This window comes from Actinomadura macrotermitis, assembly GCF_009604375.1.
GTDB lineage: Bacteria > Actinomycetota > Actinomycetes > Streptosporangiales > Streptosporangiaceae > Spirillospora > Spirillospora macrotermitis.
The window spans coordinates 2022700-2250299 of record NZ_WEGH01000001.1; the positions used below are offsets into that span (position 1 = coordinate 2022700).

Annotated in this window: 208 protein-coding genes, 2 tRNA genes and 1 riboswitch (2 of these 211 only partly in view); of the genes, 85 read left to right on the plus strand and 125 right to left on the minus strand. The window is 72.6% G+C overall.

From position 1 onward, the window contains the following. On the plus strand, nucleotides 1-1353 hold the 3' portion of the coding sequence (locus tag ACRB68_RS09290; protein ID WP_153532486.1) for a fumarate reductase/succinate dehydrogenase flavoprotein subunit. The gene continues 585 nt to the left of window position 1, outside the view; 1353 of the gene's 1938 nt are visible here — the last part of the coding sequence; the start codon falls outside the window, past its left edge; its stop codon occupies nucleotides 1351-1353. Further along, nucleotides 1353-2105: a succinate dehydrogenase/fumarate reductase iron-sulfur subunit gene (locus ACRB68_RS09295; RefSeq protein ID WP_153531699.1), complete on the plus strand. Its 753-nt coding sequence runs from the start codon at nucleotides 1353-1355 to the stop codon at nucleotides 2103-2105. The genes ACRB68_RS09290 and ACRB68_RS09295 overlap by 1 nt, the downstream gene beginning before the upstream one ends. Before the next feature lie 161 nt (nucleotides 2106-2266). On the opposite strand, the gene ACRB68_RS09300 is transcribed toward ACRB68_RS09295, so the two are convergent. The 6 genes from ACRB68_RS09300 to ACRB68_RS09325 all read right to left on the minus strand — a co-directional run bounded on the left by ACRB68_RS09300 (nucleotide 2267) and on the right by ACRB68_RS09325 (nucleotide 8682). After that, on the minus strand, nucleotides 2267-3274 hold the full coding sequence (locus tag ACRB68_RS09300) for a LysR family transcriptional regulator (RefSeq protein ID WP_328593960.1): 1008 nt from the start codon (nucleotides 3272-3274) through the stop codon (nucleotides 2267-2269). Between the two features lie 43 nt (nucleotides 3275-3317). After that, the gene (locus ACRB68_RS09305) at nucleotides 3318-4001 is read right to left on the minus strand and encodes a Crp/Fnr family transcriptional regulator (protein WP_153531700.1); all 684 of its coding nucleotides are present in this window, start codon (nucleotides 3999-4001) and stop codon (nucleotides 3318-3320) included. Nucleotides 4002-4227: 226 nt separating this feature from the next. Then, the gene (locus ACRB68_RS09310) at nucleotides 4228-4998 is read right to left on the minus strand and encodes a succinate dehydrogenase/fumarate reductase iron-sulfur subunit (protein ID WP_153531701.1); all 771 of its coding nucleotides are present in this window, start codon (nucleotides 4996-4998) and stop codon (nucleotides 4228-4230) included. Continuing rightward, nucleotides 4995-6959, minus strand: coding sequence for a fumarate reductase/succinate dehydrogenase flavoprotein subunit (locus tag ACRB68_RS09315; protein WP_153531702.1), 1965 nt, complete (start codon nucleotides 6957-6959; stop codon nucleotides 4995-4997). Before ACRB68_RS09315 ends, ACRB68_RS09310 begins: the two co-directional genes overlap by 4 nt. 16 nt (nucleotides 6960-6975) lie before the next feature. Next, the gene (locus ACRB68_RS09320) at nucleotides 6976-7806 is read right to left on the minus strand and encodes a hypothetical protein (protein ID WP_153531703.1); all 831 of its coding nucleotides are present in this window, start codon (nucleotides 7804-7806) and stop codon (nucleotides 6976-6978) included. 330 nt (nucleotides 7807-8136) lie between these two features. Beyond that, nucleotides 8137-8682: a helix-turn-helix domain-containing protein gene (locus ACRB68_RS09325; RefSeq protein WP_207709617.1), complete on the minus strand. Its 546-nt coding sequence runs from the start codon at nucleotides 8680-8682 to the stop codon at nucleotides 8137-8139. Nucleotides 8683-8837: 155 nt separating this feature from the next. On the opposite strand from ACRB68_RS09325, the gene ACRB68_RS09330 reads away from it, so the two are divergent. The 4 genes from ACRB68_RS09330 to ACRB68_RS09345 all read left to right on the plus strand — a co-directional run bounded on the left by ACRB68_RS09330 (nucleotide 8838) and on the right by ACRB68_RS09345 (nucleotide 12970). Continuing rightward, nucleotides 8838-9383 carry a hypothetical protein gene (locus ACRB68_RS09330; RefSeq protein ID WP_153531705.1) on the plus strand — a complete coding sequence of 182 codons (546 nt, stop codon included), beginning with the start codon at nucleotides 8838-8840 and terminating at the stop codon, nucleotides 9381-9383. Beyond that, entirely contained in the window at nucleotides 9380-9973 is a 594-nt protein-coding gene (locus ACRB68_RS09335) for an OmpA family protein (protein ID WP_153531706.1), read from the plus strand. The genes ACRB68_RS09330 and ACRB68_RS09335 overlap by 4 nt, the downstream gene beginning before the upstream one ends. Before the next feature lie 119 nt (nucleotides 9974-10092). Continuing rightward, on the plus strand, nucleotides 10093-11229 hold the full coding sequence (locus ACRB68_RS09340) for an OmpA family protein (protein WP_194293222.1): 1137 nt from the start codon (nucleotides 10093-10095) through the stop codon (nucleotides 11227-11229). 172 nt (nucleotides 11230-11401) lie between these two features. Then, nucleotides 11402-12970 carry an OmpA family protein gene (locus tag ACRB68_RS09345; RefSeq protein WP_194293223.1) on the plus strand — a complete coding sequence of 523 codons (1569 nt, stop codon included), beginning with the start codon at nucleotides 11402-11404 and terminating at the stop codon, nucleotides 12968-12970. A gap of 259 nt (nucleotides 12971-13229) precedes the next feature. Here the strand turns inward: ACRB68_RS09345 and ACRB68_RS09350 are convergent, their stop codons facing one another. Beyond that, nucleotides 13230-14087: a serine/threonine-protein kinase gene (locus tag ACRB68_RS09350; protein WP_194293224.1), complete on the minus strand. Its 858-nt coding sequence runs from the start codon at nucleotides 14085-14087 to the stop codon at nucleotides 13230-13232. Nucleotides 14088-14301: 214 nt separating this feature from the next. Between ACRB68_RS09350 and ACRB68_RS09355 the strand changes: the two genes are divergently transcribed. Next, complete coding sequence (locus ACRB68_RS09355; RefSeq protein WP_153531710.1) at nucleotides 14302-14862, plus strand: hypothetical protein; 561 nt, start codon at nucleotides 14302-14304, stop codon at nucleotides 14860-14862. A gap of 86 nt (nucleotides 14863-14948) precedes the next feature. On the opposite strand, the gene ACRB68_RS09360 is transcribed toward ACRB68_RS09355, so the two are convergent. Then, nucleotides 14949-15323 (minus strand): hypothetical protein, encoded by a 375-nt coding sequence (locus ACRB68_RS09360; protein WP_153531711.1) that lies wholly within the window; start codon nucleotides 15321-15323, stop codon nucleotides 14949-14951. A 220-nt stretch (nucleotides 15324-15543) separates the two neighbouring features. Between ACRB68_RS09360 and ACRB68_RS09365 the strand changes: the two genes are divergently transcribed. Further along, complete coding sequence (locus ACRB68_RS09365) at nucleotides 15544-15930, plus strand: hypothetical protein (RefSeq protein ID WP_153531712.1); 387 nt, start codon at nucleotides 15544-15546, stop codon at nucleotides 15928-15930. On the opposite strand, the gene ACRB68_RS09370 is transcribed toward ACRB68_RS09365, so the two are convergent. From ACRB68_RS09370 to ACRB68_RS09400, 7 genes are all read right to left on the minus strand, one after another. Beyond that, nucleotides 15921-16322, minus strand: a complete 402-nt coding sequence (locus ACRB68_RS09370) for a hypothetical protein (RefSeq protein ID WP_153531713.1) — start codon at nucleotides 16320-16322, stop codon at nucleotides 15921-15923. The genes ACRB68_RS09365 and ACRB68_RS09370 overlap by 10 nt on opposite strands. Nucleotides 16323-16338: 16 nt before the next feature. Then, nucleotides 16339-16740, minus strand: a complete 402-nt coding sequence (locus ACRB68_RS09375; protein ID WP_153531714.1) for a DUF3592 domain-containing protein — start codon at nucleotides 16738-16740, stop codon at nucleotides 16339-16341. Between the two features lie 18 nt (nucleotides 16741-16758). Next, nucleotides 16759-18219: a hypothetical protein gene (locus tag ACRB68_RS09380; RefSeq protein ID WP_153531715.1), complete on the minus strand. Its 1461-nt coding sequence runs from the start codon at nucleotides 18217-18219 to the stop codon at nucleotides 16759-16761. 138 nt (nucleotides 18220-18357) lie between these two features. Next, on the minus strand, nucleotides 18358-18753 hold the full coding sequence (locus ACRB68_RS09385) for a hypothetical protein (RefSeq protein WP_153531716.1): 396 nt from the start codon (nucleotides 18751-18753) through the stop codon (nucleotides 18358-18360). A 107-nt stretch (nucleotides 18754-18860) separates the two neighbouring features. Beyond that, entirely contained in the window at nucleotides 18861-19340 is a 480-nt protein-coding gene (locus tag ACRB68_RS09390) for a DUF3592 domain-containing protein (RefSeq protein WP_153531717.1), read from the minus strand. Nucleotides 19341-19344: 4 nt separating this feature from the next. Next, nucleotides 19345-19893 carry a hypothetical protein gene (locus ACRB68_RS09395; protein WP_153531718.1) on the minus strand — a complete coding sequence of 183 codons (549 nt, stop codon included), beginning with the start codon at nucleotides 19891-19893 and terminating at the stop codon, nucleotides 19345-19347. After that, nucleotides 19890-21449, minus strand: a complete 1560-nt coding sequence (locus tag ACRB68_RS09400) for a hypothetical protein (protein WP_153531719.1) — start codon at nucleotides 21447-21449, stop codon at nucleotides 19890-19892. The genes ACRB68_RS09395 and ACRB68_RS09400 overlap by 4 nt, the downstream gene beginning before the upstream one ends. Before the next feature lie 290 nt (nucleotides 21450-21739). Between ACRB68_RS09400 and ACRB68_RS42415 the strand changes: the two genes are divergently transcribed. Next, nucleotides 21740-22963: an NlpC/P60 family protein gene (locus ACRB68_RS42415; RefSeq protein ID WP_328593961.1), complete on the plus strand. Its 1224-nt coding sequence runs from the start codon at nucleotides 21740-21742 to the stop codon at nucleotides 22961-22963. Nucleotides 22964-22996: 33 nt separating this feature from the next. Here ACRB68_RS42415 and ACRB68_RS09410 read toward each other — a convergent pair whose 3' ends face one another. From ACRB68_RS09410 to ACRB68_RS09420, 3 genes are all read right to left on the minus strand, one after another. Further along, nucleotides 22997-23596: a hypothetical protein gene (locus ACRB68_RS09410; RefSeq protein WP_153531720.1), complete on the minus strand. Its 600-nt coding sequence runs from the start codon at nucleotides 23594-23596 to the stop codon at nucleotides 22997-22999. Between the two features lie 108 nt (nucleotides 23597-23704). Then, a complete protein-coding gene (locus ACRB68_RS09415) occupies nucleotides 23705-24937 on the minus strand; it encodes a glycosyltransferase family 87 protein (protein WP_194293225.1) in 1233 nt (410 codons plus the stop codon). A 14-nt stretch (nucleotides 24938-24951) separates the two neighbouring features. After that, on the minus strand, nucleotides 24952-26301 hold the full coding sequence (locus ACRB68_RS09420) for a hypothetical protein (protein WP_153531722.1): 1350 nt from the start codon (nucleotides 26299-26301) through the stop codon (nucleotides 24952-24954). A gap of 338 nt (nucleotides 26302-26639) precedes the next feature. Between ACRB68_RS09420 and ACRB68_RS09425 the strand changes: the two genes are divergently transcribed. Further along, nucleotides 26640-28121 (plus strand): hypothetical protein, encoded by a 1482-nt coding sequence (locus tag ACRB68_RS09425; RefSeq protein ID WP_153531723.1) that lies wholly within the window; start codon nucleotides 26640-26642, stop codon nucleotides 28119-28121. A 50-nt stretch (nucleotides 28122-28171) separates the two neighbouring features. Here ACRB68_RS09425 and ACRB68_RS41100 read toward each other — a convergent pair whose 3' ends face one another. The 12 genes from ACRB68_RS41100 to ACRB68_RS09485 form a co-directional block, all read right to left on the minus strand. Next, complete coding sequence (locus ACRB68_RS41100; RefSeq protein ID WP_328593962.1) at nucleotides 28172-29563, minus strand: OmpA family protein; 1392 nt, start codon at nucleotides 29561-29563, stop codon at nucleotides 28172-28174. A 267-nt stretch (nucleotides 29564-29830) separates the two neighbouring features. Next, a complete protein-coding gene (locus ACRB68_RS09435; protein WP_153531724.1) occupies nucleotides 29831-30013 on the minus strand; it encodes a hypothetical protein in 183 nt (60 codons plus the stop codon). A 159-nt stretch (nucleotides 30014-30172) separates the two neighbouring features. Beyond that, nucleotides 30173-30832: a response regulator gene (locus ACRB68_RS09440; RefSeq protein ID WP_153531725.1), complete on the minus strand. Its 660-nt coding sequence runs from the start codon at nucleotides 30830-30832 to the stop codon at nucleotides 30173-30175. Between the two features lie 17 nt (nucleotides 30833-30849). Next, nucleotides 30850-32040 carry a sensor histidine kinase gene (locus tag ACRB68_RS42420; RefSeq protein ID WP_153531726.1) on the minus strand — a complete coding sequence of 397 codons (1191 nt, stop codon included), beginning with the start codon at nucleotides 32038-32040 and terminating at the stop codon, nucleotides 30850-30852. Further along, a complete protein-coding gene (locus ACRB68_RS09450; protein ID WP_153531727.1) occupies nucleotides 32027-32911 on the minus strand; it encodes a type II secretion system F family protein in 885 nt (294 codons plus the stop codon). Before ACRB68_RS09450 ends, ACRB68_RS42420 begins: the two co-directional genes overlap by 14 nt. After that, nucleotides 32911-33837, minus strand: a complete 927-nt coding sequence (locus ACRB68_RS09455; protein WP_328593963.1) for a type II secretion system F family protein — start codon at nucleotides 33835-33837, stop codon at nucleotides 32911-32913. Before ACRB68_RS09455 ends, ACRB68_RS09450 begins: the two co-directional genes overlap by 1 nt. Next, on the minus strand, nucleotides 33834-35153 hold the full coding sequence (locus tag ACRB68_RS09460; RefSeq protein ID WP_153531728.1) for a CpaF family protein: 1320 nt from the start codon (nucleotides 35151-35153) through the stop codon (nucleotides 33834-33836). Before ACRB68_RS09460 ends, ACRB68_RS09455 begins: the two co-directional genes overlap by 4 nt. Before the next feature lie 3 nt (nucleotides 35154-35156). Then, a complete protein-coding gene (locus tag ACRB68_RS09465) occupies nucleotides 35157-35504 on the minus strand; it encodes a TadE/TadG family type IV pilus assembly protein (protein WP_153531729.1) in 348 nt (115 codons plus the stop codon). Continuing rightward, complete coding sequence (locus ACRB68_RS09470) at nucleotides 35501-35923, minus strand: TadE/TadG family type IV pilus assembly protein (RefSeq protein ID WP_153531730.1); 423 nt, start codon at nucleotides 35921-35923, stop codon at nucleotides 35501-35503. Before ACRB68_RS09470 ends, ACRB68_RS09465 begins: the two co-directional genes overlap by 4 nt. Next, on the minus strand, nucleotides 35920-37125 hold the full coding sequence (locus ACRB68_RS09475) for an AAA family ATPase (RefSeq protein WP_153531731.1): 1206 nt from the start codon (nucleotides 37123-37125) through the stop codon (nucleotides 35920-35922). The genes ACRB68_RS09470 and ACRB68_RS09475 overlap by 4 nt, the downstream gene beginning before the upstream one ends. Then, nucleotides 37122-37862, minus strand: coding sequence for a Flp pilus assembly protein CpaB (gene cpaB / locus ACRB68_RS09480; RefSeq protein WP_153531732.1), 741 nt, complete (start codon nucleotides 37860-37862; stop codon nucleotides 37122-37124). The genes ACRB68_RS09475 and cpaB overlap by 4 nt, the downstream gene beginning before the upstream one ends. Nucleotides 37863-37901: 39 nt before the next feature. Further along, nucleotides 37902-39299, minus strand: a complete 1398-nt coding sequence (locus ACRB68_RS09485; RefSeq protein WP_153531733.1) for a hypothetical protein — start codon at nucleotides 39297-39299, stop codon at nucleotides 37902-37904. Nucleotides 39300-40701: 1402 nt separating this feature from the next. Here ACRB68_RS09485 and ACRB68_RS42425 point away from each other — a divergent pair. The 3 genes from ACRB68_RS42425 to ACRB68_RS09500 all read left to right on the plus strand — a co-directional run bounded on the left by ACRB68_RS42425 (nucleotide 40702) and on the right by ACRB68_RS09500 (nucleotide 43554). Then, the gene (locus ACRB68_RS42425; RefSeq protein ID WP_153531734.1) at nucleotides 40702-42075 is read left to right on the plus strand and encodes a polymorphic toxin-type HINT domain-containing protein; all 1374 of its coding nucleotides are present in this window, start codon (nucleotides 40702-40704) and stop codon (nucleotides 42073-42075) included. Between the two features lie 13 nt (nucleotides 42076-42088). After that, nucleotides 42089-42565 (plus strand): hypothetical protein, encoded by a 477-nt coding sequence (locus ACRB68_RS09495; protein WP_153531735.1) that lies wholly within the window; start codon nucleotides 42089-42091, stop codon nucleotides 42563-42565. Nucleotides 42566-42678: 113 nt separating this feature from the next. After that, on the plus strand, nucleotides 42679-43554 hold the full coding sequence (locus tag ACRB68_RS09500) for a hypothetical protein (RefSeq protein ID WP_153531736.1): 876 nt from the start codon (nucleotides 42679-42681) through the stop codon (nucleotides 43552-43554). A 30-nt stretch (nucleotides 43555-43584) separates the two neighbouring features. Here ACRB68_RS09500 and ACRB68_RS09505 read toward each other — a convergent pair whose 3' ends face one another. Further along, nucleotides 43585-44349 carry a hypothetical protein gene (locus ACRB68_RS09505; RefSeq protein WP_153531737.1) on the minus strand — a complete coding sequence of 255 codons (765 nt, stop codon included), beginning with the start codon at nucleotides 44347-44349 and terminating at the stop codon, nucleotides 43585-43587. An 89-nt stretch (nucleotides 44350-44438) separates the two neighbouring features. On the opposite strand from ACRB68_RS09505, the gene ACRB68_RS09510 reads away from it, so the two are divergent. From ACRB68_RS09510 to ACRB68_RS09530, 5 genes are all read left to right on the plus strand, one after another. Further along, a complete protein-coding gene (locus ACRB68_RS09510; RefSeq protein ID WP_153531738.1) occupies nucleotides 44439-44909 on the plus strand; it encodes a DUF4282 domain-containing protein in 471 nt (156 codons plus the stop codon). A gap of 46 nt (nucleotides 44910-44955) precedes the next feature. Next, a complete protein-coding gene (locus ACRB68_RS09515) occupies nucleotides 44956-47322 on the plus strand; it encodes a protein kinase domain-containing protein (protein WP_328593964.1) in 2367 nt (788 codons plus the stop codon). Further along, nucleotides 47319-48428 (plus strand): response regulator receiver protein, encoded by a 1110-nt coding sequence (locus ACRB68_RS09520; protein WP_153531739.1) that lies wholly within the window; start codon nucleotides 47319-47321, stop codon nucleotides 48426-48428. The genes ACRB68_RS09515 and ACRB68_RS09520 overlap by 4 nt, the downstream gene beginning before the upstream one ends. 115 nt (nucleotides 48429-48543) lie before the next feature. Next, the gene (locus tag ACRB68_RS09525; RefSeq protein ID WP_153531740.1) at nucleotides 48544-50463 is read left to right on the plus strand and encodes an AAA family ATPase; all 1920 of its coding nucleotides are present in this window, start codon (nucleotides 48544-48546) and stop codon (nucleotides 50461-50463) included. Then, nucleotides 50460-51164: a 4Fe-4S single cluster domain-containing protein gene (locus ACRB68_RS09530; RefSeq protein ID WP_328593965.1), complete on the plus strand. Its 705-nt coding sequence runs from the start codon at nucleotides 50460-50462 to the stop codon at nucleotides 51162-51164. The genes ACRB68_RS09525 and ACRB68_RS09530 overlap by 4 nt, the downstream gene beginning before the upstream one ends. Here the strand turns inward: ACRB68_RS09530 and ACRB68_RS09535 are convergent. After that, nucleotides 51071-51952 (minus strand): hypothetical protein, encoded by an 882-nt coding sequence (locus ACRB68_RS09535; RefSeq protein WP_194293227.1) that lies wholly within the window; start codon nucleotides 51950-51952, stop codon nucleotides 51071-51073. The two genes, ACRB68_RS09530 and ACRB68_RS09535, sit on opposite strands and share 94 nt — an antisense overlap. Before the next feature lie 3 nt (nucleotides 51953-51955). On the opposite strand from ACRB68_RS09535, the gene ACRB68_RS09540 reads away from it, so the two are divergent. The 3 genes from ACRB68_RS09540 (at nucleotide 51956) to ACRB68_RS09550 (ending at nucleotide 54285) form a co-directional block, all read left to right on the plus strand. Continuing rightward, complete coding sequence (locus ACRB68_RS09540) at nucleotides 51956-52381, plus strand: FHA domain-containing protein (RefSeq protein WP_194293228.1); 426 nt, start codon at nucleotides 51956-51958, stop codon at nucleotides 52379-52381. 256 nt (nucleotides 52382-52637) lie between these two features. Further along, entirely contained in the window at nucleotides 52638-53561 is a 924-nt protein-coding gene (locus tag ACRB68_RS09545; protein ID WP_153531743.1) for a hypothetical protein, read from the plus strand. 19 nt (nucleotides 53562-53580) lie between these two features. Further along, nucleotides 53581-54285: a hypothetical protein gene (locus ACRB68_RS09550; RefSeq protein ID WP_153531744.1), complete on the plus strand. Its 705-nt coding sequence runs from the start codon at nucleotides 53581-53583 to the stop codon at nucleotides 54283-54285. Between the two features lie 128 nt (nucleotides 54286-54413). Here ACRB68_RS09550 and typA read toward each other — a convergent pair whose 3' ends face one another. Next, nucleotides 54414-56267 (minus strand): translational GTPase TypA, encoded by a 1854-nt coding sequence (typA, locus tag ACRB68_RS09555; RefSeq protein ID WP_153531745.1) that lies wholly within the window; start codon nucleotides 56265-56267, stop codon nucleotides 54414-54416. Nucleotides 56268-56456: 189 nt separating this feature from the next. After that, nucleotides 56457-56591, plus strand: a riboswitch (cyclic di-AMP (ydaO/yuaA leader). Here typA and ACRB68_RS09560 point away from each other — a divergent pair. Together ACRB68_RS09560 and ACRB68_RS09565 are read left to right on the plus strand one after the other, a co-directional pair. Beyond that, nucleotides 56589-57617, plus strand: a complete 1029-nt coding sequence (locus tag ACRB68_RS09560; protein WP_328593966.1) for a C40 family peptidase — start codon at nucleotides 56589-56591, stop codon at nucleotides 57615-57617. It overlaps the preceding riboswitch by 3 nt. Before the next feature lie 189 nt (nucleotides 57618-57806). Further along, on the plus strand, nucleotides 57807-58211 hold the full coding sequence (locus ACRB68_RS09565) for a hypothetical protein (RefSeq protein WP_153531746.1): 405 nt from the start codon (nucleotides 57807-57809) through the stop codon (nucleotides 58209-58211). Between the two features lie 338 nt (nucleotides 58212-58549). Here the strand turns inward: ACRB68_RS09565 and ACRB68_RS09570 are convergent, their stop codons facing one another. The 3 genes from ACRB68_RS09570 to ACRB68_RS09580 form a co-directional block, all read right to left on the minus strand. Continuing rightward, on the minus strand, nucleotides 58550-58960 hold the full coding sequence (locus ACRB68_RS09570) for a (deoxy)nucleoside triphosphate pyrophosphohydrolase (protein ID WP_153531747.1): 411 nt from the start codon (nucleotides 58958-58960) through the stop codon (nucleotides 58550-58552). Next, nucleotides 58957-59667 carry a Mut7-C RNAse domain-containing protein gene (locus ACRB68_RS09575; RefSeq protein ID WP_207709662.1) on the minus strand — a complete coding sequence of 237 codons (711 nt, stop codon included), beginning with the start codon at nucleotides 59665-59667 and terminating at the stop codon, nucleotides 58957-58959. The genes ACRB68_RS09570 and ACRB68_RS09575 overlap by 4 nt, the downstream gene beginning before the upstream one ends. 82 nt (nucleotides 59668-59749) lie before the next feature. Further along, on the minus strand, nucleotides 59750-61033 hold the full coding sequence (locus tag ACRB68_RS09580; RefSeq protein ID WP_153531748.1) for an amidohydrolase family protein: 1284 nt from the start codon (nucleotides 61031-61033) through the stop codon (nucleotides 59750-59752). A 60-nt stretch (nucleotides 61034-61093) separates the two neighbouring features. On the opposite strand from ACRB68_RS09580, the gene ACRB68_RS09585 reads away from it, so the two are divergent. Next, nucleotides 61094-61603, plus strand: a complete 510-nt coding sequence (locus ACRB68_RS09585) for a MarR family winged helix-turn-helix transcriptional regulator (protein ID WP_194293229.1) — start codon at nucleotides 61094-61096, stop codon at nucleotides 61601-61603. A gap of 6 nt (nucleotides 61604-61609) precedes the next feature. Here the strand turns inward: ACRB68_RS09585 and ACRB68_RS09590 are convergent, their stop codons facing one another. The 9 genes from ACRB68_RS09590 to ACRB68_RS09630 form a co-directional block, all read right to left on the minus strand. After that, nucleotides 61610-62662, minus strand: a complete 1053-nt coding sequence (locus ACRB68_RS09590; protein WP_153531750.1) for a C40 family peptidase — start codon at nucleotides 62660-62662, stop codon at nucleotides 61610-61612. After that, a complete protein-coding gene (locus tag ACRB68_RS09595) occupies nucleotides 62659-63249 on the minus strand; it encodes a hypothetical protein (RefSeq protein ID WP_153531751.1) in 591 nt (196 codons plus the stop codon). Before ACRB68_RS09595 ends, ACRB68_RS09590 begins: the two co-directional genes overlap by 4 nt. Before the next feature lie 41 nt (nucleotides 63250-63290). Beyond that, nucleotides 63291-65768: a type IV secretion system protein gene (locus tag ACRB68_RS09600; RefSeq protein ID WP_153531752.1), complete on the minus strand. Its 2478-nt coding sequence runs from the start codon at nucleotides 65766-65768 to the stop codon at nucleotides 63291-63293. Beyond that, nucleotides 65765-68266, minus strand: coding sequence for an ATP-binding protein (locus ACRB68_RS09605; RefSeq protein ID WP_153531753.1), 2502 nt, complete (start codon nucleotides 68264-68266; stop codon nucleotides 65765-65767). The genes ACRB68_RS09600 and ACRB68_RS09605 overlap by 4 nt, the downstream gene beginning before the upstream one ends. Nucleotides 68267-68359: 93 nt before the next feature. Continuing rightward, complete coding sequence (locus tag ACRB68_RS09610; protein ID WP_153531754.1) at nucleotides 68360-72334, minus strand: TcpE family conjugal transfer membrane protein; 3975 nt, start codon at nucleotides 72332-72334, stop codon at nucleotides 68360-68362. A gap of 79 nt (nucleotides 72335-72413) precedes the next feature. Continuing rightward, on the minus strand, nucleotides 72414-72698 hold the full coding sequence (locus ACRB68_RS09615; RefSeq protein ID WP_153531755.1) for a hypothetical protein: 285 nt from the start codon (nucleotides 72696-72698) through the stop codon (nucleotides 72414-72416). 73 nt (nucleotides 72699-72771) lie between these two features. After that, nucleotides 72772-73767, minus strand: coding sequence for a conjugal transfer protein (locus tag ACRB68_RS09620; RefSeq protein WP_328593967.1), 996 nt, complete (start codon nucleotides 73765-73767; stop codon nucleotides 72772-72774). A gap of 425 nt (nucleotides 73768-74192) precedes the next feature. Beyond that, the gene (gene ychF / locus ACRB68_RS09625; RefSeq protein ID WP_328593968.1) at nucleotides 74193-75284 is read right to left on the minus strand and encodes a redox-regulated ATPase YchF; all 1092 of its coding nucleotides are present in this window, start codon (nucleotides 75282-75284) and stop codon (nucleotides 74193-74195) included. A 58-nt stretch (nucleotides 75285-75342) separates the two neighbouring features. After that, on the minus strand, nucleotides 75343-76350 hold the full coding sequence (locus ACRB68_RS09630; RefSeq protein ID WP_153531757.1) for an alpha/beta hydrolase: 1008 nt from the start codon (nucleotides 76348-76350) through the stop codon (nucleotides 75343-75345). A 137-nt stretch (nucleotides 76351-76487) separates the two neighbouring features. Here ACRB68_RS09630 and ACRB68_RS09635 point away from each other — a divergent pair, with 137 nt between their 5' ends. Together ACRB68_RS09635 and ACRB68_RS09640 are read left to right on the plus strand one after the other, a co-directional pair. Then, nucleotides 76488-77831 carry a DNA recombination protein RmuC gene (locus ACRB68_RS09635; RefSeq protein ID WP_153531758.1) on the plus strand — a complete coding sequence of 448 codons (1344 nt, stop codon included), beginning with the start codon at nucleotides 76488-76490 and terminating at the stop codon, nucleotides 77829-77831. Then, nucleotides 77828-78412, plus strand: a complete 585-nt coding sequence (locus ACRB68_RS09640) for a DUF6542 domain-containing protein (RefSeq protein WP_194293230.1) — start codon at nucleotides 77828-77830, stop codon at nucleotides 78410-78412. The genes ACRB68_RS09635 and ACRB68_RS09640 overlap by 4 nt, the downstream gene beginning before the upstream one ends. A 10-nt stretch (nucleotides 78413-78422) precedes the next feature. Here the strand turns inward: ACRB68_RS09640 and ACRB68_RS09645 are convergent, their stop codons facing one another. Then, nucleotides 78423-79388, minus strand: a complete 966-nt coding sequence (locus ACRB68_RS09645) for a 4-hydroxy-3-methylbut-2-enyl diphosphate reductase (RefSeq protein ID WP_153531759.1) — start codon at nucleotides 79386-79388, stop codon at nucleotides 78423-78425. A gap of 250 nt (nucleotides 79389-79638) precedes the next feature. Here ACRB68_RS09645 and ACRB68_RS09650 point away from each other — a divergent pair, with 250 nt between their 5' ends. After that, nucleotides 79639-80337 (plus strand): hypothetical protein, encoded by a 699-nt coding sequence (locus ACRB68_RS09650; RefSeq protein WP_153531760.1) that lies wholly within the window; start codon nucleotides 79639-79641, stop codon nucleotides 80335-80337. 60 nt (nucleotides 80338-80397) lie between these two features. On the opposite strand, the gene ACRB68_RS09655 is transcribed toward ACRB68_RS09650, so the two are convergent. Together ACRB68_RS09655 and ACRB68_RS09660 are read right to left on the minus strand one after the other, a co-directional pair. Next, nucleotides 80398-81612, minus strand: a complete 1215-nt coding sequence (locus ACRB68_RS09655) for an MFS transporter (RefSeq protein WP_153531761.1) — start codon at nucleotides 81610-81612, stop codon at nucleotides 80398-80400. 16 nt (nucleotides 81613-81628) lie between these two features. Continuing rightward, nucleotides 81629-82054 carry a MarR family winged helix-turn-helix transcriptional regulator gene (locus ACRB68_RS09660; protein WP_153531762.1) on the minus strand — a complete coding sequence of 142 codons (426 nt, stop codon included), beginning with the start codon at nucleotides 82052-82054 and terminating at the stop codon, nucleotides 81629-81631. Nucleotides 82055-82195: 141 nt separating this feature from the next. On the opposite strand from ACRB68_RS09660, the gene ACRB68_RS42430 reads away from it, so the two are divergent. From ACRB68_RS42430 to ACRB68_RS09685, 5 genes are all read left to right on the plus strand, one after another. Further along, nucleotides 82196-83857, plus strand: a complete 1662-nt coding sequence (locus ACRB68_RS42430) for a Hint domain-containing protein (RefSeq protein ID WP_194293231.1) — start codon at nucleotides 82196-82198, stop codon at nucleotides 83855-83857. Between the two features lie 14 nt (nucleotides 83858-83871). Then, nucleotides 83872-84258: a hypothetical protein gene (locus ACRB68_RS09670; protein WP_153531764.1), complete on the plus strand. Its 387-nt coding sequence runs from the start codon at nucleotides 83872-83874 to the stop codon at nucleotides 84256-84258. A 392-nt stretch (nucleotides 84259-84650) separates the two neighbouring features. After that, nucleotides 84651-86750 (plus strand): hypothetical protein, encoded by a 2100-nt coding sequence (locus tag ACRB68_RS09675; RefSeq protein ID WP_207709619.1) that lies wholly within the window; start codon nucleotides 84651-84653, stop codon nucleotides 86748-86750. A 9-nt stretch (nucleotides 86751-86759) separates the two neighbouring features. After that, a complete protein-coding gene (gene xseA, locus ACRB68_RS09680; RefSeq protein WP_153531765.1) occupies nucleotides 86760-87974 on the plus strand; it encodes an exodeoxyribonuclease VII large subunit in 1215 nt (404 codons plus the stop codon). A 10-nt stretch (nucleotides 87975-87984) separates the two neighbouring features. Then, on the plus strand, nucleotides 87985-88206 hold the full coding sequence (locus tag ACRB68_RS09685; RefSeq protein ID WP_328593969.1) for an exodeoxyribonuclease VII small subunit: 222 nt from the start codon (nucleotides 87985-87987) through the stop codon (nucleotides 88204-88206). Here ACRB68_RS09685 and ACRB68_RS09690 read toward each other — a convergent pair. Together ACRB68_RS09690 and ACRB68_RS09695 are read right to left on the minus strand one after the other, a co-directional pair. Further along, the gene (locus tag ACRB68_RS09690; protein WP_328593970.1) at nucleotides 88203-88844 is read right to left on the minus strand and encodes a DUF4245 domain-containing protein; all 642 of its coding nucleotides are present in this window, start codon (nucleotides 88842-88844) and stop codon (nucleotides 88203-88205) included. The two genes, ACRB68_RS09685 and ACRB68_RS09690, sit on opposite strands and share 4 nt — an antisense overlap. 20 nt (nucleotides 88845-88864) lie before the next feature. Next, complete coding sequence (locus ACRB68_RS09695; protein ID WP_153531767.1) at nucleotides 88865-89500, minus strand: TetR/AcrR family transcriptional regulator; 636 nt, start codon at nucleotides 89498-89500, stop codon at nucleotides 88865-88867. 182 nt (nucleotides 89501-89682) lie between these two features. Between ACRB68_RS09695 and glpX the strand changes: the two genes are divergently transcribed. Further along, nucleotides 89683-90717, plus strand: coding sequence for a class II fructose-bisphosphatase (gene glpX, locus ACRB68_RS09700; RefSeq protein WP_153531768.1), 1035 nt, complete (start codon nucleotides 89683-89685; stop codon nucleotides 90715-90717). A gap of 190 nt (nucleotides 90718-90907) precedes the next feature. On the opposite strand, the gene ACRB68_RS09705 is transcribed toward glpX, so the two are convergent. Beyond that, complete coding sequence (locus ACRB68_RS09705; RefSeq protein WP_328593971.1) at nucleotides 90908-91522, minus strand: DUF1707 SHOCT-like domain-containing protein; 615 nt, start codon at nucleotides 91520-91522, stop codon at nucleotides 90908-90910. A gap of 193 nt (nucleotides 91523-91715) precedes the next feature. On the opposite strand from ACRB68_RS09705, the gene ACRB68_RS09710 reads away from it, so the two are divergent. After that, nucleotides 91716-92963 (plus strand): MFS transporter, encoded by a 1248-nt coding sequence (locus ACRB68_RS09710; protein ID WP_153531769.1) that lies wholly within the window; start codon nucleotides 91716-91718, stop codon nucleotides 92961-92963. Between the two features lie 54 nt (nucleotides 92964-93017). On the opposite strand, the gene ACRB68_RS09715 is transcribed toward ACRB68_RS09710, so the two are convergent. Beyond that, nucleotides 93018-93251 (minus strand): hypothetical protein, encoded by a 234-nt coding sequence (locus ACRB68_RS09715; protein WP_153531770.1) that lies wholly within the window; start codon nucleotides 93249-93251, stop codon nucleotides 93018-93020. Between the two features lie 32 nt (nucleotides 93252-93283). Next, nucleotides 93284-94687, minus strand: a complete 1404-nt coding sequence (gene pdxR, locus ACRB68_RS09720; protein WP_153531771.1) for a MocR-like pyridoxine biosynthesis transcription factor PdxR — start codon at nucleotides 94685-94687, stop codon at nucleotides 93284-93286. A 67-nt stretch (nucleotides 94688-94754) separates the two neighbouring features. Here pdxR and ACRB68_RS09725 point away from each other — a divergent pair, with 67 nt between their 5' ends. Both ACRB68_RS09725 and ACRB68_RS09730 read left to right on the plus strand, forming a co-directional pair. Continuing rightward, entirely contained in the window at nucleotides 94755-95687 is a 933-nt protein-coding gene (locus ACRB68_RS09725; RefSeq protein WP_207709620.1) for a DMT family transporter, read from the plus strand. A gap of 34 nt (nucleotides 95688-95721) precedes the next feature. Next, complete coding sequence (locus ACRB68_RS09730) at nucleotides 95722-97362, plus strand: fumarate hydratase (RefSeq protein ID WP_153531772.1); 1641 nt, start codon at nucleotides 95722-95724, stop codon at nucleotides 97360-97362. Here ACRB68_RS09730 and ACRB68_RS09735 read toward each other — a convergent pair. Continuing rightward, complete coding sequence (locus ACRB68_RS09735; protein ID WP_153531773.1) at nucleotides 97359-98708, minus strand: serine/threonine-protein kinase; 1350 nt, start codon at nucleotides 98706-98708, stop codon at nucleotides 97359-97361. The genes ACRB68_RS09730 and ACRB68_RS09735 overlap by 4 nt on opposite strands. A gap of 203 nt (nucleotides 98709-98911) precedes the next feature. Between ACRB68_RS09735 and ACRB68_RS09740 the strand changes: the two genes are divergently transcribed. Together ACRB68_RS09740 and ACRB68_RS09745 are read left to right on the plus strand one after the other, a co-directional pair. Continuing rightward, entirely contained in the window at nucleotides 98912-100168 is a 1257-nt protein-coding gene (locus ACRB68_RS09740) for a serine/threonine-protein kinase (RefSeq protein ID WP_153531774.1), read from the plus strand. 109 nt (nucleotides 100169-100277) lie between these two features. Further along, nucleotides 100278-101672 carry a class II fumarate hydratase gene (locus ACRB68_RS09745; protein WP_153531775.1) on the plus strand — a complete coding sequence of 465 codons (1395 nt, stop codon included), beginning with the start codon at nucleotides 100278-100280 and terminating at the stop codon, nucleotides 101670-101672. Nucleotides 101673-101689: 17 nt separating this feature from the next. Here ACRB68_RS09745 and ACRB68_RS41120 read toward each other — a convergent pair whose 3' ends face one another. The 7 genes from ACRB68_RS41120 to ACRB68_RS09780 all read right to left on the minus strand — a co-directional run bounded on the left by ACRB68_RS41120 (nucleotide 101690) and on the right by ACRB68_RS09780 (nucleotide 108131). After that, nucleotides 101690-102181: an aggregation-promoting factor C-terminal-like domain-containing protein gene (locus tag ACRB68_RS41120; protein ID WP_328593972.1), complete on the minus strand. Its 492-nt coding sequence runs from the start codon at nucleotides 102179-102181 to the stop codon at nucleotides 101690-101692. A gap of 211 nt (nucleotides 102182-102392) precedes the next feature. Next, on the minus strand, nucleotides 102393-102845 hold the full coding sequence (locus tag ACRB68_RS41125; RefSeq protein ID WP_235958802.1) for an aggregation-promoting factor C-terminal-like domain-containing protein: 453 nt from the start codon (nucleotides 102843-102845) through the stop codon (nucleotides 102393-102395). Between the two features lie 358 nt (nucleotides 102846-103203). Beyond that, nucleotides 103204-104070 (minus strand): aggregation-promoting factor C-terminal-like domain-containing protein, encoded by an 867-nt coding sequence (locus ACRB68_RS09760; RefSeq protein ID WP_235958804.1) that lies wholly within the window; start codon nucleotides 104068-104070, stop codon nucleotides 103204-103206. 449 nt (nucleotides 104071-104519) lie between these two features. Further along, a complete protein-coding gene (locus ACRB68_RS09765) occupies nucleotides 104520-105872 on the minus strand; it encodes a PhoH family protein (RefSeq protein WP_328593973.1) in 1353 nt (450 codons plus the stop codon). A 78-nt stretch (nucleotides 105873-105950) separates the two neighbouring features. After that, nucleotides 105951-106853, minus strand: a complete 903-nt coding sequence (locus tag ACRB68_RS09770) for an isoprenyl transferase (RefSeq protein ID WP_268890280.1) — start codon at nucleotides 106851-106853, stop codon at nucleotides 105951-105953. 63 nt (nucleotides 106854-106916) lie between these two features. Beyond that, a complete protein-coding gene (locus tag ACRB68_RS09775) occupies nucleotides 106917-107471 on the minus strand; it encodes a hypothetical protein (protein ID WP_328593974.1) in 555 nt (184 codons plus the stop codon). A 138-nt stretch (nucleotides 107472-107609) separates the two neighbouring features. Continuing rightward, complete coding sequence (locus ACRB68_RS09780) at nucleotides 107610-108131, minus strand: hypothetical protein (RefSeq protein WP_153531776.1); 522 nt, start codon at nucleotides 108129-108131, stop codon at nucleotides 107610-107612. Nucleotides 108132-108246: 115 nt separating this feature from the next. Between ACRB68_RS09780 and ACRB68_RS09785 the strand changes: the two genes are divergently transcribed. Beyond that, nucleotides 108247-109842 (plus strand): DHA2 family efflux MFS transporter permease subunit, encoded by a 1596-nt coding sequence (locus ACRB68_RS09785; protein ID WP_153531777.1) that lies wholly within the window; start codon nucleotides 108247-108249, stop codon nucleotides 109840-109842. After that, a complete protein-coding gene (locus ACRB68_RS09790) occupies nucleotides 109823-110443 on the plus strand; it encodes an acyl-CoA-like ligand-binding transcription factor (protein WP_194293233.1) in 621 nt (206 codons plus the stop codon). The genes ACRB68_RS09785 and ACRB68_RS09790 overlap by 20 nt, the downstream gene beginning before the upstream one ends. Here the strand turns inward: ACRB68_RS09790 and ACRB68_RS42435 are convergent. From ACRB68_RS42435 to ACRB68_RS09815, 5 genes are all read right to left on the minus strand, one after another. Then, nucleotides 110440-111615 carry a C40 family peptidase gene (locus ACRB68_RS42435; protein ID WP_328593975.1) on the minus strand — a complete coding sequence of 392 codons (1176 nt, stop codon included), beginning with the start codon at nucleotides 111613-111615 and terminating at the stop codon, nucleotides 110440-110442. The genes ACRB68_RS09790 and ACRB68_RS42435 overlap by 4 nt on opposite strands. Before the next feature lie 201 nt (nucleotides 111616-111816). Beyond that, nucleotides 111817-113790: a thioredoxin domain-containing protein gene (locus ACRB68_RS09800; RefSeq protein ID WP_153531780.1), complete on the minus strand. Its 1974-nt coding sequence runs from the start codon at nucleotides 113788-113790 to the stop codon at nucleotides 111817-111819. Then, nucleotides 113787-115160, minus strand: coding sequence for a dihydrolipoyl dehydrogenase family protein (locus ACRB68_RS09805; RefSeq protein ID WP_328593976.1), 1374 nt, complete (start codon nucleotides 115158-115160; stop codon nucleotides 113787-113789). The genes ACRB68_RS09800 and ACRB68_RS09805 overlap by 4 nt, the downstream gene beginning before the upstream one ends. A 7-nt stretch (nucleotides 115161-115167) precedes the next feature. Continuing rightward, nucleotides 115168-116022 (minus strand): glycoside hydrolase family 16 protein, encoded by an 855-nt coding sequence (locus tag ACRB68_RS09810; protein WP_153531782.1) that lies wholly within the window; start codon nucleotides 116020-116022, stop codon nucleotides 115168-115170. An 85-nt stretch (nucleotides 116023-116107) separates the two neighbouring features. Further along, complete coding sequence (locus ACRB68_RS09815; protein ID WP_153531783.1) at nucleotides 116108-117043, minus strand: ribonuclease Z; 936 nt, start codon at nucleotides 117041-117043, stop codon at nucleotides 116108-116110. Nucleotides 117044-117118: 75 nt separating this feature from the next. On the opposite strand from ACRB68_RS09815, the gene ACRB68_RS09820 reads away from it, so the two are divergent. Continuing rightward, entirely contained in the window at nucleotides 117119-117595 is a 477-nt protein-coding gene (locus ACRB68_RS09820; RefSeq protein ID WP_153531784.1) for a pyridoxamine 5'-phosphate oxidase family protein, read from the plus strand. 75 nt (nucleotides 117596-117670) lie between these two features. Here the strand turns inward: ACRB68_RS09820 and ACRB68_RS09825 are convergent, their stop codons facing one another. From ACRB68_RS09825 to mca, 3 genes are read right to left on the minus strand one after another with little or no spacing between them, the layout of a single operon-like run. Further along, entirely contained in the window at nucleotides 117671-118852 is a 1182-nt protein-coding gene (locus tag ACRB68_RS09825; protein WP_328593977.1) for a low temperature requirement protein A, read from the minus strand. Between the two features lie 51 nt (nucleotides 118853-118903). Beyond that, nucleotides 118904-119155: a hypothetical protein gene (locus tag ACRB68_RS09830; protein ID WP_153531785.1), complete on the minus strand. Its 252-nt coding sequence runs from the start codon at nucleotides 119153-119155 to the stop codon at nucleotides 118904-118906. Then, on the minus strand, nucleotides 119155-120009 hold the full coding sequence (gene mca, locus ACRB68_RS09835) for a mycothiol conjugate amidase Mca (protein ID WP_194293275.1): 855 nt from the start codon (nucleotides 120007-120009) through the stop codon (nucleotides 119155-119157). Before mca ends, ACRB68_RS09830 begins: the two co-directional genes overlap by 1 nt. 180 nt (nucleotides 120010-120189) lie before the next feature. Between mca and ACRB68_RS09840 the strand changes: the two genes are divergently transcribed. Further along, entirely contained in the window at nucleotides 120190-120582 is a 393-nt protein-coding gene (locus ACRB68_RS09840) for a DUF4307 domain-containing protein (RefSeq protein WP_153531786.1), read from the plus strand. Between the two features lie 197 nt (nucleotides 120583-120779). Then, nucleotides 120780-121280: a transcription elongation factor GreA gene (gene greA, locus ACRB68_RS09845; RefSeq protein ID WP_328593978.1), complete on the plus strand. Its 501-nt coding sequence runs from the start codon at nucleotides 120780-120782 to the stop codon at nucleotides 121278-121280. Nucleotides 121281-121501: 221 nt separating this feature from the next. Here the strand turns inward: greA and ACRB68_RS09850 are convergent, their stop codons facing one another. Further along, nucleotides 121502-121975 carry an Lrp/AsnC family transcriptional regulator gene (locus tag ACRB68_RS09850; RefSeq protein ID WP_153531787.1) on the minus strand — a complete coding sequence of 158 codons (474 nt, stop codon included), beginning with the start codon at nucleotides 121973-121975 and terminating at the stop codon, nucleotides 121502-121504. Between the two features lie 123 nt (nucleotides 121976-122098). Here ACRB68_RS09850 and hppD point away from each other — a divergent pair, with 123 nt between their 5' ends. The 7 genes from hppD to ACRB68_RS09885 all read left to right on the plus strand — a co-directional run bounded on the left by hppD (nucleotide 122099) and on the right by ACRB68_RS09885 (nucleotide 130988). Further along, nucleotides 122099-123193: a 4-hydroxyphenylpyruvate dioxygenase gene (hppD, locus tag ACRB68_RS09855; protein WP_153531788.1), complete on the plus strand. Its 1095-nt coding sequence runs from the start codon at nucleotides 122099-122101 to the stop codon at nucleotides 123191-123193. A 76-nt stretch (nucleotides 123194-123269) separates the two neighbouring features. Beyond that, on the plus strand, nucleotides 123270-123779 hold the full coding sequence (locus tag ACRB68_RS09860) for a DUF4190 domain-containing protein (protein ID WP_153531789.1): 510 nt from the start codon (nucleotides 123270-123272) through the stop codon (nucleotides 123777-123779). A 77-nt stretch (nucleotides 123780-123856) separates the two neighbouring features. Then, nucleotides 123857-124465, plus strand: a complete 609-nt coding sequence (locus ACRB68_RS09865; RefSeq protein WP_153531790.1) for an RDD family protein — start codon at nucleotides 123857-123859, stop codon at nucleotides 124463-124465. Between the two features lie 81 nt (nucleotides 124466-124546). Next, the gene (locus ACRB68_RS09870) at nucleotides 124547-126205 is read left to right on the plus strand and encodes a M1 family metallopeptidase (RefSeq protein WP_153531791.1); all 1659 of its coding nucleotides are present in this window, start codon (nucleotides 124547-124549) and stop codon (nucleotides 126203-126205) included. Nucleotides 126206-126363: 158 nt separating this feature from the next. Then, nucleotides 126364-128013, plus strand: a complete 1650-nt coding sequence (locus ACRB68_RS09875) for a M1 family metallopeptidase (protein WP_328593979.1) — start codon at nucleotides 126364-126366, stop codon at nucleotides 128011-128013. Beyond that, nucleotides 128010-129473: a M1 family metallopeptidase gene (locus tag ACRB68_RS09880; RefSeq protein WP_328593980.1), complete on the plus strand. Its 1464-nt coding sequence runs from the start codon at nucleotides 128010-128012 to the stop codon at nucleotides 129471-129473. Before ACRB68_RS09875 ends, ACRB68_RS09880 begins: the two co-directional genes overlap by 4 nt. 93 nt (nucleotides 129474-129566) lie before the next feature. Beyond that, nucleotides 129567-130988: a M1 family metallopeptidase gene (locus ACRB68_RS09885; protein ID WP_153531792.1), complete on the plus strand. Its 1422-nt coding sequence runs from the start codon at nucleotides 129567-129569 to the stop codon at nucleotides 130986-130988. A gap of 52 nt (nucleotides 130989-131040) precedes the next feature. Here the strand turns inward: ACRB68_RS09885 and ilvA are convergent, their stop codons facing one another. From ilvA to ACRB68_RS09900, 3 genes are read right to left on the minus strand one after another with little or no spacing between them, the layout of a single operon-like run. Then, a complete protein-coding gene (ilvA, locus tag ACRB68_RS09890; protein WP_153531793.1) occupies nucleotides 131041-132264 on the minus strand; it encodes a threonine ammonia-lyase in 1224 nt (407 codons plus the stop codon). Between the two features lie 35 nt (nucleotides 132265-132299). Beyond that, nucleotides 132300-133250: an ROK family protein gene (locus ACRB68_RS09895; RefSeq protein ID WP_328593981.1), complete on the minus strand. Its 951-nt coding sequence runs from the start codon at nucleotides 133248-133250 to the stop codon at nucleotides 132300-132302. Continuing rightward, nucleotides 133247-134410, minus strand: coding sequence for an FIST signal transduction protein (locus tag ACRB68_RS09900; RefSeq protein ID WP_153531794.1), 1164 nt, complete (start codon nucleotides 134408-134410; stop codon nucleotides 133247-133249). The genes ACRB68_RS09895 and ACRB68_RS09900 overlap by 4 nt, the downstream gene beginning before the upstream one ends. 155 nt (nucleotides 134411-134565) lie before the next feature. Here ACRB68_RS09900 and ACRB68_RS09905 point away from each other — a divergent pair, with 155 nt between their 5' ends. The 3 genes from ACRB68_RS09905 to ACRB68_RS09915 are packed head-to-tail and all read left to right on the plus strand — an operon-like array spanning nucleotide 134566 to nucleotide 138489. Then, a complete protein-coding gene (locus ACRB68_RS09905) occupies nucleotides 134566-135987 on the plus strand; it encodes a sigma 54-interacting transcriptional regulator (protein WP_328593982.1) in 1422 nt (473 codons plus the stop codon). 19 nt (nucleotides 135988-136006) lie between these two features. Continuing rightward, nucleotides 136007-137977, plus strand: a complete 1971-nt coding sequence (locus ACRB68_RS09910; protein WP_153531796.1) for a vWA domain-containing protein — start codon at nucleotides 136007-136009, stop codon at nucleotides 137975-137977. A 38-nt stretch (nucleotides 137978-138015) separates the two neighbouring features. Beyond that, a complete protein-coding gene (locus tag ACRB68_RS09915) occupies nucleotides 138016-138489 on the plus strand; it encodes a hypothetical protein (RefSeq protein WP_153531797.1) in 474 nt (157 codons plus the stop codon). 4 nt (nucleotides 138490-138493) lie between these two features. Here the strand turns inward: ACRB68_RS09915 and ACRB68_RS09920 are convergent, their stop codons facing one another. Both ACRB68_RS09920 and ACRB68_RS09925 read right to left on the minus strand, forming a co-directional pair. Next, entirely contained in the window at nucleotides 138494-139576 is a 1083-nt protein-coding gene (locus ACRB68_RS09920; RefSeq protein WP_328593983.1) for an alpha/beta hydrolase, read from the minus strand. Between the two features lie 110 nt (nucleotides 139577-139686). After that, nucleotides 139687-140835: a cystathionine gamma-synthase gene (locus ACRB68_RS09925; RefSeq protein ID WP_153531798.1), complete on the minus strand. Its 1149-nt coding sequence runs from the start codon at nucleotides 140833-140835 to the stop codon at nucleotides 139687-139689. A 176-nt stretch (nucleotides 140836-141011) separates the two neighbouring features. Between ACRB68_RS09925 and ACRB68_RS09930 the strand changes: the two genes are divergently transcribed. The 3 genes from ACRB68_RS09930 (at nucleotide 141012) to ACRB68_RS09940 (ending at nucleotide 145148) form a co-directional block, all read left to right on the plus strand. Continuing rightward, entirely contained in the window at nucleotides 141012-143168 is a 2157-nt protein-coding gene (locus ACRB68_RS09930) for an MMPL family transporter (protein ID WP_153531799.1), read from the plus strand. A gap of 227 nt (nucleotides 143169-143395) precedes the next feature. Further along, complete coding sequence (locus ACRB68_RS09935) at nucleotides 143396-144499, plus strand: hypothetical protein (protein ID WP_153531800.1); 1104 nt, start codon at nucleotides 143396-143398, stop codon at nucleotides 144497-144499. Between the two features lie 169 nt (nucleotides 144500-144668). After that, nucleotides 144669-145148: a hypothetical protein gene (locus ACRB68_RS09940; RefSeq protein WP_153531801.1), complete on the plus strand. Its 480-nt coding sequence runs from the start codon at nucleotides 144669-144671 to the stop codon at nucleotides 145146-145148. A gap of 5 nt (nucleotides 145149-145153) precedes the next feature. Here the strand turns inward: ACRB68_RS09940 and ACRB68_RS09945 are convergent, their stop codons facing one another. From ACRB68_RS09945 to ACRB68_RS09955, 3 genes are all read right to left on the minus strand, one after another. Beyond that, nucleotides 145154-145681: a hypothetical protein gene (locus ACRB68_RS09945; protein WP_153531802.1), complete on the minus strand. Its 528-nt coding sequence runs from the start codon at nucleotides 145679-145681 to the stop codon at nucleotides 145154-145156. Between the two features lie 171 nt (nucleotides 145682-145852). Continuing rightward, a complete protein-coding gene (locus ACRB68_RS09950) occupies nucleotides 145853-146341 on the minus strand; it encodes a hypothetical protein (RefSeq protein ID WP_153531803.1) in 489 nt (162 codons plus the stop codon). A 290-nt stretch (nucleotides 146342-146631) separates the two neighbouring features. Then, complete coding sequence (locus tag ACRB68_RS09955) at nucleotides 146632-148023, minus strand: cystathionine beta-synthase (RefSeq protein WP_328593984.1); 1392 nt, start codon at nucleotides 148021-148023, stop codon at nucleotides 146632-146634. 179 nt (nucleotides 148024-148202) lie between these two features. Here ACRB68_RS09955 and ACRB68_RS09960 point away from each other — a divergent pair, with 179 nt between their 5' ends. The 3 genes from ACRB68_RS09960 (at nucleotide 148203) to ACRB68_RS09970 (ending at nucleotide 151037) form a co-directional block, all read left to right on the plus strand. Then, nucleotides 148203-149213: an SGNH/GDSL hydrolase family protein gene (locus ACRB68_RS09960; protein WP_153531805.1), complete on the plus strand. Its 1011-nt coding sequence runs from the start codon at nucleotides 148203-148205 to the stop codon at nucleotides 149211-149213. Between the two features lie 181 nt (nucleotides 149214-149394). Next, nucleotides 149395-150615: an acetyl-CoA C-acetyltransferase gene (locus ACRB68_RS09965; RefSeq protein WP_153531806.1), complete on the plus strand. Its 1221-nt coding sequence runs from the start codon at nucleotides 149395-149397 to the stop codon at nucleotides 150613-150615. 194 nt (nucleotides 150616-150809) lie between these two features. After that, nucleotides 150810-151037 (plus strand): DUF4287 domain-containing protein, encoded by a 228-nt coding sequence (locus ACRB68_RS09970; protein ID WP_153531807.1) that lies wholly within the window; start codon nucleotides 150810-150812, stop codon nucleotides 151035-151037. A 166-nt stretch (nucleotides 151038-151203) separates the two neighbouring features. Here the strand turns inward: ACRB68_RS09970 and ACRB68_RS09975 are convergent, their stop codons facing one another. From ACRB68_RS09975 to ACRB68_RS09995, 5 genes are all read right to left on the minus strand, one after another. After that, nucleotides 151204-151989 carry a Bax inhibitor-1/YccA family protein gene (locus ACRB68_RS09975; RefSeq protein ID WP_328593985.1) on the minus strand — a complete coding sequence of 262 codons (786 nt, stop codon included), beginning with the start codon at nucleotides 151987-151989 and terminating at the stop codon, nucleotides 151204-151206. Nucleotides 151990-152149: 160 nt separating this feature from the next. Next, a tRNA-Leu gene (locus tag ACRB68_RS09980) sits at nucleotides 152150-152224 on the minus strand. 85 nt (nucleotides 152225-152309) lie between these two features. After that, nucleotides 152310-153545: a class I SAM-dependent methyltransferase gene (locus ACRB68_RS09985; protein WP_153531809.1), complete on the minus strand. Its 1236-nt coding sequence runs from the start codon at nucleotides 153543-153545 to the stop codon at nucleotides 152310-152312. 23 nt (nucleotides 153546-153568) lie between these two features. After that, nucleotides 153569-154852 carry an NAD(P)/FAD-dependent oxidoreductase gene (locus ACRB68_RS09990; RefSeq protein WP_235958807.1) on the minus strand — a complete coding sequence of 428 codons (1284 nt, stop codon included), beginning with the start codon at nucleotides 154850-154852 and terminating at the stop codon, nucleotides 153569-153571. A gap of 324 nt (nucleotides 154853-155176) precedes the next feature. Beyond that, nucleotides 155177-156016 carry a uracil-DNA glycosylase gene (locus ACRB68_RS09995; RefSeq protein ID WP_153531811.1) on the minus strand — a complete coding sequence of 280 codons (840 nt, stop codon included), beginning with the start codon at nucleotides 156014-156016 and terminating at the stop codon, nucleotides 155177-155179. Between the two features lie 171 nt (nucleotides 156017-156187). On the opposite strand from ACRB68_RS09995, the gene ACRB68_RS40095 reads away from it, so the two are divergent. Then, nucleotides 156188-156964, plus strand: coding sequence for a DUF2510 domain-containing protein (locus ACRB68_RS40095; protein WP_207709621.1), 777 nt, complete (start codon nucleotides 156188-156190; stop codon nucleotides 156962-156964). A gap of 17 nt (nucleotides 156965-156981) precedes the next feature. Here ACRB68_RS40095 and ACRB68_RS10005 read toward each other — a convergent pair whose 3' ends face one another. The 4 genes from ACRB68_RS10005 to eno are packed head-to-tail and all read right to left on the minus strand — an operon-like array spanning nucleotide 156982 to nucleotide 160231. Beyond that, on the minus strand, nucleotides 156982-157914 hold the full coding sequence (locus tag ACRB68_RS10005; protein ID WP_328593986.1) for a Ppx/GppA phosphatase family protein: 933 nt from the start codon (nucleotides 157912-157914) through the stop codon (nucleotides 156982-156984). Beyond that, nucleotides 157911-158471, minus strand: a complete 561-nt coding sequence (locus ACRB68_RS10010; RefSeq protein WP_153531812.1) for a DUF501 domain-containing protein — start codon at nucleotides 158469-158471, stop codon at nucleotides 157911-157913. Before ACRB68_RS10010 ends, ACRB68_RS10005 begins: the two co-directional genes overlap by 4 nt. 28 nt (nucleotides 158472-158499) lie before the next feature. After that, nucleotides 158500-158940: an FtsB family cell division protein gene (locus ACRB68_RS10015; RefSeq protein WP_235958809.1), complete on the minus strand. Its 441-nt coding sequence runs from the start codon at nucleotides 158938-158940 to the stop codon at nucleotides 158500-158502. A gap of 7 nt (nucleotides 158941-158947) precedes the next feature. Next, nucleotides 158948-160231 carry a phosphopyruvate hydratase gene (eno, locus tag ACRB68_RS10020; protein ID WP_328594084.1) on the minus strand — a complete coding sequence of 428 codons (1284 nt, stop codon included), beginning with the start codon at nucleotides 160229-160231 and terminating at the stop codon, nucleotides 158948-158950. Between the two features lie 204 nt (nucleotides 160232-160435). Between eno and ACRB68_RS10025 the strand changes: the two genes are divergently transcribed. The 4 genes from ACRB68_RS10025 (at nucleotide 160436) to ACRB68_RS41980 (ending at nucleotide 164717) form a co-directional block, all read left to right on the plus strand. Beyond that, nucleotides 160436-161482: an ABC transporter substrate-binding protein gene (locus ACRB68_RS10025; protein ID WP_153531814.1), complete on the plus strand. Its 1047-nt coding sequence runs from the start codon at nucleotides 160436-160438 to the stop codon at nucleotides 161480-161482. Further along, nucleotides 161479-162282: an ABC transporter ATP-binding protein gene (locus ACRB68_RS10030; RefSeq protein WP_328593987.1), complete on the plus strand. Its 804-nt coding sequence runs from the start codon at nucleotides 161479-161481 to the stop codon at nucleotides 162280-162282. Before ACRB68_RS10025 ends, ACRB68_RS10030 begins: the two co-directional genes overlap by 4 nt. After that, nucleotides 162272-163189 carry an ABC transporter permease gene (locus tag ACRB68_RS10035; RefSeq protein WP_153531815.1) on the plus strand — a complete coding sequence of 306 codons (918 nt, stop codon included), beginning with the start codon at nucleotides 162272-162274 and terminating at the stop codon, nucleotides 163187-163189. Before ACRB68_RS10030 ends, ACRB68_RS10035 begins: the two co-directional genes overlap by 11 nt. 139 nt (nucleotides 163190-163328) lie before the next feature. After that, complete coding sequence (locus ACRB68_RS41980; protein ID WP_328593988.1) at nucleotides 163329-164717, plus strand: sensor histidine kinase; 1389 nt, start codon at nucleotides 163329-163331, stop codon at nucleotides 164715-164717. 2 nt (nucleotides 164718-164719) lie between these two features. On the opposite strand, the gene ACRB68_RS10045 is transcribed toward ACRB68_RS41980, so the two are convergent. Together ACRB68_RS10045 and ACRB68_RS10050 are read right to left on the minus strand one after the other, a co-directional pair. Beyond that, a complete protein-coding gene (locus ACRB68_RS10045; RefSeq protein WP_153531816.1) occupies nucleotides 164720-165685 on the minus strand; it encodes a YihY/virulence factor BrkB family protein in 966 nt (321 codons plus the stop codon). Nucleotides 165686-165713: 28 nt separating this feature from the next. Continuing rightward, the gene (locus tag ACRB68_RS10050) at nucleotides 165714-166124 is read right to left on the minus strand and encodes a nuclear transport factor 2 family protein (RefSeq protein ID WP_194293234.1); all 411 of its coding nucleotides are present in this window, start codon (nucleotides 166122-166124) and stop codon (nucleotides 165714-165716) included. A 70-nt stretch (nucleotides 166125-166194) separates the two neighbouring features. Here ACRB68_RS10050 and ACRB68_RS10055 point away from each other — a divergent pair, with 70 nt between their 5' ends. Together ACRB68_RS10055 and ACRB68_RS10060 are read left to right on the plus strand one after the other, a co-directional pair. After that, complete coding sequence (locus ACRB68_RS10055; protein WP_153531818.1) at nucleotides 166195-167106, plus strand: LysR family transcriptional regulator; 912 nt, start codon at nucleotides 166195-166197, stop codon at nucleotides 167104-167106. A 63-nt stretch (nucleotides 167107-167169) separates the two neighbouring features. Continuing rightward, nucleotides 167170-167928 carry a maleylpyruvate isomerase family mycothiol-dependent enzyme gene (locus tag ACRB68_RS10060; RefSeq protein WP_153531819.1) on the plus strand — a complete coding sequence of 253 codons (759 nt, stop codon included), beginning with the start codon at nucleotides 167170-167172 and terminating at the stop codon, nucleotides 167926-167928. Between the two features lie 6 nt (nucleotides 167929-167934). On the opposite strand, the gene ACRB68_RS10065 is transcribed toward ACRB68_RS10060, so the two are convergent. Together ACRB68_RS10065 and ACRB68_RS10070 are read right to left on the minus strand one after the other, a co-directional pair. After that, nucleotides 167935-168291 (minus strand): tetratricopeptide repeat protein, encoded by a 357-nt coding sequence (locus ACRB68_RS10065; protein ID WP_153531820.1) that lies wholly within the window; start codon nucleotides 168289-168291, stop codon nucleotides 167935-167937. Nucleotides 168292-168343: 52 nt separating this feature from the next. Continuing rightward, nucleotides 168344-169555 (minus strand): hypothetical protein, encoded by a 1212-nt coding sequence (locus tag ACRB68_RS10070; RefSeq protein ID WP_153531821.1) that lies wholly within the window; start codon nucleotides 169553-169555, stop codon nucleotides 168344-168346. A 178-nt stretch (nucleotides 169556-169733) separates the two neighbouring features. On the opposite strand from ACRB68_RS10070, the gene ACRB68_RS10075 reads away from it, so the two are divergent. Genes ACRB68_RS10075 through ACRB68_RS10085 form a run of 3 tightly spaced genes read left to right on the plus strand, consistent with a single transcriptional unit; the run spans nucleotide 169734 to nucleotide 170971 of the window. Next, complete coding sequence (locus tag ACRB68_RS10075) at nucleotides 169734-170303, plus strand: hemerythrin domain-containing protein (protein WP_153531822.1); 570 nt, start codon at nucleotides 169734-169736, stop codon at nucleotides 170301-170303. 54 nt (nucleotides 170304-170357) lie between these two features. Continuing rightward, nucleotides 170358-170732, plus strand: coding sequence for a DUF1622 domain-containing protein (locus ACRB68_RS10080; protein ID WP_153531823.1), 375 nt, complete (start codon nucleotides 170358-170360; stop codon nucleotides 170730-170732). Continuing rightward, entirely contained in the window at nucleotides 170729-170971 is a 243-nt protein-coding gene (locus ACRB68_RS10085) for a hypothetical protein (RefSeq protein WP_153531824.1), read from the plus strand. The genes ACRB68_RS10080 and ACRB68_RS10085 overlap by 4 nt, the downstream gene beginning before the upstream one ends. 38 nt (nucleotides 170972-171009) lie before the next feature. Here ACRB68_RS10085 and ACRB68_RS10090 read toward each other — a convergent pair whose 3' ends face one another. Together ACRB68_RS10090 and ACRB68_RS10095 are read right to left on the minus strand one after the other, a co-directional pair. Then, a complete protein-coding gene (locus ACRB68_RS10090; protein ID WP_153531825.1) occupies nucleotides 171010-171207 on the minus strand; it encodes a hypothetical protein in 198 nt (65 codons plus the stop codon). Between the two features lie 42 nt (nucleotides 171208-171249). Next, nucleotides 171250-172182, minus strand: a complete 933-nt coding sequence (locus ACRB68_RS10095) for an NADP-dependent oxidoreductase (protein WP_153531826.1) — start codon at nucleotides 172180-172182, stop codon at nucleotides 171250-171252. Between the two features lie 138 nt (nucleotides 172183-172320). Between ACRB68_RS10095 and ACRB68_RS10100 the strand changes: the two genes are divergently transcribed. After that, nucleotides 172321-172599, plus strand: a complete 279-nt coding sequence (locus tag ACRB68_RS10100) for a hypothetical protein (protein ID WP_153531827.1) — start codon at nucleotides 172321-172323, stop codon at nucleotides 172597-172599. Between the two features lie 31 nt (nucleotides 172600-172630). Here ACRB68_RS10100 and ACRB68_RS10105 read toward each other — a convergent pair whose 3' ends face one another. From ACRB68_RS10105 to mfd, 4 genes are read right to left on the minus strand one after another with little or no spacing between them, the layout of a single operon-like run. After that, on the minus strand, nucleotides 172631-174895 hold the full coding sequence (locus ACRB68_RS10105) for a transglycosylase domain-containing protein (protein ID WP_328593989.1): 2265 nt from the start codon (nucleotides 174893-174895) through the stop codon (nucleotides 172631-172633). 58 nt (nucleotides 174896-174953) lie between these two features. Next, nucleotides 174954-175919 (minus strand): MazG family protein, encoded by a 966-nt coding sequence (locus ACRB68_RS10110; protein ID WP_153531828.1) that lies wholly within the window; start codon nucleotides 175917-175919, stop codon nucleotides 174954-174956. A gap of 2 nt (nucleotides 175920-175921) precedes the next feature. Further along, entirely contained in the window at nucleotides 175922-176584 is a 663-nt protein-coding gene (locus ACRB68_RS10115) for a SurA N-terminal domain-containing protein (RefSeq protein ID WP_153531829.1), read from the minus strand. 42 nt (nucleotides 176585-176626) lie between these two features. Further along, nucleotides 176627-180124 (minus strand): transcription-repair coupling factor, encoded by a 3498-nt coding sequence (gene mfd, locus ACRB68_RS10120; RefSeq protein ID WP_153531830.1) that lies wholly within the window; start codon nucleotides 180122-180124, stop codon nucleotides 176627-176629. 206 nt (nucleotides 180125-180330) lie between these two features. Between mfd and ACRB68_RS10125 the strand changes: the two genes are divergently transcribed. Then, nucleotides 180331-180918: a TetR/AcrR family transcriptional regulator gene (locus tag ACRB68_RS10125; protein ID WP_153531831.1), complete on the plus strand. Its 588-nt coding sequence runs from the start codon at nucleotides 180331-180333 to the stop codon at nucleotides 180916-180918. Continuing rightward, nucleotides 180915-182474 (plus strand): MFS transporter, encoded by a 1560-nt coding sequence (locus ACRB68_RS10130; RefSeq protein ID WP_153531832.1) that lies wholly within the window; start codon nucleotides 180915-180917, stop codon nucleotides 182472-182474. Before ACRB68_RS10125 ends, ACRB68_RS10130 begins: the two co-directional genes overlap by 4 nt. Nucleotides 182475-182540: 66 nt before the next feature. Here ACRB68_RS10130 and ACRB68_RS10135 read toward each other — a convergent pair whose 3' ends face one another. Further along, on the minus strand, nucleotides 182541-182915 hold the full coding sequence (locus tag ACRB68_RS10135; RefSeq protein ID WP_153531833.1) for a hypothetical protein: 375 nt from the start codon (nucleotides 182913-182915) through the stop codon (nucleotides 182541-182543). Nucleotides 182916-183094: 179 nt separating this feature from the next. On the opposite strand from ACRB68_RS10135, the gene ACRB68_RS10140 reads away from it, so the two are divergent. Beyond that, nucleotides 183095-185152: an AAA family ATPase gene (locus tag ACRB68_RS10140; protein ID WP_153531834.1), complete on the plus strand. Its 2058-nt coding sequence runs from the start codon at nucleotides 183095-183097 to the stop codon at nucleotides 185150-185152. Here ACRB68_RS10140 and ACRB68_RS10145 read toward each other — a convergent pair whose 3' ends face one another. Genes ACRB68_RS10145 through ACRB68_RS10155 form a run of 3 tightly spaced genes read right to left on the minus strand, consistent with a single transcriptional unit; the run spans nucleotide 185153 to nucleotide 186767 of the window. Beyond that, nucleotides 185153-185575 (minus strand): adenylyltransferase/cytidyltransferase family protein, encoded by a 423-nt coding sequence (locus tag ACRB68_RS10145; protein ID WP_328593990.1) that lies wholly within the window; start codon nucleotides 185573-185575, stop codon nucleotides 185153-185155. It abuts the gene before it with no gap. Then, nucleotides 185572-186351 (minus strand): CDP-alcohol phosphatidyltransferase family protein, encoded by a 780-nt coding sequence (locus ACRB68_RS10150; protein ID WP_153531835.1) that lies wholly within the window; start codon nucleotides 186349-186351, stop codon nucleotides 185572-185574. The genes ACRB68_RS10145 and ACRB68_RS10150 overlap by 4 nt, the downstream gene beginning before the upstream one ends. Next, a complete protein-coding gene (locus tag ACRB68_RS10155; protein ID WP_153531836.1) occupies nucleotides 186348-186767 on the minus strand; it encodes an adenylyltransferase/cytidyltransferase family protein in 420 nt (139 codons plus the stop codon). Before ACRB68_RS10155 ends, ACRB68_RS10150 begins: the two co-directional genes overlap by 4 nt. A gap of 185 nt (nucleotides 186768-186952) precedes the next feature. On the opposite strand from ACRB68_RS10155, the gene ACRB68_RS10160 reads away from it, so the two are divergent. The 3 genes from ACRB68_RS10160 to ACRB68_RS10170 all read left to right on the plus strand — a co-directional run bounded on the left by ACRB68_RS10160 (nucleotide 186953) and on the right by ACRB68_RS10170 (nucleotide 190309). Continuing rightward, nucleotides 186953-187696 (plus strand): class I SAM-dependent methyltransferase, encoded by a 744-nt coding sequence (locus tag ACRB68_RS10160; RefSeq protein ID WP_328593991.1) that lies wholly within the window; start codon nucleotides 186953-186955, stop codon nucleotides 187694-187696. A gap of 148 nt (nucleotides 187697-187844) precedes the next feature. Next, on the plus strand, nucleotides 187845-189314 hold the full coding sequence (gene cysC, locus ACRB68_RS10165) for an adenylyl-sulfate kinase (protein ID WP_407924282.1): 1470 nt from the start codon (nucleotides 187845-187847) through the stop codon (nucleotides 189312-189314). A gap of 80 nt (nucleotides 189315-189394) precedes the next feature. Continuing rightward, the gene (locus ACRB68_RS10170; protein ID WP_235958811.1) at nucleotides 189395-190309 is read left to right on the plus strand and encodes a sulfite exporter TauE/SafE family protein; all 915 of its coding nucleotides are present in this window, start codon (nucleotides 189395-189397) and stop codon (nucleotides 190307-190309) included. Here the strand turns inward: ACRB68_RS10170 and ACRB68_RS10175 are convergent. From ACRB68_RS10175 to ACRB68_RS10185, 3 genes are read right to left on the minus strand one after another with little or no spacing between them, the layout of a single operon-like run. Next, complete coding sequence (locus ACRB68_RS10175; protein WP_153531838.1) at nucleotides 190306-191583, minus strand: hypothetical protein; 1278 nt, start codon at nucleotides 191581-191583, stop codon at nucleotides 190306-190308. The genes ACRB68_RS10170 and ACRB68_RS10175 overlap by 4 nt on opposite strands. Then, the gene (locus tag ACRB68_RS10180; RefSeq protein ID WP_153531839.1) at nucleotides 191580-192818 is read right to left on the minus strand and encodes a GumC domain-containing protein; all 1239 of its coding nucleotides are present in this window, start codon (nucleotides 192816-192818) and stop codon (nucleotides 191580-191582) included. The genes ACRB68_RS10175 and ACRB68_RS10180 overlap by 4 nt, the downstream gene beginning before the upstream one ends. Beyond that, on the minus strand, nucleotides 192815-193951 hold the full coding sequence (locus tag ACRB68_RS10185) for a glycosyltransferase family 4 protein (protein WP_328593992.1): 1137 nt from the start codon (nucleotides 193949-193951) through the stop codon (nucleotides 192815-192817). The genes ACRB68_RS10180 and ACRB68_RS10185 overlap by 4 nt, the downstream gene beginning before the upstream one ends. A 233-nt stretch (nucleotides 193952-194184) precedes the next feature. Here ACRB68_RS10185 and ACRB68_RS10190 point away from each other — a divergent pair, with 233 nt between their 5' ends. Further along, entirely contained in the window at nucleotides 194185-195294 is a 1110-nt protein-coding gene (locus ACRB68_RS10190; protein ID WP_207709622.1) for a DUF1972 domain-containing protein, read from the plus strand. Between the two features lie 58 nt (nucleotides 195295-195352). Here the strand turns inward: ACRB68_RS10190 and ACRB68_RS10195 are convergent, their stop codons facing one another. Both ACRB68_RS10195 and ACRB68_RS10200 read right to left on the minus strand, forming a co-directional pair. Further along, complete coding sequence (locus ACRB68_RS10195; RefSeq protein ID WP_153531841.1) at nucleotides 195353-197041, minus strand: PQQ-binding-like beta-propeller repeat protein; 1689 nt, start codon at nucleotides 197039-197041, stop codon at nucleotides 195353-195355. A gap of 231 nt (nucleotides 197042-197272) precedes the next feature. Continuing rightward, a complete protein-coding gene (locus tag ACRB68_RS10200) occupies nucleotides 197273-200503 on the minus strand; it encodes a LamG-like jellyroll fold domain-containing protein (RefSeq protein ID WP_153531842.1) in 3231 nt (1076 codons plus the stop codon). A 200-nt stretch (nucleotides 200504-200703) separates the two neighbouring features. Between ACRB68_RS10200 and ACRB68_RS10205 the strand changes: the two genes are divergently transcribed. The 3 genes from ACRB68_RS10205 (at nucleotide 200704) to ACRB68_RS10215 (ending at nucleotide 204375) form a co-directional block, all read left to right on the plus strand. Next, nucleotides 200704-201243, plus strand: coding sequence for a hypothetical protein (locus ACRB68_RS10205; protein ID WP_153531843.1), 540 nt, complete (start codon nucleotides 200704-200706; stop codon nucleotides 201241-201243). A 61-nt stretch (nucleotides 201244-201304) separates the two neighbouring features. Next, nucleotides 201305-203020 carry a right-handed parallel beta-helix repeat-containing protein gene (locus ACRB68_RS10210; protein ID WP_153531844.1) on the plus strand — a complete coding sequence of 572 codons (1716 nt, stop codon included), beginning with the start codon at nucleotides 201305-201307 and terminating at the stop codon, nucleotides 203018-203020. 29 nt (nucleotides 203021-203049) lie between these two features. After that, nucleotides 203050-204375: an O-antigen ligase family protein gene (locus ACRB68_RS10215; RefSeq protein WP_153531845.1), complete on the plus strand. Its 1326-nt coding sequence runs from the start codon at nucleotides 203050-203052 to the stop codon at nucleotides 204373-204375. Here the strand turns inward: ACRB68_RS10215 and ACRB68_RS10220 are convergent. Continuing rightward, the gene (locus ACRB68_RS10220; protein ID WP_153531846.1) at nucleotides 204322-205296 is read right to left on the minus strand and encodes a hypothetical protein; all 975 of its coding nucleotides are present in this window, start codon (nucleotides 205294-205296) and stop codon (nucleotides 204322-204324) included. The two genes, ACRB68_RS10215 and ACRB68_RS10220, sit on opposite strands and share 54 nt — an antisense overlap. Before the next feature lie 95 nt (nucleotides 205297-205391). On the opposite strand from ACRB68_RS10220, the gene ACRB68_RS10225 reads away from it, so the two are divergent. Then, nucleotides 205392-205985, plus strand: a complete 594-nt coding sequence (locus ACRB68_RS10225) for a dTDP-4-dehydrorhamnose 3,5-epimerase family protein (RefSeq protein ID WP_328593993.1) — start codon at nucleotides 205392-205394, stop codon at nucleotides 205983-205985. On the opposite strand, the gene rfbD is transcribed toward ACRB68_RS10225, so the two are convergent. From rfbD to ACRB68_RS10295, 14 genes are all read right to left on the minus strand, one after another. Next, nucleotides 205975-206793, minus strand: coding sequence for a dTDP-4-dehydrorhamnose reductase (gene rfbD / locus ACRB68_RS10230; protein WP_153531848.1), 819 nt, complete (start codon nucleotides 206791-206793; stop codon nucleotides 205975-205977). The two genes, ACRB68_RS10225 and rfbD, sit on opposite strands and share 11 nt — an antisense overlap. A 199-nt stretch (nucleotides 206794-206992) precedes the next feature. Further along, nucleotides 206993-207976: a dTDP-glucose 4,6-dehydratase gene (gene rfbB / locus ACRB68_RS10235; protein ID WP_153531849.1), complete on the minus strand. Its 984-nt coding sequence runs from the start codon at nucleotides 207974-207976 to the stop codon at nucleotides 206993-206995. Further along, the gene (locus ACRB68_RS10240) at nucleotides 207973-209040 is read right to left on the minus strand and encodes a glucose-1-phosphate thymidylyltransferase (RefSeq protein WP_328593994.1); all 1068 of its coding nucleotides are present in this window, start codon (nucleotides 209038-209040) and stop codon (nucleotides 207973-207975) included. The genes rfbB and ACRB68_RS10240 overlap by 4 nt, the downstream gene beginning before the upstream one ends. A gap of 166 nt (nucleotides 209041-209206) precedes the next feature. Further along, nucleotides 209207-210469, minus strand: coding sequence for a sulfate adenylyltransferase subunit 1 (locus tag ACRB68_RS10245; protein ID WP_153532521.1), 1263 nt, complete (start codon nucleotides 210467-210469; stop codon nucleotides 209207-209209). A gap of 14 nt (nucleotides 210470-210483) precedes the next feature. After that, nucleotides 210484-211398, minus strand: coding sequence for a sulfate adenylyltransferase subunit CysD (cysD, locus tag ACRB68_RS10250; RefSeq protein WP_153531851.1), 915 nt, complete (start codon nucleotides 211396-211398; stop codon nucleotides 210484-210486). Nucleotides 211399-211517: 119 nt separating this feature from the next. After that, nucleotides 211518-212396, minus strand: coding sequence for an inositol monophosphatase family protein (locus ACRB68_RS10255; RefSeq protein WP_153531852.1), 879 nt, complete (start codon nucleotides 212394-212396; stop codon nucleotides 211518-211520). Nucleotides 212397-212490: 94 nt separating this feature from the next. Beyond that, nucleotides 212491-213966 (minus strand): sugar transferase, encoded by a 1476-nt coding sequence (locus tag ACRB68_RS10260; protein ID WP_153531853.1) that lies wholly within the window; start codon nucleotides 213964-213966, stop codon nucleotides 212491-212493. A 211-nt stretch (nucleotides 213967-214177) separates the two neighbouring features. Next, nucleotides 214178-214753, minus strand: a complete 576-nt coding sequence (gene pth, locus ACRB68_RS10265) for an aminoacyl-tRNA hydrolase (protein ID WP_328593995.1) — start codon at nucleotides 214751-214753, stop codon at nucleotides 214178-214180. A 97-nt stretch (nucleotides 214754-214850) separates the two neighbouring features. After that, entirely contained in the window at nucleotides 214851-215489 is a 639-nt protein-coding gene (locus ACRB68_RS10270) for a 50S ribosomal protein L25/general stress protein Ctc (RefSeq protein WP_328593996.1), read from the minus strand. Between the two features lie 300 nt (nucleotides 215490-215789). Next, the gene (locus ACRB68_RS10275) at nucleotides 215790-216770 is read right to left on the minus strand and encodes a ribose-phosphate diphosphokinase (RefSeq protein ID WP_328593997.1); all 981 of its coding nucleotides are present in this window, start codon (nucleotides 216768-216770) and stop codon (nucleotides 215790-215792) included. Between the two features lie 76 nt (nucleotides 216771-216846). Further along, nucleotides 216847-218286: a bifunctional UDP-N-acetylglucosamine diphosphorylase/glucosamine-1-phosphate N-acetyltransferase GlmU gene (gene glmU / locus ACRB68_RS10280; protein ID WP_328593998.1), complete on the minus strand. Its 1440-nt coding sequence runs from the start codon at nucleotides 218284-218286 to the stop codon at nucleotides 216847-216849. A gap of 241 nt (nucleotides 218287-218527) precedes the next feature. Further along, nucleotides 218528-218600, minus strand: a tRNA-Gln gene (locus ACRB68_RS10285). 78 nt (nucleotides 218601-218678) lie between these two features. Next, nucleotides 218679-220349 (minus strand): hypothetical protein, encoded by a 1671-nt coding sequence (locus ACRB68_RS10290; protein ID WP_153531857.1) that lies wholly within the window; start codon nucleotides 220347-220349, stop codon nucleotides 218679-218681. 58 nt (nucleotides 220350-220407) lie between these two features. Beyond that, nucleotides 220408-221304 carry an ADP-ribosylglycohydrolase family protein gene (locus ACRB68_RS10295; RefSeq protein WP_153531858.1) on the minus strand — a complete coding sequence of 299 codons (897 nt, stop codon included), beginning with the start codon at nucleotides 221302-221304 and terminating at the stop codon, nucleotides 220408-220410. A 164-nt stretch (nucleotides 221305-221468) separates the two neighbouring features. Between ACRB68_RS10295 and ACRB68_RS10300 the strand changes: the two genes are divergently transcribed. From ACRB68_RS10300 to ACRB68_RS10310, 3 genes are read left to right on the plus strand one after another with little or no spacing between them, the layout of a single operon-like run. Next, nucleotides 221469-222422, plus strand: a complete 954-nt coding sequence (locus tag ACRB68_RS10300; RefSeq protein ID WP_153531859.1) for an acyl-CoA desaturase — start codon at nucleotides 221469-221471, stop codon at nucleotides 222420-222422. Between the two features lie 17 nt (nucleotides 222423-222439). After that, complete coding sequence (locus ACRB68_RS10305; protein WP_328593999.1) at nucleotides 222440-223246, plus strand: TetR/AcrR family transcriptional regulator; 807 nt, start codon at nucleotides 222440-222442, stop codon at nucleotides 223244-223246. 52 nt (nucleotides 223247-223298) lie between these two features. Beyond that, entirely contained in the window at nucleotides 223299-223850 is a 552-nt protein-coding gene (locus ACRB68_RS10310; protein WP_153531860.1) for a hypothetical protein, read from the plus strand. A 4-nt stretch (nucleotides 223851-223854) separates the two neighbouring features. Here the strand turns inward: ACRB68_RS10310 and ACRB68_RS10315 are convergent, their stop codons facing one another. Together ACRB68_RS10315 and ACRB68_RS10320 are read right to left on the minus strand one after the other, a co-directional pair. Then, nucleotides 223855-224214: a VOC family protein gene (locus tag ACRB68_RS10315; RefSeq protein WP_153531861.1), complete on the minus strand. Its 360-nt coding sequence runs from the start codon at nucleotides 224212-224214 to the stop codon at nucleotides 223855-223857. Between the two features lie 164 nt (nucleotides 224215-224378). Beyond that, nucleotides 224379-225164, minus strand: coding sequence for a trans-aconitate 2-methyltransferase (locus ACRB68_RS10320; protein WP_153531862.1), 786 nt, complete (start codon nucleotides 225162-225164; stop codon nucleotides 224379-224381). A gap of 75 nt (nucleotides 225165-225239) precedes the next feature. Between ACRB68_RS10320 and ACRB68_RS10325 the strand changes: the two genes are divergently transcribed. Continuing rightward, nucleotides 225240-225734 (plus strand): MarR family winged helix-turn-helix transcriptional regulator, encoded by a 495-nt coding sequence (locus tag ACRB68_RS10325; RefSeq protein ID WP_153531863.1) that lies wholly within the window; start codon nucleotides 225240-225242, stop codon nucleotides 225732-225734. On the opposite strand, the gene ACRB68_RS10330 is transcribed toward ACRB68_RS10325, so the two are convergent. Both ACRB68_RS10330 and ACRB68_RS10335 read right to left on the minus strand, forming a co-directional pair. After that, nucleotides 225731-227503 (minus strand): ABC-F family ATP-binding cassette domain-containing protein, encoded by a 1773-nt coding sequence (locus ACRB68_RS10330; protein WP_328594000.1) that lies wholly within the window; start codon nucleotides 227501-227503, stop codon nucleotides 225731-225733. The two genes, ACRB68_RS10325 and ACRB68_RS10330, sit on opposite strands and share 4 nt — an antisense overlap. 13 nt (nucleotides 227504-227516) lie before the next feature. After that, nucleotides 227517-227600, minus strand: the final stretch of a protein-coding gene (locus ACRB68_RS10335) for a 4-(cytidine 5'-diphospho)-2-C-methyl-D-erythritol kinase (RefSeq protein WP_328594086.1). It continues 837 nt past the right edge of the window; the window shows 84 of its 921 coding nt (coding positions 838-921); the start codon falls outside the window, past its right edge; its stop codon occupies nucleotides 227517-227519.

The following is a 227600-nucleotide window of genomic DNA, read 5'->3' on the forward strand; positions in this document are numbered from 1 at the left end:
CACCCCCGGCACGAGATGCTCGACCTGATCATGGAGGACGGCCGCGCCCGCGGCGTCGTCGTCCGCAACCTGATCACCGGCGAGATCTCGCACCACACCGGCGACGCCGTCGTGCTCGCCAGCGGCGGCTACGGGAACGTGTACTTCCTGTCGACCAACGCCATGGGCTCCAACGTCACCGCCTCCTGGCGGGCGCACAAGCACGGCGCCTACTTCGCCAACCCCTGCTACACCCAGATCCACCCGACCTGCATCCCGGTCAGCGGCGACCACCAGTCCAAGCTGACCCTGATGTCGGAGTCGCTGCGCAACGACGGCCGCGTCTGGGTGCCGAAGAAGGCCGGCGACGAGCGCAAGCCGTCGTCGATCCCCGAGGACGAGCGCGACTACTACCTCGAGCGCATCTACCCCTCCTTCGGCAACCTGGTGCCGCGCGACATCGCCTCGCGCGCCGCCAAGAACGTCTGCGACGAGGGCCGCGGCGTCGGCCCCGGCGGCCTCGGCGTCTACCTGGACTTCGCCGACGCGATCGAGCGGCTCGGCCGCAAGTCCGTCGAGGCCAAGTACGGCAACCTGTTCGAGATGTACGAGCGCATCACGGGCGAGAACCCCTACGACACCCCGATGCGCATCTACCCCGCCGTGCACTACACGATGGGCGGCCTGTGGGTCGACTACGACCTGCAGTCCAACATCCCCGGCCTGTTCGTCATCGGCGAGGCCAACTTCTCCGACCACGGCGCCAACCGCCTCGGCGCGTCCGCGCTGATGCAGGGCCTGGCCGACGGGTACTTCGTGCTGCCGAACACCGTCGGCGACTACATCGCCCGCACCGAGCTGCCGCCGGTCGCCGAGACCGCGGTCGCCGAGGCCGAGACCCGGGTCAAGGACCAGGTCGAGAAGTTCCTGTCCATCGACGGCGACCGCACCGTCGACTCCTTCCACCGCGAGCTCGGCCACATCATGTGGGAGTACTGCGGCATGGAACGTACCGAGGAGGGCCTGCGCAAGGCGCTGGAGCTCATCCCGGCGCTGCGCGAGGAGTTCTGGACCCGGCTGAAGGTCACCGGCAAGGGCGACGAGCTGAACCAGCAGCTGGAGAAGGCCGGCCGCGTCGCCGACTTCCTCGAACTCGGCGAGCTCATGGTGATCGACGCGCTGCACCGCGCCGAGTCCTGCGGCGGCCACTTCCGCGCCGAGAGCCAGGACGAGGACGGCGAGGCCAAGCGCGACGACGCCAACTTCGCCTACGTCGCCGCCTGGGAGTGGGCGGGCGAGGGCGAGCAGCCCGTCCTGCACAAGGAAGCCCTCGAGTTCGAATACGTCAAGCCCACCCAGAGGTCGTACAAGTAATGAAGCTGACCCTGCGCATCTGGCGCCAGACGAACGCCGCCGACAAGGGCAAGATGGTCGAGTACCCCATCGACGACATCTCGCCCGACGCCTCGTTCCTGGAGATGCTGGACGTCCTCAACGAGAAGCTGATCGCCGAGGGCGAAGAGCCCGTGGCGTTCGACCACGACTGCCGCGAGGGCATCTGCGGCATGTGCTCCCTGGTCATCAACGGGACCCCGCACGGCCCCGAGCGCAACACCACCACCTGCCAGCTGCACATGCGCAAGTTCAAGGACGGCGAGGTCATCGACGTCGAGCCGTGGCGCGCCAAGGCGTTCCCGGTCGTCAAGGACCTGGTCGTGGACCGCGGCGCGTTCGACCGGATCATCCAGTCCGGCGGCTACATCTCGGCGCCGACCGGCACCGCCCCCGAGGCCCACTCGGTCCCGGTGCCGAAGCCCGACGCCGACCGCGCCTTCGAGGCGGCCGAGTGCATCGGCTGCGGCGCCTGCGTCGCGGCCTGCCCGAACGGCTCGGCGGCGCTGTTCCTCGGCGCCAAGGTCACCGCCCTCGGCCTGATGCCGCAGGGCCAGCCCGAGCGCTGGGACCGCGTCGTCGGCATGCTGGAGACCCACGACGAGGAGGGCTTCGGCGGCTGCACCAACACCGGCGAGTGCACCGTGGCCTGCCCGAAGGGCATCCCGCTGGACGTCATCGGCCGCCTGAACCACGACTACATCAAGGCGACCGCCGGCGGTCGCCGAAAGTGAGCATGCCTGCACCGGCTGCTCGCTAGGCTGACCTGGTCGCTCGGCATCTCCGCTGGTACCCGACCAGCGGACTCCATTGCGGCCCGCCAGCGGTTGCCTCCAGGTAGTCCTGCTTGAGCGATCGAGAGCGCCCCGGCCCCTGGCCCGGGGCGCTTTCGCGTTCAGGACCCGGTGACCAGGGTCTCCACGCCCGCCGGGAGGCTGCCGGCGAGGGCCGCCTCCACCAGGAAGGTCTCCAGGGTGTCCTGGAAGGCGCGGGCCGCGTGGGTGAGGTCCACGTCCTTGCGGTGCGCGAGGGCGATCGTGCGCTGCAGGCCGGGGCCGGGCTGCCCGCGCCGCGCCGCGGCGTCCTCCTCGGCCTCGCTCAGCACCAGCGGGGTGCCGCGCAGCCCCGGCCGCCCGGCCAGCACCATGCTCGGCACGACCGCGATGCCGAGGCCCGCCTCGACGAACCGCAGCACCGCGTCCATCTCGCCGCCCTCGACGGCGAAGCGCGGCTCGAACCCGGCGGCCCGGCAGGCGCCGATGGTGGCCTCGCGCAGGTCGTAGCCGGAGCGGAACATCACCATCGGCCGGTTGCGCAGGTCGGAGATCCGCAGGTGGGCGCGGCGCGGCATGTGCGCGGGCGCGCGGTCGCCGCGCGCGCCGGGCTCCACCGGCGAGGCGACGACCAGGTGCTCGCGCAGGATCGGGGTGGTGTCCAGCGGCGGGTCGCCGTGCAGCGGCAGGATGACCAGTGCCAGGTCCAGCGAGCCGCGGGTCAGCTCGCGGACCAGGTCGCGCGAGCCGCCCTCCTCGACCAGGATGCGGATGCCGGGGAAGGCGTCGTGGAAGCGGCGCAGCACGTCGCCGAGCAGCCCGGCGCACAGGGACGGCGTCGCGCCGAGCCGGACCCGGCCGCGGCGCAGCCCGGCCAGCTCCTGCACCTCCAGCCGGGCGGTCTCGACGTCGGCGAGGATCCGTTTGGCCGTCGGCAGCAGCGCCTCCCCGGCGGGTGTCAGCGTGATGTTGCCGCGGGCGCGGCTGAACAGCGACGCGCCGAGCTCGGCCTCCAGCGCCCGGATCTGCTTGGACAGCGACGGCTGGGCGATCCGCAGGAGTTCCGCCGCCTGGGTGAAGTGCCGGACCTCGGCGACGGCGACGAAGTACGCGAGCTGCTGTAACTGCACCCTGCACACAGTACGGCCCCGGTCCGGCGGGGCCGGCGCGCGGTCAGCGGGCGTGCTCGCGCAGCGCCTGCAGGTCGTGCACGATGACCCTGCGGCGGCCGGTCTCGACCAGGCCGTCCGCGCGCAGCGTGCGCAGCGCCTTGCTGACGGCCTCCCGGGACGCGCCGACCCAGCCGGCCAGTTCCTCCTGCGACAGGTTCAAGGTGATCCGCACGCTCTTGCCCCCGCCGCCGCTGTAGGGGACGCCGAAGCGCTCGGCGAGCTCGACCAGCCGTTCGGCGACCCGGCCGGTGGCGTCGAACATGCCGAACTCGGCGCGTTTGCGGTCGGCGTCGCGCCACCGCTCGCACAGCGTCTTCATGATCAGGATGGACGCGGCGCCGTGCGTGCGCAGGAAGCCCATGAAGTCCTCGGCGGTGAGCGCGAGCGCGCGGGCCGGTTCCAGTGTGGTGACGGTCGCCGACCGGGGCCGCCGGTCGATCGCGGCGACCTCGCCGAGCAGCGAGCCGGGGCCGCGCACCGCCAGCAGCGCCTCGCCGCCGTGCTCGCGGTTGGAGAAGGCCTTGACGCGGCCGGTGAGCAGCACCGCCACCCAGGAGGACCGCTCGCCCTCCTGGAAGAGCACCTCGCCGCGGGCGAACTCGCGGATCCGGCCGCGGTCTTCCAGGTCGGCCCGGTCCTGCGGGGACAGCTCGGCGAGGAACGAGCCCGGTTCCAGCACGCTCATGTCTCCAAGCTAAAGGGACATGTCCGTCTGGGTAACTCTTACTTCAATCACGAACGCATCACGCGTTCTGTGCACTCGTCCCTATTCAACGCCGTCCCGCCGCGCCACCGTGGACCACGACGTGCCCCGGCCGGACGGCCGGCGGCACCGGCGGCGTTCGTGGGGAACGGCGGCGCGGCGGGCGGCGGTGCGGGGGCACGCCGCCCGCCGGCGTGCCCCCGGGGCGTCAGGCGGGCGGGGTGTCGTGCGCCTTCTTGACGATGCCGAGCTTGGTGCCGAGCCACACCACCGGGTCGTAGCGGCGGTCGACGACCTCCTCCTTCAGCGGGATCAGCGCATTGTCGGTGATCTTGATGTGCTCGGGGCAGACCTCGGTGCAGCACTTGGTGATGTTGCAGAAGCCGAGGCCCTGCACGTCGCGCGACATCTCGCGGCGGTCGGCGACGTCGGCCGGGTGCATCTGCAGCTCGGCGGTGCGCATCAGGAACCGGGGCCCGGCGAAGCCCGGCTTGTTCTCCTCATGGTCGCGGACGACGTGGCAGACGTTGTTGCACAGGAAGCACTCGATGCACTTGCGGAACTCCTGCGAGCGCTCCACGTCGACCTGCTGCATCCGGAACTCGCCCGGCCCGACGTCGCCGGGGTCGAACGAGGGGACCTGCCGCGCCTTCTCGTAGTTGAACGACACGTCGGTGACCAGGTCGCGGATCACCGGGAAGGTGCGGACCGGGGTGACGGTGATCGTCTCGTCCTCGGTGAAGGTCGACATCCGGGTCATGCACATCAGCCGCGGCATGCCGTTGACCTCGGCCGAGCACGACCCGCACTTGCCCGCCTTGCAGTTCCAGCGGACCGCCAGGTCGGGCGCCTGCGTCGCCTGCAGCCGGTGGATGATGTCCAGGACGACCTCGCCCTCGTTCACCTCCACGGTGTAGTCGACCAGCTCGCCGTCGCCGTCGTCGCCCCGCCAGACCTTGAACTTCGCCTCGTAGCTCATCGGTCGCCCTCCTCGCCGGTCCGGCCGTCCTCGACCGCGGTGGCCCCGGCGATGCTCCCGGGCAGTTCCTCGGCGGTGAGGTACTTCTTCAGCTCGTCGGTCTCGAACAGCTCGATCAGGTCGGCCCGCATCGGCTCCATCGGCTGGCGGCGGACCTCCACGCGCGGGTCGGCGGCGTCGCCGGTCAGCCGGCACACCAGGTTGACCTTGCGCCACTCCGACGACATCTGGGGGTAGTCGTCGCGGGTGTGGCCGCCGCGGCTCTCCTGCCGCTCCAGCGCGGACCTGGCGATGGCCTCCGACACCAGCATCATGTTGCGCAGGTCCAGCGCCAGGTGCCAGCCGGGGTGGTAGCCGCGGCCGTCGTCGCCGACCGCGACGGGCGCCACGCCGACGGCCGCGACCCGTTCGCGCAGCTTGTCCAGCGACTGCAGCGCCTGCTGCAGCTCGCCCTCCTTGCGGATGATGCCGACCAGGTCGTTCATCGTCGTCTGCAGCTCGGCGTGCACCGCGTAGGGGCTCTCGCCGTCCTGGCGTCCGAACGGCGCGAGCGCCTCGGTGACGGCGTGGTCCACCTCGTCCGCGGGCACCGCGGGCCGGTCCGCCAGCGCGTCGACGTACTCGGCGGCGCCGAGCCCGGCGCGCCGGCCGAAGACCAGCAGGTCGGTCAGCGAGTTGCCGCCGAGCCGGTTGGAGCCGTGCATGCCGCCCGAGCACTCGCCGGCCGCGAACAGGCCCGGCACGAGCGCCGCGCCGGTGTCGGGGTCGACCTCGACGCCGCCCATCACGTAGTGGCAGGTCGGGCCGACCTCCATCGCCTCGCGCGTGATGTCGACGTCGGCCAGCTCCATGAACTGGTGGTGCATCGCGGGCAGCCGGCGCCGGATCTCCTCCGCGCCGCCGGGCATGCGCCCCACCACCGTCAGGAAGACGCCGCCGTGCGGCGACCCGCGGCCGGCCTTGACCTCGGAGTTGATGGCGCGCGCGACCTCGTCGCGGGGCAGCAGCTCGGGCGGGCGGCGGTTGTTGTCGGGGTCGTCGTACCAGCGGTCGGCCTCCTCGGCCGAGGTGGCGTACTTGTCCTTGAACACCTCGGGGATGTAGTCGAACATGAACCGCTTGCCCTCGGAGTTCTGCAGGATGCCCCGGTCGCCGCGCACCGACTCGGTGACCAGGATGCCCTTCACCGACGGCGGCCAGACCATGCCCGTCGGGTGGAACTGCACGAACTCCATGTTGAGCAGGGTCGCGCCCGCCAGCAGCGCCAGCGCGTGGCCGTCGCCGGTGTACTCCCAGGAGTTGGAGGTGACCTTGAAGGCCTTGCCGATACCGCCGGTCGCCAGCACCACCGCGGGCGCCTCGATCACCACGAACTTCCCGGTCTCGCGGACGTAGGCGAACACGCCCGCGATGCGGTCGCCGTCCAGCAGCAGCCGGGTGACGGTCGTCTCGGCCCACACCTTCAGCCGGGCCTCGTAGTCGCCGAACTCGCGGTGGTCCTCCTGCTGCAGCGCGACGAGCTTCTGCTGGGTGGTGCGGATCAGCTCCAGGCCGGTCCGGTCGCCGACGTGCGCCAGCCGCGGGTACTCGTGCCCGCCGAAGTTGCGCTGGCTGATCTTGCCGTCCTTGGTGCGGTCGAACAGCGCGCCCCAGTGCTCCAGCTCCCAGACCCGGTCGGGGGCCTCCTGGGCGTGCAGTTCGGCCATCCGCCAGTTGTTGAGGAACTTGCCGCCGCGCATGGTGTCGCGGAAGTGCACCTTCCAGTTGTCGTTGGGGTTGACGTTCCCCATCGAGGCGGCGGCGCCGCCCTCGGCCATGACGGTGTGCGCCTTGCCGAGCAGCGACTTGGAGATGACCGCCGTCCTCTTGCCCTGCAGGCGCGCCTCGATCGCGGCGCGCAGCCCGGCGCCGCCCGCGCCGATCACCACGACGTCGTACGAGTGCCGCTCGATCTCGGTCATGATCTCCGGGCCCCCTTTAGTTGAAGAATCGCAGGTCGGAAATGGTGCCGCTCGCGACCAGCGCCACGTACAGGTCGGCCACCACCAGCGAGCCGAGGGTGATCAGCGCGAAGGTGCCGTGCCGCTTGTTCAGCTTGGAGACCTGTCCCCACATCCAGTACCGGACCGGGTGCTTGGAGAAGTGCTTCAGCCGGCCGCCGACGATGTGCCGGCAGGAGTGGCACGACAGCGTGTAGGCCCACAGCAGGACCACGTTGGCGACCAGGATCAGCGTGCCGAGGCCGATGCCGAAGCCGCCGTCCTCGCCGTGGAAGGCGCGGACCGCGTCCCAGGTGTTGACCAGGGAGATCAGGAACGCGGCCATCCAGAAGTAGCGGTGCAGGTTCTGCCCGATCAGCGGGAAGCGGCGCTCGCCGGTGTACTTGGCGTGCGGCTCGACGACGGCGCAGGCGGGCGGCGACGCCCAGAACGAGCGGTAGTACGCCTTGCGGTAGTAGTAGCAGGTCAGGCGGAACAGCAGCAGGAACGGCAGGGAGATCACCGCGAACGGGATGAAGCCCCTGGTGCCCGCGGGCAGGAACGTGCCGAACTCCGCCGCGTCCCCGGTGTGCCCGTCGACCGTGACGCCGTTGCAGATCTCGTTGAAGCACGGCGAGTAGAACGGCGTCAGGTAGTGGTACTGGGGGACGTAGAACGCCGAGCCCCAGAACGCGCGAATGGTGGCGTACACCACCCACGCCGTGAAGATCACGAAGGTGGTGATCGGGTAGAGGCGCCAGTTGTCCTTGCGGAGCGTACGTTCCTTGATACGGGCGCGCGTTCTGGCCGGCGCCTCCACAGTGCTCATCGATCGCTCTCCTGAGCTCGGGTCTTCGGGGTCCCCGTTCACGGATGAGCGCACGCTTACGGCCGTCGCGCCCGGCCGGTGGAGCCGCCGCAGGCTGCGGTGACGCCACGAGTGCGCTTCCAGCGAAGCGACCTTACGCCACCCGCGCGGCGATGTGACATACATAACAGCCGGTCGCCGATGTGACTCTGACCACAGACAGTGAGTCGGCACATCCCGGGCGCCATCGCGGTCTTCCCATAACCATTGATTATGGCCAGCGGCTATCGAGACGAGCCCAGACGGGCATGGCGGGCCGGGCCGGCGGCATGCGGTAGGGCGATCGGCGGTTCAGTGGCCGAGCGTGCGCGCGAAGTGCGCCTCGGCGTCGCTCGCGCGCCCCGTCCCGTAGACGCGCAGCACCTCGGCCAGCCCGGGGTACCCCTGCTCGATCAGCGCCGCCGCCTGCTCGATCTCGCCGGCCGAGGCGACCTCCCGCAGCAGCGCCTGAACGGCCCGCGCGGCCAGCTGCCGTTCGACGGGCGAGCGCTCGGGCGAGGTCATCCGCATGCCCGACGTGGTCGCGGCCGCCTCGGCGCGGATCTCGCCGAGGCGCTCCTGCAGCTCGGCGTGCGACAGCCTGTCGAAATCGGGCGCCTCGGCGAGCTCCTCCAGCGCCAGCAGCCGGTTCAGCACCGCCGGGTTGCTGATCTTGGCGCGCTGGCCGGACATCAGCTGGGACAGCATCGGCGGGGACAGGCCCAGCACGCCGGCCAGGCCCGACTGCGAGAGCCGGTAGCGCTCCAGCAGCCGGCGGACCCGGTCGCCCAGCGGCTCCCCGTACCACTCGGTCTGCAGAGCCCGGTTCCGGGCGACGGTGTCCTCGGCGCCACTCACCCCTATCCCCCCTTGACCATTCGCAGTTGCAAACATTAGATTTTCACCTGCACACCCGCGAGGGGCCTCCCTTGACATCGTGCCACGACATCGCGGGTTTGCATATGTGACGGCCCGAACCGATCCGCGCCGGTCCCCGGCAGAGAGGAAGAGCGATGCGTCCGCTGCAGCGCACGACGATCCTGACGGCCACCGCCCTGCTGGTGGGCGGCCTCACCGGCTGCTCGATACTCGGTGACGACGCGTCGGCGCCCGGCGGGGGCGGCGGCGGGGCCAAGGCCAGTGTGGACGGGGCCGGCAAGACCATCGTGAAGGGCACCTTCCCCAGCCCGATCGCGGCGGGGGCGACGGTCGACATCGCCATCATGGGCCTGAAGGTGCGGGCCAAGCTGGCGACGCTCACCGTCCAGCTCACCCCGCACGTCCCGCCCGGCGGCGAACAGAACCCGAACCCCTACGGGCTGAACGGCGGGAACGGCCTCGGCACCTCGCTGCTCGACCCGGTCAACCTCAAGCGCTACGTCGTGGTGAAGGACTCCGGCAGCACGGAACTGCAGTCCAACGACATCTTCACCCACATAGCGAACAACCAGCCGGCATCCCTCACCTACACCTTCGCCGCCCCACCGGAGAACGTGAAGGTCCTCGACGTCCAGTACGGCGCCTGGCCGACCTTCCGCAACGTCCCGGTGGAGCGATGAGCCGGCCGCACCGGGCGGCGATCGCCGCGGCCGCCTTCGCGCTCGCGCTCGGGGTGCCGGGCCTCGCCGCCGCCGATCCCGACGTCCCCGACCCCAACCTCGCCCAGGCCGTCCACGACATCAACGCGACCGGCGCGGTGACCGACCTCAACACGGCGGCCTCCATCACCGACCTCGACCTGCAGCACGCCGTCGTGCCGCTGGAGACCGAGGAGAAGAACGGCGAGCAGGTCACGCTGCACCTGTCGGCGGACGTGCTGTTCGACTTCGACAAGGCGACCCTCACTGACGCGGCCCGCCGCCGCATCGCCGAACTCGCCCCCAAGCTCCGCAGCGCGACGGGCGCCGTCCAGATCTCGGGCCACTCCGACAGCGTCGGCGCCCCGGCCTACAACCTGCAGCTGTCACGCCGGCGGGCCGAGGCGGTGAAGGCCGAACTCCAGCGCGCCCTGACCGGCACGAACCTCACCTTCACCGCGGAGGGTTACGGCGAGACCCGCCCGGTGGCCCCGAACAAGAACGGCGACAAGGACGACCCCGACGGCCGCGCCAAGAACCGCCGGGTCGACATCACCTACCAGCAAGGCTGACCCCGACCACACCCCCACTGCTCGCCTGCCAAGTCCTCCCTGCCGCGGGGCGGCCCAGGCCGAGCGGCTGTTCCCGTCCGCGCGGCACCGACCTGGAGGCACCGCCCATGCAGCACGCAGTGAAAGCACTCACCGCCGCCCTGGCGCTGGCTTTGCTCGTCTCGGCCTGCGGCGGCGACCCGGAACGGCCTCGCACCAGCGCCGGCGGCGGGCATTCGGCCGCGGCGACCGGTGGCACGCCGACGCCCGGCGGCCCGGAGCCGACGTCGTGCCCGAACGGCGGGCAGCTCATCAAGGCCGTGGAGATCCCGGCCGTGCACGCCGACCCGGTGCACATCCCCGAGGCGAAGGTCGGCGGGCAGACCGTCCCCGCCGTCACCGTCCCCGGCGTGGACATCCCCGCCCAGCGGGTGCCGGCCCAGTGCGTCGACATCAGGCCGGCGCCCGGCGGCTGCCTCAGCGCGGTGACCATCCCGGCCACCTCCATCCCCGAGGTGCGCGTCCCGGGCGCCAAGATCCCGGGGGTGAACGTGGCCGGGGTGAAGGCCGAGCCGGTCCGGACGCCCGAGGTGGTCTCGGCCGCGGTGCACCAGGAGCAGGTGCACGTGGACGAGGTGTGCCAGAGCAAGCCGAAGCAGGAGGGCGAATATGTGAGCTCGGCGTACCGGTCGTCGGCGTACCGGTCGTCCCTGTACCGGTCGTCGGCCTACCGTTCCTCGCTCTACCGCGCCTCCGCCTGCAACGACAAGCACGAGTGCATCCCTGAGGTGAGGATCCCGAGCATCAACGTTCCTCCGGTGAAGATCCCGCCGGTGAGCGTCCCGTCCGCCGCACTGAAGTCCTACACCGCCGGCAAGAGCCAAGTACTGAAGGGCGACGGCCGGATCGCCTACAACATCGAGGCCGACGTGCTCTTCGACTTCGGCAAGGCCGACATCAAACCCGCCGCCGTGGCGGAACTGGCCAAGGTCGCCGCCTCCATCGAGCGCGAGGTCCCGGCCACCGCGACCGTCCAGGTCGACGGCCACACCGACGCCAAGGGCGACCCGGCCACCAACCAGGCGCTCTCCGAGCAGCGCGCCCGGGCGATCGTCGAATGGCTGGCCACCAGGGGCGGGATATCCCGCGACCGTCTCAAGGCCACCGGCTATGGCGAGACCAAGCCCGTCGCCGCCAACACCAAGCCGGGCGGCTCCGACGACCCCGGCGGCCGCGCCAAGAACCGCCGAGTCGTCATCTCAGCCAAGCAGCACTGAACCGCCCCAAGGACGGTTCGCCACACCCAACACGGCAGCACACAAGACCACCGCCCGGCCAAACGAACGAAGCGAAGCCGCCCCACCAGGCCAATACCCGGCCGGCCAGCGGCAGCGCGGCCGGGCGTTCAGCGCCGGTCCGATGCCGCACGCACCCAGAGGAGAGCATGCGATGCGCAACAAGCGTTCCGTGGTGACAGTGGTCGCCATCGCCCTCGTGCTCGCCGGTTGTGATTCCGGTGGCCGCGCGAGCGGGAAACCGCCGGCGGGCAAGCCCTCCGCGCAGCCGAGCGTGGGCGGCGGCGCCGAGCCCGTGGCGGGGCAGGGCATCGTCCGCGACAGCATCTACCAGATCAACTACATGGGCGAGCCGTACCCCTTCCGGATGGAGATGAAGCAGGTCGAGCGCTTCAAGGAGTACTCGGTGCTGCGCTTCGCCATCACCAACATCGGGCCCAAGCCGCAGGACACCAGCATGCTGTTCGGGAACTGGTACCTCGACCGGTCCTTCGGCCGCATCGCCCTGGTGGACACCGTGGGACGCAAGTACTACTTCGCGCTGCGCGCGCAAGACGACGACGGGTTCGGCAGCCAGAACAACTTCACTTCGCTGGAGCCCGGCGTCCCGTACGAGGGGCACGTCTATTACCCCGTCCTGCCCGGCAACGTCGAGCGCGTCATGGTCCGCACCCCGGGTGCGCCGGGCTCCTTCCCCGGTGTGCCGGTCGTCCAGGGCACCACCCGGCCGCCGACCTCGCTCCCCAACCCGTCGCCGTCGCCCAGCCCCACCGGCACGCTGGCCGCCGACGCGCCGACCGGGGAGATCAAGACCTGGGTCGCGGACCTGACCGACATCCGCGAGAACGACACGCAGACCACCACCTCCGGCGGTGGCGAGGAGAAGATCGGGCTGCGCACCGACGTCCTGTTCGACTTCGACAAGGCCACGCTGACCGGCAAGGCCAAGGCCGTCCTGGACCAGGTCGCGAACGAGACCCGGGAGAAGGCCGACCCCGCCAAGCCGCCCATCACCATCACCGGCCACACCGACTCCAAGGGCGACGACGCCTACAACATGCGCCTCTCCCAGCAGCGCGCCGAGGCCGTCCGCAAGGAACTCCAGGCCCGGCTCGGCGGCGCCTACCGGTACGTGACCGCGGGGAAGGGCGAGACCGAGCCGGCCGTCAAGGAGGGCGGTGCCGACGACGAGCAGGCCCGCCAGAAGAACCGCCGCGTCGACATCTCCTACAAGATCAAGCAGCAGCTGCCGGGCACCACCACGACCACCACCGCGGCGCCGGGCGCCGTCGCGCCGCCCGCCCGCTTCCGCACCGACGGGAAGCCCGTGGCCGAACGCACCGGCGTCTTCCGCGGCCAGCAGTACCGGATCCGCGTCGCCCCCTTCTACCGTGACGGCGCCTACCTGGCGGTCCCGTTCGAGATCTCGCTGCTCGACGACAAGGAACGCAACACCGGGCTGAACAGCCCTTTCGGCGTGTTCGACAAGGGCGGCCGGTTCGGTGCCTTCAGCGTCGTCGATCCCGCCACCAAGATCATCTATCGGGCCGTCCGCATCGGCTCGGCCGACAGCATCAACTACCTCGAAGGAGACATCGGCACGAACACGCCGAAGCTGACCTTCCGCAGCTACATCTATGTGGCCGCGCCGCCGGCGAACACCACCAGCGTCACCTTCGACGCGGGCGCGTTCGGCCAGATCCCCGGCGTCCCGATCCAGTGACCCGCACGCAGGCCTCGGATCGTCCGGCACCTGGTCTCGATGGGTACAGCGCACACAAAGATCCACGCCACAGCGAAGCCCCGTCGAGCGGCTCATGGACGCCAAGGACAGCCGGGCTTGGAACGACGCCGCACACGGGCCTCGGAACGACCGGCGCCGTGCGGCACCTGGGCCCGGCGGACGCACAGCGGTCCACGCCGCAGCGAAGAAACCCACCGCTCCGCCGCGGGCAGAGCGGAACCGTCCTTGGGCGCCGAGGTCAGGCGGACGTGGGAGGAGGGCCCAGGTGATCGAAGATCTGCAGCGGTTCCCCGTCCACCGTGCGGACGGGGAAGTCCAGCCGGAGCCCGCACGCGGACAGGGCGCGGCGGGCCGTGGCCGCGCCCGCCGGGCGGTCCTGCGGGCGCTGCGCGCACAGGTGCGCGACGACCCGCCACAGGCTGGGCGGCACGTCCAGCGGCGGCGGCCCCACCCACTGGCGCGGCTCGGGGTCGCCCTTCCCGGTGAGCATCCGCCAGCACACCATGCCGGCCGCGTAGAGGTCCTGGGCCGGCCCCGGCGGCGCCCAGTCCAGCACCTCCGGCGCCAGATAGCCGGGGGTGCCGACGGCGAAGCCGGTCGTGGTCAGCCGTTCCCCGTCCCCGCTCAGCGCGATGCCGAAATCGCCGAGGCGCGCGTGCGGCGCGCCGACCGGGCTCGGCTCCAGCAGCACGTTCGCCGGTTTCACGTCCCGGTGCACCACGCCGAGCGTATGAATGTGGCTCAGCGCCGCGAGCATCTGGTCCAGGACCTCCGCGGCATACGCGGGCGGCAGCCGGCCATAGTCCCCGAGGAGGGTCTCCAGTGAACCACCCCGGACCAGGTCCATCGCGAGGAGCACGTCGTCGTCCTCGGTGGTGCACCATGCGTAGGGCGTCAGGATGTGCGGGTGCGCGAGCCGCAGCGCCCGTTCCCGCACCACGCGGAGCATCGAGGTGCCGGCTGACTGCCGGACGAGCTTCGCCGCGCAGTACCGGCCCTCCCGCTGGTCCCAGGCACGCCACACCCGGCTCGTCCCGCCGATCCCGATCCGGTCGAGCATCACGAACCGGCCGCCGATCACCCACCCCGCCTTCACCCGACGAATCGTACGGAACATCCGCATGGAGGATGCCCCGTCCGTTCCAGAAGGGGGACGGAGAAATGCGCCCGCTCCCTGGCCTTCATCCGCCCGACCCGCCCCGGGAGCTGCCATGACAGCCGCACCAGGCCCCTATCCCCCTGACGGATCCGCCCGCCCGGCACCTCAGCGGCCGCCGCGCCCGGTGACGGTCCGGATCGCCTTCACGCTGATGCTGGCCGGCGCGGCCCTGCAGGTGCTCGGCGTCATCGTCGCGTTCCTCAACGTGGACGCGACGCGCGACGCCATCAAAGAACAGATCGCCAAGGCCGGGAGCCGCCCGTCCGAGACGCTCATCGACGGCTTCGCCTACGGCGTGGCCGGTCTGGCCGCCGTCTTCGGCCTGGTCGCCGCCGGTCTGTGGATCTGGATGGCCTTCATGAACAGAGCGGGCCGGAACTGGGCGCGGATCACCGCGAGCGTCTTGTTCGCCCTGTTCTGCTCGGGCACGGCATCGGGTGGCCCCGTCTTCATGAACGGCACGGTCAACGGTTTCAGCTTCCACATCACCGCCGGCGGAACACCCGGCCTGCTGGTCGACCTCACCATCTGCCTGATCGGCCTGGGCACCGTCATCCTGCTGTGGCTGAAGCCGTCCAGCGCCTTCTTCAACCCCGCACGCTCTCCGCAGGCTCCCTTCCGGCCGCCCTATGGTCCGCCGCCTTACGGCAGCCCGCCGAACGCGCCGGGGCCATCGTCCTTCCCGCGACCACCGACCGGTCCCTCGCACTGATGTCCACCAGCACCTCGCCGGGCCGTCTCACTCAAGGGCCGATGCGGCAGGCACGGCGGGGCGACGCACGCGCCACCGGCGGGCGGTCAGGCGCCGGCCGTGCGGAAGTAGCGCCGCGCCGACGAGCGGCAGACCATGACCAGGATGACGATCGGGAAGATCAGGCCGATCAGCCCCATGGCGTCACCGGCGCCGATGCGGCCGAACTGCCAGAACAGGTAGAAGACCTCCAGGGCGAGGATCGCGAACCACAGCGGGCGGCTGGGCCGCCGGGCCGCCGCCAGGCCGCCGGCTGCGCTCGCGGCGGCGGGCAGCAGGGCCGCGATCGCGATGCCGGCCCCGTAGCCGCCGCCCAGTTCGAGCCCGGCGTCCAGCGCGGCCATCGCGGTGAGCCCCGCAGCGACGAAGAGCAGCACCCTGGCGGTCCGTACCGACCGCGGCATCACCGACCGCGCATGCATCGTCGCTCCCCGAGCGTTTCCCGAGCCCATCGGTGGGGACCCTAGGGCGCCCGCCCCGGAACGTTCCAGGGTCCCTGGGCCCAGGGACCGGCCGAGGCCGGCGGGCCAGGGGCCTTGGCCCGCCGGATGGCGTGAGCAATAACGTCCGCTGCCCGGGACATGAGGCAGGGGCCCGCGACACCGGCCGGTCATGGGCATGGCGGTCCACGGCGAAGGGCCGGTGTCCTACGTAGCCGTCGTGCTGCTCATCGCGGTAATGGTCGCCGTCGTCCTCTCGGCGGCGTTCCCACCCAGCGCCCCACCACCCCGCCGGCCGGCGTCTCGGCACGCCGACGCCTGGGACGGCGTGTCCTTCGCCGGCTGCCTGGCCCGCTTCCGCAGCCACGATCGGCGGAAAGCCGAAGGCCGAGATCGGGCCGGACGCAGGTCCGTGTGGGAACGGTTCGGCGAGGAGTCGGACACCGGCCCCCGCTACCGGCTCGCGCCGGCGCCGGAGTTCGCCGCCGTGCGCCACCCGGACCTGGCGCTGGAGCCGTTCCTGGCCGTCACCGCCGGCCTGCCCTACGCGCTTGGCGACGTGCTGCGGGCCCGGTCCGCTCAGCGGTAGCCGCCGGACTCCCGCGCCGAGCGGCGGCGGTAGTACAGCGCCACCGCGCCGAGGCCGAGGGCCGTCCCGGCCGCCGAACCCGCGGTGCCGAGCCCGGTGACCAGGCCGTCATCGCCGTCGGCGAGGCCGAAGACGGCGGTGAGCAGCACCCCGAGCGCCGGGACGGCGAGGACGGCGAGGAGCAGCCGGCGTCCCCTGGCCGAGGTGCACAGCGCGGCGGCGACCGTCATGACCACGAACACGACGAGGGCGGGCAGCGCGACCCATCTCAGCGCCGCGTCGGCCGTGACCGGTTCCTGGATCGTTCCCAGCTTGACGACGAGGACCGCGTTGACGACGGCGCCCAGCAGGTAGGCCAGGATCGCGGCCCCCCACGGCTTCAGCAGGTCCATGCTCGTGCTCCCTTCGTCACCCGGCGCGCCAGGTCATGAGGATCATGGTCACGCCCAGCGCGATCAGCACCGGGCCGGCCAGGAACAGCAGCGCCAGGTGCACGCCGGCCCGCTCGGCGGTGCTCTCCGGCCGGGCCGGGTCGTAGACGACGGTCACCTCGCGGCCCGGCCGCGGGCCGGGAAAGCTGGTCAGCGCGCTCGTCCGCTCGACGACCCGGCCGGTCTCGGTGCTGAACCGGAACCGGACGGCCCGGCTGCGCACACCGGGGTGCGCGACGCTCCCCACCTCCTCGCGGGCCACGAACACCCCCCGGGCGCGGCGCGACCGCCGCTGCAGCCGCACCCGGTCGGCGATCTCCTTCACCCCGCCGAGGGCGAAGGCCCCGCCGAACAGCAGGCCGAGGATCGTCACGATCATGCCGCCGCCCGGGCCCGGTCAGAGCTTGCAGTTCGGGAGGGGCTTGTAGATCCGGGTCCCGTCGGGCCGGGCCGAGCCCAGGTACTCGCCATTGGTCACCTTCCGCGAGGACTCGGAGTACAGGCCGTTCAGACCGAGCCGCACGCCGAGCTTCACGCTCGCGCCGTAGAGGTTGTCCTGCTGGTCATAGTCGTAGTCGGTCTTGGACGAGCGCGCCTTCTCGTACAGCAGCCGCTGCAGCGGCGTGGCGTCCGGGCCCGGGTCCTTGGTCGGCGCCATGTCGTCCCAGGTGAGGGCGAGAGCCCCCATCGAACCCGGGACGGCGCCGAGCGGGTGGAACAGGAAGTCGGCGACGGCGGCGCGGTCGGCGTCGTTGGTGATGGGCAGCTCGGTGGTGATCATCGTGGCGCGGCCGTTGACGATGCGGGTCTGGGTGAGGGTGAGCCCGGTGATCTTCTTGTTCTTGTCCATGGTGATCGCCACCGAGCCCGTCGAGCTGGCCCGGCCCTGCGGACCGGCCACCAGAAGGTTGGCGCCGTAGTTCACCTCGCCCTTCAGCATGAGGGTCACCGTGGTCTCGCCCGTCTTCTTGTTGTACTCGCCGATGGCCTTCTCGTTGCCGTCGATGCCGACCCACGCGTAGGAGTTGGGGAGGACGAAGTCGCTGCCCCGGCTGTCGGGCAGCTTGGCCTGCAGCTTGTCCTTGGCGGACGGCGGCTTGTTCGAGGGCGGGCTGGTGTGCCGGTCGGGCTTGCGGTGCTTGCCGGTCGGGTCCTTCGGGCCGATGGAGGCCGAGCCGTACAGGCCCGCCATGACGTCGCCCTCGATCTCGAAGCGCATGGTGTCGGACTTGGGGATGTCGGGGCCGGCGACGGCGTCGTAGATGCCGCCGCCGATCGTGCCGAGCAGCCCGCCGTTCTCCTTCACCGCGTCGATCGTGTACTGCTCGCGGATCTTCTTCTCGAAGTCGTCGGCCTGCTTGTCGGCGTCCGGGCCGGTGAACAGCCAGCCGTCGCCGGCGCCGATCCGGACCTTGGCCTCGGCGAGGGCGTCGGCGCCGAGGTTGAACAGGTTGCCGCCGTTGACCCCGATCCCGATCCCGGTCCCGACGCCGCCGGTGACGCCCTTCACCGCCAGGACCTTGACGGTCTTCTTGCCGTCGGGCCCGATCGAGTTGATGCGGACGAAGGTGTAGTCCCGGCCCGCCCGGAAGAACAGGACTTCGACGCTGCCGCCGTAGCTGTCGCTGGCGATGGCGGTCAGGCAGCCCGGGCGCAGCGCCCGGTCCTCCGCCGTCTCGCACTTGGCGGCGTCCCCCGCGTTGAACACCAGGCAGACCGCGTCACCGACATGGCCGCTGATCTGTCCACCGACCCCGGTGGTGATCAGGGCTGCCACCACCACGGCCACCAGCAGCAGCGCGGTGATGTAGCCGATCGACCCTTCGCCCCGGTCACTCCGCCATCTCTTGATGTTCACCAACTCCTTACTCGGTGAACATCAAAACTCCGCGAGCAGGACCTTTACCTGAGCCCAGGGGCCCAACCTCGGTCCCAAAGATCAAAAAAAGACTCCACCGCCGTCCGGCGGTGGAGTAGTGGGCGCGGGCGGCGCGGGTCAGCGGCGGCGTGCGGCCATGCCGAAGCCGAGCCCGGCTCCGGCCGCGGCGGCGCCCAGCACCAGCAGCAGCACCAGCGGGCGGCCCTGGGCCGCGATGCCCGTCTGGGTGAGCAGGCCCACCAGCAGCGGCCCCGCGCAGGCGATCGCGGCGGCGCGCCCGGTGGGGGCGCCGGCGTCCAGCAGGCGGCGGCCGGCGAGCCAGGCGCCGGCGAAGGCGAGCAGGAGGTTCAGCAGCGCGGCGGCCGGCATCGCGGCCGAGGTGAATCCCGCCGAGCGGGCCAGGCCGGGGGCGGCGACGACGGCCGCCGTGACGGCGAGCGCGGCGGCGACGAGGCCGGCGAACGGCACCAGCGCACCGAGGCAGAACGCGACGAACCCGCTGCGGATCTCCACGATTCTCCGTACGCTCGGCCACCCTGGACAGGCCGATTCTCACCGAGCCTTTCCACGCCACGGATGCGATGCGGTGAACGGCGAAAGAACGGCGCGGGACGGCTCTTTTAATGAGAGAGGTGATTGCGCCAAAGGAAATACGTCACCACGGCGCCGATCGTGAACATCGCCGCGGCCTTCACGACATCGGAAAGCGGATGACGGTGGTACCTCGCGGCCTCGGGGCGCTCCGGCCGGTACAGGACGGGGACCCGCTGCCCCGGCTCGCGGCGCGGCGCCTTCTCCGCCTCGAACACGTGGGTCTCGCCGGTCAAGGCGGTGAACCGGATCGTGAGCGTGCAGGACGGCTCGTCCGCCCACTCCTCGCACGACTCGACCGTGCCCTCGGTGCGGACCGCACCGCCGCGGAAGCGGAGGTCGGAGACCAGGACCAGGGGCGCCGCGGCCAGCAGCACCGGGCCGCCGGCGACGAGGGCGGCCACCTCGAGCCAGGGCTTGGGGATCCAGGACAGGACACCGAAGAACACCTGCACGGCCAGCAGCACCACGACGATCGCGCCGAGCCACCACAGCACCCGCCGCACCACGGGATCAGTCCCCTTTCAGCCGCAGGGACGCGAGGATGTCCGGCAGCCTGGCGCTCGCCTGCCCCTGTTCGGGGGCACGCAGCATGAACTCCACCAGAACACCGTCCTTCGCCGCCGCGTACACGCCGAGCAGCTTGAACGGGATGCTCCCGCCCTTGCCGTCCGCCAGCTCGTAGGACGCCTCGAACCGCTGCGCGCGCCTCGCCCCCGCCACCTTGACGGGCCGGTCCGCGGTGATCCGGTACTTGTTCATCCGGGCCAGGCCGCGGAACTGCGTCAGCGCGTCGGCGAACCCGATACGGCCGTCGTAGCGCTGGAGCCGGACCTGCCCGTCGGTGACGCCCGAGGGCAGCACCGGCCCGGTGACCACCAGCACCGGGCGGCCCCGCTCGTCGGTGTCGTCGCCGCGCCGCCAGCCCGCCGGGTAGGCGAAGGCGTAGGACCCGGTGCGCAGCTCGGCGAAGCCGGCCGGCACCGGGACGCGCTCCACCTCGCCGCCGCCCCCGCACCCGGTCAGGACGGCCGCCACGAGGACGGCCAGGGCCGCTCTCACCGGCACGCCTTCCACGGCACCCACCCCACTCCCGGCTTGAAGTACTGCGCGTCCTGCAAGATGCTCTTCTCGTCCTCCCGGCCGATCTCGAAGATCCCCCAGCGGGTCTTCGGCTTGCCGCCGGCGGCGCCCTTGGCCTCGGCCTTGCCGGTCTCGCCGGTGTTGTCGTAGGTGGTGCGGCCCATGGTCCCCGCGCCCTGGTCCCAGGCCCGCTCGAGGGCGTCGGTGTCGCCGTCGAGCAGGTACTGGTCGATGAGCTTGCGGTCGTCGGCCCTGGAGTAGTCCAGCGCCTTCTCGGTCAGCGTCCGCTGCGCGAACAGGATCCACTGCTTGCCGCCGGTGGCGTCGAACTTGTCACCGACCGAGTTGGAGGACTTCAGCTTGCCGTCGACCCGCGCGTACAGGACGTCCTGGCCGTTCTGGGTCTGCGTCACCCGCACGACCTTGCCGTCCTTGTCCTGCGTGACGCCCCACGTCGTCCCCGCGCGGTGCTTGTAGTTCAGGCCGATGCTCGGGTTCAGCTTGACCGCGCCCTTGATCTGCGCGCGCTGCCCGGGCTGCAGCACGAAGTTGTTGCCTATCTTGCTCTTCAGCTGCCCCTCGACCACGTTCAGCACCGCGTCCAGGCCGGCCTCCAGGCCCTGCTGGGCGCTGCGGCGCAGGGGCGGCGGCAGCTTGGAGATGATGTCGCCGAGGTCGAGCTGGACGGCGACCTCGGCCTCGCCGCGCTGGGTGTAGTAGGTGGTCTTCTCGCCGTTCACCAGGTTGTGCTGGGTGCCGGAGATGAGCCAGCCGCGGCCCTTGAGCGGGATCTTGACGGGGCCGAGCTCGACGTCGCCCTTGAGGCCGCCGGTGATGCCGCCGTCCAGGTACTCGCCGGTCGGCTTGCGGTCGGGCTCGCTGCCGCCCATGTAGCGGTCGATGTCGTCGCCGACCCAGGGCAGCTTGCTGCCGAGCCAGACGAACCCGCCGGTCACCGGGTTGGTCCGCAGGGTGAACTTCACCTCGCTGCCGATCCGGTGCTCCTTGAGGTCGTCGAAGAACCTGCGCGCCTCCTCCTCGGTGGTGAACCCGCCGTAGACCTTGCCGTTGGTCATCATCAGGCCGCCCCACACGCCGCCCTTGACCGGCCCCTTGCCGACCTCGGGCGTGGAGACGCCGCCCTCGCCCCAGGTGAAGTCGACGACCTCCCAGACGGGCCTGCCGTCCGGCCCCACCCGCTTGTTGAGCTGGATCGTGCCACGGCTGTTGGTCCGCACGTCCACGCGCTTGGTCGGGATGGTGACGGTCTCTTCGAGGTAGGTGCTCTCGCTCCCGGCGAGGCAGGGCTGTACCGGCTGGTCCGGATCGGGGGCCGTCCGGTCGGTGCCGGGGCGGCCGGGCGGGTCGCAGTGCGCGACGAGCCCGGCCGCCTGGCCGACCCGGCAGATCGCGGCGCCGGTGAAGCGGGCGACGTCCCCGCCGAGCCCGGTGAGCAGCAGCACCGCGGCGAGCACCGCGCAGAACAGCAGGCTCGCCAGATAGGCGACCGGCCCCTCGCCCCGGTCCCGGGCCATCCCCTGCTTCCTTTGTTCCCGCACAGCGGGAACAGTGCCAGACAAATGGCCTCACAAATTGAGCCCACAGACCTATTGCCAGACCCAAAGAATGCACCGGGCGCCATTTGTTCATTTGAATTCACCGACGTTTTCCCGGAAATTAACCGAACCGCTCGCCCGCGCTGCGGGCCCCGCCGGCCGCGGGCGCGGCGCCGCGATGTTGGGCCCACGGACCCTGTCGCCCGGTGATCTTCCCGCCTAGAGTCACCCTGGTCCCTTGTGAGTTCGACTGACTCGGTGGTGGCAAGGTGCGATTCGGCCGGTGGCGTGCGCTCAGCCGCGACGAAGGCTCGACTCAGATCATCCTGCTCGCGGCCATGGTGTGCGCGTTCGCGCTCACCCTGATGGCCGTGCAGGTCGCCCAGGCCAACGACATGCGGTCACGGGCGCAGATCGCGGCGGACTCCACGGCGATCGCGGCGGTCACGCCGCTGCGGGACGAGGCCGTCAGCTGGGCGCAGCGCGGCCAGAACCCCGTGGGCATGGGCCTGTGGGAGGTCGCGACCCTCACCGAGCCCGACCCGGCCTACAACCGTGCGGCCCGTGACTACGCGCAGCGCAACCAGGCCGAGCTCATCCGCAAGGTCGAACCGTCGGGACTGCTCGGCTACACCATGAAGGCCGACGTCCAGACCATCGACTGCGTCATCAAGGACGAGAAGGAGCTGACCGCCCAGGAGCGCGAGGACCTCAAGGACCCGCGCAAGCTGTGCACCGACAACCGGGGCCGGCGGGGCATCCCCAAGGGACGCGGCACCGCCACCGCGATCGCCCAGCTGAAGATGCCCCCGTGCGATTACACGTACCGCCCCGTCGTCGAGAACGGGGCGACCTACATGAAGCCCACCAAGCTCCTCTGCGGCCCCGGCCTCGACAGGGTGGTGACCTGGGACGAGTTCGGCGCGGCGGCCGCCCCGCGCGAGCGGATCCTGCGCGTGTTCAAGATCCGGCTGGTGGCGAAGGAGGACGTCAAGTACACCGGCGTCCCCGACTACGGCTCCAACCCCGAGTGGACGGGCGATCCCCCGAACCTGGGCGACATCAACGCCTGCAAGCTCGTCAAGGAGATCCTCACCAACGCCTACAAGAAGATCGGCTACCCCTACGTCTGGGGCGGGGAGTCGTACGCCGAGGGCGGTTTCGACTGCTCCGGGATGATCTACGCGTCCTACCTCGAGGCCGGCGTGCCGATCCCGCGCACCACCTTCGACCAGTGGCCCTACGGCGTACGCGTCCCCGACGGCCAGGAGAAGCCGGGCGACCTGGTCTTCTTCAACGCCGGCCCCGGAACCGGGAGCAACAGCCCCGGCCACGTCGGGCTGGTCCTGGACCCCTCGCGCAAGCTGATGATCGAGGCCCGCTGCACCGCCTGCGGCCCCATCCGCGTCTCCAGCTACGACCGGCCGAACAAGGTGGGCTTCACCCGCCCGCTGGCCCGGTCGGGCAAGGACTGCAACGAGAACGAGAAGTAGCCGCCGGTCCCCGCCCGGGGCGGGGGCCGTCCGCTACCCGTTCTTCACCTTGTCGATGAGGCCGTTCGGCGCCTGCCGGACCTCGAACGAGGCGAGGATCTGCGGCAGCCGCGTCGTGCCGTAGTCCTTCTCGGGCGCCCGCACGCTCAGGTCGACCAGGATGTGGTCGGCGGTCAGCGCGAAGGTCTCGGTGCCGCGCAGGGGCACCAGCGCGCCCGTCGCGGTCCTGGTCTGCTGGGCCACCTCGAAGCGGTGCGCCGCCACGGCGCCCTTCACCACGATGCGCTCCTCCTTGAGGATGCGGTACCCGTTCCTCCCGGCCGAGGCGCGGTACTGCACCAGCTTGTCCTGGAGCTGGTACGGCCACCGCGTCCACGCGGCGACGCGGGCCTGGCCCGAGTAGGCGCCGTTCTCGGTCGCGGGGCCGTTGAACTCCTCCCAGAAGGTCCCCTGACGGTCCCTCTTGCGCACCGTCGTCCACTCGGACGGATAGGCGAGGCGGTACTCGTCTGTCACATGCTCGCGGAAGCCGGGTTCGCGGTGCAGGGAGTCGGTGAACTGGCGCCACGGCTGCCACCACGCGACTCCGGCGACCAGCGAGGCGAGCACCGCGAAACGGAATAGGTACGACACGGACCACGTATACCGTCGGCCCGCATGGCTTGTTATGAGCCCGGGGACCCATTCAAGACCCCAATGTCACCGCCCGGTCCTCGTTGCCGGGCGGCGGGCGTCACTTCTTCAGCTTCCGGGACCGGACAGCGCGAGCCCTTCTACGCGTTCGTCCCGGACCGGCTCCGGGGCGGCGGCGGCCTCGGCTGCGGGCCCACGCCAGACCCGGGCGACGGCCAGGACCGTCGCGGCCACCAGGATGAGATTGCGTGCTACCAGCACGGCGGTCCCCACGCCCTTGCCCGCCATGACGTCACTCCAGAGGAGCGGGAATTCCAGCTGCGTCAGCGCGGTGGCCACCAGAAGCAGCACCAGCACGGGCCGCTGGCGGGTGCGCGGATCCACCGCGCATACGGCCCCGATGCCGAGCAGCCAGATCAGGTACTGCGGTGACAGCACGCGGCTGGTGACGACGGCCACGAGCACGGCCGCCAGCACCGCGTCACAGCCGAAAGCGGGGGTCCACCGGCGCGGAGCGTGCCGCCAGACCGCGACCGCGAGGAGGACGAAGGCCACGAGATTGACGACGACGCTGGCGGTCGCCGCCGTGGCGATGCCCGGTCCGACCAGCTCCCACGCCCCGTACCGGAGGCGGCAGACGCCCTGCCATCCGAAGGACCGGGCCACCTGGAAGGGGGTCGCCGCGAGCGCTTCGACCTCGAGCCCGCGGCCCTCCTGCTGCTGCAGAAAGCCCCAGGCCCCGTCGACGGTGCCGGCCAGGATCGCCAGCACCAGGGCGGCGGTCACCGCGAACGCCGCGATCGTCTGGACGGCGGCGCGGCTGCGCGGCACGGCCAGGAGCAGCAGCACGGGCCACACCTTCAGCAGGGCGCCCACCGCCGCCAGCGTTCCGAAGATCCGCCTCCTGGAGATCACCAGCAGGGCGAGGACCACGGGCGCGGTGGCGAACAGGTCATAGCGGAAGTAGACGATCGGGCCGAGCAGAAAGATCCCGGCCACCCAGTACCAGGCTCCGCTCCGTGGGCGCCCCTTCCACATCAGCATGCGCAGCACCAGCAGGTCCACGGTCAGTGCACCGAGCATGAACATGAACCCGTAGACGCCACCGCCGCCGAAGATCCTGGGCAGCACGAACACCAGCGCGGAGAGCGGCGGGTACTGCCAGCTGGGGTCGTCCCCCGGCAGGTGCCCGGTCACCAGGATCCGGCTCCACTCCTCGTAGAGTTTGACGTCGCCGAGGATGCCCAGCCGCAGGTAGACCGGCACCAGCAGGATCACGACCAGCAGGACACGGGACAGCACCCAGCCGGCCATGACCTTGTCGCGCCACTTCGTACGCAAAGCGCCCACCATCCTCATCGCCGCACGAACACGGACGCGGTGGCGTCCTGGTGCACCCGGGTCCAGCCGTCGGCCTCGCCGAGGATCTCGCCGAGCGGGGTGCGGACCGGCCACACCACGACGTCGATCCGGTTCCGGTCGAGCAGGCCCCGCCACTGCGCCCGCCCCTGCACGGCCTTCATGTAATCGACCGTGAACGGGACGGGGTACATGTCGAAGCGGTCGTCCATGAAGACCCGCTGGCGCGGCCAGTAGGCGTGGATCACATACGCGCCCCACTCGTCGGTGGTGAGGAGGCGGTGACCGAGCAGGCCGCGCTGCTCGACGGCCCGCATGCCCTGGACGGGATACTTGCCGAGAGCCAGGCCCGGCTCCGACGCCGCCCGCTGACCGATGACCGCGGCGAACACCAGCAGCGACGGCACCAGGGCGAGCCAGGTCCAGGCGAGACGCCTGCGCGACGGCGCGGCGGACGGCCGCTCCCCCAGCAGCCGGGCCGCAATCGGCAGGCAGACCAGCGGCGTCACCGCCAGGTTGCGCAGCGCCCAGAACCCGAGGAACAGGAAGGGGATCGCCACCACCAGGTCGCGGCGGTCCGGGCGCGGTTCGGCCCGTGCCAGCACGACAAAGAAGATCAGGACGAACAGCGCGAAGGCGATCCCCATCGGCGCCCGGAAATCCGGCGACTTCCACTCCTGGACGTAGTCGAGCGCCTCGCCCCGCCCCATCAGCTCCAGCGGGAACAGCAGGAGCCGGACGCCGTAAGGGTTGACGACAGCCGCGCCGAACGCGAGCAGTGTCCCCTGCAGGAGAGAGAGCTCCCGGGCCCGCCAGGGCGGCGCGCCGTCCCACCAGCGGCCGGCCAGGTGCAGGGCGAGATACCCGAACCCCAGCATGAAGGTCCCGTGCGTGTTCACCCAGAACCACATCAGCAGCGGAACCGCCACGCGCGCGTGCCGCCCGGCGAACGAGTCCGGCAGCTCGACGATCCACACGAGCGCCAGCATCGCCGCCACCCCGAACAGCAGCGGCCGCTCGGCCCAGAGCATGGCCGACACCGCGACGGCGGGCAGGACGAGCGGCCCGGTGCGGCCGCCACCGCGGGCCCGGGTGGCGAGCCGGGCCGCCAGGACCGCGATGACCGCACCGGTCAGGCCGTTCACCAACCGGATCGCGACCGGGCCGGCGGACCGGTCCAAAAGGGCGTACAGGACCTCCGCGAGCCAGGACTGGGCCACCCAGGAGATGCCCGGGAAGGTGAACGAGTAGATGTCGTGGTGCGGGATTCCGTGGTCCAGGATCCAGTGCCCGGTACGCAGGTGGATCAGGAAGGAATTGTCGTTCAGGCGGCTGAGACCCGCCACCCAGCCGAAGGTGGCCCAGATGACGGTCGACGGAAGGCGCCCGATCCACCCGGAATTCAATGCACGCCGCTGCCCCTTTGCGGCGGCCGGGCTTTCCGAGGGCGCATGGACGGTGGCCGCGGCGCTCACCCGGCTGCGCGCGTCATCGCCGCCGGGCCGACGGCACCGGGAAACGACTCATGATGGTACACAATCGACAATCAAACTAGGCGCTGCCTGGAACCGCGTGGGCCTGCAGACCCAAACACGGGCCCAACCCTGCCCGCACCGCTTCTGCCTTGCCGTGCCCGCGGCCCCTCTGATACGCCTCGGTCCGCCTCCCTCCGCCAAGGAGAACCATGCCGTCGACCGCAGACGAAGCCGCTCTCGAAAAGCCGCCGGAGCCCACCGCCGAGAACACCGGGTCCCGGCTGCGCCGGCTACCCGCACCCGGCGTCGGAGCGCTGTTCACGGTCGCCATCGCGATCGGTGCGTGGCTCACCCAGCTGAGCCCGCTCCACGACAATTCGTTCCTGCTCCACCTGAAGACCGGGCATTGGATCCTCGGCCATGGAATCCCGCACCACGACATTTACTCGTTCACCGTGCCCGGTCACGAATGGGTCGCGCAGTCGTGGCTGGCCGAGGTCGGTTACGCGGCGGCCGACCGGGTCGCGGGCGCCGCCGGGATCAAGATGCTGAACGGGCTGCTCGCGGCCGCCATCGCGATCCTGGCCTATCGGCTCGCGCTGCGGCTGACCAGGCACGCCGCCCGCGCCGCGTTCCTCACGGCGGCATCGGTGGGAGCGTCGTTCCCGTTCTGGGAGAGCCGGCCGCTGGTCTTCGGCGTCCTGCTCCTGGTGGTGCTCCTGTGGATCGTGGAAGTGCCCGGCTCAGTGCTCGGCCGGCGGGCCCTCATCACCGTCCCGCTCGTGCTGTGGGCATGGGCGAACCTGCACGGCACGTTCGTCCTCGGGTTCGGCTACCTCCTGCTCCACCTGCTCGGGCGCAGAGCGGACGGCCATCCGCTCCGGGCCGGCCGTGAGCGTGCCCTCGCGTTCGGCGGCCTGCTCGGCTTCGCACTGTGCTTCGTCAACCCCTACGGGTACCGCCTGGTGTTGTTCCCCTTCGAGCTGGCCGGGCGGGGCGGCATGCTGCAACGCGTCGTGGAGTGGATGCCGCCGAACCTGCGCACACCGCCCGGGGTGCTGTTCGCAGTGTGGCTGGTGGCCTTCCTCGCCATCATGTTCCTGGCGCGCCGCCGGCCGACCCGCGCCGATGCCCTGGTCGCGCTGGTGTTCCTGGTGCTGGCCCTGTGGGCGCAGCGCAACATCGCGCTCGCACCACTGGTGGTGCTGCCGATCGTCGCGCGCCTGTCGGCCGTGTCCGAGCTGCGCGACCGCGGGCGGGTGCTGAACACGGCGCTCATCGCGGTGCTCGTCCTGCTGGGCGGGCGGGCGGGCCTGTCCATGCTCGGCGGGCCCGGCTACGAGCTGACCACCGCCTACCCCACCAAGGCGATGCGGGCGGTGCAGGAGAACGGGCTGCTCGGGCGGCGGCTGCTCACCACCGACACCTGGGCGGCCTACGTGGTGCACGCCTACTGGCCGCGGCAGCGGGTCTTCATCGACGACCGCTACGACATGTACCCCGTCGGCGTCACCGAGGACTACCTCCGGCTGCTGGACGGGGCGCCGGACTGGCAGGAGATCCTGGACCGCCACCGCGTCGAGGTGGTCGTCTGGCCCCGGCCGGCTCCGCTGAGCCGGTATCTCGGCGCGGCGCCGGGCTGGCGGCGCGTCGCGGAGAATCCGGTGGCCGTCGTGTACGCGCGGCGATGACCTGCGTCCGGTCCTCCGGGAGCACGCTCCGGAGGACCGGACGGTCGTCGTCAGCCGACCGCGATGCCGTCGATCTTGGCGAAGTAAGGCACTTCGACCGAGACCGCCGAGACCTCCGGCGGCAGCTTGTACAGCGCGGTCAGCGTCAGCTGCTCGCCCTGCCCCACTTCCTTGAGCCTGGTGTCGAGCGCGGCCATCCGGGGGGCGACGGCGACCCCCCGGTCGTCCTTGAGGACGCGGTAGCGCTTGCCGCCGGCGGACAGGACCACCCCGCTCAGGCTCTCCCACTTGTAACCGTCCCCGGGAGGGGCGGTGAAGAGCGAGTTCACGTTCAGGACGGCCGGGTCGTCGTTGTGCACGGTCATGGTGAGCGCGGTGTAGCCGTCGGCGGCGCGCTGAAGCCTGTCGACGGTGACCTTCGCCTTCTTCGGCCACGCGCCCGTCCAGCCGGGGGGCAGCGGTGAACCGGCGATCGTGCCGGACGCCTGCGGCCCGGCCGGGCGGCCGGCCCCGGTCGCGGCCGGCTGCGGCGCCGGCTTCGGGCGGGTGAACGTGACCGAGACGCGCCGGTTCTTCGCCCGTCCCTCGGCGCTGTCGTTCGGCACCAGCGGCTCGGTGGAGCCGTGCCCCTTGCTCTCGTAGCCGACCCCGGGCCGCGTCACCAGGGTCTTCAGCTTGGCCTCGACGCTCTGGGCGCGGCGCTCCGAAAGGGGCTGGTTGATGGCGTCGTTGCCGCTGTTGTCGGTGTGCCCGTCGATCTTCACCGTGGTGCCGGTCGAAGCGTCGATCTTCTTGGCGACGTCGGCCAGGATCGTCTGCGCCCGCGGGCTGAGGTCGGCCTTGTTCAGGGCGAACAGCACGTCGGAGGAGATCCGCACCCGCAGGTCCTGCCCGGAGTCGTCCTCGGCGCCGGTGTCGTTCTGCGTGGTCGCGATCACCGGGATCACCCGGGGCGGGCGGGTCTCGGTGGTGGCCGCGTCGACCGTCTTGCCGGAGTCGTCGACGGGGACGGTGCCGTCGGCGCGGGTGCCGACCGCGACGTCGAAGAAGGGGGCGGCGCCCGGGAACAGCACGGTCATCTTGCCGACCCCGGGCTTGGGGGGCGGGAAGGCCGCCGCGATGTCCCAGCTGGCGCCCGCTGCGACTTTGGGGAAGTTCGCGCGGGTGCACAGGCATTCCTTGGCGGAGCTCACCAGCGGATAGTGCAACTGCGAGGCGCCGCCGTCGAAGAGCGCGATGCCCGAGACCGCGTTCGAGTCGAAGGTGCCGACGTCGCGTCCGTCACCCGCCTCCGCGCTCAGCATGCTTCCGAAGTCGAGTGGCTGCGCGCTCTGGTTCACCACCCGCATCCTGGCGACGACCGCCTTGTCGGCCACGCGTTCCAAGGCCAGCAGCTCCACCCTGGCCTGCGGATCCTGGAACAGCGGCTGTGAACCCAGCACCCCGTTCTGCGGGGCGGAAGCGCCCGTCGAGGAACCGGTTGCCGGCGGTTTGCCCTTCTTGTCATCGCCGCCGCAGGATGTCAGGACCAAGGCCAGCGCACCCGTCAAGGCCGCGGTGCGAAGAAAAAGAGGCTTCATGCCCATGATGTTTCCTCCTCGAGCAATATTCCGCCAACCCGCCTGCAATACGAAAACGCGAAGGTGGAGCACCGGACGTTCCCGGTGCTCCACCTTCGCGTTGTGTGTTGCTTTTTGCGTTGCTTTCGGTCAGCCGCCGGACTTGGTGCCGTTGTCCCAGACCTGCTTGACGGCGCTGGAGATGTAGTTCTTGATGGTGGTGCCGACGTCGGAGGTCGCGAGCGCGAGCGCGATGACGGCGATGAGCAGAACCACCGCGATGTAGGAGACGGGGCCCTCTCCGCGGTCGTCCCGGTCCTTGGTCGGCATCATGGTGACCATTCGCGCGGAAAGCCACGCAGTGGATGTGCTGATCGGCTTCATTTTCCCTCTCCCACGTATTCGGCTCCGCCTTTCGAGTACTAATGTAGGGAGAGTGGAAGCACGTCCCCAGGGCCTGCAGGCCCAACCTGGGCCCATCGTTCGGGCCCATTAGCGGTCCCTCGCCGTGGTGCCCAGCCAGTTGGCGATCGCGGCGGCCCTGTTGGTCACGGCCAGTTTCGCGAAGATGCGGTTCACATGGTTCTTCACCGTCTTCTCGGTGAGGAACAGTTCCCCGGCGATCTCCCGGTTGCTGCGGCCCCGCGCGATGAGGTCCATGACCTCGGACTCGCGGGCGGACAGGCCGAAGCCCTGCTGGCCGGGCGCGCGGACGGCCAGCGCCGGCTGCGTCTCCTTCATCGCCGCCATCAGCGCGGACACCGCGACCGGGGAGAGCGGGTTGCCCTTCCCCGAGACCGTGTCGCGGACGGCGGCCGCGAGCTCCTCGGCGGTGAACGTGCCGTGCACCAGGTAGCCGCTGGCGCCGTGGCGCACCGCGGCCCGGATCGTCTCGGCGTCGTCGGTGTAGGTGAGCATCAGCACCCGGGTGAGGGTGCTCAGCGTGCGCACCGCCGTCAGCCCGTCGACCAGCGGCATCCGCACGTCCAGCAGCACCAGGTCGGGCCGGTGCCGTTCGGTGAGCTCGATGGCGTGCGCGCCGTCGCCGGCCTGCCCGACGACCCGCACCTCGCCCGTCGACTCCAGCAGGGCGACCAGCCCCGACCGGACGACCGGGTTGTCGTCCGCCACCACGACGCTGACCTGACTCATGGAACTCTCCAGCTCGTTCAAGCGGCCTCCAGCCGCGGCGAGGACTCCGACCGCACCGAGGGCACCGTGACCGTCACCGTGGTGCCGGCGCCCGGCTCCGACAGCACGGCCAGGGACGCCCCGATGGTCGTCGCGCGCTCGCGCATACCGACAAGTCCGTAGTGTCCGCCCCGCAGGAAGTCACCGAGTTCACCGTCGAAGGCGAAGCCGCGCCCGTCGTCCCGGACGACCAGCACCACCTGGTCCTGCTCGGCGGCCAGCCGCACCTCCACCGAACCGGCCGCGGCGTGCCGGACGACGTTCTCCAGCGCCTCCTTGAGGATCGCGATGACCTCGTAGCGCACCCGCATCGGCAGCTCGGCGTGCGGATCCGCCGTCACCGAGGCGGCGATGCCCGAGTCGCGGCCCCAGGACGCCACCACCTCGCGGCACGCCTCGGCGAGCGGATACTCGATCACCTCGTCGCGCAGTTCCTCGATCAGCTGCCGGGCCTCCCGGGCGGCGATCTCGGCGGCCGCGGCGATGTTCCTGGCCTCCTGCTCGGCGCGGTCGGGGGCACGGGACATCCACGAGGGCAGCGCGACCGCCGACATGGCGATGCCGCGCAGCGTCTTGGCCAGCGAGTCGTGCATCTCCCGGGCCAGGCGCGCCCGCTCGTCCGCCGCGGCGACCGCGACCTCGGCCCGGCGGCGCGCCTCCTCCAGCCGCGCCTGCTCGTCGAACAGCCGCCGCAGCCCCATCCCGATGAAACCGGCGATCGGGTAGAACGCCGGGATCGCGATCAGCGTCTGGAAGGCGAGCGTGGACCGGCCGCCGGCCGCGGCCGCGTAGTAGAGCAGGATCTGCAGCCCGCAGACCAGCAGCATGCCCTGCCAGCGGTACAGCAGCCCGGCGACGGCCGCGGTCAACACCGTGAACAGGAAGAAGGGGCCGAGCACGTCACCGGCCTCGAGCACCGCGTAGGAGACGAACACATCGAACCCGATCAGCACCGGCTGCCGGAGCAGCCAGGGCACGATCTGCCCCCAGGCGAACAGCGCCAGCGACGACAGCAGCGCGACGCCGATCACGATGAGGAAGCCCCCGACGGCCCGGTCGTCCCACGGCACCAGCAGCAGCGAGACGCACGCGATGAGGATGCGCGCCTGCATGAGGAGCCGGAACGCCGCCCCCACGCGGGCGCCGGCGATCTGCTCAGCCGAGGACACGACCGAGAGACCCGTCCGTGCCGTACCACAGCATCGCCACGATCAGCAGCATCATCGCGGGGAGCATGAGGAACGTGACGATCAGCGTGATCTGCGGGTCCGCCCGCTGCGCCCGGCGCCGGGCCTGCTGGAAGGCGTCCCGGCGCATGTCCACGGCGATCTCGCTGAGCGCGCGGGCCAGCGGGGCGCCCAGCTCCTCGGCCTGCAGGATGGCGGTGACGAAGCTGGACAGCGACTCGCTGTCGTTGCGCTGCCGCAGCTCCTCGAAGGCGCTGCGGAACGAGGTGCCCAGCTCCATCTGGCGCAGCGCGGTGCGCATCTCGTCGGCGAGCGCACCCGGCATGCTGTCGGCGACCCGGGCCACCGCGTGCCGGAAGCCGAGGCCCGCCGAGACCGTGACGGTCAGCACGTCCAGGAAGTCCGGCAGCGACTTCTGCAGCTCCTGCTGGCGTTCGCGGGCCAGGTTCCACAGCACGATGTCGGTCTGCACCAGGCCGACGATCAGCATCATGACGCCGATGACCAGATGGCCGGTGATGACACCGATCATCGCGCCGCCGCCGAAGATGATGACCGTGCCGGCCTTGTTGGCGGCGTATCCCTCCAGGGTGAGCCCGCTCGGCCGGCCCGCCCGCTCGATGCGGCGGCGCAGCCGGCCCCGGCCGGCCGGGCTGATCATGCCGAGCACCGGGCCGGAGAGCGGCCGCCCGACCGGGTTGATCACTGAGCCGAACGGGCCGAACTCCGGCGCCTTGGCCGCCTTGGCGACCACCACGGCCTCGGCCGCGGCGGGCTTGCTGTTCTTCATGGCGTAGCCCCAGACGAACAGGAGCACCATGAGGGCGGCGGCGAGCGCGATGAGCAGGGGCATCAGACATCGATCCTTGTCATCCGGCGCACCAGCAGCAGCGCGGCGGTGAACAGGCCCAGCACGACCACCAGGATGATCTGGCCGGCCAGCGAGGAGGTCATGCGGGCGAACATCCCGGGGTTGAAGATCGCCATGCCGAGCAGCAGTATGCCGCCCATGCCGCCGATCGCCCAGCCCGCCACCACCGACTGGCCGAGGATCGTCTTGATCTCGCGGCGGGTCTCCTTGCGCTCCTCCAGCGTGGTGGAGATGGTGCGCAGCGAGGTGATCAGCGAACCGCCCGAGCGGGACGACACCACCAGCGTGCTGATGAGGACGGCCAGCTCCCGGGACGGCAGCCGCTCGCGCAGGTCGACCATCGCCTCGTCGAAGCCCTGGCCGAGCCGCAGCGCCTCGGCGGTGCGGGCCAGCTCGGTGCGGGCCGGGTCGTCCAGCTCGTCGGCGGCCATCTCGATCGCGGTGCGGATCGACAGGCCGGCCGACGCCGCGTTGCCGAGCACCCGCGACAGCTCCGGAAGCTGCCCGACGAACTCTTCGCGGCGCCGGTCCTCCTGGTGCCGCAGGTAGGTGAACACGCCCGCCCCGGCACCCGCGGCCAGCACGACGCCGAGGAACGGCGACAGGAACTGGCCGAGCACCACGATGATGAGCAGGGCGCCGCCGCCGAGGCCGAAGACGAACACCGACAGCCGGATGCGCATCCCGGCCGCGAGCAGCCGCCGGGAGACCTGGCGGCCGAGCTGGGTACGGCGCAGCCGGCTGTCCCAGCGGTCCAGGAACGTGGCCATCCGGCGGTCCTCGTAACCGCGCGAACCGCGGTTGGCGAGCGCGGCCCGCTGGTCCAGGCCCCGCCCGAACTCCCACGCCGCCCACACCACCAGCAGCAGCACCCCGAACAGGACCAACAGGATGGAAGGAAGATTCACCTCGGACCTCCGTTCTGCGTGCTCGGGACGAATGCCTGGGGCACCGCCTCACCCGCGTAGACGAGCCGGTTCACCAGCTCCGGCGGAAGCGGCGCGTGCACGAACCGGCCGTGGACCCTGCGGTCCAGGCCGACCGGCTGCGACTCGAAGCGCATGATGTTGGCGAGCCGGACCGACTCGCGGCGGGCGGAGACGGTCACGCCGACCTCGCGGACGCGCCGCGCCCCGTCCGCGCCGCGCTCCAGGTAGACGATCCCGTCGATGGCGTTGCCGATCTGGTCCCGGACCGCCTCGTAGGGGACCTTCACCTCGCTCATCGAGGCCAGCGTCTCCAGCCGGTAGATGGCGTCCTCGGCCGAGTTGGCGTGCACGGTGACCAGCGAGCCGTCGTGACCGGTGTTCATCGCCTGCAGCATGTCCAGCGTCTCGGCGCCGCGGACCTCACCGACGATGATGCGGTCGGGCCGCATGCGCAGGGAGTTGCGCACCAGGTCGCGGATGGTGATGGCGCCCTCCCCCTCGATGTTGGCGGGGCGGGACTCCAGCCGGATGACGTGCTCCTGCTGGAGCTGGAGCTCGGCGGAGTCCTCGATCGTGACGATGCGCTCGTGCGGGGGGACGAACCCCGACAGCGCGTTGAGGAAGGTGGTCTTGCCGGTGCCGGTACCGCCGGTGACGACGAGGTTCAGCCGTGCCCGCACGAACGCGGCCAGCAGCATCGCCGTCTGCTCGTCCAGGGAGCCCTTCTGCACCAGCTCGTGCATCTGGTAGGGGCGCGGGAAGCGCCGGATCGTCATCACCGGGCCGATGAGCGACAGCGGCGGGATGATGACGTTGACGCGCTCGCCGGTGGGCAGCCGGGCGTCGACCATCGGGCTGGACTCGTCCACCCGGCGGTTCACCTGCGCCACGATGCGGTCGATGGTCTGGTAGAGCTGGGCCTCGTTGGCGAAGCCCAGGTCGATCTGGGTGACCCGGCCGCCGCGCTCGACGTAGACCTGGTCGGGGCCGTTCACCATGATCTCGGTGATGGTCGGGTCGGCCAGCAGCGGCTCCAGCACGCCGAGGCCGAGGGCCTCGTCGACGATGCGGCGGATCAGCATCGTGCGTTCGCGGGTGGACAGCACCGGGCCCTCACGGGTGAGGATGTGCGCCATCACCTTCTCCAGCCGGGCCCGCCGCTGCGGCAGGTCCAGCTGGGCGAGGTCGTCGAGGTTGATCTCCTCCAGCAGCCGCGACCGCCAGTGCGAGATGTTCGCCCCGGTGTTCTGCCGGTCGCTGACGGCGTCGTTGTCCAGGCGGTTACGCAGTCCCATCGTTCACCCTCCGACCGGCATCTCGACGCGGCGCCGGACCTCGAGGTCGACGGGGACGCCCTTGGCCAGCACGGGCACCTTCGCCCAGATCTCGCACTCCATCCGGTCGCCGACCTGCACCACGCGCACCGTGTGGAAGTTGATCCACCCGGGCATGACGCGCTCGGCGGCGGCCTGGCCCGCGAAGGCGCCCTCCATGCTGCCGACGCGGGCGCCGGTGCGGGCCGCGTCCTCCACCTTCTCGATCGTGCTGAAGGCGACGTAGGCCTCCAGGCAGAGCACCAGCACGAGCAGGAAGAGCCCGATGACGGACATGTACTCGGTGGCGGCGGTTCCGCGGTCTCGCCTCATCCCTCCCCCTCGTAAACGATCTTCGTTCGCGCGCTGACCTTCAGCGGCAGCAGAACCCCGGGGAACAGCAGCGGGGGGCTGATGGTGACGCGCACGTACCCGCAGTCCTCGTCGATCCGCACCACCTTCTGGGCGTCGCAGATCGGGCCGGTCGGGTAGTGCACGTCGATGTTGTCCTCGTCGGCCCAGGCGCCCGCGATCCGTTTCACCGCGGCCTCCTTGACCTCGTTGTAGTCGCCGCCGACCGCGGCGACCCGGGCCCCCTCGTTGGCGGCGTGGCCGGTGTAGGTGGCGGCCATGCCGAGCAGGAACACCTCCCACACCAGCAGCACCGTCACCAGGATCAGCGGCAGGACGCCGGTGAACTCGACGATGCCGGCGTCCGACCTCAGTGCCGCGGTCCGGGGGCCCTTGTTCACTTGTCCGCCGCCTTCCCCTTCCGGGTCCCGCCGCCGGGCTCCACCGGAAGGATGCCGAGCTCGCCGCCGAGCTGGATCACGGCGCGATGGAAGGCGTCGTCGTCGACGCGGGTGAGCGCACCGTTGTTGATGGACTTCTCCAGCGCGCGGAACGCCGGCGGGATCGTCGCCTTGGTCATCGGGATGCCGAGGATGCGCGCGGCGAAGTCGGGCTGGATCTCGTTCTTGCGGCTCTGCCGGGTGAGCACGACCGACACCTCGTCGGCCTTGCGCACCTGCAGCCGGCCCCACAGGTGCGCCACCCGCTTGGCCGCGCGGAGGCAGGGCAGATCGGGCATCACGGTGAGGGCGACCTGCTCGGCCATCTCGACCGCGGTGACCGCGCCCTCGGTCATGAAGGCGCCGCAGTCCACGATGATCACTTCGTAACGGCTGCGCAGCGCGCCGAGGATCTGCCGGGCGGCCAGGGAGGTGACGTCCTCGGCCCGCTCGCCCTCGGCCGGGGCCAGCAGCACGTGCGGCCCGGACTCGTGGACGAACAGCGCGTCGGCCAGCATCGCGCCGTTGATCTCGGCGGCGACGTTGACCAGGTCGGCGATGCTGCGGCGGTGCACCAGGTCCAGGTAGCTCGGCACGTCGCCGCACTGCAGGTCCATGTCGACCAGGCAGACGGTCCGGCCCGCCTGGGCGGCGGCGACGGCGAGCAGCACCGCGAGCGTGGTCGTGCCGGTACCGCCCTTGGCGCCGGCGAGCGCCACGAGGCGGCCGCGGCGGCCGGAGAACTCCTCGGCCGACGGGCCCGTCCCGCCGAGGAAGCGGCGCATCCCGCGGGACCACTCGGCGACCGCGACCAGCCGCGCGTTCAGCTCCTCCAGGCTGGGCGAACGGCCGAGCACGCCGCGCGCGCCGGCCTCCAGGGCGCGCGAGAGCACCTCCTCGTCGACCCGGCCGCTCAGCAGCACCGCCGCCAGGTGCGGGCGGCGCATCGCGATCTCGCGGATGAGCTCCTGGCCCGGCTGCGGGCCGATCTCCTCGTCCACCAGGACGACGTCCAGCTCGGGGTGCGAGCCGACGATGCCGAGCACGTCGCCCGAGCCGCTCTCGACCCCGGCGACCTCGATCTCGGGAAGCTCGGAGATCTGCATCCGCAGCTGGCTCGCGAGCTCCTGATCCGCGGTGCCGATCAGAACCCGGATGCTCATTTACCCGCCTGGGGGGTCTCGCAGAGACGGTTGAAGGGGGGCTTGGCGTCCTGGGCCCCGCCCACCAGCGCCAGCCGCACCTTGCGGGCGAAGCTCTCGGCGTAGGTGAGTTTCAGGGTGTCGTTGCTGGTCAGCGCGAAGGTGACGGGCAGCGCCGAGCCGGAGGACGCCCGGCCGGTCTGCGGCTGCTGCTTGCCGTCCGGCGTGATCGCCTGGACCTGGCCCACGTTGATGACCTGGACCCGGTTGAGGATGCGCACCGCACAGGCCGCGGTGACCCGCCCGCCGTTCTGGGTGGACTCGAAGGAGGCGTACACGTCGACGATGGAGCCGTTCATCACCTTGCCGGCGACGCCCGTCTCCGCGTCGATCATGATGGCGATCTCCCGCTGGCCCGGGCGCAGCGAGGGAGCGTCCAGCATCATGCCCTGCTGAAGATAGGCACCGGCCGGGATGCTGCCGGCCGCGACCTTGCCCTGCAGGTCGGCGATGTTGGTGACGAAGGCGGAGTTCGCCCACTTCTTGGGGATCTGGGTCTGCCGCACCGAGGCGGCCGTCACCGGCTGGAACGCCTCGACGTTGCTCTGCACCTGCAGGATCGTGGTCATCTCGCCGACGGCGGCGTCGGCATCGGCCTGCACCTTGCCGACGTAGCCGACAACGGTCACGAAGACGAACACAGCCCCCAGGGCCGCCAAGATCATCAGTAGCACGCCGCGTCGCTGGCGGGGGTTCATGTGACTCCGTTCGTTTCTACAAGGACACCCGTGTACTGGTCATCGGTTACGGATCACCCGGAACTCGACGGTGCCGGGCCGGGCTTCCTCGCCTGTGTCTGCTGCGTTGCGGTCCGCCGGTTCCGACGGGCCCGACGAAGATCCGGTTCCGTGGGACGCCCCGCCTTCCGCGGAGCCGGGAGCGTCCTGTCCCTTCTGGAACGACACCGCCTGCCGGTCTTCACCGAACCGCTTCGGCTGCGGCGGGACGGGCGGCGGACCCGGAGCACCGCTGGGAGGCGCGGGCGCCGGGTCCGGCGTGGCGAAGGAAGGCCCTTCCTGCAGCACCGGCCTCGGTGCCGGAGGCTGGGGCAGCGTGAAGGGCCGCTGACCGTTCGCCGGCCCGGACTGCGGAGGCGCGGCGGACAAGGGAGCAGAGGGAGGAGGGATCGGAGCGGCCGCCGGCTGCATGGGAACCGGCTGCGCCGGAGGCACCGGCGCCGGAGGCGCTTGGGCGGGAGGCGCCTGAGCGGGAGGCACCGGTGCGGAGGGTGCCTGGGTGGGAGCCGGTCCCGTCGCCACCGGAGCGGTGGCGGGCGCGGCGGAGACGGTCTCGGCGGGGGCGGCACCGCTTTGCGGCGCCGTCTTGGTCCAGCCGCAGAACGCGCAGACCGGGAGCGCCGTGGGCTCGTCGCACCACGGGCACTGAACGCACAGCGTCTCCTGAAGCGCGTGGTGCAGGTCGTACTGGTGGCCGCTGAACGCGACGAACTCGGCGAACTTCTTCGCACCCCAGTACCGTCCGCTGAGCGGCGGCGCGCTGACGAAGGTCAGCTGGACGGCCCGCAGCTCCGGCTGCAGTTTGCCCTTCAGCCACTCGACGTCCCCGTTGCGGTGAGCGGCGAGCAGCAGCACGGGGTCGAGCGGCCGGCGGCCGATCTCGGGAAGCGGGCTCGCCGACGTGACGCGGTGCACGACGGGATCCTCGCCGCCGGTCACCATGAAGCCGCCGCCGGGGACGTAGGACATCATGTGCGAGCCGAGGCCCGTCTTGATGTGCTCCAGCTTGGCGACACTGTTCACCCACGTGCCCGAGTACAGGCGCCTGGTCAGCGTATGGGCCAGGCCGGCCAGCATGCCCGGCCGGACGTGCGGGGCCATGAACGTCAACTGGTCCGCGACGACGGACAGCGCCAGCGGGGGCAGGTCCAGCGCGATGCCCGCGATGCGGTCGGTGGACAGGATCGCGCGGGCCAGCCGTACCAGCTTGATGGCGGTGCCCGCCTGCCAGGCCGGATACAGGACCACGGCGGCCCCGCGCTCGCGCAGCGCGTGCGCCATCAGGTCCAGGAAGGCCAGCGAGGCCTCGGGCGTGCCGGAGTCGGCGATCCGCAGCGCCACCGGGTTCGGGATGATGCCCGTGCTGGGGAGATCGCCGACGATCACGACCGCCGTCACCCGTCCTCCCGGGCTTCAATGGGCTGCACGCGCTGTTCCCTTCCGGCCACCTCTGCGAGCAGTGCCTGTGAATGCGCTATCACCCCAATGGGCGCAACGACCATAGCCGCTACAATAGTGATAACTCAAGCCAGTTAGCTCCCATCTGTCACGTGCCATCCGCGCACCTCTTTTCGGACACCGCCGCTACCCGCCCCGAACGGGGAAGTACGGACGGCAATCCCCGAACGGCCCGGTGCTCGGCGAACACCCGCTACCGTGAGCATCTTTTTGATCACGTTGCGACACAATTCAGCAGGCGGCCGATCATCGATTGATGATCTTCATCACCCTCTCCGACCCCGTCCGTTACAGCAAAAGAGCAAAGCTTTACACGATCGTCATGTGCCATCCACCCGGTCATCTTTGTTTTTTCGCCACCTCTTGCCGTCGCGAAGGCGAGAGATCGATCACCCTCCGCCTTCCGGCCGCCGCGCCTTCGAGACCACGCGGCGGCATGGGCAGGAGAGAGCCGGGCCGGTGAGCCGGCAGGGCGGCCGCCTCCGCCGCGCCGGCCGCAGCATCGAATTCCAGCGCGGTGTTCCGGCCGCACATTGCCCGTGACCCGTGCCACGGGGCCTCTCTCTTGAAGATCCGCATCGTGACCAGGTGGGCCATCGACCTCCCCGCAGGTTCTCCCAAATCGGGCCCCTTGCCGCCGGCCACCCGACTCCCCCGATTTACATCCGCCGGAAACTTCGCCGGGAGTTCGTTTCCCTCTTTTCCGGCTTCCAGCAATTGCCGGACCCGGCACCGCACAGGCCGCGGAAGGAACATCGCCCGCCGGGCTTTCACTCCGGGGATTCCCGTACCGGATGCCGTCTTCCACCACCGCCTGCCCGGAGACGGCGGAGGCGCGAGCCACCGGACCCAGGAGTGCAACCATCGGCCGGAGCGGTACACCGACCGGCCTCGATCGCGGTCACCGGCAGGTCCGCCCTCACACCGGACGGCCATGGTTCGCCCTGGTCCCGCGCCTCCTGTGCACACTCCTCGACCCCATGTCCTACATGCGCCAACTGGCGAGTTAACCAAGCGTCCGGGATGCGGACATGGGCCTACAGGCCTAACGAAGGCCCAAATAAACACCGAGGTGTGTGAGAGGTCGCAGGCCTCACCCGCATCCGGGAAGCTCTGGCGGAACAGCCTTCTCGGGAGGTCACCGCAGGGAACACGGGCGCACCGCCTTCCGGCACGCCCCGGGCGCGGGCCCAGGTCCGGGTGGCCGTTCAGGACATCGGGCGATCTGCCGCGTCCGCCCGCCATGCCGGTGGTCTCCAACTTTGGGCCCCAGAGCCCATGACCGAACGTGACACAGCTGGTTTGCTACCTCCTGCGAGTTTTCACAAAGAGAGTCGGGGGCGTGCTCAGACAGGTGAGGGACCGGGGCGAGGGCTCGCTGTCCTATGTCACGGTCGTCCTGCTGGTGGCCGCGGTCACGGCCGCGATCACCGTTGTCGCCATCCCCGATCAGATCCTCGGGGGCATCCGGGCCGGCGTGTGCCGGGTGGCCGGGGACAAGGGCTGCGACAAGCCCGGCAACGGCCCCGGGACCACCGCACCGAGCGCCGGCCAGAGCACCGAGCCGGGCGAGCCGGGCGACCCCGGCGACCCCGGCGACCCGTCCGCGGGACCGCAGGCCGCTCCGGTCGGCAACGACACCCCCGAGGGCCGCGAGTACAACGCCGCGCTCGCCGCCAACCAGAAGGCCGACCAGGACGCGCAGGGCATCGAGAACGAGTGGAACTCCTTCGACATGCTGAAGGAGATCGCCAAGCTCGGCCTGGACTTCATCGCCGGCGACATCATCAACTGCGTCAAGAACCCCAACTTCTGGGACTGCCTCTGGGCCATCGTCGGCATCGTCCCCTGGGGCAAGCTCGGCAAGGTCGTCAAGTCGATCCCCAAGGTCGGCAAGCTCATCGACCGGTTCCTGGACCTCCAGCGGCGCCTGGAGAAGGCCCGGGAGGCGCGCAGGGGCGCCAAGACCCGCCTGGACGACGCGCTCGCGGCCTGCCAGCGCAAGGCCAAGCCCGGCAACAGCTTCCCGCCCGGCACGACCGTCCTCATGGCCGACGGGTCACGAAGGCCGATCGAGCGGGTGCGCACCGGCGACCGCGTCTGGGCCACCGACCCGCAAAGCGGGCGCACCGGCACCCGCACGGTCACCGACGTCATCGTCGGCGACGGCCGCAAGAACCTGGTCGAGCTCACCATCGACCCGGACGCGACGCTGGGCGGCCCCACGGTGAAGCTCACCGCCACCGCCGGCCACCCGTTCTGGGTCACCGGCACCCGGGACTGGATCGAGAGCGAGCGGCTCGTCTTCGGCGACCTGCTGACCACCCCGGACGGGCGGAACGCCATGGTCCTGCAGAGCAGGCGCTACCAGCGCGTCCAGCGCGTCTACAACCTCACGGTGAGCGATCTGCACACCTACTATGTGCTCGCAGGCAAGGACCCGGTCCTTGTGCACAACGTCCAGGTGGCCAAGCCGCCCAGAAAAAAGGTGCCGCTGGGCGACAAATACCATGGCGAAGTGGACACCTTCAACACCGGTGGCCAGGCGTCCTGGGAGATGCACGTCTATTACAAGGGACGTGAGATCGGTGTGCGGGGGCCGAACGGGTGGATCTGGAAGCACGGCTTCACCGAGCCTCCCCAGCTCCCCGAGGCGGTGGAGAAGACGATCAATGACCATGTCGCCAAACTGAACGCCCGGTTCAACATATGCTGAGAAGGGCGGGCGCATGAAATACGTGATCGCCGAGTGGCAGGACGACGAGGACTATCCCGCCTACCACCTGGATCCGCGGCCTTACCTGGCCGAACTGCCGGCCCTGGCCGAGGCGCTTCCTCCCGGCGCCCGGGAATTCGCCCTCGACCCGGCGCACTATGAGTTCGACGATCCCCACTGCGTGAAGAACCTGACGTCGCCGGTCCTGTCGTTCGGCGACGGCCCGCGCCCCGGCCTGACGGTGCGGCTCACCCCCAACGGCTGGACGCAGACCGAGGCGCTGGTGATCGAGTACTCCGGCGTATCCGCCTTCTCGCTCGAGGTGGAGGACCAGTCGGAGGAGGAGTACCCCCAGGGGCTCGACCGGGTCCTCCTGGACGAACTCCTCCCCGCCCCCTCGGGCTGCACCCACGAGATCCGGTTCACCGGCGGCTGCCTGCTCGTCGCATGCGCCGACCTCCAGGCCCGCTGGCAGGCCGCCGGGGAGTAGCGGGGAACCCCCTCGCGCTTCCCGGGGTCGGCATGGGTCTCGGGGCCCAACGCTGGGCCCAAAACCGGACATGACATCCAAGGCGGGATGATCGCCCCCTAGGCTCCGATGTCATGAGGCGTGTCGTGGGGGTCGTCGGTGCCTTCGTCCTGGTCACCGGAGCAGCGGGCTGCACCGGGGACGACAAGCCGAAACGACCGGCCACCGCCGCGTCGAGCGCTCCCCAGGCCCATAAGGCGACACCGGCCGCGGCGCTCCCCGACGTCACCCTGCCCGACCGGCCCGGGCCGCTCGTCGACACGATCGCCCGCCAGGTGCGCGCGGCCGGGACGGTGCACGCCGAGCTCGTCTCCTCCTCCGGGCAGGGCGGCACCAAGGCCAGTGAGAAGACCACCGCGCAGATGTGGACCGGCGTCCCCTCCCCGGACGCCCAGCTGACCATCGTCGACGAGAGCGAGAACGGCGGCACCACCGAGGCGATCATCAGCCAGGGCACCGTGTACACCCGGGTGAACGGCGAGGAGCAGGCCCCCGGCAAGCCCTGGGTCCGGCTGTCCCGGCAGGACGCGGCCAATCCCGAGATCGGCCCGTTCGCCAAGATGCTCACCGGCATCCTCGACCAGGTCGACCAGTCCCTCGGCCAGATCTCCGCCGACACCGGGCTCGACATGGTGCGCCGGGGGACGTTCAAGGGCGCGCCGCTCGAGGAGACCCTGGACGGCACGCGGGTGCACCGCTACCAGGGCAGCACGCCCCCCTCGGCGCTGAACGGCGCCGACCCGGCGGTCAAGGCGATGGGCCGGCTCGGGCTCAAGGGCATCGCCTGGACGCTCTGGGTCGACGGCAAGGGGCTGCCCCGCAAGCTGGAGACCGAGCTCATCACCCCGCAGGGGATGAGGTCCTTCATGTCCGCCGCCTACCGGCAGTGGGGCGAGCCGGTCATCATCAAGGCGCCGCCGGCCGACAAGGTCCACATCATGGGGTCCTGACCCGGCGCCCCCCGTACGAGGGCGTAACAGTCAGGAGAGCTTGAAGGACGACAGGATCTGGTCGGCCGCGGGGGGCATGGAGCCCTGCTTGGCCTCGATCTCGACGAAGCAGAAGCGGTCCCCCGGGACCGGGACGCGGATCAGGGCGCCGTCCACCGGGCCGCTGGTCTTCGTGGAGCTGTAGGTCGCCTTGAAGGCGGGCTTGCCACTGACCGTCAGATCGGTGATCTGCGCGTTCGGCTCCATGGCCTTCTGCTTGCGCTTCAGCTGTTCCATCGAGGCACCGGTGATTCCGCCGCGGTCGCAGCCGGTCTGCAGATGCGGGGCGAAACCCGAGGTCACCGAGGAGTCGATGGCGTAGACGACGCCGATGGACTTCTGCTGCTGCATCAGCTGCTTGACAACCGAGCCCATGTCGCCAGTGAGGTAGAAGGAGGTCTGCACCGGCTCGGAGGTCTCGGTCGTCGGGTCCACCTGCTTCCAGCCGGCCGGGAGCGTCAGCGTGACGCCCTTGCCGCTGAGGGGCCGACCGTCGGCGGCGGGGGGTGAGGAGGACGGCGCAGCGCTCGGCGGGGTGGCCCCTGAGCTGGCCTTCTTCTCTTTTCCGGAGTCGCCCCCGCATCCCGCCAGCAGAGCGGAAAGGGCGATGCTCATTCCACAGACGACGAACGCGCCGGAAAGCCGCACGGGTCCCACCTTCGGCTGATCGGGGAGGTTACGGACGGGCACGTTAGCAGAGCATTCCACAACGGCCAGGGCCGCCTTCCTGACGGGAAAGGCCGACGTGGGGAACATCGCCTCGTCCCGCCATTCCCTGCGCGATCCAGAGGGCCCGGACGCTCTAGAGTCGGGGCATCGGTCCCGTACGAACCCTGGAGTCGGCGATGACGCACCCATCGGACCCTGGACAGCCGCAGCGCCCTCCGGCGCCTGGCGGCTACGGGCCGCCCCCGCCACACCAGCAACGGCACACCGGGCCCATTCCCGCGCAGCGGCCCGCCGGGCCCGGGCCCCAGCAGCCGCCGCCGCCCGGCTGGGCTCCGCCGGAGCGGACGGACAAGAGCCTGGTCGGGGCGCTGTTCGACGCGAACTTCAACTACCTGGTGACGCCGAAGCTCATCAAGGTGTTCTACATCTTGTCGCTGATGCTCATCAGCCTGTCCTCGCTGATGGTCGTGGCGATCGGGATCTGGATCGCGCAGCTGCGCAACGGCTGGCTGGTCGGGCTGCTGGTGATGGGCAGCTCGCCCTTCATCTGGATCTTCGAGGCGATCCTCGCGCGCATCTTCATGGAGGCCGTGGTGGTGCGGTTCAAGGGCGTCGAGCACCTGCGGGTCATCAAGGACAAGATCTAGAGGCGCGCGTTAGGCTCCCGGGGAGTCACGCGACATAGACGGGGCAGTGCAGGTGGCCGACTTCGACGACGACACTCCCCCGCGCGCCACGCGCCGGGACGCGGGCATGACGCGGCGCGACGCGCACGTGCCCGGGCCGCGTCCCGGGGACACCCGGCGGGACGGCGTCGTGCCCGGCGGGGCGCTGATGCGCCTTCCGGCCGAGCTGGCGGCGCGGTTCGAGCTCGTCGCCGAGCTGCCCGTGCAGGGCGCCGAGTCCGATCTGCTGCTCGTCCGGGACGGGCGCGGCGCCGAGCTGGTGGTGAAGCTCTTCCGCCGCGGCTACCACGCCGATCCGGATGTGTGGGCGAAGCTGCCCGCGCTGGAGTCCCCGCACGTGCTGCGGATCCTGGAGACCGGGCATGCCGAGGGGCGTGACTTCGAGGTCGCCGAGTACGCCCCCGAGGGGAACCTGCGGGCGCTGATGGCGGGGCCGATGGCGCCCGGCGTCGTCCGGGAGGTGGTGGGGCAGCTGACGGACGGCCTGGTCGCGCTGCACCGGGCCGGGATCGTGCACCGGGACCTGAAGCCCGAGAACGTGCTGGTGGTGAGCGCCGAGCCGCTGCGGCTGGCGATCGCCGACTTCGGGCTCAGCCGGGTGCTGGAGCAGAGCGTGGTGTTCGCCTCTTCGTCGCGGACGCTGGCCTACGCGGCGCCCGAGTCGCTGTCGGGGCAGGTGTCGCCGGCGCGGGACTGGTGGTCGCTCGGCGTCATCGTGCGGGAGCTGTGCACCGGCCGCGCCCCCTTCCTCGGGCTGAGCGAGACCGCGGTGGTCGATCATCTGGCGACGCGGGCGCTGTCCGCCGACGACGTCGCCGATCCCCGGCTGCGGCTGCTGTGCCGGGGGCTGCTGACGCGCGATCCGCGCCGCCGCTGGGCCGGCGACCAGGTGCGCGAGTGGCTGGACGGCGGCAGCCCCGCCGTCGTGGAGACGCCGGCCGCCACGGCGCCGCCGGGCTCGGGGGTGCCGTTCCGCGGCCGCCGCTACGACGACCGGGGCGAGCTGGCGCGGGCCCTGGTGGAGGGCTGGGACGACGCCGCCCGCTACTTCTTCGGGCGCGGCCAGTCCGGCGAGGCGTGGCAGGCGCTGCGCGAGTGGCTCGGCAAGCAGCCGGACGACAGCCGGATCGAGCTGATCGACGGATACCTCACCGCGGATCTCAGCCCGGACGTGAAGCTGCTGCACCTGGTGCGGTGGCTCGATCCGGCCCTGCCGCCCCATTTCCTCGGGCGGCGGGTCACCCCGGCCGATCTGCCGGGTCTGGCCGCGCTGGCGGGCGACCCCGCCCATGCCGATCACCGCGCCGCCTGCCTGCTCGGGCGGGCGCTGTGGGAGCAGCGGCTGCTGGAGGTCCTCGCGGGGTTCGACGGCGCGGGCGACCTGGCCGGGATCGACGCGCGCTGGCGCGCCCACGTGACGGCCTGGAACGATCTGGCGCGCTGGCTGCGCGAGCAGGTCCCGGCCGCGGCGGCCCGGCTGCCCGCGGCCGGCTCGGGCGGTTCGGGACGGGTCGCGGGCGGCCCGGCGGACGACCCGCCCGTGATCCTGCTGTCCCTGCTGGCGCTGGCGGCCGCGCCCGGCGAGTCCGCGGCGCGGCTCGCCGAGGCCGCGGGCCGGGCCAGGGGCGCGGTGCCCGAGGACGTCTCGTGGTTCTCCTGGCTGGCCGACGGAGCGGGCGACGACCCGCTGCGGCTGCTGGCCGTGGCGCGGGCCGCGCCCGAAGCCGTCCTGGAGGTCGAGGCGCGGCAGCGGGACCGGCGGGCCGCCGAGCAGCAGGCCGAGGCGCTGCGGGGCCGCTGGGCCGAACGGGAGCGGGAGCGGCTGGCCGGGCGCGGCGCGGCGGTGGTGCGGGCCGTCGGCTGGACGATCCCGCTGCTGCTGCTGTGGCTGGCCGGAAGCTGGGTGGTCGGTGCCCTGTTCGGCGGCGGCGACGGCAAGGGCACCAGTTCGGTCGGCGGCTTCCAGAAGACCTCGGGCGTGCCGTTCGCGGTCCTCGCCGTCTTCTCTGTACTGGCGTGGGCCGTGCAGTGCGGCGCCGAGGTGCTGCTCGCGCGCGCGCAGGGTAAGGATTATCTGCTGTACGGGCCGTGGTCGTGGCTGTCCAAGCTGCTGCTCGGCTTCTCCAAGGCGTCCCGGACGGTGTCGGGGGCGGCCCAGCAGACCGGGCGGCGCGGTTGCGGGGTGATGCTGCTGGCCGGCGTCGTCCCGCTGCTGATCATCTTCCTGCTGCTGGCGGCGGTGACGGCGGTGGCGAGCCTGCTGTGGCTGCTGCTGCTCGTCGTCGCGCCCGCCGCGCACGCGGTCGCGGCGGGGGTGCGGCTGCACCGCTGGAGGCAGGCCAGGCAGACGGCCATGAGCGGAGGGACCCTATGAGCAGCGGCGTCGAGGCCGACATCGCCCTGGACGCGGCGGTCGTCCTCACCCTCGGGATGAACCGGGTGCTCGGACGCGGGGCGGGCTGGGCCGGGCGCGGCGCCGAGGCGCTCGCCGCGCTCGCCGCCGGGCGGGCCGAGGCGCGCGCGGCCGAACTGGCCGAGGCCGACTCCGCGGACGGCGTGCTGCGCGCGGTGCTGGAGCGGCTCGGGCGGCTCGCCGCGCTCGCCGAGACGCGCGCCAAGGTCGGCGCCGACGTGGCGCTGCCCGAGCCGCTGGAGCCCGCCGGGCAGTCGCCGGAGGAGCTGCGGGCCTGGTGTGCGGCGGCCGACCGGGCCCTGGACGAGGCCGAGCACGCGCTGTCGGAGCACATCGCGGCCCAGGTGACGGCGCAGGTCTTCGCCGCGCCCGCCGAGGGGCTGCGGACCGAGCTCGGCCAGGCCGCCGGGCCCGGCCCCGCCGCGGCGCAGGAGGCGCTGGAGCGGGTGCTCGGGCGGCTGCTGCCCGACGTCGCCGAGGCCGACCGCCGCGCGGTCGCCGAGGCCGCGCGGCTGGTCGCCGAGGCGCCCACCCTGGAGGAGGCCGAGGGCGTGCTGAGCGAGGTGCGGCTGCGCATCCAGTCGGCCAACGGCCGCACCCGCGACGAGCGGCGCCGCGCCGCCGAGCGCGACGCGGCCGAGCAGGCCGAGGCCGAGCGCCGCTACGTCCTGGACTCGATCTCCGCGGCGTTCCAGGAGATGGGCTACGAGGTGCACGGCGGCTTCGAGACGCTCACCGCCGATGCCGGGACGCTGACCCTGACCAGGGGGGGCTGGCCCGACCACAGCGTGCGGATGCGGGTCGAGGACGGCGGCCAGGTGCGCGCGGCGATGCTGCGCGGCCGGGCCGCGGTGAGCGAGGACGACCGGCGGGTCGACGTGGAGCGCGAGCGCGAGTGGTGCGCGGCGTTCGAGGCGGCCCGCGAGCGGCTGGCCCGCGCGGGCGTCCGCTCGGACGTGACCTGGCGGCTGGAGCCGGGCGTGCAGGCGCTGCCGGTGGCCACCGAGGCACGGCAGACTGGTGCCCGGGCCGGACAGCGTGAACGGCACCGGGAACGGGGACTGTGATGAGCTGGGAGCGGCCGCGCGGCGGCTGGACCGAGGAACGCAGGGAGCCTGCGACCGTAGTGACGAGGGAAGCCGTCGCGCGAAGAGGGCCGCGAACCGGGAGCGGAGCGAGCAAATGAGCATCGAATCGCCGACGCTCGGGGGGCGGCTGACCGGGTGGCCGCCGTTCATCCGGGAGCTGGACGCGACGTTGTCGGTGCACTCCCAGTACGTGCTGTCGGGCAACCTGTACGACAGCTTCCTGGCCCCGCCGCCGGAGGGGGGCGGGGCGGCGCAGCTGCTGCCGCTGCGCGATCTGCTGTGGGAGTCGCTGCGCTCCAGCGGCTTCTCCTGCATGATCGTTTACGACCCGGTGGACGGGCTGCAGGTGCTGCCCGAAGGCGACGAGGAGGCCGCTCAGGCGGCCGAGCGGCTGCTCGGCAAGCCGCCCAAGGACGAGAAGCCGTCGCTGGAGGCCCTCACCAAGCACCTGGCGGCGGTGGCGCGGCCGGCCGAGAACGTGCGGGCGGCGTTCGTGCTGGACTCGGCGTCGCGGATCGCGCGGACGCCGACCGAGATGGAGCCCGCCGAACGCGACTTCTTCCGGTTCTGCGCGAAGCTGTCGCGCACGGCCCGGCCGGTGCGGGTCACCGGGGCGCGGCCGAAGCCGCTCTACAACCCGGTGCTGTGGCTGGTGGAGCGGCCCGGGGACCTGCCGCCGTGGCTGACCGCCGACAACGAGAACATCCGGGAGATCACCATCCCGCGCCCGCACCTGGGCGACCGGCAGGAGACCGCGCGGCTGCTGGCCCGCGCGTTCGGCATCAGCGACGTGGAGGCCGACCCGGCCGCCTGCACGGCGTGCGACGCGTTCGCCGAGCAGGCCGACGGGCTCACCCTGCAGTCGATGATCGAGGTGACCCGGCTGGCCAAGGAGCGCAACGTCCAGCTCGCCGACCTGCCGGACGCGGTGCGCACCTACAAGCTCGGCGTGCTGGACAACCCGTGGAGCCGCGGGCACCTGCGGCGGCGGGTGCTGGAGGGCGAGAAGCGGGTGCCCGAGCGGGTGATCGGGCAGCCGCAGGCGGTCACCAAGACGCTGGACATCCTCAAGCGGGCGGTGCTCGGCCTGTCGGGCGCGCAGGCGACCCGGTCGGGCAGCCGGCCGCGCGGGGTGCTGTTCTTCGCCGGGCCGACCGGCACCGGCAAGACCGAGCTGGCCAAGGCGATCACCGAGCTGGTGTTCGGCGACGAGTCGGCCTACCTGCGCTTCGACATGAGCGAGTTCTCCGGCGAGGGCTCGGGCGACCGGCTGATCGGGTCGCCGCCGGGCTACGTCGGGCACGAGGCGGGCGGCGAGCTGACCAACGCGGTGCGCGAGGACCCGTTCCGGGTGATCCTGTTCGACGAGATCGAGAAGGCGCATCCGCGGATCCTGGACAAGTTCCTGCAGATCCTGGAGGACGGGCGGCTCACCGACGGGCGCGGCAACACCGTGCACTTCTCCGAGTCCATCCTGATCTTCACCTCGAACCTGGGCATGTTCGTCCCGGCCTCGGCCGCCGACATCACCGCGTCCGTCACCACGGGCCGCGGCGACGTCAACGGCGGCGGCCGGGTCCGCAACATCCACCCCGGGATGGACTACGAGGAGATCGAGCAGCACATCAAGGACGCGGTGGCCGACCACTTCACCGAGGTGCTGAACCGGCCCGAGCTGCTCAACCGGTTCGGCGACAACGTGGTGGTGTTCGACTTCATCGGCGCCGAGGCCGCCGACAAGATCTTCGATCTGCAGTTCGCCAACATCTGCCGCCGCGTCGCCGACGAGCACCGGCTGGTCCTGGCCGTGCGCGGCGAGGCCCTGCAGACGCTGCGCGAGTGGTGCACCGCCGAGCTGGACAAGGGCGGGCGCGGCATCGGGATGGCGCTGGAGTCGCACTTCGTCAACCCGCTCGCGCGCGCGCTGTTCGACCGGGAGCTGGTGCCGGACGAGCGGATCACCGTCACCGGCCTGCGGCGTGAAGGCGGGATCGTCCACCTGGAACTGCAGTGACCGGCCTGCTCCTCGCCAAGGCCCACTACCCGGTGACCACTCTCGGCCCCGGCACGCGGGCCGGCATCTGGGTGCAGGGCTGCACGCTGCAGTGCCACGGCTGCATGTCCCGCGACACCTGGGACGCCGATCCGGGCAAGGAGGTGCCGGTGGCGGCGGTGCTCGGCTGGCTGTCCTCGCTGGACGGGCCGGTGGACGGGGTGACGATCTCCGGCGGCGAGCCCTTCCAGCAGCCCGCCGCGGTGGCCGCCCTGGTCCGCGGCATACGCGCCTGGGGGGACAAGAGGTACGGTGGGACCATTCCGTTGGACATTCTCATCTACAGCGGATATGTCTACTCTCGGCTTTCGCGATCGGCCGAGGCGCAGGCGATCCTGGACCTGTGCGACGCCGTGGTCGCGGGGCCGTACGTGGACCGGCTCAATCCAGGGGGGCGACACTCCGGGAGTGCGTCCCTACTCTGGAAGGGGTCGGCGAACCAGCGCCTGGTGCCGCTGTCCCCGCTAGGGCGGCTGCGGTACGGGGCGCCGGACGACAGCAACGAAGAGGACCGAGGGCCCCGAATGCAGGTGTCCGTGGACGAGGGGCCGGAGGGAAGGCGGGTGTACTACATCGGGATCCCGCGTAGGGGTGACATGGAGCACCTCTCAACGACGCTCGATCGCGCCGGGGTGCGCTCGGGGGATGTGTCATGGCGTTGAACTGCCCTGTTTGTGATGAGCCGTTCCAGCCGGGCGATCTGCTCTGCCTGAGCTGCGGGGCGAACCTGGCCCGTGCCGGGGGCGGCGGTGGCCGCCGGCCCGGCGGGTACGAGGAGCAGGGGCCGCCGCGGACTCCGCCGCCGCCTGCCCCCCAGCAGCAGCACGGTCAGCCGTACGGGCAGCCCGACTATGGCCAGCATGGGGGCCAGCCGCCCGCCCAGCAGCATGGGCAGCAGCAGTACGGTCAGCAGCACGGGCAGCCCGACTATGGCCAGCACGGAGGCCAGCAGCCTTACCAGCCGCAGCAGCACCAGCAGGGGCCGCCGCCGCAGCACCAGTACCAGCCTCCGTACGAGCAGCAGCACCAGCAGCAGGCCCCCCACCAGCCGGGTCCGCCGCAGCAGCAGGGGCCCCCGCCCGCCCCGCAGGATCCCTGGGGTTCGCCGCAGCAGCAGCAACAGCGCCAGCAGCCGCCTGCACAGCAGGAGGGCTGGGGGCCGCCGCCCGCGCAGCCTCCGTACGAGCAGCAGCACCAGCAGCAGCAGCCGTACGAGCAGCAGCGGCAGCAGCCTCCCGCCGACCAGTGGGGGGCTCCGCAGCCGCCCGCTCCGCAGCAGGAAGGCTGGGGGCAGCCCCCCGCGCAGCCCCCGTACGAGCAGCAGCACCAGCAGCAGCCGTACGAGCAGCATGGGCAGCACGGACAGCACGGCGGCTACGCGCCTCCGCAGCCCGACCACCGGGCGCCGATGTCGCCGCAGCACGGCCGCGAGGCCACGCTGCTCCCGCATGACGTGAGCCCGCCCCGGCCCGACAGCACCGCGTTCATGTGCCCGTACTGCGAGGCCGTGCTGTCCAACCCGAGCGCGGCGCAGTGCGAGTCGTGCCTGCGGCCGCTGCCGCAGAAGGGCACGCCGGTCCTGCGGGTGCTGTTCCCGGCCGGCGAGCTGAAGATCTCGGTCGGGCAGCACTTGGTGCTCGGCCGCGACGCGGGCCAGTCGCCGGTGGCGGCCACGTTCACCCAGTACGACAACGTGTCGCGGCGCCACTCGACGGTCTGGCTGGACCCGGCCGGCACCGCCTGGGTGCGCGACGAGGGCTCCACCAACGGCACGTTCGTCAACGGCGAGCGGCTGCCGCGCGGGGTGGAGGCGCCGCTGCGCGACGGCGACCAGCTGCGGCTGGCCGCCGACGTGACCGGCACCGTCCAGCTCTCCTAGCACGAAGACGCCGAACGGCGGCCCGGGGAACTCCCCGGGCCGCCGTTCGGCGTTCCGGCCCAGGGACCGGTCACGGTCACGCCCGGCCTCCATCGCCCCGGTGACAGCCGATGAGACCCGGCTCATGCAGACTATGCCCGAGAAGGCCACTAGGCCCTGAAATAGGGCCTTGGCGAGGCCCCTAGGCCCATGCACCGAAGAACCCGGGCGCGGTTCGATGCTCGCGACACCTACATCAGCGGGCCGGGGGCGAATCGTGCGTCAACGTGCAGAACGCGGCGAGGGCGCCGTCAGCTACATCGCGGTGGTCCTTCTCATCGCGGCCATCAGCGCCGCGGTGGTCACTTCGTCGCTCGGCAGCCAGATCGTCGGCTTCGTGGACGCGTCGGTATGCAAGGTCTTCGACCAGCGCTGCGGATCACGGCCGGTGGCCGGCAACGCGGGCCCGAGCCCGAGCCTGCTGCCGACCGGGCCGCTGACGCAGCCGCCCCTGCCCACGCAGGTGCCGAGACCGAGCCCCGGGCCCCCGCCGCCGGTTCCGCCGCCGCCGAAGCCGAAGCCGCCGAATCCGGACCAGGTCGAGACCGAGAACGCGCTCAACGAGACCCAGATAGGCCGCGACGCGCTCAAGTGGGTGCACGACAACGGCATCAAGGTCGTCTACCGCAAGGGCGGCGGGTCCTACTGGAGCGACGAGGACAAGGTCTTCTACGTCGACACCAACCAGTCGCCTGAGAATCGCGCCAACACCTTCGTGCACGAGGTCAACCACGCCAAGCACCGCAACGAGCCCGACCCCAAGAAGATGAAGAAGGAGGAGTACGTCGACAAGGCGCTGGACGAGGAGACCCAGGGCACCGTCGACGCGATCCTCAACAACCAGCAGCTCCAGCAGGAACGGGGCAACGGCACGCCACCCGCTACGCTGCTCCAGAACGAGTACGAAACCGCCTCCAGGAACGCCATCAACGCCGAGAACGCGGCTCGTGCCAAGGCTCAGCGGCCCCCGCTGTCGCCTGAAGAGGAGCGCAAGATCGGCGCCGACGCGGGCCGGCAGCGGGTGAAGCAGGCCTTCCAGAACGGGGAGGTCGTCTCGTCCGTCGACGGGCACACCTACCCCCAGAACTACGGAGACTCTTGGGATGACGCCAACAGCTGCTTCCTGTGGATCTTCTGCTGACCGGCTGCGCCGCCGTCCGGTGCTCGCACTGGTGACCATCGCGCTGCTGGCGGTGGCCGGCTGCGGCGGTTCCGGCGCAGGCAAGGGGAGCGCCTCGACGCCGACCCCCAACCACCGGCCCGACGAGCAGGTCCGGCAGACCATCGCGGCCGCGCTCCGGCAGGAGGGCCACCCGACCGAGGCCGGCGTCGTCACCGCCGGCGGCACCCGCCTGACCGCGCTGCCCACGCCCTTCCTGACGACCTGGAAGATCTACCAGGTGGACAGCCGGCAGGGCCCGCACCCGGTCCGGCTGCACGTGGCGAGCGGCGGGAGCCAGGCCGTCCTGCTCACCGGGGCGCCCAAGGCGTTCGCCACGGTGACCAGGCTCGACGGCACCGCGGTCAAGGACCCCCAGACCGCCGCCGGGCTCGGCCGCGTCTACCTGGAGACCACCCGCCCGGCGGGCCTGCTCACCTATGTCGTCAGCACCGTCGACGAGATCAGGTTCCGGCCCGGCATCACCGGCGGCGACGCGCAGCGCCGCGACGCCCTGGTCGGACGGTACCGGCCCGTGATCAAGGCGCCGAACGCGGTCGCCCAGGGCCCCGGCTACGCCGTGACGGCGTTCGTGGTCCGCGACCGCGCGCTGGAGCGCCGCGACCTCACCATCGGCAAGGCCGGCACGGTCAAAGAGAAGATCACGACGCTGGCGCCCGACCTGCCCGTCCCCTACACGATCTGAACAGGGGCGCCGCCGCCGAACCCGCCATCCGCGGCGGCGCCCCGCTCCCGTCCCTCCGCCAGGGCGGAGGGACGGGAAAGCGGAAGGCCCCCGGGGAGCGATCCCCGGGGGCCTTCCGCTTTCGCGTGCTACTGGCCGCGCTTGGTGCGGGCGCGGGTGCGCTCGCGCTCCTTGGCGTCCAGGACGACCTTGCGGATGCGCACGGAGGTCGGGGTGACCTCGATGCACTCGTCCTCGCGGCAGAACTCCAGCGACTCCTCCAGGGAGAGGAGCTTCGGCGGGGTCATCTTCTCGAAGTTGTCCGCCGTGGAGGAGCGCACGTTGCTCTGCTGCTTCTCCTTGGTGATGTTGACGTCCATGTCGTCGGCGCGCGAGTTCTCGCCGACGATCATGCCCTCGTACACCTCGGTGCCCGGGCCGACGAAGAAGGTGCCCCGCTCCTGCAGGTTGGTGATCGCGAAGGCGGTGGCGGCGCCCGCCCGGTCGGCGACCAGGGAGCCGGACGCGCGGGTGCGCAGCTCGCCGAACCACGGCTCGTAGGACTCGAACACGTGGTGCGCCATGCCGGTGCCGCGGGTGTCGGTCATGAACTCGGTGCGGAAGCCGATCAGGCCGCGCGCCGGGACCAGGAACTCCATCCGGACCCAGCCGGTGCCGTGGTTGGTCATGTGCTCCATGCGGCCCTTGCGGACGGCGAGCAGCTGGGTGACCGCGCCGAGGAACTCCTCGGGGATGTCGATGGTGAGGCGCTCGACCGGCTCGTGCTTCTTGCCGTCGATCTCGCGGGTGACCACCTGCGGCTTGCCGACGGTGAGCTCGTAGCCCTCGCGGCGCATGTTCTCGACCAGGATGGCGAGGGCGAGCTCGCCGCGGCCCTGCACCTCCCAGGCGTCGGGGCGCTCGGTCGGCAGCACCTTGACCGACACGTTGCCGATCAGCTCGCGGTCCAGCCGGTCCTTGACCATGCGGGCGGTGACCTTGGTGCCCTTCTCGCGGCCGGCCAGCGGGCTGGTGTTGGTGCCGAGGGTCATCGAGATCGCGGGCTCGTCCACGGTGATGAACGGCAGCGCGCGCGGGTCCTCGGGGTCGGCGAGGGTGTCGCCGATCATGATGTCGGGGATGCCGGCGATCGCCACGATGTCGCCGGGGCCGGCCTGCTCGGCGGGCTTGCGCTCCAGCGCCTCGGTCATCATCAGCTCGGTGATCTTGACGCGGGACACGCTGCCGTCGCGCTGCATCCACGCGACCTGCTGGCCCTTCTTCAGCTCGCCCGAGTGGATGCGGCAGAGCGCGATCCGGCCGAGGAAGTTGGAGGAGTCCAGGTTGGTGACGTGCGCCTGCAGCGGCGCGGTCGGGTCGTAGGACGGCGCCGGGATGGTGTCCTTGATCACCTGGAACAGCGGCTCCAGGTCCTCGCTGTCGGGCAGGCCGCCGTCGGCGGGCTTGTTCAGCGAGGCGCGGCCGGCCCGGCCCGAGGCGTAGACGATCGGGAACTCGATCTGGTCCTCGGCGGCGTCGAGGTCCATGAACAGCTCGTAGGTCTCGTCGACGACCTCGTCGATGCGCGCGTCGGGGCGGTCGGTCTTGTTGACGACCAGGATCACCGGCAGCTTGGCGGCCAGCGCCTTGCGCAGCACGAACCGGGTCTGGGGCAGCGGGCCTTCGCTGGCGTCCACCAGCAGCACGACGCCGTCGACCATGGACAGGCCGCGCTCGACCTCGCCGCCGAAGTCGGCGTGCCCCGGGGTGTCGATGATGTTGATCGTCATCCCGTTGTGCAGGACCGCGGTGTTCTTGGCCAGGATCGTGATGCCCTTCTCACGCTCCAGGTCGTTGGAGTCCATGACGCGGTCGTTCACGTCCTGGTTCTCGCGGAACGCCCCGGACTGCCAGAGCATGGCGTCGACCAGCGTCGTCTTGCCGTGGTCGACGTGGGCGACGATGGCGACGTTACGGAGGTCATCGCGCGTGGAGAAGGGCATGCGGACTCGCCTTGCGTGAGGGTTTGGGTGGCGCCGCAGACATACGGCATACACCATTCTACTTGGCCCGGTGCCTGCCCCGCCCGTACGGCTGTCTCGTTCGCCACGGACATCATCATTTGCCCATCTTTGACCTTCCTTTGTAGTCTCCTGCGCGTCCGGACCGTTCCGAGCCCCGCTTCCGGGGCAGCGGCCGGATCGCCGAATCCCCGCACGGGGAACCGGGGACCCATGTGCTCCCCAGGGGTGAATCGACGTACGTCGTAGGGCGACTCCTGGCCCGAACCCGTCAGCTAACCCGGTAGGCGGACGAGGAGAGGAGTGACCGGCTTGGCCCCGGACCCCCGACGGCGGCACCTCATCGCCCCCGCCCTGACCACGGCCGCCCTGATCGGCATCGGCATCACCGTCCCCACCGGGGCGAACGCCGCCCAGCCCGTGGTCGCCGCGCGCATCGCGAGCCCCGCCCGGCCCGCCGAGCCGAAGCCGAACGAGGACCAGCTGCGCAAGCAGCTGAAGGCGCTGAACGACCAGGCGGAGACCCTCACCGAGCAGTACAACAAGACCCGGGTCGAGCTCGGCAAGGCGCAGCAGGCGCAGAAGGCCGCCGCGGACCGCTCGGCGCAGCTGGAGGCTCAGGTCGCCCCCGCGCGCGCACAGCTGAGCCGGCTCGCCGCCGCCAGCTACATGTCCGGCGGCGGCCCCGATATGATGTTCGCCACAGGTCAGACGACGGGTCTGTCGGACTCGGCCTACCTGGCGCAGAACCAGGCCGCCGCGGTGCGCTCCGTCCAGGTCCAGATCGACGCGGCCAACAAGGCCAAGGCCGACGCCGACGCCAAGACCGCGCAGGTCCAGCAGGCCGCGACGCAGGCCGAGAACGCGCGCAGGGTCGCCAAGGCCAAGGTCGCCGAGGTGCAGCGGCAGCTGGACAAGCTGAACATCACCACGATCAGGGACGCCAAGACCGGCACCAAGATCACCATCCGCGGTTCCGGGCTGCCCGCCAAGATGGTCCGCAAGGCGCTGACCAAGATCGGCAGCCCGTACGTGTGGGCCGCCGCGGGCCCGACCACCTTCGACTGCTCGGGCCTGGTGGTGTGGGCCTACGCCCAGGTCGGCAAGCCCGGCCTGCCGCACTACACCGGCGACCTGTTCGCGCTCGGCCAGAAGGTCTCCCGGGACTCCCTGCAGTCGGGCGACCTGGTCTACTTCGGCGGCAACCTGCACCACATGGGCATCTACCTCGGCAACGGGATGTTCCTGCACGCGCCGCAGACCGGCGACGTCGTCAAGATCTCCAAGCTGTCGGACCGTTCCGACTTCGCGGGCGCCAACCGCATCTCCTGAACCCCGCCCGATGGGGGCGCCGCGTTCGCGCGGCGCCCCCATCGGCGTTTTCAAAACGGACCATTGACCCAACACGGTCATTTACCCGAAACTCGTTCGGAAGATCGGTAGCCTTCCGGCTCAGATCACGAACGCCGCCCCACGACTCCCCGGCGTTCCCGCCGCCCCCCACCTGAAGGAGTCACCCCGGTGAAGTTCCGCAAGCCCGCCGTGCTCACGGCCACCGCCGCCGTCGCCCTGCTGCCGCTGTCGGGCATGGTCGCCCCGGCGCAGGCCGCCACCGCGCCGAAGGCGAAGGTCGCCGCCGCCGCGGCGCCCACCCAGGAAGAGCTCATCCTGCTGGTGCTGAGCTGCTTCCCCCTGAACATCCAGCTCGACGTGGCGCAGATCCTCACCGGCGACTACATCAACGGCGTGACCAAGCTGCTGAACGACGTCACCAAGCTGACCCCCGCGCAGCTGCAGGAGATCGCCACCAAGCTGCAGGCGATCCTCGGCAAGCTGCCGATTCCGCAGCAGACGGCGCTGAAGTCCCAGCTGAAGAAGGGCGTCACCAAGCAGGAGGCACTGACCATCCTGCTCGCCCGCCGCTGACCTCAAAGACCTCCCCGGTCGGCCCCTCGCCTAGCGGCTCGGGGCCGCCCGGCAGGGGGCGCGGGCCCGTCCTTTGAAGGGGCCGCCCGGTCCGGCCCTCACCTGACGCTTCCAGAACGGCCGGACTCCTCGCCCAGCGGCTCGGGGCCGCCTGGTAGGTGGCGCGGGCCTCGTTGCTTTAGAGGCCGGCTCGGCCTCCGCGTGATGCTTCAAGGACGGTCGGCCCCTCGCCTGGCGGCTCGGGGCCGCCCGGTAGGGGGTGTTCCCGCCGTATTCGTCCGGTGGGGGCGCGGGCTTCCTTGTTCAAGGGCCCGGCTGCTCGGCAGGAAACGCGCCGTTCAGCCCAGGTAGGGGGCGATCGCGTCGACGATGGGGCGGTCGGCGGGGAGCCAGTCCACGTCGTCCAGTTCGGCCGGGCCGAGCCAGCGCAGCGCCAGGTGCTCCAGCGCCTGCGGCTCGCCCTCGACGAGCCGGGCGACCCACACCCGCATCACCCAGTCGCCGGTGAGCGGCCAGTCGCCGCCGATCTTGTCGCCGAGCTCGACCTTGACGCCGATCTCCTCGTGACACTCGCGGACCAGCGCCTGCTCGTCGGTCTCGCCGGGATCGACCTTGCCGCCGGGGAACTCCCAGCCGCCCGCGAGCGCCGCCGGCTCGGCGCGCTGCGCGGCCAGCAGCCGCCCGGCACTGATGATCGCCGCACCTACTACGACCCTGATGTGGACCAGCCCCTTTCCGCCCACCATCATGCCGGTTCGGGCGCCCTCCGGGCGGCGACGGTGCGCATCGCGTCCTGGACGATTTCGGCCAGATGGTCCCCGTGCGCGCCGCGCCAGTACACCTGGCCGCAGTCCACGCACCTGCCGTAGACGTCGTAGCTGCGGCGGGTCCCGTCGGCCAGGGCGTCCTGCACCTCGTCCTTGGCGGCCTCGGCGAGCACGCCGTTGCAGGCGGTGCAGCGGGTCCAGGGGCGCAGCCCGGGGGCGAACCGGTCGAGCAGGTCGCGCAGCTGGTCGTCGGGCTGCGCGCCGCGGACGTAGGCGCCGAACCACAGTGCCCGGCGGCGCAGCAGCCCCCGGTCCTGGGTGAGCAGGACGCGGCGCTCGGCGTTGGCCTGCACGACCAGCGCGGGGTCGTCCATGTCGTTGTGGTAGGCGGTGTCCAGGCCGAGCAGGCGGAGCCGCCGGGCGAGCGTGCCGAGGTGGACGTCCAGCAGGAAGCGGGGCGCGTCCTGGCCCGGGTCCAGCGGCACCGGCTGCGGGCGCGGGACCGCCGCGACCTCGATCAGCGCGCCCGGCGCGGGCCGGTCCCCCGGCTCGGCCGGGGCGCCGTCCGCCAGCAGCCCGCCGACCTCCGGCAGCGGCACCCCGAGCGCCTCGACGATGTGCCCGAGCGTGTTCGTCCCCTCGGCCGGGACCCGCTGTTCGGCCCGCCGCCGGTTCGCGGGCAGGAACATCAGCAGCTCGTCGGCGACCTTGATCTGTATATGCGCGTCCACGCCGGTCAGCCTGCCACGCGAGATCAAGGAAGCAAGCGGTTTATCCGAGGACGCGCGCCGCGGTGGCGGCCAGCCCGTCGAGCAGCGCGGGCACGTCGTGGTGCAGCAGCCGCCCGGCGCGCTTGACGACCTCGCCGCCGACCAGGACGGTGTCGACGTCCCCGACGCCCGCGGCCAGGACCGCCGCCGCGACCGGGTCGGCGGCCGGGGCCATGGCGAGGGAGCGGGTGCCCAGCAGGACCAGGTCGGCGTGCTTGCCGGGGCGCAGCGACCCGGTGACGCCGCCGAGCCCGACCGCCTCGGCGCCCTCGATGGTGGCCATGCGCAGCGCGTCGGCGGCGGTGAAGGCCATGCCGGAGCCGTCCGGGCGGCCGCGCTCCAGCTGGTGGGCCGCGCGCATGAGGGAGAACATGTCGCCGGGACCGGCGATGACGCTGTCGGCGCCGAGCCCGGTCGGCACGCCCGCGGCGCGGGCCGGGCCGCTGATCGGACGGCCGAAGCCCATGGTCGCCTCCAGGGCGGGCGTCACCGAGAGCGTCCCGCCGTGCCCGGCGATCCGCTTCAGCTGCTCGGGGCCGTAGTGGTTGCCGTGCGCGATGTTCAGCGGGTGGCCGGCCAGGCCGTTGTCCTCCAGCCAGGCGAGGCCGGGCGCCGCGCCCTCGGCGCTGTGGCCGCCCATGTGCACGGTGACCGGCAGGTCCAGGTCGCGGGCGAGACGCCATTCGTGCAGCGCGCGGTCCAGGTCGCCGAACTCGGGCCCGAAGGCCGCCATCGCCATGGCCACCCGGCCGGCGGAGGCGAAGTGCTCGGCGCGGACGCGGCGGGCCTCGGCGGTCATCGCGGCGAGGCCGTCGCCGCCGCCGTAGCAGTACCCGAACACCGCGCGGATGCCGGCGGCGCGCAGGGCGGCGACGCAGGCGTCGGTGTGCTCGGGGGTCGGCTGGTTGTGCGCCCAGTCCAGCAGCGTGGTGATTCCGGAGTCCAGGCATTCCAGCGCTCCGGCGAGCGTGCCGGTGTGCACGTCCTCGGGCCGGTACCGGGGCGCCAGTTCGCCGAGGACGCGCTCCAGGTAGGCGGGCAGGGTGCTGTCCGGCAGCAGGCCGCGGAGGGCGGCCTGCCAGGTGTGCCGGTGGGCGTCGACGAAGCCGGGCAGCACGAGCAGGCCGGTGGCGTCGATTTCGGCGGCGCCTTCCGGGGCGGCCAGCCCGGGGCCGACCGCGCTGATCCTGCCGTCCTCGACGAGCACGTCGTGGTGGCCGAGGACGGTGACGGCGGGGTCGGTGTCGATGACCAGACCGTGCCGGATGAGGTGAGCGTTAGGCATGCCGAAAGCTTAGAAAGAAGCTTTTCAAAAAGCAATATGGGTGATGGGTATCCTCGGGGCGTGCGTGAAGGAGATGAGGTCGACGGCCTGGTCGCCGGCTGGGAGCGCGCGGGTCTGCCGCCCGCGCTGATCGACATGCTGGCGGTCGGCAAGCGGGCGACCCGGATCGGGTGGCTGGTCCAGCAGGCGGTGCGCGCCGAGATCGCCGAGCTCGGGCTGACCTACGCCGAGTTCGAGGTGCTCGCCGTGCTGCACCGGGCCGGCGCCCCCTACCGGCTGACGCCGAGCGAGCTGACCCGGTCGGCGTTCCTCACCTCCGGCGGCACCAGCAACGTCCTGCAGCGGCTGCAGAAGGCCGGCTACGTCGAGCGCGCCGCCAACAGCGGCGACGGCCGCAGCAGGTGGGTCCAGCTGACCGAAGCGGGCGCGGCGATCACCGAGCGGGCGCTGGAGGTCTCCGGGCGTGCGCACGAGGAGGTCATGGCGGGCGTCCCCGCCGAGACGCTGCGGGCCGCCGCCGACGCGATGCGCGAGGTGCTGCTCGTCATCGGCCGGCGGCGGGTGCGCTGAGCCGCCTCAGCGGCCCAGCTTGGCGAGCTGCTGCTTCATGTCCTTGCTGGCCAGCGGCCGGGTGACGCCCATCCAGTCGCCGCGCTGGTAGGGCGTGACGGTGATCGCCGGCACGCACCGGGTGCAGCGCGCCACGATCATCTTGTTCTTGCCGATGACCATGCCGACGTGCCCGGGGTTGTTGGACGAGGTGCCCGGCCCGGAGTTGAAGAACACGAAGTCGCCGGGCTGCTCCTTACCCTTGTCGATCTTCACGCCGTAGGGCCACTGCTCGAACGTGGTGCGCGGGATGCTCAGGCCGACGCTGCGGAACGCGCCCTGCAGCAGGCTGGAGCAGTCCCAGGCGTCGGGGCCGTTGCCGCCGAACACGTACGGCTTGCCGCGCTGCGCCATCGCGAACGCGATGATGCGCTTCACCAGGTCGCTGACGTTGGCGGGCAGCTGGTCGTCGTCGCAGTTCACACCGTTGGACTGCACGACCTTGAAGTCGCCGCCGCCGTACTTCTTCGCCCAGTCCAGGACGAGGTTCACGTAGTCCCAGGAGTGGTTGTACATGAAGATGGCGGTGCGCATCCGCTGCGGGGCGCCGTTGTGCTTGAGGTAGCGGGCGGCGGACGGGATGGCGTCGGCGGGGTCGTACTGGTTCTTCTTGCCGTCCTTGTTGCCGTCCACCGCGAACGCGTCGAAGGTGGCCTTCAGGAACTGCATCGGGCCGCCCGCGCCCGCGTAGTTCACCCCGGAGGACACACCCGGCAGCTTGGAGGTGCCGTGGCTGGTCTCGACCTTGCCGATGCCCGCCAGCACGTTCCACGGGATGCCGTACTCCTTGCCGGCCTTCTTGTACAGCTCCAGGTAGTTGCCCGGGATGCCGCGGGCGTCGCCGGCCTCCCCGGGCTGCTCGCCCGCCTCGGAGACGTCCACGCAGCCGCCGCCGCCCGCGCCGCCACCGCCGAACATGAACTGGCTCGCCCCGAACAGCACCGGAACGATCATCAGGGCGACGAACAGCATGGCGGCCACGCCGAGCGCGCCGAGCACCAGCAGGCGGCGCCGGGTCATCCGGTGTCACCCGCCTGCCCGGCGTCGGCCGGCTCGAACGCGTAGACCTTCAGCGCGCCACCGTCGCGGGCCACCGTCACCGCGTACTGCTTGCTGTCCTGGGAGGACCTGCCGCCCTTGGTGACCTGCTGGCGGCCGGTCACCAGGAAGATGATCGAGTTGTCCTCGATCGTGCGGAGCCGGTCCAGGCTGGCGCTGCCCTGCGCGACGGTCTGCTGCTGACGGCGCTCGTCCCGCAGGCCCGGCGCGGACGCGTCGCGCTCCAGCTCGGCGCGCAGCTGGTCGTTGACCAGGCCGGAGAGCCGGCCCATGAACGCCGCGGGCTCCTCGTCGTAGCGGTAGGTGCCGTAGGCGGCCATGAACCGCTGCGCGACGCTCGCCGCCGTCGTGAACTCCTGCTGCGAGAACGGCAGCAGGCGGTAGATGTCGAACTGGCCGTCGGCGACCGGTCCCGAGATGCCGGGGGGCGGGGACGCGGGGCCGGCGGAGGATGTCGAGGTCGCCGAGGGGCGGGTGGGGGGACGATCCGGTTCGTCACTGGGGCCGGCGACCGTCAGATAGACGCCGACCCCGGTCAGTGCCACCACCAGCCCTCCGAAGAGGAGTTTGCGCTGACGGTCCGAGGGGTTCATTGCTCTTCGCGCCCCGCCTCACCCGAAGGACGGTCGACCGGGCGCAGCCAGAACGGGATCGGCGGCTCGCCCTCGCCGCCGGCCCTGCCGCGGCCCCACAGGGGCGGCGGCGCCTGCCGGCCGCCGGGACCGGCTCCGGCGGGCGGCGAACCGCCCTCGCTGCCGCCGCCGATACCGCCACGGGGCTTGGGGACGTTCGAGGCGGGGTCCTTCTTGGCGGGGGCGCTGCCGCCGCCGCTGCCCTTGCCCCGGGAGGGCGCGGGTGCGGTGTCGCCACCGCGCGCGCGGCCGCGTCCACGGGACGTGCCGGAAGCGCCGTTTCCACCGGAAGAGCGCCCGCCGCCGGAGAACCAGCCCCCTCCCCCGCCGCCGCCGGACGAGCCGCCCGAACTGCCGCTGCCGCTACCTCCGTCGGAGGCCGGGGTGTTGCCCGCGCGGCCCGCCCAGGAGGTCGGGCGTGCGACACCGGAGCCAGAGCCGGACGATCCGCCGCTGCCGCCCGCAGAGGCCGCGCCGGCGAGCGAACCACCACCGCCGCTGCTTCCGGCTGAGGCGGCCGGACGGGTCGTCGCCGCGCCGCCGGTGTCCTCGCGCGCCTTGGCGAGCGCGCCGCCGCGGGTCGGCAGGTTCAGCGGCGGAGCACCGCGCCGGGACCGGCCCTGCCCGGCCGCCGCGCCCGTGCGGGGCTTGGCCGCCAGCACCGGCGCCGCGTCCGGCGAAGGGGCCTCGCCGGCGCCCGCGGCGGTGAGGCCGCCGCGCCGGTCGGCCGTCACCGCGGCGGCACCGGCCGCCGCGTCGGCCGTCGCGCCCTCGGCCGCGCCGTCGCGCTTGCCGGCCCACCGGCCGAGCCGGTACCCGGCCGCGCCCGGCACGACCGCGCCCGCCACCCCGGCGGTGCTCTTGCGCACCTCGGCGACGGACTTGTCGAGCTGCGCCTCGCCCTTCTCGCGCGCGCCCACCGCCGAGTAGCCGACCGCCGAGAACAGGTGCTGGAACGGCTTGCGGTAGATGAACGCCGCCGCCGTCACCAGCGCGATCAGCAGAATCTGCAGGCCCCACGGCAGCGTCTCGCCAAGGATCAGCCCGTACGCCCACAGCAGCAGTGACAGCACGCCGATCAGCGCCGCCTGTTTCAGCAGCATCGACAGCAGCAGCTCCAGCCAGCGGATCGCGATCACCCGGCCGATGCCCGGATGGATGCCGATGCCGAGGAAGATCGGCCCGGCCACGAGCAGCAGCAGGAACGCGATCTTCACCACGATCAGCGCGATCGCGATGACCAGGATGAGCAGCCCGGCGACCAGCGCGGCGAACAGCCCGCCGAACGCCACCGCCAGCCGGCTGGTCCAGTTCTTGCCCTGGAACAGCGGATAGGCGCCGGCGTGCTGGTCCTTGATGTTCTTGGTGACGTCCTTGTAGGCGTCGGACTTCTTGCCGAGGTCGACCTTGGCGCCGCCGTAGGTCTCGGGCAGGTCCACCGCCTGCGCCCACAGCAGCCGGTCGGCGTTCTCCTTGACGATCTTGGCGTTGGGGTCGGTGGTGCCGAACTCGCCCATCAGCCACGGCTTGCACACGAGGGCCACCCACAGGCCGTTGGCGTTGCGGGTGGTGGCGTCCACGTCCGCCGCGGCGGCCGGGTTCGGTTTGCCGTCGGGTGCGGGGATGCAGGTGCTGCCCTTGGCGTCGCTCTGCGGCAGCGCCGCGTTGAACGCCGCGCTCGTCGCCTCCGACACCTTCGTGCCGAGCGTGGTGAAGTCGGCCGGCCGCGCGATCAGCCAGATCAGCGCGACCATCGCCGCGACCATCCAGATGACGCCCTCGGTGACCTTGCTGGCGCGCTTGCGCACCAGGCCCCACCAGGCCAGCCAGAGCGCGCCGAGGATGACCACCCACGACCAGTAGCGGGCGTTGAAGGTCTTGCCGATGCCGCTGATGACGTCGTCGACGGTGCCCTTCAGCCAGCCGAGCAGCGAGTCGGACGCGGCCGCCTGGTAGACGCTGATCGTGGTCCGGTCGATCGCGCGCACCAGCGTGAAGGTGGTGTTGGCCAGGGCGTTGCCCATCATCGCCATCGCGTCCGAGCAGCCCATGTCGACCGCGTACCAGCTCTGGCCGGCGGTGCCGAAGCGGTCGTAGTAGGTGAGCTTGTCGACCGGGGTCTTGCGCAGCTTGTCGTTCGGGTAGTCGGGCGGCTTGATCAGGCCGTCGGTCCCGGAGCCGTACTGCTCGGGCGAGGGGCTGTCGGCCGGCCGGCAGGCGTCGCTCGGGCTGGGCAGCGGGATAGCCGCCACCGCCGGCGACATCGGGCTGACCATGAACAGCGCCATCATGACGAGCAGCAGCACCGAACGGCGGCTGCGCGGGTGCCGGGAGCGCCGGCGGGACCTGCGGCGGTCCCGGTCGATCCGCGACAGGTCAAGCCCTTCGCCGGGCGAGCGCTGGATGCGCGGCGCCCGGTGGCGGGGAGCCTTCATCGATGGGCCTCCTCGACCTCGGCCCCCGCAGTGGTCAGTGCGTTCGACTCCGGCCTGGACCGGGTCGGGTTGGTGTCCAGCCAGTGCCGGAGCTCCTCGGAGATCAGGTCGACCCCGATGCGCCCCGCGCGGCCGTCCAGGTCGCGGAAGATGCACTCGCCGTTGCCCAGGTTGCGCAGGACGGCCTTGTGCTCGTCCGATGCCTCCACCCCCAGCAGAGACATCACGTTGCCGACCTCGACGCGTTCGGAGGAGCGGAAGGAGAACACCGATGACAGGCAGTTGGTCACCTGCTCATTCAAGAGGTCTCCGGCGTTCTGCGATACCAGGATCAACGCAGTATTGCGAGAACGCCCCATCCGCGACACTTCCGGCACCAGTTTGGCGCCTTCGGGCGTCGATGTGATGGCCCACGCCTCGTCCAGGAAGATGGCCTTGGGCAGGTGCCGGTCGAGGCCGTGCATCAACCGGCGTGCGAACTGGGACACCAGGTACATCAGGGCCACCGAAAGACGCTGCTCATAGGAGTAGTCTTCCCGCCCGATCGTCACGTCAGGCAACGTGAGTCCACCGAGTGTGAAAACCGTTGTCCAGCCCGCCGAGTCGATGCGCTCGCCGCCGGAGGGGTCGAAGCACAGCCGCGCAAGCCGCATTTCCGACATCGAGCGCAATACCGCGCCGAGGTTCTTGGACGCCGGGTCCTGCGCCGCCTCCAGATGGTCGACCACCTTGCCGAGCGACGGCCGCTCGGCGTTGGCGACCGCGCCGACCGCCTGGATCATCGCGGACTCGCGCTCCTCCGACATCCGCGGCAGCAGCAGCCGCAGCGTCTCGGTGGCCATCGTCTTCTTGGCCGCCAGGTCGTCGCCGAAGGAGAACGGGTCGAGCAGGCCCGGCGCCGCCGACCCGAGCGGCAGGATGCGCGCCTTGCGGCCGCGCGACTGCAGCAGCTGGACCAGCGCCTCGGCGTCGCCCTTGGGGTCGATCGCGGCGATCGTCACCCCGCGCAGCGCCATCTGGTAGATCAGCAGCAGCGCCAGGGTGGTCTTGCCGCCACCGGGCTCGCCGGTGATCGCCACCGCCGTCGGGCGGTTGCGGGCCGCGGCGACCAGCGGGTCGAAGTGCACGATCGACCGGGCCCGGCCGAGCGTCTCGCCGACGTAGGGGCCGACCCAGCCCTCGGCGTTGTCGTCGGGCCGGTCGCCGAGGTCGACGGTCGCCACCGGCATGCCGCCCGCGATCGTGCGCAGCGGCTGCCGCTGCGCGTAGGCGTTCAGCCGGATCCGGTCGCCGGGCAGCGACTCGCAGAACAGCGAGAACTGGTCGCCGGTGGAGTTCACCACGTCGATGCCGATGTCGCGGTAGTGCTCCACGACGGCGTCCACCCGCTGCGCGAGCAGGTCGTCGGTCGGCGCCGACACGATCAGCCGGTGCCAGCCGTAGACGAACGGCAGCCGCTCCTTGGTGATGCCGTGCTCCAGCATCCGCGCCGCGTCGATCTGCTCGGCCAGCGCGATCGGCGCCTCCGCGCCCGCCTCGCGGATGTGCTGGTCCATGTCGCGGGCGTGCGCGAGCTTGCGCGACACGTCCTTGGACGCCTTGGCCGGCGGGATCAGCTTCATCCGCGAGCTGATCTCCACCGGGAACGGCAGCGCGTCGGCGTAGTGCAGCCACGGCTCGCCGTCGGGGAACGCCATCATGTCGGGGAACCGCGCGAACGACAGGTACGCCACGAACGACTGCGCGGTCATCCCGCCGCCGCCGCTGATGTTGGGCTGCTCCACCTTCAGGTAGGAGCGGCCGTTGTGGATGGCGCCCTCGACCAGCGCCTCGATCTCGCCCTTGCCCCAGGTGCGGCGCGGCGTCGCCGACGGCGGCGGGTCGGCCAGCGACGCCGTCACCGCGTGCTGGAACAGCCACGCCACCTCGGTGGAGGTGGCGTGCCTGGCGTACAGCGCCGAGCCGCCGAGCGCCCGGCCGACCCGTTCGGCCTGGTCGGTCCAGCGGCCGATCTCCTTCTTGTCGATCGCGTCGTCGTCGATGCCGAGGACGCTCTCGCTGCGCTTGTAGAAGCCGAGCAGCTGCGGCAGCACACCGCCGCCGAGCTGCGCGCCCATCCCGCGCGGGCCGAGCCGCACGCCGAGGTAGACCTCCTTGGTCCAGAAGTCCTTGGACCACACGTGCGCGTAGGTCTCCTCCAGGTACTCGCGCCAGCCGGGGCCGCCGTCGGAGGTCCGGTCCAGCGCCAGCGCCCACTCGGCCGCCGGGTAGGTGCGGTGCGCGATCCGCAGGTGCACCTCGGCGTCCTGCATGCGGATGCCGGCGAGCGCGATGGTGATGTTGGTGGCGAGCGCCTCGCGCTCCTCGCCGGTGGTGAACTCGTACGACACCGTCGGCAGCCGGAAGTAGGCCCACGCGGCGTTGTCGGTCAGCAGCACCCGGTCGTCGAAGTAGCGCACCGCCAGGCGGCTCGACCGGACCTTGGACGCCTTGCTCATCGGCCGGCTCCGCTCACGGGCTCGGGGGGCACGTGGCTGGTCGCGCTCATTCCACCTCACTCCGTCCGGCGTGACGCGGGCGTGTGGGGGCGCTCATCGGGTTGCCTCCTGCTCCGGCTGCGGCTCTTGGTAACGCTCGGGCACGACGGTGAACCCGCCGGCGACGACGCCGGCGAGGGCAAGATAGGCGCGCCGCGTCGGCGCCCGCAACGACTTCAGCTCGTTGCGGGGCGCGCGGTCCATGCTGAGGTGATCGTCCCACGGGATGCGCACCAGCGCCCGGCAACGGCCCCGGGCGACGGCCTCGGCTTGTTCAACATCGTCCATGCTGCGGCGGCTGACGCCGTTGATGACGGTGACGGCCCGCGACCGCAGCTCCTCGTAGCCGTGGCCGTCCAGCCACTCGAACGTCATGGCCACCGCGCGGGGGGCGTCGGCGCTGGCCGGGGCGACCAGCACGATCTGGTCGGCGTAGGGCAGCACCCGCGCGACGACGGCCGCGGCGGCGTCCAGCAGCGTCACCGAGTAGAACCGGTCGATGGTGCGGATCGCCAGCGCGTAGTCGCGGTCGTCCAGCGCCTGCAGCGGGTTCTTGCCGGCCGCGATGACGTCCAGGCCGGACTTGGCCGAGGAGGTGTAGCGGCGCATCGCGGTCAGGCTGTTGACCTGGTCGGCGCGGGTGATGAGGCCGGTCAGCGTCTCGTTGGTCTCGCTGCGCGTCCGCCGCGCGAGCGCGCCGGGGCCGGGGTTGATGTCGACGGCCACCACCGGCTCGCCGTTGTGCTGGGCGAAGGTGTGGCCGAGCATCAGCCCGGTGACGGTCTGGCCGGCGCCGCCGGTGCAGCCGAGCACCACGATGTGCCGGGTGCCGTGGAACGTCTGCTGGATCCGGATCTGGTACTCGGCGTCCTCGTCGCCGTGCCCACCGCCGACGGCGTGCATGAGCCGCCGCAGGCCGCCGGCGTTGACCTCGTGCTCGGGGTCGGGCGGCGTGATCGCCGGGCCGGACGGCGGGGCGGGCGGGGGCGGCGGCAGCGGACGCGGCCGCACCGGCGACGCGGGCCCGGACCGCACCTCGCGCGGCGGCGCCTCCTCCTGCGCGGCGGGCTGCGCGGGCTTGGGCTGCGCGGGCCTCGGCTGCTGGGGCTGCTGCGGCGGCGGCGCGGGCGGCGGCAGGGCCGGGCCGCTGAACCGGACGGGGGTCGGCGGCTGCTGCTCCCCGTCCCGGCGCGGCGTCGGCACCGGCGGCCAGACCCGGGAATCGTCCCCGCCCTTCTGCGGCTTGGCCAGGTCCTTGCTCCAGGGCTTGGGCGGGTCCTTGCGCACCGGCGGCGCGGGCGGCGGCGCGGGCTGCGCCGGCCTGGCCGCCGCGCCGAACGCCCCGGGCACCGCCGGGATGTCCGGCTGCGCCGGGGGGACCTGCGGAATGTCGGGCCGGGTGTCGGGGGGCGGCTTCCGCCGCCCCGTCCCGGGCGTGCGCGTCCCGGCGACCTTGACGTCGCCGGGCTCCCCGTTGAAGGCGGGCTCCTCCGCGGCTGCGGCGGGCTGCTGGGGGATGTCGGGCCGCGTCGGCGCGGCAGGCCGCACCTGGGGGAACACCTGCCGCTGGTCGGCGGGCCGCCGAGACCGCTGCCGCGCGGAACGTTCCTCGTCCGCCTCCTGCCCCTGCGGCCGCCGCACGGCCGGCGGCTCAGCGGGAACAGGCGTCTGCGCACTCGCAGCCGAAGGCTCCGGCTCCCCTGGACGGCCGGGCTGCTCTGCGACAGGTTGCGCCATACCCGCGGCGGACCGCCGCGGCTCCGCCGTACGGCCGGCCTGCTCGCCTGCGGATGCGGCGGGCAACGCCCTGCCCGCTTCCGCGCCCTCAGCGGACGGCTGCGGCTCCACCGGACGGCCAGGCTGCTCGCCTGCGAGTGCGGCAGACTGCGCCACATTCGCTTCCACACCCGCACCGGACGGCTGCGGCTTCGTTGCGCGGCCGGCTTGCCCGTTCGCAGGAGCGGTGGGCTGCGCTGCGCCTGGATCCTGCAGAGGGCCCTCCGCGCGGCCGGCCTGCTCGCTCGCGGCTGCGGCGGGCTTCGCCGTGCCCGCAGCGGACGACTGCGGCTCCACCGTGCGGTCGGCCTGCTCGTCCGCGGGGGCCGGTGTCTGCGCGCTCGCAGCGGGCGTCAGGGGCTCTGCCGGACGGTCGGGCTGCTCGTCCGACGTCGGCGGCTCAGCGGCCATCGGAGTCTCCGCGCTTGCAGTGGACGGCTGGGGCTCTGCACGCGGGGCGCGGGCCGCCTGCTCACCCGTGACCTGCTGGTCGGCGGCGGGCAGTTGCGTCTCGCCGCGCAGCTCGGGACTCACCGGCCCCTGCGGCTCGGCGGCGGCTGGAGGGGCGGCGGGCACCGGGAGCTGCGGGGACGTGGTGGCCGGCTCCGCCTCCGTGAGAGGAGCGCGAGCCGCCTGCTCACCCGTCACCCGCTGATCCGCAGCGGGTAGCTGCGTCTCGCCGCGCAGCTCAGGACTCACCCGCCCCTGCGGCTCCGCGGCAGGCACCGAGGGCTGCGGGGACGTAGTGGACGGCTGGAGCTCTGCGCGCGGGGCGCGAGCCGCCTGCTCACCCGTCACCTGCTGATCCGCAGCGGGCAGTTGCGTCTCGCCGCGCAGCTCGGGACTCACCGGACCCTGCGGCTCGGCGGCGGGCACCGAGGGCTGCGGGGACGTAGTGGACGGCTGGGGCTCTGCGCGCGGGGCGCGGGCCGCCTGCTCACCCGTCACTTGCTGATCCGCAGCGGGCAGCTGCGTCTCGCCGCGCAGCTCAGGGCTCACCGGACCCTGCGGCTCGGCGGCGGCTGTCGACGGGGGCTGCGGGGATGCGCTGGCCGGTTCCAGCTCCGTGAGGGGGGCGCGGGCCGCCTGCTCGCCCGTGACCTGCTGGTCCACAGCGGGCAGTTGCGTCTCGCCGCGCAGCTCGGGACTCACCGGGCCCTGCGGCTCGGCGGCGGCTGGGCGGGCGGCGGGCGGCGGGGGCTGCGGGGACGTGGTGGTCGGCTCCGGCTCGGTGAGGGGGGCGCGGGCCGCCTGTTCGCTGGTCACCTGCTGGTCGGCGGCCGGGAGCTGGGTCTCGCCGCGCAGCTCGGGGTTCACCGGGCCCTGGGGCTCGGCCGGCTCCGGCTGGTCGGCGCGGGGGTTGGGCTTGGCCAGGCGGGCGCGGGCCGCCTGCTCGCCCGTGACCTGCTGGTCGGCGGCGGGGAGCTGGGGTTCGGGGGGCGTGCGGGGGGCCTCGGGCACCGGGGGGACGGCCTTCCAGAACTCGGGGTGGCCGCCGGGGCGGCGGACGCCGGAGGCGAAGGCGCGCTTGCCCGAGCCGGCCTGGGCGCGGCCCTCGACGGCGCGTTCGCGGATGGGCGGGGCCTCCAGGCGCGGCACGGCCGGGGGGCGCTCCAGCTCGGCCGGGGCGTCGTCCTCGTGGGAGATGTCGCGGGTGGGGCGCCGCCACGGCTTGGCGGCGGGAGGCGCGGCGGGGACGGGCTCGGGCGCCGGCGCGGGTTCGGGGACCTGGTTCTCGGCGGCGTACTCGGCCAGGGGCTGCGGCGCCGAGGCGACGGCCGGGGTGAGGACCAGCGGCGCCTCCTCGACGATGCGGGTCTTCTTGCGCGCCTTGCGGCGGGCCTTGACCGCGGCGCGTTCGGGCGCGGCGACCGGCGCGGGCAGCTCGGGGCGGCGCCAGACGCGCGCGACGACCACGACCTCGCGGGGCTCGCGGATCGGGGTCAGCCGGCACCAGGTGCGCGGCTCGGCCAGGTAGCGGCTCTGCGACAGCAGCAGCTCGGTGAGCCGCTTGCCCTCGATGACCGGCCGCGTCGCCATCCAGGTGAGGACGCCGGGCGGGACGATGTACAGCACGTGCCACGGGGACCGGAACGGGATGCCGACCAGCTTGAGCAGCAGGATCCACGGCACGAACACGCCGATGAAGACGCCGATCTGCACCAGCGGCAGCGGCATCGGCAGCCGCAGGTCGTACAGCTTGTACAGCCGCTTCTCGATGCGCCAGATGTTCGTGTACGTGGGTAGATCCACGCCCCTACTCCCCTAACCGTGCACGCACAGTGCCGCCTCGCCCTGCCCGGCCCCGCCCCGGGGCCGTCCTGTCCCGGTGTCAGGTCATGTCCACGCCCAGTGCCTTGGCGATCGCCTTGGCCGTGGTCTCGATGATGTTCGGTACGTAGAAGACCACGCCGATGCCGATCGCCAGCACGATGAACTGCACGAACCGGGTGATCTCGCGGGTGAAGAGGAAGAAGATCGCAACGATCGAGACGATCACGAGGAACAGCGGGCCGAAGATCTGACGCAGCCACTCGGCCAGCTGGTCGGTCTTCAGTTCGTCGTTCGGCGCCGCCAAGACCTCGTGTGGAATCGACGCCATCATGTGGTGCAGCATCGACTGCCTGCCTTCCTGGGTCGCCGGGTGTCAGGGGGGCGGGTGCCCCGGTGTCGTATGGTGCCGTATGCCGTCATGAGGCGCTCGGCTCGGTGGTGCCGTGGATGTCGCGGACGTACCAGGTGCCGCCCTTCTTGACCATGTCCAGGTCGTAGGCCTGCTCCAGCTCGCCGCCGTTGCCGGCGCCGTTGCTGCCGGGCACCTGCCAGGCCACGGTCGCGGTGACGGTGCGCGCCCCCGCGTCGCCGCGCGGCGCGACGACCTGCCTGACCTGGGAGAAGGTGACGGTCCCGGCGAGGCCGGGGATGGTGGTGCCGTCGGCGAAGCGCGACAGCGCCGCCTGGTCGCCGCCGGCGTAGGCCTGGAAGAACAGGCCGAGGACGGGGGTGAGCTCCCCCTCCAGGGCCGAGTCGCGGTCGCGGACGCCCGAGTCGGGCAGCGCCGCCTTGGTCGGCGGCGGCAGCAGCGCCGGACGGCCGGAGATGACGAGCGCGCCGTTCTTGTCGGCGTAGACCGGCACCGCGAGGCGCAGCCACTTGTCCTGGTTGCGGGCGAGCACGATGACGGTCGCGTTGTTGGCGTCGCGGGCGTCGACGCCGGCGACCTGGACCGACTGGACCTGCAGCGCGCCGACGCCGTTCCAGCCGAACCTGGCGTCGGCGCCCTCGGGCAGGAACGGGCGCAGCTGCGCCTCGCGGGCCGGCGCGGTCTTCTGGTCGTAGTTGAGGTAGACGTTGGCGAACTGCAGCGCGAACGCGCCCGCGGCGCTGCTCGGGAACAGCGCGCCCTTGCCGGGCTTGGCCTCGGACGGGCCGGTGCTCGGCGCGGTGAACCGCTCGAACGGCGCGCGCACGCCGTTGACCACGATGACGATGATGACGGCCCACAGCACCGCGCGGCCGACCCAGACCCACCAGCGGCCGCCCGAGCCGCCCCAGCGGCCTCCGCCGCCGCCGCGCGCTCCGCCGCGGCCCTCCCTGCCCGCCGGCTCCCAAGGGTCGGCTGTCGGGCCGAGGACGCCCGGTGTCCCGGCCTCCTCGACCACGGCGGTCCCACGGCCGTCTTTCACGGCCGGCCTGCGAGCCATCATGCCTCCGCTCGCGCCTCGCCCCCGGTCGGCGCGGTCATCTCAGGTAGCTGGTCGTTGCGGTCGCTTCCCAACCCATCTCGGGCCAGAGTAACCACGAGCGTCAATTGTTCCAGCGCATCGAGGCAAAGCACAGCCCCGGCACGCGGTTGTGGATAATGCAATCCACCTCGTACGGAACAGGGAAGATTGCCAAACGGTGACGTTCTCCTACCGGGGGCTCCGAACGGCGCGCGAAGCCTCGTTCCGGACAAGCGCGGCGGTGCGCCGGGGTGCTTGTCGCCCGGTGCGGGGAATGTGACGCAAGCTATCTCCAGAGATCGGACACCTGTCACTTTCGACACAGAACCCGACAAAACACATTCGCCCCGCCGTGTGATCACGAGCGGGGCGAACGATGTGCCGGGTCAGACGTTGAAGCGGAACTCCACCACGTCGCCGTCCTGCATGACGTACTCCTTGCCCTCCATGCGCACCTTGCCGGCGGTGCGGGCGGCCGCGACCGACCCGGCCGCGACCAGGTCGTCGTAGGAGACGATCTCGGCCTTGATGAAGCCGCGCTGGAAGTCGGTGTGGATGACGCCGGCCGCCTCGGGCGCGGTGGCGCCCTTGCGGATCGTCCAGGCGCGCGCCTCCTTCGGCCCGGCGGTCAGGTAGGTCTGCAGGCCGAGGGTGTCGAAGCCGACCCGCACCAGCTGGGACAGGCCCGACTCCTCCTGGCCGACGCCCTGCAGCAGCTCCAGCGCCTCCTCGTCGGGCAGCTCGATCAGCTCGGACTCGATCTTGGCGTCCAGGAAGATGGCCTCGGCCGGGGCGACCAGGTCGCGCAGCCGGCCGCGCAGCTCCTCGTTGGACAGCTCGTCCTCGTCGAGGTTGAACACGTACAGGAACGGCTTGGCGGTCAGCAGGTGCAGCTCGCGCAGCAGCGCCAGGTCGATGCCGGCCTTGGCGGCGCCCGCGAACAGGGTGACGCCCTCGTCCAGCACCTTCTGCGCCGCGTTGATGGCGTCCAGGACGGCGAGCTGGTCCTTGTCCTTCTTGGTCCGCGCCTCCTTCTCCAGGCGCGGCAGGGCCTTCTCGATCGTCTGCAGGTCGGCCAGGATCAGCTCGGTGTTGATCGTCTCGATGTCGCGGGACGGCGCCACGTCGCCGTCCACGTGCGTCACGTCGGCGTCCTCGAAGGCCCGGATGACCTGGCAGATCGCGCTGGTCTCGCGGATGTTGGCCAGGAACTTGTTGCCGAGCCCCTGCCCCTCGGAGGCGCCCTTGACGATGCCCGCGATGTCCACGAACTCCATCGTCGCCGGGATGATCTTCTGCGAGCCGTAGATCTTCGCCAGGCCGTCCAGCCGCGGGTCGGGCACCCCGACCACGCCGACGTTGGGCTCGATGGTCGCGAACGGGTAGTTCGCGGCCAGCGCGTCGTTCTTGGTCAGCGCGTTGAACAGCGTGGACTTGCCGACGTTGGGCAGTCCGACGATTCCGATGGAGAGGCTCACGGCAGGCAAGTTTACGGACCCGCGGGACCTCCGAGGGACGACGGCCCGGTGAACTCCGTCAGACGCCGCGGTGCAGCAGGAACTCGGCCATGTGCCGGAAGGCGGCCTTGCCCTCGGGCATGTGGTCGCAGAACACCGGGAACACGTGCACCAGGCCGTCCCACTCCTGGTAGGCCGTGTCGACGCCGGCGTTGCGCGCGCGCTCGGCGATGTCGCGGGTGTCGTCGCGCAGGATCTCGGTGCCGCTCGCCACGAACAGCATCGGCGGCAGCCCGGTCAGGTCGCCGCGCATCGGCGAGAACAGCGGGTCGTTGTCCTCCTTGTCCTGGCAGAAGCGCTTGCCGAGGGAGGCGAGCTTGCCGGCCGGGATGAGCGAGTCGGTGCGGGCGTTGGAGGTGTGCGAGTCGGCGGCGCACAGCAGGTCCACCCACGGCGACAGGCAGATCGCCGCGGCGGGCAGCGCGGTGCCGCGCTCCTTCAGCGCGAGCAGCAGCGCGAGGGTGAGGTGGCCGCCGGCCGAGTCGCCGCCGACGACGATGTCGGACGCCGCGTACCCGCGCTCCAGCAGGAAGTCGTACGCCCGCAGCGCGTCCTCGAGGGCGTCGGCGGGGGTGTGGCGGGGCGCGAGCCGGTAGTCCAGCATCAGGACGGGGCGCCGGGTCGCGGCCGACAGCCGCCAGCTGAACGGCCGGTACAGGCGCGGGCCGCCGAAGAAGTAGCCGCCGCCGTGCAGGTAGAGGAACACCTTGTCCTCGTCGGGCGCGCCCGCGCGGACCCACTCGGCGGTGCAGGCGCCGAGGTCCTGCCGGGCGTGCGCGACGCCGCGCGGGACCGCCTGGAGCCGGCCGAGCAGCTGGGTGGCGCGGTGGATGGCGACCAGCCCGGCGTCGTTGTCGGGGCCGTACTCCCACGCGGAGCGCAGCAGGACGCGGATGACCTTGCCGGCGACGCGGGCCTGCGGGCTCGGCGGTCCGCCCGGCTCCATCGACAGGGCCCGCACGACCCGGCGCTCGGCGCGGGTCGAGGCCACGGGGCGGATCCGGGGCGCCTCGGTGCTGGTCGTCATGTTCACTCCTGGCTGGGGCGCGGGGGGCGTTTCTCCCCGTTCAAGGCTTTAGTGAACGCTGAGTCTAATTGCCCGGGCGGCTCGCCGTCCCGGCGCGTCGGTTCGGCGCCGCCGCCCGCCGCTGTCACGATGAGCGGATGGATCTCGCGCTGTTCGCCGGCCTGCTCGTCGGGGCCGTCTTCGGCGCCGTCGCCGGGTACGCGCTCGCCACCGGCCGCCAGGGGACGCTGATCGCCCGGGCCAAGGCCGCCGAGGAGAAGCTCGCCTACGCCGAGGGGCGGATGGCCGAGCACTTCGAGAACCTGTCCGCGCGCGCCCTGGACGCCAGCAACCAGCGCTTCCTGGAGCTGGCCGACACCCGGCTGAAGGCCGCCGGGGCCGAGGCCGCGGGCGAGCTGGCCCGCCGCGAGCAGGCCGTCGAGCACATGGTCGCCCCGCTCCGTGAGACCCTCGCCAAGGTGGAGGAGCAACTGCGCGAGGTCGAGACCGGCCGCCGCGAGTCGCACGCGATGCTCGCCAAGCAGGTCGACTTCGTGCGGCAGAGCGCGGACGAGATGGGCCGCGAGACCCGCACGCTGGTGCGGGCGCTGCAGCGGCCCGAGGCGCGCGGCCGCTGGGGCGAGCTGCAGCTGCGCCGCGTCGTGGAGCTGGCCGGGATGACCCACCACTGCGACTTCGACGAGCAGGCGAGCGCGGCCGGCGCGGACGGCACCGTCCGCCCCGACCTGGTCGTCCGGCTGGCCGGCGGCAAGAACATCGTGGTCGACTCCAAGGTGTCGCTGGCCGCCTACCTGGAGGCCGCCGGCGCGGACGGCGCGGCCGCCGAGCGCGACCGGCTCGACGCGCACGCCCGGCACCTGCGCGCCCACGTCGACAGCCTCGCCGCCAAGTCGTACTGGCAGGCGTTCAGCCCGGCGCCGGAGTTCGTGGTGCTGTTCATCCCCGGCGAGGCGTTCCTCGCGCCCGCCCTCGAACGCGACCCGGGCCTGCTGGAGTACGCGATGCGGCGCCGGGTGCACATCGCCACGCCGACCACGCTCGTCACGATGCTGCGGACCGCGTCCTACGCCTGGCAGCAGGCGGCCCTGTCCCAGAACGCGCGCGCGGTGTTCGACCTCGGCCGGGAGCTGTACGAGCGGCTCGGCACGATGGGCCGGCACATGGACGAGCTCGGCCGCTCCCTCACCGGCGCGATCCGCTCCTACAACCGCACCGTCGGCTCCCTGGAGACGCGGGTGCTGGTCAGCGCGCGGCGGCTGAACGAGCTCGGCGTCGTCGAGGAGCCGCTGGACCCGCCCGCTCCGGTGGAGGAAGGCCCGCGGACACTGTCGGCGGCCGAGCTCACCGGTCACCATGGGCATACCGACCATGACCCTGCAGGACGGCCGCGGACGGACCCGCCCGCGGCGCCGAGCGAACGGGTGGGTTCCGGCGGACGCGCCATCCCCGAGCAGCTCGACCGGCGAGAGAGGTACCCATGAGTGCATCGGTCAGCGAGGCGCCCGAGAGCCCCTCGCCCGCCACCGGGGGGCGCGGCCGGCGCGGCGCGGCCAAGGGCGGCCGGACGGCCCCGGGCCCCGCGATCGCGCTGACCGGGCGCGGCGGCATCGTGGTGATGTTCGCCGTCGCCCTGCTCGGCGCGCTGCCCTCGCACTGGTTCACCATGCCGCTGCTGGCCGGGCTCGGCTTCCTGCTCGGCTGCGCGGTCGCCGCGCTGCTCACCCGGCCGTCCGACCTGCTCACGCTGGTGGTCAGCCCGCCGCTGGTGTTCCTGGCCGCGACCGTCGTCGCGGTGGTGCTGACCGGCCTCGGCGACGGCGCGGCCGGCATCGCGCTCGGCGTGGTGACCGCGCTCGCCGCGACCGCGCCGTGGCTGTTCGCCGGCACCGTGCTGGTCGTGGTGATCACCACGCCGCGCGGCATGCTGCGCGAGGCGCGGGAGCTGCGCGGCCGGCTGGCCGGGCTGCGGCTGTTCGCCGAGGAGGAGAACCAGAACCCGGTGCGCTGGGACGAGTCCGCGCCGCGCCCGAACCGCCGCCTCCCCCACGGCGACGTCGACTGAGCCGGGCCGGCTAGACGGGCGTGACGCGCAGGTCCTTGCGCAGCTCGTGCGGGAGCGCGAAGCGCATGCTCTCGCGCACCGACTCGATCTCGCGCACCTCGCCGTAGCCGCGCTCGGCGAGCCAGCCGAGCACGCCCTGCACCAGCTCGTCGGGGACGGACGCGCCGCTGGTCACGCCGACGGTGTCCACGCCCTCCAGCCAGGCCTCGTCGATCTGCTCGGCGTAGTCGACCAGGTGGGCGTCGTCGGCGCCGTGCTCCTTGGCGACCTCGACCAGGCGGACCGAGTTGGAGGAGTTGGTGGAGCCGACCACGATCACCAGCTGGCTCTGCGCGGCCATCTCCTTCACCGCGACCTGCCGGTTCTGGGTGGCGTAACAGATGTCGTCGGAGGGCGGGTCCATCAGCTTGGGGAACCGTTCGCGTAGCTTCTCGACGGTGGCGATGGTCTCGTCCACCGACAGGGTGGTCTGCGACAGCCACGCCACCCGCTCGGGGTCGCGGACCTGCACGTTGGCGACGTCGCCGGGGCCGTCCACCAGGTGGATGTGCTCGGGCGCCTCGCCGCTGGTGCCGATGACCTCCTCGTGACCCTCGTGGCCGATCAGCAGGATGTCGTAGTCGTCGCCTGCGAACCGCACGGCCTCCTTGTGGACCTTGGTCACCAGCGGGCAGGTCGCGTCGATGGTCCGCAGCTTCAGCTGCGCCGCCTCCTGGTGCACCACGGGCGCGACGCCGTGCGCGGAGAAGACCACGATGGCGCCCTCGGGCACCTCCTCGGTCTCGTCCACGAAGATCGCCCCGCGCTCCTCCAGGGTCTTCACGACGTGCACGTTGTGCACGATCTGCTTGCGCACGTAGATCGGCGCCCCGTACTTCTCCAGGGCGATCTCGACCGCCTGGACCGCGCGATCGACGCCGGCGCAGTAACCACGCGGCTTGGCGAGCAGGACACGGCGCTGGCTGTTGGAGGTCATGCCCCTATCGTACGAGCCGTCCCAGGGGTGGCGAACCGTCCGGCACGTTACGTGATATGGGCTTCGGGGACAGGTGCCCGTCGAGGCCGAAGCTCTGGTGAAGCCCGCTATGTGACCCAATCCACGCCGTTTTTGGACGGAAATCCATTAGCACGGGGTGACCGGTATCGCACCCATGGGGCACAGTGAGTCTTGACAGACGGTGCCGTATCGACCCAGTCCGGTGACGACAGCAGGGAGAGGGAAGACGATGACGAGATCGCCGCGCCGCCTCAAGCAACAGGTGCAGGAAACGGTGGGCGAACAGGTCCGCGACATCCCCCTGCACGCCGTCCGGCTGGCCATGTTCGGGGTCGGCCGGGCGCTGCTGCTGAGCGACCGGGTGACCAAGGACTACAAGGAGATCACCGAGGGCGACGGCGTCAAGCCGGTGCTCGGCCGGCTCGCCTGCGACGTCCAGCAGACCGCGGGCAAGGTCGTCGGCCGCGTGGTGACGCGGGTGCGCGGCGGCGAGGGCGAGGCCGCCCCGGTGTCGGTGCCGGACGCGCCCGCGGCGCCGCCGGCGCCGAAGCCCGCTCCGGCGCCGCGCGCCCTGGGCAAGGAGATCTCCGTCGGCAAGCCCGCGGCCAAGCCCGCCCCGGCCGAGCCGAAGCCCGAGCCCGAGCCCGCCGCGCAGGCCGAGCCGGAGCCGAAGCCCGAGACCAAGCCGGAGTTCGAGCCGAAGCCCGAGCTGAAGCCCGCCGCGCAGGCCGAGGCCGCCGCCATCGCGGCCCAGCTGCCGGTGCCGAACTACGACGCCGCGACGCTGCCGCAGCTGCGCGCGCGCCTGCGCGGCCTGACGGCCGACCAGGTCAAGCTGCTGCACGAGTACGAGAACAAGCACGCGGCCCGTCCGGACGTGCTGCGGATGTACGAGAACCGCATCCTCAAGCTCAACGGCCAGGGCTGACCGAGAGAACGGCGAAGCGGCCCGTCCCCCGTTCGGGGGCGGGCCGCTTCGCTTTGTCCGTCACGCCTGGGCGGGGAGCGGCGCCTCCTGGAAGGTGTGGTCGATGTCGACCCGCTCCAGCGGCCGCAGGTGCCCGCGGCGGATCACCAGGATCGCCATCGCGACGGCGCAGCAGGCCGCGCCCGCGTAGTACGGCACCGCGGTGGAGAAGTGCTCGGCGAGCTTGCTGGCGATGTAGGGGGCGAGCGCGCCGCCCATCCAGCGGACGAAGTTGTAGCCCGCCGACGCCACCGGCCGCGGGTGGTCCGAGACCTCCATCGCCGCCTCGGTGAACGCGGTGTTGTTCATGCCGATCGGGATGCCCGACAGGATCGTGCAGACGATGATCCCGGTGTGCCCGGAGACGGCCAGGCCGAGCTGGAACAGCACCAGCAGCGCCAGCGCCGCGTGCATGACGCGGACCGTTCCGAAGCGGCGCTGCAGGAACGGGGCGGCGAACACCGACGACAGCGCCACGAGGACGCCCCAGCCGAAGAACACCAGGCCGATGCCGTGCGCGTCCATGCCGAGGATGAACGGGGTGAACGCGAGGATGGTGAAGAACGCGTAGTTGTAGAACAGCGCGGTGAAGGCCGTGGTGGACAGGCCGCCGTGCCGGAGCGCGCGCAGCGGCGCCGACAGGGGCGTCTTCACGGCGGGCCGCGGCGGGGCCTTCAGCAGCGTGGCGATCAGCACGAAGCCGGTCGCCATGAGCGCGGCGGTGCCGAAGAACGGGTAGCGCCAGTTCATGTCGCCGAGCAGCGCGCCGGCGAGCGGGCCCATCGAGATGCCGAGGCCGAGCGCGGCCTCGTACAGGATGATCGCGGACTCGGCGCCGCCGCTGGCCGCGCCGACGATGACCGCGAGCGCGGTCGCCACGAACAGCGCGTTGCCGAACCCCCAGCCGGCCCGGAACCCGACCAGCTGCCCGACGCTGCCGGAGGTGCCGGCCAGGCCGGCGAACACCACGATCAGGGCGAGGCCGATCATCAGCGTCCTCTTGCCGCCGATCCGGCTGGACACCCAGCCGGTGACCAGCATCGCCACCGCAGTGATCAGGAAGTAGCTGGTGAACAGCAGCGACACCTGGCTCGGGGAGGCCTGCAGGTTCTTGGCGATGGCGGGCAGGATCGGGTCGACCAGGCCGATGCCCATGAAGGCGACGACGGCGGCGAACGCCGTGGCCCAGACGGAGAGGGGCTGCCGCAGGATTCCGCTCTTGGACTCCGCGTGCATGCGGGACCTTCCTTTCTCAGTCCGTGAACAGGCGGTCGAGGGCGGGGAGGGCGGCCGCCAGGGCCGCGCGGTCCGCTTCGTCCAGGGCCGCGATGCGTTCGGCCAGCACCGTGACGCGCCGGTCGCGGGACTTGACGAGCCGGGCCCGGCCGGTCTCGGTGAGCTCGGCGGTGACCACGCGGGCGTCGGCGGCGTCGCGGCCGCGCCGCACCAGGCCGTCGCGCTCCAGCCGGTTGATCTGGGCGGTCATCGTGGGCAGCCGGACGCCGTGCTCGGCGGCCAGCTCGCCCATCCGGCGCGGGCCGTCCTCCAGCGAGCCGAGCACCGCCGTCTGCTGACTGGTGACGGGCTGGTCCGCGGTGAGCCGGCGGAGCAGCAGGACGACGCCGCGCAGGCGGCGGTTGAACTGCTCGGCGAGGGCGCGGTCACTGTTCTGGTCCATTACTTAGCCAGTCTAAGTTAGCTGGGCTAAGTATTCAAGTCCTGGGTCCGGTTTGGGTCTGGTTTGGGCCCGGAGGCCCGTGTGCACCGAATGTCCCACTGCTTGGCTGGAGGGCTGGGGCGGAAGACAGGGGACGGACTGGTGCTCAGGCGGCTGGGGGAACGCGGCGAGGGCTCGCTGTCGTACCTGGTGGTGATCCTGCTGGTCGCCACCGTCACGGCCGCGGTGACGGCGGTGGCCATCCCCGATCAGATCGTCGCGGGGATCCGCAGCGGCGTGTGCCGGGTCGCGCAGGAGAAGAACTGCGACAAGCCCGGCGGCGGCAAGCCGCAGGCGGGCGCGTCCGGTTCGCCGTCACCCGGCACGAGCCCGTCCCCCGGCACCGACGCGCCGGTCGACGGCGACTCCCCCGAGGCCCGCGAGTACAACGCCGCGCTCGCCGCCAGCCAGCAGGCCGACCAGGACGGCCAGGGCGCCGAGGACGCCTGGAACTCCTTCGACATCCTCAAGGAGATCGCCAAGCTCGGCCTGGACTTCATCGCCGGCGACATCATCAACTGCGTCAAGAACCCCAACTTCTGGGACTGCCTCTGGGCCATCGTCGGCATCGTCCCCTGGGGCAAGCTCGGCAAGGTCGTCAAGTCGATCCCCAAGGTCGCCAAGCTCATCGAGCGGTTCCTGGAGCTCAAGCGCGCCTTCGACAAGGCCCGCGAGACCCGCCGGCTCGCCAAGCTGCGCCTGGACAAGGCCCTGGAGGCCTGCGGGCTCGCCCCCAACAGCTTCGCCCGCGGCACACCCGTGCTGATGGGCGGCGGCGGGCACAAACCGATCGAACAGGTCCGGGCCGGCGACCTGGTGTGGGCGTCCGACCCGGCGACCGGGCGCAGCGGTCCCCGCCGCGTCACCGCCCTCATCCAGGGCGCGGGCCGCAAGTCGCTGGTGGACATCGCCGTCACGTCCGGCCGCGCCGGCCTCACCGCGACCGCCGGCCACCCCTTCTGGGACCCCGACGCCCGGCGCTGGACCGACGCCGGCGACCTGCGCGCCGGCACGCGGTTCGCCACCGCCGACGGCACCTACGCGACGGTGGCGGCGGTCCGCCGCTACGAGCGCGTCGAACGCGTGCACAACCTCACCGTCGCGGACATGCACACCTACTTCGTGTCGCTCGGCGGACGCGACGTGCTGGTGCACAACTCCGCGCCCAAGGTCTGCGACCTGCTCGCCGCCGGCCGCGCCAAGATCGGCCAGAACATCGACAACGCCCTGAAGTCGGGCAAGTTCGAAGAGGCCGACAAGCTCATCGACGACGCGCAGGCCAACGCCGACAAGGCCCGCGAGCTCGCCCGCACCAACCCGACCAAGGCCAACAAGGACGCCGCCAACGCCGCGCAGAGCGACGTCGACGCGATGCGCAAGAAGGTCGTCGACAGCAAGATCGACGACAAGATGAAGTCGCCGAACCCCGACGAGAAGCTGGAGGCCACCACCGCCAACTCCATCCGCAACGTGGTGCGCGACGTCGGCCGCAAGTACGGCCCGAACGGCAGCCTCGGCGAGATCGACGTCGAGACCAACAAGGCGCTCATCGAGATCTCCAACGGCCGCAACTTCACCAAGGCCGACCAGCTCACCAAGCTGCTCACCGACCGCACGATGAACCCCACCGGAAAGCCGGTCATCCTGCTCGCCACCCAGCTGTCGGGCAAGCAGATCGCGATGGCCAAGGACACCGGGGCTATCGTGGTCCGCACCGAGGCCGAGCTGAAGGACGCGCTACGCGCGCTCGGCGAGAACGTCTGATCCGGAAGGCGCCGATGAGCCGCGACCTGATCCTGCTCTTCGCCGATCCGGTGGAGCCGGACGAGTTCCTGGACCTGGTCGAGGAACTCGGCGGAGTGCGGCGCCCCGACGAGTGGACCGGCGGCCGGCTGTCGCGCGGCGACGACCATGTCCAGGTGTCGGTCGCCCCCGACGGCGGCTTCGCGCCCGATGACGAGTACTACGCGCTGTACGAGCTCTGGCTTGGGGCGCCCATGCAGGCCTGGGCGCTCTTGGCGCTCTCCACGTCCGCCGGCAGCCAGGCACTGGGCCTGGAGCTGATCGAGGCGGCCGCGCGGCGCTGGCGGACGGTCGTCGACGACAACCACGGTGAGCTGTACACCGTCGACGAGTGGCGTGCCCTGGTCACCGCGCGACCCTAGGTCGTGTCCGGTAGATCGCGGTATGGCCAAGAGCGGGGTACTGACGGGAAAAGACTCCTGGTGGTGCGCAGCGAGTTCGTTGCCTGCCGGGTGGCGATGCCTCGCCGTTCGATGGTTCATGATCGTGGCGGCGGTGTGGCCACATTTCGATTCCCAGGGGTTTGCTGTTTCGCCTGCACGTTCGACAATGGTTGCGTAAAGTGTTCCTCATGTCACCGTCTGCTGGTTCGCGAGTGGCGCCCGGCCACGGTGAACCTGTCGAGGTGGCCGCTGGAAGGTCGCCCCGGTCCCTGGCTCGCACGGGCGGCGGCAAGGATGCGCAAGAGCGGCGAGTACGGGGAAAGAACAAGCGGCCCGCATGGCGCCGACCCACCGAGGTGCCGGTGTCAGTGGTGCGGCTGCCGCTGGTCATTCCGGACGAAGCCACCCGGATACGGGTGGAGAAGCTGTTCGCCGCCGCCTGGCAGCTCAAACGTGCCCTGCGGGGTGATGCCCGGGCCCGGACGGACGCCTATCATGCAGCGTCCGCCCGCCGGGCTGCGCCTTCGCCGGTGCCGGGCGCGGCCGCGGCGGAGTGGCGTGAGGAGCTGGGGTTGTCGCGGGCCGGGCTGGAGCGGGCCGCCTACGGGCATCTGGACGCCTCGGGCCACCTCAAGCATCACCTGTCCAAAGCGGTGGCGATGCATCTGGCCGATGAGGTGTGGTGCGGGGTGGAGCGGCATCTGTTCCCCGGCGCCACCGGCCGCCGCCACGGCCGCCCCCGCCGCGGATCGTGGTGGGGCTTCACCCGCATCCCCGGCCGCGCCCGCTCCCACACCACGGCCCGCAAGTGGGAGACGTTCCGGCTGCACGGCACCCTGGACGGGCACCTGGGCACCTACCGCCACCCGAACCTCCCCGGCGGCATCACCCCGCAGCAGGCCGCCGCGCTCGCCGGACAACCCGCCCCGACCAGGCGAGCGGCGCGGGTACGTGGCCGGGCCGGACGCCGAACGGCACAGCCGCAGGGGATGTCGGTGCTGGCCCAGCCGCGCCGGATGCCTGCCCCGGTCCCGCCGACGGTGCGAGGGCGCGCGGCGTGGTGGGAGCACGACGGGCCGCTGGCGTTGGTGTACGCCGGTGGCCCGGCGAGCGGGCGCGGTGATCTGGTACTGCCGGTGCGGCTTCCGCAAGGCGCGGGGCGGTGGCCACATCTGTTGCATGCCCTCGGCGACCCCGGCTGCCGGCACAAGGTCGACTTGGTCCGCCGCCCGACCACACGCGGCTGGGTGTACGAGGCGCACCTGCTCATCCTCAAGCCCGCCTACGTCTCGCCTGCCACGGCGGCGCGGCGCGCGACCGCGCCCAGGGATCGGCGGGGCGGGGTGGACGGCAACGTGTCCAACCTGGCCACCGTGTCCTTTCCCGCACCTTCGGACTCGGCACGAGCGGAGCAGCCGGACACCGCTTCTTCATCGGTGGTCTCCACCCAGCTGACGCTGTCGCCGGCCGAGCACGGTGATCTGGCGCGGGCCGCGCGCAAGGCACGTGGCCGGCAACGGGCCATGGAACGCTCCCGCCGCGCGGCCAACGCCGCCCAGTACGAACTCAGCAAACGCCAGCGCAGACGCGAGAAGCGCCGCGCCGCACAAGGGCTGCCCGCTCGGGCCGTACCGGTGCCCGGCGGAGCACGCCGCACCCGCGCCGATGGTGTCCCGCTGCAAGCACCGCGCCGCGACGCCCTCTCACGCAGCCATCAGCGCACCCGTGCTCGACATGCCCGTGCCGCCGACCGTGCCGCAAAGTCCAAGGCAGGACGAGCGCGGCAGGTGGCGGGGGCACTGGTGGCGGTGCACGGACCGCACCTGATCATCGAGGACTGCGACATCCGTACCTGGCAACAACGCTGGGGCAGCGCTTGCGCCCGCTTCACCCCCGGGTTGCTCATCACCGCCCTTGTGCGCGAATGCACCGCTACCGGAGGGCGGCTGCTGCGCGCCTCCACCTACACCACCGCGCTGTCCCAGCACTGCCTGTGCGGCCAACGCGTATCCAAAATCCTCGCCGACCGGATCCACCGCTGTGACAATGATGAGGGATGCGGGCTGGTCGGGGACCGGGACCTGGTCGCCGCCGCCCTCGCTGCCTTCATCACCTTCGGCGATCCTGATGATCTGCGCACTGCGCGGGTCGACTACACCGCTTCCCGGCACGCGATCGGCGTGCACGGGCTTTCCAGCGGGCCGCAAGGGGCCCTGACCGCGTCAACCGTCAACCTGGACACCCCAGCACGACCGGGGCGTCCAGGAACGCCAGCCACCCCCACCCGCCCGCCTCGGCGACGCAGGTGGAAGAACAACCCGGTGGCTTCTGCGCGGCGAACCCGGCAACGCGCTGTGCCGACCCCGGATGAGACCCACCCCGCCACTCGGTGGGATGGCCACGCCGGACAGACACAACCGCACACCCGGCTGCCCGGAGGATCCACCAAAGATCCACCGGGTAGAACTTAGGGTGGGCGCATGGCAATGGATACCTCGGCCGAGTCGCCCGTCCCGGTGCGGACCGTGCTGCAGGCGGTCGGCGGATGGATCGGGCGGCTCGGGCGGATCTGGGTCGAGGGGCAGATCACCGAGCTGAACGCGCGCGGCGGCACTGTCTACCTGACGCTGCGGGATCCGGTGGCGAACATGTCGGTGCGGGTCGCCGGGCCGCGCGGGGTGTTCGAGGCAGCCGGGCCGGCGGTGACCGACGGGGCGCGCGTCGTCGTCCACGCCAAGCCCGACTTCTGGGTCAACCGCGGCTCGTTCTCGCTCAGCGCGATCGAGGTGAAGCCCGTCGGCGTCGGCGAGCTGCTGGCCCGGCTGGAGCGGCTGCGGCAGGTCCTGGCGGCCGAGGGGCTGTTCCGGCCCGAGCGCAAGAAGCCGCTGCCGTTCCTGCCCGGGAAGATCGGGCTGATCTGCGGCCGGCAGTCCGACGCCGAGCACGACGTGCTGGAGAACGCCCGGCGGCGGTGGCCCGCGGTGGAGTTCCGGGTGGAGAACACCGCGGTGCAGGGCAACCGCGCCGTGGGCGAGGTCCTGGAGGCGCTGCGCGAGCTGGACGCCGACCCCGAGATCGAGGTCATCGTCATCGCCCGCGGCGGCGGCTCGATGGAGGACCTGCTCGCCTTCTCCGACGAGGCGCTGGTGCGGGCGGTGGCCGCGACGCGCACGCCGGTGGTGAGCGCGATCGGGCACGAGCAGGACAGCCCGATCATGGACCTGGTCGCCGACCTGCGCGCCTCCACGCCGACCGACGCGGCCAAGAAGGTCGTCCCCGACGTCCGCGAGCAGCTCCAGCTGGTGCGCCAGCTGCGCGACCGGGGCCGCCGCGTCGTCGCCGGCGGGCTGGAGCGCGAGAGCACGTGGCTGAAGGCGGTCCGCTCGCGGCCCGCGCTCGCCGACCCGGTGCGCGAGATCGAACGGCAGGCCGAGCAGGTCGACGCCGCGCGCGACCGCGCCCGCCGGTCCCTGCGCAACGCCCTGGACCGCGCCGGGGACGAGCTGTCGCACACCAGGGCGCGGCTGCTGGCCCTCTCCCCCGCCGCGACCCTGAAGCGCGGCTACGCGATCGTGCAGCGCGAGGACGAGGCCGTCGTGCGCGCCGCCGCCGACGTGGCGGACGGCGAACGGCTCCTGGTCCGCCTCGCCGACGGCCGCCTCGCGGTGACCGTCTCTGAGACGCTTGAGCCGTAGGGTGACGGGTGTGGCCGAGAAGAAACTGACGTACGAGCAGGCGCGCGACGAGCTGACCACCGTCGTCAAGCAGCTGGAGGCCGGCGGCCTGACGCTGGAGGAGTCGCTGAACCTGTGGGAGCGCGGCGAGAAGCTCGCCGCGACCTGCGAGGAGTGGCTGGAGGGCGCCCGCGCCCGCCTCGCCGCCGCGATGGCGGCGCCCGAAGGCGGCGAGGGCGAGACGCCCTTCTAGGAGCGGGTGGGGGCGGGCGAGGCGGGCAGCGTCGCGCCCTGCTTCGGCTGCTCCTTCAGCGACGCCGCGAGGACGGCCAGCTCGTCGTAGGACGCGGTGCCCACCACCACGATGCTGACGCCGTTCGGCAGCGTCCGCGCCAGCGAGTTGGCCTTCTTGTCCTTGCGGTAGTACGTGGCCCAGGTCTGCCCGGCGACCTGGCGGCTGCCGATCGCCTTCTTGCTGTTGGTCATCCGCCGCAGATAGTCGGCGGGCTTCTCGTTGCTCTGCTCCAGCGCCGCGTACTGCCCCGACGGCGTGACGAACCCCAGGTGCCAGGCGACGGGCGCGCCGGACTCCTTCAGGCCGTGCAGCCGCGAGCTGGTGGGCCGCCAGGCGGGCGGCAGGCCCTCCGGCGCGACGGGCGTGTAGGGCGCCTCGTTGCGCATCGCCCACAGCTGCGTGGTGTAGTCGACGGTCGGCAGGATCTCCTTGGGCTTGCGCGGGGTGAGCAGGAACACCACGCCGACCAGCAGCAGGCACGCCCCCATCGCGATGGCGAAGCCGCCGAGACCGGTCGTCAGCCGCTTGTGCACGGCGGGGCTGACCGGGATGGGCTGCTGCGGGGCCTTGGAGGGCGTGGAGGTCGTGTCGCTCACCCCACCAGGATCGCGCACGGTCAGCGCTGCTCGGTACCCGGGTTCCGGATCGTGCCGACGATCGCCATGATCTCGGCGGCCATCCGGCGCGACGCCTGCTCGTCGTCGCTCATCGAGACCTCCGACACCGCACCCGCCATCGCGCCGGTCAGCACGACCACCAGCGCCTCGTCGACGCCGCCGTCGGCGGTGTGGAACAGCGCCGCGTTGCGGCGCGCCCACTTGTTGAGCCGGCGGCGCATCACCCGGTCGAAGCCGGGCGGGCCGTCGCCGGAGATGAACAGCCGCGCCACGTCGCGCTCGGCCAGGCAGCCGTCGAGGTAGGCGCCCGCGCCCGCGATGAACAGCCGCATCGGGTCGGCCTCGCCGGCGTCGCGGGCGGCGTTGATCGCCTCGCGGGTGCGCTCCTGCTGGCGCCCCTGGAACTCCTCGAACAGCGTGAGGTACAGGTCGGCCTTGCCGTTGAAGTGGTGGTAGAGGCTGCCGACGCTGGCACCCGCCTTGGCCACGATGTCGGTCACCGCGGCCTGGGCGAAGCCGGCCTCACAGAACACGTCCCGTGCCGCGGCCAGCAGGGCACCGCGGGTGGCGGCACCGCGGTCCGAGGTGCGGGGCGCGGCGCCGTCCTGCGCGGGAACGTCGATGTCGCTGCTCATGGATGCTGAGATTACGCCCTCCTCCCCAGGGGAAACGATCCCCTACCGGTGTGGTCGCCAAAACCTGTTTCCCCGGGCAGGCCCGTGGTAGGTCCCCGAACCTCTGGTCTGGTCCAATTTGTGGCGCGGGCCGGGCATCCGGAGAATCCCGGGTGAGCCACCGACCGAAAGGGCCGCCTCGCATGTCCGACGAAACCACTGTCTCCTCCCCGCTGGTCACCGAACCGGCGGCACCGGACCGCAACCTGGCGATGGAACTGGTCCGGGTCACCGAGGCCGCGGCGATGGCCGCCGCGCGCTGGGTCGGCCGCGGCGACAAGAACGGCGCGGACGGCGCGGCCGTCAACGCCATGCGCCAGCTGATCAACACCGTGTCCATGCAGGGCGTGGTCGTCATCGGCGAGGGCGAGAAGGACAACGCGCCCATGCTCTACAACGGCGAGGAGGTCGGCGACGGCTCCGGCGCCGAGTGCGACGTGGCGGTCGACCCGGTCGACGGCACCCGCCTCACCGCGCTCGGCATGAACAACGCCATCGCGGTGCTGGCGGTCGCGCCGCGCGGGTCGATGTACGACCCGTCGGCGGTCTTCTACATGGAGAAGCTGGTGACGGGGGCCGAGGCCGCCGACCGGGTCGACATCGAGCGCCCGATCGGCGACAACATCCGCGCGGTGGCCAAGGCCAAGGGCTCGTCCGTGGAGGACGTGACCGTGTGCATCCTGGACCGTCCCCGGCACGAGGGGATCGTCAAGGAAGTGCGCGAGGCGGGCGCCAGGATCAAGTTCATCCTGGACGGCGACGTGGCCGGCGCCATCATGGCGGCCCGCGCGGGCACCGGCGTGGACCTGCTGCTCGGCATCGGCGGCACCCCCGAGGGCATCATCGCGGCCTGCGCGATCAAGGCCCTCGGCGGCACCATCCAGGGCCGGCTGTGGCCGCAGGACGACGCCGAGCGCCAGAAGGCGATCGACGCCGGGCACGACCTCGGCCGCGTGCTCACCACCGACGACCTGGTGACCTCCGACGACGTGTTCTTCGCCGCGACCGGCATCACCGACGGCGAGCTGGTCGACGGCGTCCGCTACGACAAGGGCACCGCGATCACGCACTCGCTGGTCATGCGCTCGCGCAGCGGCACCATCCGCACGGTGTCCAGCGAGCACCAGCTGAACAAGCTGCGCGCCTACAGCGCGATCAACTTCGACGCCGCTGTTTAACGGCCTCCGCACAGGCCGTCGCCTGACGGCGACCTTCAACGCGCGCGGCTCTCCGCCCCCTCGCCTAGCGGCTCGGGGGCGGAGAGCCGCGCGCGGTAGTGACCGCTTCACACGCAGGTAAGCGGGCGTGCGATGCGCGCCTGCACTGGTCGAGCTCGGGCGCCGACCACGGCTGGGCCGAGGCGGTCGGTCAGCGGTCGCGGGTGAGGCGGCCCTTCACGCGCTGGCGGAGGGTGCGTTTCGGGGCGCGGGCCTGGACCGAGCCGAAGAGCAGGGTGCCGCAGATCTCCACGGTGGGGCCGTCGCCGGACGGGCGGTGCCGCAGGTCGCGGGAGCTCAGCATGGTGCGGCCGGTGACGTCGACGCGGACGCCGTCGGGGACCAGCAGGCGGATCCGGCCGCCGAGCACCATCGCGTCCAGCACGATGTGGCGGCGCTGCAGGACGGCCTCGCGCAGGTCCAGTTCGACGGTGCCGAACAGGGCGAGCAGCGGCAGCTTCACCGGCACCACCCAGCGGCCCTCGCGGCGGGTGCGGCCGAACAGGACCGAGACCGGGCGGTCGTCGACCAGGATCGGCTGCGCCTCCTCGGGGCTGAGGTCGCCGGTGAGGCCGGTCAGCTCGCCGAGGGTGCGCGCGGCGTAGGCGCGGGAGGTGCGCTCGGAGTGTTCCTCCAGGGTGAGGCGGCCGTCGGCGAGGGCGTCGCCGAGGACGGTGACGACGCGTTCGCGGTCGGCGTCGGAGGCGCGCAGGTCCCGGACGTTCGTCGCCTGGTCTGCGGGGCGGGGTCGGGGCGGCGTGTCCACGTCCCCAGGTTAGACCAGCGGGCCGCCGCGCTCCCCGGCCGAGCGCGGCGGCCCGGGCCGCCGGTTGATCATCCGAGGTCAGCGGGGCGGTTCGAGCCCGTATCGTCATCTGCGGCATCATTGACCGTTCAGTGTGACCGGCCTTACCCTCACATGAAATTTCTTCATGTTAAGCCGAGAGAGGGGACGCCGCATGACGGGTCACCCGGGTCAGGGCGTCACCGCGCGGGACCGGCAGGCACGCGTCGCCGCCTACGTCGCCTTCGCCGTGCAGGGCCTCTGCTTCGCCGCGCTGGTCAGCCGGCTGAACCAGATCCGCGACGCGCACCACATGTCCGACGAGCAGATCAACATGCTGGTGCTGCTGGTGCCGGTCATCGCCGGGGTGGGCAGCGCGATCGCGGCCCCGCTGATGGGCCGGTTCGGCAGCGGGCCGGTGCTGCGGGTCACCCAGCCGCTGGTCTGCCTGATGATCCTCACCGTCGGCCTGAGCGGTTCGGCGAACCTGCCGCTGTACGCGGCGATCGTGCTGTTCGGCCTGTTCGTCGGCGGCGTGGACGCCTCGATGAACGCGCAGGCCGTCGCCGCCGAGCGCGCCTACGGCGTCAGCATCCTCACCGGCTTCCACGCGCTGTGGAGCGCGGCGGCCGGGCTCGGCGCGGTCTGGGCCTGGTTCAGCAACGAGTACATCTTCCCCGGCGACCTCACCAAGTCGCTGGCGGTCGGCTTCGCGATCCCGGCGGTGCTCGGCATCGCGGTGTCGGCGCTCAGCGGGACGCGGCTGTACCGCAAGGCCGAGGAGGTCACCGCCCCGGCGGGCGAAGCGCTGAAGGCCGCCGCCAAGCTCGTCCCGTGGCGCCCGGTGCTGATCATCGGCATCGCGATGGCCTGCTTCTACGTCGCCGACTCGATGCTGTCCAACTTCGGCACGCTGATGTTCGACAAGGACCTGGGCAGCAAGAGCGTGGCGCCGCTCGGCCTGGCCGCCTACCAGGTGGCGATGGTCGCCAGCCGGGCCGTCGCCGACTTCGGGGTGCGCCGCTTCGGCGCCACCCCGGTGGTGCGGGCGAGCACGGTCGTCGGCGCGCTCGGCCTGCTGCTGGTCGTGGTGGCGCCGAACGCGCCGGTCGCCATCGCGGGCTTCGCGGTCGCCGGCCTCGGCCTCTGCGTGGTCGCGCCGATCTCGTTCTCGGCGGCCGGCAAGGCCGACCCGTCCGGGCTCGGCATCGCGGTCGCGCGGGTCAACATCTTCAACTACGTCGGGTTCGTGGTCGGCGCGGTGATCGTGCTGGTGGTGCAGCCGCTGTCGAGCTACCAGACGTCCTACGCGGTGCCCGCGCTGCTCGCGCTGGTGATCATCGCGCTGGCCAAGGGGTTCGAGCCGAAGCCGGCGGCCCCGGCCGAGGGCGTGCCGCCGGTCGCCGAGCGGCCGACGGTCTAGTCCTGCGGGCATGCGAGAGCCGCCGGGTGCGCGCACCCGGCGGCTCGTGCGTGTTCAGACGTTCTCCTCCAGGGCGGTGACGGCCTGCTCGCCCGCCCTGGACGCCTCCTCCGGCGACATGTCCTCCATCGCCTGCGTGAGCGCCAGCAGCGCGGCGTCGGCCGCCGTGCGCAGGGTCACCGCGTGCTCCTGGGCACGCGCCAGGTCACCGAGTCCCACGCAGTCGAAGGACACCTGAGCATCGTGCGCCGCCATCTTCAGCTGCCGGGCGGCCTCGTCCAGACTCATCCGTAACCCCTCCCTCATCTGCGATCGCTCCCTTACCCACGGGCACGCTGGGTAATCACCCCGGCGAGCACCCGCGCGGCCTCCCCCATCCTGCCCTCGCCGACCCGGCCGTAGCCGAGGACGAGCGCGGGCGCCGCCCGACCGGCCCACATGGGCCCGGCGGCGGCGACGGCGACGCCCGCGCGGGCCGCCGCGGCGACCGTGTCGTCCTCGTCACATCCAGCCGGAAGCTCGACATAGAGGTGCATCCCGGCCGAGACGCCGTGCACCTTCGCGGCGGGCGCGTGCGCGGCGAGGCCCGCGGCGAGGGCGTCGCGGCGGGCCCGGTAGCGGCGGCGCATGGTGCGCAGGTGCCGGTCGTAGCCGCCGTCGGCGATGAGGTGCGCGAGGGCGTGCTGCTCCAGGACGGGCGCGCCGAGGTCGGTGCGGGCGCGGTGCTCGCGCAGCAGCCCGGCGAGCCGGGCCGGGGCGACGGCCCAGCCGAGCCGCAGCGCCGGCGACAGCGACTTGCTCACCGAGCCGAGCAGCACGACCCGGTCGGGGTCGATGCCCTGCAGGCAGCCGACGGGGTCGCGGTCGTAGCGGAACTCGGCGTCGTAGTCGTCCTCCAGCACGATCCCGCCGGTCTCGCGGGCCCAGGCGACCAGCGCGGCGCGGCGGGCCGGGGACAGCACCACCCCGGTCGGGTACTGGTGCGCCGGGGTGACCAGCACGGCGCGGGCGCCCGAGCGGGCGAGGGCGGCGACGTCCAGGCCCTCGCCGTCGACCGGGACGCGGGCGAGGCGGACGCCGGTGGCGCGCAGCATCGGCAGCTGGCGGACGCTGGTCGGGTCCTCGACGGCGAGCACGTCGTGCCCGTCCGCGCGCAGCAGCCGCACGACCGCCGACAGGCCCTGCGCGACGCCGTTGACGATGACGACGCGGTCGGCGGTGACGTCGGCGGCGCGGACCCGGCCGAGGTAGCCGGCCAGCTCGGCGCGCAGCGCGGGCGCGCCGCCGGGGTCGGGGTAGGCGAACAGGTCGTCGTGGGCGCCGCCGCGCAGCACCGCGCGCAGCGCGGCGAGCCAGCGCTCGCGCGGGAACGCGGTGAGGTCGGGCTGGCCGGGCCGCAGGTCGAACACGGTCGCGGCGGGCGCGGCCGGCTCGCAGGGCCACACCGCGGGCCGGGGCGGGGCGGGCTCGTCGGGGCAGGCCATCGGCGCGACGCGGGTGCCGTCGCCGCGCCGGGCGGTCAGGAACCCCTCGGCGATCAGCTGCTCGTAGGCGGCGACGGCCACGCCGCGCGAGACCGCCAGGTCGCGGGCGAGGTCGCGGCTGGAGGGCAGCCGGGTGCCGGCGGTGAGCCGGCCGGCCCGGATGCCGGCCCGCAGGCCCGCGGCGACCTGGGCGGCCAGGCGGCCCGCGGCGCGGTCGAGGGGGAGGTGAAGATCGGGCATTGGACCATTATCCGAGGGGTCGATTGGCTCTGTTTCCGGGACCAAGCGGCTTCTAGCGTTCCCTGACATGAGCACTTCCACCAGTACGCGGGGCATGGCCGGCGCGGGCGGCGCCATGTTCCTGGTCGGCAGCCTGCCCGCCGTCTCGGCCACCGTCGCCGGCTATCCCGTCCTCGGCGGCCAGGCCGTCCGCTACGCCGTCGCCGCCGCGATCCTGCTCGCCGTCGCCGCCGTCGCCGACCGGGGCCGGCGCGGCCTGCGGCTCGCCGCCCGCGAGTGGGCGCTGCTCGCCGCGCTCGCCGGGACGGGCCTGGCCGCGTTCAACGTGTTCATCGTCGAGGCGACCCGCGACACCAGCCCCGCCACCGTCGGCACGGTGGTGGCGACCGTGCCGGTCGTGCTCGCGCTCGCCGGGCCGCTGCAGGCCGGGCGGCGGCCCGCGCCCGCCGTCGTGCTGGCGGCGTGCGTGGTGGCGGCGGGCGCGGCGCTGGCGAGCGGCCTCGGCAGCGGCACCCCGCGCGGGCTGCTGCTGTCGCTCGGCGCGCTCGCCGGGGAGGTGTGCTTCTCGCTGCTGGCGGTGCCGCTGCTGCCGCGGCTCGGGCCGCTGCGGGTGTCGGCGTACTCGGCCGCGCTCGCCGCGCCGATGCTGCTCGCCGCCGGGCTCGTCCGGGACGGCGCGCACGTGCTGCGGACGCCGACCGGCGGCGAGCTCGCGGGCCTGGCCTACCTGTCGGTGGTCGTCACCACCGTGGCGTTCCTGCTCTGGTACGACGCGATCGGCCGGCTCGGCGCCGACCGGGCCGGGCTGTTCGCCGGGATGATCCCGGTGAGCGCGCTGCTGACCACCCTCGCGCTCGGCCTCGGCGCCCCCGGCCCGGCCGACCTGGCGGGCGCCGCGCTGGTCACGGCGGGGGTGGTGCTCGGGCTGCGGCCGTCGCGCGGGCGGGCGCGTCCGGCCGAGCCCGCCCTCGAACCGGTGCCGGCGGGTCGTACCCTGTAGGGCGGCCCCCATCGGATCGCGCGCGAGGATCTTCATGCCTGAGTTCTCCTACACCGACCTGCTGCCCCTCGGCCCGGACGAGACCGAGTACCGGCTGCTCACCGCCGACGGCGTGTCCACCTTCGAGGCGAACGGCCGGACGTTCCTGCAGGTCGAGCCGGAGGCGCTGCGGCTGCTCACCGAGACCGCCATGCGCGACATCTCGCACCTGCTGCGCCCGGCGCACCTGGCCCAGCTCCGCAAGATCCTGGACGACCCCGAGGCCAGCCCGAACGACCGGTTCGTCGCGCTGGACCTGCTGAAGAACGCCGGCATCGCCTCCGGCGGCGTGCTGCCGATGTGCCAGGACACCGGCACCGCGATCGTGATGGGCAAGCGCGGCCAGCACGTCCTCACCGACGGCCGCGACGAGGAGCACATCTCGCGCGGGGTGTACGACGCCTACACCAAGCTGAACCTGCGGTACTCGCAGATGGCGCCGGTCACCATGTGGGACGAGAAGAACACCGGCACCAACCTGCCCGCGCAGATCGAGCTGTACGCCGCCCCCGGCGACGCCTACAAGTTCCTGTTCATGGCCAAGGGCGGCGGCAGCGCCAACAAGTCGTTCCTGTACCAGGAGACCAAGGCCGTCCTGAACCCCAAGCGGATGCTGTCCTTCCTGGAGGAGAAGATCCGCTCGCTCGGCACCGCGGCGTGCCCGCCCTACCACCTGGCGATCGTGGTCGGCGGCACGTCCGCCGAGTACGCGCTGAAGACCGCCAAGTACGCCTCGGCGCACTACCTGGACACCATGCCGGCCGAGGGCTCGCCGCTCGGCCACGGCTTCCGCGACGTGGAGCTGGAGGCGCAGGTGTTCGAGCTGACCCAGAGGCTCGGCATCGGCGCGCAGTTCGGCGGCAAGTACTTCTGCCACGACGTGCGGGTGATCCGGCTGCCCCGGCACGGCGCGTCCTGCCCGGTCGCGATCGCGGTGTCGTGCAGCGCGGACCGCCAGGCCACCGCGAAGATCACCGCGGAGGGCGTGTTCCTGGAGCGGCTGGAGACCGACCCGGCCCGGTTCCTGCCCGACACCACCGACGAGCACCTGGACGACACCGTGGTGCGCATCGACCTGAACCGGCCGATGGAGGAGATCCGCGCCGAGCTGACCCGCTACCCGGTCAAGACGCGGCTGTCGCTGTCGGGCCCGCTGGTGGTGGCCCGCGACATCGCGCACGCCAAGATCAAGGAGCGGCTGGACGCGGGCGAGCCGATGCCGCGGTACCTGCGCGACCACGCCGTCTACTACGCCGGCCCGGCCAAGACCCCCGAGGGGTACGCCTCCGGCTCGTTCGGCCCGACGACCGCCGGCCGGATGGACTCCTACGTCGAGCAGTTCCAGGCGGCGGGCGGCTCGCACGTCATGCTCGCCAAGGGCAACCGCTCGCAGCAGGTCACCGACGCCTGCAAGGCGCACGGCGGCTTCTACCTCGGCTCGATCGGCGGCCCCGCCGCGCGCCTGGCCCAGGACTGCATCAAGAAGGTCGAGGTGCTGGAGTACGCCGAGCTCGGCATGGAAGCCGTCTGGAAGATCGAGGTCGAGGACTTCCCGGCGTTCGTGGTCGTCGACGACAAGGGCAACGACTTCTTCGCCGACACCACCGGTCCGGTGCTGTCGATCGGGCGCCGCTAACCGGCGTCCGGCGGGGGCTGCAGCAGCCTGTCGCACTTGCGCGGGTGCCGCTTGCAGAACCGGGGCGGCCTGATCTTCGTCGGGACCGGCGGCGTGACCGAGGGCGTCGGCACCGGCACCGGCAGCGGCCGGGACGGCGCCGGGCCCGGGGTGGCCGGGTGCCGCGTCGCCGGCGGGTCCGTGCGGGGCGTCGGCTGCGGGGGCCGCGCGGACGCGCTCCCGGTCACCCCGGGCGAGGGCGTCGCGGTGCCGTCGCCGCCGACCCGGCGCACCGTGGTCACCGGCTCGGCGCCGGTGACCGGGGGCGTGCTCACCACGACCTCGACGCGCCCGGGCTCGTGCCGCACGCCCGTGCCGGGCTCGATGCTCATCGCCGCCCCGACGGCGACGACCGCGGCGGCCGTCGTCCACGCCGCCGCGATGCCCGTCCGCAGCCGGGGGCGGTGGCGCGGCGGGGGCGGGCCCGCGAAGTCGGCCGGCTGCCACAGGCGGGCGATGGCCGCCACCGCGTCGCCGTCGGCGCGCAGCGACAGCAGGCCGTGCAGCAGCTCGACCGCGGCCGGGCGGTCCGCGGGGTCCTTGGCGAGCGCGGCGGTGACGAGCGGCCGGAGCGGCTCCTCCAGGCCGTCCAGGTCCGGCCGCAGATGCATGATCCGTTCGGCCAGGCCCTCCATCGGGCCGGTGCCGAAGGGATGCCGGCCGGTGGCGGCGTAGGCGACCAGGCAGCCCCAGCCGAAGACGTCGGCGGCGGCGGTGGCCGCGCCGCCGGTGAGCCGCTCGGGCGCGATCCAGCCGGGGCTGCCCATGACCATGCCGGCCTCGGTCAGCGCCTCGGCCGGCTCCGGCTCGCAGGCGATGCCGAAGTCGATGACGCGCGGGCCGGACGGGGCGAGCAGCACGTTGGCGGGCTTGAGGTCCCGGTGCACCAGGCCGGCGCCGTGGATGGCGACCAGCGCGACGGCGACGCCGATGCCGACGGCCGTCACCGCGCCGGGCGGCAGCGGCCCGCGCCGCTCGACCACCCGCGACAGCGGCGGGCCCTCGATGTACTCGGTGACGATGTAGGGGCGGTCGCGGTGGCTGCCGTCCTCCAGCACCCTGGCGGTGCAGAACGAGGCCACCCGCTGCGCGTAGGCGGCCTCGCCGTGGAACCGGCGGCGCGCCTCAGGGTCGCCGGCCATGGCCGGGTGCAGGGTCTTGACCGCGACCCGGCGACCGTCGGGGGCGCGGCCGAGGTAGACCACGCCCATCCCGCCGGCGCCGAGCCGCCCGAGCAGGGCGCATCGGCCGATCACCGGCGGATCGCCCGCCGCGAGCGGCGGGATCTTCGGTGCTGCTGCGTCCACGGGCCCTCCTCGGGCGACGCCGCGTCTCCCGCCCCACCATCCCCGATAAGCGCGACACAAGCGAGCAAAACCCGATAAAGCTGGCGGTCCGTCGGGGGGTCGTGACCACGATCTGAACAGAAGGTCACAGTATTGACCTTAAATCTGACCCGGTCCCGAGGTCTCCCCGATGACCGCACGGACACTCCGGTATCTTTTCGCCCATGTCTCAGTCAGAGCGCCTCGTGCTCGCGACGCGCTACCGGCTGGTCTCGGAGATCGGGCAAGGTGCCAACGGCACCGTCTGGCGGGGCCACGACGAGCTGCTCGATCGCGCGGTGGCGATCAAGGAGCTGCGCATCCCCGAGGACCTGTCCGAGAACGAGCGGGTCGTCTTCTATCGCCGCACCCTGCGGGAGGCGCGCGCGCCCGCCGCGCTGCGCTCGACCTCCATCGTCGAGGTCTACGACGTGGTGATCGAGGCGGGGCGGCCCTGGATCGTGATGGAGCTCATCGAGGCGCCCAGCCTGGAGCAGCTCATCGAGCGCTCGGGGCCGCTGCCGCCCGAGCGCGTCTGCTACATCGGCCGCCAGCTGCTGGACGCGCTCGGCGTCGCGCACCGCGCCGGGATCGTGCACCGCGACCTCAAGCCGAGCAACGTGCTGCTGGACGGCGACCGGGTCGTGCTGACCGACTTCGGCCTGGCGTTCTCCTCCGGCTCGGCCAGCCTGACCAAGACCGGCCACTTCATGGGCTCCCCCGCGTACGTGGCGCCCGAGGTCGCCGCCGGGGAGAAGGCCACCCCGCGCTCGGACCTGTGGTCGCTCGGCGCCACCCTGTACGCCGCGCTGGAGGGCCGCCCGCCCTTCGAGCGCGAGAACGTGATGGCGACGCTGAGCGCCCTCGCCAACGAGTCCACCCCCGCGCCGCAGAACGCCGGCGGGCTCGGCTCGGTCGTCACCGGGCTGCTGGAGAAGAACCCCACCCGGCGGCTGACGCACGCGCGCGCGGCCGACCGGCTGGAGCGCGCGATGACCGGCCCCCGCTCCAGCCGCCGCGCGCCGACGCCCAAGTACCGGATGATGGTGGTGATCGGGCTGATCGGCGCCACCGTCGCCTCCTGCGGCATCGGCGGGACCGCGCTGGTCGTCGGGATGATGAAGGAGGGCCCCGGCCCGTCCCCGACCGCCGACCCCAAGCGGCACGCGGGCGCGCCCACCGCGGCGCCGGCCGGCGCGGCGGACAGCACGCTGCTGGTGCGGGCCCGCGCCGACGGCTGCAAGATCTTCGTGTCGGTGCCCGGCTCGCAGATCACCGTGCTGGCCAACGAGACGATCCCGGCCGGCTCGGCCCGCCAGTTCGACCAGCCGAAGCTGAACGCGGTCGTCTACGACTCGGCCGCGTGCGAGGTCTGGGTCAACGGCGAGCACAAGCCGGAGGGCCGCGCCGGCGAGCTGAAGCGCTACACCCTGCACCGCTGACCGTCCTCCCGCCCGGTCCCCCTCTTGAAAGCGCCGTCACCGGGAATGGCCTGGGGCGTCCCGTGGCTGCACGGGAGGAGACGAAGACCGACAGCGGAGGTGTCCCGTCATGGCCGAGCAGGAGTACCGGGTCGAGCACGACTCCATGGGAGAGGTGCGGGTGCCGGCCTCGGCCAAGTGGCGGGCGCAGACCCAGCGCGCGGTGGAGAACTTCCCCGTCTCGGGACGGCCGCTGGAGCCCGCGCACATCGCCGCGCTCGGCCACATCAAGGCCGCCGCCGCGACGGTGAACGCCGAGCTCGGGGTGCTGGACAAGGACCTGGCCGGGGCCGTCGCCGAGGCGGCGCTGGAGGTCGCGGACGGCAGATGGGACGACCAGTTCCCGATCGATGTGTTCCAGACCGGGTCGGGCACCTCCTCCAACATGAACGCCAACGAGGTCGTGGCGACGCTGGCGCAGGAGCGGCTCGGCCGCCCGGTGCACCCGAACGACCACGTGAACGCCTCCCAGTCCTCCAACGACGTGTTCCCGTCCTCGATCCACATCGCGGCGACCGGGGCCGTGGTGAAGGACCTGATCCCCGCGCTGCGGCACCTGGAGGCGGCGCTCGGCCGCAAGGCGGCCGAGTTCGCCACCGTGGTCAAGTCCGGCCGCACCCACCTGATGGACGCCACGCCCGTCACGCTCGGCCAGGAGTTCGGCGGCTACGCCGCGCAGATCGGGCACGGCGTCGAACGGCTGGAGGCGGTGCTGCCGCGCCTGGCCGAGCTGCCGCTCGGCGGCACCGCGGTCGGCACCGGCATCAACACCCCGGCCGGCTTCGCGCCCCGGGTGATCGCCGAGATCGCGCGGGCCACCGGGCTGCCGCTGACCGAGGCGCGCGACCACTTCGAGGCGCAGGGCGCCCGCGACGGCCTGGTGGAGGCGAGCGGCGCGCTGAAGACGGTCGCGGTCGGCCTCACCAAGATCGTCAACGATCTGCGCTGGATGGGCTCGGGCCCGCGCGCGGGCCTGGCCGAGATCCGGCTGCCCGACCTGCAGCCCGGCTCCTCGATCATGCCGGGCAAGGTGAACCCGGTGATCCCCGAGGCGGTCGCCCAGGTCGCCGCGCAGGTGATCGGCAACGACGCGGCCATCACCTTCGGCGGCGCGGCCGGCAACTTCGAGCTGAACGTGATGCTGCCGATGCTGGCCCGCAACGTGCTGGAGTCGATCACACTGCTGGCCAACGTCTCGCGGCTGCTGGCCGACCGGTGCGTGGACGGGATCGAGGCCGACGAGGCGCGGCTGCGCGAGTACGCCGAGTCGTCGCCGTCCATCGTGACGCCGCTGAACCGCTACCTCGGCTACGAGGAGGCGGCCAAGGTCGCCAAGCAGGCCCTGGCCGAGCGCAAGACGATCCGCCAGGTCGTGCTCGAGCGCGGTCACGTCGAGCAGGGCACGCTGACCGAGGAGCAGCTCGACGCGGCCCTGGACGTCCTGTCGATGACCAACGCCGGGTAGGGCGCCCCCGGGCCGTCTCAGTACCAGCCGGTGGCCTGGAAGTGCGCCCAGGCCCCGCAGGGCGTGCCGTGGCGGGCCGCCACGTACCGCAGGCCCCACTTGATCTGGGTGCGCGGGTTGGAGCGCCAGTCCGGGCCGGCGCTGGCCATCTTGCCGCCGGGCAGCGCCTGCGGGATGCCGTGCGCGCCGCTGCTGGAGTTGTGCGCGTGCTCGCTCCAGCCGCTCTCGCGGCCCCACAGCAGCTCCAGGCAGCGGAACTGGCGGCGCGACGTCCAGCCGTAGCGGCGCATCAGCGCGCGCGCTATCTGCTTGTTGCGCTCGGTCCCGCGCGGTTCGGTCGGCTTCGCCTTGCGGAGCTCCAGGAACCCGCCGTGCCGGACCGTCCCGGTGAACCGGGCGGCCTTGCGCAGCGCCGCCTCGCTCGGAGCCGCCGCCAAGGGGGCGGTGACCAGCGCGGTGGCCGCGCCGAGCGAGACGATCCTGAGTCCGTTGCGTCGGAGTGATGCCACGTCACGTAGCGTGCAGCCGATCCGGGCCGGGGAAACATGGGTTCCCGGCGTCCTGGGACGGGCCTTTGCCGACCTATTGCGGTCCGGTGCCAGAGCGGGTGGACAAAAGGGGCGGGCCGCAGCCCGCCCCTCGCCCAACGATCACGACATGCCACGCGTAACGCTCAAACTAGGAGCTGTCGGCATGGCCTGCGCGCCTGCTTCGTGGTGGTTAGTACCAGCCTCGGGAGTTGGAGTGGCCGAGCGCGCGGCACGGCGTCTTGTACCGGCCCTTGATGTACCCCAGCCCCCACTTGATCTGGGTGCGGGGGTTGGTGCGCCAGTCCTTGCCGGCGCTGCGCATCTTGCGGCCGGGCAGCGCCTGCGGGATGCCGTAGGCGCCCGAGCCGCTGTGCGCCTTGTGGTTCCAGTGGCTCTCGCGGTTCCACAGCTTCACCAGGCAGCGGTACTGCCGGTCGGACCAGCCGCGCTTCTTCACCATCGGCTTGGCGAGCGCCCGGTTGCGGGCGGCCCGGCTCTGCTTCTTCTGCGCCTTCACCTGGACGGCGGCGACCGGCTTGACCGGCGCGGCGGCCTGGGCGGGGACCGCCTCGGCCACGACCCCGAACGTCAGGGAGGCGGCGAGCACGAGCGTGGCGGAGCGGCGAACGGGCTTGCGGACCAAAACAGACCTTTCATCGTGCCGGGGACCGGTCGTCCCGGCGGGCGTCACCTCGTGCGGCGCGGTCCCGCCGCGGGGGCGGGACGACCGGGCACCGCGCCGCACCCCTGGACGGGGCACGGGGGCACGCGCAACCGGTGCCCGCCGTGGCGGGCGTCGTCTGCACGGATTCCGAGGTGATCGGCGGGAGGCGCGTGGAGTCGCGTCCCCGCCGGGGGATGGATGCGGCCCCGTCAGGGGCCGGCCGCGATGCCGCGGCCTTCAGCGGCGCGGGGATGTGCGTCCGCGCCGAGGACGTCGTCGTCCTCCCCGGGCGGCGCGGTCACGCCGGCCGCCCGGAAACCTGTGGAGTTTTGGTGTTCTAGTACCAGCCGGTGGACTGGGAGTGCGCCCAGGCGCCGCAGGGCGAGCTGTAGCGGCCCTTGATATAGCCGAGGCCCCACTTGATCTGGGTGCGGGCGCTGGTGCGCCAGTCGGAGCCGGCGCTGGCCATCTTGGAGCCGGGCAGCGCCTGCGGGATGCCGTAGGCGCCGGAGGGGTTGGCGGCGTTGGTGCGCCAGCCGCTCTCGCGGTTCCACAGCTTCACCAGGCAGGCGAACTGGCCGCTGCCGCTGAAGCCGAAGCTGCCGAGCATGCCCTTGGCGATCTGCTGCGCCTCGCCGGCGGGCACCGGGTCGCTGCCCGCGCCGCCGTCGTCGCCGCCGGTCTTCTTCTTGGCCTCGGTCTTCTTGGGGATCGGCTTGCCCTTCGGAAGCACCGCGGGGGCCTTGCCGGCGGTGCGCACCGCGCGGGAGGCGCGGTCCACGGCCTGCTTGCGGCGCTGGGCCTCCAGGGCCTGCGGGTCGACCTGCGGGACGGCCGCGTCCGCGAGCGGGGCGGCCGCGCCGGGCTTGAGGGTGCTGGGCTTGGCGCCCGAGTCACCGGTCAGCGCGAACGCGGCGACGGCGCCGCCGCCGACCACGACGGCCGCACCCGCGACCACCGCGGCGATCTTGACGCCGACGCTCATGCCGGCGCGGGCGGGCGCCGGGGCGAAGCCGTCCGGCGGGACGGCCGGCAGGCCGGCGGTGTCGCCACCGCGCCCGGAGGGGGCGGGGGCGGACTGGTCGAACGAGGCACCGGCGACCTTGACGTCCTCGTCGTGCGAGGACGCGATCTCCCACGGCCCCTGGGGGTCGAAGCTCGGTCGATCGTCTCGCCTGGGGGACCCGAACGAGTCTCCGGACAAGGCGGTCCTTCCGACGGTCGCACGCGCATGGACACGCGCACGAGCGGCTGCCACCCCTGCCCGCGGCCGCCCGGCTGAAGGCGGCCCTGGGCCCGGAACGCCGCGAAGTCCGCCGGCCGTCAGGGCGACTTAGCCGGACTCGCACCGTTTCTGGGGGTGCTTACGGGGACACACAATGCCCGAGGGCCGGGGATGCTCCGCAACCAAAACGAGACGAATGCTCTAGGCGGGACTGTTGTCAACTTGACGGTTCGAATGCCAAAAGACCGTAAAGAGCAGGGATTCCTTACGTTTACGCCAGGTTGTGTGACCTTCATCACAGTTACACCGCGCGACAGTATCCGATCACCGTCCGTCGCCGGTTCCGTGCGCATCGAGCACGCTTCCGGCGGCTTTCAGCAGAACGCCCCGGCGGTCCGCGGACCACCGGGGCGTCGTACCGCTGCGGGCTACACGCCGATGTCGCCCAGCATGTCGGTCACCAGCTCGGCGATCGGGGACCGCTCGGAGCGGGTGAGGGTGACGTGCGCGAACAGCGGGTGGCCCTTCAAACGTTCCACCACCGCCGCCACGCCGTCGTGCCGGCCGACCCGCAGGTTGTCGCGCTGCGCCACGTCGTGGGTGAGCACCACCCGCGAGCCCGCGCCGATCCGCGACAGCACGGTGAGCAGCACGCCGCGTTCCAGCGACTGCGCCTCGTCCACGATCACGAACGCGTCGTGCAGCGACCGGCCGCGGATGTGGGTGAGCGGCAGGACCTCCAGCATGCCGCGGTCCAGGACCTCCTCGATGACCTCCGGCGTCGTCACCGCCGAGAGGGTGTCGAAGACCGCCTGCGCCCACGGCGACATCTTCTCGTTCTCCGAGCCGGGCAGGTAGCCGAGTTCCTGCCCGCCGACCGCGTACAGCGGCCGGAACACCACGACCTTGCGGTGCCGGCGGCGCTCCAGCACGGCCTCCAGGCCCGCGCAGAGCGCGAGCGCGGACTTGCCGGTGCCGGCCCGGCCGCCGAGCGAGACGATGCCGATGTCCTCGTCCATCAGCAGGTCCAGCGCGATGCGCTGCTCGGCCGAGCGGCCGCGCAGCCCGAACACCTCGCGGTCGCCGCGCACCAGCCGCACCGACTTGTCGGGCAGCGTGCGGCCGAGCGCCGAGCCGCGGTCCGACAGCAGCCGCAGGCCGGTGTGGCAGGGCAGCTCGCGGGCCTCCTCCAGCTCCAGCCGGCCGTGCTCGTACAGCTCCTCGACGGGGCCGCTGCTCACCTCCAGCTCGCGCATGCCGGTCCAGCCGGACTCCACCACCGCCAGCTCGGCCCGGTACTCCTCGGCCGCCAGGCCCACCGCGGACGCCTTGACCCGCATCGGCAGGTCCTTGGAGACCAGCACGACGTCGCGGCCCTCGCGGGCGAGCCAGCTCGCCACCGACAGGATGCGGGTGTCGTTGTCGCCCAGGCGGAACCCGTCGGGCAGCACGCTGGGGTCGGAGTGGTTCAGCTCGACGCGCAGGGTGCCGCCCTGGTCGCCGAGCGGCAGCGCCTCATCCAGCCGCCCGTGGTCCAGGCGCAGGTCGTCCAGCGTGCGCAGGGCCTGCCGGGCGAAGTAGCCGAGCTCCGGGTGGTGGCGCTTGGCCTCGAGCTCGGAGATGACGACGATGGGGAGTACGACCTCGTGCTCGGCGAACCGGGTCATCGCCCCCGGGTCGGCGAGCAGGACGCTGGTGTCGAGGACGTACGTGCGCCGTTCCGGAACGGGCGTTCCGGAGGGGTTCCCTGAGGAGGGACGGCGCGGGGAGGTTGTGGCCACTCGATCTCCCTGACTAGGGGGGGATTACCGGCGGCGCGGCGGTCCGCCCCCAGGGGGGCGGTGAGCGGGGAAGGTCCCTCAGGAACCGAAGCGCCGGTGGCGCGCGGCGTAGGAGCGGAGTGCCCGCAGGAAGTCCACCTTGCGGAAGTCCGGCCAGTGGACCTCGCAGAAGTAGAACTCCGAGTGGGCGCTCTGCCACAGCATGAACCCGGAAAGACGCTGCTCGCCCGATGTGCGGATGACCAGGTCGGGGTCCGGCTGGCCGCGCGTATAGAGATGCTCCGCGATGTGCTCCACATCGAGGATCTCGGCGAGTTCCTCGATGCTGGTGCCTCGACCCGCCTGCTCGATGAGCAGTGAGCGCACCGCATCAGCGATCTCACGTCTACCTCCATACCCAACGGCGACGTTCACAATCAGGCCGGGGGCGTCAGATGTTGCTTCACCCGCATCTTTCAGTACTCGTGCCGTTTTGTCCGGGAGCAGATCGAGCGCGCCGACCGGTTTGACGTGCCATCCGTCGGCGGCGAGCTGGCGGACGGTGTTCTCGATGATGCGCAGCAGCGGCTCCAGCTCGCCGGCCGGCCGGGTGAGGTTGTCGGTGGACAGCAGCCACAGCGTGACCACCTCCACGCCCGCCTCGGCGGACCAGTGCAGCAGGTCGGAGATCTTGTCGGCGCCGCGCTGGTGCCCGGTGTTGACGTCGGACAGGCCCATCGAGCGCGCCCAGCGCCGGTTGCCGTCCAGGATGACGCCGACGTGCCGGGGGGTGATGTCGGTGGGCAGCGACGACTCGACCCGCCGCTCGTACATCCGGTAGGCCACGTCGCGGACGGCGGCGTAGGGGCCGCTCCGGCGGATCGCCGAGATCAGCCGCCCGTCGCCGGACTCCTCCCGGCGCGCCAGGCCGCGCAGCGCGCGGTCCCCGATCACGCCGTCGCGCCGGGCGCCGCGGCTCGTCCGGCTCCGCCGATCCCCCATGCCGAGCTTCCCTTCGAGTGACCATTCCCCATGGAATGGACGCTCAATTATGGCCCCTGGTTCTCACCGGGCCGACCTGGCGGCGTGAACCCGGCACCCGGCGCCGGCCCGTTCGGCCTCGGCCAGCACCTCGCCGAGGAACCGCGCGAGCTCGGCGGAGGTGAGCACGGCGCGCACCCCGCGGCCGCCCGCGCCCCAGGCCTCGACGACGGCCCGGCGCGCCGTCCGCCACCGTCCGCCGGCGGTCGCGCCCGGCGGCCCGACCCATGTGGCGGACGTGCGCAGGGTGCAGCGCAGCTCGCCGGTACTGGCCAGATCGGCGCGCTCGCGGTAGCGGAAGGCGAACAGCTCGGGCTCGCGGCCGGGGCCGGCGGGTTCGGGGAACCGGTCGTCGGGGTCGGGCCAGCGGGCGGCCTGCGGCGACCCGGCGGCGCGGGCGGCGGCGACCCGCTCGGCCAGCCCGGCCAGCAGGTGGCCGCAGCGCTCCCCGACGGCGCCGAACGACACGCCGTCGCGGCGCAGTTCCAGCGTGACCTCGTACGGGGTGCCGCTCCGGTCGCGGGCCGGTACCGGCACCACCGCCAGCGACGACCCGTCCAGACAGCGAAGGCCCCGCACCCGCGGTCCCCGCCCGCCGAATCCCTGCACGCCGCATCCCTTCGCCCGCCGCACGCGCCACTCAAGGCACGGTAAGCCAGGTCATCCCCATGATCACACCTTGTGCGGCCAGGGATCGGGTAAGGAAGCGGGCGCGGGTCAGGCGGTCGGGCCGGCGGCGCGGGCGCGCTCGACGTGCTCCAGCGCGCTGCGCAGCTCGCCCAGCCACTCGTCGGTGTTCTTGCCGACCAGCCGGACGCACCAGGCGAGCGCGTCGCTGCGGCTGCGCGCGACGCCCGCCTCGACCAGGGTGTCCAGGACGCGGCGCTCGGGCTGGCGCAGCCGGGTCATCACCGGGACCGACAGGGTCGTGAACATCTCCCGGGCGTCGCCGCAGGCCACGCCCCACGACACCTTCAGCCCGAACCGGTGCTCGGCCTCGCGGGCGATGGCGATGCGCTGGTCGCGGGTGCTCTCGCGGAACCGGGAGACGTGCCCGGCGATCCGGCCGGCCCGCTCGGCCTCGGGCACCTCGGCGGCGGCCTCGGGCTCGGCCAGCCGGCCGATCACGCTGACCTCCTCGCGGTCCACCACGATCTCGGGCGGTCCTTCGAACCAGCCCTCCGGCAGCCGGCCGGTGAACCAGCCGCGCAGTCCCGCCGATGCTTCTTCTGTAGTCATGTAATCAAAATTACAACCCGTTCGGCGCGCACACCAGGCCTCCGTTTCATTGACAGGACCACTCTTTTGAGAGCTACTCTCATTTAATAGTGAATCTCAACTGAAGGTGGCTCTCATGCTCTCGGCGCACACCCGGCGGTGGTGGGGCCTCGGCGCGCTCGCGCTCGCCATGCTCGCCCTCGGCTTCGACATGACGATCCTCAACGTGGCGCTGACCACGCTCTCCCAGGACCTGCACGCCGGCACCGGCGCGCTGCAGTGGATCGTCGACTCCTACGTCCTGGTCTTCGCCGCCCTGCTGCTGCCGGCCGGCGCGCTCGGCGACCGGTTCGGCCGCAAGCGGCTGCTGCTCGCCGGGCTGGCCATCTTCGGCGCGGCCTCCCTGGCCGGCGCCTACGCCGGCGGCACCGGCGGTGTCATCGCGGCCCGCGCCTTCATGGGCGTCGGCGCGGCGATCATCATGCCGCTGTCGATGTCGATGCTCCCGGCGATCTTCCCGCCGGCCGAGCGGACCCGCGCGATCGCGCTGTGGACGGCCTCGATGGCGCTCGGCCTGCCGCTCGGCCCGCTCACCGGCGGCTGGCTGCTGGAGCACTTCTGGTGGGGCTCGATCTTCCTGATCAACGTGCCGCTGGCCGCCGTCGGCGGCCTCGCGGTCGCGCTGCTGCTGCCCGAGACCCGCGACCCGGCGGCGCCACCGGTCGACGGGATCGGCGCGCTGCTGTCGATGGCCGGGCTCGTCGCGCTCGTCTACGGCGTGATCGAGGGGCCGGCGCGCGGCTGGGGCGACCCGCTGGTGCTCGGCGCGGTCGCGGCCGCCCTGGTCCTGCTGACCGGCTTCACGCTGTGGGAGCGGCGCCTGGCCCAGCCGATGGTGGACCTGGCGCTGTTCCGCGACCGGGTGTTCGTGTGGTCCCTGGTCGCGGGCATCTTCGCGACCCTGGTGATGGCCGGGGCGCTGTTCGTCCTGCCGCAGTACCTGCAGGCCGTCCAGGGCCACGGGGCGTTCGGCACCGGCCTGCGGCTCATCCCGATGCTGCTCGGCCTCATGGCGGGCGGGCTGGCCACCGACCGGCTCACCGGCCCGGTCGGCCGCAAGCCGATCATCGTGACGGGCCTGTTCGTCCTCGCCGCCGGGCTCGGCCTCGGCGCGCTGACCGGCACCGGCGACGGCTACGGCTTCGCCGCCGGCTGGCTGTCGGTGACCGGCGCCGGCATCGGCCTCACGCTCATCCCGGCGATGGACGCGCTGCTGGCGAGCATGCCCGACGACCAGGCCGGGCGCGGCTCGGGCCTCGTCCAGACGCTCCGCCAGACCGGCAGCGCGCTCGGCATCGCCGGGCTCGGCAGCCTCGTGTCGTCGGTCTACCGCGACCGGATCGCCACCGGCGGCCTGCCCGCCGAGGCCGCGCACGCCGCCCGCGACTCCGTCGGCGAGGCCGCCCTGGTGGCCGCGCAGCTGTGTTTCCGTGGGGACACCCCGATGTCAAGGCAGGTCGCAGGCTCCGGCTGCCTAGACCCCCGTTACGGCGCACTGCTGAAGTCGGCGCAGGAGGCCTACGTGGCCGGCATGGACGTGCTGCTCGCGACCTGCGCGGCGGGCGCGCTCGCCGTCGCGGCGCTCACCCTGCTGTTCCTGCCCGGGCGGGGCGCGGACGCCGAACCCGGTCCCGATGACCGAGAATCTGACCATGAGCACGTCGTCACCTGAGACCGACCCGCTGGACCTGCTGCCGCTGCGCGAGCGCAAGAAGCTGAGGACCCGGAGGGCGATCCAGGACCACGCCCTCCGGCTCTTCAGCGAGCAGGGCTACGACGCGACGACGGTGGAGCAGATCGCCGCCGCCGCGGAGATCTCGCCGAGCACCTTCTTCCGCTACTTCCCCACCAAGGAAGACACCGTGGTCGACGACGAGTACGACCCGGTCATGCTGAAGGTGTTCCGCGAGCAGCCGCCGGAGCTGCCCCCCGTCGAGGCGCTACGGCGCACCCTCGCCACCGTCTTCGCGCTCATGTACGAGCGCGACTTCGACACGGTCGTGCAGCGGACCCGCCTCATGATGGAGGTCCCCGCACTGCGCGCCCGGACGATGGAGGCGGTCCGCGAGGGCACCCTCAAGGTGTTCAACCAGGCCATCGGCGAACGCACCGGCCGGTCCGAGGACGACCCGAAGGTGCGCGCGTTCACCTGGGCACTGCTCGGCGTGCTGATGTCGGCGTCCTACGACTGGCTGGACGGCGGCGCGACCGGCGACCTGCCCGCCATGGTCGACGACCGGCTGGCGTTCCTGGCCGCCGGTTTCCCGCTCTAGCCGGGGGTGCGGGCGGCGCGCTGCGGGCTGACCCGCACCGCGCCCTTGAGGTTGCGCGTGTAGACGTTCTGGACCTGCACCAGCGTGCCGGTGCGCGGCGCCGCGATCATCTTGCCGCCGCCGATGTACAGCGCGATGTGCGAGATGTAGCCCGGCGCCGTCGGGTCGTTCGCCCAGATCAGCATGTCGCCCGGCTCGGCCTTGCTGTACGGCAGCACCCAGCCGGTGCGGGCCTGGTCGGCCGCGACCCGGGGCAGCCGCACGCCGGCCCGCGCGAACGCGTACTGCATCAGGCCCGAGCAGTCGTAGCCGCCCTCGGACTCGGACTCGCCGCCCCACACGTACGGCCAGCCGATCCGGCTGTAGGCGGCCCTGATGACCGTCTGCACCTGCTGGGCGGTCATCACCTGCCCGTTGGACTTCGGCAGCTTCTGCGCGTGCGGGTAGTCGATCTGCGGGTTGACCTCGACGGCCTTGGCCTGCTTGGGCAGCAGCTTCTTCAGGCCCTTGATGAACGCGGCCGGCTTGGTCTTCGGCACGCTGACCAGCAGCGCGTTCGCGGTCGGCATGCCGAGGCTCTGCGCGGTGGCGTGCGAGATGACCGCGTCGACGTCGCCGATGCCCATCGTGGCGTACGCGCCGACCCGCACCTGCGACTGGCGGCCGCCCTGGCCGCCGACCGGGACCTGGCTGCCGAGCTGCACGCCGCCGTCGCTGCCCATGGTGAAGGAGATCGCGACGTCGCCGCCCGCCACGTTGCGCCACAGCGCGTCGGACTGGGCGGTCGGCTTCGGGGTGTAGTTGCGGAAGGTGGACGGGTCGACGCCGAGCACCCCGACCCGCTTGCCCGCGACCATCGCCTGCACCGCGTCCACGACCTCGACGCCCTGCACGCCCTTGATCCGACGGATCTTCTCGATCGTGTCGCCGGGCAGCGAGGACGGCGCGGCGACCAGCACGTGCGGGGACAGCCGGCGGCCGAGCGGCGCGACGCCGAGCGCGGTGCTGCCCGAGGCGGCCACGAACCGCGCCTGCTTGTCGGCCTGCGGCCGCGGGGCGGGCGGGCCGCTGCTCTGCTGGTGCGCGACCACGACCGCGACGTTCACGGCGAGGGTGGTCACGGCCGACACGCCGATGATCGTCGGAAGAACCCGGCGGTTCGGCTTGCGCACGGCAACACTCCCTCGTCCCATGGCCGGTCGGCTCCATGACTATGGCCTGTGATCGCGGCCACCGTCCAGATACCCGGCGCGGCCCGCGCCACCCTGGCACCGATGGCCGCTTTGCGTCAGCCCCGTCTCCGCTACCCAGTGGTAACACCAATGCGAAGGGAGATCAAGGTCACGTTGCCATAATATGGACCTACCGTCCAATTACCGGCGCAACTCCGCCGTCAGGTCGGCCGGGGACATGACGGGCAGCCGGCAGGCGAAGTCGCGGCACACGTACGCGGCCGGCGCGCCGTCCACCGGGCCCCGCCCGGCCAGCAGCGGCACCCCCGCCGCCCCGGGCTCGCCGACGCTCACCACCGCGCCCGGCGACACCGCCAGCAGCGCCGCCTGGTGCAACGCCCGCGTCCGCTCGTCACCGCGCCCGCCCACGACCGCGATCTCCAGCGGCCCCGCCGCCCACGCCTCCGCGACGGCCAGGCCCCAGCCGGCGAACCGCGCGTGCTGCTCGGCCAGCAGCCCGGCCGGCGCGAGCGCCGCACCCGCCGCGTCCCGGTGCCGCATCGACCCCGTCAGCGCCGCGTACGACAACAGCGCGCCCGCCGCGGCGAACTGCCCGGACGGCGTCGCGTTGTCGGTCGGGTCCTGCGGGCGCCGGAAGAGCCGCTCGGCGTCGTCGGCGGTGTCGTAGAAGCCGCCCGCGCCGTCACCGAACCGCTCCAGCACCACATCGAGCAGCGCGCCCGCCGTCACCACGTGCACGGCGTCGCCGGTGACCGCGTGCAGGGCCAGCAGGCCCTCGGCGACGTCGGCGTAGTCCTCCAGCACACCCGCGTTGCCGCCCGCGACACCGTCCTTGGACGTCCGCAGCAGCCGCCCGTCGCGCAGATGCGCCTCGCCCAGCAGCGCGGCGACCTCCTCGGCGGCGACGACCAGATCCGGCCGGTCGAACAGCGCGCCGCACTCGGCCAGCGCCGCGACGGCCAGGCCGTTCCAGGCCGCGACGACCTTGTCGTCCCGCGCCGGCGGCACCCGCAGCTCCCGCGCGGCCAGCAGCGCCGCCCGCACCCGCTCGTACCGCTCCGGGTCGTCCGGGTCGCGCAGCAGTTGCAGGACCGAACTCCCGTGCTCGAACGTGCCGGTCACCTCGAACAGACCGGCCGCCCAGCCGGCATCGTCCCCGAGCACCTCCTGGAGCTGCTCGGGCGTCCAGACGTAGAACTTGCCCTCCACGCCCTCACTGTCGGCGTCCAGCGCCGACGCGAGGCCGCCCTGCGGGGTGCGCAGATCGCGCAGCATCCAGTCGCAGGTCTCCAGCGCGATCCGCCGCCCGAGCGGATCCCCGGTCAACCGCCACCAATGCGCATAGACACGAGCCAAAAGCGCATTGTCATAAAGCATCTTCTCAAAATGCGGAACAACCCACTCGGCATCCACCGAGTACCGGGCAAACCCCCCACCGAGCTGGTCGTACATCCCACCCCGGGCCATCGCCTCCAGGGTGTGCCCGGCCATCGCGAGCGCCTCGGCGTCGCCGGTCCGCGCGTGGTGGCGCAGCAGGAACTCCAACGCCATCGACGGCGGGAACTTCGGAGCGCCCCCGAACCCCCCGCGCGCGACATCATAGGAACCCGCGAGCGCCCGCACGGCCGCCGCGAGCCGCTCCGCCCCAGGCGGCCCGTCCCCGCCGGGGACACCGCCGCGCGAAGTGAGCGCCTCGACGACCTTCTGCCCCTGCCCGACGACCTCGTCGCGCTGCTCCGCCCACGCCTTGTGCACACCCTGCAACAGGGCCTGGAACTGGGCGCGCGGAAAGTAGGTGCCGCAGTAGAAGGGGTGCCCCTCGGGCGTCATGAAGACCGTCATCGGCCAGCCGCCCTGGCCGGTCATGGCCTGGGTGGCCTCCATGTAGACGGCGTCGATGTCGGGCCGTTCTTCACGGTCGACCTTGATGTTGACGAACATCTCGTTCATCATCCGCGCGGTCGCGTCGTCCTCGAACGACTCATGTGCCATGACGTGACACCAGTGGCAAGCGGCGTATCCGACCGACAGCAGAACGGGCACATCGCGCCGCCGCGCCTCGGCGAACGCCGCATCGCTCCACTCCCACCAGTGCACGGGATTGTCCGCGTGCTGGAGCAGATACGGGCTGGTCGCGTCCTTGAGACGGTTCATGCCTTCGATACTGCCGTAAGCGCGTCGAGGGCGGAGGTCACGGCTCGGTGGAAGGTGGGGTAGGCGTAGATCATCTGGCGGAGGGTGGTGGTCGGGACCTCGGCGTGGACGGCGAGGGTGAGCAGGGCGAGGATCTCGCCGGCGGCGGGGCCCATGACGGTGGCGCCGACGAGGGTGCCCCATTCGGCGTGCTCGACGAGCTTGATGAAGCCGTCGTTGTCCACCTTCTGGATCCAGCCGCGGGTGGAGTCGGCGATCCGGGTGGTGCCGGTGCGGACCGGGAGGTTCTGGTCGCGGGCCTGGGCCTCGGTGAGGCCGACCGAGCCGATCTCGGGGTCGGTGAAGGTGACCCGGGGCACGGCGCGGTAGGAGGCGGCGGGCCCTTCTTCGTCGAGGATGGCACGGACGGCGATGGAGGCCTCGTACAGCGACATGTGGGTGAAGGCGCCCTTGCCGGTGATGTCGCCGATGGCCCAGACGCCGTCGGCGGCGCGCATGTGGGCGTCGACCTCGACGGCGCGGGCGTGCTCGTCCAGGCCGACGGCGGCGAGGCCGAGGCCCTTCAGGTTGGGGCGGCGGCCGGTGGCGACCAGCAGCCGGTCGCCGGTGAGGTCCTCGTCCGCGGTGTGCAGGGTGAAGCCGCCGTCGTCGTGGGAGACGCCGGTGGCCTTGGCGCCGGTGCGGACCGTGATGCCCTCGCGTTCGAAGACCTGGGCGAGCAGCTCGCCCGCCTCGGGTTCCTCGGCGGCCACCAGGCGGTCGCCGGCCTCGACGATGGTGACGCGGGTGCCGAACCGGGCGAAGACCTGGGCCAGTTCGACGCCGACGACGCCGCCGCCGAGGACGAGCAGGGATCCGGGCGCCTGTTCGGCCTGGACGGCCTCGCGGTTGGTCCAGTACGGGGTGCCGTCCAGGCCGTCGATGGGCGGGGCGGCGGGCGAGGTGCCGGTGTTCAGCAGGATGCCGCGGCGGGCGCGGAAGGTGCGACCGGCGGCGGTGACCTCGCCGGGCGCGGTGATCTCGCCGTGGCCGCGCACCAGTTCGACGCCCTTGCCGGTGAGGCGGTCGGCGGCGGCCGTGTCGTCCCAGGAGGCGGTCGCCTCGTCCCGGATGCGCTTCGCGACGGGCGTCCAGTCGGGGCGGACGTCGGCCTGCCCCGCCATGCCGGGGATGCGGCGGCCGTCGGCCAGCAGCCCGGCGGCGCGGACCATCATCTTGGTCGGCACGCACGCGTAGTAGGGGCATTCCCCGCCGACCAGGCGCGACTCCACGCCCACGACGTTCAGGCCGGCCTGCGCGAGGCGCCCGGCGGCGTCCTCGCCGCCGGGGCCGAGACCGATGACGACGACATCGACTTCCTCAGTGCTCACCCAGGTTCTACTGCCCAGCCGGAGCGCGGTAAATCCGGGCCCGGTCGACGTACATCGACACCCAGCGCGGGGTCGTGCGGGAGCGGCAGAACCCGGCGCCGCGGTCGCAGACCTGGTCGTTCTGCAGGGCGAGGCCCATCTTGCTGCGCTCGGGGGTGAGCGGCCCCCGGTAGCTCCAGATCCTCCTGCCGTCCATCCAGAAGGTGAGGCGGTGCGGCAGCCAGTCCAGGGCGAACACGTGCCAGGCGGTGAAGTCGCCCCGGACGTCGCGCTGGAGCTGGGTGCCCCGCGGGCCGTAGTGGACGAACAGGCCGGCGTCGCGCCGGTCGGGGTCGATGATCTCGGCGAAGTTGATCTCGGCGAACTCGGGGTGGCCGAAGACCTTCGGCCACAGCAGCGCGACCGCCGCGTAGCCGACGCCGCGCTCGGCGCGCATCCGCACCTCCCAGCGGCCGTGGGTCTGGTGGAGGCGGGAGGCGATGCCGCCGGACAGGTCGCGGCCGCGGTAGAGGCCGCCGGTGAGTTTCAGGACGCCGTCCGCGACCGTCGTCGCGGCCTTGGTGCGCGGGTTGACGCGGGCGTCGGGGTAGTCGTAGACGAGCCAGGTGCGGGGGTCGACGCGGTCGCCGTCGAAGCCGTCGTCCACGACCGGCCTGCCCCAGAACGCCGGGGTGGCCGGTTCGGGGGACGGCGCGGCGCTCTTGGGGTGGATCGTCGGCGGCGGCATGGCGTCCGCCTTCCCCTGCGGCGCCGGGAGGGGCCGGGTCTCCGCCCGGCGGCCGGCCTGGGGGGCGCCGCCGCATGCCGCCGACGTCAGGACGAGGGCCGCCGCGCAGGCACGGGCGGCTGTGGGGGACCGCATGCCCCCATGAGAACAGCGCCGCCGGCACGAATCACCAGAGATGCCGATAGTCGCCGATCGCTTGCGTTCTTGGCGCGAAAGGCGTTCAATCCCGGCGGCGCCGCGGCATCGGCACCCGGTCCAGGTCGTGGACGAGCACGATGTCGCCCCCGAACGCGGCGGCGGCCTGCTCGACGAAGCGCGGCTCGTCCTCGGCCTGGTAGCGCTCGGAGAAGTGGGTGAGCACGAGCCGGCGCACGTCGCCCTCGGCGGCGGCCTTGCCCGCCTGGCCGGCGGTCAGGTGGCCGTAGTCGGCGGCGAGCGCGGCGTCCTCGTCCAGGAAGGTCGACTCGATGATCAGCATGTCGGCGCCGTCGGCCAGCGCGGCGACGCCGTCGCACAGGCGGGTGTCCATGACGAACGCGACCCGCTGCCCGGGCCGGGGGACGCTGCACTCGGCCAGGGTGACGGTCCGCCCGTCCGGCGCGACCACCGACCCCTCCTGCTGGAGGCGCCGCACCAGCGGACCGCGCACGCCGCGCGCCGCGAGCTCGGCGGGCAGCATCGTCACACCGTCCGGCTCGGCCAGCCGGTAGCCGTAGGACTCGACCGGGTGCGACAGGCGGTGCGCGGTGAGGGTGAAGGGCGCGTCGCCGGTGTCCAGTTCCATGGCGTCGCCGCTGACCGGCTGCTCGTGGATGACGCCGGTGTCGCGGAAGGCGCTGGCGTGCCGCAGCCGCTCCCAGAAGTGCGCGCCGCTCGCCGGGAACGCCGCGTCCACCCGGTGCGCGACGCCGTCGCGGGCGACCCGCTGCACGATCCCGGGGACGCCGAGGCAGTGGTCGCCGTGGAAGTGCGTCACGCAGATCCAGGTCAGCTCGTTCGCCGACGCCCCGGCCAGCGACATCTGCCGCTGGGTGCCCTCGCCCGGGTCGAACAGCAGCGCGTGGCCGTCCCAGCGCAGCAGATAGCCGTTGTGGTTGCGGTGCCGGGTGGGGACGGCGCTGGCCGAGCCGAGGACGAGCAGATCGCGTGCGGACATGCCCCCATGGTGCCGGTGCGGACGTGCGGTAAGCGATTGATTATGGTGGCCGGACCCCGACCGAACGGAGTTCACATGGCCAGCGGCAAGCGCGACAAGATCAAGATGTCCCCCGAGGAGATCGCGGCCTTCCTGGACGAGAGCTTCAAGGTGCAGGTCGCCACGATCGGCAAGGACGGCGAACCGCACCTGGTCACCATGTTCTACGCGCTGCTGGAGGGCCGGATCGCCTTCACCACCTACCGGTCCTCGCAGAAGGTGCTGAACCTGCGCCGCGACCCGACGATGACGTGCCTGGTCGAGGACGGCGTCCAGTACTCCGAGCTGCGCGGCGTCGCCCTGTACGGCACCGGCCGGATCGTCGAGGACATGGACGAGCTGATGAAGGTCGGCGTGGTCGTCGGCTCCCGGATGGCGGGGCTGCCGGTGCCGAAGGTCGGCGAGCCGGTCGACCCGGCCTTCGCCGAGGGCGTCCGGCAGGCGATGTCCAAGCGCGTCCTGGTCGTGATGGAGCCGGACCGGATCGTCAGCTGGGACCACGCCAAGGCCTGACCCCGCCGCCGGGAGGCGGGATCCCCGCTGGAGCCGGCGGCCGTCGAGCGCCGGCCGCCGGTTCCCGTTCGGGCCTTACGCCGCCGGCTCCGCGACGAGGGCGGGTTCCGCGGTGGCCTCCAGGCGGCGGCGGGCGCGGACGTCCCAGAGCGCGACGCCGACGACGACCGCGCCGGTCGCGATGTGCAGCGCCAGCGGCGTCAGCAGCGGGCCGGCCGCCGCCAGCAGCGCCAGGACGCCGAGGGCCACCAGCCGCGCCCCGGTGAAGTGGCCGAAGACCGCCTTCTTGAACAGGGCGTGGCCCGCGACGAACAGCGCCGGGCCGCCCGTCGCGACCGCGACGAAGCCCCACTCCACGTGCCCCGCCGGGTGCGCGATGACCAGCTCGTCGGCGACCGCGCCGACGATGATGCCCGCGATCATCACGATGTGGATGTAGGTGTAGGCCGAGCGGCCGATGCGGCCCGGGTCGTCGGAGGCGGCGATGCGCTCGGCGGCGGCCTCGGCGGTGCGGTCGAAGTAGATCCACCACAGCGCGACCGCGCCGGCGAACGCCGACACGAACGCGGCCACCACGGCCGGCGTGCGGTGCAGGCCGCCCAGGGTCGCGCCGGTGACCAGCACGCCCTCACCGAGCGCGATGATCACGAACAGCTGGCAGCGCTCGGCCATGTGCGCGCCGTCGATGCTCCAGTCGGCGGTGCTGGACCGGCCGAGGCCGGGCGTGGCGTAGCCGTGCGACGGCGCCAGGTACTCCATCACCACGGCCAGCACCCAGATCCCGGTGCGCAGCGCCGGGTCGTCCACCAGGGCGCCCGCGATCCACGCCACGGCCGACAATGCGATCCAGAACAGCACCCGCTGGAAGTTGCGGCCGAGCTCGTGGCCCCAGGTCGCCACGACCACGAACACGGTGCGGCCCACCTGGATCGCGGCATAGCCCGCCGCGAACCACAGGCCGTCGCCGCCGAACGCGCCCGGCAGCATCGCCGCCATGAACAGGCCCGCGAGCATGACGCCCGCCAGCATGACGCGCACGACCGGGTGGTCGGGGTCGAACCAGTTGGTCGTCCAGCAGGTGTACATCCACGCCCACCAGACGGCCAGCAGGAGCAGCAGCGTCTCGGCCGCGCCGCGGACCGTCAGGTGCTCCAGCAGCCGGTGCGACAGCTGGGTGATGGCGAAGACGAAGACCAGGTCGAAGAACAGCTCGAAGAACGTGACCCGGGCGCCCTGCCCGCTGCGCGGGCGCAGCACGCCGGGTCTCGTCTCCGCGGGCGGTGCCGGGGGGTGCACGCCGCGGCCGCGCTAGACCGTGTCGGGCGGAGTGCCGCCGGCCGGCTTGGTCGCGGAGGACGCCCGGGCCGCCTTGGCGGCCTGGGCGCGCTCCCACTCCTGCTGCTTCAGATCGGCCTCCTTGGGGGCGTCGATCCGGCGCATCTGCTTGTTCATCGAGCGGATGAGGAAGACCAGGGCGACGGCGAGCGCGATGAAGACCCCGAAACCGAGCAGGCCGGGGCTGACCGTGTCGTCGTTGAGCGGAATGGCGAGTGCGAGCATCAGAGGGACACCTTCTCCCGAACGCCGGCGAACAGGTCGTCCTCCGGCAGCTCGGTGTCGACGAGAGACCTGGCCAAATGGTAGTCCTCGGTCGGCCAGGCCTCGCGCTGGACGTCCAGCGGGACCGCGAACCAGAAGCCGTTCGGGTCGATCTGGGTGGCATGCGCCAGCAGCGCCTGGTCCCGGGTCTCGAAGAACCCGGCGCAGGGCACCCGGGTGGTGACCTCCCACTCCTGCGGGCGCTCGTCCAGCCGCTTGATCCAGTCGACGTAGGGCGACTCCAGGCCGCGCTCCTCCATCGCCGCGTGCAGCGCGAGCATCCGGTCCTTGGTGAAGGTCATGTGGTAGTAGAGCTTCAGCGGCTGCCACGGCTCGCCGGCGCCGGGGTAGCGGTCGGGGTCGCCGGCGGCCTCGAAGGCCTCCACCGACACCTCGTGGCACTTGACGTGGTCGGGGTGGGGGTAGCCGCCCCGCTCGTCGTAGGTGAGCATCACGTGCGGGCGGAACTCGCGGACGGCCCGCACCAGCGGCTCGGACGCGGCCTCCAGCGGCTCCAGCGCGAAGCAGCCCTCCGGCAGCGGCGGCAGCGGGTCCCCCTCGGGGAAGCCGGAGTCGACGAAGCCGAGCCAGCGCTGCTCGACGCCGAGGATCTCGCGGGCGCGCGCCATCTCCTCGTTGCGCACCGTGCCGATGTTCGCCAGCACCTCGGGGCGGTCCATCGCGGGGTTGAGGATGCTGCCGCGCTCCCCGCCGGTGCAGGTGACCACGAGCACCTCGACGCCCTCGGCCACGTAGCGGGCCATGGTGGCGGCGCCCTTGCTCGACTCGTCGTCGGGGTGGGCGTGCACGGCCATCAGCCGCAGCCGCGGCCCGGACGCGGCGGGCACGGTGTTGTCCATGGGCTCGGGCACCTGGGGCTCTCCCTGTTCAGCAGACCGGTTCGCGCCGCTTCGGGCACCCCGGTTCGGAGCACCCGGCGCGACGCACGAGAATTGTTCCTGACAACGTCCACGGCCCGCACGGAGATTCCCGCGATGACGACCACCGCCCCGCAGGACACGACGAGCGTCGACGAGCGCCGGGGCCTCGGCGTCCTCGGCTGGGTGGTGTGCGGCGGCCTCGCCGCGGTGTTCGCCGTCGGCTGGGCGTTGATCTTCGCGCATGTGGGCCAGACGCCCGGCATATCCTCGCAGACCTACACCTGGAACGTGCGCGGCGACAACGCCGTCGAGGTGAGCTACATGGTCGCCAAGCCGAAGAACGACGAGGTCCGCTGCACCGTCGACGCCTACGACACCCATCTGGCCGTGCTGGCCGAGCAGCAGGTCGTCATCCCGCGCGGCACCGCGCGGCTCGACCGGACCGACACCCTCACCACCCCCCGGCGGGCCACCGGCGCCCGCGTCCGGGACTGCCGCAAGGTGTGACCCGGCGCCACCTGGGAACCGGTGAACCCGCAGGTGAAGCCGAAACGCGTTTGCCCGATTGCAGGCGGCCGGAACAGGGAACCTTTACCCGCACACACCGGATAGGCTAGAGGTTTCACCCGGCCGCACTTCATGTCGATGTGTAGCCCGCCCACCCCGGTCGGGCGATGATCGCACCATGTGGATGAGGAGTACCCGTGACCGAGACCCGTGCTGACAACGTCACCTGGCTGACCCAGGAGGCGTACGACCGGCTCAAGAACGAGCTGGACTACCTGTCGGTCCGGGGCCGCCGCGAGATCGCTGACAAGATCGAGGCAGCCCGGGAAGAGGGCGACCTGCGCGAGAACGGCGGCTACCACGCGGCCAAGGAGGAGCAGGGCAAGATCGAAGGCCGCATCCTCCAGCTCCAGGGCATCCTGGAGAACGCGCGCGTCGGCGAGGCGCCGCGCACCGAGGGCGTGGTCGGACCCGGCATGACCGTCACGATCGCCTTCGAGGGCGACGACGAGGAGGTCACCTTCCTGCTCGCCTCCCGCGAGGAGAGCGGAGCCCCCATAGACGTCTACTCCCCCAAGTCGCCGCTCGGCGCCGCCATCAATGGCAAGAAGGTGGGCGAGAAGGCCACCTACTCGCTGCCGAACGGCCGCAGCATGACCGTCGAGATCCTCGACGCGACTCCTTATGTCGGTGGTTAGGCCTGGCGGCCCGACCACGGCCTGACGGCCTGGCCGGCGAGCGCTCGGTCGCTTCGCGACCCGACCGCTGAAGCTTCGCCTTCGGCCCGCTTCAGCGGTCAGGCCTTCGGTCGCGCTCGCGCGTGGCCGGGGTCGTCGGTCATGCACAACCCTGCATAATCCGTTTGCGCCGCGGTGACTCCCGAAAGCCCGCCGTCCCATTGGGGCGGCGGGCTTTCGTTTCAGGGCTGGTTACTGGCCGCTTTGACCAGCGGGAGCGTCCTGGCCGGGATCTGGTTGGCGAGGGAGATCACCGAGGAGGCGCGCTCCACTCCGCCGACGTCGACGATCTCGTCGATGACGCGCTGCAGGTCCTGGTTGCTGCGGGCCACCACGCGGCACAGCATGTCGCCGCCGCCGGTGATGGTGTGGGCCTCGATCACCTCGGGGACGGCGGCCAGGCGGTCGGCGACCGGGTCGTGGCCGCCGGCCTGGCGCAGCTGGAGGGTGACGAACGCGGTCACGCCGTAGCCGAGGGCGGCCGGGTCGATCTCGGGGCCGAAGCCGCGGATGACGCCCTGGCGGGTGAGGCGGTCCAGGCGGGCCTGGACGGTGCCGCGCGCGACGCCGAGGCGGCGGGAGGCCTCCAGCACGCCGATGCGGGGCTCGGCGGTGAACAGCTCCAGGAGGCGGCCGTCCAGGGCGTCGATCGTCATGGCTCCTCGTTCCATGGTCAACCTGTACAGATCGTCCGGTGGTCCGGTCTCTTCGCTGGGCAGATTGTCCAGTGATCTGGACCACTCTTGCGCACCTTGCCGTTGTTTGTCGAGATTGGGGTCATGGATGAGTTCCCGGTCAAGGGCATGGACGCCGTCGTCTTCGCCGTCGGCAACGCCAAGCAGGCAGCGCACTACTACTCGACCGCTTTCGGGATGCGCCGGGTGGCCTACCGCGGCCCCGAGAACGGCAGCCCCGACGAGGCCGTGCACGTGCTGGAGTCCGGCAGCGCGCGGTTCGTGTTCCGCGGCCCGGTGCGGGCGGGCACCGACCTCGGCCGGCACATCGCCGAGCACGGGGACGGCGTGACCGACCTGGCCATCGAGGTCCCCGACGTGGAGGCCGCCTACCGGCACGCCCTCGCCAAGGGCGCCAAGGGCCTGGAGGAGCCGCACGTCCTGGAGGACAAGTACGGCAAGGTCGTCGTCGCGGCCATCGCCACCTACGGCGAGACGCGGCACACGCTGGTCGACCGCTCCAACTACTCCGGCCCCTACCTGCCGGGGTTCGTGGAGGCCGAGCCGATCGTCGAGCCGCCGAAGAGCAAGCGCTACTTCCAGGCGATCGACCACTGCGTCGGCAACGTCGAGCGCATGGACGAGTGGGCCGACTTCTACCACCGCGTCATGGGCTTCACCGACATGGCCGAGTTCATCGGCGCCGACATCGCCACCGAGTACTCGGCGCTGATGTCCAAGGTCGTCGCGGACGGCACCCGCAAGGTGAAGTTCCCGCTGAACGAGCCCGCCGAGGGCAAGCGCAAGTCGCAGATCGACGAGTACCTGGAGTTCTACGGCGGCCCGGGCGTCCAGCACATCGCCCTCGCCACCAACGACATCCTCGCCTCGGTCGACCAGATGCGCGCGGCGGGCGTGGAGTTCCTCAGCACGCCCGACTCCTACTACGAGGACCCGGCGCTGCGCGCGCGCATCGGCGAGGTGCGGGTGCCGGTGGAGGAGCTGCAGAAGCGCCGCATCCTGGTGGACCGCGACGAGGACGGCTACCTGCTGCAGATCTTCACCAAGCCCGTCCAGGACCGGCCGACGGTGTTCTTCGAGCTGATCGAGCGGCACGGCTCGCTCGGCTTCGGCAAGGGCAACTTCAAGGCGCTGTTCGAGGCGATCGAGCGCGAGCAGGCCGCCCGCGGCAACCTGTGAGCCGCTGACGGAAAATCATGGCCAACCAGCGGGTCGGCAAGGTTTGGCGGGCGGCCGTCCGGCCAATCCTGACGGCATGACGCAACCGCCCCACGACCCCGAGGACCAGCGGTGGCAGCCGCCGGCCGACCCGCACGAACCACCCCGGCTCCGCAAGGACCAGTCGCAGCAGCCGTACGGCGAGTCCCAGCCGCCGTACGGCTCGCAGCAGCCCTACCAGCCGTACGAGCAACAGCAGCAGTACGGGCAGCAGCAGTACGGGCAGCAGCCCTACGGGGGCGGCTACGGCGACCCCTACGGCACCTCCCCCTACCAGGGCGGCGCCCGGGGCGGCACCAACGGCATGGCGATCGCCAGCCTGGTCACCGGGATCGTCGGGCTCTTCCTGCTCTGCGGCCTCGGCTCGATCGCCGCGGTCATCCTCGGCCACATGGCGCTCGGCCGGATCAAGCGGACCGGCGAGGACGGCCGCCCGCTGGCGATCATCGGCCTGGTGCTCGGCTACCTCGGCCTGCTGCTGACGATCCTGCTCGTGGTGCTGGTGCTGACCGGTTCCATCCTCAGCGGGAGCGACAGCACGTATTGATCGCCCACGGGTAAACAATCACCCTGTTCCTGGCGCGGCGGTGTTTGCCGGACGTCCCTTCCGTCCAGGTTCACGGCATGACGCAACCGCCACGCGATTCCGAAGGACAGCCCTGGGAGCCGCCGCAGGAGAACCCGTACGGCGCTCCGCCGCCCTACCCGGGGTCGCCCTACGGCGGCCCGGCGGCGGGCTACGCCGACCCCGCCGAGGGCCTGGCCGGCCGCTGGCGGCGCCTCGGCGCGGCGATCATCGACAGCGTCATCGTCGGTGCGGTGTCCGCGCTGGTCAGCCTGCCCTTTCCCGAGGTCGTCCGGGTGGTGACGGTCGACGGCGAGTCCGACGTCCGCTACAGCGGCCCCGGCGCCCTGGTGAACTTCCTGACGGCCCTCGCCGCGTTCCTCTACTACGTGATCATGCATGCGAAGCGGGGCCAGACGGTCGGCAAGATGCTGCTCGGCATCCGCGTCGTGCGGGCGGAGGACGGCGGCGCGATCTCCTTCGGCCGGTCCGCCGCGCGGACGGCCTTCTACTACGTCCTCAGCTTCGTCACCTGCGGCATCGGCGGCCTCGTCGACGTCGCGTGGATCCTGTGGGACCCGCGCCGCCAGGCCCTGCACGACAAGGTGGCCCGGACGCTGGTGGTGTCCGCGCCGGCCGGCGCGCCCGACCCCTACGCCGGCCGCTGACCGGCTTACCCCGATGGTCCAGGTTGCCCAGCCTGTCCGACACGGGGCAGGCTGGGCACTGTGCATACGGCCGGTAGCCCCATGAGCCCTGACCCCAGCCGCCCGCGCGGCGTGACGATCCGCGGCACGGCCCTGGTGGCCGCGCTCGCGGCGGCGGGCGCGCTCACGGCGTGCCGGCCGTTCGACGGGGACGGCCCGGGCGGCCCGGTCGCGACCGACGCGCCGATGCCCGGCGAGGGCGGCGCGCCGTCGATCGGCGACCGGTACACGCCGGGCGACGGCAACGGCGGCTACGACGTGCAGAACTACAAGCTGAAGCTGGCCATCACCCCCGGCGGCGCCAAGGAGATCGACGGCACCGCCGTGATCACCGCGAAGGCCACCGCCCGGCTGCCCCGCTTCAACCTGGACCTGAGCGGGCTGCAGGTCGCCGGGGTCACGGTGGACGGCGCCCCGGCCCAGCAGCGCCACGACGGCGACGAGCTGGTCATCGCGCCGGCCAAGCCGGTGGCGCAGGGCGCCACGTTCGTCACCACGGTGCGCTACTCGGGCACGCCGCAGCCGGTCGCGGACCCGGTCCTCGGCAAGTACGGGTGGATCCGCACCTCCGACGGCGTGTTCGTGGCGTGCCAGCCGAGCGGCGCGCACACCTGGTTCCCCAGCAACGACCACCCGAGCGACAAGGCCACCTTCGACTTCGAGATCACCGCGCCGCCCGGCATGACGGTGATCGCCAACGGCGAGCACGAGGGCCCGACGACCGGGTCGGACGGCGGGCAGCCGGCGCAGCCGGGCGGCTCGCCCCCCGTGCCGGGAGACGGGCCGGGCGACGGACCGGGTGACGGGCCGGGCGACGGGCCGCCCACGCCGCCCGGTGGCGGCGGCACCTCCCCCGGCGGCGGCGACCCCTCGGTCGTGCCGGCCGCCGCGCACCGTGCCCCCGAACACCGTGCCCCCGACCACCGGGCCGCGGCCGCGGCGCCCTCGGTCTGGCACGTCAAGGAGCCGATGGCCACCTACCTGGCCACCGTCGACGTCGGCCGCTTCGGCGTGCGCACCGGCCGCACCCCCGGCGGCATCCCGATCACCACGGCGGTGGACCCGTCGGTCTCCGGGGTGTCGCTGGAGGCCTTCCACGCCAAGAACGCCGAGATCACCGACGAGTGGGCCAAGCGGTTCGGCCCCTACCCGTTCTCCTCCACCGGCGGGATCATCGACAACGCCAACGTCGGCTTCGCGCTGGAGACCCAGACCCGGCCGGTGTACGGGGCGTTCGGCGTGGACGAGACGATCGTCGCGCACGAGCTGGCGCACCAGTGGTTCGGCGACAGCGTCAGCCTGACCCGCTGGCAGGACATCTGGCTGAACGAGGGCTTCGCCACCTACGCCGAGTGGATGTGGGGCGAGCGGATCGGCGGCCAGTCCGTCCAGCAGCAGTTCGACCAGCGCTACCGCGACGGCGGCAACCGCGAGCTGTGGGGCGTCCCGCCGGGCAACCCGGGCCGCGCGCAGGTGTTCGGCCGCTCGGTGTACGACCGGGGCGGCATGACCCTGCACATGCTGCGCAAGAAGGTGGGCGACGAGAAGTTCTTCCGGATCCTGCAGACCTGGACCAAGGAGCACCGGCACTCCACCGCCACCACCCAGCAGTTCGTCGAGCTGGCGAACCGGGTGTCGGGGCAGGATCTGGGCGGTTTCTTCAACGCCTGGCTGTACAAGAAGGGCCGTCCCGGCCTCTGATCCCGGCAGCGGCCGGGTCAACGGCCGGACGGGGCGCGGCGGGCACCGCCCCGATCGGGTGAACGACCGGCAAGGACTCGCAAAAGGCCGGGCAAGTGGCGCGACGCCCGGCGCGCGGCCCCATCAGTGTTGGCGGGGTGAACCGGCCTAGTGGACGCGTGACGGCCGCGGCGACCGCTGCGGCGCTGATGGTCGCCGCGGGCTCGGCCGCCGCGGCGACGCCGGAGCCCGACCTGCGGGTCCCGGCCGACGGTGGCGCGACGTCCTGCGAGCACCCCCCGCTCCTGGAGGCCCCCGCGCCGCCGCTCGGGACCGGGCACGCGCACCGCCGCCTGGCCGTCCCGCCGCCCGACGTCCCCGCGCTCGCCCGGCCGGGGGCGGTCGGCACCGACACACCCCGGAGCGCCGGTACCGCCCTGGACGACTGCGTGCGGCCCCTCGCCCCCACCGCGCCGTCCCCGTCCCCGTCCGCGAAGACACCGGGTGCCGCCGCCGAGCCGCACCTCGCCGGCAAGCCCGGGAAGGCCGGCATCGGCGACCCCTACTTCACCAGCGCCGGCAACGGCGGCTACGACGTGACCCACTACGACGTCGCCCTGAAGTACCTGGGCGCGAGCGGCGCGGTCGAGGCCGCCGTCACCATCACCGCCCGCGCCACCGAGGACCTGTCGCGCTTCGACCTGGACTACCGCGGCCCGAAGATCACCTCGACGACGGTGAACGGCCGGCCCGCCGCGGCCCGCCGGGACGGCGCCGAGCTCGTCCTCACCCCGGCCGCGACGCTGCCCGCCGGCTCGGTGTTCACCACGGCCGTGCGGTACGCGGGCCGGCCCGGCCCGATCCGCAGCAGCGCCTACGGCGACTACGGCTGGGTGCCGACCGGCGACGGCGCGCTCGTCGTCTCCGAGCCGGACGGCGCGCCCACCTGGCTGCCCGTCAACGACCACCCGAGCGACAAGGCCACCTACACCTTCCACCTGCGCGTCCCGAAGGGCCTGCAGGCGCTGGCCAGCGGCAGGCCGGTGCAGACCGTGCGCCGGGGCGCCTTCACCGACTACGAGTGGGCCGAGACCGCGCCGATGGCCTCCTACCTGGCCATGATCGCCATCGGCCGGTTCGCGGTCCGCCAGACCAAGGCCGGCCCGACGCCGGTCATCACCGCCGTCGACCCCAGGTTCGCCAAGCACGGCGCGCGGCTGCAGCGCGACACCGTCGCGGCGCTGAAGTGGGAGCGCGGGCTGTTCGGCCGCTACCCGTTCGCCACCGCCGGCGGCATCGTCGACGACCCGCGCCTGGACTACGCCCTGGAGACCCAGGAGCGGCCCGTCTACGCCGGGTTCGCCCCCGACGACTCCTTCGTCGTGCACGAGCTGGCGCACCAGTGGTTCGGCAACAGCGTCAGCCTGGACCGCTGGCAGGACATCTGGCTGAACGAGGGCATCGCCACCTACACCGAGTGGCTCTGGCAGGAGCACAACGGCACCGACACCGCCAAGGCGGTCTTCCAGCGGTACTACCGGCAGCCCGCCAAGTCCCCGATCTTCAATCCGCCGGCCGGCCGGCCCGGCCGCACCGACCTGTTCGGGTACTCGGTCTACGTCCGCGGCGCCATGGCGCTGCAGGCCCTGCGCGACCGGATCGGCGACAAGCGCTTCTTCGCCGTCCTGCGGACCTGGGCGGCCGAGCACGCCTACGGCAACGCCGGCACCGCCGACTTCGTCGCGCTCGCCGAGAAGGTCTCCGGCAAGCGCCTCGGCACGCTGTTCGACCAGTGGCTCTACCAGAAGGGCAAGCCCAAGAAGTGGTGACCAAGCCCGCCGCGCGGCGTACCGCCGCCGCCGCCCTCATGCTGGCCCCGGCCCTCGCCCCGGCCTGCGCCGCCGCGCAGCCCGCGCACGACCGGGCCGCCCGCGCCTCCTGGTCGGCCCCGGCCGCCCGGCCCGGCCACGGCGCGTTCCGCCCCGGCGCGTCCGGCCTCGGCGACCCGTACTACCCGAGCGCCGGCAACGGCGGCTACGACGTCTCCCACTACGACATCGCGCTGACCTACCGGCCGCGCGACCACGGGCTGGCCGCCACGACCCGGATCACCGCGACCGCGACGCAGGACCTGTCGGCGTTCGACCTGGACTTCGCCGGCAACCGGATCGGCTCGGTGACCGTGGACGGCGCATCCGCCGCCTACCGGCGCAGCGGCCAGGAGCTGGTGGTCACGCCGAAGAAGGGGCTGCCGAAGGGCGCCGCGTTCACGGTGGCCGTCACCTACGCCGGCCGGCCGCAGACCAGCAAGGACCCCGACCTCGGCCGCACCGGCTGGATCCCGACCAGGGACGGGGTGGCGACGCTCTCCCAGCCGTTCGGGTCGGCGACCTGGTTCCCGCTGAACGACCACCCCGCCGACAAGGCCACCTTCGCCTACCGGATCACGGTGCCGAAGGGGCTGGCGGTCGTCGCCAACGGCGAGCCCGGCGGGACCGAGCGCCACGGCTCGGCCACCACCTTCCGCTGGTCGTCGGACCGGCCGATGGCCGGCTACCTGGCGATGATCGCGATCGGCCGGTTCGCGGTGCTGGACGGTCACACGCCCGGCGGCGTCCGCTCGGTGTCGGCGTACGACCCGGCGGTCCCCGGCGACGTCAAGGGACTGCAGCGGATCACCGGCGAGGTCACCGACTGGGCGCGCGGGCTGTTCGGGCCCTACCCGTTCGCCTCGACCGGCGGCGTGGTCGACGACGAGAGCGTCGGCTACGCGCTGGAGACCCAGAACCGGCCGACCTACCCCGGCGGCGTCACCCGCGTCCTCGCCGTGCACGAGCTGGCGCACCAGTGGTTCGGCGACAGCGTCAGCATCCGGCAGTGGAAGGACATCTGGCTGAACGAGGGCTTCGCCACCTACGCCGAGTGGCTCTGGCACGAGCGGCACGGCGGGGCGTCCGCCGCCTACACCTTCCGGCAGGCCTACGAGCGGGTGCCCGGCGACCCGGTGTGGAAGATCCGGCCCGCCGACCCCGGCCGGGCCCACCTGTTCGACTACTTCCCCGTCTACCTGCGGGGCGCGATGACGCTGCACGCGCTGCGCACCGCCGTCGGCGACCGGGCGTTCTTCGCGATCCTGCGCGGCTGGGCCGGGCAGCACGCCTACGGCAACGCCGGCACCGCGGACTTCGTCCGGTACGCCGAGCAGGTCTCCGGAAAGCGCCTCGGCGGGCTCTTCCAGGCGTGGTTGTCCACGCCGGCCAAGCCGCCCATGCCCGCCCGCCTCGGATAACGGTCCGATTCGAGACCAAAACGCGCTTGCACCGAAGATGATCACTAGGAAGCCTGGGGGGAGTCCAGTGACGTCACGACAAGGATGATGCGCATGAGCAGATCCCCCCGACTGGCCGCCGTGGCCCTCACCGTCACGGCCGGCCTGATGGTGACGGCGGCGCCCGCGGGCGCCGCCGCCCCGCACTTCACCCCCGGCGCGCCCGGCGCGGGCGACCCCTACTTCCCCGACATGGGCAACGGCGGCTACGACGTCGCCCACTACGACATCGGGCTGAAGTACGACGCCGCGACCAAGGGCATCGCCGCGGTCACCAAGATCGACGCGCGGGCGACGCAGAACCTGTCCCGGTTCGACCTGGACTTCCTCGGCCCGCTGACGATCCACCACCTGACGGTGAACGGCCGCAAGGCCGCCTACAAGCGCACCGGCGCCCAGGAGCTGGTGATCACCCCGCCGAAGGGGCTGCGCAAGGGCAAGAAGTTCACCGTCGTCGTCACCTACTCCGGCGTGCCGCAGAAGATCGACGACCCGGCGCTCGGCATCTCGGGCTGGCTGGCCACCCCCGACGGCGGCGTCATGCTGAACCAGCCGATCGGCGCGGCCACCGTCTACCCGGTGAACGACACCCCGCGCGACAAGGCCACCTACACCATCACGCTCGCCGTGCCGAAGGGGCTGACCGGCCTGGCCGGCGGCGACTTCGCCGGCTCGCGCACCAAGGGCGGCCTCACGGTCTCGCGCTGGGAGATGCGCCAGCCGATGGCCAGCGAGCTGTCGATGATCGCGATCGGCAAGTACGACGTGATCAAGGGCCGCACCCCCAAGGGCGTCCCGAACATCACCGCCACCGACCGGGCGCTCGGCACCAGCGCCGCGCTCGCCAAGGACTTCAACACCCAGACCGGCCAGGTCACCGACTGGGAGGCCTCGCTGTTCGGCCGCTTCCCGTTCTCCTCGACCGGCGGCGTCACGGTGAAGGCGTCCGCCGGGTACGCGCTGGAGACCCAGGGCCGGCCGGTGTACGACCTCACCCGCCGTCCCGGCACCATCCCGCGCGGCGACCTGCTGGCGCACGAGCTCGGCCACCAGTGGTTCGGCGACAGCGTGACGCCGAAGAAGTGGGCCGACATCTGGCTGAACGAGGGCTTCGCCACGTACTCCGAGTGGCTGTACTTCGAGAAGTTCCAGAACAAGCCCGTGCAGAAGAGCTTCGAGGAGACCTACGCCACGCCGGCCACCGACGAGCTGTGGCAGGGCAAGGTCGCCGACCCGGGCCGCGACCACATCTTCGACGGCCTGGTCTACGACCGGGGCGCGATGGCCCTGCACGCGCTGCGCAAGCAGATCGGCGACAAGTCGTTCTACCGGCTGCTGAAGGCGTGGCCGGCCGCCTACCGGCACGGCAACGCCTCCACCGCCGACTTCGTCCGCTTCAGCGAGAAGCTGTCGGGCAAGCGGCTGGACGGCTGGGCGAAGGCCTGGCTGTACTCGCCGGGCAAGCCGACGTATTAGGCACCACGCGCCGGTCCGGGCCGCGTCCCTTCGGGGGCGCGGCCCTTCCGCGTCAGGACGGCGTGATCGTGTAGCCCTCGGCGCGCAGCCGGGCGATGACGCCCTCGCTGTGCTCGGTTCCGCGCGTCTCCAGGTGCATCAGCACCTCGGCCTCCTCCACGTGCAGGCGGGCCGCGACGCGCTCGTGCATGACGTCCAGCACGTTCACGCCGAGCCCGGCCAGCTCGCTGAGCAGCGTCACCAGGGCGCCGGGGCGGTCCTTCAGCCGGCACCGCACCACCAGGTAGCGGCCCGCGCCGGCCAGGCCGTGCCGCAGCACCTTCGACAGCAGTAGCGGGTCGATGTTGCCGCCCGACAGCAGCACCACGACCGGGGTGCGCACCGCGTAGGAGTGCTCCATCAGCGCCGCCACGCCCGCCGCGCCGGCCGGCTCGACGACCTGCTTCGCCCGCTCCAGGCAGAGCAGCAGCGCCTGCGAGATGGACTCCTCGGTGACGGTGACGACGGCGTCCACCAGCTCGGCGACCATGTCGTAGGTGAGGTCGCCGGGGCGGCCCACCGAGATGCCGTCGGCCATCGTCGGCTGGACCTGCACCCGGGTCGGCCGGCCGGCCGCCAGCGACGGCGGGAACGCCGCCGCGCGCTTGGCCTGCGCGCCGACGACCTTGATGTCCCGGCCGCCCTCCTCCTTGGCGCCGGCCTTCAGCGCGGCCGCCACGCCCGAGATCAGCCCGCCGCCGCCGACCGCGCCGACGACGGTGCGCACCTGCGGGCACTGCTCCAGGATCTCCAGCCCGATCGTGGCCTGCCCGGCGACGACGTCGGGGTGGTCGAACGGGTGGATGAACACCGCGCCGGTCTCCTCGGCGTACGCCGCGGCGGCGACGAGGCAGGCGTCGACGGTCGGCCCGGGGAAGACGACCTCGGCGCCGTACCCCTTGGTCGCGGCGACCTTCGGCAGCGGCGCGCCCTCGGGCATGAACACCGTCGCCTTGCAGCCGAGCATCGAGGCGGCCAGCGCGACGCCCTGGGCGTGGTTGCCGGCGCTCGCCGCGACCACCCCGCCGGCCCGCTCGGCCTCGCTCAGCCGGGCGATCCGCACGTACGCCCCGCGGATCTTGAACGAGCCGGTGCGCTGCAGGTTCTCGCACTTGAGGTAGACCGGCCCGCCGACCGCCTCCGACAGCACCCGCGAGTGCAGCAGCGGGGTGGGCACGATGACGGATCGCAGCAGCTCACGGGCCGCGCGGATGTCATCGAGGGTGACGGTCGCCATGGCCACGATCCTGCCATGCCCGGCGGCCCGCGCCGTCAGTCGGCGTTCCAGTAGCGGTCGCCGGCGATGACGAGGGCGGCGGCGCCGATCAGGCCCGACATCTGGCCGAGGGCGGCGGGCACCACCGACACCTGGCGGGCGTAGTGCATCCGGGCGTGGGTGCGCAGCGCCTCCTCCAGCGGGTCGAACAGCAGCGCGCCCGCCTGGGACAGGCCGCCGCCGATCGCGGCGACCTCCAGGTCGCACAGGTGGGTGGCCGAGGCGATCGCGATGCCGAGGGCGCGGCCCGCGCGCCGCATCGCGGCGGCGGCGACGGGGTGGCCGCGGCGCGCGTCGGTGGCCAGGTCCACGCCGGTGACCGGCTGACCCGGCCGCCAGCCCTGCTCCTGCGCCCAGGCGACCAGGCCCGGGCCGCGCGCGATCGCCTCCAGGCAGCCGCGGCCGCCGCACTTGCACGGCGGGCCCTCGGGGTCGACGACGACGTGCCCGATGTGGCCGGCGTTGCCGCTGGCGCCGTCGATGAGGCGGCCGTCCAGCACCAGCCCGCCGCCGACGCCGGTCGACACCACCATGCCGAGGACGTTGCCGCGGCCCCGGCCGGCGCCGCGCCAGTGCTCGCCGACCGCGACGCACACCGCGTCGTTGTGCACCCGCACCGGCAGCCCGGGGTAGCGGCCGCGCAGCCGCTCGCGCAGCGGGAACGCGCGCCAGCCGGGGATGTTCAGCGGGGAGACCTCGGCGGCCGGCCAGGTCATCGGGCCCCCGCAGCCGACGCCGACGCCGCCGAGCCCGGGCGCGCCCGCCTCGGCGACGACCTTGTCCAGCACCGAGGCCAGGGTGCGCCAGAGGCCCTCGGCGTCCAGGTCCGCCGGGGTCGGCACCCGCTCGTAGGCGACGGCGCGGCCGCCCGGCTCGACGACGGCGGCGGCCAGCTTGGTGCCGCCGATGTCGATCGCCAGCACGGGGGCGGGGACGGGTGTGCTCACGCGTCCCGCCCGGCCGGGCCGAACGCCAGGATCGAGGCGGTGAAGCCGTGCACGTGGTTGCGCCCGGCGACCGGGCCGATCTCGCCGCCGGCGAAGAAGCCGCCGACGCCCGCGCCGTCGAACGCCCGGCCGAGCAGCCGCGCGTCGTGGTCGGAGTCGTCGAACATCGCCTGGCCGCGGCCGTTGCAGGAGAACAGCAGCGCGCCCTCGACCGGCGCCAGGTCGAACCGCTCCAGCAGCTCGGCCAGCTCCTCGTCGGCGGCGCCCGCGTCGCGGACCTGGAAGCGCACGGTGCGGCCGACGTCGACCACGTCGCCGATCGCGATGGCGCCGGTGTCGGTGTCGGCGCCGACGACGCCGCGCACCAGGAAGTCGCCCTGCTCGTGCTCGTCGGCGTACTCGTCCAGCGCCACCCCGATCAGCAGGCCGCGCCCGGCCAGCTCCTGGTCGGCCTCGGGCAGCGCCAGCACGATCTCCTCGAGCTTCTCCAGCGCCGGGGTGCCGGCCAGCTCGTACAGCACGTTCTCGTCGGCGCGGGTGACCACCATGTCCGGGCCGATCGGGCGGGCGCCCTGGCTGACCACGGTCGCCGCGGCGACCGGGCCGCCGAGCACGACGCCGACCGCGCCGTCCTCGAACACCTCGCCGTTGACGTACAGCCGCACGTCGCCGCGCTCGGCGCCGCCCGCCAGGCCGCCGACCAGCGGCAGCCCCGGCATCGCCTCGCCGGACCGCTCGACGAACGCGTCGACCGGGAAGCTGAACGGGTCGGCGAGCAGCACCCCGACCACGTCGTCGTCCTGCCCCTCGGGCATGCCGACCACGATCAGCCGGTCCTCGGCCTTCAGCGTCTCCAGCCGGAACGGCTCCAGCCGGGCGCCGGGCAGCACCGCCGCCCACGCGCTGACCGCGCCGCCGCCCTCCACCCCCCGGCCGCCGCCGATCACCCCGGACGCGCTGCAGCCGAGCGTGGCGCGGGCGCCCGCCACCTCGGTCGCGCGCCGCGCCGCCTCCGCCAGCTCGCCGGGGTCGTCCCCCGAGACGAAGACGAACACCAGGTCCGGGGGTCCGTCCAGGGGCGCCAGCGCCTGTTTGACCGCCGTCTCGGCGGCGTTCACCAGGTCCGGGCCGGCGGCCAGGCCGTCACCGAATCGCGCCATCGGCCGAGCCTCCCTCGTTCATCGCAGCGGATCGTTGCACGTTCCCTAGTCTCCCCGTTGTCCTGCCCGCGCCCAAACACAGCGGCGGCCGCGTATCGGGGAATCTGCGGCCGGGAGGGTGCGATTCGCCGCACCGGCGACGTAATGTCGATCGCGTGCGTTCATCCACACCACGTGAGACCACCCTGGGCGAGCTGCGCACCAGCGGCCACGTCCAGCGGCCGGTGAAGGCGGAGATCCGGCACAACCTGCTGGCCAGGCTGCGCGCGGGCGAGCCCCGGTTCCCCGGCATCGTCGGGTTCGACGACACCGTCCTGCCGCATCTGGAGCGCGCCCTGCTCGCCGGGCACGACCTGGTGCTGCTCGGCGAGCGCGGCCAGGGCAAGACGCGGCTGATCCGCACCCTGGCCGGGCTGCTGGACGAGTGGACGCCGGTCGTGGCCGGCTGCGAGATCAACGACCACCCCTACGACCCGGTGTGCGTGCGCTGCCGCCGCCTCGCCGCCGAGCACGGCGACGCGCTGCCGGTCGCCTGGCTGCACCGCGACGAGCGCTACGGCGAGAAGCTGGCCACCCCCGACACCAGCGTCGGCGACCTGATCGGCGACGTGGACCCCATCAAGGTCGCCGAGGGCCGCACCCTGGGCGACCCCGAGACCGTCCACTACGGCCTGGTCCCGCGCACCAACCGCGGCGTCTTCTCCATCAACGAGCTGCCCGACCTGGCCGAGCGGATCCAGGTGTCGCTGCTGAACGTGCTGGAGGAGCGCGACGTGCAGATCCGCGGCTACGCGCTGCGGCTCCCGCTGGACGTGCTGCTGGTCGCCAGCGCCAACCCCGAGGACTACACCAACCGGGGCCGGATCATCACCCCGCTGAAGGACCGCTTCGGCGCCGAGATCCGCACCCACTACCCGCTGGACCTGGACACCGAGCTGGCGCTGATCCGCCAGGAGGCCGACTACGCCGACCTCGGCGGGGCGCCCGCCGAGGTGCCCGCGCACCTGGTCGAGGTCATCGCCCGGTTCACCCGCCTGGTCCGCGAGTCCACCGCGGTCGACGCGCGCTCGGGGGTGTCGGCGCGGTTCGCGCTCGCCGGGGCCGAGACCGTCGCGGCGGGCGCCGTCCGGCGGGCCGCGCTCACCGGCGAGGAGCAGGCGGTCGCCCGCGTCTGCGACCTGCCCGCGGTCGTGCCGACGCTGCTCGGCAAGGTGGAGTTCGAGGTCAGCGAGGAGGGCCGCGAGCAGGAGGTGCTGGAGCACCTGCTGCGCCGCGCCACCGCCGAGACCTACCGCCGCACCCTCGGCGCCGCCGACCTGTCGGGGCTGCTCGACCGGTTCGACGCCGGGGAGCGGGTCGAGACCGGCGAGCTGGTGCCGGCCGCCGAGCTGCTGCGGCGGGTCGGGCCGGTGCCCGGCCTCGCCAAGATCATGGAGCGGCTGGAGCTGTCCGGGGAGTCCCCCGGCCAGGCCGCGGCCGCACTGGAGTTCGCGCTGGAGGGCCTGTTCCTCACCCGGCGCCTGTCCAAGGACGTCACCGGGGACCACGGCGACGGGACCGCCACCTACCGAACCTGAGCCGATGTGAGGGGCCGCCATGAGCCGGTACCGGTACGGGGCCTACCACGACGGGCCCGACCCGCTCGCCCCGCCCTTCGACGTGCGCGACGCCCTGGACGAGGTCGGCGACGCGGTGCTGGACGGCGCCCGTCCCGACGAGGCGCTGCGCGACCTGCTGCGCCGCGGCCTGCCCGGCGTCCGCGACCGCCGCGGGCTGGACGACATGCTGCGGCAGGTCCGCGAGCGGCGCCGCGAGCTGCGCGAGCGCGGCCGCCTGGACGGCACGCTGGAGCAGGCGCGCGCGCTGCTGGACACCGCGATCGGGCAGGAGCGGGCCGAGCTGTTCCCCGACCCGTCCGACGACGCCCGGCTGCGCGAGGCCGAGCTGGACACGCTGCCGGGCGACACCGCGCAGGCCGTGCGGCGGCTGTCGGACTACCGGTGGCGGTCCGACGCGGCCCGCCGGACGTTCGAGCAGCTGAAGGACCTGCTGCGGCGCGAGGTGCTGGACGCGCAGTTCCAGGGCATGAAGCAGGCCCTGCAGAGCCAGGACCCGGGCGCGATGGACCGCGTCAAGGACATGATGGCCGCGCTCAACCAGATGCTGGAGCAGGACGCGCGCGGCGAGCACACCCCGGACGACTTCGACCGGTTCATGGGCGACTACGGGGACTTCTTCCCCGAGCGGCCGCGGAACCTGGAGGAGCTGGTCGACTCGCTGGCCCGCCGCGCCGCCGCGATGGACCGGCTGCTGGCCTCGCTGTCGCCCGAGCAGCGCGAGGAGCTGGCCGGGCTGATGGACCAGATGATGCAGGACGCCGGCCTGGCGATGGAGATGTCGCGGCTGAACGACGCGCTGCGCGCGCGCCGTCCGGACCTCGGCTGGGGGCAGCCCGAGCAGATGACCGGCGACGAGCCGCTCGGCGTCGGCGACGCCACCACCGCGCTCGCCGAGCTCGCCGACCTGGCCGACCTGGAGTCCGCGCTCGGGCAGGACTACCCGGGCGCGCGGCTGGACGACATCGACGAGGACGCCGTCCGCCGCGCCCTCGGCCGCCAGGCCGTCGACGACCTGGCGGCGCTGCGCCGCATCGAGGCCGAACTGGAGCGCCAGGGCTACCTGCAGCGCACCAAGGGCAAGCTGGAGCTGACGCCCAAGGCGGTGCGGCGCCTCGGCGAGACGGCGCTGCGGCGGGTGTTCTCCCGGCTCACCGAGGGGCGCCGGGGCGACCACGACCAGCGCGACGCGGGCCAGGCCGGGGAGCTGACCGGCAGCAGCCGCGCGTGGCGGTTCGGCGACGAGCAGCCGCTGGACGTCGTGCGGACCGTCGGCAACGCGATCCGCCGCAACGCGATGGAGAACGCCGGCGCCGGGACCACCGGGGTGCGGCTCGGCGTCGACGACTTCGAGGTGCACGAGACCGAGCGCCGCACCGCCGCCGCCGTCTGCCTGCTGGTCGACCTGTCGTACTCGATGGTGCTGCGCGGCACCTGGGCGGCGGCCAAGCAGACCACGCTCGCCCTGCACACGCTGGTGACGAGCAAGTTCCCGCAGGACGCCATCCAGATCATCGGGTTCTCCAACTACGCCCGCACCCTGCACCCGACCGAGATGGCCGGGCTGGACTGGGACATGGTGCAGGGCACCAACCTGCACCACGCGCTGATGATCGCCGGGCGGCACCTGGACCGGCACCCCGACTTCGAGCCGATCGTGCTGGTGGTCACCGACGGCGAGCCGACCGCGCACCTGCGCCCGGACGGCCGGTCGCTGTTCGACTACCCGCCGTCGGCCGAGACGCTGGTGCTGACCCTCGCCGAGGTCGACAAGATGACCCGGCGCGGCGCCGCGCTGAACTTCTTCATGCTGGCCGACGACCCGCGCCTGGTGTCGTTCGTGGAGGAGGTCGCCCAGCGCAACGGCGGCCGGGTCTTCGCGCCCGACGCCGGCCGGCTCGGCGAGTACGTCGTCAGCGACTACCTGCGCGTCCGCCGCGGCCGCCGCTGAACCTGGGGCGCGGCGTCCATGGGGGCTAAGGTCGCCTCATGTCGAGTTCTGATCGTCTGCTGCTCATCCTGCACATCGGATTCGCGATCTTCACGCTGGGGCCGCTGACGGCGGCCACCATGGCCGCCCCCCGCTACATCCGCAGGCGCGAGCCCGCGGTGCTGCACTTCCTGACCCGCATCACCCGGATCTACGGCCTCGGCACCCTCGGGGTCTTCCTGTTCGGGCTGTTCCTGGCCAAGGGCAAGTTCGCGCAGGTGTGGCTGTCGGCGTCGATGACGCTGTTCATCGTGGCGTTCGTGCTGCTGTTCCTCGTCGAGCGCGACATGCGCAAGGCGGGGCACCTGTTGGAGGTCGCCGCGGCCGAGACCGCCAAGGCCCCGGCCGAGGGCGAGGCCGCCGCCACCGGGGACGACGTCGCCCAGGTCGAGCGGGGGCGGATCGCCGCCATCTCCGGCGTCGTCGCGCTGATCTGGCTGGTGATCCTGGTGCTGATGGTCTGGAACGGCTGAGGCGTCAGCGGGTGCGGGCCTTCAGCCAGGCCAGGATCTGCGGGTACACGCGCTCGTTGTTCATCAGCCCGTTGCCGTGGGCGCGGCCCGGGACGGTGTCGACCGTCACCGGGACGCCCGCGGCGCGCAGCGCCGTCGCCAGCCCGGTGCTGTGGGTCACCGGGACGAAGTCGCCGGCGCTGTGCAGCAGCAGCATCGGGGCGTCGCCGGCGGAGGCGTGCGTGGCCGAGTTGGCGTCGTTGATCCGCTCCCAGCAGGACGCGTCGGCCGCGGGCAGGCAGCGCAGCAGCTCCGACACCGCGCCGCGCAGCTTGCGCTGGGCGGGCGAGGCGCCCGGCCGCAACCCCGCCTGGTAGGCCAGGTAGGGGGTGTTCACCGGCGACAGCGCGACGACGCCGCGCACCAGGTCGCCGCCGGTGCGGTAGGTGCCGAGCTGGGTGGCGATCATGCCGCCGGCCGAGGACCCCATGACGACGATGCGGCCCGGGTCGACGTTCCAGCGCCCCGCGTTCTTGCGGACGAACCTCAGCGCCGCGAGGGCGTCGTTGCGCTGCGCGGGCCAGCGGGCGGCGGTGGCGAGCCGGTAGTCGGCGGCGATCACCGTGAAGCCCTGGCCGGTGAGGCGGCGCGCGAAGTAGCGCCAGTCGCTCTTGTCGCCCTCCAGCCAGTACCCGCCGTGCAGCACCAGGACGGCGGGGCGCGGCTTGGCCTTGGCGGTCTTGGACTTGCCCTTGGCGGCCTGGCGCCAGTAGACGTCCAGGCGCTGGCGGGTGTTCTTGCCGTAGGCGTAGGTGCGCACGCTCGGCGGCTTGGGCGTCACCATGACGGCGCTGGCCGAGGTCACCGAGTCGTTGCCGGTGGCCTGGCGGGGCTCGGCGTCGGGTGAGGAGGTGGAGGGGCTCGGCGTCGGCGCGTCGCCCGGGGACGGCGTGCCGTTCGGCGAGGGCGTCACCGGCCCCGTGTCCGTGTCCGTGGGCGTCGCCGACGGGGTCGGCTCCGGGGTGGTCGCGAGGGCGCCGGCGGGCATGCCGACGGCGGTGATGCACGTCGCGGCGAACACCGCGCCACAGACCAGTACTTTGCGCACTCCCGGCCCTTTCTTGGTGGTACCCGGCCACATCATAGATGTCCGATCACCATGGCGGGGCCCCGGCACGCGAAACGGCCGGAGCGCCGCTCCGGCCGTCGCGGGAAACCTCAGCTCAGCGCCCGCTCCAGGTCGCGGACGAGATCACCGGCGTCCTCGATGCCGACCGACAGCCGGACCAGGTCGGCGGGCACCTCCAGCGGCGACCCGGCCGCCGAGGCGTGCGTCATCCGGCCCGGGTGCTCGATCAGCGACTCGACGCCGCCGAGCGACTCGCCGAGCGTGAACAGCTTGGTGCGCTCGCAGACGCGCACCGCCGCCTCCTCCGACTCCATCCGGAACGACACCATGCCGCCGAACGCCTTCATCTGCTTGGCGGCGACGTCGTGCCCCGGGTGGTCGGGCAGGCCCGGGTAGAGCACCTGCCCGACGGCCGGGTGCCGCTGCAGCATCTCCACGATCCGCTCGGCGTTGGCGCAGTGCCGGTCCATCCGGACCGCCAGCGTCTTGATGCCGCGCAGCGTCAGCCAGGCGTCGAACGGCCCGGCGACGGCGCCCATCGCGTTCTGGTTGAAGGCGAGCCGCTCGCCGAGCGCGGCGTCCGCCGCGATCAGCGCGCCGCCGACCACGTCGGAGTGGCCGCCGACGTACTTGGTGGTGGAGTGGATGACCACGTCCGCGCCGAGGTGCAGCGGCTGCTGCAGGTAGGGCGAGGCGAAGGTGTTGTCCACCGCCAGCAGCGCGCCCGCCTCCCGGGCGATGCCGGCCAGCGCCGCGATGTCGGCGATGCCGAGCAGCGGGTTGGTGGGCGTCTCCACCCAGATGAGCCTGGTCTCGGGCCGGACGGCGGCGCGGACGGCCGCGATGTCGCCGAGCGGCACCGGGTCGAACTCCACCCCCCACGGCGCGGCGACCTTGGCGAACAGCCGGTAGGTGCCGCCGTAGGCGTCGCCCGGGATGATGACGTGGTCGCCGGGGCGGCACACGGTGCGCAGCAGCGCGTCCTCGGCGGCGAGCCCGGACGCGAACGCCAGCCCGCGCGCGCCCCCCTCGATCTCGGCGAGGCATACCTCCAACGCGGTACGGGTCGGATTGGCCGACCGTGAGTACTCGTACCCCCCGCGCAGGCCGCCGATGCCGTCCTGCTTGTACGTCGAGACCTGGTAGATCGGCGGTACGACCGCCCCTGTCGCCGGGTCGGGCTCCTGGCCCGCGTGGATGGCCAGGGTCTCGAACGCCTGGTGAACCTCGTTGTCCATGGGGACGAGGCTATCCGCCCAGGTCCCATCCCGGAGGAGGAGCCTCTCCCCCGTAGGTATGGGTCGGTAATTCGGCAGACGGGGTGACCTCAACGAGCCTGGGGTTCTCTACCGTTTGTCAGGTAGATCGAACAGCTCGGAATCTCTCCCACTCGTCCTTGAATGAAGGAAGTCGCATGTTCGCAGGGCTCGCGCGTTTCGTCGTGAGGCACCCATGGTGGACGATCCTGGCCTGGGTGGTCACCGCCGCCGCCATCGTCGTCCTCTCCCCCTCCCTTGAGACCAAGTCCGACCAGGGCGACTTCCTGCCCTCCAAGTACGAGTCGGTCCAGGCGGCCAAGCTGGCCAAGGAGGCCTACCCGCAGGCCGCCGACTCCACGGCGCTGATCGTGGTCAAGCGCACCGACGGCGCGCCGATCACCCCGGCCGACAGCGCCAAGGTGGCGGCCGCCGCCAAGACGCTGCAGGCCAAGAACTACCCCTCGGTCCAGGGGTTCCTGGCCAGTGACAAGACGGTGGCGCCCAACAAGGCCATCCAGATCATCAGCGTGCCGATGAAGGGCCAGGGCCAGGCCGAGCAGAAGAAGCTCGGCGACGCCATCAAGTCCATGCGCAAGGACCTGCCGAGCGCGCTGGGTTCGGGACTGTCGGCCAAGGTCGGCGGTGAGGTCGCCGGCTTCACCGACAACGAGAAGTCCTTCCAGCAGTCGTTCGCGATCGTGTCCGGCGCCACCTTCATCCTGATCATCGGCCTGATCCTGCTGATCTTCCGGGCGCCGATCGCCGCGGTGCTGCCGATCATCGTGATCATGCTGACCGAGGTGGTGGCGACCAAGCTGATCGGCGCGGCGTCCAAGCTGCTGGACTTCTCCGGCGACGACAGCCTGCAGATCATCCTCACCATCGTGCTGTTCGGCATCGGCGCCGACTACTACCTGTTCCTGCTGTTCCGGTTCCGTGAGCGGCTGCGGGCGGGCGACGACAAGAAGACCGCGATGATCACCACGGTGGAGCGGGTCGGCGAGGTCATCACCTCGGCCGCCGCCGCCATCGCGGCGACCTTCCTGGTCCTGATGCTCGCCTCGTTCGGCCTGTTCGCCGCCTGGGGCCCGTCGCTGGCCATCGCCGTCCTGGTGATGGGCGCCACCTCGCTCACCCTGTTCCCGGCGATCCTGTCGCTGCTCGGCACCGCGGTGTTCTGGCCGTCCAAGTCGTGGAAGAAGCAGCCGAAGGCCAAGCTCTCGGTCACCATGGGCAACATGGTCGGCCGCCGTCCGCTGGTCGTCGCGCTCGGCACCGGCGCGATCCTGCTCGCCCTGGCCGCCGGCGCGTTCGGCTTCAAGGCCGACTACGACTTCCAGTCGAGCTTCCCGCAGAACACCGAGTCCGCGCAGGCCATGAAGGACATGCAGAAGGGCTTCCCGCCCGGCCTGTCCACCCCGGTCCAGGTCTACCTGAAGTCCGAGGACGGCCAGGGCATCCCCAAGGAGAAGGTCGCCGCGTTCAGCGAGCAGGCCAAGTCCCTGCCGGGTGTCGGCGGCGTGCAGCCCGAGCAGCCGAACAAGGACCGCTCGGTCGTCCGCGTCGACCTGCTGCTGAAGAAGAACCCGGTCTCCAACGACTCCATCAGCCTGGTCAAGGACGAGCTGCGGCCCGCCGCGCACAAGATCGAGCCGGCCGGCACCAAGATGCTCGTCGGCGGCGAGACCGCGATCTTCGGTGACATCAACAAGGTCGTCAACCGCGACCTGTCGGTCATCCTGCCGGTCGCCGGCGTGCTGATCGCGCTGATCCTGCTGCTGCTCCTGCGCTCGGTGGTCGCCCCGCTCTACCTGGTCCCGGCGGTCCTGGTCGGCTTCGCCGCCACCCTCGGCGCCTCGGTCTACGTCTTCCAGGGCATCAAGGGCGAGCCCGGCGAGATCTTCCACCTGCCGATCATGCTGTACCTGTTCGTGCTGGCGATCGGCACCGACTACAACATCCTGATCACCGCCCGGCTCCGCGAGGAGGCCAAGGAGGGCCACGAGCCGCGCAAGGCGGCGGCCCTGGCCGTCCAGCACGGCGGCCCGACGGTCGCCGCGGCCGGCCTGATCCTGGCGGCCACCTTCTCGGTGATGCTGCTGGCCAAGGTGTCGATGCTGCAGCAGATGGGCTTCTCCATCGCGATCGGCATCGCCCTGGCGGCCTTCGTGATGGCGCTGTTCCTGGTGCCGAGCATCACCGCGCTGCTCGGCCACCGCGCCTGGTGGCCGGGTCACGCCGACCGCCCGAAGGTCCGCAAGGGCCCCGACCCCCTGGAAGAGCAGTTCACCCGCTCGGAGGTCGGCTCCTAAGACGCCGGACCGTGGCGGTCCGGCCGGGTACAACCGCCGCCCACCCGGCCCCCGCCACGGCCCGGCACCCCGCACGAGAGCGAGGCCCGCAGATCCCAGGATCTGCGGGCCTCGCCGCGTTTCCCGTGCGGGACGGTGGTTTCCGCGAAAGCCGGAAAGCGATGATCTTCGGCCGGTACGCTCCGGCGCACCCAGCAAGATCATCTCAATGAAGGCGTTGGTCACAAGTGAACATCGGCACGAAGCGGCTCGCCGCCGTCGCGGCGACGACCGGGCTCGGCGTGGCCGCGGCGACCGCCGTCGCGGCGCTGTCCGGCCCGGACGAGCGGAAGGCGGCCCCCGTCGGCGCCACCGAACGCGCGTGGCGGCTGGTCCCGGCCGCCACCGGGACGGGCTACATCGGCGGCCTGGCCGCGACCCCCGGCGGCGGCATGTGGGCGGCCGGCGAGCTCTCCGGCCCGGGCAAGCCCCTGGTCGAGCGCCTCACCGTCCAGGGCTGGACCCGGGTGGCGCTGCCCGCCGCGCTCTCCACCATCCGCCCGAACGGCATCGGCGCGTCCGCCGCGAACAACGTGTGGGTGACCGGCCCGCGCAGCGACTCGGGCGTCGAACGCGTCCTGCAGTGGAACGGGACGAAGTGGAGGGCGCACGACCTGGCGCCGTCCTTCATGGCCGACGGCGTCCTCACGTTCGGCCCGAAGGACACCTGGGTGCACGGCCTCGGCAAGGACCATGCCCGGCACTGGAACGGCACGGCCTGGCGCGACCACGCGCTCGGCCTCTTCCCGCGGGCGATCTCCGGGATCGGCTCCCGCGACCTGTGGGCGGTCGGCTTCGACCGTCAGCGGGCCGAGCCCGCCGTCGCGCACTGGAACGGCACCTCCTGGCGCCGCCTCCCGCTGCCGAAGATCCCGAACCTGGCGCGCGGCGAGGTCGCCCCCGCGCTGCGCGACGTCGTGGCCCTGTCGGGCAGGAACGTCTGGGCCGTCGGCACGGTCTACGTCACCGACAAGGGCAGGACCGTCTCCCGCGCGCTGCTCGCGCACTGGAACGGCACCGCCTGGAAGACCGCCCTCGGCGCGAACGGCACCGGCTACACCGACGTCGAGGCCGACGGCGCCGGCGGCATCTGGACCGCCTACGGCACCCTGCTGCGGCACCGGACCGAGGCGGGCGCGTGGAGCAGGACCACCCTGCCCGTCCCCGCGGGCAAGAAGGCCGTGGTCCACGACCTCGCCCATCGCCCCGGGACCAGGACGCTCTGGGCGGGCGGCTACCTCTCCCCGGGCCGCAACGGCTCCAGCGACGCCGCCTACTGGCGCAACGACTGACCGGCCCCAGGTGAGCGCAGCGCCGGGGAACCTGCGGTCTCCGGCGCTTCGGGGAATCTCGCGCGGCGCTGCCCGGGCGGAGTCGTCCGGATACCGAGCGTGCCGGAACGTCTTGACCGGGCGGCGCGGGCGCGGCGAGGATGGGGGCGACCGCCTGCGGAGGTGCGTGATGGACTCGTCCACCGAGATCGCGTCGGGCCGGGAGCTCGGCTGCGACTGGAACCTGACGGCCACCTGGACGCGGGCGGGCGGGCTGCGGCTCTGCCTGCGCCTGCCGGAGATCGAGCGCGTGTCCCTCTCGGAGTTCGAGATCCCCGTCGCGCGACCGAGCGTCCACTCCGGGATCTCCCGGACCGGGCCGGTGCGGATCATCGTCGCCGCGCCGGCCGGCACGACGCGGATCGGCCTCACCACGGCCGCGGGCGCGAGCCGGACACTGTCGTTGCACCACCACGACACCCCGGGCGGGTCCGTCGTGCTGGCCGTCGGGCTCGCCGAACGCGCCGACCTGCCGATCAGCGTGCACGCCACCACGGCCTCGGGCACCGCGCTGGTGGAAACGGTCGAGAGTCACTCTGAGCGCCCTCCGTCCCGCTGGCGCCTCTTCCGTCGCCGCCGCGACGGCCTGCTCTACGAGTCCCGCTCCTGATCCGGCTAAGACCGCGGCTCTGTGGTGGCGGGTCTGCAGGAGCTCCAGTTCTGCTCCCAGGCGGGCAGCGCCGCCGCGGGGGCCGTCCGGGCTCCGGTGATGCGGCCGGCGATCCTGCCCTTGGTGCTGTAGGTCTCCACCTCACGGTCGAGATAGCCGCCGTGCTCGATGATCCGCAGCACGCCGACGCCGCGGCTGATCTCCCAGGCGCCGGCGGTGCCCCGGACCGGCCGGGCGTCCGCCGGGCGGGTCCGGGGGCCGAGGACGTCCTCCAGCAGGTCGTCCAGTGTGGTGAGGCGGGGGCTCGGCGGTGGTTCGGTGTGCTCTTGGCAGTCGGGCCACTCGCGGCTGCGGAAGTCCTTGGGACGGCCCGCGGTCCAGTCGCTCTCGTAGACGGGCGTTCCGTCGCTCCGGCGCACGGTCGAGTGGAACGCGGCGATCCGCCTGCCGTCCAGCCGTACCCAGATCCGCACCCGGGTCTTTTCCGGAACGGCGGCGGCCAGGGTCGTCTCGTCGAACCATATCTGCGTCACCGGATATCGCTCATGAGGCGCTTCGCCTTTCTTGCCGTCCGCGCAGCCGGTAAGGGCCAGCGCACACAAAAGAGCCACGCGTACGCGCATTGATTCTCCCCCGGGCGGCGTGCCGGGGCGCTCCCAAGCGCCCCGGCACGTATTCACTCCGTCACTTTCCGGGCCGGTGCGTCAGCGGCAGGAGTACTTGCGCTGAGCCGAATTCGAGCTGTAGTAGGTGCGGCCCCGGTAAACCGCGGTGGCCTTGGCGCTGACCTTGTAGGTGTATCTGCCCGAGCACTTCCTGCGGGAGACGCTGCTGACGCTGTTGGTGTTGGTGCCCACGCTGGTGTCGCTGTCGCGCAGCTCCCACCCGTACCAGCGCTTGCGGTAGAGCCAGGTGTACACGGTGACCCGGCTCACCCGGTACGGGCCGTGCGCGGTGGCCGCGCCCTTGGCGTAGCCGCCCGCGTAGTAGGTGAGCGGCGACAGGTACCAGCCGGGGAGGATCGGGGAGGCGGCGGTGGTGCCCGCGCGCAGCGGGGCGGGGCGGGAGGCGGCCGCCGGGGCCGCCGGGGCCGCCTCGGCGGCCGGCGCCGAGGACAGCAGCGCGACGGCGGCGCAGGTGGCGGCGCCCAGCGCCAGGCCCCTGCCCCGGAACGGCTTTTCGGGAAGCTTCACAGGAATCCCTTCGTGTTCTTCGAACGTCTCACGTACCGTGTGGAACGCAATACGTAAAGCGATGTACTGGCCACTCCCTACGCGAGGCGCACTGGTGAACCGGACGAATCAAAGAGAACACGAGACCGCGTAAACAAAACATAACCATTTCGCCGGGCCAGGAAACGGGAGCCGCTTTCATGTCCGCCCGCACCCATGCCCCGGGCTCGGCCTGCCGGCCGTTCCCGAAAAAGGCGAAGCGCCGGAGATCGGGAGGATCTCCGGCGCTTCGCCTTTTCCGGCGGGATCCGTCAGGCGCCGGCCAGGAAGTTCAGCAGGTCCTGGCGGGTGACGATGCCCGAGGGCCGGCCGTCGACCAGGACCACCGCGGCGTCGCGGCCCTCCAGGGCCGCCATGAGCCGCGACACCGGCTCCCCCGAGCCGACGACCGGCAGCGGGCGGCCCATGTGCTTCTCCAGCGGGTCGTCCGAGCCGGCCTTGTTCGTGTAGAGGGCGTGCAGGAGGACCCGCTCCTCCACCGCGCCGATGACCTCCCCGATCATCACGTCGGGGTGGCCCGCGCCCGGGGAGACGACCGGCATCTGGGAGACGCCGAACTCGTTCAGCACCTTCACCGCCTCGCCCACCGTCTCGGTCGGGTGCATGTGCACGAAACTCGGGATGACGTCGGCGCCCGCGCCGGACTTGCGCGCCAGCACGTCGCCGGCGGTCGCCTCCGTCGTCGACTGGTCGCCGAACCCGTACTGGTTCATCCACTCGTCGTTGAAGATCTTGGACAGGTAGCCGCGGCCGCCGTCGGGCAGCAGCACCACGATCACCGCGTCGGCCGGCGCGGTGGCCGCGACGCGCAGCGCGGCGACGACCGCCATGCCGCAGGAGCCGCCGACCAGCAGGGCGTCCTCGCGGGCGAGGCGGCGGGTCATGGTGAAGGAGTCCTTGTCGGACACCGCGATGATCTCGTCGCAGATGCCGCGGTCGTAGGTCTCGGGCCAGATGTCCTCGCCGACGCCCTCGGTGAGGTAGGGGCGGCCGGTGCCGCCCGAGTAGACCGAGCCCTCGGGGTCCGCGCCGATGATCTTGACGCGGCCGCCGGAGACCTCCTTCAGGTAGCGGCCGGTGCCGGTGATGGTGCCGCCGGTGCCGATGCCGGCGACGAAATGGGTGATCTTTCCCTCGGTCTGTTCCCACAGCTCGGGACCGGTCGTCTCGTAGTGCGAGCGCGGGTTGTTCTGGTTGGTGTACTGGTTCGGCTTCCAGGCGCCCGGGATCTCGGCGGCGAGGCGGTCCGACACCGAGTAGTAGGAGTCGGGGTGCTCCGGCGAGACGGCGGTCGGGCAGATCACGACCTCGGCGCCGTAGGCGCGCAGCACGTCGATCTTGTCCTTGGCGACCTTGTCCGGGCACACGAACACGCACCGGTAGCCGCGCTCCTGCGCGACGATGGCCAGGCCGACGCCGGTGTTGCCCGAGGTCGGCTCGACGATCGTGCCGCCGGGCGCCAGCTCCCCGGACTCCTCGGCGGCGTCGATCATCCGGATCGCGATGCGGTCCTTCACCGAGCCGCCGGGGTTGAAGTACTCCACCTTGGCCAGCACCTGCGGGGCGAGCCCGGCGGTCACCTTGCGCAACCGCACCAGCGGGGTGTTGCCCATGAGCTCGACGAGCGAATCGTGTACGTGCACCGCGACGTCCTTGTCGGTTTCGATCTTGCTGCATCCCCCGCTCGACCGGCAGGAACCGGGAGGGAAGGGATGTGATTTCGGATAGATTTCAGTTTCGACGGTAGCCCAGAACGGCGGCACCGGGCATCTAACCCCTGACGGGGTCTTCATGCCGGGTAACTACGGAGGGTCAACGCGTCATGCTGAGGGCGTTCACGGCGCGGCGGATCGCCGCCGCGGCGGCGTACGGGGGCGGCGGCATCACCGTGCTGGGCGGGGTGACGTTCGGCCTCGTGGTCGTCGAGGCCAAGCTGGCCCGCAAGATCATTCAGGGCACGCCGAGCGGTGCCCCGCCGGTCGCCGACGGGCTGTACGGCGCGTGGCTGCCGGGCGCCCCGCTGTCGTTCGCGATGCTCGGCGACTCCACCGCCGCCGGGCTCGGCGTGCACACCCCCGACGAGACGCCGGCGGCGCTGCTGGCCAACGGGCTGGCCTCGATCGCGGGGCGGCCGGTGCGGCTGACCAACGTGGCCGTGTCGGGGTCGCGCTCGGAGATGCTGGCGGGCCAGGTCGAGCAGGCCCTGCAGGTGCGGCCCGACGTCGCCGTCATCATGATCGGCGCCAACGACGTGACGGGCCGGGTCCCGGCCGCCGAGTCCGTCCGGCATCTCGGCACGGCCGTGGAGCGGCTGCACGCGGCGGGCTGCGAGGTCGTCGTGGGCACCTGCCCCGACCTCGGCTCGGTGAAGCCGGTGATGCAGCCGCTGCGCTGGTTCGCCCAGCGCGCCAGCCGGCAGCTCGCCGCCGCGCAGACGATCGCGGTGGTGGAGCGCGGCGGCCGGTCGGTGTCGCTCGGCGACCTGCTCGGCCGCGAGTTCGCCGCCGACCCGCGCGAGATGTTCAGCGCCGACCGCTACCACCCGTCCGCGCGCGGGTACGCGGCGGCGGCGATGGCGGTGCTGCCGTCGATGGCGGCCTCGCTCGGCCTGGACCCCGACCACGAGGACGCCGCGCCCGCGGGCGGCGGCGTGCTGCCGGTGTACCTGGCGGCGGCCGAGGCAGCCGAGCGGCCGGGCACCGAGGTCGTCGGCACCCGGGTGGAGGGCCGCGAGCGCGGCCGCCGGGGCCGCTGGGCGGCGCTGCTGCGCCGCACCTCCGGGCAGCCGCTGGACGACGCCGGGATGAGGGAGAGCGCGCCGGGCGCGGCCTGAGCGGTACGTCCGGGGCACCGTGGGTACGCACGGAGAATGAACCCGCACTCTGTTGGACTCAATGTCCAACAAACCTCACCCCCCGGCATGTACCACCGCCGGGCGGACGGGCTAGATTGCTAGGTGACCGGCCAGTAACCACAGCCGGTGGCCAGAGGTCGTACGACAGGGAGTCCCTAACATGCCTGAGGCAGTCATCGTCGCCACCGCGCGCTCGCCCATCGGCCGCGCCTTCAAGGGGTCGCTGAAGGACATCCGTCCCGACGACCTCACCGCGCAGATGGTCACCGCCGCGATGGCCCAGGTCCCGCAGCTGACCGCCGACCACATCGACGACCTGCTGCTCGGCTGCGGCCTGCCCGGCGGCGAGCAGGGGTACAACATGGGCCGCGTGGTCGCGGTCGAGCTCGGCTGGGACCAGGTCCCCGGCGCGACGATCACCCGCTACTGCTCGTCCTCGCTGCAGACCACCCGGATGGCGCTGCACGCGATCCGCTCGGGTGAGGCCGACGTCATCGTGTCGGCCGGTGTGGAGACCGTCAGCCGCTTCGCCAAGGGCAGCAGCGACGGCCTGCCCGACACCATGAACCCGGTGTTCGACGACGCGCAGGCGCGCACCGCCAAGACCGCCGAGGGCGGCGCCGGCGTGTGGCACGACCCGCGCCAGGACGAGCAGATCCCCGACGTCTACATCGCGATGGGCCAGACCGCCGAGAACGTCGCCGGGCTGCGCGGGGTGTCCCGCCAGGCCCAGGACGAGTTCGCCGTCCGCTCCCAGAACCTGGCCGAGAAGGCCATCGCCAACGGCTTCTGGGAGAAGGACATCACCCCGGTCCTGCTGCCCGACGGCAGCACCCACGCCACCGACGACGGCCCGCGCGCCGGCACCACCTACGAGAAGATCTCCCAGCTCCAGCCGGTGTTCCGGCCGGACGGCACCGTCACCGCCGGCAACTGCTGCCCGCTGAACGACGGCGCCGCCGCGCTGGTCGTGATGAGCGACACCAAGGCCGCCGAGCTCGGCATCACCCCGCTGGCCCGCGTGGTGTCCACCGGCGTGTCCGGCCTGTCCCCCGAGATCATGGGCCTCGGCCCGGTCGAGGCGTCCCGCAAGGCGCTCGCGCTGGCCGGCCTCACCATCGCCGACATCGACCTGGTCGAGATCAACGAGGCGTTCGCCGCGCAGGTGCTGCCGTCGGCCGACGAGCTCGGCATCGACATCGACAAGCTGAACGTCAACGGCGGCGCGATCGCGGTCGGCCACCCGTTCGGCATGACCGGCGCCCGGATCACCTCCACGCTGATCAACAGCCTGAAGTTCCACGACAAGCAGTTCGGTCTGGAGACCATGTGCGTCGGCGGCGGCCAGGGCATGGCGATGGTGCTGGAGCGCCTCAGCTAAGCGGTTCCTGATCGCACGGACCATCGTGGCCCGGCTCCCCGCGCGGGGGGCCGGGCCACCGGCGTTTTCGGAGCTGATCGATCCGGTAATAAAGGATCTACGTAACCGGAGCGATAGGTGCCCGTTAGGGGGTTGTCACATCGGGGCCGCTGATGCAAAGTCGGCAGGAAGAGCCCCGGGACCTGGAGGTGCCTATGTCACTGAGCCACTCGCCGGACACGCACAGCAAGCTCATCGCACGAATCCCGCAGGTCACCGGTCGTGGCCTCCCCGAGTGGTTCACCACCATCGAGAACGGACCCTCGTTCCTGCGCTGCGAGGAACGCAGCCACTGGCTCGCCGAAGAGCACGGCCTCTCCCACGGCTACGCCGCGGCCCTGGTGCGCGAACACGAACGCGCCCGCCGCGAGCGCCACTACTGACCGCACGCCCCACCGGGCGCCACCACGCTTCGTGGGGTCCCGCCAGAGGATCATCACCGTCGCCGGCACGCTACGCGTCTCCGGCCACCGGCGCCGAGACCCCACAACGAACCGGCCCCCCTGCCGCTCGATCCGGCAGGGGGGCCGGCGCGTTCGCGCGGGACGGTCAGTCGCGCAGGTACGACAGCAGCCGCAGCAGCTCCAGGTAGATCCACACCAGGCTGAGCACCAGGCCGAACGCGCAGTACCAGGCGAACTTCTCCGGCGCCCCGCCGCGCACGCCCTGCTCGATCTGGTCGAAGTCCAGCAGCAGGAAGAAGCAGCCGAGCACGATCGCCAGCACGCTGAAGGCGATGCCGAGCGGGCCGTTCTCGCGGATCCCGATGCCGGTGTCGTTGAACAGGCCGACGACCAGGTTGACCAGCATCAGCCCGACCATCGCCAGGCCGGCCGCCACCACGAAGCGGGCGAGCTTGGGCGTCACCCGGATGATCTTCAGCGAGTGCACCGCGAGCATCGCGGCGAAGGCCAGCGCGGTGCCGAGCACCGCCTGGAAGACCACGCCGTTGTAGAGGGTGTTGTAGGCGTGGCTGATCGCGCCGACGCCGACGCCGTACACCGCCGAGAAGATCAGCACCAGCGGCGCGTTGGCCTTCTGCGCGAAGCTGATGTACAGCCCGATGCCGAGCTGCAGCACGAAGGCGACGACGGCGACCGCCAGGGCCGTCTGCAGCGGCACCAGCACCCAGGTGAGCGCGCCGGCCACCACCAGCGCCGCCAGGCTGAGGAAGCCCCGGACCACGACGTCGTCGTAGGTCATCGTGCGTTCGGCCGGCGGCGTGTAGGAGGGGGCGTTGTACATGTCGTGCAGCTGTTCGGGCGTCGGCGTGCCGTACGCGCCCGCCTGGCGCCCGAAGTTGCCACCCCGGAACGCGGGGTTCCTGCTTTCCACTTCTGCCTCCATTGGTACCGGGACCAACTGCCAAGTTTAGACGTCCGGGCCGCCACGAACGTTCCCGATCAATAACGGTTGACACCGGGCGCGGGGCCGGCGGCGCGGGGCCCGGACGTGCCGAAGGCCGACGTCCCGCCGGACGCCGGCCTTCCCGCGGTGCCCCTGGTCGGATTCGAACCGACACAATTAAGCTCTTTTAGGGAGCCCGCCTCTGCCTTTGGGCCACAGGGGCGGGCGATATCTTACCGAGACACCCGGCGATCACCGCGAACCGTTATTAGGCCGCGGGTAATGAGACGGGAACGAATAAATCGGCCTCAGCGGCTCAGCACGGCCCGGTCCTCGACCAGCGTGGTCCCGGCCCGGCCGTCCCGGTCGCGGCGGATCGCCGCGATCTCGTGCACGCCGATGCGGCCGCTCTCGCACGCCAGCGCGGACGCGGCGAGGTAGAGCAGCCAGACCCGGGCCCGGCCCGGCCCGGCGAGCTCGGCGCACCGGTCCCAGTGCCGCTGCAGGCCGGCCGCCCAGGCGCGCAGGGTGCGGGCGTGGTGCTCGCGCAGCGCGGTGACGCCGCGCACCTCCAGCCCGGCGTCCTCCAGGGCGCCGACGACCTCGCCGAGCGGCCGCAGCTCGCCGTCCTCGGGGAACATGTAGCTGGTGGTGAAGGTCCGCCTCACCTGGTGCGGGCCGGGGCGGCGCACCTGCTGCTGCAGGAGCAGCCGCCCGCCGGGGGCGAGCAGCTCGTACAGCCGCGGCACCGCGCGGTCCAGCGCCTCCGGCCCGGCCAGGCCGATGATGGCGTCGTAGGGGCCGTCGCCGGCCTCGGCCAGGTCGAAGCCGCGGGCCTGCACGCCCTCGCCGGCGACCCGCGCGGCCTGCTCGGCGGTGCGGGTGAGCGCGACGACGGAGGCGCCCTGCGCGGCGGCGTGCCGGGCGAACGCGCCCCAGCCTGCGTTGAGGTCCAGCACCCGGGCGCCGGGGAACAGCCCGAGCCGCTCGGCGGCCGCCTCCAGCGCGGCGCGCTGCGCGTCGGCCAGGTCCAGGGCCTGGTCCCACAGGCCGCTGCCGTGCGCGAGGGTCTCGCCGAGCAGCAGCTCGAAGAAGGCCGCCGACTCCTCCAGCGGGCCGGCCGGGCCGGGCCCGCGGCGGCCCGCGGGGAACTCCTCGGCGGGCGGCCTCGGCTCGGGGCCGACCGCGCCGAGGGTGACCGCGGTGCGCACGATCTCGCGCTTGTCGTCGCTGTTCAGCCGGATCGGCTCGTCACCGCTGCGCATCACCCGCTGCACCGCGCCGAGCGCGGCGAACACGTCGCCCTCGATGTCCAGCTCGCCCGCCACGTAGGCGCGGACCAGGCCGATCTCGCCGGGCTTCCACAGCAGCCGGCGCAGCGCGCGCCGGTGCCGGATGACGAAGGCGGGCGCGCCCGCCGGGCCGATGGAGCTGCCGTCCCAGGCGCGGACCTGGACCGGCAGCTCGGCGGCGGCGTCCTGCTCCTCGCCGAGCAGGATCCTGGTGATCAGCGGCGCGAGCCTGGAGGCGACACCGTCGTGCATCCGGACCGCCTCCCCCTTCGTTCTCAGTCCCTGCTGGCGAGCTCGAACTCCTCCCGGGGCCGTTCGAGCTCGGCGAGGGACACGATCTCGCGCCGGAAGAACAGCGCGAGCGTCCAGTCCGCCGTGACGCGCATCTTGCGATTGAGCGTCGGCATCCGAGACAGATGGTAGGTGCGGTGCATGAACCATGCGAGAAGGCCACGCAGTTTGATCCCGTAGACGTTCGCCACACCCTTGTGCAGCCCGAGCCCGGCGACCGACCCGACGTAGGCGTGCTTGTAGGGCTTGCGGGTCTTGCCGCGCAGGTCGGCGACGATGTTGTCGGCGAGCACCTTGGCCTGGCGGACGGCGTGCTGGGCGTTCGGCGCGGTCCACTCGCCGGTGTCGGTGAGGTCGGGCACCCGGGCGTTGTCGCCGGCGGTGTAGACGCCCTCGGCGCCCTCGACGGTGAGCTCGGCGGTCGCCTTGACGCGGCCCTTGTCGTCGATCGGCAGGTCGCTCTGGCGGACGACCGGGTGCGCCTTGACGCCGGCGGTCCACACCAGCGTCCCGGCGTCGAACCCCTCGCCGCCGCTCAGCTCGATCCGGCCGCCCACCGCGGACTTCAGCATCGTGCCCAGCTTGATCTCGATGCCGCGGCGGCGCAGCGCCTCGACGGTCCACTCGCCCATCTCGGGGCCGACCTCGGGCAGGATGCGGTCCGCGGCCTCGACCATCATCCAGCGCATGTCGGAGGCGTCGATGTTCGGATACCAGCGGCAGGCGTCGCGGGCCATGTCCTCCAGTTCGGCGAGGGCCTCCACGCCGGCGAAGCCGCCGCCGACGAACACGAAGGTGAGCGCGCGGCGGCGGACGTCGGGGTCGTCGTTGGAGGCGGCGATGTCCAGCTGGTGCAGGACGTGGTTGCGCAGGTAGATGGCCTCCTCGACGGTCTTGAACCCGATCCCGCACTCGGCCAGGCCCGGGATCGGCAGCGTCCGGGAGATCGAGCCGAGCGCGACCACCAGCCGGTCGTAGCCCGCCCGCACGGCCTGCGCGTCGTCGTCGGGGGCGGCGCCGGCGGGCGTGTAGGTGAGGGTGCGCGACGCGTGGTCGATGCCGGTCACGTAGCCGTTCACGACCCGGCAGCGCTTGAGGACGCGGCGGAGCGGCGCCACGACGTGCCGGGGCTCCAGGTTCCCGGCCGCGGCCTCGGGCAGGAACGGCTGGTAGGTCATGTAGGACTGGGGGTCGATCACGGTGATGACGACCTCACCGCGCCGCAGCTCGCCGCGCAGCTTCCGCTGCAGGCGGAGCGCGGTGTACATGCCGACGTACCCACCGCCGGCGATGACGATCTGTTTCGCAGACTCATGCGGACTTTGAGGGGACATGCCCGGACCGGTACCCCGATATCACCCGGGTTCACGTCGAAGCGCCGCGGCGAACTTTCCCGAAAAATCTCCGAACCCCGCCGCACCTTCCGGCATCTCATCTGTTGTACCGCCGAGAGGGCCCCGGGAGACCGGGGCCGGCGGAGGCGGGACAGGGCCGGACGGGGGCCCGAACGGACGGGGCGGTGCAGTCGACCGGCGGGGGGTCGGCCGCCGCCCTGTCCGTTCGGCCAGGCCCTGCCCCGCTGCCATCCCGGCTCAGCCCGGGGCGTGCGGCGGCAGGCCCGCCAGCTCGCGGGCCCGGGTGAACACCGCGTCCAGCATCTGCGTGGTGACCCGCCCGGTGAAGGTGTTCTGCTGGCTCGGGTGGTAGCAGCCGAGGACCGCCACGGGGCCGGGGACCCCGGCGGGCGGCCCGATCTCGGCCTCCACCGCGTGCCCGAACTTCGGCCGCGGCCGCGGGATCGTGTACCCGGCCTGCTTCAGCGCGGGCCAGAGGCCCTGCCAGCCGAACCCGCCGAGCACCACGAAGCAGCGGACGCTCGCGGCGACGTCGGCGATCTCGCGGGCCAGCCAGGGCAGGCAGGTGTCGCGTTCGCCCGGGGTGGGCTTGTTGTCGGGCGGCGCGCAGCGCACCGTCGCGGCCATCCGGGCGCCGACGAGCCGCTGGCCGTCGTCGGCGCGCACGCTGGTCGGCTGGACGGCGAGGCCGGTCCGGTACAGGGAGGCGAACAGCCAGTCCCCCGACCGGTCGCCGGTGAAGATCCGGCCGGTCCGGTTGCCGCCGTGCGCGGCGGGCGCCAGCCCGACGATCATGATGGCGGGCGCGTCGTCGCCCCAGCCGGGCACCGGGCGGCCCCAGTACTCCTCGGCGGCGAACGAGCGGCGGCGCTCCACCGCGACCTTCTCGCGCCAGGCGACCAGCCGGTCGCAGGCCCGGCACACCGACTGCCGCGCGCACAGCCCGGGCAGGTCCGGGGCCGCGGCGGCGAGGTCCTGCACCTGGCGGGCGTCGTGCGCGACGGGCGTGCCGGGGCCGGCCGGGTCGCCGGGCCAGCCCGTCCCGGGCGGGACGAAGGGCGCGTTGGCGGTCGTCATGCCCCGATCCTGTCATGCCCGACCGGGCCGCTACCTGCGGTGGGAGTTACGGCGCAGTACGCAGTATTCAGCGGTGATCCCTGGACAGGGTGGTGCATATCGATACGATGCGGTTCGCCGGGGTCGGGGAGACGGGGCGTCCGGCGCGCCGTTGCGACACGGAGGCAGGCCTTGACCCAGCCGGGCTGGTACGCGGATCCCTACGGCAGCGGAAGCATGCGCTGGTGGGACGGCCAGAACTGGACGCAGCACCTGAACCCCCAGCCGGCCGCCCGCCCGGGGGCGCCCGAGCGGCAGCCCCCGCAGCAGCAGCCCCCGCAGCACTATCCGCAGCAGTACCCGCCGCAGCAGCAGCCCGCCTGGGGTGCGCCCCAGGCCCTGCCGCCGCTGACGGTCAACGTGCGCGGCCTGCGGCTGCACGCCGACGCGCAGGTCATGGCCTACGGCAACGGCACCCTCGCGTGGGACCACGTGGAGTGGGTGGCGTACTGGGCGGCGAGCATGCCCGGCGGCCACGGGCAGCAGCCCGGCACCAGCTGGGTCTTCCAGATCGGCCGGCACCCCTTCCACGGCGGGCCGCGCCTGGAGGTCGTGCTGGACTCGGCCGACCTCACCGGGCAGGGCGGCGACGCCGAGCAGGTGTGGCTGCGGCTGGTCGAGCTGTGCCGGCGGCAGGCCGAGCAGCGGCTGGCCGCCGAGCTGGCCGGGCGGGTCCGCGCGGGCGAGTCGATCGACATCGCGCAGGGCCTCACCGTGCACCCGGGCGGGGTGCGCGGCAACCGGGTGTCGCTCAGCTGGTCCGCGATCGCCGACGCGGTGATCGAGAACGGCCGGGTCTGGATCCGGCAGTCCAGCGGCGGCTCGCCGGTGCTGTTCGTCCCGCAGCAGAACCCGAACGCGGTGCTGATCCCCGCGCTCCTGGCGGCGCTGAAGCAGCACCACCGCTGAGGCCGGGCCGGCGACCGCTACGCCAGCGACCAGGCGATGCCGTCGAGGATGTCGTGCTCGCTGACCACGACCGCGCCGAACCCGTACTCGCGCATGATCCGGTCCAGGATCAGCGCGCCCGCGCCGATCACGTCGACCCGGCCCGGGTGCATGACGCCGAGCCGCGCGCGCTCGGCGCGGGTGGCGTGCAGCAGGCCGCGGGTGACCTCGTGCACCTGGCCCGCGGTGACGCGGGACAGGTGGATGCGGGCGGGGTCGTAGGCGGGCAGCCCCTGGGCGATGCCGGAGATGGTGGTGACCGAGCCGGCCAGGCCGACCAGGGTGCGCGCCTCGTCCACCGGGACGGCCTGGCGGACCCGCTCCAGCGCGGCGTCGATGTCGGCGGCGGCGCTGGAGATCTGGTCGGGCGAGGGCGGGTCGGCGTCCTTCAGGTGCCGCTCGGTCATCCGCACGCAGCCGATGTCGACCGACAGCGCGGCCTCCACCCGGGTGCCGCCGAGCACGAACTCGGTGGACCCGCCGCCGATGTCGACGACCAGGTAGGGGCGCGGCGGCCGCAGCGAGGCCAGCTCGCGGGTGGCGCCGGTGAAGGACAGGTTCGCCTCCTCCTCGCCGGTGATGACCTCGGGCACGACACCGAAGATCTCCACCACGCCGCTGACGAAGTCGTCCCGGTTCTGCGCGTCGCGGGTCGCGCTGGTGGCGACCACGCGCACCTTCTCGGCGCCGTGCCGCTCGATCAGCGCGGCGTACCCGCGCATCGCGGCGAAGGTGCGCTCCAGCGCCTCGGGGGCCAGCCGGCCGGTCCGGTCCACGTCCTGCCCGAGCCGGACGATCTCCATCAGCCGTTCGACGTCGGTGAGCGTCCCGCCGTCGTCGCCGGAGGCGACGTCGGCGATCAGCAGGCGCACCGAGTTGGTACCGCAGTCGACGGCGGCGACACGGGTCACGAGGGCTCCTCGGTCCGGGGGGTGCTTGCGGGGGCGCTGTCGCCGGGGCCGCTGTCGTCGGGGACGCAGACGCACGGGCCCGAGCGCCACCACTCGGGCAGCGCCTCCAGGGCCTCGCGGCCGATCGGGTTGGTTCCGGGGACGGCCAGCTCGTGCCCGATCAGGGCGTGCAGGCACTTGACGCGCTCGGGCATGCCGCCGGCGCTCTGCATGCCGGCCGGCAGCGGCTCGATGCCGTCCTCGGCGGCGGCCTCGTCGCGGCGGCGCAGGTAGTCCTCGTGCGCGGCGGTGTACTCGGCCTTCAGCGCGGGCTCGGTGGCCAGCCGCGCCTGCATCTCGCGCATGACGCCGCCGCCCTCCAGCGTGCCGATGGCCGAGGCGGCCTTCGGGCAGGTCAGGTAGAACAGCGTCGGGAAGGGGGTGCCGTCGGGCAGCCGCGGCGCCGTCTCGATGACGGCGGGCAGCCCGCACGGGCAGCGGTAGGCCACCCGGCGGATGCCGCGCGGCTCCCGGCCGAGCTGGGCCGCCACGGCGGCCTCGTCACGTTCGTCGATCATGAGTGTCCCCACCCCGCGCGTCCGGGGTTCAGCGTGTCCGGTCGGCGGTCTCCACCGACCGCCAGAGCGTCTCGTACCAGGGCGGCCTGCTCGCCGGACCGCCCTGCTGGGTCTGCTGCCCGTTGCCGGCGCCACCGTCCAGGACGATGTAGCACTTCTCCTCGGGCCTGCAGTAGTGCAGCCGCTGCCGCGCCTCACGCTCAATGTAGGCCTTGTCGGCCAGCTGCTGCTTGCGCCGGGCCAGTTCGTCGACCTGCCGGCGGGCCACCGCCTCCTTGTGCCGGAGGTCGGCGATCTCCTGGCGCTGCGCGATGTACTCGCGCACGGGGTAGGCCAGGCTGAGCGCGATCGCGCACATCACCACCGCCAGGATGGCGGCGCGGCTGGTCAGCGCGTTGCGGCGGCCGCCGCCCGGGGAGGCGTCGGGGCCTCTCCGGGCGGCGCCGTCACGGTCCTCGGCGGCGGCCAAGGCGCGCTCAGCCGTCCCAGGCGAACCGCGGGAACGCGGCGGCGCCGGCGTAGCGGGCGGCGTCGCCGAGCTGCTCCTCGATGCGCAGCAGCTGGTTGTACTTGGCGACGCGGTCGCTGCGGGCGGGGGCGCCGGTCTTGATCTGGCCGCAGTTGGTGGCGACGGCCAGGTCGGCGATCGTGGTGTCCTCGGTCTCGCCGGAGCGGTGGCTCATCATGGAGGCGTAGCGGGCGCCGTGCGCGAGCGCGACCGCGTCGAGGGTCTCGGTGAGGGTGCCGATCTGGTTCACCTTGACCAGCAGGGCGTTGGCGGCGCCCTCGGCGATGCCGCGGGCGAGCCGCTCGGGGTTGGTGACGAACAGGTCGTCGCCGACGAGCTGGACCCGGTCGCCGGCCTGGGCGGTGAGGTCGATCCAGCCGGCCCAGTCCTCCTCGTCGAGGGGGTCCTCGATGGAGACCAGCGGGTAGGCGTCCAGCAGCTCGCCGTAGTAGGCGGCCATGTCCGCGGCCGAGCGCTTGCCGCCCTCGAAGGTGTAGGAGCCGCCCTCGCAGAACTCGGTGGCGGCGACGTCCAGGGCGAGCGCGATGTCGCGGCCCGGGGTGAAGCCGGCCTTGCCGATGGCCTCCAGGATGAGGTCGAGCGCCTCGCGGTTGCTCGGCAGCTCGGGCGCGAAGCCGCCCTCGTCGCCGAGGCCGGTGTTCAGGCCCTTGGCCTTCAGCACCGACTTCAGCGCGTGGTAGGTCTCGGCGCCCCAGCGGACGGCCTCGGAGAACGTGGGCGCGCCGATCGGCGCGATCATGAACTCCTGGATGTCGACGTTGGTGTCGGCGTGCGCGCCGCCGTTCAGGATGTTCATCATCGGCACCGGGAGCACGTGCGCGTTCGGGCCGCCGACGTAGCGGAACAGCGGCAGGCCCGAGGAGTCGGCGGCGGCGCGGGCGACGGCGAGGCTGACGCCGAGGATGGCGTTGGCGCCGAGCTGCGACTTGTCGGGGGTGCCGTCCAGGTCGATCAGCAGCTGGTCGATCAGGCGCTGCTCGGTGGCGGGGTAGCCGACGAGCTTCTCGTCGACGATGTCGTTGACGGCCTTGACGGCCTTGCGCACGCCCTTGCCGCCGTAGCGCTCGCCGCCGTCGCGCAGCTCGACGGCCTCGAACTGCCCGGTGGACGCGCCGCTCGGGACGGCGGCCTGCGCCTCGGTCCCGTCGGCGAGCAGCACCTCGACCTCGACGGTCGGGTTGCCGCGGGAGTCCAGGATCTCCCGGGCGATGACGGCCTCGATCGACGACACGAGCGGCTCCCTGTTGTAGTGCACGACTGGTTGGTATGCGCCCACCAGCCTATCGGCGGACGTCATCGGGGCCTCAACCGGCTCGCCGCGCCCGGTTCGCGGTGAGTGTTACGAAATCGTGGCGCGCAAGCGACTTGACGCGATGATTACCTACCTTGTCTACTGTTCACGTCAAACAGACTTGATAAGTAGGGATTACCGACAATGCATCGCAGGTTCCGCGCCCGAGTGGCCGCCGCAGCCCTGATCGTCCTCGCCGGTGGGACGCTCGCCGCCTGCGGCGGTGACTCCAAGGACGACAAGTCCGGTGCCGCCGCTCCGCTGCGGCTCGGCTACTTCCCGAACATCACCCACGCCACCGCGCTGGTCGGGCTGCAGAAGGGCATCTTCGCCAAGCACCTCGGCGCGGCCCCGAAGGCGTCCTCGTTCAACGCCGGCCCGGCCGCGGTCGAGGCGGTGTTCTCCGGCGCGGTGGACGCCACCTTCGTCGGCCCGAACCCCTCGATCAACGCCTGGGCCAAGTCGCACGGCAAGGCGGTGCACATCATCTCCGGCGCCGCGTCCGGCGGCGTCGCGCTCATCGTCAAGCCCGGCATCAACGGGGTGCAGGACCTCAAGGGCAAGAAGATCGCCACCCCGCAGCTCGGCAACACCCAGGACGTGGCGGTGCGCTACTGGCTGAAGAAGAACGGCCTCACCGCCAACAAGGACGGCAGCGGCGACGTCAAGATCGTCCCGCAGGAGAACGCGCAGACCCTGCAGACGTTCGCGCAGGGGAACATCGACGGCGCCTGGGTGCCCGAGCCGTTCGCGTCCCGGCTGGTGCTGGAGAGCAAGGGCAAGAAGCTGCTCGACGAGAAGTCGCTGTGGCCCGGCGGCAAGTTCGTCATCACCAACCTCCTCGTCCGGCAGGACTACGAGAAGAAGCACCCCGAGCAGGTGAAGAAGCTGCTCCAGGCCGTGGTGGAGACCACCGACTTCATCAACAACAACCAGGACGAGGCCAAGAAGGCCGTCAACGAGCAGCTGAGCGCGCTGAGCGGCAAGCCGCTGAAGCCGCAGATCCTGGACTCGGCCTTCAAGGAGATCCAGTTCACCACCGACCCGGTCGCGTCCTCGCTGTTCGAGGGCGCCAAGCACGCCGAGGACGTCGGCCTGCTGGAGAAGACCGACCTGAACGGCATCTACAACCTCGGCCCCCTGAACGACGTGCTCAAGGCGGCCGGAAAGGCAGCGGTGAGCGACAAGTGACACAGGCCACCACGGCCGCCCCTAGCCGGACCGCCTCCGCGGTCCGGCTTTCGGGCGTCTCCAAAGCATTCGGCTCCGGCGCCACCGCGCTGCTGGCGCTGGACAACGTCTCCCTCGACGTCTCCCCTGGCGAGTTCGTCTGCCTGCTCGGTGCGTCCGGCTGCGGCAAGAGCACCCTGCTGAACCTCGTCGCCGACCTGGACTCCCCCAGCGCCGGGACGATCGACACCGGCGACGCCAAGGTCGCGCTGATGTTCCAGGAACCGGCACTGTTCCCCTGGCTGAACGTCACCGCCAACATCGAGCTGGCGCTGAAGATGCGCGGCGTCCCCCGCAAGGACCGCCGAGAGCGCGCGGCCGAGCTGCTGCGGTCGGTGCACCTGGGCGACTTCGCCAAGAAGCGGCCGCACCAGCTGTCCGGCGGCATGCGCCAGCGCGTCGCCCTCGCGCGCGCGCTCGCACTGACCGTGGACGACTCCGACGGCCAGAAGGGCACCGTCCTGCTGATGGACGAGCCGTTCGGCGCACTGGACGCCATGACCCGCGACCTGCTGCACGACGAGATCGAGCGGATCTGGCGGGAGCGCGGGCTGACCGTCGTGTTCGTCACCCACAACGTCCGTGAGGCCGTCCGCCTCGGCGACCGGGTGGTGCTGCTGTCCAGCCGCCCCGGCCGGGTCGTGCAGGAGTTCCCCGTGCCGATGGAGCGTCCGCGGCGCATCGACTCGCCGGAGGTGTCGTCGCTCGCGGCGACCATCACCGACCGGCTGCGTGAGGAGGTCGGCCGCCATGGCGCATGACGTGGGCGTGAACGTGGACCTGGACGACGTGGACGCCGCCCCGCCCGAGGCGGGCGGCGGCTCCCGGCTCAGCCGGGAGATCAGCGGCCTGGACGCGCTGGAGCTCGCCGCCGGCGCCCGCCGCAACCCGCTGCTGCGGGCCTGGTCGGCGACCTGGCCGATGCTGACCGCGGTGCTGATCGCGCTCGCCGGCTGGCAGGCCGTGGTGTGGAGCGGCTGGAAGGACCCCTGGGTGCTGCCCGGCCCGGCCGACACCCTGCCGGTCTTCTGGGACCAGGTGACCAGCGGCCGGTTCTGGTCGGCGGTCGCCCGCACCATGCAGCGCGCGCTCGTCGGCTTCGCGGTGTCGGTCGTGGTGGGCGTGCTGGTCGGCGCGCTGGTGTCGCGCTCGCGGGTGCTGCGGCGCGCGTTCGGCTCGCTGATCACCGGCCTGCAGACGATGCCGTCGATCGCCTGGTTCCCCCTGGCGATCCTGCTGTTCCAGCTGAGCGAGAGCGCGATCCTGTTCGTGGTGGTGCTCGGCGCCGCGCCCTCGATCGCCAACGGGCTGATCGCGGGCGTGGACTACACCCCGACGATCCTGCTGCGCGCCGGCAAGGTGATGGGGCTGCGCGGGGTGAACCTGTACCGGCACCTGATCCTGCCCGCGTCGCTGCCGTCGTTCGTGGCGGGGCTGAAGCAGGGCTGGGCGTTCGCCTGGCGCAGCCTGATGGCCGGCGAGCTGCTGGTCATCATCGGCAGCACCACCTCGCTCGGCGTGCTGCTGTCGCAGGCCCGGGAGCTGAACAACACCGCCGACATGATCTCCTACATGATCGTCATCCTGATCATCGGGATCGTGTTCGACCAGCTGTTCGGCGTGGTGGACCGCGCGCTGCGGCGGCGCTGGGGGCTGCGCGCGGACTGACGCCCGCCCGGGCTTTCAGCACGGGCTTTCACCACGGGCTTTCAGCACGGGTCCTTTAACTTCGTGCGGGCTGAAACCCGCCGGGGCCGGGCAGGAACCGAGGACCAAGGACGTCCTCGACCCCGCAAAGGCGACATCGGTGCCCCGATTCCCCGGCCGGCAGTGGTGGCGGCGGCGGTCGCCGCCACCACCGGGGATCCGTGTCCGGCTGACCCTGTTCGTGGTGCTGTGCACCGCGATCCTGGCGGGCGCGCTGTGCACGGTGATGGTGCTGCTGTTCCACCAGCGGGCGCTGGACGCCGCCGAGCAGGCGCTGGACCAGCAGGGCCGCCGGGTGCTCGCCCAGGCCGCGACGGGCACGCTGCCCGGCGGCCTGATCTACACCGGCGGCCGCGAGCTGGTCCAGGTGATCGGCCCCGACGGCGGCGTCTACGCCGCGAGCGCGCCGATGCTCGGCTACCCGCCGGTCCCCTCCGGGCCGGACGCCGCCGTCATCGAGCGCGACATCCGCCGCGACGGCCGCAGCTGCCGGGTCCGGGCGCCCGGCGACGGCTGCCACCTGGTCACCGAGTACCGGACCCAGACCGTCGGCGGCCCGGTCACGGTGTACGCGCTCGCCCGCGTCCCGGACCTGCTGCCCGACCCCGCGCTGGCCGCGCTGCTGCTCCTCGGCGTCCCGCTGCTGGCCGGGCTGGCCGGCGCCGGCACCTGCCTGACGGCCGGGCGCGCGCTGCGCCCGGTCGAGCGGATCCGCGCCGAGCTCGACGAGATCACCGCCACCGACCTGGAGCGGCGCGTCCCGGTGCCGCCGCAGCACGACGAGATCCGCCGGCTGGCCGACAGCGTCAACGCCACCCTGGACCGGCTGGAGGCGGCGGTGGCCAAGCAGCGCGGGTTCGTCTCCGACGTCTCGCACGAGCTGCGCACCCCGCTGACCGGCCTGCGGATGGAGCTGGAGCTGGCGCTCGCCGACCCCGAGGCCGACGACCTGCGCGAGACGCTGGCCGCGACGCTGCGCAACGCCGACCGGCTGCAGGCCGTCCTGGAGGACCTGTTCGCGCTGGTGCGGCTGGACACCCACCAGATGGGCTCCGAGCCCGTCGACCTGCACGAGCTGACCGACACCGAGGTGCTGCGGCGCCCCCGGCGCAGCCGGGTCCGGGTCGAGGCCGACGGCCCGGTGGTCGTGCACGGCGGCCGCGCCGAGCTGGCCCGGCTGCTCACCAACCTGATCGACAACGCCGACCGGCACGCCGAGAGCACGGTCTCGATCCGGCTGTCCACCGAGCCCGGCGAGGTCGTCGTGGAGGTCGTCGACGACGGGCCGGGCATCGCCCCCGAGGACCGGGGGCGGGTCTTCGAGCGCTTCACCCGCCTGGCCGAGGGCCGCCACCACGACGCCGGCAGCACCGGACTCGGCCTGGCCATCTCCCGCGACATCGCCGCCGCGCACGGCGGCTCGCTCATCCTCACCGACCGCCTGGACGGCGAGCGCGGCGCCCGGTTCGTCCTGCGCCTGCCGGAGTGACCTCAGCGGCCGTCCTCGTCGCCGGCGGGCCGGTCGAAGTCGACGTCGACGCGCTCGAAGCCCTTGTGCCGCTCGCTCTGCGCGTAGGCGGTGTAGGCGCGCCGGTCGCCGCGGGTGAGCTCCACGTCGTCGGTGAAGGGGGTGAGCAGGCTGCGCGGCCAGAGGCGGCGGTCGCGCACCACGTTGACCTCGGCGCACAGCACGACCGTCAGGGCGCCCAGGTAGATCCAGGTGAGCAGGCCGAGCACGATGCCGAAGAAGCCGTAGGTGGCGGTGGCGCTCTTCAGCATGTGCCCGAGCAGTGTCGTCCCGCCCCACTGCAGCACCTGCAGGACGAGCGCGGCGGCGATCGCGCCGGCCCGCACCTGCTTCAGCGAGAGCGGGTACGCCGTCAGCACCCGGAACGCGACGGCGAGCAGCAGCGCGTTCACCGCCACCGCCGCCGCCGTCGTGAGGAGCCAGAAGCCGTGCAGGTAGATCCCGGCGGCGGTGTTGGCGAGCAGGGCGGCCAGCCCGGCGGTGAGCAGCAGCAGGCTGCGCGCCCGCGACCGGAACGGGTTCGGCCGCACGTCGCGCGGCACGCCCCACATGCGGTTCAGCGCGTACTGCGCGGCCTGGACGACCCCGAGACCGCCGTGCAGGCTGAGCAGGACGCCGGCGACCAGCGCGAACAGGTTGCCGTGGAAGGAGTGCACGTTGCCGCCGAGCTGGTCGCCGACGATGGGGAACCGGGCGAGGGCCGAGTCGAGCACGCGGCGCTGCAACTGCGGGTCGCCCTCCAGCGCGTAACCGAGGCCGGTGACCAGCAGGAGCAGCATCGGGAACAGCGACAGGAACCCGTAGAAGGTGATCAGTGCCGTCAGGTAGGCGCCCTGGTCGTCGAAGAACTTGTAGCCGACGGCGAGCGGGAAGCCGAGCCAGGGGTGCCGCCGCTGGAAGGCGTCGACCCGATCGACGGCAGGTTTCACGCCCGCTCTCTACCCGGCCCGCCCCGTCTCATGCCCCGCGGACGATGGGGTCCAGGACCCGCTCGACGAGCGCGGTGTCGCAGTGCTCGACCACTTCGGTGACCTGGCCGCCGGCGACGCGGAAGATGTAGCAGTACGTCTGGTCGTAGCGGTCGCCGCTCCTGGTGACGGCGTGGCCGCGGGCTTGGACGACGACGCGGTCGCCGTCGGCCAGGATCAGGTCGGCCTCGCTGCGGTAGCCGCCCTCGAACTGCTCCATCAGCGGGCGGAGCAGCCCCTTCAGCGCGACGCTCTTGGGCCCCCACTCGCCCGACCAGGACCAGTTCCCCGGGAACACCCAGCGGAAGTCGTCGGACATCACGTCGCTGAGGGCGCGCGTGTTCCCCTTGGCCATCTCCGCGAAGACGCCCCGGATGAGTTCCTTGTTCTCGTTGCTCATGCGTCCAGGCTGACAGCCGGACAGCCATGCCACAAACGACTGTCTCGCATATCTGGTATCACTGTTGCGCATGTCTGAGTTCACGGTCGCGGGCCTGCGCGTGGTCCGCGAGGCGGCCCGCCTCGGCTCGTTCTCCCTGGCGGCCGAGCGGCTCGGCTACACGCAGTCGGCCGTCTCCCGGCAGATCGCGCTGATGGAGCGGGCCGCCGGGCGGGCGCTGTTCGAGCGCCAGGCGCGCGGGGTGTGCCCGACCGACGCCGGGCGCGTGGTCGTCCGGCACGCCGAGGCGGTGCTCGGCGAGCTGCGGAGCGCCCGGCAGAACCTGGAGGACCTGGCGGCCCGGCCGCCCGGCCGGCTGCGCGCGGGCGCGTTCTCCACCGCGATGGCGGCGCTGGTCCCCCGCGCGATCGCCGCGCTGGCCGCCCGGGAACCGCAGGTCCGGGTGCCGCTGCGCGAGGGGACGAGCCCGGGGTTGCTGAACGCCGTCGCCAAGGGACGCCTGGACGTGGCGGTGGTGGCCCCGCCGGACCGCCTGCCGGACGGCGTGGCGGCGATCCACCTGCTCGACGACCCGCTGCTCGTCGCGGTCGCGCCCGGCCACCCCCTGGCCGCCGCGGCGGCCGTCGCCCCCGGGGAGCTGGCGGGCGAGCGCTGGATCGCGGGCAGCGCCGACCCCGGGTCCACCCTGCTGGGCGCCTGGACGGGCTCGTCCTGGCGGCCGGAGGTCGCGTTCGTCGCCCGGGACTGGACGGCCAAGCTGGGGCTGGTCGCCGCCGGGCTCGGCGTCACGGTCGTCCCGGGCCTCGCGGTGCCGATGCTGCCCCCGGCGGTCGCGGCGGTGCGCATCGACCATCCCGCGGCGGTGCGGCCGACCGTCGCCGTGCACCGGCCGGACGCGCCGTGCCGCCCGGCGTTCGCCGAGGCGCTCCGCGACGCCGCGGCCGACCTGTCGGCCGAGCTCCGCCGCCGCCTGCGCGACTAGACGTCGAGATCCGCTCCCCGGCTCCGACCACCTGGTGACACAGGCCCGACGCGAGGAGATCTCATGGACTTCGGCCGGCACTGCACCGAGATCGTCGCCCAGACCGAGCGGCTCGTCCGCGACGTCGCGGGCGCGGACCTGCGCGCGCCCGTGCCGTCCTGCCCCGGCTGGACGCTCGGCGCCCTGCTGCGGCACATCGGCGGCGGGCACCGGTGGGCCGAGGAGGTCGTCCGCACCCGGGCGACCGCGTTCCTGCCGGACGACCGGGTCCGCAAGGTCGACGGCGACGACTCGGGCGAGGCGCCCGCCGCCTGGCTCGTCCAGGGCGCGGCGGGGCTCGCGGACGCCCTGCGCGCCGCCGGGCCGGACGCCGCGCTCTGGACGCCGTTCGACTACGGGACGACCGCGTTCTGGGCGCGCCGGTTCGCCAACGAGACGCTCGTCCACCGCGCCGACGCGACGCTGGCGGCCGGCACGGGGTTCACCGTGGCCGCGGACGTCGCCGCCGACGCGATCGACGAGTGGATGGAGCTCGACGCGCTCCCGCAGCACTTCGACATCACGCCGCGCAAGCGCGGGCTCCTCGGGCCGGGCCGCACCCTCGCGTTCGAGGCGGCGGACGCGGACGCCGCCTGGTCCGTCGACCTCACCGGGGACGTCATCGCCTGGCGGCGCGGCGGGGCGCGCGCGGCCGTGACGGTGCGCGCGCCTCTGACGGACCTGCTGCTGGTCGTCTACCGCCGCCGCCCGCCGTCCGCCGCCGAGGTCACCGGCGACGCGGCCCTGCTGGACCTCTGGCTGGACCACGTCGCCTTCGGCTGAGCGGCCTCAGGCCAGGTTCGCGGCCGTGACCGAGACCTCGCTGCCGGTGGAGGTCTCCGCGCCCATCGCGGCGGCCAGCCGGCGGTAGCGCCGGGCCTCGTCGGCGCGGTTCCGCCGCTCCAGGGTGCGGGCGAGCGCCTCGTAGGCCCAGCCGTTGCCCGGGTCGAGCTCGACCAGGTCGCGCAGGACCCGCTCGGCGCGGCCGAGCTGGGCGCTGTGGAAGTAGGCGCGGCCGAGCAGCTCGACGGCCGCGCGGTTGCCCGGCTCGTCCGCCACGACCGGCGCCAGCAGCCGGGCGGCCCCGATGTAGTCGCGGGCGTCGAAGAACTGCGTGGCGCGCTGGAACTCCTCGTAGGTGGTCATGGCCCCTTCCTTGTCAGTGGCTTCACGCAACCGAACAGGAAGGGACCGGTTTTCATTCCTGCTCGTCCTGCCTGCGCTGCGCCGGGTCGGGGTGGCGGCCGTCGGTGCTCAGCCGGTAGTCGCTCCCGAACTGCGCGGTGTGCTGCTCCAGGACCTCGTCGCTCGGGACGTGGCCGGCGCCGTTGATCTGCTCCTGCATCCGCTCGAAGCGCTCGTGGGCCTCGCGGACGTAGCCGGTGCCGAGCGTGGTGAGGTCGATCTGGGTGGCCAGCAGGCCGCGGATGAACTGCTTGTTCGGCTCGAAGGTGACCGGCTCGGGCAGCGCGGGCGCCAGGATGCTCTCGGGGTCGCGGCCGTCGTGCTCGCGCATCAGGTCGCAGGCGATGCGCAGGTGCTCCAGCTCCATGTTCAGGTGGAGCTCCCAGATCGCCTTGATCCGCGGGTCGGACTCGGTCTCCATGAACGAGTGGTACAGGTAGCACTCGTTGTACTCGTGGTTGACCAGCCGCTCCCACCACGTCTCGCCCGGGTCGACCAGCGACTCGTAGTGGGTGACGTGCTCCTCCTCGATCAGCCCGATCTCCTGGTAGAGGCGGCGGGCGATCGGCTCCATGTAGAGCGGGCCGACGTTCATGTAGAAGTTCATCGTCTGCTGCTCGGCCGACATGATCGTCAGGGCGTGCAGCTTGGAGACCGGCGCGGCCTTGGTCCTGTCGTAGGGCTCGCGCAGGTTGTCCACCGGGGCGCGGTGGTGCAGCGGGGTGGGCCGGCCCGGGATGATCTCGGTGAGCCCGTCGACGATCTTCTCGGCCTTGCGGTGCTCGATCATCTCGTACAGGTTGGCGTACCGGTACAGGTGGTCGAAGTCCTCCAGCACGCCGAACTCGTAGGCCTGCTTGAGGTAGGGGTCGGGCTCCATCCGCGCGACCCAGCCGGTGAGGTCCACCGCGACCTGCTCGTAGGCGATCGTGGTCTCCAGCACCGAGGACTGGCCCGGCAGCAGCCAGTTCACCGCCTTCTGCTGCTGTTGCTCGATGTAGCGGACCTCGGCCAGCCGCCGTTTGACCTCCATGTCCGGACAGATCCGGTTGAAGTGGTGGCTGAACATGATCGCTTCCACCTCGATGCCGTTCATCGTGATGATGCGGCAGCGGGTGTAGGGGTCGGCGCGGTCGGGATCGATCGGGTCGACGTTCAGCTCCTGCCAGTTGCGGACCTGCTTGTCCAGCGGGATGCCCTTGTGGTCGAGCGGGTTGAACGCCATGCCCTGGCCTCCGAAAGTCGGGAACGTCGGCAGGCCCTTACCCGCACACGGCTTTTCAGTCATGACCCCTCCGGCCAATTCCTCGGAAACCCCATGCGGGGCATGCGGGCAGGCTGAGCGGGTAGGCGGCGGGCAGGGTCCGCATCGGTGCGGGCGCCGTCACACCATGAGGAGCGGCATGTCCCAGACCGGCACCAGGACCGACACCGACGTGATCGATCTGCTGATCGCCCAGCACTCCCGGATCCGGGACCTGTTCTCGGCCGTGCTGGACGGGCCGGCCGAGGGGCGCAAGCAGTCCTTCGAGGCGCTGGTGCGCCTGCTGGCGGTGCACGAGACGGCCGAGGAGGAGATCATCCACCCGATGGCGCGGCGCCGCCTGCCCGGCGGGGACGGCATCGTCGACGACCGGCTCGCCGAGGAGCGCGCCGCCAAGGAGCTGCTGGCGGAGCTGGACGGCATGGACCCCGGCGACCCCGGCTTCCTGCCCAAGGTCGACGCGCTGCGGCTGGCGGTGCTCACCCACGCCCGCGCCGAGGAGCGCTACGAGTTCGCCCGGCTGGACGCCGAGTTCGGCCCGGCGCAGCGCCGCGCCCTGGCGGCGGCGGTGAAGGCGGCCGAGGCCACCGCCCCGACGCATCCGCACCCGGGCACCGAGAGCGCCACCAAGAACATGCTCGTCGGGCCGATGGCCGCCATGGTCGACCGGGTGCGCGACATCCTGCGCGACAAGGGCGACGGCGGGTGACCCGCGCGGCCCGCGGGGCCGTGTAAGGGATCTTCAGGCGGGCAGGGTCCGGCCATGGACGAACTGCTGGGTGAGGCGTGGCTGCAGCAGACGGTCGACCTGCTGGTGCGGTTCGTGGAGCTCGCCGGGGCGATCGTCATCTTCACGGGGGCGGTCGTCGCCTTCGTCCGGTTCCTGGTCGCCGCGGTGCGCACCCGGCGGGCCGAGAGCTTCGTCCCGGTCCGGCTGAACCTCGGCCGGTTCCTCGCGCTCGGGCTGGAGTTCCAGCTGGCGTCCGACATCCTGCGGACCGCGATCGCCCCGACGCTGCGCGAGATCGGCGAGCTGGCCGCGATCGCGGCCATCCGGACCGCGCTGAACTACTTCCTCGGCCGGGAGATCAAGGAGGAGCGGGCGGAGCTGGCCCGGTCCGGAGACCCGCTGCGATGACCCTGCTCGTGCAGTACGCGGTGCTGTGCTGCGTGGCGGCGGGGCTGGTCACCGGGGCGGTCGCACTGGTGATCGCCCGGGACGGGCGGGCGGCGCTGCGGATCGCGCTGGACTTCTGGCTCGCCGCCGGGCTGCTGCGGCTCGGCGCGGCGGCCGGCGGGGAGCCGCTGCTCGCCACGGCGGCGATCATGGCCGTCCGGCAGCTGGTCGCGTGGTCGCTGCGCCGCCCGGCGCGGTGAGCCGGGCGGCGCGGTGAGCCGGGCGGCGCGGCGCCGGGTCAGCCGCCCTGGTTCAGCAGGCGTTCGCGTTCCTGCTCCAGGACGTCGATCTGCGCCTGGAGCTCCCCGCGGGCGTTGAGGTCCTGGCCCGCGTCGCCGTAGTCCTGCGGCTCGTCGGGCGGCGGGGTCAGCTCGTTGCGCAGCCGCGCCAGGTCCTCGTCGATCTCGGCCAGCCGTGCCTTGTTGTCATCGTTCATGGTTCGACACTGCCCCTCACCCGGCGGCGTATGCGCCGGCGGTCAGATACGGATCACGGTCTTGCCGCGGGCCCCGCCCGCGCGGTTGCGGGCGAGGGCGGCGGGCGCCTCCTCCAGCGGCACCTGCGCCTCCACGCGCACCCGCAGCCGGTCCTCCTCGATCAGGGCGGTCACCTCCTCCAGCAGCGCGGCGCCCGGCTCGCTCACCAGGTTGACGCCGCGGATCTGGTGCGCCTCCAGCACGTGCAGGCTGGCCGCGCGCCGGCTGCTCAGGTACGTCCCGCCGGGACCGAGCAGGCGCGCGGTGCGCTGCGCGGCGTCGGCGTCGCCGGCGAAGTCCAGCACGATGTCGACGCCGCCGTGCACCCGCTCCACCAGGTCGCCGGCGGTGTACTCGACGGTCTCGGCGGCGCCGAGCCGGCGCAGCTCCCCGGCCATGTCCGGCCCGGCCGTGGCGATCACCTTGGCGCCGCGCGCGGCGGCGAGCTGGGTCGCGGCCTGGCCGACACCGCCGGTCGCGCCGACGATGAGCACGGTGCGCCCGGCGTCGACCCCGGCCGCGCGGACCGCGTTCAGCGCGGCCATCGCCACCGTCGGCACCGCGGCGGCCTGGCTGTAGATCAGTGCGGCGGGCAGCGGGGCGACCGGGCCGTCCGCGGCGACGACGGCGTACTCGGCGTAGCTGCCGATGCCGCGGGAGACGGCGGAGAAGCACCCGTACACCGGCTCGCCGACGCGCAGCCGGGTCGCGCCCGGCCCGGCCTGCTCGACGACCCCGGCGCCGTCGGCGCCGAGGACGAGCGGGAACGAGGCCGGCGCGGTGTCGCGCAGCGCCCCTTCGGCGATCTGCCAGTCGGCCGGGTTCAGCCCGGCCGCGAACAGCCGGACCAGCAGCTCCCCCGGCCCCGGGACGGGCCGCGGCACGGTCATGGGCCGCGGCACGGCCCCGTAGGCGGACACGGCGACGGCGCGCATGTGGACCCCCGGTTCCCCCGTGCCAAGGCTGGTGACGTGGCTGCTCGGGCAGGGATCTACCCGGCCCGTCCCTGCTCACACGGCATGATCGCCTCTCCGCCGGGAACAGGGCGGATGAGAGGTTAGGGAGGTATGACCATGAGTGAGCCCCGTTCCGACGAGGAGCGCCGTGACGCCGAGGGCCGTTACGAGGAGGAGCTCGGCGACGACGAGCAGGTCTGGGAGATCGAGGAGGCCGAGAAGTACGTGGAGGACCCGCCGGACAACCTGATCATCAGGGAGCCCAAGGACGGTCCGATCGGCATCGCCGAGTACATGCGGGCCGAGACCCGCACCGGCGACCCCGCCCCGGACGACCGGCCGGCCGAGGAGGACGCGGTGACCGTGCGCGAACGCGGTGAGCGCCGGCTCGACTGACCCGTGGCGGGGCCCGTGATGGGGACCCGCGTCAGGCGGGGCGGCCGGAGTCGTCGGGGCGCAACCGGCGGTCCTGGCCGCCGCGCCCCGGCCCGCCCTTGCGCTTCTTCTTCTCGTCCTTCTTGTCGTCCTTGTTCTTCTTGTCCTTGTCCTTGTCGTCCTTCTTCTTGTCCTTCTTGGGCTCTTCCTCGCCGGTGCCCAGGCTGAAGTACTGGGCCGACGGGTCGTGGAACGACGTCGCGTCGCGCCCGTCCAGCGCCCCCTCCATCGACTCCTGCCAGATCGGCGCCGGGATCGTCGCGCCGAACACCGACCCGTAGCACTCGCCGTCCATGCAGAGGCTGGTCATCGGGTAGCGGTAGCCGCCGCGCGGGTCGCCCACCCACACCGCCGAGGCGAGGTCGGGGGTGTACCCGGCGAACCAGGCGGCGGAGAAGTTGTCGACGGTGCCGGTCTTGCCGGCGGCGTCGCGGCCGATGCCCATGCCCCGCGCGGTGCCCTTGGTGAGCACGCCGCTCAGCACGTGGTTGACGGCGTCGGCGACGTCCTTGTCGATGACCTGCTTGCAGCCGGCGCCGGGGATCTTGCGCGGCTTGCCGGCCGCGTCGGTGATCCGGGTGATGGCGATGGGCCGGCAGTAGCGGCCGCGGGCGCCGAACGTGGCGTAGGCGGCGGCGAGCCGCAGCGGCGAGACGGTGTTGAAGCCGAGCGTGAACGCCGGGTACTGCTGCATCGGCTTGCCGTTCGCCTGCCGCATGCCGAGCCGCTCGGCCATCCGCACCGTCTCGCAGAGCCCGACCTGGCGCTCCAGCTTGAGGAAGTAGGTGTTGACCGAGTGGTAGGTGCCGGTGGCGAGGCTGAACTCCTTGCCGCCCTCGCCGTCGGCGGAGTTGGTCAGCGAGGCGCCCGGGTCGCTGACGTTGCGGCCCTTGCAGTCGCGGAACCCGACCGGGGTGAAGGCCCGCGGCGCCATGATCTTGGCGCCGAACGGGATGCCCTGCTCCAGCGCGGCGGCGAGCGTGAACGCCTTGAACGTCGACCCGGCCTGCATGCCGATGCTGGAGCCGTGGCTGGCGTCGGCGGCGAAGTTGATCCAGGTCTTGCCGCGCTCCTTGTCGGGCCCGAGCCTGCGGTCGACCGCCATGCCCTTGATCCGCCCGGTGCCCGGCTCGACGAGCGCCTCGGCGGCGGCCTTGTGCGCGGAGTTCAGCCGCGGCACGTGCCGGTCGACGGCGCGCTGCGCGGCCCGCTGCGTCTGCCAGTCCAAGGTGGTGCGGATGGTGAGGCCGCCCTGCTTCAGCAGCTTCTCGCGCGCCTTCGGGGTGGGGCCGAACACCGGGTTGGTGAGGATCTCGCGCTGCACGTAGTCGCAGAAGAACGGGGCCTTGCTGGACACGCAGCCGTTCTGGGTGCGCCGGACGCGCAGCCGGATCGGCTGCCGCGCGGTCGCGTCGGCCTCGGCCCGGGTGATCTGGCCGAGGTCGGCCATCCGGCCGAGGACGGTGTCGCGGCGCTGCTTGGCCGCCTCGGGGTGCTGGATCGGGTCGTAGGCGAAGGGGTAGCGCACGATGCCGGCCAGCAGCGCGGCCTCCGGCAGCGTCAGCCTGGACGCGGGTTTGGCGAAGTAGCGCTGGGACGCGGCCTCGATGCCGTAGGCGCCCGCGCCGTAGTAGGCGATGTTGAGGTAGCGGCGCAGGATCTCGTCCTTGGAGAAGCGCTTCTCCATCGCGACGGCGTACTTCAGCTCGCGCAGCTTGCGGGCCGGGGTGAGGGCCTTGGCCTCCTGCTTGCCCGCGGGGGTGTCGGCCTGGGTGACCAGCAGGTTCTTGACGTACTGCTGGGTGATGCCCGAGCCGCCCTGCTGCACCTCGCCGGAGCCGACGTTGCTGACCAGCGCCCGGACGGTCGCCTTGGAGTCCAGCGCGCCGTGCTCGTAGAAGCGGTTGTCCTCGATGGCGAGGACGGCGCGGCGGACGACCGGGGCGATCTGGTCGAGCCGGACGTCGACCCGGTTCTCGTAGTAGAAGGTGGCCAGCAGCGAGCCGTCGGCGGCCAGGATCCGCGAGCGCTGCGGGACGCCGGTGAGGTCCATGTCGGCGGGCTCGTTCTCGAACCAGGTGGCCGCGTCGCGCGCGCCGACCCCGGCGCCGCCCACCAGCGGGACGACCATCAGCGCGATGAGCAGGCCCGACAGCGCGCCGAGGCCCGCCAGGTCGCGGACCCGGCGGGCGGCCGAGCCGCCCCTCCGTCCGGACGTGGCGAAACCACCACCGTCTCCCCCAGACCCTCCCAGCACGGGGCAAGCGTAAAGGGCGGGCCGGTCCCCGGCCAACCCGCCCTCGGTCTCGGTTGCGCTACCCCTCGTCCGCGTGTTCCCAGGCAGTGACACGATCACGGAATACCCGCGCCACGGCCCGCAACTCCGCCTCGGCGTCGTGTCCTGCCCGCTGCGCCTCCCTGACCAGGGCGAACAGCCGCGAACCGTACTCGGGTCCGGTGACCTGGTACAGCTCCTCGGGGGCGTCCAGCCGGCCGGCGCGGCGCTGCAGCTGCGCGGCGAGCGACAGCGCGGGCTGCCCCATCGGGACGCCGTCGAACACCGACGCCTCGTCGCCGCTCTTGGCGGCGCGCTCGGCGGCCTTGATCTGCTCCCAGTTGGCGTTGACCTCGTCGGCGCCGGACACGGTGACGTCGCCGAACACGTGCGGGTGGCGGCGGACCAGCTTGTCGACGATGCCGCCGGCGACGTCGTCGATGGTGAAGGCCGTCTCGTCGGTGCGCTCGGCGGCGACGACCGCGTGGAACGCCACCTGCATCAGCACGTCGCCGAGCTCCTCGCGCAGCGCGGCCAGGTCGCCGCTCTCCACGCTGTCGGCGACCTCGTAGGACTCCTCCAGCAGGTAGGGCACGAGCGTGGCGTGCGTCTGCTTGGCGTCCCAGGGGCACTCGCGGCGCAGCGTGTCCATCACCGACACCAGGTCGAGCAGGCGGGCGCCGGGCAGGTCGTAGGAGCCGTGCAGCACCTCGACGTCCAGCGGGTCGTTCACCACCAGCTGCCCGATGCGGCGCATGAGCTGCTCGTCGCCGTCGGGCGCGGCCACCCACAGCACGTCCGCCTCGCGGGCGAGCGCGACGAGCGCGGCCGGGTCGGGGGCGGCGACGTGCTCGGCGTGCACCCCGGCGTCGCCGAGGGCGGGCAGCAGCGGGTGGCCGGGCCGGGTGAGCACCCGCGCGGTCGAGGAGCGCAGCGCCTCCCAGGCCCGCCAGGTGAGCAGGCCGGGCGCGACGCGGTGGGTGGTGGCGAGCAGGGTCAGGGACATGGTCAGCGAATACCCGATTCCGTGCCGGACAGCTGGTAGGCGACGGGCCCGATCTGGACCTGCGCGGGGTCGAACGTGCCGAACCGCGGATTGATCTTGATCTTCATCCCGGCCGCGGCCTTGCGCATCACCAGCCCGACCACCTGGCGGGCCTGCGCTGCCTGCTGGCTCTCGGCCGGCGCGCCGCCGGCCACGCGCTGCACCAGCAGCTCGCGGATGGCGAAGAAGCGGGCCAGGTCGCGGGTGTAGCGGACGGGCAGGCCGTTGGCCAGGGTGGTGTTGCGGGCGCCGCGCTGGCGGTCCATGGCGGCCACGATCTGGTCCACGTCGCCGTCGCTGACCTCGACCTTGGCCCGCTTGGCGACCTCGTCGCCGATGCGGAAGGTCACCAGCGCCGACAGCGCGCCGCGCAGGTCGCCCTCCACCGCCGGGGGGGCGACCCGCGGGTCGGCGCTGCCGGGGTTCGCGCGCGCGTCGTTGGCGCCGCGGCTGGCGCGGAACTGCGCGCGCCACTCGCGGACCGCGGCGTCCAGGGTGGACACCGTGATGCGCTGGTCGTCGATGACGGCGGCGCTGCCGGCCTGGGCGGGGCCGCCGCCGCAGCCGGTGAGCGCGGCGGCGGCGATCGCCGCGGCGAGCGCGGCCTTCACGGATGTCGCGAGCACGGGTTCCCCAAACTGTCAGTGATCACTTCGCGGTTCGCCAGCCTAGGCGCGGGCCGGTTCCAGGAACAGGGCTTCGACGAGGTCTGTGGCCCACTTGAGCAGCTCTTGGTCCCGCAGCGGACGCCCGCCGATGACCGCCGTCTTCGGCATCGGGACCAGCAGGGTGCTGCTGGCGGGCTTGATGATGCTCTTGGGGTAGAGCCGCTGCAGCCGGACCTGCCGGGAGTCGGGCAGGTCGGCCGGGGCGAACTTGACGAAGTTGCCCTGCAGCGTGACGTCGGTCAGCCCGGCCTTGCGGGCCCGGGCGCGGAACCGGGCCACCTCCAGCAGGTTCAGCACCGGCACGGGCAGCGGCCCGAAGCGGTCCTTCAGCTCCTCGTGCACGGCGGTGATCTCCTCGTCGCCGGTGATCGCGGCGATGCGGCGGTAGGCGTCCAGCCGGAGCCGCTCGCCGGGGATGTACTCGTGCGGCAGGTGCGCGTCGACCGGCAGCTCGACCCGGGTGTCGGGCATCGGCTCGGCCGCCGCGCCGCCGCCCTCCTTCAGCTCCCGCACGGCCTCGCCGACCATCCGCACGTACAGGTCGAAGCCGACCCCGGCCACGTGCCCGGACTGCTCGGCGCCGAGGATGTTGCCGGCGCCGCGGATCTCCAGGTCCTTCATCGCCACGTACATGCCGGCGCCGATCTCGGTGTGCTGCGCCAGCGTCGCCAGCCGCTCGTGCGCGGTCTCGGTCAGCGGCTGCTCGGGCTGGTAGAGGAAGTAGGCGTAGGCGCGCTCGCGGCCGCGGCCGACCCGGCCGCGCAGCTGGTGCAGCTGCGACAGGCCGTACATGTCGGCGCGGTCCACGATCAGGGTGTTGGCGTTCGGCACGTCCAGGCCGGACTCCACGATGGTGGTGGCGACCAGGACGTCGTAGTTCTTCTCCCAGAAGTCCACCATCACCTTCTCCAGCTGCTGCTCGTTCATCTGCCCGTGCGCGGTCGCGATCCGCGCCTCGGGGACGAGCCGGGCCAGGTTCCCCGCGGCCTTGTCGATCGAGCGGACCCGGTTGTGCACGAAGAAGACCTGGCCCTCGCGCAGCAGCTCGCGCCGGATCGCGGCGGCGATCTGCTTCTCCTCGTAGGGCCCGACGAAGGTCAGCACCGGGTGCCGCTCCTCGGGCGGGGTGAGGATCGTCGACATCTCGCGGATGCCGGTGAGGCCCATCTCCAGGGTGCGCGGGATCGGCGTCGCCGACATCGCCAGCACGTCGACCTGGGTGCGCAGCCGCTTCAGCTCCTCCTTGTGCTCGACGCCGAACCGCTGCTCCTCGTCGATGATGACCAGGCCGAGGTCCTTGAACCTCATGTTCGACGACAGGATGCGGTGGGTGCCGACGACGACGTCGACCGAGCCCTCCTGCAGCCCCTGCATCGTCTCCTTGATCTCGGCCTCGGTCTGGAACCGGCTGATCGGCTTGACGGTGACCGGGAACGCGCCGAACCGCTCGGAGAAGGTGGACAGGTGCTGCTGGACCAGCAGCGTCGTCGGGACCAGCACCGCGACCTGGCGGCCGTCCTGCACCGCCTTGAACGCGGCGCGCACCGCGATCTCGGTCTTGCCGTAGCCGACGTCGCCGCAGATCAGCCGGTCCATCGGGACCGGCTTCTCCATGTCGCCCTTGACCTCGTCGATCGCGGCGAGCTGGTCGGGCGTCTCCATGTAGGGGAAGGCGTCCTCCAGCTCGCGCTGCCAGGGGGTGTCGGGGGCGAAGGCGTGCCCGGGGCTGGCCATCCGCGCCGAGTACAGCCGGATCAGCTCGCCGGCGATCTGCTTGACCGCCTTGCGGGCCTTGGACTTGGCCTTCTGCCAGTCCGAGCCGCCGAGCCGGTGCAGGCTGGGCGCCTCGCCGCCGACGTAGCGGGTGAGCTCCTCCAGCTGGTCGGTCGGGACGAACAGCCGGTCGCCCTTGGCGTACTCCAGGATCAGGTACTCGCGGGTGGCGCCCTGCACGTTGCGGCTGACCATCTCCACGTACCGGCCGACGCCGTGCTGCTCGTGCACGACGTAGTCGCCGGCGCGCAGCTGCAGCGGGTCGATGCCGCCGCGCCGCCGCGACGGCATCCGGCGCATGTCCTTGGTGGAGGACTTCTGCCCGGACAGGTCGGTCTCGGTGAGCACGGCGAGCTTGACCGCGTCCCAGACGAAGCCGTTCTCCAGCAGGCCGGTGGACACGTTGACCAGGCCCTCGCGCGGAACGTCGGCCAGGTCGGTGAGCGTGGCGCCGAGGCCCTCCTCGCCGACGAGCTGGACCAGGCGCTCGGCGGGACCGTGCCCGGCGGTGATCATGACGACCCGCCAGCCGGCGTCGATCCAGCCCTTGACGTCGGCGACGACCTTGGCGGTGTCGCCGCGGTAGGCCTCGGCCGGGTGCACGCCGAGGTTCAGCGCCTCGCCCTCCGGATTGAGCGCGGTGATCGACCAGCGGGGCAGCCCGAGCTCGTTGCTGTGCTCGCGCACCTCCTCCAGCGACCGGAACGCGGCGGCGCCGAGGTCGATGGGCGCCTCTCCCCCGGCGGCGGCGTTGACCCAGCTGGCCTCCAGGAACTCCTGGCTGGTGCGCACCAGCTCCGCCGAGCGGGTGCGGATGCGCTCGGGCTCGCAGACCAGCAGCGCCGAGCCGTCCGGCAGCAGGTCGGTGAGCAGCTCCATCCGCTCGGCGAGAACGGGCGAGAACGCCTCCATGCCCTCGACGGTGTCGCCGTCGGCGATCCGGGTGAGGATCTCCTCCAGCGCCGGGTGCTGCGCGGCCAGCAGCCGGGCGCGCTCGCGGACGGCCTCGGTCAGCGGCAGCTCGCGGCACGGCGGCGCCCACAGCCCGTCCGGCGCGACCTCCAGGGAGCGCTGGTCGGCGGCCTTGAAGTAGCGGACCTCCTCCACGGTGTCGCCCCAGAACTCCACCCGCAGCGGGTGCTCCTCGGTGGGCGGGAACACGTCCAGGATGCCGCCGCGCACGGCCAGCTCGCCGCGCTTCTCCACCAGGTCGACGCGGTGGTAGCCGGCGTCGACCAGGCGGCGGACGACGTCGTCGAGGTCGGCGTCCTCGCCGCCGCGCAGCCGCACCGGCTCCAGGTCGGCCAGGCCCGCCACGATCGGCTGCAGCACGGCCCGCACCGGCGTGACGACCACGTCCAGCGCGCCGCCTGCGCCATCGCCCGCGTCGGGGTGCACGAGGCGGCGCAGCACGGCCAGCCGCTGCCCGACGGTGTCCGAGCGCGGCGACAGCTTCTCGTGCGGCAGCGTCTCCCAGGCCGGGAAGTGCGCCACCCGCTCGGGGTCCATGAGGCTGGTCAGCGCGGCCGTCAGGTCCTCGGCCTCGCGGCCGGTGGCGGTGACGGCGAGCACCACGCCGCCGCCGGTGCTGCGCGCGAGGGCGGCGCCGAGCACGGGCCACAGCGAGGGCGGCGCGACGAGCTCGGCGTCGGCGCGCGCCCGCTTCAGCGCGCCGGCCAGCCCGGCATCGGTGCACGCAAGATCAACAAGTCCAGAAAGCGTCATCTTCGCCCGCTACTCCACCCGTGGACGGCCGCACGGCAAGCCCCCGCCCGGACGCGGGGCAGCCCGAAGACCCGGGAATCGCCCAAGGACCCCGGCATCGCGTACCAGCCTACGCGTCCACCGGGGAGGCCCGCGCGCCATCCCGCCCGGAACGAGGATGTACCATGTGAGACAGTAATGTCGCATATGAGGCGAAGGGGCCGCAGATGTCAAAGGGCGAGCAGATCCTCACCGCCGCGATCCGGCACCTGAACACCGACCCCACCGCCTCGATGGGCCGGATCGCCGAGGCCGCCGGCGTCAGCCGCGCCACGCTGCACCGGTACTACGCCACCCGCGAGGAGCTGCTGCGCGCGCTCGGCGAGCAGGCCATGGACCGCTGGGAGCAGTCCCAGCGGTCCGCCGGGATCGAGGCCGCGGCCGCGTCCGGCGACCCGGCCGTGCTGGAGGAGGCGCTGCACGCGCTGATGCGCGCCTTCACCGTCGACGCCGACGAGCACGGGTTCGCCTTGACCGACCATTTCGTCAACCACCTGCCTGAGCTGGTGCGGCGCGGGGAAGAGCTGGAAGAGCGCGAGATCGTGTTCTACGCCGCCTGCCAGCGCGCCGGGGTGCTGCGCGCCGACCTGCCCGCGCGCTGGGTGAGCAACACCGTGTACGGCCTGATGGTCACCGTGCGCGACAGCCTGCGCAACGGCGACGTCGCCCGCCGCGACATCGAGCGACTGATGATCACCACCTTCCTGGCCGGCACCGCAGACCGGCCGGGCGAGACACCGGGAGAACGACGATGACGTCCGCGACACCCGCCCCCGCCGGCGCGACCGCGGCCCGGCCGCCGCACCCGCGCCGCTGGGCGGGCCTGGCGGTGCTGTCGGCGAGCCTGCTGCTCGTCGTCATGGACATGACCGTGCTGAACGTGGCGCTGCCGGAGATCTCGGCCGATCTGCAGCCCGACTCGATCTCGCTGCTGTGGATGGTCGACGTCTACTCGCTGGTGGTGTCGGGCCTGCTGGTCACCGCTGCGGGCCTCGGCGACCGGTGGGGCCGCAAGCGCATGCTCATCACCGGCTTCACCATCTTCGGCCTCGCCTCGCTGGCGGTGCTGGCCGCCGACAGCCCCGGCGCGGTGATCGCGGTGCGGGCGCTGCTCGGCGTCGGCGGCGCGATGATCATGCCGTCCACGCTGTCGATGATCCGGCAGCTGTTCACCGACCCGCGCGAGCGCGCCACCGCGCTCGGCGTCTGGGCGACGATGGCCGCGCTCGGCGGCGCACTCGGCCCGATCCTCGGCGGCGCGCTGCTGGAGGCGTTCAGCTGGCACTCGGCGTTCCTGGTGAACGTCCCGGTGATGGCGGTGGCGATCGCCGCGGGCCTGTGGCTCCTGCCCGAGTCGCGCAACCCCGAGCCGGGCCGCTGGGACCTGCCCGGCACCGCCCTGTCGATCACCGGCATGGTCGCCCTGGTCTACGCGATCAAGCACTTCGGCAAGGACGGCTTCGCCAGCCCGGGCGCGCTCGCCGCGGCGGCCGTCGCGCTGGTCACGCTGACCTGGTTCGTCCGGCGCTGCCTGAACCGGCCCGACCCGATGCTGCAGGTGCGGCTGTTCCGCGGCCGCGCCTTCACCGCCGGCACCCTGGCCGCGCTCGTCACCAGCGTCGCGGTCGCCGCCACGATGCTGCTGCTCGCGCAGTGGATGCAGCTGGTCATGGGCTACTCGCCGCTGGAGGCGGGGCTGCGGCTGCTGCCCGAGGCCGCCGCCGCGGCGATCATGTCGCCGCTGGCGCCCGCGCTGGCCGCCCGGATCGGCGCGCGCACCGTGCTGGCGGGCGGCATCGCGGTGAGCGGGGCCGGCTTCCTGACGCTCTTCCTCGGACCGCAGCCGCTCGGCTACGGCACCGTCGTGGTCGCGCTGGTGCTGACCGGCGCCGGCATGGGCTCGCTGGCCATCGCCTCCGCGGTGATCATGGCGGGGGCGCCGGCCCGGGAGTCGGGCAGCGCGGCGGCGATCGAGGAGACCAGCTACGAGCTCGGCGGGGCGCTCGGCGTCGCGGTGCTCGGCAGCATCGCCGCGGCCGTCTACCGGCGCGAGCTGCCGCTGCCCGAGCTGGCCGGCGCGGGCGTCACCGGGGACGCGGCGCACACCGCGCAGGAGTCGCTCGGCGGCGCGATGGAGGAGATCCAGCGGCTCGGCGCCGCCGGCGCCCGGCTCGCCGCGCAGGCGCAGCAGGCCTTCACCCACTCGCTGGAGTGGGCGAGCCTGGCCGGCGGCGTGCTGATGATCGTGACGGCCGCCGTCATCTGGCGGCTCACCCCGGCCGACCTGGACCTGGCCGACACCGAGCATTGACCCCGGGGCACTGACCGCCGCCCGGGCGGGCGCCCCCGGCAGGGGCGCCCGCCCGGCTCGGTGCGCTCAGCCGTTGGACGGGCCGAGCAGGTTCAGGTGGTCCGCGACGAACGGCGTGCCGTTGTGGTCGGGGGTCACCTTGAAGTTCTTCCAGGTGTTGTCGGCGGTCGAGACCAGGTCGCGGTCCCACTCCACCAGCCGGCCGTTGACGTTCTTGAACCACACGACCGTGAAGGTGGAGCCGCCGGCGATCTGCCCGTGGTCCTTGAGCGTGCCGCTGACCTCGCTGTAGGACCACCAGCCGATCACGTTGGAGTCCGGTCCGGACAGTTCCATGTTGACCGGCGGAAGGTCGGCGGACGCGGCGGGCGCGACCGACAGCGCCAGGCCGGCCGCGGTGGCGGGAACGGCGAGGGCGGCGATCAGTCTCCTGAGCTTCATCACTGTCTCCTTCGGCTGGGGGCGTCTCCCCCGGCGCCTCGCTCAGGTTCCGCCGGATCGCTGCTCGGTCTCCAGACCGGGCACTGCTCGGTTCTTGCTCAGTCACCGCCCATCCGGGCGCCGGTTTTCCGTACCGGCGCGCATCCGGAGGCCGCCTTTTCCTGCGTAGGGTCCCTTGCATGGGGGTCGTTCTCGAGGAGACCATCGCCGATCGTCTGCGCGCCGCCCGCCGCCGCCGCTTCGCCGGGCGCACCGAGGAACTGGAGCTGTTCCGCACCGCCGTCACCTCCGCCGAGCCGCCGTTCACCGTCCTGTTCGTGCACGGGCCCGGCGGTGTCGGCAAGTCCGCGCTGCTGGACGCGTTCGCGGCCGTCGCCGAGGAGGCCGGGGCCGCCGTGACGGTGCTGGACGGCCGCACCGTCGCCCCGGCGCCGCACGTGGTCCGCGCTGTGGTTCCGGCGCCCCGGCCCGCCGGGGGCGGCGCCCGCCGCGTCCTGCTCCTGGACACCTACGAGCGGCTCATGCCGATCGACGACTGGATCCGCGACGCCTTCGTCCCGGACCTGCCCGCCGGGACCGTCGTCGTGCTGGCCGGCCGGGAGGCGCCCGGCCCGGGCTGGACCGCCGACCCCGGCTGGCGGGAACTGCTGCGCGTGCTGCCGCTGCGCAACCTCGCCCCCGATGACGGCGCCGCCTACCTGCGCGCCGAGGGCGTCCCCGCCGCCCTGCACCAGCGCGTCCTCGCGGCCACGCACGGGCATCCGCTGGCGCTGGCGCTGCTCACCGACGTCCTCGCCCAGCGGCCCGGCGCCGCGCCGGCCCGGATCGACCTGACCGACACGCCCGACGTCGTCCGCCGGCTGCTGGACCGCTTCCTGGAGGAGGTCCCCACCGAGTGGCACCGCCGCGCGCTGGAGGTCTGCGCCCACGCCATGATCACCACCCAGGACCTGCTGCGCGACGCCCTCGGCGACCTGCCCGAGGGGGCGCCGGACGCCGCCACGCTGTTCGGGTGGATGCGCCGGCTGTCGTTCGTCTCGGCGTGCCCCGGCGGGCTGTACCCGCACGACGTCGCCCGCGACGTCCTGGACGCCGACCTGCGCTGGCGGGACCGGTCCTGCTACCTGCGCGTGCACCGGCGGATCCGCCGGCACCTGCTGGACCGCGTCTTCGGTCCCGGCGGGCCGGCGCAGCGGCAGGCCATCACGGAGCTGACGTTCCTGCAGCGCGTCAACCCGGTCGTCCGCTCCTACCTGGCCTGGACGTGCCTCGGCACGCACCGCCCCGGCGCGCTGCGGCCCGGCGACCACGCCGCGATCCGCGCCATGACCGAACGGCACGAGGGCCCGGCCTCCGCCGCGATCGCCGCGTACTGGCTGGACCGCGCCCCCGCCGGCTTCGTCGTGGTGCGCGGCCCCGCGGACGAGCCCCTCGGGTTCGGGCTGCAGCTGCGGCTGGACACCCTCACCGCCGCCGACCGGGCCGCCGACCCCGGCGCCGCCGCGCTGTGGGAGCACGTCCACCGCGACGGCCCGCCCGCCCCGGGCGACGCGGTGATCGCGTCCCGGTTCGCGATGGACGCCGAGCACTACCAGCGGCCCTCGGCGACGTTCAACGTCCTGCTCGTGGCGTTCATGCAGCGCCGCATCGCCGAACCCCGCCTGGCCGGGGACCTGCTCGCCGCCTATCCCGACGACGGCGACCTCGCCGGGTTCTTCCGCTACGGCGGCTACCACCGCGCCGAGGACGCCGACTTCACCGTCGGGGGGCGCCGCAACCACGTCTTCGCCTACGACCACCGGGGCGGCGGCATCGGCGCCTGGCTGGAGCGCCTCGCCGAGCGCGAGCTGGGGTACGAGCCCGCGCAGCCGCCGCCCATGCCCGTCCCGGCGCGGACGCTGTCGCGCGCCGAGTTCACCGCCGCCGTCCGCCGCGCCCTGCGCGACCTGCACGATCCCGGCGCGCTGGCGCGCAGCCCGCTGGCCGGGTCCCGGCTCGCCGCGGGCGGCGACCTGGCCGGGACGCTGCGGGCGGCGGCGGACGCACTGCGCGCCGACCCCCGCGGCGAGCGGCGGCACCGGGCGGTGGACCGCACCTACCTGCGGCCCGCGCCGACCCAGGAGCGGGCGGCCGAGCTGCTGGGCCTGCCGTTCAGCACCTACCGGCGCCATCTCACCGAGGGCGTCCGGCGGATCGCCGACACGCTGTGGCGGTGGGAGCTGGACGGGCGGCCGTGACTAGGTGATCAGCTTGCGCAGGGCGGTGCTGGAGGTGTGCACCGTGTAGGGGAAGTAGACCACCCGGACGCCGACCGCGCCGAGGTCGCGCTCCAGCCGGTCCCCCTTCGCGGTGCCCTTCCAGTCGTCGCCCTTGAACAGGACGTCGAAGCCGAGCCGCTCCCACATCACCAGCTTGTCGCTGGAGGTGTCGGTGACGACCTCGTCCACGCACGCCATGCCGCCCACGATCGCCATCCGCTCGGCGTGCGGGACGATCGGGGCGCGGCCCTTGGCCAGCTCGAGCACCTCGTCGGTGACCACACCGGCGATCAGGTGGTCGCAGCCCTGCCGGGCCCGCCGCAGGATGTTCAGGTGCCCGATGTGGAACATGTCGTAGGCGCCGGGCACGTAGCCGACGACGCCGGTGCGCGGCCGCGTCACCGCTGGTACCGGGGTTCGGGACCCGTGGCGCCGGCAGGTGCGGCGGGCCGGTCCAGGGCGGCGACCTCGCGGAACCACTTGACCGCGGCGGCCATCAGGAACAGCAGGTTCCCCGCGAAGATCAGCGCGTACAGCGGCAGGAACACCGCCTTGGCGCCGAGCAGCAGGAACGCCACGCAGAGCAGGCCGTAGTCGGTCGGGATCACCAGCAGCGAGCGCAGCGCGGACGGCGCGGCGGCGGGCGGGGCGGCCTCCCCGGTGGCGGCGCGGTGCGCGCGGGCCAGCAGGTCCTTCAGGATCATCCCGAAGAACATCACCGCCGCCACGACCGTGAAGCCGAGCGGGACCAGCAGGTAGCCGGCGTGCGCGACGTCGAAGAACCGGTAGAACGACACCAGCACCGCGCCGTGCAGCGCGGAGATCTTCAGGCTGTCGACCATGTGGTCCAGGAACTCGCCGGACTTGGAGCCGCCGCCGCGCAGCCGGGCGAGCTGCCCGTCGGCGGCGTCGAAGGCGTAGCCGACGACCAGCGCCAGGCAGACCGCGACGCCGAGCCACGGCGCCGGGTCGACCAGCGCGATCAGCGCGATGCCGGTGAAGGTGAACAGCGCGCTGATGCCGGTGACCTGGTTCGGGGTCAGGCCGGCCACATAGGACGCGGCGGCCAGCAGCCGGCCGAGCCTGCGGTTGACGAACCGGGAGTAGGCGGGGGCGCCCTTGGCGGTCTTCTGCGCGGAGTTCAGGCGGACGAGCGCGTCACGGAAGGAGGCGCTCATGCGACCGAGGACCGCCGTCCCGGGGTCGACAGGGCGGCGCGCAGGGCGGCGCTGCGGGTCCGCGGGACGCCGGTGAGCTCCTGCACCCGCACGCCGGTGCCGGCGAGATCGAACGCGAGGGGCTCGTCCTCGGCCCCGGTGTACAGGACGCGGAAGCCGAGGTCGGCGTGCACGGCGCGCAGGTCCGCGGCGGTGAGCGGCACGACGTCCGCGACGTACCGGCAGTTCCCGACGATCTCCATGCGCTCGATCAGCGGCACGACGGGCGGGGCTCCGCGCAGGGCCTCGGCCAGCTCGTCGGAGCAGACCCCGGCGACCAGCCGGCCGCAGTCCGCGGCGGCGCGGCGCAGCACGTCGAGATGCCCGACGTGAAAGAGGTCGAACACACCGGGCGCGAAGCCGACGACCCCGTCCATAAGTCCCCCTCAGCGCGAATCAGACGTACGTTAGCAGCTCTTTACCTGGCTCTTGTCACGGTTGTGAGCATGTGCCGCCACCGGTTCCCACCCGGGCCCGGGACCCGGGTGCGCGCCGGCACAGGTCCGTCCAAGAAAAGGCAAATAGCGGACACTGCGGAGCCGGGCGATTACGCTGCGAGGTTGTGACCGAACTGCGTACCTCGCCGGTCAGCGACGGCGATCTGTTCTCCGAACGCGCCCGCCGATACGCCCTGCAAAAGCCCCTGTCCCCCGTCCACGTGCTGGAGGCCGGCTGCGGGTGGGGGCAGGGGCTGGACCTCGGCACCCTCGACCACCGCAGCACCGGCGTCGACATGGACACCCCCGCGCTGCGCGCGCACACCGCCTCCCGCGCGGACCTGGAGACCTGGCATCTGGGCGACCTGCGCACGGTGCCGATGCCGCCGCGCGCCTACGACGTGGTGCACGCCCCCTACCTGATCGACCGGGTCCCGCAGGCCGAGCTGGTGCTGGACCGGTTCGTCGCCGCGCTGAGGCCGGGCGGGCTGCTGCTCCTGCGGCTGCGCGACCGCGGCTCCGCCTTCGGCCTGCTGGACCGCGGCATGCCGCCGTGGCTGCGGGACCGGCTGCTGACCGGGCTCGCGCCGCGCCGGCGCGGCGCGGCGCCCGGCCCGCCGCCGCCCGCCCTCTACGACGAGGTCGCCTCCCGGCAGGGCATCCGGTGGTACTGCGCGATGCGCGGGCTGGTCGTCGCCGAGGAGTACGTCTCGCGGGAGCGGCTGGCCGCGCTCGGGCCCGCGTCCGGCCCGGTCTCCCTGCTCTGCCGGGTGATGGCGGCGTGCAGCCGGGGCCGCCTCAGCGCCGGGCACAGCGAGGTGACGTTCGTCATCCGCAAGCCCGAGAGCCGCTTCGCCCGGGTGATCTGACCCGCCTGGAGGACGCGGCGGCGCGTCGGCTCGGTCACGTCCCGGCCCGGAGACGTGCACCGGCCCGCTCACCTCGGTATTTTTCTGCGGAAACCCCTATTGACCTGGATCGGCCCGGTGCGACCCCGGGCGGGATCGGAGAACCGCGGTGACCGCCGAAGCCGGCCTTCCCGACACGCTGCGCGACCTGCCCGTCTGGACCCCCGACGCGGTGGAACTGGCCGACCTGGAACTGCTGCTGGCGGGCGTCTACCGGCCGCTCACCGGCTTCCTCGGCGCGTTCGACACCGCGATGGTGACCGCCGGCGGGCGGCTCGCGGACGGCACCCCGTGGCCCGTTCCGGTCACCCTCACCGTGCCCGAGGAGCTGATCGCGCACCGGCGGCTGGTGCTGCAGGACCCCGAGGGCGTGCCGCTGGCGGTGCTGGCCATCACCGAGTCCTGGCAGGACCCGACGACGCGGGCGTGGCGGCTGGCCGGGCCCGTCGAGGCGCTGCGCGCGCCCGCGCACGGACCGTTCCACCGGCTGCGCCGCCGCCCCGACGAGGTCGCGCGGGCCGAGGGCCCGGTGCTGGCCGTCGCCACCCGCGAGCCGCTGCACCGCAAGCAGCTCGGCCAGCTCCGCCAGGTCGCCGAGCGGCTCGGCGCGCACGTGCTGGTGCTGCCGCTGCTCGGCGGCGAGCACGACGAGGCCCTGGTGCGGGCGCTGCTGGGGGTCCGCAAGGAGCTGCCCGAGGGCGCCGAGATCGTCCCGGTGCCGCTGCCGCCGCGCGCGGACGCCTCCCGCGACGTGCTGCTGCGCGCGCACGTCGCCGCCGCCTACGGCGCGACCTGCCTGCTGGCCGAGCAGGAGGCCGAGGGCTCCCCGATCCCGGTGGTGGTGCCCGAGCCGTGGGGCTACGACGCCGACGTGGAGGTGTGGCGGCCGGTCGCGCGCATCGACCCCGACCACGTCCAGGCCGAGCTGACGCCGGCGCAGCTGAACGACCTGCTGGACCGGGGCGCGCCGGTCCCGGACTGGTTCACCCCGCCCGCCGTCGCCGCCGAGCTGGCCGTCGCCCGGCCGCCCAAGCTGTCGCGCGGCGTCACGGTGTTCTTCACCGGCCTGTCGGGGTCGGGCAAGTCGACCGTCGCGCGCGGCCTCGCCGACGCGCTGGTCGAGCGCGGCGGCCGCACCGTCACGCTGCTGGACGGCGACGTGGTGCGGCGGCTGCTGTCGGCCGGGCTGACGTTCTCCAAGGCCGACCGCGACCTCAACATCCGGCGCATCGGCTACGTCGCCGCCGAGGTCACCCGGCACGGCGGGGTGGCGATCTGCGCGCCGATCGCGCCGTACGCGGCGACCCGCGCCGAGGTGCGGCGGATGGTGCAGGCGGCCGGCGACTTCGTCCTGGTGCACGTGGCGACGCCGCTGGAGGAGTGCGAGCGGCGCGACCGCAAGGGCCTGTACGCCAAGGCGCGGGCCGGGCAGATCCCCGAGTTCACCGGCATCTCCGACCCCTACGAGGCGCCCGACGACGCCGACCTGGTGCTGGACACCTCGCTGATGGGCCCGGACGAGGCCGTCCGGCGGGTGCTGGACCTGCTGGTCACCGGCGGCTGGGTGCGGCCCGAGTAGCCGCCCCGGGGGTTCCGCCCGCCGGGACGTCCCCTTACCCTGGCAGTCGGTTTTTCCTATATGCCTGGTAGGTCATGGCGATGCACTTCGATTGGACGATGGCGCTCGGCTCCTTCCTGGTCGCCATCATCGTCGGGCTCACCGGCATGGGCGGCGGCGCGCTGATGACGCCCATGCTGGTCGCGTTCTTCGGCGTCAGCCCGCTCACCGCGGTCTCCAGCGACCTGGTCGCGGCGGCCGTGATGAAGCCGGTCGGCAGCGCCGTGCACTACCGGCAGGGCACGATCAACATGCGGCTGGTGGCGTGGCTGTGCGCCGGGTCGGTGCCCGCCGCGTTCTGCGGCGTACTGGTCGCCAAGGCCCTCGGCGACGGCGCGGGCGTGCAGGACTTCGTCCAGCGCGCGCTCGGCGCCGCGCTGCTGCTCGCCGCCGGCGGCCTGGTGCTGCGCGGCTACCAGGCGCTGAAGGGCCGCGGCCCGAAGGACGACGACGGGCCCGCCCCCGAGATCGAGATCCGCAAGGTGCCGACCGTGCTGGTCGGCGCGCTCGGCGGCCTGGTCGTCGGCATCACCTCGGTCGGCTCCGGCTCCCTGATCATCGTGGCGCTGCTCGCGCTGTACCCGTCGCTGCAGGCCAAGCAGCTGGTCGGCACCGACCTGCTGCAGGCGGTGCCGCTGGTGCTGTCGGCCGCGCTCGGCCACCTGCTGTTCGGCGACTTCAAGCTGGAGGTCACCCTCGCGCTGCTGGCCGGGTCGATCCCGGGCGTCTACCTCGGTTCGCGGATCTCCTCGCGGGCGCCCGGCGCCCTCATCCGGCGGGTGCTGGTGGTGGTGCTGGTCGCCTCGGCGCTGAAGATGTTCGGCGTGCCCGCGGTGCCGCTCGCCTGGATCCTGGTCGCGATCGTCTCCGCCTCGACGGGCGCGTGGCTGGTGCTGCGCCGCCGCGCCGCGTCCGCCGCCGCGCCCGCGGAGAAGCCCCGCGCGCCGATCGGCTAGCCGACCAGCTGCTCGTCCGGCGCGGGCGGGACGGGCTGCCGGGGCGGGTCGCCCTTGCGCAGCATCCGCCACAGCAGCGCCGCCGAGACCAGGCCGCCCGCGCCCAGGCAGTACGGCGCGGCGGCGGCGCGGCCGGAGTCGGCCGCGAGCAGCGCGGCCAGCACGACCAGGCCGGTGCCCGCCTCCACGGCGCGGATGGTGAAGACCGTCCGGGACCGCTTGCGGGCGGTGGCCAGGCTCGCCAGCGGCAGCGTGCAGGCGAAGCAGACCGCGTACAGGCCCCAGCCGGCGAGCGCGACCTCGTCGACGGCGAACGAGCCGCCGGTCACCAGCGGGCCGAGCCAGTCGACCAGCAGGACGCCGCCGAGGCTGAGCACCAGCGCGATCCCCGCCATCAGCCCGCACGCGCGCACCGCCTGGGCCGCGCGCATCGGCCGGCCCGCCTGCTCGGCCTTGGCGAAGTCGCCGAGCAGGAACCACCCCGCGCCGTTGACGAACGTCAGCGCGGGCGCGAGCAGCAGCCGCGCGGCCTCCACCCCGGCCAGCGCGGCGGTGGACGCGAACGCGGCGATCATGACGCGGGCGAGCAGCAGCGCGGTCGGCCGGATGCCGGCCTGCACCGACCGCCACCCCGCGAACGCGGCGATCTCCCGGAAGGCGGTGCCGCGCAGCGGCGCCGGCGCGTACTCGGCGGCGGGCAGCCGCAGCCGGGCGAGCACGATCGACACCGCGCAGCCCGTGCACATCGCGGCGAGCAGCAGCTCCACCGAGGCCGCCGTCCCGGCGCCGAGCGCGGCGCCGAGGGCGGCCAGCGTGACCACCAGGTAGCAGGCGTCGTTGGCGGTCAGCCGCCAGAACTCCATCCGGGCGGTGAAGACGCGGCGGCCGGTCTCGTTCAGCAGCCAGAGCGCCACCAGCAGCGCGAACAGGGCGGTGCCGGCCGCGCCCGCGACGCCCATGGCCAGCGACACCACCGCGCCGACGGCCGCGCCGAGCACGACCGTCGCGGCGACCGACCAGATGAGCGCGCCGCGGATCCGCGGTTCGAACCGGTCGAAGACGGTCAGGGTGTCGCCCACCCACGAGGTCTGCACCGAGGTGATCATGACGAGCACGGCGAACAGCAGCGCGTAGGCGCCGTACCCGGCGGCGCCGAGGCTGCGCGCGGCGAGCGCCTGCACGAGCAGGCTGCCGCCGGCGGTGACGAACTGGACGGTGACGGCGCCGCCCGCCGACGACAGCAGCCGGCCGAGCCGCCCCCCGGCGGGGCTCACTTGTCCAGGTCGTAGCGGATCAGCGCGGCGGGGTCGTCCTTCGCGGCGCCCCTTTCGCGGCCGGCTTTTCCCTCGCCCTTCTTGCTTTCGGCGATGCGGCCCGTCAGGTCCTCGGCGGTCTGGGTCGGGTCGCCGCCGCCGTCGGGCACGGCGCGGTCCGGCACGGCGCGGCCGGGCACGGGGCGCTCGGGCCGCTCGGGGCGGTCCTCGGTCCACAGCGCGATCGGCAGATCGCTGTTGGCCTGCGCGTCGCGGCCGTCCGCGGACGGCCTGGCGTGCGCGCCCTTGCCCCTGCCGGCCCGGCCGCCGGGGGCCGCGCCGTTGCCGTTGAACGCCCCGCCGTTCAGCCGCGGCCCGCTGATCGCGGGGGCGGCGGGCACGGGAGGCGCGGCCGGGAGGGCCGGCGAGGGCATCATGGGCTGCGCGGCGGGCATGGCCGGCGCGCCGCCGCGTCCCGACCGGGCCGCGGCGCGCAGGAACGAGATGACGCAGGCCAGGATCAGGCCGATGGCGAAGCCGATCGCGGCGTTCTGCGGGAGCTTGCTGCCCGAGCCGTCCGCGGCGTCGGCGGTGTCGACGAACTGCACGCCGTCGTTGGCGTTGGAGCGGGCCGACAGCACCCCGCTCTCCTGGGTCTGGATCTTGGTGAGGTTCGCGGCGAGCAGCCGGTGGGCGCGGCTGCCCGGCTGCGTCGCGGCCATCTCCTCGGTGATCTTCTTCTCCGTCGCCTGCATGTTCTTCAGCTGCTTGTCCAGCCGGGCGACGTCGGAGGAGACGGTGACCTCCTGGTAGGCCTGCACCACCGAGTTGGCGATCAGCGCCGCCTCCGCGCCGCTGCCGCCGGTGCCGGTGACCAGCACCACGCCGCCGTCGGGCTTGCTGGAGGTCTTGACCCGGCCGCGCAGCGCCTCGCCCGACAGCGCCGGGCCGCGCCGGCTCTTGACGATCTCGGCGGCGCGGGCCAGCACCGGCGCGGACCCGGCGAACGCGGCGCGCTGCGCGGTGTAGGTCGTGTAGCCCTGGGCCGACACCACGCCCTTGCGCAGCACGTTGTTGTTGTTGGTGGGGTCGGTCACCGCGAACCGCGCGGTGGCGCTGACCGAGCTGAACAGCAGCTGCGTCGCCGCGACCGCGGCCAGCACGCTGGCCAGCACGATCAGCAGCGACATCAGCCGGTAGCGCCAGACGGCCTCGACGAGGCTGATCTCGGGGGTGGCGGGGGTCTGAGCGGTCATCGCGTCCTCGTGGGGGCGTGGGTCAGGCCGGCGACGGCGTCGCGCAGCTCGCGGTGGTAGCGGTCCTTGCCGAACCGCCGGGCGGCGTCCTGGCGGGCGTGTCGGGCCATGGCGAGGGCCCGGTCCCAGTCGTCCAGCAGGCGGGCGATGCCGTCGGCGAGGGCGGCCGGGTCGTCCGGCGCGACCAGCACGCCGTTCACCCCGTCCTCGACGATCTCGACCAGGCCCTGCGCGGCCGCCGCGACGACCGGCCGCCCGGCGAGCATGGCCTCCACCGCGACGTTACCGAACGGTTCGACCCGGGACGGCACGATCGCGATGTCGGCCTCGGCGAACGAGGCGCCCACCGAGGCGCGGAAGCCGGCGAACTCCACCGACTCGTCCGCCGCCGCGCGCAGCTCCTCCTCGAACCACTCGTAGCCGGGGAAGACGGCGCCGACCAGCGTCAGCCGGACGTCGTGCCCGCGCTCGCGCAGCAGCCGGACGGCCCGCACCGCCACGTCGGAGCCCTTGCGCGGCGACAGCCGGCCGACCAGCACGATCCGCGCGGGCGGCGCCGGCTTCCCGCGCGGCTCGGTGAACTCCCCGGGCGCCTCGACCCCGTTGTAGATGATCCTGCTGCCGCGTCCGGCGGACCCGAGCGCGGCGGCGCTGGCGCGGCTGTTCACCACGACCGTCCGGGCGAGGCGGAGCGGCAGCGACAGCGCCGCCTTGACCGGCCCCGGCACGCCGTCCTCGGCCTCGTGCACGTGGCAGAGGGCGGGCACCCGCGCCAGCCGCGCCGCGACCAGCCACAGCGGGATCGTGACGGTGTTCACGTACAGGGCGGCGGCCTTCTCCCGGCGCAGCAGCGCGCGGGCCGCCGGCAGGGCCTTCAGCGCGGCGGCGGCGAGCCGCACCAGCCCGAACGGCGTCAGGTACGCCTTGCGCAGCACGGGCACCGGGAGGATCACCACCTCCGCGCCGGCCTCTCGCAGCGCCGGCGCCAGCGGGCCGTCCTCGGGCAGGGTGACCAGCACCCGCCGCTCGGGGACCAGCGCCCGCACCGACTCGATGAGCATCCGGTCGGACCCGTACAGATCGGGCGACGGGTGCGCCAGCACCACGACGGCCCGCGCGTCTCCCTCGCCCACCGAACCCACCTCCGAGTAATCCCGCCCCCTGCGTAACGCAAAACCAGGTTAATGCCGCGCCGGTGACGCCCGTCCAGGCCGTTCCCCCGAACGACCCGTCCCGGACACTCCGTCGTCGGCAACCAGCCGCACGACCCCGACGGCGACGCTAACCTGTGCGAATTGTCAGCACGGCACAAGTGAAGCGTCAAAAGGGGTCAGCGGTGCGCATCGCCATGGTAGGGACTCGCGGGGTGCCCGCGCGCTACGGCGGTTTCGAGACCGCGGTGGAGGAGATCGGCCGCCGGCTCGTCGCCGCCGGCCACGAGGTGACCGTCTACTGCCGCGGCGAGCGGCACGGCGACGAGTACCTCGGGATGCGGCTGGTGTACCTGCCCGCCATCGAGAAGAAGGTCGCCGAGACCCTCAGCCACACCGGCTTCTCGGTGCTGCACGCGTTCCGCGAGAAGATCGGCCGCGACGGCGCCGACGTCGCCCTGGTGTTCAACGCCGCCAACGCCCCGCTGCTGCCGGTCCTGCGCACGCTGCGCATCCCGGTCGCCACCCACGTGGACGGCCTGGAGTGGAAGCGCACCAAGTGGAGCGGCGCCGGGCAGCGCTACTACCGCGCCGCCGAGGCCCTCGCGGTGCGCTGGTCCGACGCGCTGATCGCCGACGCGCGCGGCATCCAGGACTACTACCGGGAGCGGTTCGGCGCCGAGTCGGTGTTCATCGCCTACGGCGCGCCGATCCTGGAGCGCCCCGACGTCGCCAAGCTCACCGAGGCCGGCTACGCGCCCGGCGAGTACCACCTGGTCGTGGCCCGGTTCGAACCGGAGAACCACGTCCACCTGGCGATCGAGGGGTACCGGCGCAGCAGCGCGACCCGCCCGCTGGTGGTGGTGGGGTCGGCGCCCTACGCCGACGAGTACACCGCGCGGCTGAAAGCACTGGCGGGCGACGACCCGCGCATCACCTTCCTCGGCGGCGTGTGGGACCAGGACCTGCTGGACTCCCTGTACGCCGGCGCCCTGTCCTACGTGCACGGCCACTCGGTGGGCGGCACCAACCCGTCGCTGCTGCGCGCGATGGGCGCGGGCGCGCCGGTGCTGGCCTACGACGTCAACTTCAACCGCGAGGTGCTCGGCGAGGACGCGGGCCGCTTCTTCGGCGACGCCGCGTCGCTGGCCGCCGAGATCGAGGCGGCCGAGGCCGACCCGGGCCGCGCCGCCGACCGGGGCGCCGCGGCCCGCAAGCGCGCCGCCGAACGCTACGTGTGGGACGACGTCGCGGCCGCCTACGAGCGCCTCTGCGCGGACCTGGCGGCACGGCGCCTCACCCGCAAGGCGCTCCGCCGCCGCTGAGAAGCGAGAACGCGCCCCGGGCCGCGAGGCCCGGGGCGCGTTCGTCAAAGGTGCCTGATCAGGGGCGGACCGCGTTGGACACGGGGCTGGTGACGACGTTCCCGTCGGCGTCCTTCACCCGGATCCGGTAGGCGTGGGCGCCCGCCGGCGGGGTCGTGTCGGTGAAGCTGAGCGAGGGCAGGTTCCAGAACGACGACTTCTGGGTGACCTTGCCGATCGGCGTGGTGCCCGCGTCGCGCAGCACCTCGTAGGTCAGCGAGGCGTTGTCCATGTCCCAGGTGGCCTTCCAGGACACCTTGATCTTGCGGGACATGAACTGCCTGGCCGCGGTCGGCGCCGCGATCGCCTCCGGCTGGCGCTTGGCCGCCGTCGTGCCCTTCACCGCGAAGCGGACCAGGCCCTGCTGGGCCTTGCCGTTGACCTTGGGGAACTCACCGCCCATCGCGATGTAGCCGCCGTTGCCGGTGACCGTCCAGGCGGCCTGGGCGGCACCGGTCACCACGACCGTGCCCGGCGTCGCGTCCACGAGCTTGGCCGCGGCGGGGGTCAGCGACGGGTACCAGTGCAGCTGCGTCGGGATCGGCTGCCTGCTGTAGTTGCTGTTCGACCCGGGCGGGGCCTGGTCGGTGCCGGTCGCGTAGGTGGTCTCGGCGAGCGCGCGGTGCCAGGTCTGCTTCGGGTACGTCTCGGGGAAGGTGCCCACCGAGGAGCAGTCGTGCGCGTGCGAGACGCTGTAGAGCGCCTTGTCCTTCACGTAGACGCCGTAGGTCGCGCCGTAGCAGTTGTCCAGCCACACCAGGTCGCCGGTCGCGGCCTTGGCGGCGAACCGGCCGTCGAACCAGTGCCCGCCGTCGCCGTTGGCCGCCCCGTACACCACGTCACCGGAGACGGTCAGGTCGGTGACGTAGGAGCCGGCCTCCTTGCTGATCCGCGTCGGGATCGGGCGGCTGCTCCAGGGGGCCAGCGCGCCGGTGGTCGCGTCGACCGCGCCGACGCCGACCTTGGGGGTGGCGTTCAGCTGCTGGAACTTGCCGCCGATGATGACCCGGGTGCCGCCGGGCGCGATGGCCAGGGCGTACACCTCGTCGTCGTTGGCGGTCGGCTTCCAGGTGTCGACGTTGGTGCCGTCGGCCGCCTTCACCGCCGCCAGGCGGGTCCGGGACTTGCCGTTGACGTTGAAGAAGTTGCCGCCGAAGTAGACGGTGCTGTTCGTCGCGGCGATGCCGCGGATCTTGTTGGACACCTTCGGCGCGAAGTTCGGCACCAGGGCGCCGGTGGCGGTGTCGAACGCGGCCAGCCTGCTGCGCGGCTTGCCGTCCACCGTGGTGAACTCGCCGCCGACGTAGACCCGCTTGCCGTCCGGCGAGGCCACCACGCGCAGCCCCTGGCCGTCCAGCGTGTGGTCGAACGAGGTGATCAGGTTGCCGGTGGTGAGGTTGAAGGCGAGCAGGTTCTTGCGCGCGACCTCCTTGGCGTCCCCGATCTTGGTGCCCGGCGGGCGGGCCTTGGTGAAGTTGCCCGTCGCGTAGACGGTGTTGCCGACGGTGGCCATGCTCCACACGACGCCGTTGACCTGCCACGTCGGCAGCGCGTCGGCGGTGACGGTGGCGGGTGTGCCGGCCGGCGGGGCGGTGTCGGCCCCGGCGGACGCGAGCGGCATGACGAGGGCGCCGGCGAGCGAGACGGCCGCCGCGGCCGCCAGGCCCGCGCGTCGTCCGGCACGGCGCTGAAGAACGTGAGCTCGCACGAGTAGATCCCCTGCCCAAATGCCCCGGGCGGCCCCATCGGCCACTCCGGTCAAGAGATGCTAATGCATAAGATCCATCGCAAACCCGGGAACAGTACCTCTTAACCCGTTAAACAGGGTCTCTTACCCTGAATCGCCCGCCATTCGCCGCTGGAATTCCCGCCCGCCGCAACGCACGCGCCCCGGCGGCCTGGAGGGCCGCCGGGGCGCGTGGTGGATGGCCGGAGGTGGTCAGCCGGCGACGCGGGTCGCCTTCACGTCGTCGACCGTGACCGTGACCGGGACGCCGGTGGCGTTGCCCGCCAGGTAGGTGCGCACGCCGACGCTCCCCTCGGTCTGCAGGCCCGCGGTGGAGTCGGTGGCGGTGGCCTGCCAGCCGGCGGGTTCGGTGCCCGTCCACGCCTTGGCCTTCAGCGTGGTCGGCGCAGCCCCCGCGACCTGGACCCGCAGGTTCAGCGGCGTGCCCGGCGTGTAGGCGACGCCGTCCAGGGTCTGCTCGGGGGCGATCGCCGTCTCGGCGCCGGCGGCGTCGAAGCGGCTGAGCTGGAGCGCGACCTTGCCCGCGGGCAGCAGGCGGACGCGGGCGCGGTACTCGCCCGCGCCGCTCACCCGGCGGCCCGCCGCCCACACGTAGACGCCGTTGCCGGTGCCCTCCTTGTCGGTGGCGACCTGGAAGGCCAGGTCGGCGTCGGGGGCCGCGACGGAGTTGAGGTAGGCGCCCGCGCCGTCCTTGGCGGCGGCGAGGGCGATCCGCCCGGCGCCGCCGGCGACCGACAGGGCGCCCGCCGTGCCGGTGGCGGTCCAGGCGCCGCCGGTCGGGGCGGTGCCGAAGCCCGCGGAGACCGCGCGGTCGAACCCGTCGACGGCCAGGGTCGGGGACGTGGCCCGCACGGTGCGGACCGTCTGCGCCGTGGCGCCCCGGTCGTCGGTCACCGTGAGCCGCACCTGGTAGGTGCCGGCCTCGGTGTAGGCGTGGGCCGGCTTGGCGCCCGTACCGGTCCTCCCGTCGCCGAAGTCCCAGGCGTAGGACGCGACGGTGCCGTCGGCGTCGGCCGAGGCGGCGGCGTCGAAGGCGCAGTCGAGCCGGTCGCAGGACGCGGTGAACGCCGCGACCGGCGCCTTGTTCGCGGCGACGGCGCCGGTGCCGACGCCGCGGTGCCGGGCGATCTGCGCGGCGGTCAGCGCCTTCGGGTAGACCGCGACCTCGTCGATCGTGCCGTTCAGGTAGGCGCTGGTGGGCGCGGACGGCCAGCCGGTGAGGGTGTCGCCGCCGACCCGCCAGTAGCCCTTGTAGTGCAGCCCCGCCTTCACCGCGGTGTTCGCGGCGGCCTGCTTGCCGTCGACGTAGAGCTTCATCCCGGAGCCGTCGAGGGTGCCGGCGACGTGGTGCCACTGGCCGTTGTTCAGGCCGGTGGCGCTCTGCACCGCGGTCTTGACGCCGCCGGGCGCGGCGCCGAACACCACGCGGCCGTCGTTGGTCAGGTACAGGTGCCGGTCGGCGGTGCCGCTGGCGGTGGTGTTCTTGTCGCCGAACCCGACGATCTTGCCGCCGGTCTTGGACGTCGTCTTCACCCACGCCTCGACGGTGAGGTTCGCCGGCGCGTACCCGGCCGGGCTCGCGGCGGTGCCCGCCGAGGTGCCGGCGAACGCGGTGGCGCGGTCGCCGTCGTTCTTGATCGCGCCGGTCTGGCCGCGGACGACGCCGGTGCCGAGGGCGAGGTCGGCCCCGCCCGCCTGGTCGCGGACGGCGCCGCTGCCCTCGCCGAGCCGCCACAGGCCGGAGGCGCCGTCCGCGGTGACCTCGGCGGCGTATCCGCCGGCACTGCCCGCGGCGGGCGCGGCGGCGTTGGACGCGGCGCTGGTGACGGCGTTCCCGAACGCGTCCCGCACCTTGACCTTGTAGGTGTGGCTGCCGGCCGCGGTGTCGAAGTAGGCGACGTCGGCCCGGTCCCAGAACGTCGACGCCCGGTCCAGGACCGCGATCGGCGTCGCGCCGCCGTCGCGGTACACCTCGTACTTCAGCTCGCGGTCGTCCATGTCCCAGGCGGGCTTCCACGCCACCCGCACCCGGCCCGGCAGCGCCGTCGCGACCGGCGTGCCGAGGTCCTGCGGCCCGGACCGGTTGGCGGCCTTGTCCCGCACGGCGAACCGGACGAGCCCCTGCTGCCCCTTGCCGTTCACGGACGGGAACTCGCCGCCCATGGCGACGTAGGCGTCGTTGCCGGTGATCGCCCAGGCGGCCTGCCCCTGCCCGGAGACTTCGCCGGGGGACAGCGTCGGGTACCAGTGCAGCAGCGACGGCGTCGGCTGCTGCCTGTAGTTGCCGCTGGTACCTGGCAGCGACCGGTCCACGCCGGTCGCCTCGGTGGTCTCTGCCAGGGCCCGGTGCCAGGTCTGCGGAGAGGTCTCGGTGAACGCGCCGAGCGAGGAGCAGTCGTGCGCGTGCGAGACGCTGTAGACGGCCTTGTCCTGGACGAACATCCCGTAGGTCGCGCCGTAGCAGTTGTCCAGCCACACCAGGTCGCCGGTCGCGGCCTTGGCGGCGAACCGGCCGTCGTACCAGTGCTGGCCCTCGCCGTTCGCCGACCCGTACACGGTGTCGCCGGAGACGACCAGGTCCGTCACCCACGAGGTGGCGGTCTTGGGGTCCTTGCGGGTCGGGACGGGCCGGCTGCTCCAGGGGGCGAGCGCGCCGGTGGCGGCGTCGACCGCGCCGACGCCGACCTTGGCGGTGCCGTTGAGCTGCTGGAACTTGCCGCCGATGACGACGCGGGCGCCGCCGGGCGCGAGCGCCATCGCCATGACCTCGTCGTCGGCGACCGGCTTCCAGGCGTCGACGTTGGCGCCGTCGGACGCGCGCACCGCGGTGAGGCGGGTCCGCGTCGCGCCGTTGGAGGCGAAGAAGTTGCCGCCGAGGTAGACGGTGTCGGCGGTCGCGGCGATCGCCATGACCTTGTTGGACAGCGACGGCTTGAAGGCGGGGTCCAGCGCCCCGGTGGCGGTGTCGAACGCCGCGACGCGGTTGCGGGTCTGCCCGTCGACGGCGGTGAACTCGCCGCCGACGTACACCCGCTTGCCGTCGGGGGACGCCACCACCCGCAGCCCCTGCCCGTTCAGCGTGTGCACGAACGAGGTGTCCAGCTCGCCGGTGACCAGGTCGAACGCCAGGATGTTGGTGCGGGCGACCTCGCGCGGGTCACCGGCCTTGGCGCCCGGCGGCCGGGCCTTGGTGAACCGGCCCGCCGCGTAGACGGTGGTGCCGACCGTGGCCATGCTCCACACCACGCCGTCGACCTGCCAGGTCGGCAGCGCGTCGGCGCTGACGGTCGGCGCGGTCCCCGCCGACGGGTCGGTGCCGGCCCCCGCCGGCACGGTGGACGCGCCGAGCAGCGCGGCGCCGGTGGTGATGGCGATGGTGGCGGTGACGACCGCGGCGAGATCACGCCGGCGGAGTCTGTACATGAGATCCCCCTGTCCCCTCGCCTCCCGATGTGTCACAGAGTCATCGGAAGGCCATGCGAGAGTAACGGATGCACCTTCGCCACATGGCCATATTCCGCGTCAGACGCCTCTAGACTGGCCGTTCACCGACCAAGCGAGGGGAAATCCGCATGCGTCACCAGGGTCCGTGTACGCCGCGGCATGTCGCCGCCGCCGGTGCCGTGCTCGCCCTGGCCTTGGCGCTGACCGGGTGCGGCGGAGGCGACAAGAAGAAGGCGGACGGCAAGACCGGACCGCCGCCGCCCGCCTCCACGCCGCAGCCGGAGTCGGAGGCGACCGCGGCGCCGGGCGCCACGTCGCTGAAGTCCTCTGGCGGGCTGCGCAAGCCCGTCACCTACGGCGACAAGATCAGCGTGTCGGTCGCCGGCATCCGCTACGTGCGCGACAAGGCCAAGGGGCCCGGCGAGATCACCGGGCAGCAGCTGACGATCTTCACGCTGCGCTTCAGCAACGGGTCCGGCGCGCCGCTGGACCTCAACAAGGTCCGCGTGGTGGCGCGGTACGGGCCGAAGAAGACGCAGGCCAGCCCCACCTCGTACGCGAACCTGAACGACTTCTACGGCACCGTCGCCGCGGGCGGGTCCAAGGCGGCCTCGTACGCGTTCGTGCTGCCGCCGGCCGGCTACAAGAACGTGGTGCTGGGCGTCTCGTTCGACGACAAGCACAAGACGGCCGTGTTCGCCGGTTCGCTGCGGCACTGACCGGACCGTTCCGTACGGGGTACTTTCGAGGTCCCGGTTCCCAGGGGGTGGGGGTCGCCTCATGTCGCACGGTTCGCGGCGGGCTCTGATCGTCAAGGCGCTGGCGCTGCCGGCGGCCGTCGGCGCCGGCGTGCTCGGCTGGCAGTTCCCCGGTGACGGGCCGCGGCCGCGGCCGGCCGCCGAGGCGTCCGCCGGGCCGGCGGGCGCCGAGGAGGTCGGCACCACCGGCTACGCGGTGCCGCGCGACGCGGTCGTGGTGTCCCCGCAGGGCGACGACGGCGCCGACGGCACGCTCGCCAGGCCGCTGCGGACGGTCGCCAAGGCCGTCGCCGCGGCCGGCGACAAGGGCACGGTCGTGCTGCGCGGCGGCGTCTACCACGAGACGGTGACGATCCCGGCGGGCAAGCGGCTGACGGTGCAGGCCTACCCGCGCGAGGCCGTCTGGTTCGACGGCAGCTCGCCCGTGCGGCGTTGGGCGGCCCGCGACGGCGCCTGGGAGTCCGACGGCTGGACGGCCCGGTTCGACGCCAGCCCCACCTACACCGCCGGCGCCAGGCCGAGCGCCGATCCCGAGTTCCAGTTCGTGTCGCCGCAGCATCCGATGGCGAGCCACCCCGACCAGCTGTGGGTCGACGGGGCGGCGCAGCGCCAGGTCGGTTCCCGCGCGGAGGTGAAGGGCGGCGCCTTCTACGTCGACGAGCAGGCCGGGCGGCTGGTCATGGGCTCGGACCCGCGCGGCCACGACGTGCGGGCGAGCACCCTCGGCGAGGCCGTCACCGTGCGCGGCGCCGGGTCGGTGCTGCGCGGGTTCGGGGTGCGCCGCTACGCCACCGCGCTCCCCCAGCTGGGCACGGTGAAGATCGCCGCGGCCGGGGTGGGCGTGGAGAACGTCGCGGTGACCGAGTCGGCGACGACCGGCCTCAGCGTGCTCGCCGGCGGCGCCCGGCTGACCAAGGTCACCGCGTCGCGCAACGGCCTGCTCGGCGTGCACGGCAACTACGCCGACGACCTGCGGCTGAGCGCGGTCCGCGCGGACGGCAACAACACCGAGCACTTCAAGTACGCGCCGGTCTCGGGCGGCGTGAAGATCACCCGGTCGCGGAAGGTGACGATCGAGCACAGCGTCGCCGCCGACAACTTCGGCAAGGGCTTCTGGCTGGACGAGTCGGTCCGCGACATCGCCCTGGTCGCCGACAAGGCCGTCCGCAACGCCGACCACGGCTTCGTGCTGGAGCTGAGCGCCAGGGCCGTGGTCGCCGGGAACGTCGCCCGCGGCAACGACGGCGCCGGCATGAAGGTCAACGACACCTCCGACGTGCAGATCTGGAACAACACCGTGGCCGGCAACGAGCGCGGGCTGTGGATCGTGCAGGACCGCCGGGTCAAGGGCGCGCCCGGCACGCCCGGCGGCGACCCGCGGTACAAGGGCGCCGATCCGGAGATGACCTGGCGCGCCGAGAAGGTCACCGTCGGGAACAACGTGTTCGGCGCGGGCCGTCCCGGCGCGCGGTGCGCCCTGTGCGTGGAGGACGCCACCGGCGGGGGCGCCGCCGGGATGGGGCTGGTCATCGACGGCAACGCCTATTCTGGGGGCCGGGGCACACCGATCCTGTGGGCGGGGCGGGGCGGTACGCCCACCGGCTACCCGGGCCCGGAGCGCTTCCGCGAGGGGACCGGGCAGGAGAGGAGCGGGCGCCCCCGGCCGCTGCCCGCCCCGATCGCCGCGCTCGTGAAGCGGCCTCCGGGCACCCTGCACCAGGGCGCCTGGATCTCCTGAGGCCCCCGCCCGAACCAACGGAGCCACGCATGACCTTCCCCCGCCCGGTGCTGATCCCGGGCCGGCGGCCGCCCGCGCCGTCCGCCGGGCTGTGGACGATGGCGCTGCCGCTCGCCCTGATGCTCGCCAGCGACTACAAGCTGCGCAGCCGCGAGGTGGACCAGGCCGTCGGCGGCAGCGCCGACCTGACCGTGCTGATGGAGATCGGCGTCTACGGGGCGGCGGCGCTGTTCCTGGTGTACCGGTTCGGGCTGCGGTCGCCCACCCGCAAGACGACGGGGCTGCTGTTCGCGGCGTGGACGTTCGCCGGGTACGTGGCGCTGTCGGCGGCCTGGTCGCCGTTCAAGTCGCTCGGCCTGGTCCGCGGCACCCAGCTGCTGATCACCATGCTGGTGGCGCAGCGGATCGCGTCCCGCGCCACCCCGGCCGACCTGCGGCGGCTCGCGCACGCGTTCATCGGCGTGGTGCTGGTGTCGGTCTGCGTCGGCGTCGCGCACCCGTTCCCGCGCACCAAGCACACCGAGGACCGCTTCAACTGGCTCTACGTGCACCCGGTGATCGCCGGCGTGTACCTGGGCGTCGCGCTGCTGCTGACCGTCGGCTACCTGGTCCGCTGGGGCGGCCCGCACGAGCGGCTCTGGCACCCCGCCGCCTACCTCGGCGCGCTGGCGGTGCTCGGCGGCGCGCTGGTCGCCACGGGCACCCGCGGCGCCGCGCTCGGCTGCGCCGCGGGGCTGGTGGTGCTGCTCGCCACCGCCCGCGGCACCAAGGGGCGGGTGGACGTGGTGGTGGTCGGCACGGCCGTCGCGGTGCTGGGCACGCTCGCCTTCGCCGACAAGATCATGGCGTTCGTGTCGCGCGGCGAGTCCGCCGAGAAGCTCGCCTCGCTGAACTCGCGGACCGAGCTGTGGTCGCTGGCGATGAAGGCCTACGCCGAGTCGCCGATCTTCGGCCGGGGGCTCGGCGCGTCCCGCGGCCTGTTCCTGGAGGACATCGGCCTCGGCGGCGGCCACAACGCGTTCGTCAACGCGCTGGTCGACCAGGGCGCGCTCGGCGCGGCGGTGCTGGCGGTGCTGCTGCTCACCCTCGCCATGGTGCTGCTGTTCATGACGCGGCACCGCACGCTGCGCGCCGACGCCGGGATGCTCCTCGGCATCTTGGCGTTCTTCCTGGTCGACGGCATGACGACCGAGGGCCTGGCCGCGCCCGCCAACGTGTCGGGCATCTGGCTGCTGGTCCTGGTGGGGTGGGCCGAGACGCTGCGCCGCCAGGGCGGCGACCCGGTGGCGGCCGGCGCGCCGTCAGCCGCCGTGGCGGCGCCCGTGCAGGTAGCTGACGCCGCCCAGCACGCCTAGCAGCACCAGCCCGGCGAGCGCGCCGGTGCCGAGCAGGCCGCCGGGCAGGCCGCTCCGCTCGGGCAGGTCGATCGGCTGCGGCTGCCGGTCGGCGAGCGGCACCGGCGCCGGCGCGGGCTCCTGGGGGTCCCGCGAGGCCTGCCTGGACGCCCCCGGCAGCGCGACCGCCCGCAGCCGCGGCCTGGCCCCCGCGTCGGCCACGAGCGCCCGGCGGCCGTCGGCGGTGACGCCGAACGCGGCGCCGGAGCCGGTGAAGCGCAGCACATGGGTGACGCGGTCGCGGACGCCGCCGAGGACCCGCACCGCGTCGGGGGTGCGCAGCACGAGCCGCCCGTCGGGGGTGAACGCGGCGCCCCGGACGGCGAACGGCAGCCGCCGCACCCGGGTCAGCCGGTTGTCGGCCTGCTGGCCGAGCGCGGCGGGCAGCGCGTAGACGCCCGCGGCGTTCGTGCCGCGGGTGATGAGGTAGACGCGGCCCTCGGCGGGGTCGGCGGCGAGCACGCCGCCGTTGTGCACGCCGTCGGGGAAGCGGACCTTGTAGGCCTTGACCGCCAGCTTCCCGCCGGCCAGGTTCGCGGGCTCGGCGGCGCGGTACAGCGTCACGGTGTCCTTGGCGCCCTCCAGGTCGCCGAACACCAGCGTCCCGCCGCCGCCGTCGCCCCTGGCGACGGCGAGGGCGCTCACCCGCGGCACCCCGGGGGCGGTGAAGGCGGCGGTGGTGCGGCCGTCGGCGCCGAGCGCGTACACCCTGCCCTTGCCGGGCTCGAAGGTCCACCACGCGTCGGCGTGCGCGGCGCCGGGCACCAGCGCGGCGGGGGACGCCAGCGCCGCGCGGAAGACGCCGGCGGGCACCGGGGTGCTGGTCGCGGCGGGATCGGGAGCGGCCATCGCGGGGGCCGCGGCCATCAGGGCGAAGGCCACGCCCTGCCCCAAGGCCGTGACGCCACACAGCCGACGACTGGCGACCATCTCCACGCGTTCCCCCTCCACTGCGAGCGTGTGGCATTCTTCCGCATGTGGAACCACTCGGCATCAATGGCGCACTTTTGTTCTCACCTCGTATCCATGGCGACGATCGAGGCTCGTTCCACGAATGGTTCCGCGCGGACCTGCTCCGCGAGCACACCGGCTACGACCTGAAGCTGGAGCAGGCCAACTGCTCGGTGTCGGCGCGCGGGGCGCTGCGCGGCGTGCACTTCGCCGACGTCCCGCCGGGCCAGGCCAAATACATCACCTGCCTGCGCGGCGCGCTGCTGGACGTCGTGGTCGACCTGCGCGTCGGCTCCCCCACGTTCGGCCGCTGGGAGGCCGTCCGGCTGGACGGGCAGAATCGCCGCTGCCTCTACATCGCCGAAGGGCTCGGGCACGCGTTCCTGGCGCTGGAGGACGACACCACCGTCGTCTACCTGTGCTCGGAGGGCTACAACCCCGGCCGCGAGCACGGCGTGCACCCGCTGGACCCCGACCTGGCCATCGCGTGGCCCGCCGGCATCGAGCCGGTCCTGTCGGACAAGGACGCCGCGGCGCCGTCGCTGGCGGACGCGCAGAAGTCCGGCCTGCTCCCCGACTACGAGGAGTGCCTGGACTTCTACGCCTCCCTCAGAGGCTGAGGCCCGGCCAGGCGGCGTGCAGGGCCTCGCGCCAGTCGCGCATCGGGGCCAGGCCCGCCGCCGCCCACCGGTCGTGCCCGAGGACGCTGAACGCCGGCCGCGGCGCCGGGCGCGGGAACTTCTCGCTGCTGGTCGGCCGCACCCGCTCGGGGTCGAGGCCGAGCAGCGCGAACACCTCGCGGGCCAGGCCGTACCAGGACGTCCGCCCGCCGTTGGTGCCGTGGTAGACGCCGGGCGGCGCGCCGGAGAGGCCGAGCGCGATGACCTGCTCGGCCAGGTCGCCGGTCCACGTCGGCTGGCCGAGCTGGTCGTCGACGACCTCGACGGTGTCGCGCTCGGCGGCCAGCCGCATCATCGTGCGGACGAAGTTCGGGCCGTGCGCGCCGTACAGCCACGCCGTGCGGACGATGTAGCCGTCCTTGGCGGCCAGCTCCCCGGCCAGCTTGGTGCGGCCGTAGGCGTTGACGGGCGCGACGGGCGCGTCCTCGGCGTACGGCTCGGTCGCGGTGCCGTCGAAGACGTAGTCGGTGGAGATCTGGACCAGGCGGGCGTCGCAGTCGGCGAGCGCCGCCACCGCCGTCCCGTTGACCGCCAGCGCGGCGTCCTCGTCGGCCTCGGCGTCGTCGACGGCCGTCCACGCGGCGCAGTTGACGATCACCTCGGGCCGGTGCCGCGCCAGCGCCTCGCGCACCGCGCCCGGGTCGAGCAGGTCCAGCTCGGCGCGGTCCAGCGCGACGACGTCCGCGCCGCGCGCGCGCAGCCGCCCCACCAGCTCGGTGCCGAGCATCCCCCCGGCCCCCGTCACCATCCAGGTCACTGTGCTCCCCGCTCGCCTACAGGGCGCCTTACGGCGCCGTCTTCCCTCGTCGCAAGCTCCTCAGTCCAGACGACGCCGCGCCCCTCCGGCTCGCACTGTGCTCCCCGCTCGCCTACAGGGCGCCTTACGGCGCCGTCTTCCCTCGTCGCAAGCTCCTCAGTCCAGACGACGCCGCGCCCCTCCGGCTCGCTCAACTGGCGTCCTCGGCGCGCTTCTTCAGCGGCTCCCACCAGGCGCGGTTGTCGGCGTACCAGCGGACCGTCTCGGCCAGGCCGTCCTCGAACGACACCCGCGGCGCGTAGCCGAGGGCGCGCAGCCTGGCGTCGTCCAGCGAGTAGCGGCGGTCGTGGCCCTTGCGGTCGGGCACCCGCTCCACCCGGTCCCAGCCGGCGCCGAGCGCGTCCAGCAGCCGCTGCGTCAGCTCCAGGTTCGTCAGCTCGGCGGTGCCGGCGATGTGGTAGACCGCGCCCGGCTCGCCGCGCTCGGCGACCAGCTGGATGCCGCGGCAGTGGTCGGCGGCGTGGATCCAGTCGCGGACGTTGCCGCCGTCGCCGTACAGCGGCACGGACCGCCCGTCCATCAGGTTGGTGGCGAACAGCGGGATGACCTTCTCGGGGAACTGGTACGGCCCGTAGTTGTTGCCGCAGCGGGTGATGCTGACCGGCAGCCCGTGGGTGCGCGCGTACGCCCGCGCGATCATGTCGCCGCCGGCCTTGGCGGCCGAGTAGGGCGAGTTCGGCGCGAGCGGCGCGTCCTCGTCCCACGACCCGGCGTCGATGCTGCCGTACACCTCGTCGGTGGACACCTGCACCACGCGCGGGGTGCCGGCGTCCAGGCACGCCTGCATGAGCGTCTGCACGCCGAGCACGTTGGTGCGCACGAATTCCCCGGCGCTGGCGATCGACCGGTCGACGTGCGACTCGGCGGCGAAGTTCAGCACCACGTCGTGGCCGGGCACCAGCTCCGCCAGCAGCGCGGCGTCGCAGATGTCGCCGCGCACGAACGTGAAGCCGCCCTCGGCGGGCTCCAGGTTGGCCAGGTTGCCGGCGTAGGTGAGCTTGTCCAGCACGGTGACCTCGGCGCCGGCGAACGCCGGGTAGGCGCCGGCGACCAGGTCGCGCACGTACTGCGATCCGATGAAACCGGCGCCGCCGGTGACCAGGACGCGGGTCATTTGCTGATCTGCACGGTGCTGTGGTCTCCCAGGACGAGGCGGTGGGCTTTGGGGACGCGGGGGGCGGGGGTGACGCGGGCCTCGCGGCCGATGAGCGAGACCTCGATGCGGCCGACGCCGTCGATGGAGGCGCCGCGCAGCACGATCGAGTACTCGATCTCGCTGTCGATGACCGCGCAGTCGCGGTCGATGGAGGTGAAGGGGCCGACGTAGGAGTCGCGGACGGTGCTGCCGGCGCCGACGATGGCGGGGCCGACGATGCGCGACCCGGTGACGGTCGCGCCCTCCTCGACGACCACCCGGCCGATCAGCTCGCTGGTCTCGTCCACCCGCCCCTGCACACAGGGTTCGACGCTCTCCAGCACCAGCCGGTTGACCTCCAGCATGTCGGTGACGTTGCCGGTGTCCTTCCAGTAGCCGGAGATGACGGTGGACTCCACCCGCAGCCCGTCGTCGATGAGGCCCTGGATCGCGTCGGTGATCTCCAGCTCGTCGCGCCAGGACGGCTTCAGCCGCGCGACGGCCTCGTGCACCGCGGCGCTGAAGATGTAGACGCCGACCAGCGCCAGGTCGCTCTTGGGCTCGGCCGGCTTCTCCTCCAGGCCGACGACGCGGCCGGCGGCGTCGAGCTCGGCGACGCCGAACGCGCGCGGGTCCGACACGCGGGTGAGCATGATCTGCGCCTGCGGCCGCTCGGCGCGGAACCGCCCGACCAGGTCGCTGATGCCGCCGACGATGAAGTTGTCGCCCAGGTACATGACGAAGTCGTCGCCGCCGAGGAAGTCGCGGGCGATGAGGACGGCGTGCGCGAGGCCGCGGGGGGCGTCCTGCGGCAGGTAGGTGACCTGCAGGCCGAACGCCGAGCCGTCGCCGACGGCGCCCTGGATCTCGGCGGCGGTGTCGCCGACGACGATGCCGACCTCGGTGATGCCGGCGTCGCGGATGGCCTCCAGGCCGTAGAACAGCACCGGCTTGTTGGCGACCGGGACGAGCTGCTTGGCCGAGGTGTGGGTGATCGGGCGCAGCCGGGATCCGGCGCCGCCCGCCAGCACGAGCGCCTTCACGCGGCGGTCCGGGGAGGCGGTCCCGGCGGGACGGGCTGGTTCACGGTGGCTCCAGTGGTGCCAGGGGGAGGATTGCGCCCCCGACATTACCCGGCCTTGGCGTTCCCCTAGGCCGGGAACGCGCTGGCCGGTAGGGGCCGTGAACCCGCCCGCCCTCCCGGGCGTCCTACTTCGCGCCGATGATCATTCCGGCGCCGACGGTGTTGTTGGTGGCCTCGTCGATGAGGATGAAGCCGCCGGTCAGCCGGTTGCGGCCGTAGTCGTCGACGAACAGCGGCTGGGTGACCCGCAGCGAGATCCGGCCGATCTCGTTCAGGCCGAGGCCGGTGGCCTGCTCGTCGCGGTGCAGGGTGTTGACGTCCAGCCGGTAGTTCAGGTCCTTGACCATCGCCTTGGCGGTGCGGGTGGTGTGCTTCAGCACCAGCCGGGTGCGCGGCGTCAGCTGCCGGTCGGGGGTCATCCAGCAGACCATCGCCTCCAGGTCCTGGGCGACCTCGGGCCGGTTGTTCGGCCGGGCGATCATGTCGCCGCGGGAGATGTCGATGTCGTCGGCCAGGCGCAGCGTCACCGACATCGGCGGGTAGGCCTCGGCGACGGGCCCGGCGGGCCCGTCGATGTGGGCGATGGTGGTGGTGAGCCCCGACGGCAGGTGCACCACCTCGTCGCCGGGCTTCAGCACCCCGCCGGCGACCTGGCCCGCGTAGCCGCGGTAGTCGTGCAGCTCGGGGTCGGTGGAGGCGTGCGGCCGGATCACGTACTGCACCGGGAACCGCACGTCGATCAGGTTGCGGTCGGAGGCGATGTGCACGTGCTCCAGGTGGTGCAGCAGCGAGCTGCCCTCGTACCAGGGCATGTTCACCGACCGCTCCACCACGTTGTCGCCGTGCAGCGCCGACAGCGGGATGAAGGACAGGTCGGTGATCTCCAGCTTGGACGCGAACGCGGTGAACTCGTCCACGATCGACTCGTAGACGGCCTGGTCGTAGGCGACCAGGTCCATCTTGTTCACCGCCACGACCAGGTGCGGCACCTTCAGCAGGGTCGCCAGGAAGGCGTGCCGGCGCGACTGCTCCAGGATGCCCTTGCGCGCGTCCACCAGGATGATCGCCAGGTCGGCGGTGGAGGCGCCGGTGACCATGTTGCGGGTGTACTGGATGTGCCCGGGGGTGTCGGCGATGATGAACTTGCGCCGCGGCGTGGCGAAGTAGCGGTAGGCCACGTCGATGGTGATGCCCTGCTCGCGCTCGGCGCGCAGGCCGTCGGTGAGCAGCGCGAGGTTGGTGTACTCCTCGCCGCGGTCGGCGCTGGTGCGCTCCACCGACTCCAGCTGGTCCTCGAAGATCGACTTGGAGTCGAACAGCAGCCGCCCGATCAGGGTGGACTTGCCGTCGTCGACGCTGCCCGCCGTGGCGAACCGCAGGATGTCCATGTTGTGGGCGGCCATTAGAAGTAGCCCTCCTTCTTGCGGTCCTCCATGGCGGCCTCGCTGGCCCGGTCGTCGGCGCGGGTCTGGCCGCGCTCGGTGATGCGCGTCGCCGCGATCTCCTCGATGACCTCGTCCAGGGTGGTCGCGGACGACTTGACCGCGCCGGTGCAGGACGCGTCGCCGACGGTGCGGTAGCGGACGGTGGCGGTGAACGCCGGCTCGTCGTCGCCGCGGTTGGCGTACTCGATGTCGGCCAGCAGCATGCCGTCGCGCTCGAACACGCGCCGCTCGTGCGCGAAGTAGATCGAGGGCAGCTCCAGCTCCTCGCGCCGGATGTAGTCCCAGATGTCCAGCTCGGTCCAGTTGGACAGCGGGAACACCCGCACGTGCTCGCCCTGGCGGATCCGGGTGTTGTACAGGTTCCACAGCTCGGGGCGCTGGTTCTTGGGGTCCCACTGCCCGAACTCGTCGCGGAAGGACACCACGCGCTCCTTGGCGCGGGCCTTCTCCTCGTCGCGGCGGGCGCCGCCGAACGCGGCGTCGAAGCGGTGCTCCTCGATCGCGTCCAGCAGCGTGGTGGTCTGCAGCCGGTTGCGGCTGGCGCGGCGGCCGGTCTCCTCCACCACGCGGCCGGCGTCGATGGAGTCCTGCACCGAGGCGACGACGAGGCGGACGCCGGTCTCGGCGACGCGGCGGTCGCGGTACTCGATGACCTCGGGGAAGTTGTGGCCGGTGTCGACGTGCATGACGGGGAAGGGCACCGGGGCGGGCCAGAACGCCTTCTGGGCCAGGCGCAGCATCACGATGCTGTCCTTGCCGCCGGAGAACAGCAGGACCGGGCGTTCGAACTCGGCCGCCACCTCCCGGATGATCTGGATGGACTCGGCTTCGAGGACGTCTAGCTGGGACAGCAGATAATCGCAGCGCTGCATGTCTGGGGCTCTCTCCACGCTGTTGGCAAGGGTGCACCGATGGGGCCGTGGCACGGCGCCGCGCCCAATCGGTCTGAACGGCGATTCGCCGGAAGCTGTTCCGGGCGGTCGCCCGGGGGTCACTCGGGCAGTGCGTCGCTCACGTCCCGTATGCCGGTCAGCAGCGTCGATGACGACACGGGATGGCACACCAGGATATCCGGCAGCCTCGGGTCCCTCCGGTTGTAGGCCAGGGGGGAGCCGTCGATCCGGGAGGCGTGCGCGCCCGCGGCGAGGGCGACGGCGGCCGGCGCGGCCGAGTCCCACTCGTACTGGCCGCCGGCGTGCAGGTAGGCGTCGACGTCGCCGAGCAGCACCGCGGAGATCTTCGCTCCGGCCGACCCGATCGGCACGAGTTCCACGTCCAGGCCGAGCTTTCCGGCCAGCTCGGTGACGAACTGCGGCGGCCGGGTGCGGCTGACCGCGATGCGCAGCCGGCCCTCCCGCGGCGGGCGGACGCGCAGGGGTTCGGCGCCCGCCAGCGCGCCGTCCGGCGACGTGCGCAACGTCACACCCTGCGCGGGCAGCGCGACCGCCCCGGCGGTCAGCCCGCCGGCCCCGCCGCCCGCGCGGCGTTCCCACAGCGCGACGTGGACGGCCCAGTCGCGGCGGCCCTCCTCGGAGAACTCGCGGGTCCCGTCGAGCGGGTCGATGATCCAGACGCGGTCGGCGGCGAGCCGGTCACCGGTGGCGGTGTTGCCGGTGGGCGCGCGCTCGTCGCCCCGCGCGCGCTTGCCCGCGACCGACGTGCGGCCCTCCTCCGACAGGATCGCGTCGCCGGGACGACACTCGGCCAGGGCGGCCATCAGGTACTCGTGCGCCCGCAGGTCGCCGGTGTCCTTCAGGGCCCGCGCGTCGGCGAACCCCAGCTCGTCCCTGACGCCCAGCAGCAGGCGTCCCGCGGCCTCGGCGAGCCGCCCCGCCAGCGCGTGGTCGTCCTGCGCCGTGTGCTCCGTCATCCCTCGATCACATTCCCGACTCGGCTGGTCTGTTCGGTATACATTCTCACGTACACCGGGCCGCCGCCGGGCGGGGCGGGGGTATGCGGCGCCGCTAGTAGGCGCCCGAGCCGCGGAAGACCGCCGCGCCGGTCTTCCACATGATCTGCAGGTCCAGCGCCAGCGACCAGTTGTCGACGTAGCGCAGGTCCAGCCGCACCGACTCCTCCCACGACAGGTCGGAGCGGCCGCTCACCTGCCACAGGCCGGTGAGGCCGGGCTTGACCACCAGCCGGCGGTGCACGTCCCCGCCGTACCGGGCGACCTCCTCGGGCAGCGGCGGCCGCGGCCCGACCAGCGACATGTCGCCGCGCAGCACGTTCAGCAGCTGCGGCAGCTCGTCCAGGGAGTAGCGGCGCAGCCACCGGCCGACGCCGGTGATGCGCGGATCGGCCTTGATCTTGAACAGGACGCCGTCGTTCTCGTTGTGCTCCAGCAGCGTGTGCTTGCGCGCCTCGGCGTCGGCGACCATCGTGCGGAACTTGAACACGGTGAACTCGCGGCCGTCGCGGCCGACCCGCGTCTGGCGGAACAGCACCGGGCCGTTGCTGGTCATCCGGATCAGCACCGCGACCACGAACAGCAGCGGCGCCAGCGCCACCAGCCCGAACAGCGCGCCGCTGCGGTCGAACAGATCCTTGAAGATCTTGCGGCCGCCCTCCAGCTCGGGGTGCTCCACGTGCAGCAGCGGCAGCCCCGCGACCGGGCGGATCGAGATGCGCGGGCCGGTCACGTCCATCAGCGCGGGCGCCACGACCAGCTCCACGTCGTCGCGCTCGATCTGCCAGGCCAGCCGGCGCAGCGCGACACCGTCCATCTCCGGGCAGGCCAGCACCGCGACCGAGTCGGCGCCGAGGTGCTCCACCACCGCCGCGGCCTGCCCGAAGTCGCCGAGCACCGGCACCCCCTCGACCTCGGCGACCGCGTCGTCGCCGCTGGTCAGCGCGGGCGGCAGGCACACCGCGACGATGTCCATGCCGTGGTAGGCCTTCTGCCGCAGCAGCCGGATCAGGTCGCCGACCGCGGCGCGGTGCCCGACCGCGACGACCCGCCGCATGCACTCGCCCTTCCAGCGCTGGCGGTGCAGCCACTTGCGCAGCCGGTACCGGGCGACCAGGTTCAAGAACGTGCCGAAGGGCAGCGCCATCACCACGTACCCGCGCGCGATCTCGGTCTTGGTGGCGTAGGCGACGACCGCGACGGCCGCGGTGAGGATGAACCCGGCGCGCAGCACCCGGTGGAACTCCTCGTACCCGACGCCGGTGTAGCGCGGCTGGTAGGCGCGGCACATCGCCAGCACCAGCAGCCACACGACCGGCAGCGCCACCGTCAGCGCGGCATAGGGCGTCGTCGGCTCGCTCGGCAGGCCGGGGAACCGCAGCACGAACGCCACCAGGCAGGCCAGCAGCATGCTGAGGAAGTCCAGCGCGTAGGCCGCCCGGCGGTACCACAGCGGCCAGCGCTGCACGGGAACGTACTGTTCCCCCGGCCCGGCCGCGACCTCGGTCCGAACCTCGTCAACGACCGCCATGGACGCCTCCCCCAACGCTGGCCCTGCATTCACGCACGCGACAAGGTGTGCGATCTCTCTCCAAGACGGCCGAACGGTACGTCAGGTTCACATGTGTCCCCCGCGTCCTCGGCTGCATCCTACGGCCGTCTCATCAGGGACGCAGTGCCCTCCGCCGTCTCGAACCGGCCATTTCCCCGGTTCGGCCGGAACCGGCCGCAACCGGGGCCGGTCACCCCGCGTGGAAGGTGTTCTGCGCCGCGTCCAGCCCGTGGACGATCAGCGCCTCGACCGCGTCCGCGGCCTGCTCGACGTTCAGGTCGAGCTCCCTGCGCTCGGTGGCGGAGAAGTCCTTCAGCACGAACGCCGCCGCGTCCATCCGGCCCGGCGGCCGGCCCACGCCGAACCGCACCCGCAGATAGTCCTTACCGCCGAGCGACTTGGTGATGGAGCGCAGCCCGTTGTGGCCGTTGTCGCCGCCGCCCTTCTTCAGGCGCAGCGCCGAGAAGGGGATGTCCAGCTCGTCGTGCACGACGACGACCCGCTCCAGCGGAACCTTGTAGAAGTCGCAGAGGCCCTTCACCGGGCCGCCCGACTCGTTCATGTAGGTGCGCGGCTTGGCCAGCACCACACGCGCCCCGGCGAGCCGCCCCTCCAGGACGTCCGCGCGCGCTTTGTGCGCCTTGAACTTCCCGCCAACGCGCCCGGCCAGCACGTCCAGCACCATGAACCCGGCGTTGTGCCGGTTCCCGGCATAGGACGGGCCCGGGTTCCCCAGCCCCACCACCAGCCACAGGTCCGCGCTCACCCGAACTCCTCACACCCATGCGACGGCCCCCGCCGATGAACACCCGCGGGGGCCGTGAAAGAACCGCAAGCCGCCCGGAACCGGGCGGCGTCCACCACTACTCGGCGGCGGGCTCGGCGTCGGAGACGCCCTCGACCTCGGCCTCGGCCTCGGCGGCGCCCTCGGTCTCGGTGCTCTCCTCCATCGCGGCGGCCGCGGCGGCCGCGTCGGCGATCTGCAGCACCATCGCGTCCTCGTCGGTGGCCAGCGCGGCACCGCGCGGCAGCTGCACGTCCTTGGCCAGCAGCTGGTCGCCGACGGCCAGGCCCGCGATGTCCACGTCGATGGCCTCGGGGATGTGCGTGGCCTCGGCCTCGATCGACAGCTGCACCAGCTCCTGCTGCACCTGCCCGCCCACGGCCACCTCACCGGTCAGGTTCAGCGGGATGTCGACGGTGACCTTCTCGCCCCGCTTGACCAGCAGCAGGTCGACGTGCTCCAGGAAACCCTTGATCGGGTCGCGCTGCACGTCCTTCGGCAGCGCCAGCTCCGAACCCGAACCGAGACCCTCGATGGTGAGCAGCACGTTCGGGGTCTTCAGCGCGAGCATCAGCTCGTGGCCCGGCAGCGAGATGTGCTGCGGGTCGGTGCCGTGGCCGTAGAGGACGGCGGGCACCTTGCCGGCGCGGCGGGTGCGGCGCGAGGCGCCCTTGCCGAACTCGGTGCGCGGCTCGGCGGCGATACGTACCTCGGACACGGCGGAAACTCCTCGTTTGTTGCGATCCACGGCCGTCCGGCATTGGACGTCCGCTACGGACAGAGCGAATCAGGCGTAGCTCGATGCGTCAGGCGCCTCGAAGATTCTTTGCGTTCCCCAGGGAGTACGGGACCTGTGCCGGAAACCGCACTGGACGACCCGGGGCATACGCGGATTGAAGAAGTCTAGCCGATCGCCGCAACGCCCCAAGCCACCGGGACGCCACTACCACCCGCGCCACCCGGAAGAAAAGGCCCGGGGCCCGCCGACACGGCGGACCCCGGGCCACATCCCGCTACCTCAGCTGTGCCCGCCGAACAGGCTCGTCACCGAACCGTCGCTGAACACCTCGTTGATCGCCCGCGCGACCAGCGGCGCGATCGACAGCACCGTCAGCTTGTCGAACTGCTTGTCCTCGGGGATCGGCAGCGTGTTGGTGAGGATCACCTCGGAGATGCGCGAGTTCTTCAGCCGGTCCACCGCCGGACCCGACAGCACCCCGTGCGTCGCCGCCACCACGACCTTGGTCGCGCCATGGTCGAACAGCGCGTCCGCCGCCTTCACGATCGTGCCACCGGTGTCGATCATGTCGTCGACGATCACGCAGGTGCGGCCCTTGACCTCGCCCACCACGTCGAAGACCTTCACCTCGTTGGCGACCTCGGGATCACGCTTCTTGTGGATGATCGCCATCGGCACCCCGCCCAGCCGGTCCGACCAGCGCTCGGTCACCCGCACCCGGCCCGCGTCCGGCGCCACCACCGTCACCTGCGACAGGTCCAGCCGCGACTCGAAGTGGTCCGCCAGCAGGTCCAGCGCGAACAGGTGGTCCACCGGCCCGTCGAAGAACCCCTGGATCTGCGCCGTGTGCAGGTCCACCGTGATCAGCCGGTCCGCGCCCGCCGTCTTGAACAGGTCCGCCATCAGCCGCGCCGAGATCGGCTCGCGGCCCCGGTGCTTCTTGTCCTGCCGCGCGTACCCGAAGAACGGCGCGACCACGGTGATCCGCTTGGCCGACGCGCGCTTCAGCGCGTCCACCATGATCAGCTGCTCCATGATCCACTGATTGATGGGAGCCGTGTGGCTCTGGATCACGAAGGCGTCCGAACCACGCACCGACTCCAGGAACCGAACGAACGTCTCACCGTTGGCGAAGTCGTACGCCGAGGTCGGCGTGAGCTCGACGTTGAGGTTCTCGGCCACCTCCTTGGCCAGCTCCGGGTCGGCACGGCCCGTGAAGAGCATCAGCTTCTTCTGGCCACTCGCCTTGATCCCACTCACCTCTGACAACTCCCCCTCAATGGATCTTCCACAACCGCGCCCCGCGAGGCACGAAACTCATCCGGGCCGGCGGCGCTCACTCCCCGCCCCGGCCCTCCCGGGCCCGGCGCGCCGCCTCCGCAGCAGGGGTACCGGCGCGCCTGCGCTCCACCCACCCCTCAATATTGCGCTGCTGACCTCGCGCGACGGCCATCGCCCCAGGGGGAACGTCGTTGACGATGACGGAACCGGCCGCCGTATAGGCACCGTCCCCGACCGACACGGGCGCGACGATCATGTTGTCGCTGCCCACCTTCACGTGATCACCGATCACGCTGCGGTGCTTGTTCACACCGTCGTAGTTCACGAACACCGAACTGGCCCCGATGTTGGACCCCGTCCCGATCTCCGCGTCGCCCACATACGTCAGATGCGGGACCTTCGACCCCTCACCGACCTGCGCGTTCTTCATCTCCACATACGTGCCGGCCTTCGCCTTGCGCGCCAGCACCGTCCCCGGCCGCAGATACGCGTACGGACCCACCGACGCCTCCGGCCCGATCTCCGCGCCCACGCACACCGCGTTCACCACCACGGCCTCCGCGCCCACCACCGTGTCGGTCAGCGTGCACCCCGGCCCCACCTGCGCACCCTCGCCCAGCCGCGTCGCACCGTGCAGCTGCGTGTTCGGATGCACCACCGCGTCCCGCTCCGCCGACACCTGCACATCGATCCACGTCGACGCCGGATCCACGATCGTCACCCCGGCCCGCATATGCGCCTCCAGGACCCGGTCGTTCAGCTGCCGCCGCGCCTGGGCCAACTGCACCCGGTCGTTGACGCCCTGCGTCTCGACCCAGTCCTCGCTCAGGTACGCACCGGCGCGATGACCATCGCCCCGCAGGATCGCCACCACATCGGTGAGGTACTCCTCACCACCGGCGTTGTCGGTCGTCACCCGCTTCAGCGCACCCGCCAGCAGCGCGCCGTCGAACGCGTACATGCCGACATTGATCTCACTGATGGCCCGCTGCTCCGCCGTGGCGTCCTTGTGCTCCACGATCGCCGCCACCGCCCCGCCGTCCTCCCGGACAATGCGGCCATAACCGGTCGCGTCAGGCATCTCGGTGGTGAGGATCGTCACGGCATTGCCGTCCTCCTCATGCGCCCGCACCATCGCCGCCAGCGTCTCCCCGCGCAGCAACGGATGATCGCCATTGGTGACCACCACCGTCCCGCGCAACTCCCCCACCTGCTCCAGAGCGACCCGGACCGCATGCCCGGTACCCCCCTGGCGCTCCTGCACGACAGGCACCGCATCCGGCGCGTGCTCCGCCAGATGCTCGATCACCTGCTCGCGCCGATGGCCGACGACGACGACGAGCCGCTCGGGCTCCAGTTCACGGGCGGCGGCCAGCACATGGCCGACCATCGTTCGCCCGCCCAGTTCATGCAGGATCTTGGAAGTCCGGGACTTCATCCGGGTGCCCTCGCCGGCGGCGAGGACGATGACAGCAGCCGGGCGGCTCGCGCTCACGAAGAGGCTCCTCGGCATTGCGGACGGGAATCGGCTCGGGATCGCTCGGCCACAGGGCCACCGCACCAGGGCATGGCGAAGCCGCAGCTCACCCGACACCCGAAGGATACCGCCACGCCCGGATCTGTCACCCCGGGGCACCCGGTTGGCCGCCCGCCCCCCGGCCGACGAGTCCGCCGGGCAGAGGTGGCATCATCAATCACCGCAGCACACAGAGCAGGGTATTATACAAAAAGAATTGCTCCGCCGCTAGGACTCGAACCTAGAATCTTCAGGACCAAAACCTGCTGCGTTCCCTATTACGCCACGGCGGAATGGCTGATCAGCCTGCACAGGCAGACACTGACCAGCAACTACGATACCGGTCCTTTGCCGCCGGCACGCAAACCAAATTACCGTGTCCCAGTCGGCGGGTCAGTCCCAGCGGCCTCCCTCCAGCGCTCCTCTGCGCGTCGCTCCCCCACCATGGCTCCGATCGCCCACCCTTCGACCCGCCGGTAGAGGTCGGCGCTCTTGGCCACGTCCACCTCCAGGCACCCGTGGTACTCCTGCTGCCGCTCCTCCGAGTACACGATCTTGGGCACGTGGCGCTTGATCCTGTCCTTGGCGAAGGCCGATCGCGGCAGACCGGTCTCCTGCATCCAGAAGTCGCGGGCACGTTCCAGATCGCCGCTTTCATGGATGTGCAACCGCAAGGACCAGCGTGAGCGATCGACCTCCGCCGCGCGGAGAAACCCCAGGAAGGCCCGCACCAGCAGCGGATCACTGTTAATGAAACGTACTCTCTCGTAGAGGCGGTACGGCTTGTCCTTGGCCCCTTCGCACCAGTATGCGAGCGCCCCCGCCATCAGGATCTCCCGGAGGCCCATCTCACCGATCTGCTCAGCGGCGGCCTCTGAGACCAAGCGAGACTCGATTCCGCTCCGGGCCGTCCGCTCCTTCCAGTACTTCCGCATGGCTTCGACACGGATGTCCTCTTCTGGCGCCTGGGGACTCCCCGGCTCTTCGGATTCGCGCAACCATGCTTGGACCTGCCACCTGGGGACGGCCAGGCGGTCGGAGATCCGTCGGTACCCCCATCCCTGGGCACGCAGCTCATGTGCCTGTTCTTCGATCCGTTCCCAGGCCGAAGCCCGCTCCAGCCACTCGGTGGCCGGCGGTTCCCCGCGAAGCAGTTGCCCGAGGATCGCCCCGTCCCGCAGATTCAAGGCTCGGCCGATCGCAGCCCGTGACCATCCGGCCCGGCGCAACTCCACGGCCCGCCTTCGAAGTGCCCTGGCCTCATCAGGAAGTCCGCCGGAGTCCACATCTTCCGGGGCGAGCCGGGCCGAGGGCACGATCGCTCCATCGTTCATGAGACGCGTCTCGCCGAAATCATCACGGAGTCCGCGAGCCGCCGCACTCATGGCGACGTGCGCCCACCCGGCGATCTGATGGTAGAGCTCGGCACTCCGCAGCACCCCGATCCGCAGGCAGCCGCGATAGTCGGCACCGGTGTTCTTGCGATTCGTCTGCCGGCTGACCGGCTTGATGCCGGTTCGGTTGAACTGCCCGGCCTCCACCCCCACCAGCTCCGACCAGAACCGCTGAGCCCCTTCAAGGTCGGCGGTTTCGTGGATCTGAATCTGAAAGCGCAGTCGATCGCCTTCCACTCCGGCAACCGCAAGGAAGCGAAGGAAGAGCTCGATCACCATGGGATCGCTGTTGATCATTTCGACACGGTTGCGGCCGCTGTGCGGTTTAGCCTTGCCGCCCTCGCACCAGTAGATGATCGCGCCCGCCAGGAGCAGGTCTTGGTCGCTCAGCTCACCGATCATCCGGGCTGCTCGCAACTTCGTCTCCAATCGCAGCGCGGCTATGGCAGCTTGGCGAACCTTCTCACCAGGCTCGCGTGCCGCTCGCGAGCGCCTGGTCTGTTCCTCCTTACTGATCGACAGGGGCATGTCACGCAGCCAGAGGGAGCAGGTGCTCTTGGAGACGCCCAGTTCGGCGGCGATCGCTTTGAGGGACTTGCCCTGGGCGCGGAGTTCGCGGGCTCGGGCCTGTTCGAGGGGTTTAGCCATGCCGTGAACGCTACGGCGACCCTCTGACAATCTGCGATCGAGTGGTCACAGAAGGTGGTCAGTCGAGCCAGGCGGGGAGGGGTTCGCGGTGGGTGAGCCAGCCGTCCGGGATGCCTTCGGGGCCGAGGTGGGCGGCGACGACGCCTCCGGCGATGGCGGCGGTGGTGTCCATGTCGCCGCCGACGAGGACGCAGGCGCGGACGGCGGCCTCGTAGTCGGTGAGGCGGGTGGCGGCGGTCCAGAGGGCGAAGGGGACGGTGTCGTGGGCGGTGATGCGGCTGCCGTTGCCGAGTTCGTGGGCTGCCTGCTCGGGGGTGGCGGTGAGGAGTTTCAGGGCGCGCTGGAGGCCGCGGCGGACGTATTCGCCCATGGTCGTCCATTCCAGGGCGGCGTTGATGACGTCGCGGGGTGTGATGGCGGTTCCTTGGGTGGAGGCGACGTAGGCTGCTGCGACGGCGGTGGCGACGGCGCCGGCGATTCCTTCGGGGTGGGCGTGGGTGACCTCGGCGGACAGGGCGGCCTGTTCGGCGGCTCGCTGGAGGTCGTCACTGAAGTAGGCGCCGAGGGGTGCGACGCGCATGGCGGCGCCGTTGCCGTAGGAGCCTTTGCCGTCGAAGAGTTCGCGGGTGGCGTCCTGCCAGGGGTCGCCGCGCTGGACGCGTTCGAGGAGCAGCGCCGCTCCGTAGCCGTAGCCTCGGGAAAGGTCGAGGTGGTCGGCGAAGGAGGCGGCCAGGGCATCCTGGTGTACCTGCCCGTGGTGGTTTAGAACGGTTGTCACCGAGCAGGCCATCTCCGTGTCGTCCGACCAGGCCCATGGCGCCGTGGGCAGGCCGGTTCGGCGCGAGACGTCGCCGTTGACGAGCAGGAAGAACTGGTCGCCGAACGCGTCGCCGACGGAGAGCCCGTCGAGCGAACGTTGGGCGAGGGCCGAGCGTTGGGCTGGGGTGAGGGTCATCGCGGACCTTCCTCGTGATCGTTGCGAGCTGTCCCGGCGGTGAGTCTTGTCTCCCTGCCCCCGGGGCCCCAGTGTTTTTACCTGGCGGCCCTGTCCAACCTACGGAACCGTAGGTTACGGTGGCGTAAGTAAGGCTGTCCCACAGAGCAGGAAGCGGTGCCCGTATGACCACAGCCCCCGTCGAAACCCCCACCAGACCACAGAGCCGCCCCGAGCTGGAGATGGGCTCGCGCAAGACGGCCGAACGCGTTCTCATCGGGGTCTTCACCGGGGTCCCCTTCCTCGCCCTGTTCGCGGCGGTCCCGCTCGCCTGGGGAAGCTTCCTCGGCTGGAGCGACGTGCTCGTCACCGCGGTCTTCTACCTGATCTCGGCGGGCGGCATCACGGTCGGCTACCACCGCTACTTCACGCACGGCTCGTTCAAGGCCGGCCGCGGCCTGAAGATCTTCCTGGCGATCGCGGGCAGCCTGGCGATGGAGGGCCCGGTCATCACCTGGGTCGCCGACCACCGCCGGCACCACAAGCACTCCGACAAGGAGAACGACCCGCACTCGCCGTGGCGGTTCGGCGACGACTGGAAGGCCCTCGCCAAGGGCCTCGGCTGGGCGCACTACGGCTGGCTGTTCAACGGCGACCGCACCTCCAAGCAGCGTTTCGCCAAGGACCTGCTGAACGACCGCGACATCGTGACGCTCCACCGCTGGTTCCCGGGCCTGGTCGCGGTGTCGTTCCTGCTGCCGGCCGCGCTCGGCGGGCTGCTGACGATGTCCTGGCAGGGCGCGCTGACGGCGCTGTTCTGGGCCGGGTTCGTGCGGATCACGCTGGTGCACCACGTCACCTGGTCGATCAACTCGATCTGCCACACCTTCGGCAAGGAGGAGTTCGAGGTCCGCGACAAGTCGCGCAACGTGTGGTGGCTGGCGATCCCGTCCCTCGGCGAGTCCTGGCACAACCTGCACCACTCGGACCCGACGTGCGCGCGGCACGGGGTGCTGAAGGGGCAGGTCGACATCAGTGCGCGGATCATCTGGCTGTTCGAGAAGGCCGGCTGGGCGCGCGACGTGCGGTGGCCGACCGAGGCGCGGCTCGCGGCCAAGCGCGCGAAGCAGCCTGCGTGAGCGTCACAATTGACACCGTGACTGAACCAGCCCCACGGTCTCGCCGCAAGCGGATGACCGGCAAGGAACGACGCGAGCAGCTGCTGGACATCGGCCGGACGCTGTTCGCCGAGCGCGGCCTCGGCGGTACCTCGGTGGAGGAGATCGCCGCGGCCGCGGGCGTGTCCAAGCCGGTCGTCTACGAGCACTTCGGCGGCAAGGAGGGCCTGTACGCGGTCGTCGTCGACCGTGAGTTCGAGAAGCTGCTGGCGCTGGTGACCGAGTCGCTGAACTCGGCGGTCCACTACCGGGCCAAGCTGGAGAAGGCGGCGCTGGCGCTGCTGGAGTACATCGAGGAGCATCCGGACGGTTTTCGCATCCTGGTCCGCGATTCGCACGGCGGTACCGGCACCGGCAGCTATGCGAGCCTGCTGAGCGAGATCGCCGGTGAGGTCGAGCATCTGATGGCGCAGGAGCTGGACCGGCACGACTATGACGACAAGTTCGCGCCGATGTACGCGCAGATGCTGGTCGGGATGGTGGCGCTGACCGGGCAGTGGTGGCTGGACGTGCGCAAGCCCAAGCGCGAGGAGGTGGCCGCGCACGTGGTCAACCTCGCCTGGAACGGCCTGTCGGGTCTGGAGCCGAGGCCGTCGCTGGATCCGCGCCGGCGCCGCAAGGAGCTGGAGCGGCAGGGCAAGCGGGCGGAGAAGGCGGCCGCGCGGGCGGAGAAGGCCGAGGAGAAGGCGGCGGCGCGGGCCGCGCGCGATCAGCGCAAGGGCCGCCGGGACGACGAGCCGGCGCATCTGTTCGACGAGTTCGACACCGAGGTCCCGACGCTCTGACCGGTTCCGGCCGTGATCGTTTGCCGCATGCCCAGGGGGGATCCCCCTGGGCATGCGTTCTTTTCGGTTCCAGCCGCGGATGGCGGTGCTGTTCGCGGCCCCTGTTCTCGCGCTGGGCGCCGGCCTGACGGCCGGCCTGCTGAAGAGCGGGCGGGCGCACGGGCCCGTCCCGTGGCTCCTGGTGGCCGGGCTGGTCGCGCTGACGGCCCTGGCGTGGTGGAGGATCGCCGCCGCGGTGCTCCGGCGGCGGCAGCGCGCGATCGGGGTGGAGGATCCCGCGGAGCGGGATCAGATCATCGCCGCGGTGCGGCAGGGCCGGGCGCCTGACGATCCGGCCCTGGACGGTGCCGCGCTGTCCTATGCCGACCGCCGCCGGACCGGCCGCTGGACGCGCGCGGCGGTGCTCGCGTGGTTCTCGCTGCTGGCGCTGGTCTCGCTGGTCCGCGCGCTCAGCGGCGAAACGCCGGTCTGGCTGCACTGGGCGGCGTTCGCCGGCCTGCTGTTCATGGCGGCCGGGTTCGGGGGTTCTCTGTGGTGGGAGCGCCGGAACCTGGCCCGTATGGAGGCCGCCATCAGCGAGCGTGAGCCGCAGCCGGCCGGGTGAGGGGTCAGCGGGGCTGGAGGAACTCCAGGCGGTTGCCCACCGGGTCGTCGGCGTAGCAGCGGCGGTGGCCGAGGAACAGGTCGTCGGGGCGGACCTGGTGCCCGGCCTCCTTCAGGCGGGCGGCGAGGGCGTCCAGGTCGTGGACGAGCAGGCCGGGGTGGGCTTTGCGGGCGGGCCGGAAGTCCGGCTCGATGCCGAGGTGCAGTTCCAGGCCGGGGCCGCGGAACCAGGCGCCGCCGCGGGCGGCGAGGGCGGGCGGTTTGGGGATCTCGGTGAGGCCGAGGACGCCGCCGTAGAAGGCGCGCAGTGCGGGTTCGGAGCCGGGCGGGGCGGCGAGCTGGACGTGGTGCAGGCCGGTCAGCATGGTGCCTCCGATGAAACCGGTGGCCGCCCGGAGTTCGTCCGGGCGGCCACCGGCCGGGGTCGCCGGCTCGGGTCGCGAGCCGGGGTGAAGGGATGCCGCCCGCCACGAGAGTTCAGCACCGCAGGGGAACGAGTAGCGTCCCTCGCGCGGGGGCGGCACCCTGTCTAGGGGCGGCCTGCCACGACGAAGACCCGCCGGAACGGGAAGACCGTTCCGTGGGGGGCGGCCGGGTAGGCCTCGCGCAGGAGGGCTGCGTAGGCGGTGAGGAAGCCGGTGGTGTCGGCGGGGTCGAGCGCGGACAGGACGGGTCGCAAGGCCGTTCCTTTCACCCAGGCGAGGACGGGGTCGTCGCCGTGCAGGAGTTGCGCGTAGGTGGTCTCCCAGGCGTCCACGGCGCAGCCGTGGGCGGTGAGGAGGTCCAGGTAGCCGGCCGGGTCCAGGACGGGGTCGCGGCGGACCAGGCCGGACAGGCAGTCCCGCCAGCGCTGCGACTCGCACAGGTCGCGCAGGAGCGTGTGGCTCGGGGCGTCGAAGTTGCCGGGGACCTGGAAGGCCAGGACGCCGCCGGGTTCGAGGGCGTCGATCCAGCGCGGGAGCAGGTCGGTGTGGCCGGGCACCCAGTGCAGGACGGCGTTGGAGACGATGAGGTCGTAGCCGCCGTCGGGGCGCCAGGTGGTGACGTCGCCGACGGTGAAGCGCAGGTTCGCGGTGGCGTGGGCGCGGGCGGCCTCGATCATCTCGGGTGAGGAGTCGAGGGCGTCGACGCGGGCGCCGGGCCAGCGGCCGGCGAGGGTGGCGGTGAGCTCGCCCGAGCCGCAGCCGAGGTCGGCGATGCGGCGGGCGTGCGGGATCCGCACCCGGTTCAGCAGGTCGGCGAAGGGCCTGCCGCGCTCGGCGGCGTAGGCCCCGTACTGGGCGGGATCCCAGACGGCCGCTGCTTGTCTCGACATCAAGACACATGATGCCCCCGCCTTATCTTGATGTCAAGAAAATCTTCTCGATATCAAGACAGGTAGGGTGTGCCCATGCAGGACGAGGTCGACCGGCTGGTCGAGGCGTGGCACGCCGAGCGCCCGGACCTGGACGTGCAGCCGCTGCACGTGCTCAGCCGGGTCTCGCGGCTGGCGCGCCATCTGGACCGTGCCCGCCGCGACGTGTTCGTCGCGCACGACCTGGAGCCGTGGGAGTTCGACGTGCTGACGGCGCTGCGCCGCGCGGGCCGCCCCTACCAGCTGAGCCCCGGCCGGCTGCTGCGCGCGACGCTGGTCACCTCGGGCACCATGACCAACCGCATCGACCGGCTGGCCGCGGCCGGGCTGGTGCAGCGCCACCCCGACCCCGCCGACAAGCGCGGCGTCCAGGTCCGGCTCACCGGGGCGGGCCTGACCCGGGTGGACGCGGCGTTCGCGGACCTGCTGGAGCGCGAGCACCGCATCCTGGACGGCCTCAGCGCCGCCGAGCGCGAGAACCTGGCGGGCCTGCTGCGGGCCCTGCTGATCCCCTTCGACGAGCCGAGCTAGCCGACGTCCTCGGCGAGCATCAGCCACTCCTCCTCGACCTCGGCGGCCTCGGCCTGCAGGGCCTTCAGCCGCCCGTCCAGTTCCTGGAGCTTTCCGTAGTCGGTGGCGTGCTCGGCGAGCTTCTCGTGCAGCTCGGCCTGCTGCTTGGCGAGCTTGTCCAGCCGCCGCTCCAGCCGGTCCAGCTCCTTGCGGGCCTTCCAGTCGCCGCCGCCCTTGGGCTTGGCGGCGGCGGGCGCCGCGGCCGGGGCGGAGGCCGCGGCCGCCGCGCGGGACGTGGTGGCCTGGCCCGACGCGCGCCGCGCCAGGTACTCGTCCACGCCCCCCGGCAGCATCGCGATCCGGCCGTCGCCGAGCAGCGCGGCGACACGGTCGGTGATGCGCTCCAGGAAGTAGCGGTCGTGGCTGACCACGACGAGGGTGCCGGGCCAGCCGTCGAGCAGGTCCTCCAGCTCGGTGAGGGTCTCGATGTCCAGGTCGTTGGTGGGCTCGTCCAGCAGCAGCACGTTCGGCTCGCCCATCAGCAGCCGCAGCACCTGCAGGCGGCGGCGCTCGCCGCCCGACAGGTCGCCGACCGGCGTCCACTGCCGGTCGCCGGGGAAGCCGAGCCGCTCCAGCAGCTGGCTGGCGGTCCACTCGCGCTTGCCGACGGTGATGCGGCGGCGGATCTCCTCCACCGACTCCAGCACCCGCCGGGACGGGTCCAGGTCCTCCAGGTTCTGCGACAGGTGCGCCAGCTGGACGGTCTTGCCGCGCACGACCCGGCCCGCCGCCGGCGTCACCTCGCCGTCCAGCAGCCGCAGCAGGGTGCTCTTGCCGCTGCCGTTGACGCCGACCAGCCCGATCCGGTCGCCGGGGCCGAGCTGCCAGGTCAGCCGGTCGAAGATGGGGCGCTCGCCGAGGCGGACGGTCACGTCCTCCAGGTCGAACACGGTCTTGCCGAGCCGCGCGGTGGCGAACTTGGTCAGCTCGACCGAGTCGCGCAGCGGCGGCTCGTCGGCGATCAGCGCCTGCGCGGCGTCCACCCGGAACTTGGGCTTGGAGGTGCGGGCCTGCGGGCCGCGGCGCAGCCAGGCCAGCTCCTTGCGCAGCAGGTTCTGGCGCTTGGTCTCGGTCGCGGCGGCGATGCGGGCGCGCTCGGCCTTGGCCAGGACGTAGGCGGAGTAGCCGCCCTCGTAGCGCTCGACCTTGCCGTCCACGACCTCCCAGGTGCGCTCGGTGACCTCGTCGAGGAACCAGCGGTCGTGCGTGACGACCAGCAGCGCGGTCCTGCGGGCCTTCAGGTGCCCGGCGAGCCAGGCGATGGCCTCGATGTCCAGGTGGTTGGTGGGCTCGTCCAGCACCAGCAGGTCGGACTCGGGCACCAGCAGCCGGGCCAGCGCGACGCGGCGGCGCTCGCCGCCGGACATGCCGGCGATGGGCGCGTCCAGCTCCAGGTCGGCGACCAGGCCGCCGAGGACGTCGCGGACGCGGGTGTCGCCGGCCCACTCGTGCTCGGCGCGGTCGCCGAGCACCACCGAGCGGACGGTGGCGTCCTCGGGGAAGGCGTCGCGCTGGGTCAGGTAGCCGATCCGGGCGCCGCGCGCGTGGGTGACGCGGCCGCCGTCGGGTTCGGTGGCGCGGGCCAGGATGGCGACCAGGGTGCTCTTGCCGCCGCCGTTGCGGCCGACGACGCCGACGCGGTCGTCGTCGTCCAGGCCGAGGGACACCGAGTCCAGCAGCGGCTTCGGCCCGTAGGCCTTGGAGATGCTCTCAACATTGATCAGGTTCACGGCGTCTTCCAGGCTAGAGGATCGTGGCGCCCGGGACGGGCCCGTGGGCGCGCACGACCGAGGCGGCCACGTCCGCGGCGGCGAGGGCCGCCGCCAG

Coding starts and splice junctions, on each gene's coding strand:
- ACRB68_RS09520 (WP_153531739.1), top strand. CDS start 47,319: ATGAGCAGCGGCGTCGAGGCCGACATCGCCCTGGACGCGGCGGTCGTC.
- ACRB68_RS09435 (WP_153531724.1), bottom strand. CDS start 30,013: ATGATGCCGACCAAGGACCGGGACGACCGCGGAGAGGGCCCCGTCTCC.
- ACRB68_RS09360 (WP_153531711.1), bottom strand. CDS start 15,323: ATGCATGCGCGGTCGGTGATGCCGCGGTCGGTACGGACCGCCAGGGTG.
- ACRB68_RS09990 (WP_235958807.1), bottom strand. CDS start 154,852: ATGTACACCGCGCTCCGCCTGCAGCGGAAGCTGCGCGGCGAGCTGCGG.
- ACRB68_RS09335 (WP_153531706.1), top strand. CDS start 9,380: ATGAGCCGGCCGCACCGGGCGGCGATCGCCGCGGCCGCCTTCGCGCTC.
- ACRB68_RS10065 (WP_153531820.1), bottom strand. CDS start 168,291: ATGACCACCTACGAGGAGTTCCAGCGCGCCACGCAGTTCTTCGACGCC.
- ACRB68_RS09985 (WP_153531809.1), bottom strand. CDS start 153,545: ATGCACGACGGTGTCGCCTCCAGGCTCGCGCCGCTGATCACCAGGATC.
- ACRB68_RS10295 (WP_153531858.1), bottom strand. CDS start 221,304: ATGACCCTCACCCCAGCCCAACGCTCGGCCCTCGCCCAACGTTCGCTC.
- ACRB68_RS09840 (WP_153531786.1), top strand. CDS start 120,190: ATGACGACCACCGCCCCGCAGGACACGACGAGCGTCGACGAGCGCCGG.
- ACRB68_RS09310 (WP_153531701.1), bottom strand. CDS start 4,998: ATGAGCTACGAGGCGAAGTTCAAGGTCTGGCGGGGCGACGACGGCGAC.
- ACRB68_RS09525 (WP_153531740.1), top strand. CDS start 48,544: ATGAGCATCGAATCGCCGACGCTCGGGGGGCGGCTGACCGGGTGGCCG.
- ACRB68_RS09370 (WP_153531713.1), bottom strand. CDS start 16,322: ATGGACCTGCTGAAGCCGTGGGGGGCCGCGATCCTGGCCTACCTGCTG.
- ACRB68_RS10125 (WP_153531831.1), top strand. CDS start 180,331: ATGTCAAAGGGCGAGCAGATCCTCACCGCCGCGATCCGGCACCTGAAC.
- ACRB68_RS09605 (WP_153531753.1), bottom strand. CDS start 68,266: ATGAGCAAGGCGTCCAAGGTCCGGTCGAGCCGCCTGGCGGTGCGCTAC.
- rfbB (WP_153531849.1), bottom strand. CDS start 207,976: ATGACCCGCGTCCTGGTCACCGGCGGCGCCGGTTTCATCGGATCGCAG.
- ACRB68_RS09650 (WP_153531760.1), top strand. CDS start 79,639: ATGACGAGATCGCCGCGCCGCCTCAAGCAACAGGTGCAGGAAACGGTG.
- ACRB68_RS10310 (WP_153531860.1), top strand. CDS start 223,299: ATGCGTTCTTTTCGGTTCCAGCCGCGGATGGCGGTGCTGTTCGCGGCC.
- ACRB68_RS10180 (WP_153531839.1), bottom strand. CDS start 192,818: ATGACCGCTCAGACCCCCGCCACCCCCGAGATCAGCCTCGTCGAGGCC.
- ACRB68_RS09870 (WP_153531791.1), top strand. CDS start 124,547: ATGAGCCCTGACCCCAGCCGCCCGCGCGGCGTGACGATCCGCGGCACG.
- ACRB68_RS09730 (WP_153531772.1), top strand. CDS start 95,722: ATGCCTGAGTTCTCCTACACCGACCTGCTGCCCCTCGGCCCGGACGAG.
- ACRB68_RS09510 (WP_153531738.1), top strand. CDS start 44,439: ATGACGCACCCATCGGACCCTGGACAGCCGCAGCGCCCTCCGGCGCCT.
- ACRB68_RS10035 (WP_153531815.1), top strand. CDS start 162,272: ATGGCGCATGACGTGGGCGTGAACGTGGACCTGGACGACGTGGACGCC.
- ACRB68_RS09770 (WP_268890280.1), bottom strand. CDS start 106,853: ATGGGGGATCGGCGGAGCCGGACGAGCCGCGGCGCCCGGCGCGACGGC.
- ACRB68_RS09695 (WP_153531767.1), bottom strand. CDS start 89,500: ATGAGCAGCGACATCGACGTTCCCGCGCAGGACGGCGCCGCGCCCCGC.
- ACRB68_RS09865 (WP_153531790.1), top strand. CDS start 123,857: ATGACGCAACCGCCACGCGATTCCGAAGGACAGCCCTGGGAGCCGCCG.
- ACRB68_RS10055 (WP_153531818.1), top strand. CDS start 166,195: ATGTCTGAGTTCACGGTCGCGGGCCTGCGCGTGGTCCGCGAGGCGGCC.
- cpaB (WP_153531732.1), bottom strand. CDS start 37,862: ATGAACCCCCGCCAGCGACGCGGCGTGCTACTGATGATCTTGGCGGCC.
- ACRB68_RS09355 (WP_153531710.1), top strand. CDS start 14,302: ATGCTGGCCGGCGCGGCCCTGCAGGTGCTCGGCGTCATCGTCGCGTTC.
- ACRB68_RS10010 (WP_153531812.1), bottom strand. CDS start 158,471: ATGATCGACGAACGTGACGAGGCCGCCGTGGCGGCCCAGCTCGGCCGG.
- ACRB68_RS09575 (WP_207709662.1), bottom strand. CDS start 59,667: ATGTTCCTGCCCGCGAACCGGCGGCGGGCCGAACAGCGGGTCCCGGCC.
- ACRB68_RS09670 (WP_153531764.1), top strand. CDS start 83,872: ATGAGCCGCGACCTGATCCTGCTCTTCGCCGATCCGGTGGAGCCGGAC.
- ACRB68_RS09660 (WP_153531762.1), bottom strand. CDS start 82,054: ATGGACCAGAACAGTGACCGCGCCCTCGCCGAGCAGTTCAACCGCCGC.
- ACRB68_RS09725 (WP_207709620.1), top strand. CDS start 94,755: ATGAGCACTTCCACCAGTACGCGGGGCATGGCCGGCGCGGGCGGCGCC.
- ACRB68_RS10060 (WP_153531819.1), top strand. CDS start 167,170: ATGGACTTCGGCCGGCACTGCACCGAGATCGTCGCCCAGACCGAGCGG.
- pdxR (WP_153531771.1), bottom strand. CDS start 94,687: ATGCCCGATCTTCACCTCCCCCTCGACCGCGCCGCGGGCCGCCTGGCC.
- glpX (WP_153531768.1), top strand. CDS start 89,683: ATGTCCGACGAAACCACTGTCTCCTCCCCGCTGGTCACCGAACCGGCG.
- ACRB68_RS10320 (WP_153531862.1), bottom strand. CDS start 225,164: ATGTCGAGACAAGCAGCGGCCGTCTGGGATCCCGCCCAGTACGGGGCC.
- ACRB68_RS09630 (WP_153531757.1), bottom strand. CDS start 76,350: ATGACGACCAGCACCGAGGCGCCCCGGATCCGCCCCGTGGCCTCGACC.
- ilvA (WP_153531793.1), bottom strand. CDS start 132,264: ATGGCGACCGTCACCCTCGATGACATCCGCGCGGCCCGTGAGCTGCTG.
- ACRB68_RS09885 (WP_153531792.1), top strand. CDS start 129,567: ATGAGCAGATCCCCCCGACTGGCCGCCGTGGCCCTCACCGTCACGGCC.
- ACRB68_RS10085 (WP_153531824.1), top strand. CDS start 170,729: ATGACCCTGCTCGTGCAGTACGCGGTGCTGTGCTGCGTGGCGGCGGGG.
- ACRB68_RS09940 (WP_153531801.1), top strand. CDS start 144,669: ATGGACTCGTCCACCGAGATCGCGTCGGGCCGGGAGCTCGGCTGCGAC.
- ACRB68_RS09495 (WP_153531735.1), top strand. CDS start 42,089: ATGAAATACGTGATCGCCGAGTGGCAGGACGACGAGGACTATCCCGCC.
- mfd (WP_153531830.1), bottom strand. CDS start 180,124: ATGACGCTTTCTGGACTTGTTGATCTTGCGTGCACCGATGCCGGGCTG.
- ACRB68_RS09745 (WP_153531775.1), top strand. CDS start 100,278: ATGGCCGAGCAGGAGTACCGGGTCGAGCACGACTCCATGGGAGAGGTG.
- ACRB68_RS09785 (WP_153531777.1), top strand. CDS start 108,247: ATGCTCTCGGCGCACACCCGGCGGTGGTGGGGCCTCGGCGCGCTCGCG.
- ACRB68_RS09460 (WP_153531728.1), bottom strand. CDS start 35,153: ATGGGACTGCGTAACCGCCTGGACAACGACGCCGTCAGCGACCGGCAG.
- ACRB68_RS10200 (WP_153531842.1), bottom strand. CDS start 200,503: ATGTACAGACTCCGCCGGCGTGATCTCGCCGCGGTCGTCACCGCCACC.
- ACRB68_RS10260 (WP_153531853.1), bottom strand. CDS start 213,966: ATGGCGGTCGTTGACGAGGTTCGGACCGAGGTCGCGGCCGGGCCGGGG.
- ACRB68_RS10300 (WP_153531859.1), top strand. CDS start 221,469: ATGACCACAGCCCCCGTCGAAACCCCCACCAGACCACAGAGCCGCCCC.
- ACRB68_RS10075 (WP_153531822.1), top strand. CDS start 169,734: ATGTCCCAGACCGGCACCAGGACCGACACCGACGTGATCGATCTGCTG.
- ACRB68_RS10155 (WP_153531836.1), bottom strand. CDS start 186,767: ATGGACGGGGTCGTCGGCTTCGCGCCCGGTGTGTTCGACCTCTTTCAC.
- ACRB68_RS10090 (WP_153531825.1), bottom strand. CDS start 171,207: ATGAACGATGACAACAAGGCACGGCTGGCCGAGATCGACGAGGACCTG.
- ACRB68_RS09910 (WP_153531796.1), top strand. CDS start 136,007: ATGAGCCGGTACCGGTACGGGGCCTACCACGACGGGCCCGACCCGCTC.
- mca (WP_194293275.1), bottom strand. CDS start 120,009: ATGGCCGTGCACGCCCACCCCGACGACGAGTCGAGCAAGGGCGCCGCC.
- ACRB68_RS09345 (WP_194293223.1), top strand. CDS start 11,402: ATGCGCAACAAGCGTTCCGTGGTGACAGTGGTCGCCATCGCCCTCGTG.
- ACRB68_RS09925 (WP_153531798.1), bottom strand. CDS start 140,835: ATGGACAACGAGGTTCACCAGGCGTTCGAGACCCTGGCCATCCACGCG.
- ACRB68_RS09615 (WP_153531755.1), bottom strand. CDS start 72,698: ATGCTGCACCACATGATGGCGTCGATTCCACACGAGGTCTTGGCGGCG.
- ACRB68_RS10070 (WP_153531821.1), bottom strand. CDS start 169,555: ATGGCGTTCAACCCGCTCGACCACAAGGGCATCCCGCTGGACAAGCAG.
- ACRB68_RS09740 (WP_153531774.1), top strand. CDS start 98,912: ATGTCTCAGTCAGAGCGCCTCGTGCTCGCGACGCGCTACCGGCTGGTC.
- ACRB68_RS09580 (WP_153531748.1), bottom strand. CDS start 61,033: ATGCCTAACGCTCACCTCATCCGGCACGGTCTGGTCATCGACACCGAC.
- ACRB68_RS09900 (WP_153531794.1), bottom strand. CDS start 134,410: ATGGCGCGATTCGGTGACGGCCTGGCCGCCGGCCCGGACCTGGTGAAC.
- ACRB68_RS09590 (WP_153531750.1), bottom strand. CDS start 62,662: ATGACCCGGCGCCGCCTGCTGGTGCTCGGCGCGCTCGGCGTGGCCGCC.
- ACRB68_RS09995 (WP_153531811.1), bottom strand. CDS start 156,016: ATGACGACCGCCAACGCGCCCTTCGTCCCGCCCGGGACGGGCTGGCCC.
- ACRB68_RS09635 (WP_153531758.1), top strand. CDS start 76,488: ATGGATCTCGCGCTGTTCGCCGGCCTGCTCGTCGGGGCCGTCTTCGGC.
- ACRB68_RS09450 (WP_153531727.1), bottom strand. CDS start 32,911: ATGCCCCTGCTCATCGCGCTCGCCGCCGCCCTCATGGTGCTCCTGTTC.
- ACRB68_RS09965 (WP_153531806.1), top strand. CDS start 149,395: ATGCCTGAGGCAGTCATCGTCGCCACCGCGCGCTCGCCCATCGGCCGC.
- ACRB68_RS09850 (WP_153531787.1), bottom strand. CDS start 121,975: ATGACGATCGACGCCCTGGACGGCCGCCTCCTGGAGCTGTTCACCGCC.
- ACRB68_RS09330 (WP_153531705.1), top strand. CDS start 8,838: ATGCGTCCGCTGCAGCGCACGACGATCCTGACGGCCACCGCCCTGCTG.
- ACRB68_RS09820 (WP_153531784.1), top strand. CDS start 117,119: ATGGCCAGCGGCAAGCGCGACAAGATCAAGATGTCCCCCGAGGAGATC.
- ACRB68_RS10140 (WP_153531834.1), top strand. CDS start 183,095: ATGGGGGTCGTTCTCGAGGAGACCATCGCCGATCGTCTGCGCGCCGCC.
- rfbD (WP_153531848.1), bottom strand. CDS start 206,793: ATGGTGACGGGGGCCGGGGGGATGCTCGGCACCGAGCTGGTGGGGCGG.
- ACRB68_RS09375 (WP_153531714.1), bottom strand. CDS start 16,740: ATGATCGTGACGATCCTCGGCCTGCTGTTCGGCGGGGCCTTCGCCCTC.
- ACRB68_RS09780 (WP_153531776.1), bottom strand. CDS start 108,131: ATGACTACAGAAGAAGCATCGGCGGGACTGCGCGGCTGGTTCACCGGC.
- ACRB68_RS09930 (WP_153531799.1), top strand. CDS start 141,012: ATGTTCGCAGGGCTCGCGCGTTTCGTCGTGAGGCACCCATGGTGGACG.
- ACRB68_RS09815 (WP_153531783.1), bottom strand. CDS start 117,043: ATGTCCGCACGCGATCTGCTCGTCCTCGGCTCGGCCAGCGCCGTCCCC.
- ACRB68_RS09320 (WP_153531703.1), bottom strand. CDS start 7,806: ATGAGCACTGTGGAGGCGCCGGCCAGAACGCGCGCCCGTATCAAGGAA.
- ACRB68_RS09305 (WP_153531700.1), bottom strand. CDS start 4,001: ATGAGCGTGCTGGAACCGGGCTCGTTCCTCGCCGAGCTGTCCCCGCAG.
- ACRB68_RS09295 (WP_153531699.1), top strand. CDS start 1,353: ATGAAGCTGACCCTGCGCATCTGGCGCCAGACGAACGCCGCCGACAAG.
- ACRB68_RS09505 (WP_153531737.1), bottom strand. CDS start 44,349: ATGTTCCCCACGTCGGCCTTTCCCGTCAGGAAGGCGGCCCTGGCCGTT.
- ACRB68_RS10100 (WP_153531827.1), top strand. CDS start 172,321: ATGAGTGAGCCCCGTTCCGACGAGGAGCGCCGTGACGCCGAGGGCCGT.
- ACRB68_RS10110 (WP_153531828.1), bottom strand. CDS start 175,919: ATGTCCCTGACCCTGCTCGCCACCACCCACCGCGTCGCGCCCGGCCTG.
- ACRB68_RS09960 (WP_153531805.1), top strand. CDS start 148,203: ATGCTGAGGGCGTTCACGGCGCGGCGGATCGCCGCCGCGGCGGCGTAC.
- ACRB68_RS09645 (WP_153531759.1), bottom strand. CDS start 79,388: ATGACCTCCAACAGCCAGCGCCGTGTCCTGCTCGCCAAGCCGCGTGGT.
- ACRB68_RS10050 (WP_194293234.1), bottom strand. CDS start 166,124: ATGAGCAACGAGAACAAGGAACTCATCCGGGGCGTCTTCGCGGAGATG.
- ACRB68_RS09475 (WP_153531731.1), bottom strand. CDS start 37,125: ATGAGCATCCGGGTTCTGATCGGCACCGCGGATCAGGAGCTCGCGAGC.
- ACRB68_RS10245 (WP_153532521.1), bottom strand. CDS start 210,469: ATGGACATCCTGCGGTTCGCCACGGCGGGCAGCGTCGACGACGGCAAG.
- ACRB68_RS10080 (WP_153531823.1), top strand. CDS start 170,358: ATGGACGAACTGCTGGGTGAGGCGTGGCTGCAGCAGACGGTCGACCTG.
- ACRB68_RS10130 (WP_153531832.1), top strand. CDS start 180,915: ATGACGTCCGCGACACCCGCCCCCGCCGGCGCGACCGCGGCCCGGCCG.
- ACRB68_RS10025 (WP_153531814.1), top strand. CDS start 160,436: ATGCATCGCAGGTTCCGCGCCCGAGTGGCCGCCGCAGCCCTGATCGTC.
- hppD (WP_153531788.1), top strand. CDS start 122,099: ATGGATGAGTTCCCGGTCAAGGGCATGGACGCCGTCGTCTTCGCCGTC.
- ACRB68_RS10215 (WP_153531845.1), top strand. CDS start 203,050: ATGACCTTCCCCCGCCCGGTGCTGATCCCGGGCCGGCGGCCGCCCGCG.
- ACRB68_RS09600 (WP_153531752.1), bottom strand. CDS start 65,768: ATGAAGGCTCCCCGCCACCGGGCGCCGCGCATCCAGCGCTCGCCCGGC.
- typA (WP_153531745.1), bottom strand. CDS start 56,267: ATGCCCTTCTCCACGCGCGATGACCTCCGTAACGTCGCCATCGTCGCC.
- xseA (WP_153531765.1), top strand. CDS start 86,760: ATGGCAATGGATACCTCGGCCGAGTCGCCCGTCCCGGTGCGGACCGTG.
- ACRB68_RS09425 (WP_153531723.1), top strand. CDS start 26,640: ATGCCGTCGACCGCAGACGAAGCCGCTCTCGAAAAGCCGCCGGAGCCC.
- ACRB68_RS09970 (WP_153531807.1), top strand. CDS start 150,810: ATGTCACTGAGCCACTCGCCGGACACGCACAGCAAGCTCATCGCACGA.
- ACRB68_RS10095 (WP_153531826.1), bottom strand. CDS start 172,182: ATGCGCGCCGTCGCCGTGTCCGCCTACGGGGCCGTGCCGCGGCCCATG.
- ACRB68_RS10255 (WP_153531852.1), bottom strand. CDS start 212,396: ATGACGGAGCACACGGCGCAGGACGACCACGCGCTGGCGGGGCGGCTC.
- ACRB68_RS09570 (WP_153531747.1), bottom strand. CDS start 58,960: ATGATGGTGGGCGGAAAGGGGCTGGTCCACATCAGGGTCGTAGTAGGT.
- ACRB68_RS09465 (WP_153531729.1), bottom strand. CDS start 35,504: ATGAGGCGAGACCGCGGAACCGCCGCCACCGAGTACATGTCCGTCATC.
- ACRB68_RS10135 (WP_153531833.1), bottom strand. CDS start 182,915: ATGAAGCTCAGGAGACTGATCGCCGCCCTCGCCGTTCCCGCCACCGCG.
- ACRB68_RS09810 (WP_153531782.1), bottom strand. CDS start 116,022: ATGCGGTCCCCCACAGCCGCCCGTGCCTGCGCGGCGGCCCTCGTCCTG.
- ACRB68_RS09655 (WP_153531761.1), bottom strand. CDS start 81,612: ATGCACGCGGAGTCCAAGAGCGGAATCCTGCGGCAGCCCCTCTCCGTC.
- ACRB68_RS10150 (WP_153531835.1), bottom strand. CDS start 186,351: ATGAGCGCCTCCTTCCGTGACGCGCTCGTCCGCCTGAACTCCGCGCAG.
- ACRB68_RS09715 (WP_153531770.1), bottom strand. CDS start 93,251: ATGAGTCTGGACGAGGCCGCCCGGCAGCTGAAGATGGCGGCGCACGAT.
- ACRB68_RS09830 (WP_153531785.1), bottom strand. CDS start 119,155: ATGCTCGCACTCGCCATTCCGCTCAACGACGACACGGTCAGCCCCGGC.
- ACRB68_RS10315 (WP_153531861.1), bottom strand. CDS start 224,214: ATGCTGACCGGCCTGCACCACGTCCAGCTCGCCGCCCCGCCCGGCTCC.
- ACRB68_RS09535 (WP_194293227.1), bottom strand. CDS start 51,952: ATGCGGGAGCAGCGTGGCCTCGCGGCCGTGCTGCGGCGACATCGGCGC.
- ACRB68_RS09440 (WP_153531725.1), bottom strand. CDS start 30,832: ATGAGTCAGGTCAGCGTCGTGGTGGCGGACGACAACCCGGTCGTCCGG.
- ACRB68_RS10170 (WP_235958811.1), top strand. CDS start 189,395: ATGCACTTCGATTGGACGATGGCGCTCGGCTCCTTCCTGGTCGCCATC.
- ACRB68_RS10290 (WP_153531857.1), bottom strand. CDS start 220,349: ATGGCTAAACCCCTCGAACAGGCCCGAGCCCGCGAACTCCGCGCCCAG.
- ACRB68_RS09500 (WP_153531736.1), top strand. CDS start 42,679: ATGAGGCGTGTCGTGGGGGTCGTCGGTGCCTTCGTCCTGGTCACCGGA.
- ACRB68_RS10210 (WP_153531844.1), top strand. CDS start 201,305: ATGTCGCACGGTTCGCGGCGGGCTCTGATCGTCAAGGCGCTGGCGCTG.
- ACRB68_RS09640 (WP_194293230.1), top strand. CDS start 77,828: ATGAGTGCATCGGTCAGCGAGGCGCCCGAGAGCCCCTCGCCCGCCACC.
- ACRB68_RS10325 (WP_153531863.1), top strand. CDS start 225,240: ATGCAGGACGAGGTCGACCGGCTGGTCGAGGCGTGGCACGCCGAGCGC.
- ACRB68_RS09315 (WP_153531702.1), bottom strand. CDS start 6,959: ATGACCGAGATCGAGCGGCACTCGTACGACGTCGTGGTGATCGGCGCG.
- ACRB68_RS09800 (WP_153531780.1), bottom strand. CDS start 113,790: ATGAACCGTCTCAAGGACGCGACCAGCCCGTATCTGCTCCAGCACGCG.
- ACRB68_RS09790 (WP_194293233.1), top strand. CDS start 109,823: ATGAGCACGTCGTCACCTGAGACCGACCCGCTGGACCTGCTGCCGCTG.
- ACRB68_RS09860 (WP_153531789.1), top strand. CDS start 123,270: ATGACGCAACCGCCCCACGACCCCGAGGACCAGCGGTGGCAGCCGCCG.
- ACRB68_RS09915 (WP_153531797.1), top strand. CDS start 138,016: ATGTCGAGTTCTGATCGTCTGCTGCTCATCCTGCACATCGGATTCGCG.
- cysD (WP_153531851.1), bottom strand. CDS start 211,398: ATGCAGCGCTGCGATTATCTGCTGTCCCAGCTAGACGTCCTCGAAGCC.
- ACRB68_RS09710 (WP_153531769.1), top strand. CDS start 91,716: ATGACGGGTCACCCGGGTCAGGGCGTCACCGCGCGGGACCGGCAGGCA.
- ACRB68_RS09400 (WP_153531719.1), bottom strand. CDS start 21,449: ATGGCCCGGGACCGGGGCGAGGGGCCGGTCGCCTATCTGGCGAGCCTG.